We start from the raw sequence: 230,686 nt of genomic DNA on the forward strand, positions 1-230,686 counted from the left end.
CATGGCAGAAAGTAACCTGTCAGGCGTAAATACCAGGGCAGTGGAAGCGCATAAACCAGATCATCCAGGCGGTAGCGAACAACAACCAGGAAAATACGCAGCAGGCGTCGAAGGGCAGCAAACAGCTTCATTGGTTATTTATGTCTGCGTTGAGCAAGGCGATCGATACGCGCCTCGAGACGATCTACAGTTAGACGCAAGGTATCGATTTCCGCAAAGCGAGCATCACCTTCCCGACGTCCAACCAGGGTGCGACTTTCTTCAGCTAGCCAGTCAGACAGGCTTTGACGCAGACTCTCATGACTTTGATCCGTCCACCCGCGCCCTTTTCGGACGAATTGTCCAAGCAGTGCAGCAGGCACTGGACCCAGCCAGCGAGAGAGCTCGTATTCCCAGTCCAGCTCCAGGCTCTGCAGGATATCGGATAGCTCTATCAGTGCTGCACTATCCCCCTCAAGCGTTACATCGGTGCTGTGCAAGATCGCTGTTTTGTTCTGACTCAAGGCCAGCTGAGCCAATCGAGACGCAGGTGCTTTCAGCGTGCAGTCGACTTCTGCTTCATGGTGGGCGGCAAAATGCAGACCATCATAGGCCGGAAGGATGAACAGGGTAAAACGTGGAGCCGCACAATCTATGGCAATGACCTTGCCTTGCAGGCGTGCAAGACGGCGGCCCGCCACAGCGTCCATTGCCAGTAAGGGATTCAGGCCGCGCTCCAGCGCAGCCAGTACGGCCTGGGTCAGTAGGATCATCAGGGTTTTATGCCACGGTGCAGGGCAACAATGCCACCTGTCATATTGTGGTAGGTCACGCGCTCAAATCCAGCGGTTTCCATCATGGCTTTAAGCGTGTCCTGATCAGGATGCATGCGAATCGACTCCGCCAGGTAACGGTAACTGGCCGAATCATTGGCGATCAGCTTGCCCATGAACGGCAGAAGGCTGAAGGAGTAAGCATCATAGGCCTTGGACAGGAGCTGGCTGGTCGGCTTGGAGAACTCCAGTACCAGAAGACGCCCGCCCGGCTTGAGTACGCGTAGCATGGATGCGATAGCGGCTTCCTTGTGGGTCACGTTACGCAATCCAAAGGCGATGGTCACACAATCAAAGTGATTGTTTGGGAAGGGCAGCTTTTCAGCGTCTGCCTGTACGAAGCTGACATTGTTGGCAATACCTTCGTCCATCAGGCGATCACGACCGACCTTTAGCATCGAGTCGTTGATATCTGCCAGCACGACCTCACCACGTGGGCCCACCAGGCGGGAAAACTGTTTAGTCAGGTCGCCTGTGCCGCCAGCAATATCCAGCACGCGGTTACCACTTCGAACCCCGGACAGTTCGATCGTGAAACGTTTCCACAAGCGATGAACGCCTGCAGACATCAAGTCATTCATCACGTCATATTTGGCTGCAACCGAGTGGAACACTTCGGCCACTTTTTGAGCTTTCTGACTTTCCGGCACACTCTGGTAGCCGAAATGAGTGACGGGATCGGCCTCCGGGCCCTTGCGCTGATCGCTCATGACGCTTCACCTGCATTTGAATAAGCAACCATTCTAGCAGTGCTGATGCGCTGAGATGTCCATTCTTGCCGGATAAAGTCATTAGAAAATAGGTATTCCATGAGATGGGTCATCCTGACTTGGTAGTTCTCGTGCTTTTCGTGCATGACAGCCCCCGCTATAGTCGCAGGCGAATTCGCTGGAGTACTTCCTATGTCCCAAATCAGTGTCGAACGTTCCCATTCACTAGGCCTTGAAACTGCGCGTGCCAAGGCGGGGGCGCTGGCCGAAAAGCTAACGCGTGATTACGGTGTGGAGTGCCGTTGGGAGGGTGATACGCTGCAATTTTCCCGTACAGGTGTTGATGGGCGTATCGAGGTAGGCGAAGACACGGTGCGTGTCGACGCAACCTTGGGGTTCTTCTTCTCGGCCCTGAGCTCACAGATTGAGCATGAAATCGAGAAGAAGTTGGATAAAGCGCTACAGGCTTGAGCGTTATAGCATCAGTTTGACGACGGATACATCCGGATCTCTGGACTTGCCTTCCCGGGCCAGTGCAAACAAGTACTCGGCCCACATCTGCTCCTGATTGCGGCCGAGTTCATACAGGTATTCCCAAGTGAACAAGCCACTGTCGTGACCGTCATCGAACGTAATTTTCAATGCGTACTGACCGGCTGCCTCGATTTGGCTGATGCCTACGTTCTTCTTGCCAAATTGCAGGACGGGGTTGCCGTGACCCTGTACTTCTGCAGAGGGCGAGTGAACGCGCAGAAATTCAGCAGGCAGCGTAAAGGACTCGGCATCGTATTGAACGGTGAGGGTTTTGGATGCTTTGTGCAGCTGGATAGCCGTGGGCAAACGCATAGCAATAGGTCTCGCTGATAAGCTCGCAGCCTTGAGGCTGCGAGCGATAGGTTGTCGACGTCCTTACAGAATATAGCGCGACAGATCCTCGTCCTGTGCCAACTCGCCCAGGTGGCCGTTGACATAGGCAGCATCGATCCGAATAGGCTCGCCATTCTGCTGGCCTGCCAGATCAGCAGCGCTGAACGAGACTTCCTCCAGCAATCGCTCCAATAGCGTATGCAGGCGGCGCGCACCAATATTTTCCGTCTTCTCATTGACCTGCCAGGCAATTTCCGCAATGCGGCTGATCCCTTCAGGCGTGAACTCGACGTCCAGGCCTTCAGTCTTGAGCAGCTCACGGTATTGCTCTGTCAGTGAAGCGTGCGGTTCAGTGAGAATGCGCTCGAAGTCCTGAGGCGTTAGGGCCTTGAGTTCTACACGGATTGGCAGACGTCCCTGAAGCTCAGGTACCAGATCGCTGGGCTTGGACAAGTGGAACGCGCCCGAGGCGATAAACAGGATGTGGTCGGTTTTGACCATACCTAGCTTGGTATTTACCGTGCAACCTTCGATCAGTGGCAGCAGATCGCGCTGTACGCCCTCGCGGGATACGTCAGCGCCACTGGTGTTGCCACGCTTGGCAACCTTGTCGATCTCGTCGATGAAGACGATACCGTTCTGCTCGACCGCTTCCAGGGCACGTGCCTTGAGTTCTTCCTCGTTGACCAAACGAGCAGCTTCCTCGTCACGGATCAGCTTGAAGGCTTCTTTAACCTTGAGCTTGCGAGCCTTCATCTTGCCTTTGTTCAGGCCGGAGAAGAGGTTTTGCAACTGGCTGGTCATTTCCTCCATGCCGGGCGGAGTCATGATCTCGATACCTGCTGGCGCTTCAGCCACTTCGATATCAATCTCCTTGTCATCCAGCTGGCCTTCACGCAGTCGCTTGCGGAAGAGTTGACGCGTGTTGGAGTCTTCGCTGCGAGTCGGTTCTTCACTGAAACCTACTGCACGTGCAGGCGGTAGCAGTGCGTCAAGAATCCGCTCTTCGGCAGCATCTTCAGCACGATGACGAACTTTGACGATTTCCTGCTCACGCAGCATTTTAACGGCAGCATCAGCCAGATCGCGGATGATGGACTCAACGTCGCGGCCTACATAGCCCACTTCAGTAAACTTGGTGGCTTCTACCTTCAGGAAGGGTGCATTCGCCAGTTTGGCCAGTCGACGGGCGATCTCGGTTTTACCTACACCTGTCGGGCCAATCATCAGAATGTTCTTGGGAGTGACTTCAGCGCGCAGCTCCAGTGGAAGCTGCATGCGACGCCAGCGATTACGCAGAGCGATGGCTACGGCGCGCTTTGCATCATCCTGGCCAATGATATGGCGATTAAGTTCGTGAACGATTTCACGTGGAGTCATAGACATGTCGTTATTCCGGCCGGACTCAGGAAGCGTCCAGCTCCTCAATAGTCAGGTTACGGTTAGTGAAGACACAAATGTCTCCCGCAATGTTCAACGCAGTCTCGGCAATTTCTCGAGCACTCAGCTCGGTATGCGTGAGCAGGGCACGAGCGGCCGCTTGTGCATAGGGGCCACCGGAGCCCATGGCAATCAGGCCTTCTTCTGGTTCGACGACATCACCGTTACCGGTAATGATCAGCGAGGCATCCTTGTTGGCTACTGCCAGCATGGCTTCCAGGCGGCGAAGTGCACGATCGGTACGCCAGTCTTTGGCCAGTTCTACCGCGGCACGGACCAGATGGCCCTGATGTTTGTCGAGTTGCTGCTCGAAGCGCTCGAACAGAGTGAACGCATCCGCGGTGCCGCCGGCGAAGCCTGCCAGCACCTGGCCGTGGTAAAGGCGACGGACTTTACGTGCGTTACCCTTCATGACGGTATTACCCAGGGATACCTGGCCATCGCCGCCAATGACGACTTTGCCGTTGCGACGCACTGAAACGATAGTGGTCAAGGGTGTTCTCCTGCTATGCCTTAAGCGATTGCCGGAGATATGGGGACGGCCTTCCAAGGCTTCAAGCCTTTTCCGGCCGCCATGTGTCATCGATCTTGGCGTTGCTGGAGCAGCAGGTTCTTGAAACCGTTGCTGGCCAGCTGGCTCTGAGCTTGGGTCAGTTGGTTGCGATCTCTGAAGGGACCGACCAGGACACGATACCATGTGTCATCCTTGACCTTGCCTGACTCTACCCGCACATCCTGACCGATCAGGATGATCTGCGCTCGCACCCGATCAGCGTCAGCCTGTGTTCTAAACGAGCCTGCCTGGAGGAAGAACAGCGTCACAGGTGGCTGTGCTGCTGTCTTGGGCTGTTGAGCAGGTGTCTGTGCAGCAGCCTGGGCAGGTGTCTGAGGTTGCTGTGGCGAGCCTGCAGACAGCTGAGCTGTCGTCGCAGGCGGCGTTTCAGGCTTGGGTGGAGTAGGGGGTGGACTCGTCTGCGGCACGGCGTCCGGAGGCACGATTACTTCGGACTCCGGTAGCAGTGTATAGAAGTCATACTTGGGCTTGACCGGGGTTGGCGTAGTAGGAGCCTCCTGTTTGGTCTTGGACGCAACTTGTGCCTCCTCACCCTTGGAGCGACGAACGGCATCGTTGCCCGGCTCAAGCTTCATCAGAAAGACCACGAAGCCACCAATGGCAAGACCCGAAGCCAGCCATACCCAACCGGGAATAGGCTGCTTCTTGGCGGCTGGCTGATTTCGGCTTGCGCCTCGTTTAGGTGCTGCTTTCTTTGCCATATACGTCCGTTTACATACGTTCCAGTGTATTCAGGCCTAGCAGTTCGAGACCTTGTTTAAGGGTGCGCCCGGTCAGGGCGGCCAGGCGTAGGCGGCTTTGCCGTTGAGCAGGATCTTCTGCGCTGAGAATGGGGCAGTTTTCGTAAAAGCTGGAGAAGAGACCAGCAATGTCGTAAAGATAGGCGCATAGAAGATGCGGCACACCTTTCTCCGCTACCGAATTCAGGGTTTCGCCAAACTGGGCCAGACGAGCACCCAGATCTTGCTCCTGAGGAGCTTCCAGGCGAATCTGGCCTTCGACCTCATCGTACCCCTGGCCAAGCTTGCGGAAGATACTGGCGACGCGGGTATAGGCGTAGAGCAGATAGGGTGCCGTATTGCCTTCAAAGCTAAGCATCAGCTCGAAGTTGAAGCTATAGTCGCTTGTTCTGTGCTTGGACAGGTCAGCGTATTTGACGGCGCCGATACCCACCGCACGAGCAATTTCACGCAGCTCGGTTTCTTCCAGGGAGGGATTCTTTTCCTTGACCAAGGTGTAGGCGCGATCTTCTGCTTCATCAAGCAGGTCGATCAGCTTGATCGTGCCGCCGTCGCGCGTCTTGAAAGGGCGGCCATCTGCGCCATTCATGGTCCCGAACCCCATATGTTCAAGACTCATGGATGGAGCAACGAAACCAGCCAGACGAGCAACTTCAAAGGCCATCTGGAAGTGCAATGCTTGGCGCTGGTCGACAAAGTAAAGGACTCGATCGGCATTCAGAACCTGGCTACGGTAGCGCATGGCTGCCAGATCGGTCGTGGCGTACAGGTAGCCGCCTCCTGCCTTCTGCACAATCACCGGAAGTGGATTGCCTTCCGCATTCTTGAACTCTTCAAGGAAAACGCAGCGGGCGCCATCGCTTTCGGTAAGCAGGCCCTTGGCATCGAGTTCGGTCACGATACCAGGTAGCTCGCTGTTGTAAGCACTCTCTCCTTTTACGTCCGCAGGTGTGAGTTTGACGTTCAGACGGTCATAGACCTTCTGGCAGTGACTCAGGGAGATCTCATTGAAGCGGTGCCATAGTTTCAGGCAGGCTTCATCGCCCGCTTGCAGCTTGACGACCAGCTCGCGAGCGCGATCGGCAAATTCAGGAGACTCATCGAAGCGCTTCTTGGCGGCTCGATAAAATGTTTCCAGGTCGGAAAGCTCGCTTTCAGCTGCCGCAGGCTGTTCTTCAAGATAGGCGAGAAGCATGCCGAACTGGGTTCCCCAGTCGCCGACATGATTTTGCCGGATAACATCATCCCCTAGAAATTCGAGTACACGTGCAACGGCGTCACCAATGATGGTGGAGCGCAGATGACCCACGTGCATTTCCTTGGCCAGGTTGGGAGAGGAGAGGTCTACAACAACCCGCTGTTTGGGCGCAGCCTTCTGAATGGCCAGATGCGTATCAGCCAGCGCATCATCCAGGCGCTGGGCCAGTTGCTCGTGATTCTGGAAGAAGTTCAGAAAACCCGGGCCCGCAATCTGCACCTGGCTGACGCTCGGGTCGGCAGGCAGGGCTGCAATCAGTTTTTCTGCAAGGTCACGGGGCTTCATGCCCGCAGGTTTTGCCAGCATCATGGCGATATTGCTCGCAAAGTCGCCGTGACTTTTGTCCTTGGTATTTTCGACCTGGATGGTCGGCGTCAGACCATCTGGCAAGATGCCTTCGGCAGTAAGGCGCTCCAAGGCGTTCTGAATAAGCTGTCGAATAGTGTCTTTCATGATCGTCTGGCCTTTGGCTCGCGCCTGGGCGCGTAATGAAAACCCTGCATTATCCGCAGGCTAGGATCACTTGCCAACGTGTAGACGTCATTGAGGCCTGCGGAGCCCGAAATTAAGGTGAAAAAAGTCTTAATAAAGATCTATGGGATCAACGTCCAGTGACCAACGCACCTGCCTTCCCGCTGGCAGACTTTCCAGACGTAAGGCCCAGCTGGTCAGTAACCGGTGAAGCGGGGCTCGGAGTGATGCTTGTAATAAAAGCTGTGCACGAAAGCGGCCCGCCCGACGTTCCATGGGCGCGGGGACAGGACCGAGAAGCTCAATATGAGGTAAGTCCAGCTCTGCTGCCAGCTGATCGGCTTCAGCATAGGCCAGCTCCAGGAATTCTTCTGCCTGTCCAGGCTTGTAAGCTTCGGCACGTAACAGCGCTAGGTGAGTAAACGGGGGAAGGCCAGCTGCACGACGCTCTGCCAGGGCTTGCTGGGCGAAGGCGACGTACCCTTGCTCGGTTAGCTGTACCAGCAAGGGATGATCCGCCAGATGAGTCTGAATCAACACTTGACCCTGTACTTCGGCACGGCCTGAGCGACCGGCTACCTGAACCACTTGTTGGGCCATGCGCTCGCTGGCACGAAAGTCTGCTGAAAAGAGGCCCCCATCGGCATCCAGGATGGCTACCAGCGTGACGCGGGGGAAATGATGTCCCTTGGCCAGCATTTGTGTTCCTACCAGGATGCAGGGCTCGCCGCGCTGAATGATGGAGAAGATATTGGCCATGGCATCCTTGCGCATGGTGCTATCCCGATCGATACGCAACACTGGAAATTGCGGGAAGAGAATCCGAAGCCGCTCTTCCGCACGCTCCGTACCCGCACCCAATGGGCGTAGATCCAACTTGCCGCAGGCAGGACAGTGTTGTGACGGGCGTTGACGATGATCGCAATGGTGACAACGCAGCTCGCCTGATCGCTGGTGAATGGTCATACGGGCATCGCAGCGTGGACACTGGGCGATCCAGCCGCAGTCATGACACAGCAGCGTAGGCGCAAAGCCACGGCGATTTAAAAAGACCAAGACCTGTTGGCCCTTGCTCAGCGTGTCGCCAATCGCTTGCGCCAATGGCTGTGAGAGACCTGAATCAAGAGGGCGGCTCCTGACATCCAGGCGCTGAAACTTCGGGGCAGTAGCACTGCCGGCACGCTGAGTAAGGCGAAGCAGGCCATAGCGACCGATTTCAGCGTTATGAAGACTTTCCAGGGAAGGAGTAGCGGAGCCTAGAAGCAGCGGGACTCTTTCAAGTCGAGCCCTGACGACAGCCAGGTCGCGGGCATGGTAGCGCAAGCCTTCCTGCTGTTTATAAGACGCATCGTGCTCTTCATCGACAATGATAAGGCCTGGGTTTTTCAGCGGAGTGAAAAGGGCGGAGCGTGTACCTATGACGATATCGACATCGCCGTCGCGTGCAGCCAACCAGGCGTCCGTGCGCTCCCGGTCGGTCAGCGCTGAGTGGATCAGCACGATACGGGCATTAAAGCGTTTCTCGAAGCGGGACAGTGTTTGTGGTCCCAGGTTGATTTCCGGGATCAGGACCAAGGCCTGCCGTCCTGTTTCGAGTGTCCGGCGTATGAGCTGAAGATAAACCTCGGTTTTGCCGCTTCCCGTCACGCCATCCAATAAGAAGCAGTGAAAGCTGCCAAGCCTCGCTTTGACCGCTTCGTAGGCAATACGCTGCTCGTGGTTGAACGGGAGTTCTGCTTGTGCCAGCCAGGCGCCGTGATGCTTGGCTGGCATGATTTGGCGGGACTCGACGTCCACCAGTCCCTTTGCCTGCAAGGTATCGAGTGCATCCTTGGCAAGGCCGAGCTGGCTGAGCAATTCATGGGCAACACCATGTGGGTGCTGTTTGACGACTTTCAAGGCTTCGCGTTGGCGTGGCGCTCGTACCAGGCGTGGGTCCGATACATCAGCTTCGGGCCTGGCTATCCAGAACCGCTGGACCCGCCGCTCGGCAGGGTCGCCCTGTCGCAAGAGTCCTGGCAGAGCACACGTAAAGGTATCGCCCAGGCTGTGCTGGTAATACTGGGCTGTCCACTTGCAAAGCTCGATCAGGCTGGCCGGCATTGGGGGGGTGGTATCCAGCAGCGCAATGGCGGGCTTTAGTTTATCTCGCGGAACATCGGTCTCGGACACGATCTGCACCAGAATACCCACGATCTCCCTGCGCCCAAAGGGTACGCGTAGCCGAACACCTGGGGTCAGTTCCGAGGCGTCGACGCCGGCTGGCGCTCGGTAGTCGAATAGCCGGCGTAAAGGAGAGGGCAGCGCAAGGCGCAGCAGGACTTCAGACACGTCTGGACTCGGAGGCAAAAAGAGGCAGATATTAGCAGACCATTGGTAGACGTAACGGCTTGCATCGTCGTAAGCCTCTGTTATGATGCGCGGCCTATTATCCGTGCGGTATTCGGCAATGACGCCGGGTGGCGGCACGGCACGAACTCGAGGATTTCGTAATGAAAGCCGATATTCATCCTACGTATACTAATATCGAAGCAAGCTGCAGCTGTGGCAATGTCATCAAGACGCGCTCCACACTGGCTAAGAACATCAACCTGGACGTGTGCTCTGAATGCCACCCGTTCTATACAGGTAAGCAGAAGGTGCTGGATGCAGGTGGTCGTATCGATCGCTTCAAGCAGCGCTTCGGTGTTTTCGGTACTGCTCAGAAGTAATACGTTTGATCGCTCATGTCGTACCTGAGCGATCGACTAAAAGGCGTCCATATGGACGCCTTTTTTATTGCCTTGCAAAAGACGAATCGTATCGTCAAGGTCGGCTGTGACATTGAGGCAGGTGTCAAATCCGCATTGATGACGCATAATCAGTTCAGGGGCTTGGCTCACCTATCCCGTAGCCGCTCTGCAACCTCACACAATGAGAACATATACGCGATGGGGCATTGTCGCAGTCAGGTTTGAAATGCTGGCTGTTACCCTTGCAATGCGCTGCTGGCAGAACAAACCGTTCACGCCTGTTATCGATGTTCCGATCTACCTGAGCCTGTCTTGCAAGGCACGTTTTAGCCTCAAGGCGGTTCGTCTCGTTACATGTGGATGAAGGCTACACAGGATTGGCCTAAAGTCGTATACAACAGCTATTGACTATTGGGGCCATTGCTTGTGGGGCGTAATCTTCTTGCGTATCCTCCATCCACTTTTGACCCAACACGCCATAGCGGATACTTATAATGTCTGACTTGAAAACAGCCGCTCTCGAATACCATGCTCAACCCCGTCCAGGTAAGTTGAGCGTTGAACTGACCAAGCCTACCGCTACCGCTCGTGATCTATCTCTGGCTTACAGCCCGGGTGTAGCAGAGCCTGTCCGCGAAATCGCTCGTGATGCCGAGCTCGCCTACCAGTACACCGGTAAAGGTAACCTGGTTGCTGTGATCTCTGACGGTACAGCCATCCTTGGTCTGGGTAATCTGGGACCATTGGCGTCAAAGCCGGTTATGGAAGGCAAGGGTGTCCTGTTCAAGCGCTTTGCCGGTATCGACGTGTTCGATATCGAAGTCGATGCCGAAAGTCTGCAGGCGTTCATTGATACCGTAAAACGCATTTCCATTACCTTCGGTGGTATCAACCTGGAAGACATCAAAGCGCCTGAGTGCTTCGAGATCGAAAAGGCTCTGATCGAGCAGTGCAATATTCCGGTTTTTCATGATGATCAGCACGGTACGGCTATCGTGACTGCGGCCGGCATGCTGAATGCGTTGGAGATTGCTGGCAAGAATCTAGAAGATGCCAAGATCGTTTGCCTGGGGGCAGGTGCAGCAGCCATTTCCTGCATGAAGCTGCTAATTAGCATGGGCGCCAAGGTCGAAAATATTTTCATGCTGGATCGTCAGGGTGTGATCCATTCTGGTCGTACCGATCTCAACCAGTACAAGGCTATCTTTGCGACCGAGACTGACAAGCGTACCTTGTCTGACGCGCTGGATGGCGCTGATGTGTTCGTTGGTCTGTCTGGTGCGAACCTGCTGAGCGCTGAGGATTTGCAGCGCATGGCGCCGAATCCCATCGTATTCGCCTGCTCTAACCCGGATCCGGAGATCAAGCCGGAATTGGCTCATGAAACCCGTTCAGATGTCATTATGGCCACTGGCCGTTCCGACTATCCGAACCAGGTGAACAACGTGTTGGGTTTTCCCTTCATTTTCCGAGGCGCATTGGATGTGCGGGCTACGGTTATCAATGAGGAAATGAAGATTGCAGCGGCTCATGCGCTACGGAATCTTGCCAAGCTTCCAGTGCCGAAGGAAGTATGTGAGGCCTATGGTGTTGATGAGTTGAGCTTTGGTCGTGGATATATCATTCCAAAGCCCATGGATCCTCGTCTGATCACAGTGGTCTCCGATGCAGTCGCCAAAGCGGCTATTGAGTCGGGCGTAGCGACCCGTGCATACCCGGCACACTATCCGCTCAAGTCGGTTAGTGACGTTTTTAGTCACTAATCAAGACAATAAAAAACCCCGCTTAGGCGGGGTTTTTTATTGTCCTTTAGAACAGGTCCATTGGGGCAGACTCATCGGACGGAAGTGGCGTGCCAGGCGAGCTGCCTGGGCCTAGCTCATCCATAGGCGGCGGTGTGTCTTCATTCTTGAACAGCTCGAAGTACGCGTCTGGGGTGCCAGGCGGAGCTGCTCGGCCACTGACAGGGTCAATGCGCAGGGTGGCAATTCCCGGTGGTTCCGCTGGCAGGTGGTCGGGTTTGCCTTCCAAAGCACTGCCCATGTACTGCATCCAGATGGGAAGTGCCACATTACCGCCAAACTCATGACGACCCAGCGTGTCAGGCTGATCAAAACCTACCCATACCGTAGTAACATAATCAGCGTTATAGCCGGAGAACCAGGTGTCTTTTGAGTCGTTTGTCGTTCCGGTTTTACCTGCTAAATCCCCACGCTTCAGCTCAAGCGCTCGACGACCCGTGCCGCGCTTGATCACATCCTGCAGCATGCTGGTCATGATATAGGCGTTACGCGGATCAATGATTTGCGGTGCAATGGCAGGTGTCTGACTCATCGTGCCGTCGGCGTTGGTTACGCTGGCAGGTGTTACCTGAACATTCTCCGGGGCAGCTGCCGCAGTATTCGCTTTCTGCGGAACACGTGGCGGATTAGCCTGATAAAGCAGTTGTCCGTCGCGACTCTCAACCTTCGAGATAATGTAAGAGTTGACCTTGTAGCCGCCGTTTGCAAAAGCTGTCCAGCCATTGGCAATTTCCATTGGCGTAAGGCCGGGTGTACCCAACGCCAGTGAAAGGTTGCGTGGCAGAAGATCCTTTTCAAAGCCGAAGCGGGTCACATAGCTAATCGCATAATCGATACCAATGGCCTGCAGAAGGCGAATGGAGACCAAGTTGCGCGAGCGATACAGTGCCTCCCGCAGGCGGATAGGACCCAGAAAAGTGTTTGTATCGTTTTTAGGACGCCAAGCTTCGTCCATGCTGCTATCCATGAACACGATAGGTGCATCATTAACGAGGGAGGCGGCGGTATAGCCTTTCTCCAGTGCAGCACTGTAAATGAACGGTTTGAAGCTCGAGCCCGGCTGGCGGCGGGCCTGAATGGCGCGATTGTAATTACTCTGCTCGAACGAGAATCCGCCAACCAAGGCCTGAATGGCACCGTCTTGTGGATCAAGCGATACCAGCGCGCTTTGGGCCTTGGGAACTTGAACAAACCGTAAGCTGCCATCTTCTTGACGCAAAATACGGATCAGATCACCTACTTTAACGACATCGCTGGGCGTATTCGGCTTGGGCCCCATGCTATTGGCGCTGATATAAGGGCGAGCCCATTTCATGTTTTCCCAAGCGATAGCTTCTTCCTTGTCGTTTGCTGTCAGGACCAATATGCCGCTTTTTTCGGTCTGGGTGACGATGGCTGGCTCCAATCCCCCAACAGTACGATGGGATTGCAGCAGGCTTAACCATTCACTGCGCGACTTGTTCGGATAATGCGCTTCAGCTCCACGATAGCCGTGGCGCTGGTCATAGTCGATCAAGCCGTTGCGCACGGCGGCATTGGCAACGTTCTGCAGGTGGCTATCGATAGTCGTCGTAACCTTATAGCCCTCTGTATAGGCATCGCTACCATACCGTCCGACCATTTCCGCTCGAGCCATCTCAGCGACATAGGGCGCTGCGAGCTCCGGTACGGCGACGTGATGGTAGGCGTCGATAGGTTCAGACACGGCCGTTTCGTAGGCGCGCTGATCGATATAACCCAGCTTTAGCATCCGCTCGAGAATCCAGTTTCGTCTCTCCTTGCTGCGCTCGGGGTTTACGATCGGGTTATAGCGTGACGGTGCTTTTGGCAGGCCGGCAATCATCGCTTTTTGGGCTAGCGTCAGCTCATTGATTGATTTGCCGTAGTACACCTGTGCAGCGGCCTCGATTCCATAGGCGCGGTTGCCCAGATAGATCTTGTTGACATAGAGCTGCAGAATTTCATCCTTTGTAAGCTGGCGCTCAATTTGCAAGGCCAACAGTATCTCGGTGAATTTACGTGAAAAACTGCGTTCGCTGGTCAGGAAATAATTCTTGGCCACCTGCATGGTGATGGTGCTGCCGCCGGTCTGAATGTGACCTGTTTTGACCAATTGTGCTACGGCACGCATCAGACTTTTAACGTCTACACCGTAGTGGTTGGCAAAATTGTCGTCCTCAGCCGAAAGCAGCGCATGGATGAAATCTGGAGGGATTTCGGAGAAACGTAAAGGCGAGCGCCGCATTTCTCCAAATTCGGCAATCAGCTTTCCATCTGCGCTGTAAATGCGAAGAGGGATCTGCAACTGCACGTTCCGCAGGGCATCTACCGAGGGTAGGCTCGGGCTAAGGTAGAGGAAGGCGCCGCTAAGCCCAAGAAAGACGCTGCAGACGATGCCAAGGCAAGACCACCAGATAAATTTTAACAAACGCATTGGATATGGCTTTTTCAGCTATAAAGAAGTGAATCTGGCAACAATTTTGCGAGCCAAGAAGTAGGTGCATTATAGGCAGTTTTTGGGACAGATCGCTATTTGCGCGTATGTCAAGTCTGCCAGCTAATGCCGATGAATACGAATCGCCCAATGCGTGGCGAATACAGATAGGGAAACTGTTGTGCTAGGGCTATTCAAAAAGAAGACGAATACGCTACTGGGAATCGATATCAGCTCAACGTCTGTCAAGTTGCTTGAGCTGAGTCGTGCTGGTGGACGGTATAGGGTCGAAGCCTATGCCGTTGAGCCGTTGCCGCCGAACGCCGTGGTGGAAAAGAACATTGCCGAGCTTGAAGGCGTAGGGCAAGCGCTGGGCCGGGTTCTGGCCAAGGCTCGAACGAATGCTCGAAATGCAGCAGTGGCGGTAGCGGGTTCGGCTGTTATTGCAAAGACCATCGAAATGGATGCGGGTCTTTCGGATGACGAGCTTGAAAACCAGATCAAGCTTGAGGCGGATCAGTATATTCCTTATCCCCTTGAGGAAGTGGCGATTGACTTCGAGGTTCAAGGGCAGTCGGCGCGTAATCCAGGCCGTGTTGAAGTGCTCCTTGCGGCATGTCGCAAGGAGAACGTTGAAGTCCGTGAGGCCGCGTTAGCGTTGGCCGGCCTTTCCGCCAAGGTTATTGATGTAGAAGCTTATGCTCTTGAGCGTGCTTATACGCTAATGGCCGGGCAGCTAGGCGGTAATGTCGATGAATTGACGGTTGCGATTGTTGATATTGGCGCCACGATGACTACCCTTAGCGTTCTGCATAATGGCCGTACCATTTATACGCGCGAGCAGCTCTTTGGCGGACGGCAGCTGACCGAGGAAATCCAGCGTCGTTACGGACTGTCCATCGAGGAAGCCGGTCTTGCCAAAAAGCAGGGTGGACTGCCTGATGATTATCAGGTCGAAGTATTGACCCCCTTCCGGGATGCGGTTGTCCAGCAGGTTGCCCGCTCACTGCAATTCTTCTTTGCAGCCGGACAATACAATGATGTGGACTATATCTTGCTTGCGGGAGGAACCGCGTCAATTTCCGGCCTGGATCGGCTGATCCAACAGAAAATTGGCACTCCGACTCTAGTTGCTAATCCGTTTGCTGATATGACGCTAAATAGCAAAGTCAATGCAAGTGCTCTGGCCAGTGACGCTCCGGCGCTCATGATTGCCTGCGGTCTGGCTATGAGGAGCTTCGACTGATGGCCCATATCAACCTGTTACCTTGGCGTGAACAGCTAAGGGAAGAGCGCAAGAAGCGCTTTCTGGTGGTTATTGGCGGGATGTTTGTCCTGTCGGCCGCAATCATCTTTCTAGGTGATAAGTACTTTACCTCTGCAATTGAGAACCAGGACGCCCGTAATGCCTATATACAAGGCGAAATTGCCGTTCTGGATTCTCGCATCAAGGAAATCAGTGAGCTGAAAACACGCAGACAGCAGCTCCTTGAGCGAATGAAGATCATTCAGGACTTGCAGGGCAACAGGCCTGTCATTGGCCATGTGTTTGATCAGTTGGTGCGTACGTTGCCGGATGGCGTGTATTTTACTGGTCTTAAAATGCAGGGCGATACCATTTCCATTGTTGGTGAAGCGGAGTCCAACAACCGCGTTTCCAACCTTATGCGTAACTTCGAAAATTCCGAATGGTTGGCTTCGCCTAATCTGACAGAGGTCAAGGCGCTGACGTCAGGTGCAGTTGATCAGAACAATGCCTTCCAAATGACGGTAAAACAGACAAAGCCGGCTGTGCCAACGCCTGCGGTGCCCGCACAAGGAGGTAAGTCATGAGTTTGGCCGATACTCTGGCAAGCCTTCGCAAGATCGATCTGAACGATCTTGATATGGATAACCTGGGTGCATGGCCCCCAGCAGCCAAGGTGATTACCTGCATTCTGATTGTCGCTGTGGTGCTGGCGCTAGGCTATAACTTCTATCTGAAGGACATGCAGACAGAGCTGGAAAGCAAGCAGGCTCAGGAAGAAACCCTCAAGCAGCAGTTTGGGAGCAAGGCATTTCAAGCCGCTAACCTGGATGCCTACAAGGTTCAGATGACTGAAATGGAGGAGTCATTTGGTGCCATGCTGCGTCAGTTGCCTAGCGATACAGAGGTGCCTGCACTGCTCGAGGATATTACGCGTACCGGGTTGAAAAGCGGTCTTGAGTTCGAGCAGATTCGTTTGCTTCCTGAAAACGTACAGCAGTTCTACGTTGAGTTGCCCATCCAGATTACGGTGGTGGGGAGCTATCACGATCTGGCGACGTTTGTCAGCAGTGCCTCAAGCCTGCCACGTATCGTGACGTTGCATGATTTCGATATCAGCCGTGTATCGCCTGACAGCGGAGCGCAGCTGCGAATGAACATTCTGGCCAAGACGTATCGCTATAACGACAAGGGATTGCACCAATGAGAGCCCGAATTCTGATGTGTGGGCTTTTGCTTGCTGCGCTGTCAGGGTGCGGTGGTGGGGATGATGTGTCTGATCTTCAAAGTTATATGGATGAAGTTCGGGCAAGGCCGAAGGGGAGTATAGAGCCATTGCCCCAGTTTCAGCCTTATGAGCCATTTGCTTATGGCGCGGCTGATATGCGCAGCCCATTCCAGCCACCTATAAAAATTGATTTAACGGCGAAGCAAAGAGGATCAAAGAACATCAAGCCTGATGAAACCAGGCCGAAACAATTTCTGGAAGGATTCAATATTGAAACCTTCCAGATGGTGGGCACGCTTTCCAATGCATCAGGTCGTTTTGCCTTGATCAAGGGGGCTGGAGGAGTTCACCGCGTCAAGGTGGGTGATTATCTGGGTAGAAACGATGGGCGTATCGTTTCTATTACCGAAAGTCAGATTGATGTGATTGAGATCGTTCCTGATGGAGAGGGCGGCTGGCTCGAAAGACCCCGTACTCTTTCGCTAATAGAGAGTTCTTAAGGACGGGGCATGATGTTGCACAAAACTATTCTACAAAGGGTCTCAGGGAAGAGTGCCCTCACGCTGGCCATACTCTTGAGCGGAATCTGTCCCTCTTTGCTGCTGGCGGCAGATCTCAAGGCCTTGAACGTGGCCTCTTTGCCGGGCGACAGAGTCGAACTCAAACTATCGTTCGATCAGCCAGTAACAGCCCCCAAGGGCTATACCATTGAGCAACCTGCGCGCATCGCTTTGGATCTGCCTGGCGTTAATAACAAGCTAGGCGTTCGCAACAAGGAGTTGGGATCGGGGAATGCCAGAAGCGTTACCGTAGTCGAGGCGGGTGACCGCACGCGTCTTATCGTGAATCTGACTGCATTGGCGCCTTACTCGACCCGCGTTCAGGGTAACGACCTGTTCGTTGTCATTGGCGGCGACCAGGCTGCTCGCACGACTAGTGCTTCTGTCCCGGCACCATCCTTGCCGCGCTCCGGTGCTGCGCAAGCCCCTGCGCCTGCAACCAACCCTGCCGGCCGTGTCTTTTCCAGCGTGCCGAGATTGGCTGGGAAAGCCATCAGGAATATCGACTTCAAGCGAGGTGATGACGGAGAAGGTAACGTTATCATTGACCTTTCAGAAACAGGTATCAGCCCTGACATACAGGAGCAGGGTGGAAAGATTCGTCTTAACTTCGGCAAGACGCAGCTCCCTGATGCTCTACGTGTTCGGCTTGATGTCAAAGACTTTGCTACGCCAGTACAGTTTGTAAACGCCTCAAGTCAGGCTGGTGACACGGTCATTACAATTGAGCCTACAGGCGTATATGACTATCTGGCCTACCAGACAGATAACAAGCTGACCATTAGCGTCAAGCCACTCACTGCCAAGGAAAAGGAACAGCGTGCCGCTGAGCGTTTCACCTATACCGGTGAAAAATTGTCTCTGAATTTCCAAGATATCGATGTTCGCTCGGTCCTTCAGTTAATTGCTGACTTCACCGGTTTGAACCTGGTGGCCAGCGACACCGTACAGGGCAATATCACGCTGCGCCTGCAGAACGTGCCGTGGGATCAGGCGCTTGATCTTGTTCTGAAAACCAAGGGACTCGACAAGCGACAAATAGGCAACGTGCTGTTGATTGCGCCAGCGGATGAGATTGCGGCGCGTGAGCGCCAGGAATTGGAGTCACAAAAGCAGATTCAGGAGCTGGCGCCGCTACGCAGAGAGCTGATCCAGGTTAATTACGCCAAGGCTGCCGATATGGCCAAGCTGTTCCAGTCGGTTACTAAGGCTGATGCCGGACAAAGCGAGCGTGGCTCTATCACTGTCGATGATCGAACCAATAGCATCATTGCTTACCAGACCCAAGATCGCCTGGATGAGCTAAGACGAATTGTCTCTCAGCTCGATATTCCGGTTCGCCAGGTGATGATCGAGGCGAGGATCGTTGAGGCAAACGTCAACTACAACAAACAGCTAGGTGTTAACTGGTCAGGTTCTCGGTCTGGCAATGGCAACTTTACTATCAGTGGAGGCGCTGGCTCTACTACTGGGACGTCTTCACCTTTTGTAGATTTGGGTGTAGGTAGTGCAACGTCCGGTATTGGGATCGGGTTCTTGACGGGCAGTACTACTTTGGATCTTCAGTTGTCTGCCATGGAGGCTACTGGTAATGGTGAGATAGTCTCTCAACCAAAGGTAGTAACGTCTGATAAAGAAACAGCAAAAATCTTGCGTGGTACCGAGATTCCTTATCAGGAGGCCAGTTCGAGCGGTGCAACAAGTACCTCCTTTAAGGAAGCGGCGCTTTCGTTAGAGGTAACGCCTCAGATCACGCCTGATAATCGAATTATCATGGAAGTTAAGGTGAATAAGGATGCACCTGACTATCAGAATCGCCTGGATAATGGCGCTCCGCCTATTTCAAAAAACGAGGTGAATGCCAAAGTACTAGTGGCTGATGGTGAAACTATCGTAATCGGGGGCGTTTTCTCGAATACTCAAAGCAAGTCGACGAGTAAAGTACCTTTATTGGGCGATGTTCCCTATGTCGGTCGCCTATTTAGACGCGACTCGGTTACGGATGAAAAAGTAGAGCTGCTTGTCTTCCTCACTCCGCGTATCATGAACAACCAAGCTATTGCCGTTGGTCGTTGATTGAAGTGCTGAATGTGTTTCTCGTGGGTCCGATGGGTGCTGGTAAAAGCACCATCGGACGCCTGCTCGCTAAAGAGCTCCATCTCCCGTTCAAAGACGCTGACAGAGAAATCGAGCAGCGGACCGGAGCTAATATTCCCTGGATTTTTGATGTTGAGGGGGAGCAGGGCTTTCGTGAGCGGGAGCGCCTGGTTCTGGAGGACCTTTGTAAATCATCAGGGCTGGTGCTTGCTACCGGAGGCGGCTCGGTACTGCATGAAGATAACAGGCGCATCCTGAAAGCAAGCGGGCATGTGATCTATTTACATGCCTCCGTCGAGCAGCAGATCGAAAGAACGGCCCGTGATCGGAACCGCCCCCTTTTGCAGACGCCCGATCCTGCACAGGTCTTGCGTAATCTGATGGCTGTTCGCGATCCGCTCTACCGTGAGATAGCGGCCACCATCATAGAAACGGACGAGCGGCCCCCTCGACTGGTCGTTCAGCAAATACTTGAGCGTTTAAAAGCACTCATCCCTCGTTAAAGGCGCTGGCGTTCTGCGTTATCCTAGCGGCCTTTCATTGGGGGGATTTATGCGAACACTAAACGTCAATTTGGGCGAGCGTAGTTATCCCATCTTCATAGGTCAGGACGTGCTGTCCCAGCAGCAGTACATTCTGCCCTACATAAAAGGCCGAAAGGTCGCCGTCGTTACCAACGAGACGGTAGCGCCTCTTTATTTGGAAAAGCTCAAAGCCACACTGCAGGGTAAAGAAGTAACCGCTGTCGTGCTGCCTGATGGAGAGCGTTATAAAACATGGGAAGTTCTACAAAAAATCTTTGATGCCTTGCTTGAAGACAAACATGACCGTGCCACCACTATCATTGCCCTGGGCGGGGGTGTGATCGGTGACATGGCAGGGTTTGCAGCCGCATGTTATCAACGGGGCGTTGATTTCATTCAGGTTCCAACCACTCTGTTGTCACAGGTGGATTCCTCCGTGGGGGGTAAAACCGGAATCAATCATCCGCTTGGCAAGAACATGGTAGGCGCGTTCTATCAACCCAAGGCTGTAGTGATCGATACCTCAAGCCTTGTTACGTTACCTGAACGTGAGCTATCAGCTGGGCTTGCTGAAGTCATCAAGTATGGATTGATCTGCGATGAGCCTTTCCTGGTATGGCTGGAAGAAAGCATCGATCAATTACGCTTGCTGGATCAATCCAAGCTGAGCGAGGCTATAGAGCGCTCCTGTGCAGCGAAGGCTGATGTGGTTGGCGCGGATGAGCGGGAGTCCGGCATTCGAGCCACGCTGAACTTGGGGCATACGTTTGGGCATGCGATCGAGGCGCACCAGGGGTATGGCTCATGGCTGCATGGTGAGGCGGTTGCTGCCGGTACGGCGATGGCGCTGGAAATGTCTTGTCGTCTGGGTTGGCTGAGCCGTGATGATCAGATTCGAGCCCTACGGTTATTCAAGCGTGCGGGGCTTCCTGTCGTTCCTCCTGCTAGCATGTCGCCTGACGATTTCATGAAATACATGGCGGTTGATAAAAAGGTTCTGGATGGCCAGTTGCGCCTTGTGCTGCTCAAGCGGTTGGGCGAGGCCGTGGTAACCAGTGATTTCCCTTATGACACCCTCAAGCAGACGCTAAGTGCCGATTATCAGGCTTTGGCGGAACAGCTCGGAGATTGAAAGAAGTCTTATGTCCAGTCTGCATGCCGACGAGGCCTTCCTCGGCCATTACGAATTTACTCACGATCCTTTTGCGCCACGCGTGCCAGGATTCAAGTTTTATCCTGCCCAGCGCAAAACGGTTCTCGGGCAGTTACATCATCTTGCTCGCTATAGCCATCTTCTGCTTGCGGTAACAGGGCCTGCCGGAAGCGGGAAAACCTTGCTGAGACAGGCGCTTGTTGCCAGTACCAAAAAGGATGCGGTCCATAATGTTGTCGTGTCGGCACGTGAGGTGCAGGACAAGAACACACTATTGCGCAAGTTAAGTCAGGGATTGGGCACGCCTCAAGCGAGCATCGAAGCGGTGCTATCTCAGGTTGGTCAAGTGACATTGACTGGCCAGGAAGTCTATTTTCTGGTCGACGATGCCCATGAGTTGGATGATGACGCACTGGAAGCCCTGTTGGCATTGGCAGAAGGTGATGAGAAGAATCGCCCTCATGTATTCCTGTTTGGGGACGCCGAGCTGACAGGTAAGCTGGAAAGCCTTGCGCAAGGCGAGGAGCGCTACCACGCCATCGAGCTTTTGCCTTATACCGAAGAGGAAACTCAAGGGTATCTGGCGCAGCGCCTGGAAGGTGCTGGCCAAAGTATTGATATTTTTACGCCAGAGCAGATCGAGACCATTCACCAGACCTCCGGTGGATGGCCGGGGGAGATCAACGAAGCTGCGCGAGACGTGTTGATCAGCGGCATGCTGAGTCAGCGTGGCGGTGGTGGTAGCAAATTCAAGGGTGGTCAACAGCTATTGGCTAACCTGCCTCGCAAGCACCTGATCATTGTGGCAGTCATCGCTGTCGGTGTCTTGGCGGCGTTGCTCATGAAGGGTAATGATTCATCGCCCAAGATGGCCTCGACTGACGGGACCGAACAATCCCAAGGGGATGGCAAGTCGGGAACGGCAATTAAGTTCGATGGTTCTTCCCAGCCTTTGCCGTTGCCTTTGGTCGGTGAGGCCCAGCCCGTCATCCGTGAGCCGCTGGCTCAGGCAGCAGGGCAGGAGGAGTCTGAAGGCAATGGCGTGAGCGGTTCTATTCAGTCTGGCGAAGACGATTTTTCCTCAACGCCACCTGAGATGCCTTCTGCCCAGGCGCCTGTCAGTGTAACGGCTCCAACGCGTCCCCTGGCGCCGGCCGCAACGCCTGCTCCAGCCGAGCCTGTACATACAACACCCAGACAGGTTGCTTCTGCGCCGGTCAAGCCTGAAGTCAAGGTTGAGCCCAAGCCTGCGCCGGCAAAGCCTGCAGCTCAGGAAACACCCAAGACAGCTCAGGGCAATGGCGGTGGCTGGTACAGCACTCAGGGTGGAACGCACTATGCGCTTCAGGTGTTAGGAACCAGCTCTGAAAGCAGTGCTCAAGCCTTTATTCAGCAGCAAAGCGATAGCGCCAATTATCGTTATTTCAAAAAGCAGTACCAAGGTAAGGCGCTTTATGTTGTGACCTATGGTAGTTTCGCTAACCGTGCGGCAGCTGAGGCAGCTGTGAAACAATTGCCTGCCAAGGTTCAGTCGGCCAAGCCATGGCCTCGCACGTTTGCCAGCATCCAGCAGGATATCGCTTCAACGCGATAATTCTTTAGACAGCGCCCATGTTGCATATATCATTTTGCGACATGGGCGTATTTCATTTTTAGGACTCTAAGATTCAGGATCGCGACAAAAACTTTGTCTTGCTCTGATATCCGGTATACAATGTCATCCCTTTGCCTGCCGTAAAAGTAGCGTGCCCAAGCGCCTGGCAGTGACAAGTGGATTGACTAGAAATAGATTGCCGGTGAGAGTTCCCATGAAAGCAGGCCTGTACAATCCTGAAACGTTCAAGGATAACTGCGGCTTCGGCCTGATTGCCCATATGCAGGGCCAGGCGAGTCACCATTTGCTGCAAACGGCCATCGAGGCCCTGACCTGCATGACGCATCGCGGCGGTATCAATGCAGACGGCAAAACCGGCGACGGTTGCGGTCTGTTGATACAAAAGCCCGACGCGTTCCTTCGCGCTGTCGCTTTAGAAACATTCGGCGTTGAGCTACCCGCCCAATACGCCGTTGGCATGGTTTTCCTCAATCAGGACGACCAAAAGGCCGATGTGGCCAGAAACCACATGAATTCCGAATTTGCTGCTGCTGGCCTTACCGTGGTCGGGTGGCGCAAGGTTCCCGTGGATACCTCTGTATTAGGACCTTTGGCGCTTGAGCGCCTACCTAAGATCGAGCAGGTATTCATTAGCGGCGAAGGTCTCGATGATCAGCAGTTCGCCGTAAAGTTATTCACATCCCGCCGCCGTTCTTCGGTATTGAACAAGAACGATGCGGAGCATTATGTCTGCAGTTTGTCCAGTAAGGTCATCATCTATAAAGGCTTGATGATGCCAGCAGATCTGGCTGCGTTTTTCCCTGACCTCGGCGATGAACGTCTGCAAACTGCCATTTGCGTGTTCCATCAGCGTTTCTCGACCAACACGCTGCCCAAGTGGCCGTTGGCGCAGCCGTTCCGCTACCTGGCGCACAATGGCGAGATCAATACCATCACGGGCAACCGTAACTGGGCCCGAGCGCGGCGTACCAAGTTCGTCAATGAGCTGCTTCCTGATCTGGATAGCCTGGGTGATTTGGTCAATACCGTAGGGTCCGACTCCTCAAGCATGGATAACATGCTCGAATTGCTGGTGACCGGCGGAATGGACCTGTTCCGTGCCGTGCGCATGATCATTCCGCCAGCCTGGCAGAACGTCGAAACGATGGACTCAGGGCTTCGCGCATTCTATGAATTCAACTCCATGCACATGGAGCCATGGGATGGTCCGGCTGGAGTTGTATTGACAGACGGGCGCTATGCCGTCTGCCTGCTTGATCGCAACGGCTTGCGCCCTGCCCGCTGGGTAACAACCAAGAATGGCTATATCACCCTGGCCTCGGAAGTGGGTGTCTGGGATTACGAGCCCAGTGATGTGATTGCCAAGGGACGTGTCGGTCCGGGTCAGATCCTTGCGGTCGATACCGAAACCGGACAGGTGCTTGAGGCAGATGATATCGATAACCGTCTGAAATCACGCCATCCTTACAAGCAGTGGCTGCGCAAGAATGCCCTGCGTATTCAGGCTACATTGGACGATAAGGATCATGGATCGCCTTTCTACGATTCGGATCGTCTGCGTCAGTACATGAAAATGTTCCAGGTCACGTTCGAAGAACGCGATCAAGTGCTGCGTCCATTGGCCGAGCAGGGGCAGGAAGCCGTCGGTTCCATGGGTGACGATACACCGATGGCCGTGCTGTCCAAGCGTATCCGTTCGAACTATGACTACTTCCGTCAGCAGTTTGCGCAGGTGACCAACCCGCCTATCGACCCGCTGCGTGAAGCCATTGTCATGTCGCTCGAGACTTGTCTAGGTGCCGAGCGCAACGTGTTCGAGGAGACGGCCGAACATGCCAACCGCGCAATCCTGAGTTCGCCGGTTATATCGCCCGCCAAGTGGCGTACCCTGATGACGCTGGAGCGTCCCGGGTTTGATCGTTTCGTCATTGATCTCAACTATGATGAAAGCGTGGGCCTGGAAGCGGCGGTACGAAATATTGCCGATCAGGCCGAGGAAGCGGTTCGTGCAGGAAAAGTCCTGATTGTACTGTCGGACCGTGCAATCGAGCCGGGCAAGCTGCCTGTGCATGCGTCCCTGGCAGTAGGTGCTGTTCATCACCGCCTGGTGCATACCGGACTGCGCACCGACTGCAACATCTTGGTTGAAACCGCAACTGCCCGCGATCCTCATCACTTTGCGGTGCTGATTGGTTTTGGCGCGACAGCGGTTTATCCCTTCCTGGCCTATGAGGTATTGGGCGACCTGATCCGTACAGGCGAAGTCCTGGGTGATCTTTATGAGGTCTTCAAGTACTACCGCAAGGGAATCACCAAAGGGCTGCTGAAGATCCTGTCCAAGATGGGCATTTCCACTGTGGCTTCCTACCGTGGCGCCCAGTTGTTTGAGGCGGTTGGTCTGTCCAGTGAGGTGACGGATCTATGCTTCCCAGGCGTCACCAGCCGCATACAGGGCGCCCGCTTTGCCGACATCGAAGTCGAGCAGAAGCTGCTGGCAAACGAAGCCTGGAGCAACCGTAAGCCGATCCAGCAGGGCGGCTTGCTGAAGTATGTCTACGGTGGTGAATATCACGCGTATAACCCGGATGTCGTCAATCTGCTCCAGGCAGCTGTTCAGCAAGGCGACTATGCACGGTTCCGTGAGTATTCCGCCCTGGTTGACCAGCGTCCCGTAGCTATGATCCGTGACCTGCTCAAGGTTAAGGTCAGCGACACGCCGCTGGCGCTTGAAGAAGTCGAGCCGCTGGAAAGCATTTTCAAGCGTTTCGATGCCGCCGGTATCTCGCTCGGTGCCCTGTCTCCAGAGGCGCATGAGGCGCTGGCCGAGGCAATGAACCGCTTGGGCGGCCGCTCTAACTCGGGTGAGGGCGGTGAAGACCCGGCGCGTTACGGCACGCTGAAAAGCTCCAAGATTAAGCAAGTAGCTACGGGACGTTTCGGTGTAACGCCAGAATACCTGGTCAATGCCGAAGTCCTGCAAATCAAGGTGGCTCAGGGCGCCAAGCCGGGCGAAGGCGGCCAGCTGCCGGGCGGCAAGGTGAATGGCCTGATTGCTCAGTTGCGCTATGCCGTACCGGGCGTAACCCTGATTTCCCCTCCGCCCCATCACGATATCTACTCGATTGAGGACTTGGCCCAGCTGATCTTTGATCTCAAGCAGGTCAATCCAAAGGCGCTGGTGTCCGTTAAACTGGTATCGGAGCCTGGCGTTGGTACGGTAGCGGCCGGTGTCGCTAAGGCTTATGCCGATCTGATTACCATCTCCGGCTATGACGGTGGTACAGGTGCATCACCAGTAACGTCCATCAAGTACGCGGGCAGTCCTTGGGAGTTGGGACTGGCTGAGGCGCATCAGACATTGCGTGGCAACGACCTGCGTGGAAAGGTTCGCGTACAGACCGATGGCGGTCTCAAAACCGGCCTCGACGTGATCAAGGCGGCGATTCTAGGTGCAGAAAGCTTTGGCTTTGGTACCGCGCCGATGATTGCATTGGGTTGTAAATACCTGCGTATCTGTCACCTGAACAACTGCGCTACCGGCGTGGCGACCCAGAACGATAAGCTGCGCAAGAACCATTTCATCGGTACCGTTGAGATGGTGACCAACTTCTTCACCTTTGTGGCAGAAGAAACACGCGAGTGGCTGGCGCGTCTGGGTGTAAGAAGCTTGGGTGAGTTGATCGGCCGTACCGATCTGCTAGAGATCCTACCTGGCGAAACGGCCAAGCAGCACAACCTGGATTTGACGCCACTCCTGGGTAGCGACCATATTCCGGCAGACAAGCCTCAGCACTGCCTTGTTGACAAGAACCCACCATTCGACCAGGGACTCCTGGCTGAAGAAATGGTCCGCCTGGCCCAGTCAGCTATCGAAGGTAAGACGGGCGGTGAGTTCAGTCTGAAAGTAAGCAACTGTGACCGCTCCATTGGCGCACGTGTATCCGGTGAGATTGCTCGTCAGCATGGTAACCAGGGTATGACGTCGGCGCCTATCACGTTCCGCTTTACAGGGACAGCAGGGCAGAGCTTTGGCGTATGGAATGCCGGTGGCCTGAACCTCTATCTCGAGGGTGACGCCAACGATTATGTGGGCAAGGGTATGACAGGCGGCAAGCTGGTCATCACTCCGCCCAAGGGTAGCGCCTTCAAGAGTCAGGAGTCGGCCATCATTGGTAACACCTGCTTGTACGGTGCCACGGGTGGCAAACTGTTTGCAGCGGGTACCGCGGGCGAGCGATTTGGTGTTCGTAACTCTGGTGCCCATGCGGTCGTCGAGGGAACCGGTGATCACTGCTGCGAGTATATGACCGGTGGCTTCATCTGTGTTCTGGGCAAGACGGGTTACAACTTCGGTTCCGGTATGACAGGCGGCTTCGCCTACGTGCTGGACATGGATAACAGCTTTGTTGACCGTGTTAACCATGAACTCGTGGAAATTCAGCGTATCAGCAACGAGGCAATGGAGGCTTATCGCAGTCACCTGAGCCGCGTGCTGACCGAGTACGCCGAGGAAACGGGCAGTGAGTGGGGACACTATCTGCTCGAAAACCTGGATGATTATTTCCGCAAGTTCTGGTTGGTGAAGCCCAAGGCTGCCAGCCTGGCCTCACTGCTATCCACTACTCGGGCAAATCCGCAGTAATGCTATAGGCAACCAGCGCCTGACATTTTGTCAGGCGCTGGTTGCGACCGTGAGTTTTCCTGCAGCAGCGAGACATGAACGCTGCCGTGATGAGGTTTAGGTAATGGCTGAACGTCTGAATAACGACTTCCAGTTCATAGAGGTCGTCCGCAAGGACCCGAAGAAGAAACTCCTGCGTCAGCGCAAGAAAGAATTCGTTGAGATTTACGATCCGTTTAAGCCGCAGCAGGCATCTGAGCAGGCTCACCGCTGCCTGGGGTGCGGCAACCCTTACTGCGAGTGGAAGTGCCCGGTTCACAACTACATACCAAACTGGCTGAAGCTGGTTTCGGAAGGCAATATCCTGGCTGCAGCCGAGCTGGTCCATCAGACCAATACGCTGCCCGAAGTTTGTGGTCGTGTGTGTCCGCAGGACCGCTTGTGTGAGGGCGCGTGTACCCTGAACGATGGTTTCGGTGCCGTTACCATCGGTTCGGTAGAGAAATATATCGCTGATACCGCTTTTGCCATGGGTTGGCGGCCGGATATGTCCAAGGTGGTGCCAACCGGCAAGCGGGTTGCCATCATTGGTGCAGGTCCTGCGGGTCTTGGCTGCGCCGATATTCTCGTCCGCAACGGCGTTACGCCTGTTGTGTTCGATAAGAATCCGGAAATTGGCGGTCTGGTAACGTTTGGCATTCCCGAGTTCAAGCTTGAGAAAAGCGTGATGGCGCGCCGCCGCGAGGTCTTTACCGGTATGGGGATAGAGTTCCGCCTCAATACCGAGATAGGCAAGGACATCACAGTGGAGCAGCTGCTCGAGGAGTACGATGCGCTCTTCATGGGGATGGGAACTTATACCTACATGAAAGGCGGTTTCCCTGGCGAAGATTTGCCAGGTGTGCACGATGCCCTGGATTTTCTAGTGGCTAACGTCAACCGTAACCTGGGCTTCGAGAAGTCTGCTGACGAGTTTGTCGATATGAAAGGCAAGCGCGTTGTGGTTCTGGGCGGCGGTGATACCGCGATGGATTGCAACCGCACCTCGATTCGCCAGGGTGCCAAGAGCGTAACCTGTGCCTACCGTCGCGATGCCGAGAACATGCCGGGCTCGCGTCGTGAGGTGAAGAATGCCAAGGAGGAGGGTGTTAAGTTCCTCTTCAATCGCCAGCCGATTGCGATCATTGGTGAAGACAAGGTAGAAGGCGTCAAGGTTGTCGAGACGCGTCTGGGCGAGCCGGATGCCCGGGGCCGTCGCAGTCCTGAACCGATTCCGGGATCCGAAGAGATCCTGCCGGCAGATGCGGTAGTCATCGCTTTCGGTTTCCGCCCAAGCCCCGCAGAGTGGTTCGAGCAACATACGATTGCAATGGATAATCAGGGCCGTGTAGTCGCTCCCTCTGTCGGTCAGTTCAAGCATCAAACCAGCAACCCCAAGATTTTTGCGGGCGGCGATATGGTGCGAGGTTCGGATCTGGTGGTGACTGCAGTATTCGAAGGTCGTACTGCAGCTGAAGGTATCCTGGATTACCTGGGCGTTTGAAGCACCAGCCATAAGCTGCTTTGCAGTTCAAGGGCAAAGCGGTTAAGGGCTCGATAGATAAAAGGCACGGATCTCTCCGTGCCTTTTATTTTTGTGTCTGAGAAAATGACAGTACTTTCTTGACGGATATTTTCCATGACTGCTTTGAAGAACGACCGTTTTCTCCGTGCCTTGCTCAAGCAACCCGTCGATGTGACGCCCGTCTGGATGATGCGGCAGGCCGGTCGTTATCTCCCGGAGTACCGCGCTACGCGTGGCCGTGCCGGTGACTTCATGAGTCTGTGCATGAATCCTGAGCTGGCCTGCGAGGTTACACTGCAGCCGCTCGAGCGTTATCCGCTGGATGCCGCCATCCTGTTTTCAGATATCCTGACCATCCCGGACGCCATGGGGTTAGGCCTCTATTTCGAGACAGGCGAGGGCCCCCGCTTCAAAAAGCGTATCGAATCCGCGGCGGATATTGACGCCTTGCCAATCCCAGATCCAGAAGCAGATCTGGGCTATGTCATGAATGCGGTCCGCACCATTCGCCGGGAACTCAATGGGCGTGTGCCTCTGATCGGATTCTCAGGAAGCCCTTGGACGTTGGCGACTTACATGGTCGAAGGAGGCTCATCCAAGGACTTTCGTCGTAGCAAGGCGATGCTTTATGACAATCCGCAAGCCATGCACAACCTGCTCGATAAGCTGGCCCGCTCAGTAACCGCCTATCTGAATGGTCAGATTCAGGCGGGTGCCCAGGCGGTACAGATCTTTGATACATGGGGAGGCAATCTGTCTTCGGCGGCTTATCAGGAGTTTTCTCTCGCCTACATGCGCAGGATTGTTGATGGCCTGATTCGTGAGCGTGAAGGCCGCAAGATTCCTGTCATCCTGTTTACCAAGAATGGCGGTCTTTGGTTGGAGAGCATGGCGGCCTCTGGCGCAGACGCATTGGGACTGGATTGGACATGCGACATTGGCGATGCCCGTAGCCGTGTGGGTGACAAGGTGGCGCTGCAAGGCAATATGGACCCGGCGGTACTGTATGCCAAGCCTGACGCGATCCGTTCAGAGGTGGCGCGAATTCTGGCTCGCTACGGTAAAGGCTCCGGGCATGTTTTCAATCTGGGGCACGGAATCACGCCGGAGGTAGATCCTGCGCATGCAGGTGCCTTCATCGAAGCTGTTCATGAGCTCTCGGCGTCTTATCACGAGGCATAAGGCGGTCGACAAAGACCGGGCCATGCGCCCGATCCATTAAAAAGGCAAAGCCGCTCATCGAGCGGCTTTAACATTCAAGGGGAGGGCTGGCAGGCGAGCCAGGTGTAACGCAACAGCCAGTGCTCCGACCAAGAGTGTGGCGATGAACAGTCCGACACCATTCCATCCCGCTTCGTGCCAGAACACGCCGCCTAATGTTCCTGCGATGCTTGAGCCCACGTAGTAGCAGAACAGGTAAAGCGACGAAGCTTGTCCCTTTGCTTGCCGAGCACGGCGACCGATCCAGCTGCTGGCGACCGAATGAGCCCCGAAAAAGCCAAAGGTAAACAGCAGCATGCCCACTAGGACCAACGGCAAGGGGGTGAATAGCGTCAGCACTACGCCACCCAGCATCAGAAGAATCACAGCCCAAAAGACGCGGCGGCGACCAAGTTTATCCGCTAATGAGCCTACTTGGGCCGAGCTGTAGATACCCGACAGGTAGACGACCGACAAGACGCCCACAACGGCTTGACTAAGATGATAAGGCTCACCTAACAGGCGATAGCCAATATAATTAAACAACGTGACAAAGGCGCCCATTAACAGAAAGCCCTCGAGAAAGAGCCAAGGTAGCCCAGCGTCTCGAAAGTGTTGGGTAAAGCCATTGACCAGTTTGCGAGGCTTCAGGGGAGTTGGGCGGAAGTGACGTGACTCCGGCAAACGCCGCCAGAATACGATAGCGGCAATCAGCGCCAGACCGCCCAGGATTGCTAGAGCAATCCGCCAAGAGACAAAGTCCACCAGAACACCACTAATGACGCGCCCACTCATTCCACCTAACGCGTTGCCGCTGATATACAGTCCCATGGACAGGCCGATGTGCTGGGGATGGATTTCCTCAGACAGATAGGTCATGGCAACGGCGGCCAGGCCGGATAGCGATAGACCAACCAATGCCCGCGTGACGAGAACACCTTCCCAGGTGGGCATGATGGCGCTAAGCAGCGTAAAGAAAGCGGCGGCGAAGAGTGAGACCACCATGACCGGCTTGCGGCCGATGGCATCTGAAATAGGACCTGTAACCAGTAGCCCGACCGCCATGAGCCCAGTTGATACGGAGAGCACGAGGCTGCTTTTGGCCGCCGTTATACCAAAGGCTTCGGAAAAAATGGGCATCATGGGCTGTACACAGTACAGCAAGGCAAACGTGGCGAAGCCGCCACAGAAAAGTGCAAGGGCGGTATGGATGAACTGGCGAGTGCCTTTCTCAATGTACAAATCGGCATCTTCTACTGCTTGGTTGGCAGCTTCACGTGCTGCCTGAATAGGCGCAGGTTCTTCTTCAGGCTGGGCATGCTCGTGACGAGCAGGTAAAGCAGACTTACTCACGTTAAACCTCAAGATCTGGACGAACGAAAGGACGGCGCAGCGAAAGCGCTGCACAATCTGAAATTTATTATTGGTTACTGAAAGAATAAGAGCTGATGTTTATTCTTTCCAATATATTATTCGACCGATTTGATATGTATTAAATATCAATCGAGGCGCTATGGAATTAAGACATTTACGGTACTTTGTAGCCGTCGCAGATGAGTTGCATTTTGGTCGAGCGGCTGAACTCCTGGGTATTTCACAGCCACCACTGAGTCAGCAGATACAAGCTTTGGAAGAGGAGCTGGGGGCACGCCTGTTTGAGCGCACGAATCGTCGTGTTGCATTGACTGAGGCTGGCCGGCTCTTTCTGGATGAGGCTCGGCAGGTGTTGGCGCAGGTAGATAAGGCCACCGACATTGCACGGCGAGCGCAACGCGGAGAGTTAGGTGAGTTGCAAGTGGGTTTTACGGTTTCCGCGCCCTTTATAGCTACCGTTCCACGCTCTATTTTCAATTTTCGCCAGCTTTTTCCGGCGGTACATCTGGCTTTGCAGGAAATGAGCAGCCGAGAGCAGACCGAGGCGCTGATGGATCGCAAGCTCCAGGTAGGACTGATCCGGCCTATTACCATGTCGGATGCGCTGGTCTCGATAGAGCTGTTTCGGGAGCCCCTCGTCGCTGTGATGCGGGCGGACCATCCCTTGGCCCTACAAACCCACGAAAGCATTGCTATCAAACAGTTGGCCGAGGAACCCTTTGTTTACTTTCCTCGTACCTACGGTACAGGTCTATATGACCAATTGATCAGCTTGTCTCAACAAGCTGGATTCAGCCCGCGAATCGTTCAGGAAGCTCGAGAAACTACGATCATTATTGGACTGGTGGCGGCCGGATTGGGTGTTTCGGTTTTACCAGCAACCTACCGGCGAATGCATATCGAAGGTGTTGTCTACAGAACCCTGGTGGACGAGGGCGCCACCTCCGCATTGTGGCTTATTCATCGTCGTGACGAGCGCTCATCACTTGCACGTGCGTTCATTGAGTTGTTGACGCAAGGCGCCGGTATTATGAAGAGCAGCTGATTTCCAGGTGTTTGCCCCAATCCGGTGGGCGTTGAGCGAATCGGTCGTTGCCCGGTCGCTCTTCAAAGGGTCGGGTCAGAACCTTATGAAGCTGGCGAACTTCTTCATAATTACCCGCCTCAGCCTGCTCGATCGCCTGTTGGGCCAGATAGTTACGCAGTACATAGAGTGGATTGACTGCGTGCATGCGCTCCTGGCGTGCCGGTTGATCGCCGCCTTCCTGCTCGGTGCGGTTCAGGTATTGGCGACTCCACTCATCAAATCCAGCCAAATCAACAAAGTCGTTTCGAAGAGCCGCAATCGCCTGCTCCGGAACCTCATCGCCCAGACGTCGGAAGAAGAGTGAGTAGTCAACGGCACTGCCTTGCATCAGGCTGAGCAGCCGCTCGATCAGCTCCTTATCCGCCGCTTGCTCTGTCATAAGGCCGAGTCGACGTCGCATCAATGCCTGGTAATGCGCCTCATAAAGCGGCAAAAATAATTCGAGTATTCCTTTCAGCGTTTCGACAGGCACCCTCGGCGTCAACGCCTGCGCCAGTGCCGCCAGGTTCCAGTGCGCAATGGGGACCTGATTGCTGTAGGAGTATCGGCCACTGTAGTCAGAGTGGTTACAGATAAAATGCGCGTCAAAGTCATCCAGGAAGGCATAAGGGCCGAAATCGAATGTAATGCCGAGAATAGACATGTTGTCTGTGTTCATCACGCCGTGGCAAAAGCCGTAAGCCTGCCAGTAGGCGATCAGCTCGGCGTTGCGCTCGACGACTTCACGGAAAAAAGCCGCATAAGGATCAGGTTGCTCCAGGCATTTTGGGTAGTGCGCCTCAAGCACATGCTGGCCAAGCTTTTCCAACAAATCATTGCGCTGCGTATAGTAGAAGTATTCGAAATGCCCGAAGCGTATATGGCTTTGGGCAAGCCGTAGCAGCATGGCGCCGGTTTCGACTCGTTCGCGTATGACCTCTGTAGTGGAGCCGGTCACACACAGCGCGCGGCTTGAAGGGATACCCAGTGCATAAAGTGCTTCTGAGGCCAGAAACTCTCGAATGGACGAGCGTAAGACTGCACGTCCGTCTCCCATTCTTGAGTAGGGTGTCATGCCGGCACCCTTGAGGTGAAGATCCCAGTGCTCTCCCTTGTCGTTTATGACCTCGCCAAGCAAAAGGCCGCGGCCATCACCCAGGCGAGGATTATAGGAGCCGAACTGATGCCCCGAATAAACCATGGCGCGTGAGTCGGCTGTATCCCAGAGCTTGTGCCCGGAAAAGATTTCCGTGAATTCCGGTCGTTGCGCCTCGGTAACATCCAGATCCAGCAGTGCCATGGCGGCCTCCGAGACGACCACCAACTTTGGATTTTCAATAGGCTTGGGTTGGATGGCCGTCGAAAAATCATCGCCCAGACGGGCAAAGCGGTTATCGAACTCAAGCGCTTCAAGGGTTTTCACGGCACTCTCCGGACTGCAAATGTATTTATCTAGACAGCGTAAAACGTGCCCTGATCATTCCTTCTGTCCAGAGTAGGTCGGAGAAGGCACTTCATCCTTGCTCAAGGTGCGCTCAGATCCTTCCCTATTCTTTACAGACACTTCCAGCTGGCGAAAGGCGATCTCTATATTGTTCTCCCTGAACAGTCGCTCGATGCTGCGGTTGATTTCATCAGTAGCAAAGCCGCGATCGCCCAACTCCCGCACGTGAACGCGTAACTCATGATTCAGTGTGTTCTCACCAAACGCCTGTAGCAGGACCATTGGTTCTGGATCATGCAAAACCCTGGGGTTGTCGTAGGCGGCCTTATAGAGCAGCTCGCGTACTTTTTCCAGATCGGAGCCGTTGGCCACATTAACCAGCAGCGTGATACGCGTCATGGTGTCTGTTAGCGTCCAGTTGATGAGCTGACTCGTCACGAACGTCTTGTTGGGCACAATGACGGATTTGTTGTCAGCATCGGTGATATGGGTCGCCCGAATCTGAATGCGTTTGACTGTGCCTGTAACATTACCGATGGTAATCAGGTCGCCGATTCGAACAGGGCGTTCGAACAGGATGATCAGGCCGGAAATGAAGTTACCGAATATCTCCTGAAGGCCAAAACCCAAACCAACCGAGAGGGCCGCTGCCAGCCACTGGAGTTTGTCCCAGCTAACGCCCAGCGTGGAGAGCGAACTGATAACACCCACGCTGATGATGACATAGGACAATAGCGTCGTGGTTGCATACGCGGTCCCTTGAGCCAGGCTCAGGCGGGAAAGCACCACAACCTCAAGCAGGCCGGGCAGGTTGCGTGCCAGTGCAAAGGTGAGGCCTGCAAAGATGACCGCTTTGATAACGTCTCGCAGGGTAATCGGCATCATGGTTGCCGACTCACCCGTACCGCTGCTGTACTGGTAAAGCGTGACGTTATCCAGGTATGAGAAGACTGCCACCACGTCCACCCAGACCCAATACAGCACTCCCAGGAAGCCTAACCATAGGGCAAGGCGGATTAGACGTAAGGACTGCTGATTGACCTGCTCCATATCCAGCGCAGGCTCTTCTATGGCTTCACCGGTTTCACCCGCCTCCTGCATGCTCTGTCGCTTGGCCAGGGCGCGATGATAGGCGAGGCGTCTTGCAGCTACGCTTAAGCCCCGCGAGAAGGCAGCTTCGAGAATGACCCAGCAGAGCAGCAGATACAGCGTATCGATAAGCCGGTCGGTCAGTTTCAGTGAGGTGTAGTAGTAGCCTAGGCAAACAGCCAGGAACAGTCCGGCCGGAATGGCGGTAATGATTAGTCCAAACATCAGCCGGAAGAAGGGCAGACGTTCTCGAGCCGCCGTGTTAAGCAAGGAGCGACCCAGCATCCAAGACATGCTGGCATAGCAGATCAGAACAATAAGAATACCCAGTACGTCTTCAGACAGGCTTGTCAGCTGACGTTGGGCAATAGCTGCTACGGCCATTAATGCCAAGGCCAAAAGGCCTAGACGCCTGACCAGGCGGCGCATGGAATCTACTTGCGTGCGTGACCAGCGGAAATGGGTCTCTGCAACACCTCCACCTTCCAGTAGGCGGTAAACGGTATAGAACACCAGCCAGCCGGCGGCCATCTCCATAAGCGCTGCGCCAATGGATGCGTTCACGCCCCGCTTGTCGCCCTCAAGGGCAACGCCGATCAAACCTAGCGACAGGCTGACAGGAAGAGTCAGCAGCACGGTCAGAATGATCGCAAGCGGCGTGTGCAGCTGGCTGTCACGTTGGAAGTGCCCAATGTCCTTGTTCAAGGCATTGAGTTTTTCGTAAAGATACCGACGCTTCCACAGCAGCGTTGCAATAGCAAGAATGAGAGGCAGAAACAGCCAGGGGCGTTCGGCCAGACCGGCTGACAATTCGCCTGCACTGGCGCGCCAGGGCACATTTGCAATCTGTTCGACCAACGATTTGGGCGCATCCTTGAGCCAGCCCCAATCCAGCGGGCGATTGCTGGGAATCCAGAACATCTGCTCATCAAGCGTTGAGCGGAGACTTTCGCTGGTTGCTAATAGCTGCTGCTGGTTTAGCTGAAGCGTGATTGACTCACTTAACAACGCACTTAGTTCGGTACTTAGGCGATCCTGCAGGTCCGCTCGAGTTCTGATCAGCTCCAGTAGCTTCTTGCGAAGCTCAGGTGTCGTCTGCTCAGGTGGCATCTGAGCCATGACCTTGTCCAGGTAATCCCAAGGGTTGGCGATTTGCGTGCGCTGCTGGTTCAAGTCGAACTGGTATAGACGTATATCGGCAATCTCGTCCGTCAGTCCCTTGGTTGCCTCAACCGTTGGCAGGGAGGCCCGCTGTTGATAGAGCAGCTTGGAAAGCAGCAGGCTGCCTTTCAGGACATTGATCTGCTGCTGCATGGTCTCGCCGGTCTGCTTGAGCTGATCAAGTCGCTGCTTGATTTCAAGATTGTTTCGAGTGAGCTCATTCAGGCGATCCGTCGCACGCAAGAGGTAGTCGGAAAGCTTGAGGTTAAGATTTGTTTCGCTGGTCAGGACATCGTTACTACCTGCTGTCTTCTGCGATTCACGAGACAGGGCGGCAAAGGTTTCCTCTGACTGCTGGCGACGTTTGCTGCTGATGAGGGCTTGCAGATCGAGACTTTCTTTCTCGATCAGTTTTACACGCTCCGTGTAGAGTTCACGTTGAATGGTGCCAAGGTCTTGCAGCGTGCTGTTGCCCGAAAGTTCCTGCTTGCGCAGTTGAATCAGTGCGTTGCGTTCCGCCTGTTCGGCTAATAGCTGATTGCGACGTTCAGGCGTAATGGGCTTACCGCTTTCCTTGCCACTCTTGAGAATGTCGGCAATGGTCTGTACCCGCATTTGCGCATTGCTGATTTCGACCTGGGCACGCTCGGGACGCGTTTGCGATGTGATGACCAGTGTATTGGCATCATTCAGGGCGTTCTGCCAGTCGTTGAGCTGTGAGTTGCGCTGGCTTTGAAGATTCTCCAACTCCTGGGGACTGGCGTTGGCATAGCGTTGGGTAACCGGGGGCTTGTCCTGCTCGGTCTGGAGCTTGGCCAGGTCCTTTTGGGCATCCTTGATCAGCTGCGGTGCTTGTGTGATCTTGCGTTTTACATCCGCTAGGTCCTGCTCATGCTGATCCCGCTGGTCCAGTAGCTGCAGCGTATTTTTCAGAATGTCCTGAACGGTCTGCTGATCGGAGGCAGAAAGCTTCCGGTCCGCCAACGTGTCCAGGCTATGCTGAATCTGCTTGGCATCAGGCAGGTTGGATTCTTGTGAGTAAGCGAGCGGAAAGTTGAGACAAAAGCCCAACAACACGATCTTGAGCAGAATACGCAAGGCGAGCATGATCACATCTTGGCAGCAGGAAAGGCGAGGAGGTTAAATCCCCGCCTTTGCTGACGCAACCGCTCTTGTCGGTCGAGCCGACTACCGCACGAATCAGAGGAAAAGAGCAGGCCCTGAACGGCCCTCTGGGAGCTTGACCCCAATCTTTCTCACACGATTGCCTTCAAGCGAAGCGACTGTCCAGGTCAGACCGCTCCATTCGATCTGGTCGCCAATGACTGGCTCGCCACCAATGCGCTGGGTAATAAAGCTTCCCAACGTTTGCTCCCCATCCAGCTCGCCAAGGTTAAGGCCATAGAGCGAGGCCACCGCCTTAAGCTCTGCGTTGGCTTCCAGTACGAAATCACCGAAGAAGCGTTGGCCTCGCTCCGGCGCCTGACTGAACAGCTTGCCCAGGGCGGGGAGATCATATTCATGACCAATGACACACAGGATATCGCCTGCCTCCAGCTTGGTACTGCCGGAAGGGTGCAGGAGTTGCTCCCCGCGAAACAGCGCCGCGATACGTGTATTAGGCGGCATTTTCAACTCGCGAAGCGCCGCGCCAATACACCATTTCTCCTTGCCCAGGCGGTAGACGAAAAGCTCCCACTCACTGGTGGGATGCACCTGCAGGCCAGAGCGCGAGAACGGGGCGGGTTCGGGCGGTACAGTGACGCGTAGCCACTTTGCCGCGAGTGGGAGGCTTGAACCTTGTAGCAGCAGCGAAACCAGAACGATAAAGAAGGCTACGTTAAAGAACAGTTGAGCCTGGGGCAGCCCTGCCATCATAGGGAAGACAGCCAGAATGATGGGTACCGCTCCACGTAAACCTACCCATGAAATGAATAACTTTTCGCGGCCATGGAAAGCCTTGAAGGGAAGCAGGCCCACAAAGACAGAAAGGGGACGTGCGATCACGATCATCCAGAGAGCCAGACCCAGGGCAGGTAGGGCAATGGGAAGCAGGTTGTGCGGCTCTACTAGAAGTCCCAGCACCAGGAACATACCGATTTGCGCCAGCCAGGCCATACCATCCAGCATATGTAACATGCCATGGCGGCTCCGAATTGGTCGATTGCCCATGACCAGACCCGCCAGATACACCGCCAGGATGCCACTGCCATGGGCTGCGTTGGTAATGGCGAAAATGAATAGACCACCACTGACTGCCAGTAGCGGATAGAGCCCATCGGCCAGCTGCATACGGTTGATAAGTTGAAGCAGCAACCAGCCACCCCCCAGGCCAAGCAGGCTGCCAATGGCAAATTCGCGAACGAAGTTCCAGACGAGCCCCCAGCTGAAGCCCGTTTGACCGCTGGCCAGAAGCTCAATCAGCGTGACGGTGAGAAAAACCGCCATGGGATCATTGCTGCCTGACTCGATTTCAAGGGTTGCGGTGACACGCTCATTGAGCCCGCGTCCGCCCAGTAGTGAAAACACCGCGGCAGCATCGGTTGAGCCGACAATAGCGCCGATCAGCAGCCCTTGCAGCAGGCTCAGGTCAAGAAGCCACGCCGCCATGGCGCCCGTTAACCCGGCAGTGATCATTACACCCACGGTTGCCAGGGACAATGCTGGCCAGAGCGCCACCCGGAAACTGGATACGCGTGTACGCATACCACCGTCCAGCAGAATGATCGCCAGGGCAAGGTTACCTACCAGGTAGGCGAGGGGGTAGTTGTTGAAATTGATATGACCAGGGCCGTCTACGCCTGCCAGCATCCCGACTGCAAGAAAAATCACAAGAATGGGAATGCCCAGGCGTGAGGAAAGCGAGCTGACCAGAATGGAGAGACCGACCAGGACCGCGCCAATCAAAAATAGGCTATTGATTGTGACGGCATCCAAATCGAAACTCCTGCATAGTGGGTAGGCGCGATGCGCTGGATTCTTGATTTAACCTGTTGATTCGGCAAGCTGTCAAAATTAATGCCAGATTCTTTTGAGCCATGCGACGAACAGGGGACTTCCAGTACACTGCGCGCCTTCACAGGAGCGAATCATGAATTACCGACACGCCTTCCATGCCGGAAACCATGCCGATGTGCTGAAGCACTTTGTACTGTCTCGCGTATTGATGTTGCTGGGGCGCAAGGAAACACCCTACGCCTATCTGGACACACATTCGGGCATAGGGCTTTACGATCTGCTGGGAGATCAGGCTAGCCGTACCGGTGAATGGCAAGGTGGAATAGGCCGACTCTGGGAGGCGAAAGACCTCCCTGATCCGCTTGTCGCTTACAAGGAGGCTGTCGCTGCTCTTAATAGTGATGGGGCGTTGCGCTTCTACCCGGGGTCACCCGAAATCGCTCGGCGCTTTTCCCGTCCCCAGGATCGTTTGCACTTGAATGAGCTGCATCCTGAAGATGCTCTGCTGCTCAAGGAAAACATGGGGCAAGAAAGACGGATCGCTGTTCATCATCGGGACGGCTGGCTGTTACCCAAAGCACTGCTGCCCGTGCAGGAGAAACGCGCTGTGCTCTTGATCGATCCGCCTTTTGAAAAGGTGGACGAGTTTGAGCGGTGTTCAATGGCATTAAAGGAAAGCATTGCCCGTATGCGGCAGATCGTGACCGCTATCTGGTATCCCATCAAAGACCAGCGTCAGCTCAAGCGGTTTTATCAGGATCTGCAAAAGAGTAATGCACCCAAACTTCTGCGTGCCGAACTCTGGGTACATCCCGCCGACAATCCTGTGGGGCTCAATGGCTCTGGTATGGTGATTTCCAACCCCCCGTGGGGTCTGGAAGACGAACTCAAAAGCGTTTTGCCCTGGCTTGCCAAACAACTGGGACAAAGCCAGCCTAGCTGGAAGCTGGACTGGCTGATCGAGGAAAAAAGCACCTGATGTAGCCGGGGTTGGCTGCCTTCCTCGATTCCAAGGCTTTACAACAGGCGGCGCGACTAGATCTTGTTAAGGTTCAGATAGCGACGAAGGCTATCAAGCAGCTCGTTACCAGGAATGGGACGGTCAAACAGATAACCCTGGCCTACGTCGCAATGATGGCGACGTAGAAAGCTCAGCTGTTGTGTCGTTTCGATACCTTCAGCCACAACCTTGAGTCGCAGGTTGTGGGCCATGGCCACTACGGCCGACGTGATTTCCATATCGTCCTGATTGGCCGGAATGTCCTTGATAAAGCTTCGGTCGATCTTGATGACATCGATCGGGAATTTCTTGAGGTAGCTGAGCGACGAATAGCCCGTACCAAAATCGTCCATGGCCAAGCTGAGCCCGATCTGCTTCATTTCCTCAAGCTGTTGGCGCGTCTCATCGGTTGCATCCAGAAGTAGGCTTTCGGTCAGTTCAAGTTCAAGGCGATGAGGAGGGAGGCGCTCTTCAATCAGAATGCTTCTGATTGAGCTGACAAGCTCCTGATCAGTGAACTGCTTGGGAGAAAGGTTGATCGCCATCTGCAAATGGCCCAGGCCAGCGGCATCCAGCGCCTTGATTTGCCTGCAGGCTTCCCGAATGACCCATTTACCAATCGGGATGATCAGACCGGTCTCTTCCGCCACGCTGATGAACTGATCGGGTCGTATCATGCCCCGTTCGGGGTGATTCCAGCGCAACAGCGCTTCAAGCCCCAGCAGTTGGGCACTTTTGAGGCAGATCTTGGGTTGATAATGAACCTCTAGTTCGTTGAGCTCGAGGGCACGGCGAAGGTTATTTTGCATGAAAAGCTTGTGACTGGCTTCGGTCACCAGCGATTGTGTATAGACCTGTACCCTATTTCCGCCGCTGGCCTTGGCCTTGTGCAACGCCAGGCCGGCATGCTTCATGAGCGTCTGCGAGTCTTTACCGTGATCAGGGGTGACGGTCAGGCCAATCGAGCAACTGACCAGCGTTGGCTGGCTTTCAACATAAATGGGCTTTTCGAGCATGCTTAGCAGTGCGCTCGCAACATCCAACCCTTCCTGGGCATCCATCTGCTCAAGCAGCACGGCGAACTCATTGCTGGCGATCCGCGCGATCAGCGTACTTTGCCCCAGTGAGCTTTGCAGGCGCCTGGCCAGGCTGACCAGCAGGTTATCGCCGGCTTCATGACCAAGGCTGTCATTGATGCGCTTGAAATGATCGATATCGATCAGCATCAGGCAGTTATGGATGTCTTCCCGTCCTGCCAGGCGCTTTTCCAGGCGATCAATGAAGTAGTGACGATTGGCCAGCCCTGTCAGGCTGTCACGATAAGCCAGCTTTTCCATATTCTGCTGAGTCAGCTTAGCCTGGGTGATGTCCTCGAAGATACCAATGTAGTGGGTCAGCTCACCGTTGTCTGAGTAGACTTTGGAAAGCGAAAGATGACCCCAGTAGGAGATCTGGTCCTTGCGTTGGCAGCGAAGCTCGCCTTGCCAGCTGTTCTGTTTTTCCAGAGCTGCATAGGCGTCGGGCAGGAGTTCTGACCAGTTGGTCAATGCCGGTAGCTCACTGATGGGCTGACCGCAGACTTCTTCGGCAGTGTACTGGGTAATGGTTGTAAAGCTGGGGTTGATGTATTCGATCTCTCCTTTGCGATTGACCAGCAGAAAAGCATTGGCGCTCTGCTCAACCGCCCGTTGGAACAGATGCAGGGCATGGGTGGCACTGCGGCGCTCCTGGCTATCAAGCACTTTGGCGTACTGATCGGCCAGTTCGCAGGCAAACGCAATTTCATCATTCTGCCAGATTCTGGGCTGGCCGGTTTGCTCAAGGCGAAGGATGCCTAATATCCGGCCATCTACACGTATGCAGATATCCAGAAGCGAGCAAATGTCATGGGCGAGCAGATACGGCTTGGTCCATTCGCGTGTACGAGGATCATGTTGAGCATCCTGCGCATCGATTGATCGGGCCTTATGAAGCGCCTCCACATACGCTGGAAAATCATCCAATGACCAAGAGGAGACAGACGGCGTATTAGGAGATTCGCCATGAATGTAGACAGAGCGTAAATGGTTTTCGCCCACCTGCCACACACTGGCTCGTTTCACGCTACAGGTTTCACTGGCTGCACGAGTGATCAGTTGGGCCGCTTCCTGAAGCGGGTCGCTGGAGCTGTAGGCGTGTTGTGTCAATTCAAGCAAAAGATTGCGGTGTGCTCTTACCCGATCAACACGAGCTTGTTCCTGTACGCAGGACTGCTCAAGAAGATCCAGCGAGGCTTTAAGATCCCTGTTTTGCGCCATCAGCGTAGTAGTCAGTCGCTCGGCCTCTGAAGCCAGCTCCACAGGGATCAGGTAGCCGTGCAGGATTTCACGACCATGGCGGGAGATTGCCTCGCCAATTTCAACCATTGACGTCGCGCCTGCCGGTGCGTGCAGGGTATAGCGAATGACGTAATGGCGGCGCTTGAGCAATTGCTGCTGTATGGCATCGTGCAGGTGATAGCGTGCCGCAGGCTCCATGAGGCTGGCGTAAGGCGACTCGAGAAGCGAGCAAAGCTCATAGGCAGGCAGCCCCAGACTTTTTTCACATGCATGGTCTAGATCCAGCAGCGCCCAGCTGGGCTCATTGAGCCGCTCGAAGCGCAACATCCCCAGCTGTGCGGGCACAGGCGGCTGCGTAGCAACCTCGGCCACTGAGAGACTGGCAGCATCAGGATGAATCTTCATGCGGCGGTTCGCTTCCAACGGCTCTTGATAAGGGGCGCGTACTTATGGGTTATGCCAAGTCGACTTAACGAAAGGGCGTACAGTAAGCCAATCCGGTTTTATTTGCAGTGACTGTCTTCTGGATTCCGCCAGAACGAGGCACCCATAAGTCCTTTCAGGGAGCAAGGGTGCATCAAGCCAACCACACTGACAAGCGTCTCGATAAAACAGACAGCAGCTTTCTACTAAGAAGCTTTATCGATCCAGCAAGTCAAATTCTTTAAAAAAAACCCTGCCGGGGTGGCAGGGTTTCAGATGACCGAGCATTTCATCGGCCAGACGGTTGCCGGCAGAGGCCGGCATCGTCTCTTTACAGCAGCAGGCCGCGAATCTCGGCCAGCAGATCGCCCAGGCGCTTGGTGAAGCGGGCCGCAGCAGCGCCATTGATCACGCGGTGATCATAGGAGAGCGAAAGCGGCAGCATCAGGCGCGGCTGGAAGGCCTTGCCGTCCCATACCGGCTGCATGGTGGCCTTGGATACTCCCAGGATTGCCACTTCCGGTGCGTTGACGATCGGCGTAAAGCCGGTGCCGCCAATGTGGCCGAGGCTGGAGATCGTGAAGCAGGCCCCTTGCATGTCGTCGCCGGAAAGCTTCTTGTTGCGTGCTTTCTCAGCCAGTTGAGCGGCTTCGGCAGCCAGCTGCAGAAGACTCTTCTGATCGACGTTGCGAATGACAGGTACCAGCAGCCCATCCGGCGTGTCCACGGCAAAGCCAATGTGCACGTATTTCTTACAGATAATGGCCTTGCCACTGGGTGCGAGCGAGGCATTGAAGTCCGGCAGCTCTTTGAGCACATGGGCGCAGGCCTTGAGCAGGAACGGCAGGATGGTCAGCTTGACGCCCGCTTTTTCTGCCACAGCCTTCTGACCCACACGGAAGGCTTCAAGATCAGTGACATCAGACTGATCGAATTGCGTTACGTGAGGCACGTTCAGCCAGCTGCGATGCAGATTGGCAGCACCTACCTGCATCAGGCGTGTCATCGGAACTTCTTCGATTTCGCCAAACTTGCTGAAGTCCACGGTCGGGACCGGAGGAATTCCGGCGCCACCGGTAGCTGCCGCTGCGGCCGGAGCAGATTTGCTCTTTTGCAGCTGATCCTTTACGTACGACTGGACATCTTCCTTGAGAATACGTCCCTTCGGACCGGTTGGCGTCACTTCGCTCAGCTCGACGCCGAACTCGCGTGCCAGCATCCGTACAGCCGGGCCAGCATGCACTTTCTTGCCAGGCTGGCCGGTGGGCGTGGGCGCTTGCGGTGCCTTGGCCGGCGCTGGGCTTGGACTCGCCTGCTTTTGTGCCGGAGCTGCGTTTTGCTGAGCCGGTGCAGGCTTCTCAGCCTTTTTCTTCGGTGCTGCGCCTTGAACCTTCAAGGTCAGGATCAGATCGCCAGTTTTGGCCTGGTCACCTACCTTGATGGAAACGCTTTCCACCACGCCCGCCTTGGGCGCCGGGATTTCCATGCTGGCCTTGTCGGATTCCAGGGTAATCAGCGACTGGTCCGCTTCTACCGTGTCACCCGCTTTGACCATCACTTCGATCACATTGGCGCTACCGGTCGAGCCGATGTCAGGCACCTTGATCTCTTCAGTGCTCTCGCCAGCAGGCTCATCGTCGGCCGTCTCGTGCAATTCAGGCTCGGCTGCCTGCACGGCAGGCTTATCACTGGTGGATTGAGCCGGTGCAGAGGAAGCGTTGCCGCTTCCCTTGAGTACCAGAATCAGGTCACCTGTACCTACTTCATCACCCACCTTGACGGCGATACTTTCAATCACGCCGGCAGCAGGTGAGGGGATCTCCATGCTGGCCTTGTCAGACTCCAGGGTAATCAAGGTCTGCTCGGCTTCGATACGATCACCAACCTTGACCGGAAGCTCGATAATGTTGGCCTTGCCACTGGTGCCGATATCCGGCACATGGATTTCCTGAGCAGTGCCTGTTCCAGCTTGGTCGTCTTCCTTGGCAGACGCGGACGGGTCCTCGTCGCCTGGAGGCGTCGGCATTTCAACTTCTTCGTCAGCAGAGCCGGCCGCAACTGCCATGGGCTCGGCTGCATCGGTTTCACCCGATGCGCCATCTTCCATGTCCAGCAGCAGGTCGCCGGTTTTCAGCGTATCGCCCAGCTTGACGTGCAGCGCAGCGATCTTGCCGGCTTTCGGGGCCGGGATCTCCATGCTGGCTTTGTCGGATTCGAGCACGACGAGGCTTTGTTCAGCCTCGACGGTGTCGCCCACCTTGACCAGAATTTCGATGATCTCGCCTTCGCCACTGCCGATATCAGGTACGCGAATGGTTTCACTCACAATAATTTCTCCTTTTCACCGTCGGCATCAGCAATCAAGCGGGTTGCGCTTGAGCGGATCGATACCGAACTTGGTGATGGCATCCGCTACGACCTGACGCTCGATAGCGCCACGATCGGCCAGGGCTTGCAGAGCAGCCAGGGCGACCCAGTGGCGATCCACTTCAAAGAAGTGACGCAGTTTTTTGCGCGAGTCGCTGCGGCCGAAACCGTCAGTGCCCAGCACTTGGTATTCCTTGGATGGAACCCACTGGCGAACCTGGTCGGCGAACAGCTTCATGTAGTCGGTAGAAGCAATGACCGGGCCTTCACGTCCTTCCAGACACTGCTGGATATAGGCCTTGCGGGGCTCCTCCAGCGGATGCAGGCGGTTCCAGTGATCAACTGCCAGGCCATCACGGCGCAGCTCGTTGAAGCTGGTGACGCTCCAGATGTCTGCACCGATACCCATTTCGCGCAGTAGGGCTTTTGCTTCGCGAACCTCACGCAGGATGGTGCCCGAGCCCAGAAGCTGAACGCGATGCTTGAAATCGCCGGTTTCTTCTTCCAGGAGATACATACCCTTGATGATGCCTTCCTCGGCACCTTCAGGCAGCGCAGGCTGCTGGTAGTTCTCGTTCATGACCGTGATGTAGAAGAACACATTCTTCTGCTCTTCGGTCATCTGACGAATGCCTTCGCGAATGATGACCGCCAGCTCGTAGGCATAGGTGGGGTCGTACGTACGGCAGTTCGGAATGGTTGCTGCCAGGATATGGCTGTGACCGTCTTCGTGCTGCAGACCTTCACCGTTCAGCGTAGTACGACCGGCAGTACCACCAATCAGGAAGCCACGCACCTGGCTATCACCAGCGGCCCAGGCCAAATCGCCGATACGCTGGAAGCCGAACATCGAATAGTAGATGTAGAACGGCAGCATCGGCTGGTTGTAAGTGCTGTAGGACGTACCGGCTGCAATGAAGGAGCTCATGGCGCCTGCTTCGTTGATGCCTTCCTCGAGGATCTGGCCTTTCTTGTCCTCGCGGTAGAACATCACCTGATCCTTGTCGACAGGCTCGTAGAGCTGACCGACGGAGGAGTAAATGCCAAGCTGACGGAACATGCCTTCCATACCAAAGGTACGGGCTTCGTCCGGGATGATCGGGACGATGCGGCTGCCCAGATCCTTGTCCTTGACCAGCTGGGACAGGATGCGCACGAAGGCCATGGTGGTGGAGATCTCGCGATCGCCAGAGCCGTCCAGGATAGCTTTCAGCGTTTCCAGCGGTGGTGTCGGAATACTGATGCTGGTAGTACGACGCTGCGGTACCGAGCCGCCCAGCGCTTCGCGACGCTTGCGCAGGTACTTCATTTCCGGGCTGTCTTCGGCAGGACGGAAGAAGGGCAGGTCGGCCAGCTGATCATCGTTCAGCGGAATGTCGAAGCGGTCGCGGAATTTCTTCAGGCTCTCCACATCGATCTTCTTGGTGTTGTGGGCGATGTTCTTCGCTTCACCCGCACCGGTGCCATAACCCTTGATGGTCTTGGCAAGAATGACCGTCGGCTGACCCTTGTGGTTGACCGCCTGATGGTAGGCTGCATACACCTTGTACGGATCATGACCGCCGCGGTTGAGCTTCCAGATGTCCTCATCGGACATGTCCTCAACCATCTTCAGCAGCTCAGGGTTGGCGCCGAAGAAGTGCTTACGAACGAACGCGCCGTCCTTAGCCTTGTAGTTCTGGTATTCACCGTCGATGGCTTCATCCATGCGCTGCTGCATGAGGCCGTTTTCGTCACGGGCGAACAGGGGATCCCAGAGGCGACCCCAGATAACCTTGTTCACGTTCCACTGGGCGCCGCGGAAGACGCCTTCCAGTTCCTGGATGATCTTCGCGTTACCACGAACCGGACCGTCCAGGCGCTGCAGGTTGCAGTTGATCACGAAGATCAGGTTGTCCAGCTTTTCACGACCTGCCAGAGAGATGGCGCCCAGGGTCTCTGGCTCGTCAGTCTCGCCGTCACCGATAAAGCACCAGACCTTCTGCTTGCCGGCCGGGATGAAGCCGCGGTCTTCCAGGTACTTCATGAAGCGTGCCTGATAGATTGCCGTGATCGGACCTAGACCCATGGATACGGTCGGGAACTGCCAGAAATCGGGCATCAGGTGCGGGTGCGGATAGCTCGACAGACCGTTGCCATCTACTTCCTGGCGGAAGTTGTTCATCTGGTCTTCGGTCAGGCGGCCCTCAAGGAAGGCACGTGCGTAAACGCCAGGAGAAGCGTGGCCCTGGTAATACACCAGGTCGCCGCCATGCTCTTCGGTTGGCGCTTTGAAGAAGTAGTTAAAACCAATGTCGTATAGCGTAGCGGACGAAGCAAAGGTAGAAATGTGGCCGCCAAGGTCCGGGTCGCGGAGGTTGGTACGAACCACCATGGCCAACGCATTCCAGCGTACCAGCGAGCGAATCCGCCGCTCCATGAAGAGGTCGCCCGGCATCTGGACTTCTTTGGTAACCGGGATCGTGTTGCGATACGGGGTGGTGATCGCGTAGGGAAGCTGTGTACCTGTCCGAGTGGCCAGCTCACCCATACGGGTCAGCAGATAATGAGCTCGGTCTTCACCTTCGCAGTCTAGTACGGACTCCAGGGCGTCCAGCCATTCCTGGGTTTCGACGGGATCAAGGTCTTGCATGGCTTGCTCCAGGGCGGAAAGGCTTCCAGAATCGGTTGCCTCGGTATCGCCGCCATCCTCTTGGGGGCAGCGTGAATTCTTGGATTATGACCGGGTGGTTCCCGGCCGGCGTGTAGTTTTACTACAAAACGGCGGTCGTTTCAGCTGCTCAGGTCAATGTCCGTTATAAAACAACGACAAATTGTCGTGCGGTTTGACCTTCTCCTCAGCCGTTGACTCCACAGGATAGACCATGAGCCTGCCTTCTCTCACTGCTATTCCTGATTCACTTGCCGAACCTGTAAGGTGTGCGCAGGCACGCCTCATGGAGGCATTGAACGCACAGCCTGAACGTTTGCAATATTTTTCAGCATGGCCGCCAGCGCGGCGCAGCGACCTGTCACGGGTGATAGCGGCCAGCGAGTTTGTCGCTGAGCAGATTCAGCGCGATCCGGCATTAATGCTGGATCTGGCAGACGAGGGCCTATTCGAGCGATCGCTGCCAGCCGGCACTATTCACCAACAACTGACCGACTGTCTAGCCGGATGTTCGGATGAAAACCAACTCGGACAGCGCTTACGCCGCTTTCGGCTGCGGCACCAGGTTCGCATTATCTGGCGCGATCTGACACGTCAGGCCGACCTGCTCGAGACGTGCCGTGACCTGACCGAACTGGCCGATGCCTGTATCGATGAGGCCTACCAATGGCTGTACAAGGACCAATGCCGTCAATCCGGGGTCCCGATGGGGCATCGGACTGGAGAGCCGCAGCATATGGTTATCTTGGGAATGGGCAAGCTGGGAGCGGGCGAGCTTAACCTTTCGTCCGATATCGATCTCATTTTTGCCTACCCCGAGGGTGGCGAGACAGTAGGGGCGCGTCGTGCACTGGACAATCAACAGTTCTTCATTCGCCTAGGCCAACGGCTTATCAAGGCCCTTGATACGATTACCGTAGATGGCTTTGTCTTCAGGGTTGATATGCGCTTGCGTCCCTATGGCTCGTCAGGCGCACTGGCGCTGAGCTTTTCGGCCATGGAGCAGTATTATCAGGACCAGGGTCGGGACTGGGAACGTTACGCCATGATCAAGGCGCGCGTTGTGGGAGGCGATCAGCAGGCCGGAGCACAACTGCTCAGCATGTTGCGCCCCTTCGTCTACCGGCGTTACCTGGACTTCTCGGCGATTGAAGCGCTGCGCAACATGAAGCAGCTGATCCAGCAGGAGGTCAGGCGCCGTGAGATGGACGACAACATCAAGCTGGGCGCAGGCGGCATTCGAGAGGTGGAATTTATTGCACAGGCCTATCAGCTGATTCATGGCGGACGGGAGCTAAGCCTGCAGCAGCGCCCATTGCTGGTAATCCTGAGCGTACTGAAGGATCTGGGCTATCTTCCCGCCGAGGCAGCCGAGGAGATGCGAGACGCATACTGCTTTCTTCGCTACGTGGAACATGCGCTACAGGCGATTGGAGACCGACAAACACAGAAATTGCCTGACAGCGAGCTGGATCGTGAGCGGGTGGCTTTCATGATGGGCTTCGATAGCTGGACTGCTTTTTTAAGCCGGCTGACCCATTGGCGCACCCGTATCAACTGGCATTTTCAGCAGGTTATTGCTGACCCGGACGAGGGAGTGGACAGTCAGTCAGAAATTGGGCAGGAGTGGCTACCCCTCTGGGAAGGCAGCCTTGAGGATGCAGCAGCTATCCAGCAGTTGAAGGAAGCAGGCTTGAGCAGTCCTGAGTCAGCCTGGTCACGGTTGTGTGCGCTACGCAGCAGCAGTCAGGTTCGGACCATGCAGCGAATGGGGCGGGAACGGTTGGATGCCTTTATGCCTCGGCTGTTGACTCAGATTGTTTCTCATGACGAGCCCGACCAAGCCCTGGATCGCGTTCTACCATTGATCGAGGCCGTCGCCAGGCGTTCGGCATACTTAGTGATGCTCACGGAAAACCCCGGAGCACTGGAGCGTCTGCTCCAGCTCTGCAGTGCAAGTGTGTGGATTGCAGAGCAAATCACGCGTTTCCCCGCCTTGCTGGATGAGTTGCTTAACGAGGGCCGCTTGTATCGCCCACCTCAAAAGCCTGAGCTGGTCGCCGAGCTGCGGGAGCGGATGGCGCGCATCCCTGAGGATGATCTGGAGCAGCAGATGGAAATGCTCCGGCATTTCAAGCGCGCCCATGGACTGCGAGTGGCAGCGTCCGAAATTGCAGGTACGCTAGCCTTGATGAAGGTCAGTGATTACCTGACCTGGATGGCGGAGGCGATTCTTGATCAAGTGCTTGAGCTGGCCTGGCGACAGATGGTTCAGCGCCATGGCCGTCCGCAACGTGCCGATGGGTCGCCATGTGATCCGGACTTCGTGATCGTAGGCTACGGCAAGGTGGGCGGTATTGAGTTGGGGCACGGTTCTGACCTTGATCTTGTCTTCATTCACGATGGTGATCCGTTAGCCGAGACGGATGGCGGCAAGCCTATCGATGGTGCTCAGTTCTACACGCGTCTCGGACAGCGCATCATCCACTTCCTGACCACATCGACCACCGCCGGAACGCTGTATGAGGTCGACATGCGCCTAAGGCCTTCCGGGGCTGCCGGGCTTCTGGTCAGTACGATCAAGGCATTCGAGCACTACCAGCAGAACGAGGCCTGGACCTGGGAGCACCAGGCATTGGTGCGGGCGCGGGTGCTGGCCGGTTGTCCGGTCGTCACGGCACGGTTCGAGGCTGTACGGGCTGCTGTCCTGAGCCAGCGTCGCGATGAGGCTACACTGCGTCGTGAGGTCGGCGAGATGCGGATGAAGATGCGGGAAAACCTGGGAACCAAGGCTACCTCCGGTGGATCGTCGCCGATTGCCTTCGAGGCGGGCAGGGCATTTGACCTCAAGCAGGATGCAGGCGGTATCGTCGATATTGAATTTATGGTGCAATATGCGGTTCTTGTCTGGTCCTGGCAGCATCCTGATCTGCTGCGCTTCACCGACAATATCCGCATTCTGGAAGAACTGGAGCGGGCTGGATTGATCGCGGGTCCAGATGTCCATCTGTTGCAAGAGGCTTACAAAGCCTACCGTGCTGCCGCACACCGCCAGGCTCTGCAGAAGCAGGCAGGCGTAGTGGATGGCAGCCTCTTCCATGACGAGCGACACGGCGTCATGCGGATCTGGAAGTCGCTTGCGCTCGACCCACTCGCTGCGCAGCAGTACGAATCGAATTCTTGAGGAGCTGCAAATTATGTCGATGTCCGATCGTGACGGTGTGATCTGGTATGACGGTGAAATGGTGCCGTGGCGCGATGCGACCACTCATGTTCTGACCCATACGCTGCATTATGGAATGGGTGTGTTCGAAGGCGTTCGCGCTTACAACACCCCTCAGGGCACAGCAATCTTCCGTCTACAGGCGCACACGGATCGTCTGTTCGACTCCGCCCACATCATGGGCATGAAGATGCCTTTCACCAAAGACGAGATTAACGAAGCGCACCGTGCGGTGATTCGTGATAACAACCTTGAAAGCGCCTATCTGCGTCCGATGGTGTTCTACGGATCGGAAGGCATGGGGCTGCGTGCGACCGGTCTGAAGGTGCATGTGATCGTGGCCGCCTGGCACTGGGGCGCCTACATGGGGGAGGAGGCGCTGGAACAGGGCATCAAGGTACGTACCAGCTCCTATACCCGTCACCACGTGAACATCTCCATGACCCGTGCAAAGGCCAACGGACACTACATCAACTCGATGCTGGCACTGCAGGAAGCCATTTCCGGCGGTGCAGACGAGGCCCTGCTGCTGGATCCGGAAGGTTATGTGGCTGAAGGCTCCGGTGAGAATATCTTCATCATCAAGGATAATGTCATCTACACGCCTGAAGTAACGGCATGCCTCAACGGCATCACCCGTAACACCGTGCTGACACTGGCCAAGGAGCATGGCTACGCGTTGGTTGAAAAGCGTATTACGCGTGACGAAGTCTATATTGCGGATGAAGCATTCTTTACTGGTACTGCCGCTGAAGTGACCCCCATCCGTGAAGTCGATGGACGCACCATCGGCGCCGGCCGCCGTGGTCCGGTGACCGAAACGCTGCAAAAGGCCTACTTCGATCTGGTTACCGGCAAGACTGATAGCCATGCCGAGTGGCGTACTGCAGTGAAATAAGCCGCACGTACAAGGCTCATGGTAGATACTATGAGCCTTGTACGTTGTAGCGTGAGCCTATGAGAATTCTGATAATCGGTCCTTCCTGGGTCGGCGACATGGTGATGGCGCAGACGCTGTTTAAGAGTCTGCAGGCGCTTCATCCCGGTTGTGCCATTGATGTGCTGGCGCCTGATTGGAGCCGTCCTCTGCTTGAGCGGATGCCCGAAGTACGCTCGGCGCTGAGTTTTCCGCTTGGGCATGGTGCTTTTGAGCTGGCAACGCGTCGGCGTATCGGTCGTAGTCTGCGCGGTCAGTACGATCAGGCCATTCTGCTGCCAAATTCGCTCAAGTCGGCCCTGGTTCCCTATTTTGCGGACATTCCCAAGCGCACCGGCTGGCGCGGCGAGCTGCGTTTCGGCCTGCTCAATGACATAAGAACACTGGATAAGGCGCGCTACCCGCTGATGATTGAGCGCTTTATCGCACTGGCCTATCCGCCTGGGGCTGAGTTGCCCAAGCCTTATCCACATCCCCAACTGCGAATCGAGTCTGCCAGCCGCGACGCGGCACTTGGCAAGTTTGGCCTGGAGCTGGACAGGCCGGTGTTAGCATTATGCCCAGGCGCCGAGTTTGGTGAATCCAAGCGTTGGCCCGCAGCTCACTACGCCGAAGTGGCCAATGTAAAGATCAGGGCAGGGTGGCAGGTCTGGCTGTTCGGCTCGCAAAAGGATAATGCGGGCTGCGAGGAAATCCGCGAGCGTTTGATTCCAGGCCTGCGCGAAGAGGTCACGAACCTGGCGGGGCAGACGGCGCTGGCCGAGGCTATCGACCTTATGTCCTGCGCGTCGGCAGTAGTCAGCAACGATTCTGGCCTCATGCATGTCGCCGCCGCACTGGATCGCCCGTTGGTTGCGATCTATGGATCGACGTCCCCAGGCTTTACGCCACCCTTGGCCGAAGAGGTTGAGGTCGTACGGTTGGGTATTGAGTGCAGTCCGTGTTTTGATCGGACCTGTCGATTCGGACACTACAACTGCATGCGTCTTCTGGAGCCTGCTGCCGTGCTACGTGCACTGGATCAACTGGTTGCTGATCCGGTCGAGGTGGAATAAGTGCGGGTGCTTTTGATCAAGACATCGTCATTGGGCGATGTGATTCATACGTTGCCAGCCCTGACGGATGCCAGTCGTGCGTTTCCGGGAATCCGCTTCGACTGGGTTGTTGAAGAAGGCTTTGCCGAGATTCCATCCTGGCACCCAGCGGTGTCTCAAGTCATTCCTGTAGCGATTCGCCGGTGGCGTAAAAACCTTTTCCAGACGCTGAAAAACGGGGAGTGGTCGCGCTTTAAGGAGCGTCTGCGAGATACTCACTACGATGTGGTGATCGATGCCCAGGGGCTTCTGAAAAGTGCATGGTTGACTCGGTACGTCAAGGCGCCGGTAGTGGGGCTTTCGCGCGAGTCGATCCGCGAGCCACTGGCAAGCCGGTTTTATGACCGAACCTGCCAGGTTGCTTGGGGACAGCATGCTGTCGAACGACTCAGGCAACTGTTTGCCCAGGCCCTGAGCTATCCCTTGCCAGAGTCCACTGGCGATTACGGATTGGATCGCACACGTCTTGCCGAGCCCCAGGCAAGCGGACCTTATGTATTGTTTCTGCATGGTACGACCTGGGCGACCAAGCACTGGCCGGAGCGCTATTGGCGTGAGCTGGCTGAAGCGGCTCGGCAGCTCGGGGTGCTGGTGCGCTTACCATGGGGCAATGACCCCGAGCGCGAAAGAGCAGAACGTATCGCCTCGGGACTTGAACATGTGTCGGTTCTCCCCAAGATGTCATTGGCTGGGGTGTCCCGCGTACTGGTTGGCGCCAGCGCCTGCGTGGCAGTTGATACAGGCCTGGGGCATCTGGCGGCTGCGCTGGATGTGCCGACACTGTCATTGTTTGGGCCGACCGATGCCAGACTGACAGGTGCCTATGGCCGTTCCCAGGTACATCTCACCAGCGATTGGGTCTGTGCGCCCTGTCTGCAGAAGCAGTGTACCTACGCTCCCTCTGAAGACGACCGGAGACTGTTTGATGTTTCCCAAGAGCAGCCCTTGTGCTTCTCGCGTGTCAATCCGGCACGGGTTTTCGCCTCTCTGGAAGCGATGCTGTCCAGCAAAGGACAGCGTTTGTGCTGAGTTATCATGGTTCGACAGGTTTGAACGTCATCACCTGCTACGGTGATCCGCTATTTTTTATGGGCATATGCTGATGCGTCTGGCTTTTGTTCTCTACAAGTACTTTCCCTTCGGGGGGCTACAGCGTGACTTCATGCGTATTGCCCAGGAGTGCCAGCGTCGTGGTCACTCCATTCGTGTCTATACGTTGATCTGGGAGGGTCCTATACCTGAAGGATTCGACGTGCGCGTTGGATCAGCCAAGGCGTTGTTCAATCACAAACGCAACGAAAAGTTTACGGCCTGGTTCCAGCGCGATCTGGCTAGTGATCCAGTGGATCGCATTGTTGGCTTCAACAAGATGCCTGGCCTGGACGTGTATTACGCGGCCGATCCCTGCTTTGAAGAAAAGGCGCAGACACTGCGTAACCCCCTGTACCGAAAGTGGAGCCGCTATCGTCATTTTGCCGAGTACGAGCGGGCCGTGTTTGAGCCCGAGTCCAAGACCCAGGTCTTGATGATCTCGGAGGTCCAGCAGCCGTTCTTCGTCAAGCACTACGGGACGCCGGCCGAGCGTTTTCATCTGCTTCCGCCTGGTATCGCAGCAGACCGCCGCGCACCGGCCAATGCCGAAGAAATACGCAAGGCGTTTCGCCAGGAGTTCGGTCTGGACGATACGTCACTGCTGGTTGTGCAGATCGGTTCGGGCTTTAAGACCAAAGGGCTGGATCGCTCTCTGCGAGCAGTCGCTTCGCTCCCCAAGGCACTCAAGGAACGGGTGCGCCTGATTGTTATCGGGCAGGACGATCCCAAGCCGTTTCTGTTGCAGACCAAGGCGCTGGGCATTTCCGATCAAGTGGATATTCTCAAGGGGCGGAGCGATATCCCGCGTTTTCTTCTTGGGGCGGATCTGTTGATTCACCCAGCTTATAACGAGAATACGGGAACGGTACTGCTGGAGGCTTTGGTGGCCGGTTTGCCTGTGCTGGTAACCGATGTCTGTGGCTATGCTCATTACATCACGGACGCCAACTGCGGCCGGGTAGTGCCTAGCCCATTTGAGCAGGAGCAGCTCAATACTCTGTTGGCCGACATGCTCAGCGATGATTCGCAGCGCACTGCATGGTCCCGTAATGCCCTCGCTTATGCCGAGACTGCCGATCTGTACAGCATGCCCGAGCGGGCGGCTGATGTTATTCTGGAGCCGCGCTTGTGAAGCTTGTGCTTGAAGAGCCTTTCCGCTCCCTGTGGGTGGGGCGCGATGCCTTTGAAGCGGTAGAAGCGCTTCAGGGAGAAGTTTTTCGGGAGTTGGAAGGGCGACGTACCCTGCGTACCGAAGTCAATGGCAAGGGGTATTTCGTCAAAATCCATCGAGGGATCGGATGGGGCGAGATTGCCAAAAACCTGTTACAGCTGAAACAGCCGGTACTGGGTGCAGGGCAGGAGTGGCAGGCTTTGCAACGTCTGCATGAGGCTGGTGTGCCTACCATGAACGCCGTGGCTTTTGGTGAGCGAGGCAGTAACCCGGCCGAGCAGCACTCTTTCATTATCACGGAGGAGTTGGCACCTACCATCAGCCTGGAAGACTACACGCTGGCTTGGCCCGTTCAGCGTCCCAAGGCGAGTATCAAGTGGGCCCTGATCGATGAGGTGGCCAGGATGACAGGCACGATGCACCGTGCAGGGGTCAACCATCGAGACTGCTACATCTGTCACTTTCTATTGCATACCGATCGGCCCGTTGAGTCGGGTACATTGAGGCTGTCACTTATCGACCTGCATCGCGCTCATACGCGAGACCAGGTGCCTAGACGCTGGCGCGACAAGGACCTGGCTGGTCTGTATTTCTCTGCACTGGGTATCGGGCTGACTCAGCGGGATTTCCTGAGGTTTCTTCGTGTGTATTTTCAGCGGCCATTGCGGCAGATTCTGCGAGAAGAGGCCGCGCTCCTGCAGCGATTGCAGCGCAAGGCCGAACGGCTCTACGAACGCAAGCAGCGTTACGGAGACAGGCTCTGATGGCCCAGTGGCGTATTGATCCCTCTGTGGAGCATATAGCGGAGTTTGCCAGTCTTGAGCGGGTATTCACCTTGCAAGGCGAGCATTTGACCAGTGACCCTCTGTCTGAAGTGATACGTGTCACTTATGAGGGGATTCGTTATTACGTCAAGCGCTATACCGGCGCAGGCAAGGGCCTGCGCCGGTATATGGGCCGTCCTCGCGTCAAGTCTGAGTGGCAAAATCTTAAACGCTTTGCCAGATGGGGTATTCCAACAGCGCCTGTCGTGGCCTGGGGGCTTGAGCGCTCAGGCGGACAATTTACCCGCGGCGCCATGATAACTCGTGAAATTCCCCAGACCGATGACCTGGCTGTCATGGCCCATCACGATGATCCGCGCTTGAGTGATCCGGCCTGGGTCGATCAGTTGAGCCTGCAGTTAGCACGTGCTACTCGCACCATGCATGACCATCACTTCGCTCATAATGATTTGAAGTGGCGCAATCTGCTAGTTGATCAAGCCGGTACGCTGTACCTCATCGATTGTCCGGCAGGGGCCTTCTGGTTTGGTTCCTGGCTCAGGCGACGCATCATCAAGGATTTGGCCTGCCTGGATAAGGTCGCTAAATACAAGCTTTCACGTACGCAGCGGCTGCGATTCTACTTGCGTTACAAGGGGCGGCAGCGGCTAAGAGACTCCGACAAGGAGCGAATCGTACATGTATTGAATTACTTCAAGGGGCGCGAATGAGCGATTTCCTGTCTGCCAAAGATGCCGCCATACTAGAGCGGCACGGGCTCTCAACGTTCGAAGCGCTCTGGTCGCTTCAGCTGGAGGCGGTCGACGAGCCTAACGCCAGGCGTGGCGGCTGGAGCACCGTCTACCGGCTCGATCTCGACGAGGCGTCCTATTTCCTCAAGCGTCAAAGCAATTACCTGACGCATGACCTGCTTCACCCCCTGGGAGAGCCCACCTTTGCTCGGGAGTTTCGTAACATCCAGCGTTACAGCACGCTCGGTATTCCGGCACTGGAAGCTTCGTTCTTTGGCGAGCGCAAGGTAGGGAATGAACGGCAGGCCATTCTGCTGACGCGAGCATTGGATGGATGGCGGGATCTGGATAGCTGGCTGGCCGAATGGCCAGAGCTACCCGAGCGGACACGCCATACGCTCCTGGCGGCTATAGGCGTACTTGCCAGAACCCTGCATGCAGCGGGGCGTATTCATGGCTGTTTTTATCCCAAGCACATCTTTCTTCAGGAGCAGGAAAGCGGGTTTCTAACGCGCCTAATTGACCTTGAAAAAACACGCCTGTTGCTATTAGGGCGTAAGGACCGAGTTAAGGATCTGGAGCCGCTATTAAGGCGCGCACCGGTCTGGAGCGAGGCGGAAGTCCGGCTGTTCCTGGCGGCTTATCTACAGATGGCGCCTGATAGCCGTGAAGTCGATACCTGGTTACGCAAGCTCAGCGTGCGTCGTCGCAGCAAGGAAGCGCGACCATGAAACTGAATGAGCTAGCCCGGTCTGGGCGAGCCCCAGCGCTGCCTGTTCAGATTGAATTGCCTGAGGGCTCGCTGACTCTGATATCACTCCTGCGCGTGTTACCTGGACAACGCTATGTAGGTGAGGCTCGGTGGCAGGGCCGCTCGGTGCTGGCCAAGCTGTTTGTAGGCGCTCGCTCGGAGCGACACTATACGCGTGAGCGTGAAGGTTGCCGTTTACTGATCGACAACCAGCTGACAACGCCGGCTGTTGTGGCTGAAGGCTTCGAGGCCGACAAGGGCGGCTGGTTACTGTTTGAGTTTCTGGAGAACGCAGTGAGCCTGGATGCCTTGTGGCGAAGGGTCGATCAGGAACCTCCTCTTTCTGATAGTCAGCAGGACGTCTTGGGGATGTCGCTGGCTGCCATTGGCGAGTTACATGCCAAGGGGCTCTGGCAGGACGACTTGCATCTGGACAACCTTCTTCAACAGGACGGGAACATCTACGTTATAGATGGGGCTGACATCCACGCCGAGTCCCAGGGAAAGCCCCTTTCTCAAAAGCAGGTTATGCAGAACCTAGGCGTCTTTTTCGGACAGCTACCTGCCCGGTTTGACGCCTGTATCGAAGAGTTGCTGGTGCATTACCTGCTGGTGAATGGCGAGCATGCCCTGAGACCGGAAGCGATCCAGCAGGAAGCGGTCCGTATTCGCACGTGGCGCCTAAAAGACTTTCTGGAGAAAGCCGGACGAGATTGCAGCCTGTTCAAAGTGAGCCGATCCAGTGAAGGCATCCAGGCCATGCGCCGGGACAGCGAGGCGGTGGTGGAACCGCTGTTGGCCGATCCAGACCGTTTCATTGCCCAGGGGCACCGCTACAAGGATGGCGGCGCCGCCACGGTGGCACGTGTGGAGCATGCTGGAAATACCTATATTCTGAAGCGCTACAACATCAAGGGCTTTGGGCATTGGTTGACGCGCTTTTGGCGGCCCAGCCGCGCCTGGCATAGCTGGATCCAGGGGAATCGCCTGCGCTTTCTGGGCATCGACACGCCTAAACCCTTAGGCGTAATGGAAAAGCGCTGGCTAGGTTTGCGCCGGCGTGCCTACCTGATTACCGATTATGCGTCAGGGCAGGATATACTGGCGCGCTTTGAGCCGTACCGGGATAGCGCCCCACCTGAGCAAGACTTGGCCGCGCTGGATGTTCTTTTTGAGGGACTGATTCGCGAACGAATCAGTCATGGCGATTTAAAAGGGAATAATGTGCTCTGGAATGGCAATCACTGGTCGTTGATCGACCTGGATGCCATGACTCAGCACAGGAGCCAGCAGCAATTTGAGAAAGCCTTTGCACGAGATCGTGAGCGCTTTCTGCGGAACTGGCCCAAGAGCAGTGCCCTGTACCGGCTGCTTGATGAACGCATTCCATCCCTGCCTGGGCGCAGGGATGATTACTCTAGAGGTTGAACCTGTGGCATTGACGATTCTGGGCCTGTCCGGCGCCCTGAGCCATGATCCTTCCGCTGCACTTTATATCGACGGCAAGTTGATCGCGGCGGCTGAAGAAGAGCGCTTCGTGCGTGACAAGCATGCCAAGAACCGCATGCCCTACGAGTCGGCCAAATTCTGCCTGGAGCAGGCCGGTATCAAGCCAAAGGATGTGGATGTCGTAGCTATTCCATTTGCGCCGATCAGCCTGTTTGGCGAGGCTCGCTGGCATTATGCCAAGCGCTATGCCTATGCTCCTGACCGCGCGTTGGATGCCATTCTCTTTGGTAATCGCCGCTACAAGCGCTATCACAAGCGTATCCAGTGGTGCCTGCAGCAGTTGGGCTTTGATTTGAAAAAAATCAAGACCGAGCCTGTCGAGCATCACCTGGCACATGCCTCCAGTGCCTACCATTGCTCCGGTTTTACTGAAAAGACCGCCATTCTAGGCATTGATGGCAAGGGCGAGTACGCGACTACCTTTTTTGGTTATGGCGAGAATGGCAGGATCCACAAGATCAAGGAGTTCTATGATCCGGACTCCCTGGGTGGGCTCTACGGTGCGATCACCGAATTTCTCGGCTTTGAAATGCTTGATGGCGAATTCAAGGTCATGGGGATGGCACCCTACGGTGACGCGAGCAAGTATGATTTCTCCAGGCTGGCGAAATTCGAAAACGGCGAGCTGATCATTAATACCGATTACGCTAACGTCATCGGCTTCCGTCGCTATAAGGAAAAGGGCAAGGGCTACTACTTCTCGCCCAAGCTGATCGAGTGGCTTGGCCCGAAGCGGGAAGGGGATATCGCCGATGATCCCTATATTCATTATGCAGCCAGCATGCAAGCACTCTTCGAAAAGCTGGCGCTGGAGATGATGGATTACTACCTGGGCGATATCATCAAGGAAACCGGCAAGATTGCCTTTGCTGGCGGCTGCGCCTTGAACGTCAAGCTCAACCAGAAGATTATTGCGCGTCCAGAGGTCAAGGAGCTGTTCGTTCAGCCGGCGTCTGGTGATGCAGGAACGGCAGTCGGTGCGGCAGCCTACGTATCGCACCAGCGCGGTGTGCCGGTCGAGAAGATGGAACACGTCTACCTCGGGCCGTCCTATAGTAACGAGGACGTAATTGCCGCCTGTGCCCGTCACCCTAATGCACCCAAGTGGCGCAAGCTCGACGACGTCCCCCAGCGTATCGCTAAAATCATGGTGGACGGCAATCCGGTGGCCTGGTTCCAGGGCCGCATGGAGTTCGGCCCGCGTGCGCTGGGCGGCCGTTCCATCATTGGCTGCCCGAGCGTTCCGGGTGTGGCCGACCGTATCAATGAGCAGATTAAGTTTCGCGAACGGTGGAGGCCTTTCTGCCCTTCGATGCTCGACACCGTGGCACATGAGATGCTCAAAGTTGACCATCCTTCACCCTTCATGACGTTTACCTTTGAGGTCAATGAAGAGTGGAAAAACCGTGTAGGCGAGGTTGTCCATGAGGACGGTACTTCCCGCGCCCAGGTGCTGGAACGTCGACACAATCCACGCTGGTATGACCTGATGAAGGAGCTGGAAAGCCTGACTGGCAACGGCGTTTCGTTGAACACCTCATTGAATCGTCGTGGTGAGCCGATGATCTGCTCACCGACTGATGCACTCAATATGTTCTACGGATCGGATTTGCAATACCTGATCATGGAAGACATCCTCGTAGTCAAAGACGGTGCGGATGCCTATGACTCGATCAGCTGAACCAAGGGTTTTACAATTTTGCCATGGCTATGATGGCCCTTTCCTGGACTGTGCCCGGCAATACGCAAGCCTGTTCAAAGGAACAGGCTATCGGGTCACGACAGTTTTTCTGACCGGCGCTGCCGATGCCGAGGTTGCCACCCAGTGCGCCTCGGATGAAGTGCTGTTCATGGAGTACAGCTCCAAAGATATTCGTGGATTGAAGCTTGGTGCTATCCGTGCACTGCGAGAGATTGTTCGCTCCAGAGGCATACGGTTCATCATTGCCCATCGCTTCAAGCCTACCTGGATCGCCTGTTTGGCTACGAAAATCCCGGTTATCGGGGTGAGTCATGCCTATGGTGACTATCAACGCTTTAGCCGGCGTGTGTTTGCTAAAGCGTTCCGCAGGCGGCTGACGCTTCTGGCCGTTTCTAATGCAGTACGCGATGAACTACGTGCCAAGCTGCCTGACTGGCCGCATGAGTGTATTGAAACGCTGTACAATCGGGTCGATGTAGAAGCACTTCGTTCTCAGCAGTTGACTCGTTATGCTGCTCGTGAGCAGTTGCGTCTTCCGCAAGAGGCCTGGATTTTAGGTAACGTTGGTCGTTTACATCCAGATAAAGACCAGTCTACTTTGCTAAAGGGTTTTGCTAAAGCTCTCCCGCATTTCACTCAAGATGCATTACTCGTCATCATAGGCAGCGGTCGTCTAGAGGAAGAGCTCAAGGAGGAAGCGCGTGAGTTAGGAATAGCTCATCAGGTTCTTTTTATTGGTCAAATACCCAATGCACGTCTGTATTTTCAAGCTTTCGATGCTTTTGCGTTGAGTTCGGATCACGAGCCGTTCGGTATGGTGCTTTTAGAAGCCATGGTTGCCGAAGTACCTCTAATTGTTACTGGCTGTGGTGGCGCACGGGAGATTGTCGAAGGCATAGGTGTGCTGTTTCCATTAGGGGATGGCCAAGCGCTTGCTGAAGGTCTTGTTAGCTTAGCTCAGTTGGATAAGCGGCAACGGCATGCCTGCAGCGCAGCTATGGCAGAGCGTCTAGAAACATTATTTTCAGATGAAGCCGCCCGCCGCCAGTTCTGGAGTTTGCCTCAAATAGTAAAACTAATGCGTAGCGTGGAGTAGCGGGTTTGTCTGCGATGGAAGGAGCCGTCTGGAAGAAAAAGGCGGCCGCGTTGGATCGCTATCGCTGGCAATTGCTACGTGAGCGCCATGGTTTTTTAGGATCACTGTTGCGCTTCATCAAGGAGGGCGTCGGAGACTTTTGGTTTGGTTATCGAGCCCGACGCCATGTGCTCACTCAGGTCGGCAGCGCTCCTTGCGATATACTTATGCTGCAGTCAGCAGAAAAAGTAGTCGCTTTTCAACGCAAAAAAACTTTTTTAATGCGTTTGGCTAAGCAGTATCGGCTGACAGAAACGGCTCTCGAAGCGCGTACAAAAATCTTGCGTGAGCGGCATCTTGTAGATCCTGGCGTGGTTGTACCGCTGCGCTATTTTGGCTATGCAGCCTATGCTGAGTGGATTGTTGCGCATTACCAGCCAAAGCTCTTGTTAAATGATCGAAATGGTAGTCTATATACGCCCTTTTTGCGTCTTTCGCTGCGCCGAAGACATGCCACATTGGTTCATCTGGCTCACGCTACAACAGTAGAGCACTCTCGCCGCCTAGGCATGAATGACTATGACTATTATCTGCTCTTTGGCCAGAGTTCGTACGAGGCGTTGAAGCGTCGGCGGTTGCTTTTTGGGGACTCCATTGTAGTTCTTGCAGGTTCGCACATGGTTGATGAAGCTTACGATATGCCTCTTGCTCGGCAAGACTGTAAAAGTTTGCTTATTCTAGGAGTCGGGCCGGACAAAGAAAAAGAGCTAGGCTATCAGCAGACCTATCATCTACTGGCAGAGTGGGCCGAACATCACTCTGATTATCGTGTCCAGGTGAAGCGGCATCCTCGAAGCCGGGGCATTTACTGGAGCGATGTTTCGCAGCGAATAAGCAACCTGGAATTACTGCCTGAAAATTGCACATTGGCCGAGGCGTTAAAAACTTCCTCCATTGTTATAAATATCATGTCAAATGCGGTCGTCGAGGCAGGTTTGGCTAGACGGCCTCTTATTCACGTTAACCTCAGCTCCGACAAAGATATTTTTGAGCAAACACGTTTAGGAGGTGAGGTTAGAACAAGGCAGGAGCTTGATAATAGAGTCGAACAGATTGAGCGTGACTATGAAGCGTATACTAGGTTAGCTGCAGATTTCGCAGAGTATCATCTGGCTCATGGTGTCAATGGGCTGGATACTACGCTTCAGATACTAAATGCACTTATTAGTGAGGTTCAGGTTCCTGCTGGTATAAAAACCTTTGTCTTAAAGGGAACCGTTTGATTATTGATGCTGGTTGGCGTGTGAATTATGACTGATATTCTTTTTTTCTCGTTAGCCAAACACCAGAGCCATTACTTCCAAAATATTTCCAATGCCTTGGCGTTAGATAGTCAGGTCATTACGTTGCGGGAATTACCATTACCCGGGCGTGGTAGTTTTGATCGCGCTGTGCTAGCTCTCGATTTTGCTACCCTAGTGGAAGAAAAATGCCAAGAGCGACAGATCAAGGGTAAATATTATGGTGTTTATTACAAGCTAGCCCTGCGATTAGAAATGTTTTGGACTGCTTTACGTATGCAAGCCTGGATTAAGCGGGAAAAGCCCCAGGCACTTGCCATATGGAACGGTTCTAATCGCTATTGCCGATTATTTTCCGGTCTGTTTCCAAAGCAGGCGCTTCGGTTTCATTTTGAAAACGGTCTGTTACCCGGCACGACTACCTTAGACACTAAGGGCGTGAACTTTCATAATTCTGTACCTCGTGATGCCAGGTTTTATCGGAATTATGCAACTATTATAGCTCTGGAGAACGAAGAGCAAGCAGTCAAGCTTATTCCTCGTAAGCCACGCATATCTGGGCAAGTAGAGGTAGTGCTACCTGAGCAATTTTTCTTTATTCCCTTTCAGGACGATAGGGATTCGCAGGTTAGGTATTTTTCACCACATATTCAAAACATGCGTGAGCTGTTCGAGTGGGCGCGTAAGCTTAATCAGGCATGTGGCATACCTGTAATCTTGAAAGAGCATCCTTCGAGTCGGGAGAAATACCCAGATCTACATGCTGCTACGCATAGCGGCCTTTTTTTCGCTAATGGCAATAGTACTCAAGAGTTGATCGAAAAAAGCCTTGCGGTAATAACTCTTAACTCAACAGTAGGCTTAGAAGCCATCCTGCTAAGCAAGCCAGTAATTACGTTAGGGCAGGCCTTTTACACAGTGGAAGGCGTTTGCGAGCATGCTGACAGTCTTGAGTCATTGATTGATCTCGTTAAGCATTACCCGAACTGGTTCCTTGACCCTCAGATCCGTCTAGCTTTTTTACATTATTTGGCGAATCAATACTGTGTGCCTGGGCGCTGGCAGGACGGCGATGACACGCATATACACGAGGTTGCTAGACGAATTGCAGTAGCCTTCTCAAAACATTAACGCGAGGTGGGCATGGTTGAAAGCAGACTGAGCAATTATCTCTGCCTATGGGTGGCTTTGGGTATGTTTACCCAGTTGGCAGGCTTATGCTTGATTGCAGATGGTAGCCGTTATGCAACTCTTGTAAACTTACTTCTGTTTCTTCCTGTCTTGTTATCGCTCTGTCTGGTACAAGCATATAAGCTAATCCCACGAGATGTAGGAACTTTATTTATTGCAGTGATGTTTGTATGGGTCTTAGGTTCTGGCTACTTGAATCCAGGGTCGGCAGAATATGGAATAAAATGGTTTAAAGTGTTACTGCAAATTTCTTTTTATCTTATTGCTATAGCGATGCTTGTGCACAAGGAACAGTACTTTGAAAGCGTCATCAATACCTTTGTGGTAGTGGCTGTATTATTTGCAGCAGCTAGTCTGATCATGAATTTTATTAGCCATGAGAACCTGGGCTATAGAGCTTTTCGTATTTACAAGCTGGGTTGGCAGGGATTAGCTGATTTCAACAATCCCATCGTCTCAGCACTCTATTATAGTGTTGCTCTAATTTGCTTGGTTTATCTATTTCTCCGTCGCCAGATGTCTGCGAGTATGACCATCCTATTTGCGCTGGCGGGATCGATTTTGTTGATCTATGTGATCTACACTTTTTCCCGAGGTGTCTGGTTGGCGCTGATTGCTGCCTTAGCTGTGCTGCTCATCCTATTTGGCGGGCGCAAGTCGTTATTAGCTTCGTTCTTAGTAATTGGAGGAATTGGCGTAGCCTGTATCGCCTTCTCGGCTCAACTTCATGTAGAGCGCACGATTGGTTTTTCTCTACGTGATGTGATTTGGATGGAATGGTTGAACCGTTTCGATGCTTTTTGGTTGACCGGCGCTGGTGCAGGAGCTGCATTCAACATTTGTATCGACACTACAGAACGTTGCTTCAAACAGGCCCACAATTTATACCTACAATTCTTTTACGAATACGGTATTGTCGGAGCCCTAACTTTATTAGGACTTATTGTGGTCCTGCTTGCAAAGGGTATAAAGCTTAGGACGGAACCAATAGTGCGTTTAGGAACTGCCTTGCTCGTTTTCGCAGCGGTAGCGGCTATCGCCAATTATCACGAAATTCTTTTACGGCCCAGTGTGTATGTCATTACGTTCTGGTTGCCCGTTGGGATATTACTAGCAGCTAACTCCTTGCGAAGAAATCCGCTAGAGAGGTCTGCAGGAGTTCTGGTATGACTGTGCACTCTCGTTTTCTCGAGCTCAAGCGCTATTGGCATATTGAAATTATCGGCGGGCTTGAAAAGCCATTTTCTTGGCGGCGTTTACGACAAAAATGCAAACGAAGCAACCGTTATGCTTATTTATTCTGGTTCCGTCTTGCCTACGTCATGCATCAAAGTGAAAGCTCATTCTGGCGCCGGCGCGCAAAGTTGTTTAATGAGCGCTTAAGTCGTACATATAATGTCGAGATTATGTTGGGGGCTCAAATAGGGGAAGGGCTTTGGATTGCACATCCTACCGGAATTGTTATCAGCGGTTATGCAGTGATAGGTAAGCATTTCAAAGTTTGGCAAAGCTGCACGATTGGAGTAAAAAATGAGAGTGATGAAAAGCGAATTGTTATTGGCGATAACGTCAAACTATTTGCTCATTCCTGTATCATTGGTGACGATTTAATTATCGGTAATAATGTAACTATTGGTGCCGCCTCGTTTGTTAATAAAAATATATCTGGTAACTGTGCATATATTACGCGTAAAGAAGCTGTAATCAAGCCACTGATGAGCGATCAAAGTTCTATACTGGTATAATAGTCTAAAAGCGTCTGTAAGGGAAAATCTCTAACCTTGCGACGATTTAAATAATTTTTCAAATGACTAAAATTGCGATCCACTAAAGATTTGCTAAGTGGACGCGCTCGGAAACGAATGTCCAAGAAGTCAATTAAACCGAAGCTATTTTCAGTGTAAATGATGTTACCTAAATGCAAGGATCTGAAATAGATTCCTTTCATGTGCAGTTGTTTAATAAAGCGCGCCAACGAAGGTAGCAGGGCATCAAACTCATTTCGAGCATGGTTGAATAAATGCTCGAGAGAGGTGCCGGCTAGCGGTTCGTACAAGCAAGCACTAACTGCATGGCGCTGGTCTAACCAGTAGCACTCTCTAATGCGAGGCGCCTTTATATTACGCTCTTGCAGGGTTTTTGCGTGCTGTGCAAAGCGCTCTGCCTCCGGTGCCAGTCGTGCTAGAAATGGTGTACGTCGGCTGCGAAAGATCTTCAAGAGTAGGCCTGTGTCTAAGCGTATTACCTTCGGGCCATGACTATCTTTTTCCAGCACTTTGCCATGGCTCAGCCAGACGTGCATTTCATTCACTGTTACAATCCGCATCTTTTCTCTCTAGCCAGTCGTACGAGGCTTGCCGAATGGCCAATACTGTTCAACAGTCCAGCCTAAAAATTTACATTCGATTGTTAAAGTACGTTCTTCCCTACTGGGGCGCATTTGCAATCAGCATCATAGGCTTCTTACTTTTTGCCTCTAGTCAGCCCATGCTTGCCGACATCCTGAAGTATTTTCTGGACGGGTTGCAAAAGCCGAACGAGGCAGAGTTCTTCGGTATCCCACTTGTTTTAGGGGTCCCGTTGATGATTGTACTCATCGCGCTTTATCAGGGCATCGGCTCGTACTTGGGCAATTACTTTCTAGCGAAGGTAGCACGAGGAGTTGTGCATGACCTTCGCTGTGCTTTATTCGATAACTTATTGACATTGCCTAATCGTTACTTTGACAACCAAAATTCTGGACACCTGATCTCACGCATTACCTACAACGTGACGATGGTAACCGGAGCTGCCACAGATGCCATCAAAGTTGTCATCCGTGAGGGCTTTACAGTGGTGTTCTTATTTGGCTATTTGCTCGTCATGAACTGGCAGCTGACGTTAGTTCTTGTCGCCATTTTACCCGTTATAGCGATTATGGTGACCGCTGCTAGCAAAAAATTCCGCAAGCAGAGCAAGAAAATTCAGGTAGCCATGGGCGATGTAACTCATGTGGCCTCTGAAACCATTCAGGGTTTCCGAGTTGTACGCAGTTTTAATGGAGAGGCTTACGAACGCCATCGTTTCCACAAAGCCAGCGCTGACAACATGAACCGCAGCCTGAATATGACGCGTACTCAGGCAGTTTATACGCCTCTTCTGCAGCTGGTAATATACATAGGGATGGCGCTACTGATGTATATGGTTCTTTACTTGCGCGGCGACTCTACCCCCGGGGAGCTAATCGCCTACATTACCGCCGCTGGTTTGCTGCCTAAGCCTATTCGCCAGCTCTCCGAAGTCAGCGCCACTATCCAAAAAGGTCTGGCAGGTGCTGAAAGCATTTTCGAGCAGTTGGATGAAGTCCCGGAAGTGGACGAAGGAACTGAAGAGCGAGCTAGAGCGCAAGGGCGTCTGGAAGTTCGGAATCTGAACTTCACCTATCCCGGTACCGAAAAGCCGGTTTTGGACAATATCTCGTTTGTAGCGGAACCTGGACAAATGGTAGCGCTGGTAGGGCGCTCGGGCAGCGGGAAGTCAACATTGGCCAACCTGATTCCCCGTTTCTATCAGCACACGCAGGGCCAGATTCTGCTGGATGATCTGGACATCCAGCGTTATCGGTTGCCCAATCTGCGTCGGCACATTGCTCTAGTGACACAGCAGGTCACGCTGTTCAACGACACGGTCACCAATAATATTGCTTATGGTGATCTGGCTGGTGCGCCATTTGAGCAGGTGCTCGAAGCTGCCAAGGCCGCCTATGCCGACGAATTCATCCAGCGTTTGCCTGAGGGTTATGAAACACTGGTCGGTGAGAACGGTGTACTGCTTTCGGGCGGTCAGCGTCAGCGTCTGGCCATTGCACGGGCGCTTTTGAAGAATGCGCCCGTGCTGATCCTGGATGAAGCCACCTCTGCATTGGATACCGAATCCGAGCGGCATATCCAGGCGGCGCTGGACAGGGTTATGACTGGCCGAACCACATTGGTGATTGCGCACCGGCTTAGCACCATTGAAAAGGCCGATCTGATTTTGGTGATGGATCAGGGGCGTATCGTCGAGCGCGGTACGCATGCTGAGCTGTTGGCACAAAATGGCTATTACGCCCGCCTGCATAACAGTCAGGTTGAAAAAGGCGCAACGACACTCGATGAAGAAGGCTCGCACGTTTCATGATGGGGTTGTTTAGGGCGTGGCGTGAGCGCGGCTGGGTTGAGATTGATGCACCAGCTTATGCCCGGGCGTGGCAAACATGGGGAGGCAGTGTTGCCACCCATCCAGAGATCGTTGCACGCCTGTCTGATCTGGTTGGGCTTCCGGTCCGCTATCTGGGATGGCCAGCCAGCGGTGGGCTGCAGATGGCAGTAGCATGTTGGGGTGGGCACGTTGCGCTGTCTCGCGATGTGCTCAAGCGCAAGGGTAAACGTGACTACTTCGACCTGGGGAACGCAGAAATCATTCTGCCAGCTCAGGAGAATGCTCAGGCTCCGCTGCGCCAGCAGGTCCGGTATTTATCTTCGCTAAGTGCCGCGCATGTCTCGACTGCACGTCAGCAAAAAGAATGTCTGGCAATTGCACGAGCGCCGGAGGAGCTTTCAAAGAAGTTTCGTTACAACCAGCGCCGTGAATTGCGTCTGCTGGAAGAGGCGGGTGGGCAGGTTCGGCCTGTCAGTGACTTTACACCAGCAGAACTGGCAGCGTTCTATGCCGATCTGTTCGAGCGCCGCTGGGCCTTCGAGGTACCTGCCAAAGCTCATCTGGCTGACGTCTTCTCTCTGTTACGCGAATTCATGATGGGTTCCGTCATCTTTCTGGACGATGCTCCAGCTGCCATTCAGGTGCTTTACCGTGTCGAATCCCCTCGGTGGATCAGTGTTGAATACGTCAATGGTGGTGTGGCGCCGGAGAGTCGGGACTTCAGTCCGGGCAGTGTACTGAGCTTTCTCAATACCCAGGCGGCCTGGGAGGAGGCGCGTGCACTAGGTAAGGACCTGCGCTTTTCATTTGGCCGTGCGGATCGTGAGTACAAGGATCGCTGGTGCAACCGAGTGCCGGTCCACGAGGTGAAGTGATGAGTGCGCGTAAACAAAGGTTACTCAAGCGGCACCGGCGCCATAAGCGGATCGCACTAGGTATCATTGCGTTGTTTCTGCTTGCTCTGCTCGGTGCTGCGTTTGTACAGGTGCTGCCTTGGTGGCTGGTACCTCTTGCGATAGTGGCTGTCTGGATTGTTCATGAGGCCTGGTTCGCGGATCATCTGTTCTATGCGCCACATGATGATTACCGGTATGACTTTCCTGAGAGCAGTGTACGCCTGCCGGTCGAGATCACGGACAACGTCTTGACGTTGAAAGGGTATGAGCTTTCAGATGAGTTGCAATCCCTGGTATTGGAATGCGAAATCAAGGCAGGCTTTTTAGGCCGTTTGTTCGATCCTTATGTTGTGATTCGCGCTGGTAGCCAGGAGGATCGTCAGGATTTCGAACGAGGCGTACAAGGTCGCCGCTACCTTAACCTGTCAGGCTTTTTCGAGGCCTTGCATGAAGGGCGAGTATCTGTCCAGGGCCATTTTTGCCGGGTCGTTGGTCCTGTAACACTGCATGGGTTTTCCAATCCAGATTATGCCTCCAAACGTGTAATGGTAATTGCGCCCCATGCGGACGATGCGGAGTTGGCTGCGTTCGGCCTCTATAGTGGTTGCGCCGAAGCTTCGATTGTTACCTTGACGCAAGGAGAGATTGAGGCCGAGTATTATGAGCGACTTGGCCTCAGTACTGCTGAAGCAGCCAGGCTCAAAGGACGCTTGCGGACATGGGACAGCCTGGCTGTACCGCTATGGGGCGGTGTGCCCATGACGCGTTGCGTTCAGCTGGGCTATTTTTGCCTTCAGCTACCGGCCATGCATGCTGCGCCAGAGCAGGTGTTTGGCTCACGCGATTCCGGTGATGTAGATATTCGTCCGGTACGGCGCTTTAATCCGTTGCGTCTTCCGGGTGACACGGACGGACAACCTTCTTGGAATAATCTGGTTGCCGACCTGGTTGCGCTCATCGAACATTTTCAGCCGGAAGTGATGGTGTTTCCCCATCCCCAGCTGGACCCTCATGCGGACCATGTTCAGGCAGCCCAGGCGGTAGAGGAAGCCATCCAGAAAAGTAACTGGAAGCCAGATACGGCGTTGCTTTATGCGAACCATCTGCACGACAACGACCGTTGGCCGATGGGGCCGTCAGGTAACGGTATCGCCCTGCCGCCGGCTATCGAGCCTTTGCCGGCGCTACCTGTCTGGAGTCCGCTGTTGAGTGCGCAGACTCAGCTCGATAAGGCCATGGCGCTGGGCATGCAGCATGATCTGCTTGTTCCGCCACCACTCAAGAAACGTTTGCGCCGACTGCTTCAGTCTGTTTTGACAGGGCGCCGATGGCCAGTGACGGGAGAGGACGAATTCTTTCGTAAAGCTGTTCGCCGTCATGAGCTGTTTTTCGTAAAAGATCTGAGGCATGGGCCGCTCGGGGACTGATTTAACCCTGTGGTATCATCGCCGCCGTTTTGACGTTTGGAGTCTTTCCATGAAGCTGACCATGCCCCGTTTTGATCAAGCCCCCGTGCTCGTGGTCGGCGATGTCATGCTCGATCGTTATTGGCATGGTGCAACGTCGCGAATCTCGCCCGAGGCGCCTGTGCCTGTCGTACGGGTTGATCAGAATGAAGATCGCCCCGGTGGTGCTGCCAACGTGGCGCTCAATATTGCTGCCTTGGGGGCACCGGCTTATCTGGTCGGTGTAACAGGCCAGGACGAGGCCGCCGACGCCTTGGCTGACAGCCTGAAGGCCGCCAAGGTCGAGGCACGTTTTCAACGTATCGCCGGACAGCCGACCATCGTCAAGCTGCGGATCATGAGCCGTCACCAGCAACTACTGCGTGTCGATTTTGAAGAATCATTCAAGACCGATACCCAGGCGTTGGCAGCAGATACGCGCTCCATGCTGGCAGGTGTAAAGGTGCTGGTCCTTTCCGACTACGGCAAAGGCGCGCTCAGAAACCATCAGGACCTGATCCAGCTGGCCCGTGCTCGCAATATTCCGGTACTGGCAGATCCCAAAGGCAAGGACTTTTCGATCTACCGGGGCGCCAGCCTGATTACGCCCAACTTAAGCGAATTCGAGGCGATTGTAGGACCCTGCACCGACGAAGCTGATCTGGTCGCCAAAGGCTGCAAACTGATCGCTGAGCTTGAGCTGGGTGCGCTGCTGGTAACCCGTGGTGAAAACGGGATGACGCTGTTGCGGCCTGACCAGCAGCCGTTCCATCTACCTGCTCGTGCACGGGAAGTCTTCGATGTAACCGGCGCGGGCGATACCGTTATTTCGACTCTGGCGGCCGCGCTGGCTGCGGGCGAGGAGCTGCACAATGCGGTCGCTCTGGCGAACCTTGCTGCAGGTATTGTAGTGGGTAAGCTGGGCACTGCTGCAATCAGCGCTCCGGAGCTTCGCCGTGCGGTGCAGCGAGAGGAAGGCTCGGAGCGAGGGGTATTGGCTCTGGAGCAGTTGCAGGTTGCTATTGAGGATGCACGTGCCCATGGCGAGAAAATCGTTTTCACCAATGGCTGTTTCGATATCCTCCATGCTGGTCATGTGGCTTATCTTGAGCAGGCACGTGCACTGGGTGACCGCCTGATTGTAGCGGTGAATGATGACGCATCCGTCACCCGCCTGAAGGGGCCGGGCCGTCCTATCAATACTGTCGATCGCCGAATGGCGGTGTTGGCTGGCCTTGGAGCTGTGGATTGGGTCATTCCCTTCAGCGAAAGCACACCTGAGGAGCTGCTCAAGCAGGTAAAGCCGGATGTGCTGGTAAAAGGTGGAGACTACAAAAGCGTCGATGAGGTAGTCGGAGCACCTCTGGTTCAAGCCTATGGGGGGGAAGTAAAGGTATTGGGCGTCGTCGAAAACAGTTCAACCACCGCGATTGTTGAGCGAATTCGCGGAAGCTCCTGATACAAACGGCGTCCGTCAGGACGCCTTCTCCTTGACTGTGCCCAGGCGGCTCAGCCAATCCTGCCAGCGTACCCGTTCTTCATGCACGAGCCAGCCGCGCTGTTCGGCAAAGCTTTCCGAGAGCCAGAGGCCTCGGGTGCTTACAGGCTGGCGTTGCCCCTCGTGTAAGGTAAACAGCTCGCCGGTAGGACGACCCTGATCCACTGCCAGCAGATAAATATCCGGGCGGCGCCTGTCCAGGCGTGCGATGAGCTGTCCATCCTCCACCTTGTCATCCACATGGAAAAGACTGGGCGTGCGGATATCCTTGGGTAGCTCCATCTGCATGTCATAGACCAGCTGCAGCGATGCGGTAGGCGTATGCACGTAAGCGCGTGGCCGCTCGATCAGCGCTAGACTGCCGCACTGGACAGGACGTGCGGCCCCGGTACGAGGGGTGAGGGTGAAATGGCCGTTTTCCCGGTACTTCAGTGCTCCCTCGTAAGGCGTAGGCAACCAGGTTTCGGTAAAACGGCCCTGTAGCCAGCCGTCGGGGGTTTCAAATAGACATTCTTCAGCCACTTCTTGAACGGCCGTAAGCAGTGGAAGGTTAAGCTCATGGGCAGGTACGTAACCGGATATCAGTTTCAGTACGGTATCGCCACGATCGACCCGCTTCTGACGGACCAATAGCCAATGATCATGCCCTTGCCAGTTCAGCGTGATCCTGACCGAAACGCCCAGGTTTGCCAGCTCAAGTGAAAAGCGTTGTTCATCTTCGACGACAATCGGACGGCGGCGCTCCAGCACCTCGTTGAAATTCAGGGGTTGGCCCAAGGCCTGGTAAACCAGCTTTTCCGGGCTGCCTTCAACCAGCAGCGGCAGGGTCTTGAATGCCTTGGGGTTCTGACGCGCAATGAGTTGAGGCATGGCAGACTCCTGAAATTGTTATCATGGATGCCCCGTGCGCGTTAACGTCTGGACTCGATCACGCTAGCAGCGACACGGACATTATGCGACAGGTGCAACGGATTGATGGTTCCGATGATAGCGCTGGCCACTCCTGGATGACCAAGTACCAGTTCAAAACTGGCCTGGACGGGGTCCACGCCACTCCCAAGACAGACATGTCCGCTGGCCAGCGCCTTTTTGATGAGAATCGCCTTGCCAATAGCGGTCGCATGGTCGATGACCGGCCGCTCGCTCTGCTCGTTGAGGTTGTACGTCACCATGGCGCAATCGCCTTTGTCGAGCGCCAGCAGGCCACCCTCTACTGTCTTGCCGGAAAGGCCGAAAGCGCGAATGGAGCCCTTGCGCTTGAGCGTCTCCAGGGTCGTGTAGACATCTGATTGCTCCAGAATATCGAGATCGTGTCCGTTGGAGTGTACGAGTACCAAGTCAATGCAGTCGGTCCCCAATCGCCTCAGGCTGCGCTCGACGGAAAACCGAGTGTGCTGAGCACTGAAGTCGTGTCGTGATTGGCCGGACTCGAACTCTTCTCCCACTTTGCTGACGATAACCCAATTGTCGCGCTGCCCCTTGAGCAGCTTGCCCAGGCGTTCTTCGCTATGACCATAGGCGGGAGCAGTATCGATGAGGTTGATACCCAGCTCATGGGCAAGGGTCAGTAGGTCAGCAGCTTCCCGGTCATCAGGAATCGTGAAGCCATTGGGATATTTCACACCCTGATCACGGCCCAGCTTCACGGTACCAAGCCCCAGTGGTGAAACCATGAGTCCGGTCGCGCCCAGGGGGCGGTAGTAATCGTGCAAGGTTTTCATGGCAACAGCGTCTCCCAAACTGGGATACCCATCGGTGGCATAGGGTGCGGAGGAAGGGCAGGGTGCGTACCGGGGCGAATACCTTCTCGCTCAAGGACCGCAAAGACTCGATCAGAAAAATCAGGCGCCAGGGCCAGTTTGGTTGGCCAGCCGGCCAGCAGATGGCCGTGTTCCGCCACAAAGGCATTATCTGGACGGGCCATGCTGGATTGCGCCGGCTCTGCACGGTCTACCCGCAAGGTGGCCCACCGCGCCTGGGAGAGGTCTATCCAGGGCAGCAGCTTTTCCAGCTCATGACGAGCCACTGCAATCTGCTCGTCTTCTGAACGTGCTACACCTTCGGCTTCAGCCAGTTCACCTCCCAAGTACCAGACCCATTGCCCGTCAGCTGAGGGGTGTGTGGTCACTGTAATACGGGGCTTCGAACCGCCGCCCAGGCAGTGGGCATAGAGTGGTTTGAGTGTAGGCGCCTTGACCAGCACCATATGCAATGGGCGGCGCTGCATGGCCGGTTGCTCAAGGCCCAGGTCACGTAGCAGGGCTTCGGTGCCTCCGCCTGAGCTCAGTACTACTCGCTGAGCGCGGATAGGCTGGCCGTCCACGATCAGCCCCACCAGTTGCCCATCCTCAAGGATGGGGTCAAGGCGTTGTCCTTTCATCACGCTGTCACCTGCCAGCTCTGCCAGACGCGCAATGAGGCTCGGCACATCCAATACCAGCTCTGCCAAGCGATAGGCCTTGCCCTTGAAGGCACGATCCTGCAGGGCAGGAGGCAGGTCCGATCCCTTGACGGGCTCGACTCGACCGCGAACGGCCTTGCTTGCAAAAAAGCTGGTGAGGTTGCCGGCGAGCGTGCCGGGAGACCAGAGATAATGTGCTTCCGAAAGGATGCGGACACCCTGCAGATCCAGCTCGCCCGTCCCTGCCAGGCTGTCGCGCCAGCGGCGAGGCATTTCGGCAATGGCCTCCGAAGCACCTGTCAGCGCGCCGTGCAGGGCATATTTGGCACCGCCATGGATAATGCCCTGGGACTTCATGCTTTGCCCGCCCCCCAGGGTGCCCGACTCGATCAGGATTGTGGCAAAACCCGCTCGGCGTAGACGGGCGTTCAGCCACAGGCCGGCAATGCCTCCGCCGACGATCAGAATATCGGTGCTCAGTGCTGGGCTCATGTGCAGGACTCTTTCAAAAACAGGCGTGCAGTATAACGTGAGGCGGTTGCAGACGTAGGTCTCAGGTCAATGTCCTGTACTCTTTGAAAACAGTTGAATGACGATAACGCCCAGGATGATAAGGCTCATGCCCAGTATGGCGGCCAGATCAAGTGTCTGCTTGTAGATGACGGCAGCCGCTATGCTGACCAACACGATTCCCATGCCTGACCAGATGGCATAGGCAATACCGACCGGAATAATCTTGACTACCTGAGAAAGAAGCCCAATGGCAACGGCGTAGCCAACGATAACCAGCACCAGCGGGAGCGGTTTGTTGAAGCCATCCAAAGCCTTCATTGCGGTTGTCGCAACGATTTCAGCCGCGATGGCAATAGCCAGATAAATGTAGCCGATCATAAGAAGCATCCTGATTGAAAACGCCAGTCTAGTTTTTCTTGTGATGGGATAAAGTGATTACCTATCTGTAATGGAGATAGGTTATGCAGTGGAGCCTTGATCAGGTTCGTCTGTTTGTGAGTGTGGCCGAGACGTGTTCGTTCTCTGCAGCGGCTCGTCGGTTGGGGCGCGCCCAGTCAGCTATCAGTAGCTCAATTGCCTTGCTGGAAGCAGACCTTGGGGTCCTGCTGTTCGAGCGCAGCAGCGGACGGCAGCCTCGGCTGACCGAGTCGGGACGGGCGCTGCTTGATGAGGCGCGGGAAATTCTGAGGCATTGTGAGCGCCTCGAAAGTCGGGCGCTAGGGCTGACACAGGGCGAGGAAACTCGCTTGCGCTTGGCTCATGATGAAGCGATGCCGTATCAGCCTATCGTCAACAGCCTTGAGACCCTGGCAGCGACCTATCCTTTTCTGGATGTACAGCTTGCCAGTGGCGCCCAGGGAGAGGTTGCGCGAAAGCTGCTTGATCGCCGAGCTGACCTTGGACTCATGTTCCATCACGAGCACATGCCTGATGCCCTGGAGCGCAGGCGGCTTAGTCTGGTGGAGATGGTTACGGTGTGTGGGGCAGGTCATCCCTTGGCTCACTATGCTCGCATCACGCGTCAGCAACTGGCTCAGCACCGGCAGATTCTCATTGCGCCTTATCAGAGCGGTTACCCGGGCGGCGAGCCGATCAGTCCACACGTCTGGCGAGCCGACAGTTTCTATGTGACAGCAGAACTGGTCATGCGTGACATTGGTTGGGCCTGGCTGCCTCGTCATGTGGCCCGCTATCCTACTTACTTGAATCACTTGGTGGAGCTGGCCAGTGACTGGACGCCACCTCCGCTGGTAGTTGAGCTGGTCTGGCGGCGTGACGAGCCCCAGGGGCCTGCGGCGCGCTGGTTGGGTGAGCACTTTGCCGAGCAGCTGCAAGCCATTGGTTAAGGCCGTCCTAGGATCAACAGAGGGCTTTGCCATCGCCTTTCCATGCAAAGCGGGCTAAGCTCCGCCGCCATGAACAGAATTCTCTATAGCCTGCTTTTCTATATTGCCCTTCCTTTCATTGCCGTGCGCTTAGTGCTCCGCTCGCGCAGGGCGCCGCTCTATCGTCAGCGCATGGGAGAGCGGTTTTCCCTTGGCCTTCCGCCCATGCGGCCTGGTGGTCTTTGGATACATGCGGTTTCAGTGGGAGAAAGTATTGCCGCTGCGCCAATGGTACGGGCTCTGATCGAGCGGCATCCCGATTTGCCCGTCACGGTAACTTGTATGACGCCTACCGGTTCAGAGCGAATTCGGGCGCTGTTTGGTGACCAGGTGCAGCATTGTTATCTACCTTATGATGTGCCCTGTGCAGTCGCACGGTTTCTGGATCATGTACGACCGACGCTAGCTGTCATCATGGAGACCGAGCTCTGGCCCAACTATATCCATCAGTGCTCCTGTCGAGGGATTCCGGTAGCACTGGCCAATGCCCGCCTGTCTGCACGATCGGCAAAAGGATATGGTCGTCTGGAGGGTGTCACGCGCCCCATGCTGTCATCCATGGACTGGATCGCGGTCCAGACACCGGCGGAGGCCGAGCGGTTTACCTCGCTTGGGGCCCGGCCTGAGTGTGTCACTGTGACAGGATCCATCAAATTCGACCTGAGTATCGATCCGGCGCTGATTAGTCGTGCAGAGGTGTTGCGAGAAGCCTGGGGACATCGCCCTGTCTGGATTGCAGCCAGTACCCATGCCGGCGAGGACGAGATTCTTCTGGCGGCCCATACGCGGTTACGCCAGCACTTGCCTGACGCGCTGATGATACTGGTGCCGCGTCATCCTGAGCGCTTCGATGATGTTTTCAAGCATTGTCAGCAAAGCCAGTTGAGCACTGCGCGCCGCTCGAAGGACGAGCCGGTTGCTCACGACACGGCCGTTTACCTAGGCGATACGATGGGCGAGTTGCTCTTCTTATATGCCGCAGCGGATGTCGCTTTTGTAGGAGGTAGCCTGATCGAGCGGGGCGGGCATAATCTTCTGGAGCCGGCAGCCCTGGGTAAGCCGGTTCTTTCCGGACCGCATGTATTTAACTTTCTGGACATCGCGGCGCAACTGCGCGATGCGCAGGCCTTGCGTGATGTAAGGAGCACCGAGGATATTGCTGAGGCGCTCCAGCTGCTGCTGATGGATGAGCATGTAGCCGACCAGATGCGGCAGGGCGGACTGGCTGTACTCAAAGCCAACCAGGGCGCCTTGCAGCGCCTGCTGGATGGGCTGGATCGGTTGATCAGGCATTCGTCAGGGTCTTAACGAGGGCCGCTGCGTCATACTGATGGGTTTGGCCAGATCCGGAGGCAGGAAGTCACGGTCCGGATCGTAGTCAGGTTTCAAATAGCGCGACAGCTCAAGCAGGTCGTTCGGGCTCAGAATGCCGGCTGACTGCTTCAGGCGCAGGTTATCCAGGATATAGTCATAGCGAGCATTGTTGTACTCACGAACGGCGTTATAGAGCTGGCGCTGTATGTCGAGTACATCGACAATGCTGCGTGTACCCACCTGATAGGCGATCTGGGTAGCCTCCAAGGCGCGTTGACTGGACGCAATGTTTTGCTTGCGTGCAGCAATCTGCTCAACATCGGTGTTAATGGCGCGATGGTAGTTGCGTGTATTTTGTACCACCTCACGGCGCATGCTCTCGCGCTGCTGCTCGCTCTGGTCCAGCCGCTGATAGGCTTCGCGTACCTGGGAGCTGGTCAGCCCGCCGGTATAAAGGGGAACATTGACCTGCACGCCCACGCTGCGCTGGCTGACAGGGCTGTCGAAAATATCGACACCCGGATTGGGCAGGTTGAAAGCGTCATTGTCGCCGCGCTGGTAGCGTGCCACTGCATCCACGGTGGGTAGGTGTCCGGCCTTGCGCTGGCGCAAGATTTCCTGCGCCGTGTCTACGGCTGAGTTGGAGGCCAGCAGTTGGAGGTTCTGCGCCACGGCGCGATCGACCCAGGCCTTGGCATCGTTGGGCATGGGTGGCAGGATCGGCAGATCGTGGCGAATGCCTTCAAGCGCGTTGTACTCGCGATTGGTCAGGCGGACCAGCCCTTGGAAGGCGTCTTGCACATTACGCGAAGCCAGAGAGCTGTTGGCCTTGGCTGTGTCATAACTGGCCTGGGCCTGGAGTACATCGGTCTCGTCCGTCAGCCCCACCTTGAACCGCTCCCGGGTCTGGTCGAGCTGGCGGAAGAGGGCTGCTTCCTCAGCCCTGGCTGTCGCCAAGGCATCTTGGGCACGCAAGGCGCTGAAGTAGCCTTCCGCCGTTTGCAGGATCAGGTTCTGCTGGGCGGCTGAAAACTGGTACTCGGCCTGTTCCGTACCGGCCTTGGCTGCCTGGAGTTGAAACCAACGATCTGCCCGGAACAGCGGCTGGCTGAGGTTGGCCTGGATCATCTGACTGCTGCGATCACTCTTATAGCGACCTTCTGCAATCCCTAAAGTGTCGTTCTGCTTCAGTCCCAGACTCATATGGGTGTCATTGACTTGAGCGCCCAAGCTGAGCTGCGGTAGCAGGCCTGCGCGGGCTTGCGGAATGGCTTCCCGCTGCGCGGCAAGGCCGGCACGCTCGGCTGCCAGATCGGAGTTATTGTTGAGGGCTTCCTGGTAAACCGCGACCAGTCCGTTCTGTGTAGTAGACGACTCTGCTGGCTGAGCCATAACCAGGCTGCAGGCACAGCTCAGGGTTGAAAAGAGAACGATACGCAGCATGTGAGGTCCTGGCATAGCTTTCCATGTTGTAGGGCGAGTGTAGCCGTATCGGCCATACGAGAGAAAATATGCTGTGAAGTTTCCTGGCGGGTAACGCATTCTGTGTTTACACTGCAGACGTTCTTGTCGGGGTGCGTCATACGAAGCGCTGAGATCGGGTAGTCCCGGATCCCGTTGAACCTGATCGGGCTAAACTCGTCGCGTGCGACGTGCCAACCCGCGTAGGGAACAAGAGGTCATGTTCGCTCGAGCAGACCACCTTGCAGGCATCCGCCTGTTCCTGAATATCAGGTTCTTCCCCGGCACCGTGCCTACCAGGAGAGCCTCGATGAACAAGCAGAACAATGTCACCGATTTCACCCAGGTCGATCGCCAGTCCACCCAGCCGTTTCCCAACTCCCGAAAGGTCTACCTGACTGGCTCCCGACCGGATATCCGTGTGCCGGTTCGTGAGATCCGTCTGGCTGACACGCCAACCGCGTTTGGCGGCGAAAAGAATGCGCCGGTGTTTGTCTACGATACCTCAGGCCCCTATACCGACCCTGATGTACGCATCGATCTGCGCAAGGGACTGCCGGATGTTCGCTCGCGCTGGATTGATGAGCGTGGTGATACCGAGATTCTACCGGGGCTTTCCTCCGAGTTCGGGCGTGCTCGCCTGGATGATCCGGCCCTTGACGCCCTGCGGTTTGCCCATGTCCGGACCCCGCGCCGGGCCAAGGCAGGGCACAACGTCAGTCAGATGCATTACGCCAGGAAAGGCATCATCACGCCGGAAATGGAATACATCGCCATTCGCGAGAACATGAAGCTTCAGGAGGCTCGGGAGGCGGGTCTTTTGACGCAGCAACACGGCGGGCAAAGCTTTGGTGCTGCCATCCCGAAAGAAATTACCGCGGAGTTCGTCCGGGACGAAGTGGCCCGTGGCCGCGCCATCATCCCTGCAAACATCAACCATATTGAACTGGAGCCGATGATTATCGGCCGCAACTTCCTGGTGAAGATCAACGGCAACATCGGTAACAGTGCGCTGGGGTCCTCGATCGAGGAAGAGGTGGAAAAACTGACCTGGGGCATCCGCTGGGGCGCTGATACGGTGATGGACCTGTCTACCGGTAAGCATATTCACGAGACGCGTGAGTGGATCCTGCGTAACAGTCCGGTCCCGATCGGGACGGTTCCGATCTATCAGGCGCTGGAAAAAGTCGGTGGTGTAGCCGAGGACCTGACTTGGGAGATCTTCCGCGACACGCTTATCGAGCAGGCCGAACAGGGAGTGGACTACTTCACCATTCATGCGGGGGTACGGTTGCGCTACGTGCCGCTGACGGCCAAGCGCGTGACCGGTATCGTTTCGCGCGGCGGTTCCATCATGGCCAAGTGGTGTCTGGCGCATCACCAGGAGAATTTCCTGTATACGCATTTCGAAGAAATCTGCGAAATCATGAAGGCCTATGACGTCAGCTTCTCCCTGGGGGATGGCCTGCGGCCTGGCTCTATTGCGGATGCCAATGATGCCGCCCAGTTTGGTGAACTGGAGACGTTGGGCGAGCTGACCAAGCTGGCCTGGAAGCATGACGTCCAGTGCATGATCGAAGGTCCGGGCCATGTGCCGATGCAGCTGATCAAGGAAAACATGGACAAGCAGCTCGAATGCTGCGACGAGGCGCCGTTCTACACGCTTGGCCCCCTGACCACGGACATCGCCCCCGGCTATGACCACATTACCTCTGGTATCGGCGCCGCCATGATCGGTTGGTTCGGCTGTGCCATGCTGTGCTATGTCACGCCCAAGGAACACCTGGGCTTGCCCAACAAAGACGACGTCAAAACCGGCATCATCACTTATAAGATCGCTGCCCACGCCGCTGACCTCGCCAAGGGTCATCCTGGCGCCCAAATCCGTGATAACGCACTAAGCAAGGCACGCTTCGAATTTCGCTGGGAAGACCAGTTCAACCTGGGCCTGGACCCGGACACAGCGCGTGCTTTCCACGACGAGACCCTGCCCAAGGACTCTGCCAAGGTGGCGCACTTCTGCTCGATGTGCGGGCCCAAGTTCTGCTCCATGAAGATTACTCAGGAAGTGCGTGATTACGCCAAGGAGAATGGGTTGACCGATGAGCAAAGAGCCATCGAAGCCGGGTTTCAGGAGCAGGCAGCACGGTTCAAGGAAGAGGGAAGTGTGATTTACAAGCAGGTTTAACGCGAGGGTTGTTGTGTAGTGCTAAGCCGCGTCCCTGGGCGCGGCTTCTTATTATGTTCAGGGCGACTCAAAAAGTGCGCCTGTCCCGTTGATTACCCGAGATATCGTTTATTGTGAGTACGACCAGCACCTATTCACCCGACATCGTGGTGCCTGACGCACGCCGTGTATTAGGCGGACGTGATTTCTTTTCCCTGTGGTTTTCGCTCAGCGTCGGGCTCATGGTGGTTCAGACCGGGGCGCTTCTGGCTCCCGGACTTGGCCTTGCCCAGGGCTGGCTTACGATTCTATGTGGTTCGGTTGCCGGCTCACTGCTCCTGGCCGTTGTTGGGACCATCGGGAGCCGCACCGGCCTTTCAGCCATGTCGGCGCTCAAGCTGAACCTTGGGCGTTACGGTGCGGTAGTTCCTGCCGTACTGAACATCCTGCAGCTGATAGGATGGGGCAGCTTCGAGCTGGTGGTTATGAGAGATGCAGCCCTTCTGCTAACGGACCGTTACCTGGGGGCGGGTGGCTGGCTGGCCAATCCGGTCTTCTGGACGCTGACATTCGGCGTACTGGTCACGATTCTGGCGGTCGCCGGTCCGCTTACCTTCGTTCGCCGCATTCTGCGTCGCTGGGGTATTTGGCTGCTCCTGGCCGCCTGCATTTGGCTGACCTGGAATTTCTTCTCCAAGGCAGATCTGGCTGCGCTGTGGGCGCGTCCTGGTGATGGATCACTGAATTTTGCAGCCGGATTCGATATTGCTATCGCCATGCCGCTGTCCTGGTTACCACTGATTGCCGACTATGCTCGGTTTGGGCGCGGGCAGGCTGGCGTGTTTGGCGGCACGGCCATTGGTTACTGCCTGGGCAACTTCTGGCTGATGGGACTGGGCGTGGCCTATACCCTGGCTTTCGCTGATGCAAGCCAGACCAATGCTCTGTTACTGGCCCTGGCGGGCGCAGGCGTAGGCATACCCCTGCTGCTGATCCTGCTGGATGAGTCGGAAAATACATTTGCAGCCATTCATTCAGCTGCCGTGTCTTCCGGCATTTTGGTCCGGCTCAAGGTCGAGCATCTGTCACTGGCTTTCGGCGTGCTGTGTACACTCATCGCGTGGCAGGTTGCCCTGGCTGAATACGAGCACTTTCTACTGCTCATCGGGTCGGTATTCGCCCCACTTTTTGGCGTGGTACTGGTCGACCATTTTATCCTTCGTACCCAGCACGCCGATCATGTAGCCATGACGACGCTGCGCTGGGACACCCTCATCGCCTGGGGCTGCGGTGTAGCGATCTATCATCTGCTTGCTGCTTTCTGGCCCGTACTGGGGGCAACCCTGCCGGCGCTGATCCTGGCGGGTCTACTTCAGTTGGTGCTGGGGAGACTGATTGCACGGTAGGAGTCGGTAGCCTGGCGATTCGCATCGCCAGGCTAGCAGGCTTACAGCGCGCGGCGGCCTGGAAAGTATTCAGGGCGCACGATGCCGTTCAGCTTGGGATAGGGAATCTTGATAAGCGGATGGCCCATGGAGTAGGGCGCAATGCTGGTGACATCATACTTCAGCGTGACGGCACCGAAATCCAGTGCAATGTTGGATGTCTTGACGAAGGGCCATTCTTTCTCGAAGGCACCGTCGTCCTTGAGTCCGTTGGCTATCAGCCATGCCTGGTGGGCGGTTTTGGCTACATCCCAGAAAGCCTGTTCCTGTCCTGGCACCAGGATGTCCTGAAGCGTCAGGACTTTCTTTTGCTGACGATCATAATTGATGATGCTGCGGCCCGGCTGGCCGTGGGCACCGCCTGTGTCCAGATAGGATGACAGCTCGACAATCACCAGCCCGTCATGCTGCTCGCGTATGTTGGCCTGCAGGTAACTGCTCCAGCGCGGCTGCGCATTGCGCAGGAAGTCCTGCTCGTAAGCGTCCAGCGACTGTGCTACCGGGGCTCCCGGTTCCGGTCGGGTTTCCTCAAGCAAGGCTTGCTCGATGATCGCATTAAGGTGTTCATCGTCGAACTTCAGCGTATCGACATTGACGAAGGGGCAGTCAGCATTGGCGCAGCCCGCCGGACGGTGCTCCCACGCCACACGCTTGGGCTTGAGCGGTTCGTTCAGGTCAGGCTTGAAAAAGCTTTGGCAGGCACTCAATAAAACGGCCGCGCTGGCGATAACGAGTAGTTTGGACAGTCGCATGGGGCTCCTTGGTAGGTAGAGGGGCTGTGCTCAGGATGTGCTTCGAGTGCATCCGGTGCAATGAGTTCGGCATCAAACCGTTCAGTCATCCGCATATCTTCCAGTCTTCCGGGCGGTACTGCCAAGGGGCTGCATCCTTCAAGCGGTCACGCTAGGATGGCGCGATTGTCACGACTGAAGTCCGGAGAGGCTTAGATGAGCGAAAACGTAAAGTCAGCCCCAGGCGACTTCGAAATTGAGCGCCGCGAAGAGTGTTTCAGAGGGTTTTATCGCGTAGACCGTCTATATTTACGGCATCGGTTGTTTTCCGGCGAAATGGGTCGCCGGTTGGATCGGGAGCTTTTTGTTCGGCACGATGCGGTCTGCGTACTGCCCTACGATCCCAAGCGGGATAAGGTAGTTCTGGTAGAGCAGTTCAGGGTTGGGGCCATCGATAAAAGTGATAATCCGTGGCTGCTTGAGCCGATAGCCGGGCTGATCGACAAGAGCCATGAGGTGCCCGAAGAGGTCGCTCATCGCGAAGCGCAAGAAGAGGCTGGTCTGGCCTTGCAATCGCTATGGCCCATCTCCACTTACTTCCCCTCTCCAGGTGGCAGTGACGAGCTGGTGCATCTCTTCCTGGCCCGTGTGGACAGCGACGAGGCTGGCGGTGTGCACGGCTTGCCTGAAGAAGGGGAAGATATTCGTGTTCACGTCATGCCTTTCGAGGATGCGCTGGACGCCGTCAAGAATGGAAAAATCAATAACGCAGCGGCAATGATTGCCTTGCAATGGCTGGCGCTCAATCGCGCCGAGGTACGTGGTTTATGGGTTTGAAAGGGCGGGATCGCTACCGAGTTGACTTGCCGGGGCTGCAGGCCACGTGCGAGTCCAACTATCTGCGACTGATGCAGCTTCTTCCCAAGATGCGCGAGGCACTGATTTCCCGTCGTGTGGCGCTTTCGCAGGGAGAAAAGCTGTTGGGCATACTGGCCTTGGAAGTGACCGAGGCGTGTCCATATACAACAACACTGCAGGTCAGCCAGGAGCTTGGGCTTCCCTGGTTGCCTGTGCCCAGGCTTGAAGTGCGTGTTTACCATGATGCACGCATGGCAGAGGTCATCAGCGCGGGGCCGACCCGCCGGTTACAGGCAATCTATCCGTATCCGAACGAGCTGATGAACCATCCTGACGAAAAGACCCAGCTGAATTTGTTTCTAGGCGAATGGTTGAGCCACTGCATGGCATGCGGACACGAGTCCGAACCTGTCCTGCAACGCTGATTACCGCTTTGTCCTCCGGCGCGCGTGTCTCGCCGCCATAGAAACTCCCAGCCACGGATCGATACGCAAATAATGGCTTTGTGCTAGCATTTAATTTGATGCTGCTACCGTCGCCTGCTGCCGTAAAACGACCTTTTGTCGCTGCGTGATGTAATACCTTGTCAAACAGGGGTCGGCATACAGTTCATCGGTTACAAGTGTGAACTGTGCACCATCTGTTAGGTGCGCTTACATGCACTCTCTACACTTTGATTTGTTGTAGACGCCGCGATTCAAGGAGATGGCTTTGGCTACGTCGCCAGATTTCCTCGCTGCACCGCTTGTGGTCCAGCTTACCGATAGTCACCTGTTTTCCTCTCCCGAGGGGCGCCTGTTGGGGTTGGATACCCGCTATAGCCTGGAACAGGTTGTAGAGCGCGTACGAGCCGAGCAGCCGACGATAGACCTGATACTGGCCAGCGGAGACCTGGCACAGGAAAGTACGCCCGAGGCCTACCAGTCCTTCAAGGAGCTTACGGCTTGCCTTGATGCGCCTGCCCGCTGGTTGCCGGGCAACCATGACAAGGTCAAGGTAATGCAAACCTTCTGTGCCGGAACAGACCTCATGGACCCCGTGCTCGATATGGGGCAGTGGCGGCTGATCATGCTGGATTCGACCATTAATGGTGCCGTGCCCGGGCGGTTCGACCAGGAGCAGCTCGAGCTGCTCGAAAAGGCACTGAGCGAAGCACCGGATCGACACGTGCTGGTGTCTTTCCATCACCACCCTGTTCAGGTGGGCTGCCAGTGGATGGAGCCGTTAGGGGTTCTCAATCCTGAGGCGCTTTTTGAAGTGCTGGATCGGTATTCGCAAGTGCGCGTCATTCTCTGGGGTCATATCCATCAGGAATTTGATCAGATGCGTAACGGTGTGCGCCTGTTGGCATCACCGTCAACAGGGCTGCAGTTCGAGCCGAACAGCATCGATTTCAAAGTGGGCATGCAAGCCCCAGGCTACCGCTGGCTCAGGCTGTTACCGGACGGTACGATTGAAACCGGCATCTCGCGGGTAGAAGGGGTGGATTTCAATGTGGATTTCCAGGGCAGTGGTTATTAGCCGATAGGCCTTCAAGAGGAGCCAAAAAAAGGTTAATATAGCACTGGTTATTTATACAGGATTAACCAGTGCCTTCTGTACTGTATATCCACGGCTTCAATAGCTCGTCGGCTTCCCTCAAAGCTCGCCAGCTCCATGCCTGCATGCAGCAGCTCGGCCTGCAGGGGTGCGTTCGCGTGCCTGATCTTCATTATGACCCTGTCATTGCCATGTCTCAGCTTGAGACATCTCTGGCTGCTTTGGGCCAGCCTTTACTGGTCGGCAGTTCATTAGGCGGCTACTATGCCACCGTTCTTGCCGAGCGTTATGGCCTGAAGGCCCTACTGGTTAATCCGGCAGTGCGCCCCTGGCGTTTGATCGATGCTTATCGGGGGCCGCAGAAAAACTATTACAGCGGTGAGGAGTGGGTATTGACGGACGCTCACGTTGACGCGCTGGCGGCGCTTGATGTGGGCGCGCCTCAGGATCCTTCCCGCTACCAGGTGTGGCTGCAGACGGCTGACGAGACGCTCGACTATCGCGACGCCCAGGCGCTTTATCAAGGATGTGCATTGCGCATCGAAGCGGGTGGAGACCATGGTTTCCAGAACTTCGCTGAAAAGCTGCCTTCGCTATTGTCCTTTGCCGGTTTCTCGCCTGTCTTGTGGCATGGCATCGATTTTTCGACTTTCAAATAGAGATTATGGCCCAGCAAAACGCCTATACCGCAGAAGCTATCGAGGTCCTGTCCGGACTGGATCCGGTGCGCAAGCGCCCGGGCATGTACACCGACACGACTCGTCCCAATCACCTGGCGCAGGAAGTGATCGACAACAGTGTCGACGAGGCGCTGGCCGGTCATGCCCGTAGTGTGCAGGTCATCCTTCATGAGGATAACTCTCTGGAAGTGCTCGACGACGGTCGTGGTATGCCAGTCGACATCCATCCGGAAGAAGGCGTATCAGGCGTCGAATTGATCCTGACCAAACTGCACGCCGGCGGTAAGTTTTCCAACAAGAACTACCAGTTCTCCGGTGGCTTGCACGGGGTGGGTATTTCTGTAGTGAATGCGCTGTCCACCCGTGTCGAGATCAAGGTCAAGCGTGATGGCAGCGAGTATGCCATGGCATTTGCCGATGGCTTCAAGGCGAGTGAGCTGGCCGTAGTGGGCAGTGTCGGCAAGCGCAACACCGGCACCAGCGTTCATTTCTGGCCTGACCCCAAATACTTCGACTCGCCAAAGTTTTCTGTCAGCCGGTTGAAGCATATTCTCAAGGCAAAGGCCGTTCTCTGCCCTGGCCTTGCGGTCAGTTTCGAGGACAAGGCCAGCGGTGAGCGTATCGAGTGGCATTATGAAGATGGCCTGCGCTCCTATCTGGTTGATGCGGTAGGTGACGCCTTACGCCTGCCGGAGGCTCCGTTCTTCGGCAGCCTGGCGTCAGACAAGGAGGCCGTCGACTGGGCGCTCTTGTGGTTGCCTGAAGGCGGTGAGTCGGTTCAGGAAAGCTACGTCAACCTAATCCCTACTGCCCAGGGTGGAACGCACGTCAATGGTTTGCGTCAGGGGCTGCTCGATGCCATTCGTGAGTTCTGCGAGTTTCGCAATCTCTTGCCCCGTGGTCTTAAGCTTGCGCCCGAGGATATCTGGGAGCGCATCGCCTTCGTCCTGTCGATGAAGATGCAGGAGCCTCAGTTCTCTGGCCAGACCAAGGAGCGTCTCTCCTCGCGTGAGGCTTCAGCGTTCGTCTCGGGCGTCGTTAAAGATGCCTTCAGCCTTTGGCTTAATGCCAACCCAGAGCTGGGTCTGCAAGTCGCTGAGCTGGCCATCAACAATGCCGGGCGTCGCCTGAAGGCTGGCAAGAAGGTTGAGCGTAAGAAGATCACTCAAGGCCCCGCACTGCCCGGTAAGCTCGCGGACTGCGTAGGGCAGGAGCCGCTGCGCTGTGAGCTGTTCCTGGTTGAAGGGGACTCAGCAGGCGGTAGCGCCAAGCAGGCTCGCAATAAGGAGTTTCAGGCGATCATGCCGTTGCGCGGTAAGATCCTGAACACCTGGGAAGTCGACGGTGGTGAGGTTCTGGGTAGCCAGGAGGTTCATGACATCGCGGTTGCGATTGGCGTGGATCCCGGTGCAGCGGACCTTTCCCAGCTACGGTACGGCAAAATCTGCATCCTGGCGGATGCCGACTCTGACGGTCTGCATATCGCCACGCTGCTGTGTGCACTGTTTGTGCGCCACTTCCGACCGTTGGTGGAGGCCGGGCATGTCTATGTCGCCATGCCTCCCCTGTATCGGATTGACCTGGGTAAGGAGGTCTACTATGCGCTGGATGAGGCCGAGCGAGACGGTATCCTTGATCGCCTTGCGGCCGAGAAGAAGCGTGGCAAGCCACAGGTGACCCGATTCAAGGGGCTGGGTGAGATGAACCCGCTTCAGTTGCGTGAGACCACGATGGATCCCAATACGCGACGGCTGGTGCAGCTTACCCTGGAGGACACTCCTGGGACGCTCGAAATCATGGATATGCTGTTGGCAAAAAAACGCTCTGGGGATCGCAAAAGCTGGCTGGAGAGCAAGGGGAACCTGGCTGAGGTGCTTGTTTGAGTAAGCATTGGCGCCTGTGGGCTCTATTAATACTGCTAGGTCTCGGTTTGCAGCAGGCCAGTGCAGCGGAAGAGCTGCGCCTGGAAGCAGAATATCCTGTGGAAGGGATGCGAGGCGGCAATCTGTCCGGCCTGGCACTGTGCAAGGGTGAATTCTGGACGATATCGGATCGCGACGATGACCAATATTATCGTCTGGACTCGAGCGGCGAGATCTGGAAGGCCGAAGCTCATCCGATTTCGGCAGGCCCTCCGCCTTCAGCAGGGCTGCCTTGGAACCTTCGCCTGTTTGTCCGCCTTGCAGAGTACAAGCGAGGCGGGACGGTCGATCTTGAGGGCATCACCTGTGATGAGGCGGGTAACCGTTATCTGGTCAGCGAAGGATACGCGGCAGTATTGCTCGATCCTGTGCAGGGTGGTCAGTCCTGGCTGAAGCTGCCTTGGAACCTGATGTCACAGGCAAACCGTCATGGTCTTCTTACACACTTCAATTCCATTTATGAAGGTATCTCTGTAAGCCCGGATGGCCAGCAGATCTGGCTGGCAGCAGAGCGGCAGCGCCGCGGAATCCTGACGCTGTTCAAGCAGGGCGATAAGTGGGTCTGCCATGGTAGCTGCGTCATGTTTGCCGAGGGCGGGACCACACCGATTCCGCCTGCGCTGGGTAAACGCGGCCCGCTACCTGTCGACTTTTCCGACATGGTCTATTACCACGGAAAGCTCTTTACCCTGGAACGTGCGGCTCATCAACTCTGTCGTCGTAGCGCTGAGTCGGGTATTGCCGAACGCTGTTGGTCATTCGCTAAAACACTGCTGGCCCCTGTTCGGCATTACCGGCAGAACTGGGGATTGGCCGAGGCGCTATGGATAGACGAGCGAGGCGCCTGGATTGGCCTGGATACCGGTGATCTGGCGCGCGAGGATGGTGACAAGCGGCCTTACGTTCTGCATTACGCTGCACCCGCCGCGGGCTGGGACGCACCGTGAGTCATCAGACGGCAGGCCAGCGTGCCGGACGCGTCATGCTCTTTCTTGCGTGGGGGGCAGGGCTATGGCTCTTGGCGCACTGGTTTGGCGGCCTTGAGCTGCAGCGGCAGAACCCTAATCAGGTGCCTGTCTCCCAGCACGGCGATGGCTATATCGAGGTTAGTCTGGCCGGTAATGGTGCAGGACACTTTCTGGCCAACGGATCGCTGAATGGCAAGGACGTCACCTTTGTAGTCGATACGGGCGCAACTGATGTTGCCCTGTCAGCTGAGCTGGCGGCCACGCTGAAACTGCCCCATGGCGGCCCTGTTCTGTTGAGCACAGCCAATGGTCGGGCCGAAGGCTGGCGTACCCGTATCAATGAGCTTCGATTGGGCGATATCGTGCTGCACGACGTACGTGCGCTGGTTGCGCCCAATATCGATGGTGATCAGGTGCTGCTTGGTATGAGCGCCCTGCGCCAACTTGAATTCACCCAGCGCGGCGGCACCTTGCTGCTGCGCCAGTATACGAAACAAGAGTAAACCGCATGAGCGACTCTCTCGATCTGAGTATGGACGGTGTAGAACGCCGTTCGCTGGCCGATTTTACCGAGCAGGCGTACCTGAATTATTCCATGTACGTCATCATGGACCGAGCCCTTCCTCATATCGGCGACGGTTTGAAGCCTGTGCAGCGGCGCATCATTTATGCGATGAGCGAGCTTGGCCTGAGCGCCGATGCCAAGCACAAAAAGTCAGCCCGTACCGTAGGCGATGTGCTGGGTAAGTACCATCCGCATGGCGACAGTGCCTGCTACGAGGCCATGGTGCTCATGGCGCAGCCATTCTCCTACCGGTATCCACTGGTTGATGGCCAAGGCAACTGGGGCGCCCCTGACGATCCCAAATCGTTTGCCGCCATGCGTTATACCGAGGCGCGGCTGTCCCGCTATTCCGAAGTCCTGCTGACTGAGCTGGGGCAGGGTACTGTGGATTGGGTGCCCAATTTCGACGGCACCATGGATGAGCCCGCGGTATTGCCTGCTCGGCTGCCCAATCTGTTGCTCAACGGCACGACCGGTATCGCCGTAGGGATGGCTACCGATATTCCTCCCCATAACCTTCGGGAGGTCGCCGCCGCGTGTATCCGTCTGCTGGATGAGCCGCAGTCAACGGTTACTCAGTTGACCGAGCATGTGCCAGGTCCGGATTTTCCGACCGAGGCAGAGATCGTCACCCCACGTGCGGATCTTCTGAAGCTTTACGAGACAGGTCGCGGCTCCGTACGCATGCGTGCCGTATACCGCAAGGAAGATGGCGAGGTTGTCATCACAGCGCTGCCGCATCAGGTGTCGGGCGCCAAGGTGCTGGAGCAGATCGCTGCCCAGATGCAAGCCAAAAAGTTGCCGATGGTCGCTGACCTGCGTGACGAATCCGACCATGAAAACCCGACCCGTATTGTTGTCGTGCCACGCTCCAATCGGGTCGACCTCGACGAGCTGATGCAGCATCTGTTTGCCACAACCGATCTGGAGTCCAGCTATCGCGTAAACCTCAACGTGATCGGGTTGGATGGCAAGCCGCAGGTCAAGAACCTTCGGCAGGTATTGGGTGAGTGGCTGACGTACCGTATCGGCACTGTACGCCGTCGCCTGCAATTCCGTCTGGACAAGGTCGAGCGCCGCTTGCATCTGCTCGAAGGTTTGATGATCGCCTTCCTCAATCTGGACGAAGTGATTCATATCATCCGTACCGAGGAGCAGCCCAAGGCTGTGCTGATGGCTCGTTTCGGGTTGAGCGAGACCCAGGCTGACTACATCCTCGATACCCGGCTGCGTCAGCTGGCGCGCCTGGAGGAAATGAAGATCAAGAGCGAGCAGGACGAACTCCTCAAAGAGCAAAAGCGACTTCAAGGGCTATTGGGCAGCGACAAGAAGCTACGCAAGCTGGTGCGCGATGAGCTGATCCAGGATGCCGAGGCGTATGGCGATGAGCGGCGTTCACCGATTGTCGAGCGTGCGGAAGCGCGCGCGTTGTCTGAAACCGAACTTATGCCTACTGAGCCGGTAACGGTTGTCCTGTCTGAAAAGGGATGGGTTCGCAGCGCCAAAGGGCACGACATCGATGCCACCGGCCTTTCCTACAAGGCGGGAGATGGATTCAAGGCCGCGGCGCCAGGGCGATCCAATCAGTTTGCCGTCTTTATCGACTCCACGGGGCGAAGCTATTCACTGGCTGCACATTCGCTGCCTTCTGCGCGGGGACAAGGTGAGCCCTTGACGGGGCGTCTTATGCCGCCGCCGGGCGCTACGTTCGAAACGGTACTTCTGCCGGATGACGGGCAGCTGTATGTCATGGCATCCGATGCAGGATATGGGTTCGTTGTCAAAGGCGAAGATCTGCAGGCCAAGAACAAGGCGGGCAAGGCCTTGATTAACTTGCCGGCGGGGGCGCAGGTCATGGTGCCTAAGGTGGTTCGCAATGCTGAGCAGGATCTGCTTGCAGCAGTTACGACTGAAGGGCGTCTGCTGGTCTTCAATGTGTCTGATCTGCCTCAGCTGGCCAAGGGTAAAGGCAACAAGATCATTGGGATTCCCGGTGATAAGGTCGCCAGTCGTGAAGAGTACATGGTGGGCTTTGCCATCGTACCGCCAGGTGGTCAGCTGGTGTTGCAGGCAGGTAAGCGGACCTTGTCCCTCAAGGGCGATGACCTTGAGCATTACAGAGGTGAGCGCGGGCGTCGCGGCAACAAACTGCCACGCGGTTTCCAGCGTGTTGATGCCTTGGATGTCGAGATTTGATCGGATTGGCTGGAAGATGGCGTAAAATTCTAGGATGATTCGCCGTCTGTTTTCGTCCGACGTAATCGGTTTCAGCCAGGACGTGGCTCGACAGTAGGTACTCAATGAAGCGAACGTGTTTGATGGCATTGCTTGCAGCTACCATGACCTTGGGTCTGGGCGGCTGCGCTAGCCTATATCCGGCTCATTATTATCAGCTGGACAGCGGGACGGCTTCGGTTCCCAAGACCAGGGCCGGCACCGCTGTGCAAATTCGCAGCCTGAACATTGCCAATTATCTGCAGCACGACACCCTGCTGCAGCGGCACCCCGATGGTTCCTTGTCGGACAGCAAGGCGCGCTGGGCAGGCTCTCTCACTGATGATATGCAGCATGTACTGCTCCGTCAGATGGCATGGCGTCTCAACAGTAACAGGGTCGTGATAGGGGATGCCCCCGAAGGGTACAAACCTGAGATCATGGTTGAACTGGAGATTTCTCGCCTGGACTCCGGTCCGAAGCAGTCTGCTGTCCTTGATGCACGCTGGCACCTGCTGGATAGTAATGAAAAGCTCAGGGGCAGTCGGATGGTTCACCTTGAGGAGAATCACAACGGAACCGAAGCAGATCAGGTCAGAGCCCAGAGCCTTCTGTTGCAGCAGCTGGCCAAGCAGCTATCCGGTGCGGTCACTGCGGCTGAGCAGGCTTCCAGGAAGGCCGCCAAGTCATCTTCCAGGCAGTCCAGGACACAAGTGGCTCAAGAAGTTGAGGCACCCGCAAAGCTTCCCAAGATCATTCCCATTCGTACGGGTGCGGAAGTTTATCGCTTCTAAATGTGACGTTTTTCGGGTCCGCCATTGCACGTGGCGGACTTAAAGGCGTCAATAGGCAATCCTGACGATAGATCGAGATGCCTTATGAAGCTTCCCTTGTTTCCCCTGTCGACCACGCTTTTTCCAGGCTGCCCCTTGGATCTGCAGCTGTTCGAGCCTCGCTACCTCGACATGATTAGTCGCTGTCTCAAGCAGAACATCGGTTTTGGTGTGGTGACTATCCTTGAAGGAGAGGAAGTGGGTGCTGCACCAACCCGTCTTGGAGGCTTCGGTTGTGAAGCGGTGGTCAGGGACTGGCAGCAGCAGTCCAATGGGTTGCTGGGCGTCAGGGTCGAGGGTGTACGGCGGTTTCGACTGTTGGATACCGAAGTTCAGGATGATCAGCTGACTATGGGTACGGTTGAATGGCTGGACGAGCCGGCCGAGCGCCCTTTGAGCGATCAGCATGATGACTTGGCTGCCCTGTTGCAGGCATTGGCCGAGCATCCTATGGTGGCTGCGCTGGACCTGGATGGGACGGCCAGTGGGCAGCGCGAATTGGGTTACCGGCTTGGATATCTGCTGCCTTTTACGCCTGATCAGAAAAACGAGCTGCTTTCGCTCGACGATCCAGGTGAGCGCCTGGATCGCCTTCATGAACTGCTGTCCAGCCTGCAGGAGTGAGGTGGGCTATTATGTAGCAGGCATATAGCGTTCTATGGCAACCGGCAAGGCCCAGGCGGCTGCAAAGGTGAAGACCGCAAGTATGATTGGAATGAATATCCACCAGAAGCGAAGCGTCAGCGGCTGAAGCCTTGCCTGCCGTTGCATGACAGCCAGACTCAGAGCGCAGAAACTGCCCGCCAACAGTGCTCCTGCCAGGACATCGGTGGGCCAATGCACGCCCAGGTAGACACGCGTTGTGGCAATCGTGAGAGCGGGTAGGGCGGCTACGGCTAGCCATGTCAGTCTCACTCGCGGGGATTGGCCGCGCGAGACAAGAATACCCAGGGTTAGGAAGAAGGCAAACGATGCCGAGCTATGTCCGCTAGGCAGGCTATAGGTTGTTAGTGGTTCGGCCAGGATGTCTGGACGCGCTCGCGCCAGCAGGTTTTTCAGTGTGCCGTTGGCTACCGCCGTTCCCAGCAATGAGCCCAGGGAAAAGAACATACCGCGCCACTGGCGCATCGCTCCCAGCAGCACGATCAGAATGATTGCCACGACCAATTGGGTTCGGAAGTCGCCCAAGCGGGTAATGATGACCGCAACACTGTTCAGGTAGGGCTGCCGGTGCTCCTGAACGAGGGTCATGATGCCTTCATCCAGCGAACGCAAATGCTGCCAGCCCAGTAACAAGGCAAGCAGAAGCACAAAGGTCAGCACAGCAATCATGAAGGTCGAGCCGCTGCGCTCGCGCAAGGTGGCATGCATGATGAATACAAGCAAAACGGCTGCACTGCCGGCTATGATTCCGGCTTGGGGCCAGAAGTCAGGCGGCAGAGGAAGGCGAAAGGCCGCACCGGTCATCCAGCCCGGGAGCAGGTATACAATCGACCAGCCTGCCGCGGCGATGAGGCTGACGACCGTAAAGCGGATGACAGGCATGTCCAGCATTCCGGCAATCATGGGCAGCATGGGCCTCAGCGGCCCAATGAAGCGGCCTATCAACAAGCTGGTAATGCCGTTGCGCTGGAAAAAGGTCTCCGCTGACGAAATCCATTCTGGATGGGTGCGCAGCCCGGGAAGGCTCCGGATATTCTGATGGAATCGTCTGCCCAGATAATACGAGGCGGCATCCCCCAGCAGACCACCCAGGTAGCCCAGGATAAGAGTCTCGCTAAGACCCAGCACACCGCTGCCTGCCAGTACGCTGATGCCAAACAGGGCAAAGGTGCCAGGCACCAGTAGGCCTGCCAGTGCGAGGCACTCGAGAAAGGCCGTGATGAATACGGCAGCTCCCAACCAATGGGGATGCGCACTTAACCAGGCATTCAGGTCGGCAAGAAAGGCTGTCATGAGAGAGAGGGTAGGTCCTTTGCTATAACGCGTTTTCGACTAATCTGGCGATGAGCGGTTCAGTAGGCGTTATGTGGAATAGGAACCGGTTCGCCGTCTCGATAATACCCAGGCGCTTCCGTTTCGGGTCCAGGGCTGAAGCGTTAAAGCTTTTCAATCTATGACGGCTGCATGTCATGACTGTCCGTCTTGGGTTTACCCCGGTATAATTGTTTAATTTTCAGCCAAACTCATTTTTGCCATGACCGAGTCCGTGCACGACTATATGACCCGCTTGGGCCGTGCGGCCCGTGAAGCTTCGCGCCTTTTGGCCAGAGCTTCGACTGCACAGAAGAACAAGGCGCTTCTATCTGTTGCAGATGCGCTGGATCGTGCGCGACCGTTACTGGTTGAGGCCAATGAGAGAGATCTGGCTGCAGGTCGCGTAGCAGGACTCGACTCAGCACTGCTGGATCGTCTGGCGCTGACCCCAGCGCGTATCGATGGCATGATCGCTGGATTACGTCAGGTCGCAGCTCTGCCGGATCCTGTGGGTGCTATTCGTGATATGAGCTATCGCCCTTCAGGTATCCAGATCGGTAAGATGCGTGTCCCGTTGGGTGTCATTGGCATCATTTACGAGTCACGTCCCAATGTGACCATCGATGCGGCCAGCCTGTGTCTGAAGTCCGGTAACGCCACAATTCTGCGAGGTGGCTCCGAAGCCATTCACTCCAATCGGGCCATTGCGCTGTGCATCCAGGAAGGGCTTGCTTCGGCAGGATTGCCAGCAGCAGCAGTTCAAGTTGTCGAAACAACGGATCGTGCTGCGGTTGGTGCCCTGATCACCATGCCTGAATATGTAGATGTGATCGTTCCCCGGGGCGGTAAAGGGCTGATTGAGCGAATCAGTCAGGATGCTCGGGTGCCTGTGATCAAGCACCTGGATGGTATCTGCCACGTTTATGTGGACGAGCATGCCGATCTGGAAAAGGCGCATCGCATTGCGCTCAATGCCAAGTGCTATCGCTATGGTATCTGCGGGGCGATGGAAACCCTTCTGGTGCAAGCCGCAGTTGCCAATGCCTTTTTGCCGAACATGGCTGCCTCGTTGCGGGAAAAGGGCGTGGAACTCAGAGGATGTGAGCGCACGCGTGATATCATCGATGCCGTCCCTGCCCATGATGTGGACTGGAGTACTGAATATCTGGCTCCTGTTCTGTCAATCAAGGTAGTGGCCGACATCGAAGAGGCTATTACACATATCAACCATTATGGCTCGCATCACACCGATTCCATTGTAACGGAGCACTTGGGTCGTTCGCGGCAGTTCCTGGCGGAAGTGGATTCAAGTTCCGTGATGGTCAATGCGCCCACATGCTTTGCCGACGGGTTTGAATATGGACTCGGCGCAGAAATCGGAATTTCGACCGACAAGCTGCATGCCCGCGGACCGGTAGGGCTGGAAGGTCTTACCAGCGAAAAGTATATCGTCCTTGGTGACGGGCAAGTTCGTTCTTGATGGTCACACGTATCGGATTGTTCGGCGGCACTTTCGATCCGATTCACATCGGCCATTTGCGCAGTGCGCTGGAAGTGGCCGAACAGCTAGGGCTCGATGAGTTGCGGCTGATTCCCGGGGCGCGTCCACCTCATCGTAACGCTCCGCAGGTTTCGGCTCAGCAGCGGTTGGAAATGGTCAGGTTGGCTGTTGAAGGTGTCGAGTATTTGCGTGTGGATGATATTGAGTTTCGACGTGAACGCCCCTCCTATACGATCGAAACGCTTGAAGCGCTGCGCCGGGATATGGGGCCACATGTGCAGCTTTTACTGATGTTGGGCTGGGACGCCTTCTGTGGATTGCCAGGATGGCATCGATGGACTGAACTCCTGGATCATTGCCACATTCTGGTCCTGCAGCGTCCCGATGCGGACAGCGAGCCACCCCAGGCACTCTGTGATCTGATCGCTGCGCGTACGCAGTCCGATCCCCAGGCGCTTTCCGGGCCAGCGGGGCAGATCACCTACATCTGGCAGACGCCCCTGGCGGTATCTGCCACTCAAATACGGGGCCTGCTTGCTGCAGGAAAGTCGGTACGTTTCCTCGTGCCGGACGCGGTAATGAACTATATCGAAACGCACGGCCTGTACCGTGCTACGACTTGAATATGAGGTTTATACGTAGTTATGCAAAGTGAACAACTCGTTCAGCTCGCGGTTGACGCGCTGGAAGACATGAAAGCCCAAGACATTACCGTGCTGGATGTGCGCGACAAGACCAGCGTGACGGATGTCATGGTTATCGCCAGCGGCACCTCGAGCCGTCATGTGAAATCACTGGCGGATAACGTTGTGGAAAAGGTCAAGAAGAACGGCGTCCAGCCCTTGGGTAGTGAAGGGTTGGAAGCAGGTGAATGGGCACTGCTGGATCTGGGTGACGTTGTGGTGCACGTCATGTTGCCGGCTACCCGTGAATTCTATGATCTGGAGCGCCTCTGGCGCGGTGCAGAGCAAAGTCGCGCAGCCCATGGCGAGTAAGTGATACCGTGCGTGTGCGATTGATTGCTGTCGGCTCGCGCATGCCGCGTTGGGTCGAAGAAGGCTGGCAAGAGTACGTCAAGCGTCTCCCGCCTGAACTGCCTCTGGAACTGGTGGAAATTCCACTTAATACCCGAGGCAAGAATGCTGATGTGGCCAGACTTATCCGTCAGGAAGGTGAAGCCATGTTGGCAAAGGTTCAGCCTGGAGAGCGTATAGTAACGCTGGAGGTGGGCGGTCGACCGTGGAGCACGGAGCAACTGGCCGAAACACTTTCCCGCTGGCGACTTGATGCCCGTAACGTCAATCTCATGGTCGGTGGCCCGGAAGGGCTCGCGCCGGAGGTCATGGCGCGCAGTGAGCAGCGTTGGTCATTGTCACCCTTGACCTTGCCTCACCCGCTTGTACGTATTCTGGTCGGCGAGCAGATTTATCGAGCCTGGACGCTTTTGGCTGGGCACCCTTACCACAAGTAATCTCGTTTCCACTCGTCGATGCCGCAACCGATTCGTCTCAAGGACCACGAAAAAGACGCTCGCCAGGTCCGTTCGCGCGTGTTCATCGGCATGGCCGTGATTGCGTTTTTGTCGTGCCTGCTGGTAGCGCGTATGTACTACCTGCAGGTTATGCAGTACGACTATCACTCTACGCTTTCTGAAAACAACCGCGTGCACGTGCAGCCGATTCCGCCGACGCGGGGGCTGATCTATGACCGAAACGGGGTCATTCTGGCGGATAACAGGCCCAGCTTTAGCCTGACCGTGACACGTGAGCGGGCAGGTGACTGGAAGAAGACCCTCGACACGGTTGTTGAGGTGCTGGGGCTGCAATCTGAGGACAAGGAGCTCTTCGAAAAGCGAATGAAGCAGGGGCGGCGGCCTTTCGAGCCGGTTCCCATCCTGTTTGAGCTGACTGAAGACCAGATTGCCCGTATTGCGGTCAACCAGTTCAGATTGCCGGGCGTCGATGTCGCTGCCCAATTGGTACGGCATTATCCACTGGGTGAGCACTTTGCGCATTCGGTTGGATACGTCGGCCGTATCAACGAGCAAGAGCTGAAAAAGCTGGATCCGGTCAACTACAGCGGTACCCACCATATCGGCAAGACCGGCATCGAACGGTTCTATGAAAGCGAGCTTCATGGACAGGTAGGGTATGAAGAAGTCGAAACCAATGCGCGGGGGCGCGTGCTGCGTGTTCTGAATCGTACCGATCCAAAGCCTGGAAAGGATATCGTGCTGACGTTGGATGCCAACCTGCAGGCCGCTGCGGAGAAGGCTCTGGGAGGACGACGTGGAGCCATCGTCGCTATCCAGCCACGTACTGGGGAAGTGCTGGCCATGGTCAGTCAGCCCAGCTATGACCCCAATCTGTTCGTGGCCGGCATCAGTTTCAAGGATTATGCAGAGCTTCGCGACTCCATTGACCGTCCACTGTATAACCGCGTCTTGCGCGGTTTATACCCGCCAGGCTCCACCATCAAGCCTGCTGTAGCACTGTCTGGGTTGGATGCCGGTGTGGTGACACCCAGTACCCGGGTATTTGACCCGGGCTATTACCAGCTGCCCAATTACGATCACAAATATCGCAACTGGAACCACAGTGGTGATGGATGGGTGGATCTCGAAACCGCCATCATGCGTTCCAATGATACTTATTTCTATGATCTTGCCCACAAGATCGGCATAGATCGGCTGCATGATTACCTGAGCCGTTTTGGCGTTGGGCAGCGGGTCTCGCTGGATATGTTCGAAGAGGCTTCGGGCCTGATGCCCTCTCGGGAGTGGAAACGTGTCACGCGCCGTCAGGTGTGGTTCCCCGGTGAGACGCTGATCCTGGGAATTGGCCAGGGCTATATGCAGACAACGCCTTTGCAATTGGCTCAGGTCACCAGCCTCATTGCCACCCACGGTAAGTGGATTCGCCCGCATTTGGCCAAAACCATTGAAAATCAAAAGCCCGTTGATCCAAACCCGATGCCGGATATCCTGCTCAAGGACCCTGCGAACTGGGAGCGCGTCACTCAGGGCATGGAGGCGGTAGTTCATGCCGCACGTGGTACGGCGCACAAGATGGGCGCTACTGCCGCTTACAGAATTGCAGGCAAGAGCGGTACTGCACAGGTGGTCGCGATTCGCCAGAACGAGCGTTACAACTCCGCCGCGCTTAAGGAACGCCACCGTGACCATGCGCTGTTCGTAGGGTTTGCACCAGCTGACAACCCACAGATAGCCATCTCCGTTATGGTTGAAAACGGAGAATCGGGCAGCGGGATTGCTGCTCCCGTACTTAAGGAAGTGGCTGATGCCTGGCTGCTGGATGAAAACGGTAAGCTCAAGGCTGAATACGCCAGACCGGTTGTTGCGGAGTCAACCAAGCCATGAACACTAACTTCGACCGGACGATACCCGAAGGCGACGTCATGCGCCGCCGCTCCACCCTGCTGCAGCGGATGCACATTGATGGCCCATTGCTGTTGATACTGCTCATGCTCGGTGCTGTCGGCCTGTTTGTACTCTACTCAGCGAGCGGTAAAAGCTGGGACTTGGTGATCAAACAGGGCACATCGTTCGGGCTGGGTCTGGTGGCCATGATCGTGATTGCACAATTCGAGCCCCGCTTTATGGCTCGCTGGGTGCCGCTGGGTTATCTCATTGGGGTGGCACTGCTGGTGGTCGTGGATGTTATGGGCCATAACGCCATGGGGGCTACCCGCTGGATCAATATTCCGGGAGTCATCCGTTTTCAGCCATCCGAATTCATGAAGCTGCTCATGCCCATGATGGTGGCCTGGTATCTGTCCAAGCGCAGCCTTCCTCCCAGCTTCAAGCATATTGTTGTCAGCCTGATCACAATCGGCATCCCCTTTGTGTTGATCCTTGATCAACCGGACCTTGGGACCGCCATGCTCATTCTCGCTTCGGGTGGCTTCGTCCTGTTCGTCGGAGGTATGCAGTGGCGCTGGCTTATCGGTGCAGTGGCGGCGGCGGCACCGGTTGCGGTAGCCATGTGGTTTTTCGTCATGCACGATTATCAGAAGCGGCGAGTACTAACGTTTCTGGATCCTGAAATGGACCCCCTAGGGTCTGGATGGAACATCATTCAGTCGAAAGCGGCCATTGGATCAGGTGGCGTATTTGGCAAAGGTTGGCTTCTGGGAACGCAATCTCATCTGGATTTTTTGCCCGAAAGCCATACGGACTTTATCATTGCCGTCCTCGGAGAAGAGTTCGGCATGGTCGGCGTATGTCTGCTGCTGTGCTTGTATCTGCTGCTGATAGGGCGAGGGCTGACGATTACCATCCAGGCGCAAACATTGTTTGGCAAGCTATTGGCTGGTAGCGTGACGATGACATTTTTCGTTTATGTCTTCATCAATATTGGCATGGTCAGCGGTTTGCTGCCCGTGGTTGGGGTGCCGTTACCGTTTATCAGCTATGGCGGTACGTCCGTTGTGACGTTGCTGTGCGGTTTTGGAGTTTTGATGGCGATCCACACACATCGGAAGTGGATCGCCCAATCGTGATTTAAGTGAAGGACGCAATGCTGACACCGTTTGGATGGATGGGCCGCTGCCTTCAGTGCTTCGGTCTGCTGGGAGCGATAGGGATTACGGGCGCCGCAACGGCCGGCGACTATGATGATTCGCCTCAGGTTGCCAGCTTCATCAACGAGATGACGCGCAACTATGGCTTTGCCGGACAGCAGTTAAAGGAGCTGTTCGGTGAAGTCGAGCGCAAGCAGAGTATTCTCGACGCCATTTCTCGTCCTGCGGAGCGAGTAAAGCCTTGGAGCGAGTACCGCCCTATTTTCGTAACCGACAAGCGCATCGATCAGGGCGTCACGTTCTGGAACGAAAATGCCGAGTCGCTGGCGAAGGCTGAGCGGGAATATGGCGTTCCGCCTCAATTCATCGTTGCCATCATTGGCGTCGAAACCTTCTATGGTCGAAACAAGGGCAACTACCGGGTGCTGGATGCGCTGTCGACGCTGGCCTTTGATTACCCTCAGCGAGCGCCATTCTTCAGAGATCAGCTGCGTGAATTCCTGCTTTTGAGTCGTGAGCAACAGTTCGATCCGCTCAGCTTGACCGGCTCCTATGCCGGTGCCATGGGCCTTCCGCAGTTCATGCCAGGCAGTTTCCGTGCCTACGCTGTAGATTTCGATAACAGTGGCCATATCGATATCTGGAACGACAAGGCCGACGCCATTGGCAGCGTCGCCAGTTATTTCAAGCGCCACGGCTGGACTGCGGGTGGCAACGTGGCGGTACGCGCTCAGGTACGTGGCGATAAAGTGGAACAGGGTGTCGTTCAGGGTATCGAGCCGGTTAAAAGCGTGGCAGAGTTGCGTGCGCTGGGCTGGAATCCATCCGAGCCGTTAAGGGATGACCTGCGTGTCACCTCATTCCGGCTGGACGGTGAGGCAGGTCCTGAATACTGGATGGGACTGCCCAATTTCTATGCAATCACACGCTACAACCGTAGCGTCATGTATGCCATGGCTGTAAATCAGCTGGCGGAGGCTATTGCTGAGCGTCATACGCATGGGGCGTCGCAATGAATTATTTTAATCGGGGTTTGACCGCCGCGACCTGCCTTGCCCTGGCAGGGCTAGTAGCAAGTTGCTCAAGCCCATCCCCCAAAAGTCCGACCACCTATGGGTCCAATGCAAGTGCTGGTAGTTACTCACGCCCGCATAAGGACGGTGCTCCTTGGTGGGATGTGGATGTTTCACGTATTCCTGATGCCGTTCCGATGCCCAACTACGGGCCTATCAAGAACAACCCCTACACGGTGCTGGGCAAGACCTATTTCCCGCTGAACGATGCTACGAGCTATCGTGTCACCGGGACTGCCTCCTGGTATGGCACCAAGTTTCATGGTCAGGCCACGGCGAACGGCGAGACCTATGACCTCTATGGAATGACTGCCGCTCACAAGACCCTGCCGCTACCCAGCTACGTTCGTGTAACCAACCTGGATAATGGCAAAAGCGTTATCGTTCGGGTCAATGATCGTGGTCCGTTCTATTCAGATCGTGTGATTGACCTGTCTTTTGCGGCTGCCAAGAAGCTTGGTTATGCCGAGACAGGAACGGCCCATGTGCGTGTCGAGGGTATCGATCCGGCACAATGGTGGGCTCAGCAAGGCCGCCCGATGCCAATGGTGCTGGCGCAGCCGCAACGTGCGCCTGCCGCTCCGACACCTGTAAAACCACAGACAGTGGCTACGGTTGAAACCTATAATCCGCCTCCGCAACAGCATGCCGCGCCGGTTGTGCCGCTTGAGATCGACTCAAAAAAAAACGCTTCTGCACAAGCCGGTGGGCTGTATCTCCAGGTGGGCGCCTTCGCCAACCCGGACGCTGCGGAGCTCCTGAAGGACAAACTCAGCGAGCTGACAGCTGCCCCGGTCTTTATCAGCTCGGTCGTGCGCAACCAGCAGACTCTGCACCGCGTGAGACTCGGGCCGATCGGCACGCAGGGTGAGGCCAGTCAGCTGCAAAATACCGTGCGTCTTGCCAATCTGGGGCAAGCCTCGCTGGTACGTCCGGATTAGGAGCAAGGACGCTCTGTGTATATGCCCTCTGGGCTTGTTTAATTAGTCTGCTTAACCATTAGAGAGTCGGATGAACATCACCACCTTAGCTCAACGCGTCTTTTTGCTCGTTCTGCTCATCGCTGCGCCAGCCGCCTGGGCGGCCGAGCCGATGATTCCTTCGCCCCCGCAGCTTGCTGCCAAGTCCTGGGTTCTCATGGATGCGAGCAGTGGCCAGATCATCACGGAATATAATTCCGACCAGCGCCTGCCTCCAGCCAGTCTGACCAAGTTGATGACTGCCTACATCGCGACCTTGGAGATCCAGCGTGGCCGTATCAAGGAAAGCGATATGGTCAATGTGAGCGAGCATGCCTGGCGTACCGGTGGTTCCCGGATGTTCATTCAGGTGGGCAATCAGGTTTCGGTTAGCGATTTGCTCCACGGCATCATTATCCAGTCAGGCAACGACGCGAGCGTGGCCATGTCTGAGCATATTGCTGGCAGTGAAGACGCGTTCGCCGACATGATGAACACCACGGCGCAGCGCCTGGGAATGAGCAATACCCATTACATGAATGCTACGGGTCTGCCTAACCCGGACCATTACTCTTCTGCCCATGACATTGCCAAACTGTCTCGTGCAATCATCTATGAAGAGCCGACTCACTATGCCATTTACTCCCAGAAGGAGTTCTTCTGGAATAACATCAAGCAGCCTAACCGCAATCTGCTGCTATGGCGTGACAAGACCGTTGACGGTCTGAAGACTGGCCACACTGATGAAGCAGGCTATTGCCTGGCCGCCTCTGCTGTCCGTGACGGTATGCGCTTGATCGCGGTGGTATTCGGTACGAACAGTGAGCAGGCCCGTGCAGCCGAAACCCAGAAGCTTCTAACCTATGGTTTCCGCTTCTTCGAAACCCAGTCCTTCTACAAGAAGGGTGTAGAGCTTGCGCGTGCGCCGGTCTGGAAAGGCACCGAGCATGAGGTTTCAGCGGGTCTGGGAGACGACCTGACCATGACGCTGCCCCGCGGTCAGCTGAAAAAGCTGAAAGCTGAAATTGTTATGAACCCACAGATCACTGCACCGATTGCCAAAGGTCAGCCTATCGGCAAGGTGGAAGTGAAGCTGGATGACAAAGTCATGCACACTGCTGACCTGGTAGCCTTGCAGCCGGTCGAAGAAGGTGGTTTCTTCCGTAAGTTGTGGGATAGCATTCGTCTATTCTTCTACGGACTGTTCAACTGATCTCAAGACGCCCGCTTTAGCGGGCGTCTCTACCTTCGGGCCCCAGACCCGCGAATGCCATGACTGATACCGACACTCAAGCTCCAAAAATTGAATTTCCTTGCGATAACTATCCGATCAAGGTGATCGGTGATGCCGGAGACGGTTTTACTGATCTGGTAGTTGAAATCATTCAGCGCCACGCACCGGATCTGGACGTTACGACGCTGGTAACGCGTGATAGCCGTAACGGCCGCTTTCTGTCAGTACAGGTCCTGATCCGTGCTACCGGTGTCGAGCAGCTGCAGTCGATCCATTCGGACCTGCGCACCACCGGCCGCGTCCATATGGTGCTGTAATGGATAAGACGCTCGGCTTCCGAGAGCTGGGCCTGGTCTCCTATGAGCCGACCTGGCAGGCCATGCGGCGTTTTACTGACGAGCGCAATCCTTCGGCGCTGGACGAGGTCTGGTTGCTACAGCATCCTGCCGTATTCACCCAAGGGCAGGCAGGCAAGGCCGAGCATCTGCTCAATGCCGGTGAAATTCCTGTCATACAGGTCGATAGAGGCGGCCAAGTAACGTACCATGGGCCGGGACAACTGATTGCCTATCTTCTTCTGGATGTCAGGCGATTAGGGTTGGGGGTTCGTGAGCTTGTATCCCGAATCGAGCAAAGCCTGGTTGGCGTGCTGGCCAGCTACGGGGTCGAGTCGTATGCAAAGCCTGATGCCCCTGGTGTTTATGTCAAGGGTGCAAAGATCGCATCCCTTGGCTTGCGTATCCGTAACGGACGCTCCTTCCATGGTCTGGCCTTGAATGTCGACATGGACTTGGCGCCGTTCCGTCGAATCAACCCCTGCGGTTATGCCGGCCTGGCCATGACCCAGCTACGCGATCATGCCGGGCCGATCGAATTTGCCGAGGTGACCCAGCGGCTGCGTGAGCAGCTCGTGTCACAGCTTGGCTACGCTGACCAGATCACCCTGGAAAAGAGCTGACATGACAACAGTGCAAGACAGTGTGAACGTCGAGACGCCCATCGCTGAAGCGCCTGCGCGCAAGAAAGTTGAAATGGGCGTCAAACTGCGTGGTGCAGAAAAGGTTGCCCGCATCCCGGTCAAAATCATTCCGACCGAAGAGCTGCCACGTAAACCTGACTGGATTCGCGTACGAATTCCAGTGACGCCAGAAGTGGAGCGCATCAAGCAGCTGCTTCGCAAGCATAAGCTGCATAGCGTCTGTGAAGAGGCCTCTTGCCCCAACCTGGGTGAATGCTTCTCTGGCGGTACAGCTACATTCATGATCATGGGCGACATCTGTACACGTCGTTGCCCCTTCTGTGACGTGGGGCATGGCCGTCCGAAGCCTCTGGATGTCGATGAGCCACGAAATCTGGCTGTCGCGATTGCCGACCTTCGTCTGAAATATGTCGTCATTACATCGGTAGATCGTGATGACCTGCGAGACGGTGGCGCTCAGCATTTTGCCGACTGTCTGCGGGAGATCCGCCAGCTGTCTCCCGGCATCCAGCTGGAAACATTGGTACCTGACTACCGTGGCCGTATGGATATCGCGCTGGATATCACCGCTACCGAGCCGCCAGATGTCTTCAACCACAACCTGGAAACGGTGCCGCGCCTGTACAAGTCATCTCGTCCGGGCTCCGATTTCGAGTGGTCGCTGGACCTGCTGCAGAAGTTCAAGCAGCGTGTACCACACGTCCCCACCAAATCAGGCCTGATGCTGGGGCTTGGCGAGACAGACGATGAGGTCATTGAAGTCATGAAGCGCATGCGCGAGCATGACATCGACATGCTGACCCTGGGGCAGTATTTACAGCCTTCTCGTAATCACTTGCCGGTACAGCGCTTTGTTCATCCGGATACCTTCGCCTGGTTTGCCGAGGAAGGCGAAAAGATGGGCTTCAAGAATGTGGCATCCGGCCCGCTGGTTCGCTCCTCCTATCATGCCGACCAGCAGGCGCATGGCAGCAAGATCTCCTGATCGAACGGCAATAAAAAGGCGCTTTAAGCGCCTTTTTATTGCCTGTCAGGAACGTAAACGAGCCAGCAGGGATGGGGTAGGGTAGCCGTCTGCTGGCCAGCCAAGTGTCTGCTGGAACGCTCGTATGGCTTTACGGGTATTGGCACCTATGATGCCGTCAGCAGCACCAGGCGTAAAACCTCGGTCTGCCAGGCGCTGCTGAAGTTCGACTCGCTCGCTGCGGCTGAGTGGAACGTCCTCAAGCGGCCAAGCTGCGCTGACTTTCCCGGCGCCCTTATAGCTATCCGATAGAAGTCCCACGGCTAGCGCATAGGATGATGAGTTGTTATATCGAAGAATGGTCCGGAAATTGTTGAAGACCAAAAAGGCTGGCCCTCGATGTCCCGCTGGAAGCAGTAGAGAAGCCTGCTCCATGGAGTACGCAGGGGAGAGGGGCGTCGTTGCGCCTTGAACACCCATGGCCTGCCAATCTGACAAGGGCTTGCGGATGTCCATGTCTGCTTGAGCGTAATCGAAGCCCTGTGGCAGGCGAACTTCAAAACCCCACGGCTTTCCGTCCTGCCAACCGGAGGCTTTCAGATAGTTGGCCGTTGAGGCCAACGCATCAGCATTGGAGCCCCAGATATCCCGACGACCATCACCATCAAAGTCGACGGCATGTTCATTGTAGGTCGTTGGAATGAACTGCGTTTGACCCATGGCTCCAGCCCAGGAGCCAATCATGCGCTCAGGCGTAATATCGCCATTTTGGATGATGGTCAGTGCGGCCAGCAGTTGCGCCTGCGCGAAGGCGGGGCGCCGTCCCTCATAAGCCAGGGTTGCCAAAGAACGAATAACGCTCTTGGTGCCCATGTTGTTGCCATAGTTGCTTTCGATACCCCAGAAGGCCACAAGGCGTTCTGGCTCGATGCCGTAACGTGCCTCAAGTTGCGCCAGAAGGCTCGAATATTGGGTTAGTAGCTTCTGGCCGTTTGCAATGCGCTGCTGGGAAACTGCAGACGACAGGTATTCCCACACAGGACGGGTAAATTCGGGTTGGCTGCGGTCCGCTGTAATCACGGCATCGTCAGGAGTCACGCCTGCGAAAGCCTGATTGAAGGTTGCGGTAGTAATACCGGCCGCTTGAGCGTCCTGCCGGAAGCGGTCTCGCCATTGCTCGAAGCTTTCCTGAGGAGCAGGCTCAGGCGTCGTATTGGCGGAGCGGCTTTGTGAGGCAGAGGTAGGTGCGTTCGTGGCGGCTGGCGTGGCCGTTTCGCTCTGCGTCTGTGTTTGTGCACAGGCAGCAATGACCCCTGTGATCAATGTCGCCAGAGTGCCTGCAATAAGGCTGCCGTGTTTCAGCCTGCGTTTTTTCCCGTGTTGCATGAATCTCCACCGGGTGCGTCAACAGACTCGTCACCATAACATGCCTGAATCGAGGCGTCTTCGTTTGGAGAAGGGAGTACGGATGGAATTATGCGGCTACCAATAAAAAAGCCTTCCCATCATCAGTTGGGAAGGCTTCACGGCGATAACTGCCTTTGCCTTTCTTGGGCTTTTCCTGTCGACAGCGAAACAGGGGCTGGGCAATGGTGGATTTGGCCTTGTTGGGCCTTCGCTGTTTTTTGGTCATGAGAGTACTCGGTCTGAATGCGCGGTTGCGCGAAGACCGGCATCTTACGATTATCGTGAGAATGTATCCAGAGCGGCAGAAGGCAAGGAGAAGCGTTGACCCGCCAACAGCAAGGTCAACTGGCGCAGGGTTGTCCAAGTATCACCCGGGGCCTGGCCCTTGATCTGCGCATCCACAAGTTGGGCATCCAGCAATAGGCGACTCAGTTTGGCCGTAGAGTGTCGTTGCAGGGCGCGGCTTATGAGCGGACGTCTTTTCTCCCAGACCGGGGGCTTTGCCTGCGCAAACGCGCGGTCAAGTGGTATACCCTGTTCCTGCTGTTGCGCAAGGTTGGCCAGTTGCCGCAGCTCTCGGGCCAGTGCCCACAGGATCATTGGCGGCTCGACACCCTCGCCGCGAAGGCCCTCCAGAATACGTAACGCGTGATTGGCCTCCCCTGCTAGAACCGCATCGATGAGGCCAAAAACGTCGAAGCGGGCACTATCACCAACGCTTGCCTGTACAGTGGCGACATCAATTTGGTTGCCTTCGGCCAAGAGCTTGAGTTTTTCAATTTCCTGGGCGGCTGCAAGCAGGTTGCCTTCTACCCGGACAGCAATCAGTTCGACCGCTTCCTGCGAGGCGGCCAGACCTGCCTGGGAAAGGCGTTGGCGGATCCATTGAGGCAGTTGATGAACATCGATGGGCCAGATCTGAATGAACTGAACGTCAGCATGTTCAATCAGGGCCTTGGCCCATTTGGTCTTTTGGGCGCTGCCATCCAGCTTGGGCAGGCTGATGAGCAGCAATGTATCTTCAGCAGGGCGCGATAGATAGCGTAGTAGCGCTTCGGCACCTTTATCACCAGGCTTGCCGTTTGGAATGCGTAATTCGATCAGACGCTTCTGGGCAAACAGAGACAGGCTTGCCCCTGCTTCGTAAAGCAGGTTCCAGTCAAAGTTATTTTCTACGTTGAACACCTGACGTTCATCAAACCCCTGGCTTTTCGCCGAGGCTCGAATGGCATCGGTTGCCTCCTGGCAAAGCAGGGGCTCGTCGCCGCTGACTATATAAATTGGCGCCAGCTGTCCTTGCAGGTGCTTGGCGAGTTGAGCAGGGTTCAGTTTCATAGGATAAAAATACGGGGCCATAAGGCCCCGTAATCGTTAGCGGGTGGGTATTTCGATCGGAGATTGTTGTGGCGGCATGTTCTGCTGCGCTGCGCGTGCGGCCTCGGCACGCGCTCGTGCATCAGCCTCGCTTTGCAACTTGTCGAGCCGCTGGGGTGTAATGGTCTGCAGGCGCGAAGCCAGCTGGCGGACCAGTTCTGCACGCATTTCCCGACGGAGCTGCTGAGCCTGTTGCTCGGAACCGATGATGTTGTTTTCATCCGTCACGTAGTAACGCTGCGTTTCCAGATCATCATGCAGCAGCACGGCATCGTTGCGGCCACGAATTTCATAGGGCAGCTTAGTCGTCAGCTCGATTTCAGCACTACGTGCGCCCGCGGTATAGCTCGCGGTGCGTTGCGTCTGCTGCTCGTCTGCCAGGTATAACGTATAGGTCGCGCCTGGGTTAACGTTTACATGATTGCTCTCAAGCATGGTTCTTACCTGCTTGACCGTTTCGCCGTAGCTGTCACGGGCGGAAAGACTCAACTCACGCAGCGACAGTTCGGTGTCGCCTGTACCTCGCAGCTGAAAACCACAAGCACTTAACAACACGGTCATTCCAATCGCCGCAAGGCAGGAAAAGCTCCGCTTCATCATGATCTTTTTCACTCCGTTCAGCCTCAATTGGCGACGATATTGACCAGCTTGCCAGGAACAACAATCACTTTGCGGATTGTCAGTCCCTCAGTAAAGCGCAGAACATTTTCGTTCGTACGGGCAGCAGCCTCGATGTCTTCACGGCTGGCTTGGGCTGCGACCTCAATATGGCCACGCAACTTACCGTTTACCTGAATCACGATCTGCAGGGTGTCCTGTACCAGGGCGCTTTCATCCACGCTTGGCCAGCGGGCATCGATAACGGCATCGGCATGCCCCAGCTCATTCCACAATGCATGGCAGATATGGGGCGTAATCGGTGCCAGTAGCAGCGCGACGGTTTCCAGACCTTCCTGCATTAACGCGCGGTCCTGCTCGGTGGCCTGCGGCGCTTTTTCCAGCACATTCATCAATGTCATCACAGCTGCAATGGCAGTGTTGAACTTGTGGTTCTGACCAATATCCTGGCTGGCCTGCTTGATCGCAAGGTGAATGGCGCGACGGACTTCCTTCTGCTCGTTTGTCAGCGTTGCCACATCCAGAACAGAGGTAAGGCCCTGGCTGATATGCGCCTGGGCGAGACGCCAGACGCGACGCAGGAAGCGGCTACCGCCCTCAACGCCGGAGTCGGACCACTCGAGGCTCATGTCCGGAGGGGAGGCAAACATCATGAACAGGCGGCACGTGTCGGCGCCGTACTGATCGATCATGGCCTGCGGGTCCACTCCGTTGTTCTTTGATTTGGACATCTTTTCAGTGCCGCCGATTTCTACCGGCAGACCGTCTGTCTTCAGCTTGGCACCAATGACCTTGGCCTTGGCGTCACGCTCGACTTCCACGTCAGCCGGGTTGAACCAGTCCTTACCGCCTTTTTCATCCATGCGGTAATAGGTTTCAGCGACTACCATGCCCTGGGTCAGCAGGTTCTTGAACGGCTCATCGGAGGAGAGAAGCCCCTCGTCACGCATCAATTTATGGAAGAAGCGTGCATAGAGCAGGTGAAGAATCGCGTGCTCGATACCGCCAATATACTGGTCGACGGACAGCCAGTAGTTGGCAGCATCCTTATCGACCATACCGCCTTCAAACTTGGGCGATGCGTAGCGGGCGAAGTACCAGGACGACTCGACAAACGTGTCCATGGTGTCGGTTTCGCGCTTGGCAGCGCTGCCGCATTTAGGGCAGGAGCACTCGTAGAATTCCGGCATTTTGGCCAGAGGAGAGCCTGCACCGTCTGGAATCACATCTTCTGGCAGAACGACCGGCAGTTGATCTTCCGGAACGGGAACATCACCACAGCTATCGCAGTGGATGATCGGGATCGGGCATCCCCAGTAACGCTGACGGCTGATGCCCCAGTCACGCAGGCGGAATTGAGTGCGCGGCTCGCCCAGACCTTTGCTCTGCAGGGTCGTAGCGATGGCCTCAAACGCCGCATTGAAATCAAGGCCGTCATATTCGCCGGAGTTGATCAGCGTGCCGTGCTCACCATAGGCAGCCTGCCAGGGAGCAGGGGTCTCGTCACCTGCGCTGGTACGTACGACCGGCTTGATAGGCAGATTGTATTTGGTCGCGAATTCAAAATCGCGCTCGTCGTGTGCCGGAACGGCCATGACCGCGCCTTCACCGTAATGCATCAGGACGTAGTTGGCGACCCATACCGGCAATTTTTCACCCGTTAACGGATGCTCGACGAACAAGGGCGTCGGCATGCCTTTCTTTTCCTGGGTGGCGATGTCGGCTTCTGCCACGCCGCCACGCTTGCATTCGTCAATGAAAGCCTGCAGCTCGGGATTGTTCTGCGCTGCCTGGGTAGCCAGCGGATGCTCGGCCGCGACAGCGACATAAGTGGCACCCATCAGGGTGTCGGCGCGCGTTGTGAAGACCTTGAGTGCGCCGGCATGACCAATGGAGGCCTGGTCATAGGGGAACTGAACTTCCATGCCACGGGACTTGCCGATCCAGTTGCGCTGCATGGTCTTGACCTGCTCGGGCCAGCCGGGCAGATCATCCAGAGACGCCAGCAGTTCTTCCGCATAATCGGTGATGCGGAAGTAGTACATCGGAATCTCACGCTTTTCGATCAGCGCGCCTGAGCGCCAACCGCGACCGTCGATGACCTGCTCGTTCGCCAGTACGGTCTGGTCGACCGGGTCCCAGTTTACGGTGCCGTTCTTGCGGTAGATGATGCCCTTCTCGAAGAGACGCGTGAAAAGCCACTGTTCCCAGCGATAATAGTCGGGCTTGCAGGTTGTAACTTCGCGCGACCAGTCAATAGCAAGGCCCAGGCTCTTGAGCTGGTTCTTCATGTATTCGATGTTTTCATACGTCCACTTGGCAGGGGCGACGTTATTTTTCATCGCGGCGTTTTCCGCCGGCATACCGAAGGCATCCCAACCCATGGGTTGCAGGACATTCTTGCCCTGCATGCGGTGATAGCGGGCAATCACATCACCGATGGTGTAGTTGCGGACGTGCCCCATGTGCAGCTTGCCGCTTGGGTAGGGGAACATGGACAAGCAGTAGTACTTCTCCTTTCCCGGCTGCTCCGTCACAGAGAAGGCATTGTTCTGTTCCCACCAGGATTGGGCGGCGGCTTCTATCTCACGGGGTTGGTAATGTTCGTGCATGGCGTGATCTGCGGCTACGAAAAGCAATTAGATAAGCCGGTAAGCATACATGAACCGTCTCCACGCAAGGAACCTTTAGCCAGAAAGCGTTTTATTTCATAAAAGTGAAATTCGTCATTTTATCGGCTCGCGGTTTCGCCAATCGCGCACTACGCTTGGGTAACAGCAGGATAGGACTTTCCGGAGGCTATCTATGAGTCATGACACAGCGCAGCGCCTGGCGAGACTTCCGCTGGAGCGTTTGCAACGGCGTCTGGAGCGTGCTCTGGACGAGGCTGCCACGGCGGAGCGTTTGCACCGCAAGGCGCAGCAGGAGATAGAAATTTCCGGCCTTCATCAGGAGGATCTGGACATCATCAGGGCGTGGCTGGTCAGAAATGATCAATGGGTTCATGCCTGTCAGGAGCTGATTTATCCGAGGCCTTCCCGTCTGGGAAAGTCGTCAGTGGCAGTGCGCTGCCTGCGTTGCGGGCTGCAAGTTAACGCTGGACAACAAATCGAGCGGTGCCCCCTGTGCATGACTCACAAGGTCTGCAGCACGGATACTTGCGCCATCTGACTCCGCTTCGGATGCCTGCACCTCGGTAATCCGCTTCCTACGCGTTATTATCACGTCTCGTTTTTCCAGCTAGACCAGGGATGTGCCTGACGTCATGGATGTCTCGATGTTGATTCGCTACGTTTGCAAGCAGCTGTTGATGCCGCCAGGCCTGTTTTTGCTGCTGTTATGGGCCGGTATCGTGCTTCGCAAGCGTTGGCCCCGAATTTCGGTTGCCTGCCTGATCATGGGCGCAGGTGGTTTCTGGCTGATCAGTCTGCCGATTGCGGTTGAATGGGAGGCTCGCCTGATCGAGCGTGATCCGCCTCTGGCTCAGGCTGATTGGTCGTCTCTGGCGCAGCAGGCAGATGCCATTGTTATCCTGGGCGCTTCCCGGGAGCGTAACGATCCGGCGTGGGAAGGCGATGTTTCCAGCGCGATGGGCATTGAGCGTGTGCGCTATGCGGCACGTATCGCCAAGGTCTCTCAGCTGCCAATTCTTATTTCCGGAGGCTCACCTTTGTCTTCGCCTCCCAGCGAAGCGGAATTGATGACCGAGGTCATGGAAAAAGACCTAGGCGTATCGGTGCGGTGGCAGGAGAAAGACAGCCGTACCACGTGGGAAAATGCGACGCTCAGCGCGGCTATTCTCAAACCAGCAGGCGTTAAGCGAATCGTGCTGGTTACACAGGCGTTTCATATGGCGCGTGCCCGGTGGTGCTTCGAGCGCCAGGGGTTCGAGGTGATCGCTGCGCCAATGGGATTCATGAGCACGCCTAACGGCAAGCCGCTGGGAGGATGGATGCCCGAGGCCAAGGCAATTGCCCAGAGCATGATTCTGATGAACGAAGCGATAGGGCTCATAGCCTATCCGCTGGCCTACCGCTGAAGAAGGGCAGGCCAGTCATATCTGGCCTGCCACTGTCTTCCATTAGACGATAGGACGGGAGCGCTCAAGGCCTCTACGAGCCAGCGCCCAAAGCGTCAGCAGGCCACACAGAATGGCCAGCGGCCAGAGGCGCCAGGTCAGGTAGGGTGTAGCTCCCTTCATCGGTACGACCGACCCGTGCAGCGTAGCCAACTGGAATGATGGGATCTGGGTGGTGATGCGGCCAAAGGGGTCAATCAGGGCCGTGACACCATTGTTGGTGCCCCGGATCATCCAGCGACCACTTTCCAATGCACGCATCCGGGCCATTTGCAAATGCTGCTGAGGACCGAATGATTTACCGAACCATGTGTCGTTACTTACCGTCAGCAGAAGATCGCTACGGGTGGCCATGTCTGCCACGAATTCCGGATAGACCACTTCATAGCAGATGAACGGGGCGATCTGGTATCCCTTGGCTGTTAATAACGGCTGCCCTTCTGGGCCCGGGACGAAATCGGACATCGGTAGGTTGAAGAAGGTGATCAGTCCGCGCAGCTGCTCCTGCAAGGGAACATACTCGCCAAACGGCACCAGCTTCTGTTTGTAATACGTGTTTGTATTGTCGCCATTGACCGTTAGCGCGTTATAAAAACGATCCTGGCCCTTGTCGTCACGCTCACGTACCGGAATGCCCGTGATAAGCGTTGCGCCGCGCTGGTTGGCGATAGCCGTAACGTCTTGTAAATAGCCGTCAACATATTCCTTGAGCACTGGAATGGCATTTTCCGGCCAGACAATCAGGTCGGTCTTGCCTTCCCGAATAGTCATCTGGCGATACAGGGCCAGCGTATCCTGCACATGGCCCGGATCCCACTTGAGTTCCTGGGCAATATTGCCTTGCATGGCGGCTACCTTGAGCGGCTCGCCGGCTGGCTGAGTCCAGACTTGTCCTTTGAAGGCAATGGCGCCGAACCAGGGTGCAATCAGCAGGACGATACCTGCAACCAGGCTGACGGGTCTGCGAATCAGCCAGGGAATATTGACGAGCAGAGCGGCGATCAACGCCACGCTGAATGACAGAAGCCAGACACCTCCTACTGGAGCAAGGCTGGCCAGCGGGCCATCCATTTGGCTGTAGCCTGCAAACAGCCAGGGAAAGCCGGTCAGGAACCAGCTGCGGAACAGCTCCAGGCCAAACCAAAGCGCTGCAAAGGCCAGGGCGTCACTGGCGGGTGCATGATTGCGGCGCAAACAAAGCACCCATAACCAGGCTGGCAGTGCGAAAAACAGGGCAATACCGGCGCAGAACCCAAACGTGAGGCCCGCCGCCAATGGCATGGATGCCGCACCGTAGTCATGGATGCTGACATATACCCAGCTCGTACCCGCCAGGAAGGCACCGAGGCCATAACACCAACCCCGCAGGAACGCCCAGCCGGCGCGCAATTCGCGCAGCGAAAGATAGAAGAGGGCGATCGATACTATTTCCAGCGGCCAGAAGTTGAACGGCGCCAGTGCGAGGGGCGTTAGCGCGCCGGCAACCAGTGCCAGCAAATTGCCTTTCCAGCCGGGGGTAATCATCCAGCGCATCGGAAATCCTTGGTCTATGCAGCGGTGCGCAAGCTTAATGGATGCCAGGTGCTGCTAGCTACTAAGAGAGGTATACGGGGCTGTTTAGCGGCTTGCCTGATCAGGCGACCAGGCAAGCCGTTACAGCTTAGCGCTCGGTGAGCGGGGTCATGCGCAGCAGATGGATGCGACGACCGTCTGCGTTGAGTACACGAAAGCGGAAGTCGTCGATGACCACTTCCTCGTTTCGGCGAGGAAGATGACCGAAGGCGCTCATGACAAGGCCGCCCACCGTATCCACATCCTGATCGGGGTATTCCGTGTCGAAGAAATCATTGATGGCCTGGACAGGTGTCAGAGCCTTGACGATGAAGTCCCCGCTGGGTAGCGGTTTGATAAAGCTTTCTTCCTCAACATCGTGTTCATCTTCGATGTCACCCACGATCTGCTCAAGCACGTCCTCAATGGTGACAAGACCTGCCACACCACCATACTCATCCACCACAATGGCCATATGGTTGTGCGTGGTACGAAACTCACGCAGAAGCACATTAAGCCGCTTGGATTCTGGAACAAAGGTGGCCGGGCGCAGAATAGTCTTAAGATCGAAGGCCTGGTCCCCGTGAATGATCAAGGGCAGCAGATCCTTGGCGAGCAGGACGCCAAGGATATCGTCAGGCGTCTCGCCAATGACTGGATACCGGGAGTGAGCGGCCTCGATAACGGCCGGCAGAAACTCCTGGGGCGTCTGGTGGGCCTTGACGCTAATGATCTGTGAGCGCGGCACCATGATGTCGCGTACTTGCAGGTCGGCAACAGAGATAGCGCCCTCGACAATGGATAAGGCTTCACTGTCGAGCACCTTGTTTTCGTGAGCCTCACGGAGCAACTCCAGGAGTTCCTGGCGGCTCTTGGGCTCGTGGGCAAAAGCCTGGACAATCCGTTCCAGCCAGGACCTGTGCCCGTTACTCGATCGATCTTCGTTCATGTCAGTTTTGTTCGTCGCCATAGGGGTCGGGATGACCTAGTTCTGCCAGCAATTTTCGTTCCAGGCTTTCCATTTCTTCCGCTTCTTCGTCTTCGATATGGTCATAGCCAAGCAGGTGCAGGCAGCCATGAATAACCATATGAGCCCAATGGGCCTTGAGAAGCTTACCCTGCTCGGCAGCCTCACGCGCGATGACTGGTGTGCAGATGATGACGTCACCCAGCAGCGGAATATCCAGCAGCTCGTCGGGTACATCGGCCGGGAAGGTAAGTACGTTGGTGGCATAGTCCTTGTGCCGGTAGGTGCGATTGAGTTCGCGACCTTCCGGCTCATCCACCAGGCGGATGGTCAGTTCTGAATCAGCGGTGCGCTGGCGGAGGGCGACCTCACACCAGCGACGTAACTCAGGTTCCTCAGGTAGATCGGGCGCTTCGCTGGCGATTTGTACATCAAGCTCAATCGTCATTCGTGTTTTCCCGCGACTGACGTTTGTCAGTCTGCTGTTGTTCAAAGCGATCATAAGCTTCGACAATGCGCTGTACCAGAGGATGACGTACCACGTCCTTTGCCAGGAAGTGCGTAAATCCAATGCCCGGCACGTCTTTCAGGACGTTGATGACATGAGCCAGGCCTGAGCGCGTGCCGCGGGGCAGGTCGACCTGGGTGATATCGCCGGTGATGACGGCTGTAGAGCCGAAGCCGATACGTGTCAGGAACATTTTCATCTGCTCAACGGTAGTGTTCTGGCTCTCGTCAAGAATGATGAAGCTGTTGTTGAGTGTTCGACCCCGCATGTAAGCCAGTGGCGCCACTTCGATAACCTGCCGTTCGATCAGTTTGGCTACGGTCTCAAAGCCAAGCATCTCGTACAGGGCGTCATACAAAGGACGCAGATACGGGTCGATCTTTTGAGCCAGATCACCCGGTAGGAAGCCGAGCTTCTCGCCCGCTTCAACCGCGGGGCGAACCAGCAGGATACGGCGGATCTGCTCTCGTTCGAGAGCATCGACGGCACAGGCTACGGCGAGGTAGGTCTTGCCGGTGCCCGCCGGGCCAATGCCGAAGTTGATGTCATGATCGAGGATCGACTTGACATACCGCTGCTGATTGGCGCCGCGAGGACGAATCATGCCTTTACGGGTGCGCAGAGAAATATTCAGATCGCTCTGAGGCTCGGAAAGCCCTTCAAGACCGGATTCCTGCAGAAACAGGTGAACCATGTCAGGCGTCAGGTCATCTTCGGTCTTGGTCTCGCGATACAAACGTCGCAGCAGATTTTCAGCCGACTGGATACGCTCCGGCGGGCCGACCAGTTCGAACTGGTTGCCGCGGTTGCGGATTTCGATATCGAGCCGTTTTTCGATCTGCCGAAGGTTTTCGTCGAGCTGGCCGCAAAGCTTGGCAAAGCGTTGAGCATCAAACGGTTCGAGAGTAAAGCGCCGAGGTTCTTGAGGTGTATTCAAGGAAGGAGTAATCGCCCTATAGCTGATGATGTTTACTTGAAGAGTAATCGGTTGTGCGCACTTGGCAAAGTGCGCACTCTACCAATAGTCAGACAGTGACTATGGCACCGGAAGTTGCATGCGGCTGTGCAATTTCTGCCAGAAGGGTGCCTCGCAGGGAGTGGGGCAGTGCGTCATCAATATGAACCTGGACGAACTGGCCAATCAGCAGGGCATTGCTGGAGCGGAAATTGACGATGCGGTTGTTTTCCGTACGACCCTGGAGCATGCCTGGGTCCTTCTTGGAAAAGTCGCTGACCAGGATGGTCTGGACCGTGCCAACCATGCGACGACTGATCTCGAAGCCCTGCTGGTTGATGCGGGCTTGCAGGATCTGCAGACGCTGTTTCTTGACCTCTTCCGGGGTATCGTCCACCAGATCCGCTGCCGGTGTGCCGGGGCGTGCGCTGTAGACGAAGGAGTAGGAGAAGTCGAAGCCGACGTCCTCGATCAGCTTCATGGTCTGCTCGAAGTCTTTCTCGGTTTCGCCCGGAAAGCCAACAATGAAGTCAGAGCTGATGCAGATATCAGGAACCGCCGCCTTGAGTTTGCGAATACGTGATTTGTACTCGATGGCCATGTGGTTGCGCTTCATGGCTGCCAGGATTCGGTCAGAACCCGACTGCACCGGCAGATGCACGAATTTGGCCAGCTCCGGGATCTCGGCGTGTGCCTGGATCAGGGCGTCGGAAAACTCCAGCGGATGCGAGGTGGTGTAGCGAATCCGGTCGATACCATCAACGGCCGCCACCACGCGCAGCAGCTCGGCAAAGTCGGCGATCCGGCCATCATGGGTCAGGCCGCGATAGCCATTGACGTTCTGTCCGAGCAGAGTGACTTCGCGAACGCCGTTCTCGGCCAGGTGAATCACTTCGGCCAGGACGTCATCAAAGGGTCGACTGACCTCTTCACCACGGGTATAAGGCACAACGCAGAACGTGCAGTACTTGCTGCAGCCTTCCATGATCGAGACGAATGCGCTGGGACCATCGACACGAGGTTCGGGCAGGCGATCGAATTTCTCGATTTCCGGGAATGAAATGTCGACCTGTGGCGCGCGAGTAGCCCGGGCCGCGTCGATCATTTCAGGCAGGCGATGCAGTGTCTGAGGGCCGAACACCACGTCGACGTAGGGCGCACGATCACGAATCGCGGCGCCTTCCTGGCTGGCCACGCAGCCGCCCACGCCGATCACCAGCTCGGGGTTCTGTAACTTCAGTTCGCGCCAGCGGCCCAGTTGTGAAAAGACCTTTTCCTGAGCCTTTTCACGAATGGAGCAGGTATTGAGCAGGATCACATCGGCTTCGGCCGGATTTGCGGTCAGCTCCAGCGCCTGATGCTCACCGAGGAGGTCGACCATGCGGGACGAGTCATACTCGTTCATCTGGCAGCCGTGAGTTTCGATGAAAAGCTTCTTGGTCATGCGCGCTTCGTCGGGGAAAAAATTGAGGACCGCATATTATAAGGATGAGAGTCCTTGCTTCCTAGCACTGATCGTCTCCTCACTGCTATTATCCGTCCCCGTTTTCATTCCTGTTACCCATCATCATGAGCAAACCAGCGATCTATAAGGTGATTTTTCATAACCAGGGACAGGTTTACGAGATGTATGCCAAGCAGATCTATCAAAGTGATCTGTGGGGCTTTCTCGAAGTCGAAGAATTCGTCTTTGGCGAGCGTACGCAAGTCGTCGTAGACCCCAGTGAAGAAAAACTGAAGTCCCAGTTCGAAGGCGTTATCCGCAGCTTCGTTCCCTTGCACTCGGTCATCCGGATCGACGAAGTGGAGCGTCTTGGCCAGGCCAAGATCAGCGAAGCCAAGGGCGGAACGAACGTCATGCCATTTCCGGTACCAATGCCGGAGAAATAATGCCGCAAAACGCAGCCGTCATATCATGCGGCTGCGTCTACCGGTTTGTCAGGGAAGTGGCGCGAAAGGATTTCCGGTGCCTGCCGTCTGCAAATCCTGCAGGTAGTCTCTGAAAATCTGACCCAGCACCTGGGTTGCAATTTCCAGCTCATCCCTTCTCATCTGCTCAGCTACCAGATCCGCGGTGTCCATGGCGTCTTCCGAGCCGTTGATGGCAGCCATCTTGAGTACGATATAGGCCTGCACGGTATTGGCCTGAACACCTTCGCCACGGAAAAACATGGTGCCCAATCGGTACTGCGCATCAGCATGACCCTTCAGCGAAGCCTGCTCGAACCAGATACGAGCCTGATTCAAATCCTTTGGGGTCTGTTTGCCATCGTAGTAAAAGCTGCCTAGCTCATATTGCGCCTGCGCATCACCGGCGCGGGCAGTCTGCTGGCACTTGGAGAGGGCTTGCGGAAGCTCTTCCGGGGCTGCATTGAGGTTGCAGCGGCTGGTGCTGGGAATGAGCAGGGAATTACCGCCCGCAAAGGCGAGCAGCGGGAACAGAAGCAAGCTGGTAATGATGAAACGGCCGGCGCGGTGCATGGAACGCCTCCAGGATCGAGGCAGGTTTTTCTGGAAACCCGACCGGCGAAACGCGCCGGCTCGCACATTATGAGTGAAGCCGATACCACCTTACAAAAAATTTACGCAGTTACGATGAACTTTTTTTGTAATTGCCTGATATCGGCTGTTTCAAACTGAGAGGCTCATTGCAAACGATGGTTCCGCTCCGTTTGCCTACAAGCGAAACCATCGATAGGCGGTACTCAGTTTTTCAGCGCGGCAAAGGCACGTTCGGCTGCTTTAAAGGTGATGTCGAGTTCCGCTTCGCCATGTGCAATGGAGGTGAAGCCGGCTTCGAATGCGCTGGGTGCGAGATAGACGCCGCCTTCCAGCATCAGATGGAAGAAGCGCTTGAAGCGCTCGACGTCGCTGGCCATAACGTCATCGAAGGTCACGATGTCGTCTGCCGTGCTGAAATAAAGGCCGAACATGCCGCCTGCCTGGGTGGTGACGAACGGAACGCCGGCTGCCTGGGCACGTTCGCGCAAGCCGTCCAGCAGGCGGGTTGTCAGAGCGGTCAGCTCGTCGTGGAAGCCGGGACGGCTGATGAGCTTAAGCGTCGTCAGGCCAGCTGCCATGGCGAGTGGGTTACCGGACAGCGTGCCGGCCTGATAGACCGGGCCAAGCGGTGCAATCTTTTCCATGATGGCGCGCTTACCGCCAAAGCACCCGACAGGCATGCCACCGCCCACAATCTTGCCAAACGTGGTGAGGTCCGGTGTGATTTCGTAATGAGCCTGGGCACCACCCAAGGCAACGCGGAAGCCAGTCATGACCTCGTCAAAAATCAGCACTACGCCATGTTCATCGCACAGGGTACGCAAGCCCTGCAGGAAGCCGGGGGCAGGCGGTACGCAGTTCATGTTGCCGGCCACGGGCTCGACAATGATACAGGCGATATCCGCGCCTACTTTCTGCAGGGTTTCCTTGACGGCGTCCAGGTCGTTGTAGGGTAGGGTCAGGGTGTGCTGGGCAAACGCAGCGGGTACGCCAGGAGAGCTGGGAACGCCCAAGGTGAGGGCACCAGAGCCCGCTTTTACCAGAAGACTGTCCGAATGGCCGTGATAGCACCCTTCAAACTTGATGATGGTGTCGCGACCGGTATATCCACGTGCCAGGCGAATGGCACTCATGGTGGCTTCGGTGCCTGAGCTGACCATGCGCACCATTTCCATGGAGGGCACCAGCTGGCAGATCAGATTGGCCATTTCGGTTTCCATGGCAGTTGGTGCGCCATAGGACAAACCATGTTCAAGCTGGCGGCGCACAGCATCCAGTACGTCGGGATGACTATGCCCCAGAATCATCGGGCCCCAGGAGCCTACATAGTCAACGTAACGCTTGTCGTCTTCGTCGATGACATAGGCGCCTGCGGCATGCTTGAAGAAAAGGGGCGTGCCGCCCACGCTTTTGAAGGCGCGAACTGGGGAGTTGACGCCACCTGGAATATGCTTCTGGGCATCGGCGAACAGTGTTTCGGAGCGTGACATGGCGAATTCTCTACGAAATGGGGTTGAACAGTGCACTGAATGCCCGGGCGCGGCGCTCTACCTCTTCGGCAGAGGGCGCGGAAAACAATGCATGAATGACGGCAATCAGACTGGCTCCACGCTCGATCAGTGAGGGGGCATTGTCGAGGGTAACGCCTCCAATGGCGCACACCGGCACGGTGAAGCGGCGTTGCGCCTCGATCAGCAGTTCAGGCGTGGCCGCCGGTGCGCCGGGTTTTGTGTTTGAGTTGAAGAAGCGACCAAAGGCGATGTAGCTGGCGCCTTCCAGGACAGCGCGTTCCGCCAGGGCCAGCTGGGCATGGCAAGTACCTCCCAGAATTGCCGCCTGACCTAACTGTTGGCGTGCTTCGGCGAGGGATCCATCTTCCTGCCCCAGATGCAGGCCCACACCCAATTGGAGTGCAAGCTCAAGGTCGTCATTGATGATGAGGTCTGCGCCGTGGCGTCTACACAGCTCGGACAGTGCCTGAGCTTCGTCCCGACGGCGGACCTGGTCGCTGGATTTGTCCCGATATTGAATCAAGCGGGCACCGCCCTTCAATGCGGCTTCCACATAGGGGAGAAGCTTGTCGTCGGCCAGGAGCTGGCTGTCAGTAATGGCGTACAGACCACGCAGTGGAGTCATGAGCAGAAGTCCAGTGGCAGGCGACGGGGAATATACTGGCCGCGGCCGGGACGCTCGGCATCACGCAGGGTGCGCCAGGTGTAGTCCAGAGCTGAGCGAACTGCGCTGGGCAGGGCTTCTCCCAAAGCCAGCCGACCGGCCAGTGCGCTGGCCAGCGTGCAGCCCGAACCGTGATAGCTACCGGGAAGACGCTGGCAGATAAAGGTTTCCTGATGCCCGTCACGGGTGTACAGGCGATTGTGCACTTCCTGCTCGTCACCATGACCGCCGGTGATGAGCAAATGCTCGCAGTAGAGGAGAAGTTTGTCGGCACACGCGTCTGCCGTCCCTTCCGGCAGCTCGGCCAGGATGCGGGCCTCGGGGAGGTTAGGCGTGACAATCGTTGCGCGCGGTAACAGCCGCTCGCGGATGGCATAACCCACCTCATCCTTGCCAAGGGCTCCACCACCACCGGCGCGTAGCACCGGGTCGCACACCAGCGGTAACTGTGGATGATTCGCGAGGATATCCAGTACCGTTTCAACCATTTCGATAGAGCCGAGCATGCCCAGTTTGACGGCTGCGACAGGAAGATCCGTCAGCACGGCGTTGGCCTGGGCCATCACCCAGGCACGGTCCAGTACACGAAAGTCGGACACGTTGATCGTATCCTGAACGGTCAGCGCGGTGACGGCGGGTGCCGCATGGCAGCCCTGGGCGATCAGGGCTTCGATGTCTGCCTGCAGACCAGCGCCGCCGCTGGGGTCATGACCGGAAAGGCAAAGGACGACGGGACGAGCGTTGTGTGTATTCATGGCAAAAAGCTTATCACTAAACAGGCTGAACAAAGGCTCCGGTCGGCAGTGTAGCTGCTGGGCCGGCCTGTGATAGAGTGCCGCACCTAACTCAATGCTTGAAGGGATGCGTCGCACGAGAGGGCAGTTTGTGCATGATGCTGCCTGCGGGCTTTTCTGGCGAAGCCTTTTATATGCGCAACTGGTTCTTTTTCATTCTGCTCGCATGGCCCTGGTGGGTACAGGCCGTTGAGTTCGATGAGTCGATCGAACGATTGTCCCTCGGGCAGTCGCTTGAGGTATTCGAGGATGTTCGTGGCACATCGACTATCGAAGACATCACATCACCGGCATTAAGTGGCAGCTTTATCCGGCATGGCGAAGATGTTTTTGGGGCCGGTTATTCACGCTCGGCCTACTGGATTCGCCTGGACCTTGCGTATCGACCCAAGACCGGCATTGGGCCCAAAAGCTGGCTGCTCGAACTCTCCTACCCACCACTCGACCGCTATGATATCTACGCACCCGATGCGCAAGGTGTGTACCGATTGGCCCAGCGCATGGGGGATACACTGCCGTTCAGCAGCCGTCTGATTCGGCACAGCAGCTATCTATATCCGCTGTCGTTTGCACCGGGAGAGACGAAGCGGCTGTATCTGCGGGTTGAAAGTCAGGGGTCCGTTCAGGCCCCGCTGGTGCTCTGGACCACCAGGGCGTTTATCGAGGCCGAGCCGGCACGTGTTTATCTGCTAGGTATCATCTACGGTGTTCTGCTGGTGATGATGCTCTACAACCTGCTTATTTTCCTCAGCGTTCGCGATCCCAGTTACCTGTATCACATCTTTTATGTCGGCTCGTTCGGCTGCTATCTGCTGTCGATCAACGGGACCGGCTCCGAATACCTGTGGCCGGACAGTCCTCGCTGGGCCAACATCGCAACGCCATTCTTTGTCGGCATGGCAGGTATCTTTGGTAGCCAGTTCACCCGACATTTCCTGCAGACCCGCCAGTACAGTCGTCGAATCGACCTCTGCATGAAGGGCCTGATCCTGCTGGCCTGCTTATGCGTCCTGACGTCACTGACCTGTGACTACGCGACGGCGATGCGGTTGGCCACGCTCCTGGCACTGATCTTTATCTTTGTCGTGTTCACGGCCGGTATCCGGGCCTGGTTCGATGGTATGCGTACCGCGCGTTACTTCATCATCGCATGGTCGATTTTCCTGCTTGGCGGGCTGGCCAATATTCTGATGGTAGCCGGTCTGTTGCCTTATAACTTCCTCACGGTCTATGCGAGCCAGATTGGCTCGGCGCTTGAGGTAGCCTTGCTTTCGTTGGCTCTGGCTGACCGGATCAATGCCATGCGCGAGGAACGGGCGCGGATTCTCGAAGAGTCTCGCCGTGCACTGGAGCGGTTGAACGAGGAGCTGGCCAACAGTAATCGCTTGAAGGATGAGTTTCTGGCTACCGTGACCCATGAGTTGCGAACGCCTATGAATGGAGTCATCGGCTCGCTGGAACTGATCCAGACGCAGCCCATGACGGTGGAGCTGGAGCAGTACCACCAGTCCGCCAGCGAGTCCGCGCGAGCAATGATGCGCATGGTGGATGACATCCTGACCCTCACCGAGCTGCGTGCCGGCAAGCAGGTAGCTCGGCGGGTGCCGTTCAGTCTGCATGGACTCTTTGACAGTTTACGCACGCGCTATACCCCGAGTGCCGAGGCCAAGCGTCTGGCATTCCAGGTGGAGATCGACCCGGCATTGCCCGATACCCTGGAAGGTGACGCACCAAAGCTGGCCAGAGCCTTGGGGCATCTGATCGAAAACGCCATTAAGTTCACGCATGAAGGATCGGTAACGGTGCGCGTACAGGCGCATCCGGATGCGCAGGCAGATGCTTATCGCCAGCCGCTGCTGATTGAGGTGGTCGATACGGGTATCGGGTTTACACCGGAGCAGAGCGAGCAGCTCTATCAGCGCTTCCATCAGCTCGATGGTTCCCTGACGCGCCGCTATGGCGGATTGGGAATTGGCCTGGCCCTGTGTCGCAAGCTGATCCATCTCCTGGGGGGAACGCTCAGCCATTCCTCGCAGGTGGGGACTGGAAGTCGCTTTCGCATGGCTATTACCTTGCCGCTACCGGGGCGTGTGGCGCTGCCGGCACCTGCGCGCCGCGCCTGTGTGCTGACGACACGGCAGCCCGCCAATTGCACGGTTCTGATCGTGGAGAGCAATGCTCATGACGAGATGATCCTGCGTGGCATGCTGCTCCGGCTGGGCTATCAGGTGCGGACTGCCGATTCCGGCTCTCAGGCGCTCGAACTTCTGGATCAGGTAACGGTGGATGCCGTCCTGCTCGATTGCCAGATGCCGGTCATGGATGGGTTTGCCATCTGTCGGGCCATTCGAGCATTGCCCGATTGCGAGGAGTTGCCGGTGCTGGCGTTGTCATCCCATCCACACCACGGTGATCGGGAACGTTGCCTGGCGGCCGGGATGAGCGATTACCTGGCCAAGCCGGTCAGGCTGGGTGAACTGCAAACTCTTCTACAGGATTGGCTGCTCTGTCAGGCTCCGGTTCAGACGTCATAGAGGGCTATACTGGGCAGCTACTTATGTTCAGGTATTTCTTTACATGGCGCTTTGGACGTTACTGCGCGATTTTCTCTTTCGCCATCGACTGGCCTATTGCGGGGCAATCACCTGCCTGTTGGGCGTAGGCCTCTTGAATCTGACGCTGCCCTGGTGGGTAGGCAAAACCATTGATGCACTACGGGCCGGTGAGCTTGGGCAAACGGAGCTGCTAGGGCGTGTCGCCCTGCTGGCGGTGGTTGGTCTTGGGCTCTATGTGCTTCGTTATCACTGGCGGGTACGGTTGTTCGGAACCGCGTACAAGGTAGGCGTGGAGCTGCGCGATGCGTTTTACGCCAAGCTTACCCGACTGGATCCCGGCTTTTTTCAGGCGAGTCGTACGGGCGATCTACTGGCACGGGCTACCCAGGATATAGATGCAGTAGAGATGGCTGCCGGTGAGGGCGTGCTGTCCAGTTTTGACGGGGCCATGACCCTGGTGCTTGTACTGGCAGTCATGCTGGTCGGTATCGATGCGCCGTTGGCGCTCATGGCCCTGCTGCCGTTTCCGTTCATGGCCTGGGGGTTCTACCACGTGGCGAAGCGGGTTCAGCAACGCTTCGGGCAGACCTTGCAGCGCTTCTCAGACCTCAATGATCGCACTCAGGAGGCTTTGAGCGGGCTGCGTATGCTGCGACAGAACGCGCTGATCGAAGCGGAGCTGGATGATTTTGACGAGCGTGCCCGTGCGGCGGCTAAGGCTGATTACGCTGTTCAGCGAACCGAAGCTAAGTACGAGCCCATCATCTTCGTAGCGCTAAGCTGCGCCACGCTGCTGACATTGATCGTGGGCACCGGACGCTACATGCAGGGTGCCATTACGCTAGGACAGCTGACCAGCTTCAGCCTTTACCTTGTACAACTGATCTGGCCAATGTTTGCCATTGGCTGGTGCCTCAATATCCTCCAGCGCGGAGAGGCGGGAGGGCGTCGCCTGCGGGAGTTTTTTGCCTCCGTAGAAAGCATCCGAGACGAGGGGACACTGACGCCCGAGCCCGGATCGACGTTGAGCGTGAATATTCCTTCCTTTGTCTATCCTCAAGGCCAGACGCCTGCGTTGCAGGATATTCACTTCGAGCTTCCGGCAGGAAGTACGCTGGGCATTGTGGGCGCCACAGGCAGCGGGAAGAGCACCTTGCTGCGGCTGCTGCTCCGTCAGTACCCTTTGACGGACGGCGAGATTCGCCTGGGCGATCATCCTCTTGAGGCGTATTCACTGGAAGCGTTACGGGCTCAGTTTGCATACGTTCCCCAGGATCCTTTCCTGTTTGCCCGCAGTCTGGCTGAAAACGTTGCACTTGGACGACCTGAGGCTACCCCCGAGCAGATCCGGGGCGCTCTGACCGACGCGGCCTTTGCCACAGACCTCAATCAGCTCCCCGAAGGGCTTGAAACGCCGGTGGGTGAGCGCGGTGTGACATTGTCTGGAGGCCAGCGACAGCGAGTAGCCCTGGCGCGTGCACTGTTATCCGATGCGCCTATCCTGCTGCTGGATGACACGCTGTCGGCCGTTGATACCGCGACCGAAACACGTCTGCTCGAGACGCTGGCTCGCCTGGGCAATCGGACGCGCATCATTGTGAGCCACCGTCTGTCTGCCGTACGGGAGGCTGATCAGTTGATTGTGTTGGAGGAGGGCCGTATCGCCGAGCGAGGCTCGCATGAACAGTTGCTGGCGCAGGGTGGTGTCTACGCCCGACTCTGGCAGCTGCAACAGGCAGGAGGCGAACATGCCTAAGCATCGTGTTATCAAATTGCTGCTGGGGCCGGTGTTGGCTAATCCGCGCCGGCTGATGGCGGCTGTGGCTATCCTGATTGGGGCAACTGTCATGGACGTGATGGGCCCCTGGCTAACTAAACATTATCTGGATACCTACCTGGTGCCTGGCGATCTGCGGGCTGAGCCCCTGATCGTACTGTTCCTGATCTATGTAGTAACCCAGGCGCTCGCCGCACTCGGGCGTTACCTGCAAAGCCTGCGGTTTGCCGGCATCGCCATGGATACGGTACTGCTGTTGCGTCGGCGGTTGTTCCGCCATGTTCTGCACTTGCCGCAGAGCTTTCATGACCGTACGGCAACCGGGGAGCTGGTTGCGCGGGTAACCAATGACACAGATGCCCTGCGTGAACTCTATGTCGCGTTTTTGGGCACCATTGTCGGCAATATTGTGCTGCTGATCGGCATTCTGGTGGCCATGGCGCTGATGAATGTCCATCTCATGATGATCGCCATGCTGCTTATCCCGGCGGCCGCCTTTATCGTCTGGCTGTATCAACGCTTGAGCGGGCCGGCTGCCATGCGGGTGAGGGCGCTGCGCTCCGAGCAGAGCGCGCGTCTTAATGAGGCGATTGGCGGAATGGCTATTATCCAGGCTTTCAACCAGACCGCGCCGTTCCGCAAGCACTTCCATGATCTCAACCAGCAACAGTACGAGGCACGAATCAGTACGGTACGTTTCTCGGGCCTGCTCTTGCGTTCGGCGCTCGATCTGGTGAGCGTGATTGTGCTGGCGGTATTGCTCCTGACCTATGGTCTGAATCACCTGGGCGGAGGAGCCGAGATCGGGGTGATGTACGCCTTTGTGACTTACCTGGGGCGAGTGACCGAGCCACTGATGGAAATCACTCAGCGGTTCAATCTCTATCAGCAGGCGAGCGTTGCCGGTACGCGACTGCTTAATCTGCTCGATCAGGCCCAGGCACTACAGGGTACCGATAGCCGGCCGGTGGACAAGGCCTGCTTTGAGCTCAAACAGGTTCGCTTCCGCCATGAAGGTGCAGATCACGACACGTTGAGCGATATCAATCTGGAGATTGCCCCCGGCACGTTCCTGGCGATCGTCGGGCCGACCGGCAGCGGGAAGTCGACCCTGCTTGACCTTCTGGCCGGCTTGCAGCCGGTAACGGGTGGCCAGCTGCTACTGGATGGCCGTGAGCTATCAAAACTGACACCTGAGGCATTGGGGGCCGCCATTGCTACCGTACCGCAGGAGCCATTCATCCGTTCCAGCACCCTGCGCGATAACCTGCTGCTGGGCAGTGAGGCAGAGCCGTGGCGTCTTCAGGAGGCCCTTGATGATGCTCACCTGTCTCCCCTGATTGCACGGTTGCCCGAGGGGCTGGAAACCCGGCTGGGTGAACGTGGCTTTACGCTTTCCACGGGTGAGCGGCAATTGCTGGCGCTGGCGCGAGCCCTGCTGCGCCAGCCCAAGGTGTTGCTGCTGGATGAGGCGACGGCCAGTATCGACAGTGAAACCGAAACGCTTTTGCAGGAAGCGCTGCATGACTTGCGCGGTAAGGTAACGATGATTGTAGTGGCGCACCGGCTGTCGACGATCCGTGATGCTGATCGCATCATTGTGCTTCGGCAGGGACGGCTGGTGGAGGAGGGGAATCACACACAGCTGCTGGCCAATCCAGAAGGGCATTATCATCACCTGTGGAATCAGCGCCGGGATTCTGAGCAATTGTCAGATAACCGTGATCCAACTCAGCTACTCTCTGACTAAATGCTGGCAAAGGGGCTGTCTGGCCTGCTGATGAGTCGACGCAGGAGCCAGATTGCCTCGTTCATTCTTGAGTAAGGAAATCGTGCATGCCTCAGACGTTCGAAGATGGTTTTGTTGCAGCCCATTCGGCTAGCGAGGCGGTGGATCGGCTGGCTGCGCTGCATCAGCAGGCAACCCAAGCCTTGAGCAGTGCGCTCAAGCGCTACCTCAAGGATCGTATCGAGCCGACCGAGGCCGAGCGGCAGCTGTTCCGGTATCCCGAGATCCGTCTGTGCTACCGCTCCTCCCAGGCGGTGCCGACTACCACGCGGGCCTATGCCAAGGTGCAGCTTCCGGGTACTTACCGGGCCACCGTTACGCACCCGGCTGCCTTTCGCAAATACCTGCTTGAACAGCTCGAACCGCTCATGGCGGAATACGACATTCTGGTCGAGGTGGGGCCGAGCGAGCAGGACATCCCCTATCCCTATGTGGTGGAGCAGGGGGATGAACTGGCTGGGTCGGGCGTGACGGCCGCCGAGCTGGCGCGCGTTTTTCCCAGTACCGACCTGTCCGCCGCCCACGACGATATCGCCGATGGCCTGTATGACTGGGCGCAGGAGACCATTCTTCCCCTATCGCTGTTCGATGCCGCCCGGACGGACTTTTCCCTGCGTCGTATCGTGCACTATACCGGTAGTGACTGGCGCCATGTGCAGCCCTGGATTCTCCTGACCAATTACCACCGCTATGTCGATCAATTCATTCGTCATGGCCTACAGCAGCTGCGGGACGATCCTCGGTTCGTGCGTATGGTACTGCCGGGTAATGTCACCATCGAGCGCGGCCTGGATGATGGCGAGGCCCAGTCCATCATTGGCGGTATCGCCTGGCATCGCTTTCAGATGCCGGCCTATCACCTGATCGCCGCGGATGGTCATGGCGTTACCCTCGTAAACATCGGGGTGGGGCCATCCAATGCCAAGAACATTACGGATCATCTGGCCGTCTTACGTCCGCACTGCTGGCTGATGATCGGCCATTGTGGCGGACTGCGGCAGTCACAGAACATCGGCGATTACGTACTCGCGCATGCCTATATGCGTCGTGACGGCATTCTGGACCGTGTACTACCGCCTCACATACCAATCCCGGCCCTGGCCGAAGTGCAGGTGGCCCTGGCCGAAGCGGCAGCTCAGGTGACGGGCGACCGTGGCGAGGCGCTCAAGCGCCGGCTGCGAACCGGCACAGTGCTGACCTATGACGACCGTAACTGGGAGCTGAGATGGGCGCAGGAGCGGCCTGTTATCAATCTGGCCCGCGCCATTGCGGTGGATATGGAGAGCGGCACTATTGCGGCTCAAGGATATCGACTGCGCGTCCCGTACGGCACCTTGCTGTGTGTGTCAGACAAACCCCTGCACAGCGAGATTAAGCTGCCGGGCTCGGCCAATGCGTTCTACGAGCGAGCCGTCAGTCAGCACCTGGCAATCGGTATCGCGGCATTGGACCTGCTCCGGGCGCAACTGGACTCGCTGCACTCGCGCAAGCTGCGCAGCTTTGACGAACCGCCTTTCCGTTGATACCTGAAAACAAAAGGCCAGCGTAAAGCTGGCCTTTTTTCTTATGCGCCTAGACTGGCTAGGCCGATGTAAGTGGCGGCACCGCCTAGGTAACCCAATAGCGCCAGCAGGCTGATGCGTTTCAGGTACCACATGAAGTCGATCTTCTCCATGCCCATTGCTGCTACGCCAGCGGCTGAGCCGATGATCAGACAGCTGCCGCCTGTACCGGCGCAATAGGCCAGCATTTCCCAGAATCGCCCATCGGCCAGGAAATGGGTGAGCCAGCCGGCGTCAGCTGAGCTGGCCGCCGTCAGCGCTTCAGGGGAGACCAGCGGATACATTTTCATGGCGCCTGCTACGAGCGGTACATTATCGACCACCGATGACAGGAGACCGATCGCGATATTGATGGCATAGACATCGCCTAAGCCGTCTTTCAGCCAAGTGGCGACCTGCACAAGATGGCCTGCCGTCGCCAGGCTGGAGACTGCTAGCAGAATGCCCAGGAAAAACAATACGCTTGGCATATCGATCCGGCGCAGTACGCCAATTACGGACAGCGGGTGCTTGTCTTCATCGTTCTTGCCGCGGTGGATGATTTCAGTCACGACCCACAGTACGCCAAGGCCCAGCAGAACACCCATGTAGGGCGGCAGGTGTGTCACGGTCTTGAAGATCGGCACAAAGAGCAGGGCGCCAATGCCCAGCGCAAAGACAAGGTTGCGCTCGAACGGAGTGGTTGGATTCGCATTGTTCTCATGCTCATCCAGTGCCGGTCGCTCGGCTTCGCCCTTGAGCCTGAAGCTGAGCAGCACCAGGGGAACGAGCAGACAGACCAGGCTGGGCAGGAACAGACTCATGACGATACCGCTGGCCGAGATCTGGTTTCCAATCCACAGCATGGTAGTCGTTACATCGCCAATAGGTGACCAGGCGCCACCCGCATTCGCGGCAATGACCACAATCCCGGCGTAGAACCAGCGCTCCTTGGCATCGGCAATGAGTTTGCGCAGCAGGGAAACCATGACGATGGTAGTCGTCAGGTTGTCTAGCGCGGCAGACAGGAAGAACGTGATCAGGCCGACCAGCCAGAGCAGGCTGACGCGCTTGTTGGTACGAATACGGTCGGTAATGACCGTGAAGCCTTCGTGGGCATCGATCAGTTCGACGATGGTCATGGCGCCCATCAGGAAAAACAGGATCTCCGAGACTTCGCCCAGGTGGTGGCGCAGCTCCTCGACCACGAAATGGGTGTTGTCGCTGCCGGGCTGCAGGTGCGGCAGGATTTGATCTGCGCCCAACACCAGCAGCGTCCAACTGACAACGGCTGTCAGCAGCGCCGAGGCGGCTTTATCGATTTTCAGCGTGTGCTCGCAGGCGATACAGAGGTATCCGAGCACGAAGGTTAAGGCCATGAAGACATACATGAGCGGCTTTCCAGGGCAGGGAGTCAGGTCGAAACCTTTTCCAATCATTACAGGGAGGGCGCCGAGGATGCCTTATATGTTTCAAAAAATGAAGAAAAAGGCACAAAAAGGATTGCTTCTCGGGTCGTCAAACGGCCTATCGATACCCCTGGGCCTGCAGCTGGAATAGATGAGCGTACCGGCCATCCTGGGCGACCAGCGCGTCGTGGCGTCCCTGTTCGATGATACGGCCATGCTCCAGGACCACAATCTGATCAGCCGAGCGAACCGTAGAGAATCGGTGAGAGATCAGGATCGTCATCTTGCCTTGGGCATGCTGACGAAACTGCTCGAAAACCTCTGCCTCGGCGGCAGCATCCATGGCAGCCGTAGGTTCGTCGAGTACGAGAATGTCGGCCTGGGTACGCATGTAAGAGCGTGACAGTGCGATTTTTTGCCATTGTCCGCCTGACAGTTCCTGTCCGCCTTTGAACCAGCGACCCAGTTGTGTCTGATAGCCTTGGTCGAGCCGTTCGATGAAGTCGCTGGAGCGTCCACGTTCGGCTGCTTCCTGCCAGCGCTGCTCGTCGTCAAAGGCCTCGACATCGCCCACGCCCAGGTTTTCGCCAGCGCTGAACTGATAGCGAATGAAGTCCTGAAAAATCACACCGATACGTTGCCGCAAGGCTTCTGTGTTCCACTCCTGAAGGTCGCTGCCGTCCAGCAGGATACGGCCCTCGCTAGGTGTGTAGAGCCGAGTGAGCAGTTTGATCAGTGTGGTCTTGCCGGAGCCGTTCTCGCCCACCAGCGCCAGGCTTTCGCCAGGCCGAAGGTGCAGCGTAATCCCCTCGAGGGCGGCCCGGGAGGCGCCGGGGTAATGAAAGCTGACCTGTTCGAAGCGGATGCCATCGTCTGGGGTCTGGCCTTGTTTCAAGCTGCCATGCTCAGCGGCCACAGGTTGTTCGAGGTATTCATACAGGTTGGACAGATAGAGGTTGTCTTCATACATGCCGCTGATGGCGGTCAGACTGCTGCTCACTGCCGCTTGGCCCTGTCGGAACAGCAGCAGATACATGGTCATTTCACCCAGGCTGATGCGCCCTTGTACAGTGTCCACCACGATCCAGACATATGCGGCATAAAACGCCAGTGTTCCAAGCAGACCGAGCAGAAAGCCCCAGGTATCCCGGCGGATCGTCAGGGCCCGGTCTTCGGCATAAAGCTGAGTGAAGATATCGCGGTAGCGCTGGAGCAGGCGTGGCGCAAGACCAAAAAGTTTGACCTCCTTGATATGATCTTCCCGCGCCAGGACCGCTTCAAGATAACCCTGCATGCGGGCCTCAGGGGAGCGCCGCCGAAACAGGCGAAAGGCATCACCCGAAAACTTGGCTTCGGCAAAAAAGACAGGCAATGCCCCGACCACCAGGATAAGCAGCGCCCAGGGTGAAAAATGAATCAGCAGGATGGCAAAGCTGATCAGTGAAAGACCGTTCTGCATCAGGCTGAACAGCTTGTTGACCAGAGAGAGCGGGCGGATCGAGGCCTCGCGGCGGGCGCGGGTGAGCTTGTCGTAGAATTCCGAGTCTTCAAATTGGACCAGTGACAGTTGCTGGGCCTTTTCCAAGATCATCAGATTGACCTTTTGCCCCAGCAGGACGCGCAGCAAAGACTGCTGGACGGAGAGGCCCCGCTGCGCCGCTGCGATCAGGGCGACCACGCCGGCTTCCATGGCCAACAGCCAGAGCACGGGCGACAGTAGAGCGTTCCCCTGTGTCTGATGCAACTGCATGGCCGCCACGACCGAATCCACGATCTGCTTGCCGAGCCAGGCGGCCAGCGCTGGCAACACACCTGCTACCACGGTAGCCAGGGCAAGTCCCAGGGTCAGGGTAGGAGAGGTCGACCACACGAGGCCCAATGCCCGTGAGCTGTACTGAAAAAGGCTGAGCGCCCGGTGTCGCCAAGGCTGGCGCGGCGCAGGGGGTATGGCTGTCATGGGGTATTGGAGTGCATTCCTGGCGGGGAAATCCGTCAGGAATGCTGCCATGATCGTTATGGCGTCTACCAGTTAATCATCAGGCCTGCTTGCGAAAACGTCCCTCGGCGTCGGCTGTCTTCATGGCGGCAACTACCGAAAGCGGATCGACCCTGAAGGGCTCGTTGTGAATGGTTTCCCCTTCCGCGCAGGCCAGTTCCGCAGCCTTGAGCAGGTCTGCATCAGACGCATTGGCCAGACCGATATCTGCCAGAGTAAGCGGCAAGCCGATTCGCTGACTGAACGTGAAGGCTTCATCAATGATGGCAGGCTTGCGGCCACTCAGGATCAACATGGTCAATACGCCAAACGCAACCTTCTCGCCGTGCCAGTAGCTGTGGGTCTGGGCCAGGGCGGTGAAGCCATTGTGAATCGCATGAGCAGCTGCCAGGCCGCCGCTTTCGAAGCCTAGTCCGGAAAGCAGGGTATTGGCTTCGACGATATGCTCCAGGGCTGGCGTGACGACCTGTTGCTGACAGGCATGCAGTGCGAGTGGGCCGTATTCCAGAAGCGTGTCATAGCACAGGCGTGCCAGGGCATAGGCGGTGAGAGGGCCGGGTCTTCCTGTCATGTTGCCAGCGCCGCGGATACGGCAGTCTTCTGCCTCGAACCAGGTCGCCATGGCGTCGCCCATTCCTGATACCAGAAAGCGCGCAGGGGCCTGGGCAATGATACCGGTGTCTACCAGTACAAGATCCGGGTTTCGCGGCAGAAACAGGTAGCGCTTGAAAGCACCTTCTGCGGTATAGATTACTGAAAGCGCACTGCATGGAGCATCGGTAGAGGCCAGGGTAGGCACAACGGCCACAGGTATGTTCAGTTCGTGGGCCAGCGCCTTGGCGGTGTCGAGTGATTTGCCACCACCGATCCCGACGATGGAGTCAGGCAGGTGCTGACGCGCCACCCCAGCCAGCCGTGCGACTTCCTCGTCGCTGCACTCGCCGTTGAAGCGGATACGCTGGCATTCGAGCTGATGCTGACAGGCCTTGTCGAGCGCTGCCCCCAGATGGTCGTCGGCAAAGGGGTCAAGAAGGGCCAGGGTACGTTTACCGAAGCGTGCAAGCTCCTCACCCAAGTGGTTAAAGGCTCCGTTACCTTGAACATAGCGGGAAGGGAAAATCGCCGTCGTGAGCATGGGGCAGGCTCCTCTGAAGTGGATTAGCCTGACTATGGAGCGTTTGGGAGGGCGCGCTATTGTCCTGAATCAACGCTGTTGGCATCAGCGTCTATCGCTGGATGAAAGGCGCGGAGGAGTTACCGCCGCGCCCTGGACTATCAGTGTCCAGCCGTGATGATGACGGGCACTGCCCAGCTCTCGCCAGGCAGCGGTGCGCGGAAGGCCTCTTCCGGCAGTCCTTGGGCTTCGCGCTCCTTGGCAAGGTCCTGGGGAGGCGCAAACTGGGCTTCGTCACTGAGCGGGAAGGTACCGAAGTGAATGCCCATGCTGGTGCTGGAGTGAAGAATCTTGTGTGCGGCTACTGCCTCCTGTGGATTCATGTGGCTCGACACCATGAACCAGCGTGGCTCATAGGCCCCGATAGACAAAGCCGAAAAGCGCATGGGACCGAAACGGTCGTGAATCCGTTGGAAGTGCCCGCCCCATGCGGTATCGCCGGGGAAGTAGACAGGACCGCTGGCGGACTCCAGTACAAAGCCGCCCCATAAGGTACGGTTGGTATCGAAGCGGGTGCGGGCCGACCAGTGCTGTGAAGGCACGATATGCAAGGTTACCTGCTGGTTCAGGGGCTGACTCTGCCACCAGTCCATCTCCGTTACAGTGCCAAAGCCGGCCTCCTTGCGGATCAACTCGGCGTTTCCCAGCAGCGTGACGACGGGCGTGAGCGGGTTGATCTCGGCGAGACGGCGAAGCGTTGCCAAGTCCATATGATCGTAATGGCTGTGGCTGACAAAGATCAGGTCAAGAGGTGGAAGCTTTTCCAATGCTACGCCTGGGTCATGGTAGCGCTTGGGACCTATGAAGCTGAACGGGCTAACTCGCTCGGACCAGACCGGGTCGGTCAGAATATTCAAGCCATGGTACTGAATGAGCAGGGTGGCATGGTTGATGTAGGTAACGCGCAGGTCATCGCCTGTCACGCGCTCGGGCAGCTCCTCCTGGCGCGGCGGAAGCGCCTGCCAGACCCACTCGGGACGCTCGCGGGTCAGCTGCCATTTGATCAGAGTCCAGAAACTCTTTTTGGTAAAGGGCTCCTGGTTGTAAAACTGCTGCCCGTCGAAGTGATCCGAAGGCGGGCCTTTGTATTCCGGGCCACCACAGCCTGCAATAGCGAGAAGGTTGACCAGCCAGAGGGAGCGAAAGATTCTCATGAAGGACTCACGTTGCCGGTAAGTGAAAATCGAGTGCCGGTTTTTCGGTACACTCGCGGATATCTTTTATCGTTGCACCGCGTTTTTAACGTGCCCGTGCCTCAAGTGCCAGTCTTCATCATGCCTCGTTCCTACCGCTCCCCTCAAACCCCGCGTCCTCGTCGTGTTGCCAAGGCCCCGCCGGCCGAGCCGCGGCTGATCTTGTTGAACAAGCCATTCGATGTGCTGACCCAGTTTTCCGATGGGGACGGGCGGGCTACGCTCAAGGACTTCGTTCCGATTCCAGGCATTTATCCGGCTGGGCGGTTAGATCGGGACAGCGAAGGGCTGCTCCTCCTGACCAATGACGGGCGCTTGCAATCGCGCATTGCCGACCCCAAGCACAAACTACCCAAGACCTATTGGGTTCAAGTGGAAGGCACCCCTACGGATGAGCAGATACAAACGCTGCGAACAGGCGTCGAGCTGAATGACGGACCGACGCTTCCCGCAGAGGTGCGCCTGTTGGAGGAGCCGGAACTATGGGAGAGAAACCCTCCCGTACGCTTTCGCAAGAGTGTTCCAACGGCCTGGCTGGAGCTGGTGATTCGTGAAGGCCGCAACCGGCAGGTACGTCGCATGACGGCAGCCGTCGGCCTGCCTACATTGCGCCTGGTGCGAGTACGCATCGGCCCTTGGGCGTTGGAGGGTATGGCGCCGGGTGAATGGCGCGAGGTGCCGGCGCGGCTGTAACCACGCCAGCGGATCGACTGTAGCAATCAGTAATGTGACGTGATAACCGCGATGCCTTCGTTCAACACGTCCCGCCAGGCTTTGAGCGTCTCGTCCGTGCATTGCGGGTCGTGGCTTGAAATGGTGGCGAGCAAGGTATCGACCCAGATGCCGTAGAGTTCCGGGCGAATATCCATCTGATGGCGGCAATGGGTTTCGCCCAGTGCGCGCAACTTGGTATCCGGCATTCCGCGCGCCACCATGACCAGGTTCATGATGCCCTGTCGCAAGAGCTGCTTTTGGGCCTGCATGTTGGTATTGACGAACTTCTCGCGGATCAGCGGCGAGCTGGCAAGAAAGCGGGTATAGAAGTCATCGAAAAAGTCAGCGCTGGCGCAGCAGCGGCCGTAGCTCTGCATCACCTGGTCGGCGGGTTTCATGGCAAGTCCTTGCGAGTGTTTCGTCCACGTTTGTGGGTACAGCGGATGGGGAGCGAAGTGTAAACGGGTGGCAAGCCTATCAGGTTAAGACAATAGTCTTAAAGGCCTTTTGATATGGAGGGTTATTGGCCGTGCCCCTGTATGAGGCACGGCCGGCAGGTGAATGGCTTATTCGGGGTGACGACGCTTCTCGATCTCGTCAGCCGTCATCTCGCCCTGGGCATGGCCGAAGTGCTCCAAGACAAAATTGGTGACCGCCGCCAGCTCCTGGTTGGAATACCCGCGGGCAAACCCCGGCATGAAGTGATCGCCATGGGGATTTTCCAGCTTGTCTCCTCCCAGCAGGACCTGCACCAGATTGGTTGCCTCTGGATCGTTCACCGTGCGCAGGCCACTAAGCGCGGCAAAGGTGCTCTGCCGGCCCGAACCATCCCACAGGTGACAGCTGACGCAGGCGTCGGCAAACACCTTCTGGCCCAGCGGGTTGTTTCCTTTGGCCGGTGCGTCAGATGACAGTGCCTTGGGCTCCGGTCGCATCAATCCATACGGCTGACTGGGGACCGACTTCAAGTACACCACCATGGCGCGGATATCCTCAGGCGTCAGGAAGCGCAGGCTGTGATTGACGGCTTCGGCCATGGGACCAGCCGCAACGCCATACCCTTCGGCATGGCCTGTAGACAGGTAAGAGGCCAGGGCCTCGTCCGGCCAGGCACCGATGCCGGTCTTCTGGTCACCGCTAATGTTGTAGGCCTTCCAGCCCTGGATCACCGCGCCACCCAGGTTTCGTGAGCTGTCACGCGCCTGGAAGATGTTACGGGGGGTATGACATTCGCCACAGTGCCCCGCACCTTCCACCAGATACGCACCGCGGTTCCATTCAGCCGACTGGCTCGGGTCCGGCTCGAAGCGCTCGTTCGGGTTGAACATCATGTTCCAGAACATCATTCCCCAGCGTTGGTTGAAGGGGAAGCTGATGTCATTTTCCTTGTTCGGCTGCCTGATGGGCTCCAGGCTGAACAGATACGCCTTGATCGCCAGAATATCTTCCCGCGACATCAGCGTGTAAGACGTATAGGGAAAGGCTGGATAGTAGTGCTTGCCGTCCTTGCCGACGCCTTCCTGCATGGCGCTGACAAAGTCGTCATCGCTCCAGGTGCCGATCCCGGTTTCCTTGTCCGGCGTGATGTTGGGGGAATACAGCATACCGAACGGCAGCTTGAAACCACGACCGCCAGCGAATGGTTTACCGCCGTTCTCGTCAAGGTGACAGGCCACGCAGTCAGCTGCACGGGCCAGGTATTCGCCGCGCTGGACCGTGGCCTCGTCAGCAGCCTGGACAGACAGCGTTGTGAGGGCCAGCGCTACAGGCGCCACGCTGCTCAACACCGTACGCGTCATGGTGCCCCAGATAGAAGTGAAACGATTCATAGGAGCTCCTTAAGCCACGTGGTAACCGGCGCGAACTACCGGCAGACGACGAAGGCGCTTGCCGGTTGCCGCATACAGAGCATTGACCAGAGCCGGTGCAATCATGGCGGTACCGGCCTCTCCAATCCCGCCAGGTATTTCATGGCTTGGAATGATGTGCGTCTCGACCGGTGGGGCATCGCTCATGCGCAGCTGCCGGTAGTCGTGGAAGTTGCTCTGTTCCACATGTCCATCCTTGACGGTGATCTCGTTATAGAGCGCAGCAGACAGGCCAAACAGCGTGCCTCCCTCCAGCTGAGAGTGAACAGAGGTCGGATTGGTTACCTCGCCGCAATCTGCAATACAGATCAGGCGGGTGATGTGGATGCCGTTCTGCGCGTCGACCTGCATTTCCACTACGGTAGCGAGGTAGCTGCCAAAGACTTCCTGTACGGCAATTCCCCGACCATGGCCCGCTGGCAGTTTCTGGCTCCAGTTGGCTTTTTCGGCGGCAAGCTTGAGTACCGCCTGCGCACGGGGATGCTCGCCGAGCAGCTTCATCCGGTAATCGACCGGGTCCTGCTTGGCTGCGTAGGCCAGCTCATCGATAAAGCTTTCCATCACATAGGCGCCATGCAGCGGGCCTACCCCACGCCACCAGGAGTTGAGAATGGCCTTGGGCGCTTCAGGGACGTAACGGACTCTGAGGTTTGGAAGCGAGTAGACGGGTTTGTTGGAAACCTCTACTGCGTCGGCATCCAGCCCATTGGGTGGTACGGCGGCTGGCGCAAACCGCGCCATGACCGAGGCCCCGACAATGGTATGCGACCAGCCCACTGGCATGCCGTTGGCATCCAGGCCTGCGCTGAAGCGGTCGATATAATGAGGACGGTACAGGTCATGGGCGGTGTCTTCTTCACGCGTCCAGACCAGCTTGATGGGGTAGTCGACCTGCTTGGCTATGGCTGCGGCCTGACCGATGAAGTCCGCCTCCAGGCGACGGCCAAAGCCTCCACCGATGAGCTGGTTGTTGACGATGATCTTTTCCGGCGGCAGGCCGGTTGCCTTGGCAGCCGCCTGTTGGGCCATAACCGGCACTTGGGTGCCGACCCATAGTTCACAGGCATTTTCGCGGACCTGGGCCACACAGGTCATGGGCTCCAGCGTGGCGTGAGCCAGGAAGGGCATCTCGTATTCCGCCTCGATCTTGCTGGACGCACCGGCAATGGCCTTGTTGATGTCGCCAACCTCGGCGGCAATGGCGCCTTCGCGATCAAAGGCTGTATGCAGGGCGCGTTCGATCTGGGCGGAGTCGATACCGGCGTTTGGGCCCAGATCCCATTGGATCTCCAGCGCTTTCAAGCCTTTAAGGGCTGCCCACATGTGGTCGCCGATCACGGCAACGGCATTATCCAGCTTGATCACATCCCTGACACCGGGAACCGCACGAGCGTGACGGTCGTCCACTGAGGCAAGCGTGCCACCTACGACCGGACAGGCGCTGACAGTAGCGATCTTCATGCCTGGCACGTGCAGGTCGATGGTGAACTTGGCTGAGCCTTCTACTTTGCCAGGCGTATCAAGGCGACGCAGCGGCTGGCCGATGACCTTGTAGTCTTCCGGCTTTTTGAGCGGGACGTTTTCCGGAACGGGCAGTTTGGCAGCTGCATCCACCAGCGCGCCGTAGGCCAGTTCGCGATTGCCAGGGCCGATGATCTTGCCATTTTCGGCGCGGCATTCATCCGGCGACACCTTCCATTGGTTGGCCGCGGCCTGGATCAGCATTACGCGGGCCGCCGCAGCGGCTTCCCGCAGGGGTTGCCAGTTGCTGCGAGTCGATGAGGAACCGCCGGTGGCCTGAAAGCCCAGAAGCTTGTCCCCATACAATTTTTCGTCTGGCGGTGCTTCCTGCACCCTGACCTGATCCAGAGTAACGTTCAACTCTTCGGCTACCATCATGGCAAAACCGGTCTGTACACCCTGGCCCATTTCGATCTTGGGCGAAATCAGCGTGATCTGCCCATCGTGGCCTATCCGAAGAAACGCTCCCAAGGCCGTAGGGGTGTCCAGCGGTGCGTCTTCTGGCCCTTTGTTGACATACTGTTCGGCATAGCTGCGGCGGGAAAAAGGCAGTGCGGTTGCCAACAGCAAACCACCTGCGGCGATACCACTGGCCTGAAGCAGCTTGCGGCGCGACAGGCTTATGGCCTGCGCCGATACATTCTTGGTCATGGAGTGTGCTCCGCTCAGGCCTGGGAAACGCTTTTGATCGCGCCGCGGATACGGGTATAGGTACAGCAGCGGCAGATATTGCCGGACATGCCCGCATCGATTTCAGCATCGCCTGCGTTCGGGTGCTGGGACAGCAGCGCCACGGCCGACATGATCTGGCCGGACTGGCAATAGCCGCACTGCACGACTTCATGCTCAAGCCAGGCATCCTGCACTTTCTTGCCCAGGTCGGACTCGCCCACGGCTTCGATGGTCACGATCTTCTGGCCTTGTGCAATGTTGCTCACAGGCAAGACGCAGGCGCGAACAGCCGTACCGTCCAGATGCACCGTGCAAGCGCCACACTGTGCGATCCCGCAGCCGTACTTGGTGCCGGTCATTCCCAGCACGTCACGTAGAACCCAAAGCAGGGGCATGTCGTCGGGGACGTCGACTTGATGGTCGGCCCCGTTGATGTTGAGCGTAAGCATTGCAACCTCATGAGCACGGTAGGACAGTCGACTCGTCATGCCGGAACGCCGTCAGGCAAGGTCATGCCGACGGGAAGGGCTGCGAGTCGATCGTTGGTTTATTCAGGACAGAATGAGCGGTGCTTCATTCCGTGCCCTTGGAAAAATTTAGATAAATAAATCTGATTTATCCATCTTCTGGCAAGAAACACCAGCATCGGCATCGAATTCGTGCAAATCCGCGGCCTCAGACAGGTCCATGTAAATCGAGACGATACTCAGCCACGCAGGTGCTCAAGCGGCAGCTCGGTACTGGAGATGACCTGGTTGAGAACGAAGCTTGAGCGCACGCTCGAAACGCCTTCTATACGGGTCAGGGTGCCCAGCAACAGTTTCTGGTAGTGGTCCATATCCGGAACGACCACCTTGAGCTGATAGTCCGCATCCATGCCGGTCACCAGGCTGCATTCCAGCACCTCAGGGCACTGCCGAATGATCGACTGGAAATGCTCGAAGCGTTCAGGGGTATGCCGGTCCATGCCGATCAGTACGAAAACTGTCAGGCTAAGGCCCAGTTTCTTGCGGTCGAGCAGGGCAACCTGACGATTAATGTAACCATCATCTTCCAGCTGCTTGACCCGTCGTGAGCAGGGCGAAGGAGACAGGCCGATGCGCTCTGCCAGTTCCTGGTTCGAGATGCGTGCATCACGCTGGAGTTCGGCAAGAATACGTAAGTCGTAGCGGTCTAGTTTGTCCATTTTGAAACCAATCCTTTGGAAAATTGCGTTTAAAAGGTTTTTTTAGTGTTCTGTTGCTTAAACGGTAGAGGATATAGCAAAAAACGCAAACTTTGGTCGGTGCAACAGGGCTAAGCTGAACTCATTACTTCGATGGCCCGGACGAACAGTCCAACGGTGAGCTCCAGGAGGGCAAGCCGATAATGCCGCCGACCTATCAGGTCGTGCCGCTCCCGGGCCACTCACCGCCCAAAAGGCTGTGTGATCGCAGCAGTCGCCAAAAGCGACTCAGAGGACAGAATTCCGGAAGGGGGCGAAAGCCTCCTTTTTTGTGCGCCTGATAAAAGTGTACGCCTGTGCTCCGCCTATCCGTCAATGCTCGCCTCGCGCATACTCCTGGCTTAGATTGAGGATTCGACCGCCGCCTCGCCATTTTCGGAGCGACCGGCGGTAAGCAGGAGATAGGGTCATGAAGCGCCGCGGGCGTTTGACAGGTATCGGTCTGATAGTCGCATTGAGCGCAGGCCACGTGCTGGCAGGGCCTTTTGAGGCCGGACAGACGCAGTTCGGCAATCCGTCCGGCGGCGCTGCGCCTCAGCCTCAGGCGGGGCAGGGTCGCGTTGGAGATCACCCGGACTACTCGCCCTCTCGGGGAATGGATCCTAATGCCGGGCCTCGTCCGGGGGCGGGTCGCCCTATCGGGCAGGATGGCTCGCGCTGGCAGACCGGCAGTGGCCAGGATCTTCCCCATCAACGCTATGATTTTCCCCGGCGGCCTGTCGAGCGGGTCGATGAAAACGGTGTACGGTTTATTACCGCGCCTCCGCGAGAGGTCACAGGGCAGGCGAACCACTCCCGGGAAGACGGCTGGAATCGACCCGATGCCGTTCGGCGTGGCGATGAGCGTGCTCGTTGGGAGCAATCCGGGCCGAATGATCTGAATCGAGGCTGGGAAAATCAGCCCCGTGTCATTGATCATCCTGACTATGGGCCGTACGGCAACTGGAATCGCCCGCACAGGCACAACGACTTTGATCGTCGTGGTTGGGGACCAAACCCTGATTGGCGTCCCGGCTATGTGCTACGCCGCCCACCGCCTCGGTACACCCGTATCTGGCATCAACGCTATGAGTATTACTATTCCGACGGGTACTGGTACCGCCCACAAGGGTCGAGCTATGTCATCGTGACCCCGCCGCGCGGGGTGTATGTCAGCAACTTGCCTAACTATGCGCAAACTCTGGTGATCGGCGGGCTGACCTACTACTTTGCCGCTGGCACCTATTACCAGCCGCAACCGGAATACAACCGTTACATTGTCGTGGAGCCGCCTGTGCAAAACGGTGGCTATGCCATTAGCAGCAATGCCTTTGATGTCGCCATAACCCCTGCCTATGGTCAGACACAGGCCCAGATGGAGCAGGATCGTTATGACTGCCAGCGTTGGGCGGTCAGCGAGTCAGGTTTTGATCCATCCCGAGCAACCACTGCGCCACCGGCTGATGTGGCGGATCGTTATCGACGTTCGCTGGGCGCCTGCCTAAGTGGCAGGGGATATAACGTGACCTATTGAGGGGGGCCGTCTGCCTGTAATCTGATGAAGTCAGACGCCCTTGAGCCCTCAGTTCGGAGGCAGCGGATGCCGATGGGGGACATCGGGTGCATCCAGCGGGTCGGCATGTACCAGCACTTCGGCCTGCGGATACTCCGCCATGATCGCCGCTTCGGCCTCGTCGCACAGGCGATGGGCTTCGGACAGGGTCATTTCTCCCGGTAGCTCCAGATGCAGTTGGACGAACCAGTGGCTTCCCGAAATACGCGTGCGCAAATCATGAGCCCCCAAGACTTGGGGCACGCTGCACGCCAGCGTCAACATGTGCTCGCTGACTTCATAGGGCAATTCCTGATCCATCAGCACACTTAGCGAGTCGCGTGCGATTCCAATGGCACTCCAAAGGATATACAACGCAATACCCAGGCCAAAGATGGCATCCAGCTGATCCCAGCCGTAGCTGGCAGCAATCAGGGCAATCAGGATGCTGGTGTTGAGCAGAAGATCAGAGCGGTAATGCAGGGAGTCGGCGCGAATCACTGCGGACCCTGTAATCTGAATGACGTGCCGCTGTAGCATCAGCAGGCCCGCAGTCACAATCAATGAAACGATCATGACTGCAATGCCCAGCAGAGGCGTTCCCAGGGGTTCAGGTTCTTTCAGACGTCCGATGGCCTGCATGCCGATCAGGATTCCACTGGCGCCAATGAACAGGGCCTGGGTAATACCCGCCAACGACTCCGCCTTGCCATGACCATAACGGTGGTCGTCATCGGCAGGCTTTAAGGAATAGCGCACCGCCAGCAGGTTGAACAGGGAGGCCGCGCCATCGAGTACGGAGTCGGTCAGCCCGGCCAGCAGACTGACCGACCCGCTGAACCACCAGGCGATGGCCTTCACGGTAATGAGCAGGCCAGCCACTGCGAGTGAAGCAGTGGTGGCCAGGCGCAACAGCCTGGCGTGTTCGGTACGGCTTTTCATCAGGTGTTATGCCGCAGGGCGCAACCCAAAGGCGGCCAGTTGCTCAGGGCTGCCGCTGTGCTGAATCAGGCGTGGATCGGTCAGTGGCAGGGAGCGGCCGGTTTCCTGTTCGATAATGGCTTTAAGGCGCGCCTTGTCCACCTTGCCATCCGCGTCGATAGCCTGCTTGAGTTTTTCCGGGTCGACCGAGGCGTGCTGGTCGTTGGGCAGGTAGATGGCTCCGGACGTAAAATCAACACCGAACGCAATCAGGCCGGGAATGATATAGAACAGCAGGCCTACCGCATCCAGGATGGCAATGCCCGGGTCGATCTGGCCAGTAATTTGGCCGCGACGCTCAGGATAAAACAGCGTACCGCAGGCCGAAATCTGGGTCAGCACTGCTGCAGCAAGGGCGCCACAGATCAGGCGAGTGCGCATTGGCATAAACACCTCCATAGGTCAGGAAACCGCACTATAACCGGCGTTGCGAGAGGCCGGAAGCGGGCCGCTGGAGTCGTTATAATCAGCAGCCACCGTATATGACCACGTGCACAGCAGAATGACGCCATTACCCATCGATACCGTATTGCCTACCCTGCGCGCCGCCCTGGTCGAGCGCGACGAAGCTGTGCTGGAGGCACCTCCAGGTGCAGGCAAGACCACACGTGTACCGCTAGCGCTGCTGGATGAGCCTTGGCTAGCGGGTCAGCGGATTCTCATGCTGGAACCGCGGCGTTTGGCCGCTCGGGCAGCGGCGGAGCGGCTGGCAGCCGAGTATGGCGAACCGGTGGGCGAGACGGTGGGATACCGCATTCGCCTGGAAAGCAAGGTAGGGCCCAGGACACGGATCGAGGTCGTTACGGAAGGTATTCTTGCGCGTCGCCTGCAGGATGATCCTGCCCTCGAAGGCGTTGGCCTGGTCATTTTCGACGAATTTCACGAGCGAAGCCTGGACGCCGATTTGGCGCTGGCACTCACTCTGAATGGGCGTGAGCTCTTGCGTGACACTCCGCTCAAGGTCCTGGTCATGTCCGCAACCCTTGAGGGTGAGCGGCTTTCGGCCTTGCTGCAAGGGGCTCCGGTGGTGCGCAGCGAGGGGCGCATGTTTCCGGTGGAGATCAAATGGGGGCGGCCCACTTCGACAGACGAGCGCCTGGAGCCCAGGGTTGTTCAAACCATCCAGCAGGCACTGGATGAGCAGGACGGAAGCCTGCTCGTCTTTTTGCCGGGGCAGGCTGAAATCCGGCGGGTTCATGAATTGCTGGATGATGCGCTGGCTGGCAGGGTGGATATCCGGATCGCGCCGCTCTACGGTGAGCTTGATCTGGCTGCCCAGAGAGCAGCGATTGAGCCGGCACCGGCCGGTATTCGCAAGATTGTGCTGGCGACCAATATCGCCGAAACCAGTCTTACCATCGAAGGCGTTCGGCTGGTGGTAGATGCCGGACTTGCCCGGGAGCCCGCCTTCGATCCTGGCAGTGGCATGACGCGGCTAGCTACGCGACGCATCTCTCGCGCCTCGGCCACTCAGCGAGCGGGGCGGGCAGGACGTCTGGAGCCAGGGGTGTGCTATCGCTTGTGGTCGGAGACGCAGCATGACCAGCTACCCGCCTATGATTCACCGGAAATTCTGCAGGCTGATCTGGCGGGGCTTGCGCTTCAGCTGGCGCGCTGGGGCGCTGATGCAGATGAGCTGGTCTGGTTGGACAAACCTCCTACTGCGGCCCAGGCACAAGCTCAGGATCTGCTTGTGCGTCTGGGTGCGCTCAAGGCTGATCGAACGGCTCTGACAGCCCATGGACAGGCCATGAGCACCCTGCCGGCTCATCCGCGACTGGCTCATCTTCTGCTTCGGGGACAGGCCCTGGGGTTGGCGCCATTGGCGTGTGATCTGGCGGCTATTTTATCCGAGCGGGATATCGTGCGTGGCGAGGGTGCGGATATACAGACTCGCCTTGCGCTGCTGGCAGGCGAAGGGAAAGGGCCGCGAGGTGGTATCGCGCGAATTCGCCAGCTGGCAAGACAATTCAAGAGCTTGCTGCGTGGCGCTTCCGAAATGCCTGTGAGCGATCCGGATCATCCACGCTGGGTAGGGTGTCTGCTGGCTTTTGCTTACCCGGAGCGGGTCGCACACCAGCGCCGATCCGGCGGTGCAGAATATCGGCTGGCCAATGGCCGTGCGGCACTGTTTGCCGATGTCGATTCGCTGATGAAATCACCGTGGTTGGTGATTGCCGATCTTGGGAGCCGACAAGGGCAGCGTGAAGAGCGTATCTATCTGGCTGCCGAGCTTGATCCTGCCTTGTTTGAAGGGCCCCTAGCCGAGCAGGTATCGACCCATGAGGAGGTGGACTGGGACGAGCGGGAGGGCGTACTGCGCGCCGAACGGCAGGTGCGAATCGGTGAACTGGTCCTTTCCCGCGAACCCTTGAGTTCGCTAAGTGATGACGCGCGCAGCCGGGCATTACTGGGGCTAGTCAGGCGTAAAGGGCTTGAACTCCTGCCCTGGACACCGGAGCTGCGCCAGTGGCAGGCACGGGTCATGCTTCTGCGGCGGCTGGACCTGGAGCAGGGCGGTCTCAGCGAGTGGCCTGACGTGACCGATATGGCGCTGCTGGCAACGCTGGAGAACTGGCTGCTTCCATATCTGGGACGGGTGACTCGCCTGTCCCATTTCGCTCAGCTCGATCTGGGCGCCATCCTGCAGGGCTTGCTACCCTGGCCGCTACCAAGCCGCCTGGACGAGTTGGCGCCCCGCTCGATAGGGGTACCTTCGGGTTCCCGTATCCGGCTGGACTACACCGAGGAGCCGCCCGTGCTGGCCGTCAGGTTGCAGGAGATGTTCGGCTTGGCCGACACTCCTCGGATCGCCGGCGGACGGCTTGCTGTAAAGCTGCACCTGCTGTCCCCTGCGCAGCGCCCGGTGCAGGTTACCCAGGATCTGGCTAATTTCTGGCGCAGCACCTATGCCGAGGTAAAGAAGGATCTGAAAGGCCGCTATCCGAAGCACTATTGGCCGGATGACCCGCTCGTTGCGGAGGCGACCGCACGGGCCAAGCCTCGGCGTTAGTGCCGAGGCTGTATAGATCAGACTCGCGCCACGCGGGCGATCTGTTTGGCCAGGAACGGCCCGGATGCGATCACGCCAATCAAGCGCAAGGCCTGCATGGCCAGTACCAGCCCGACGTCCGCATGGCTGTCCACAGCGATGATCGCCATCGAGTCTAGGCCGCCAGGACTGGTTGCAAGGTAGGCGGACAAAAAGTCCTTGTTCATTAGATGAGCCAGGAAGAGGGCCGAAAGAGCGCACATGGCGATCAACATCAGCGAGGCCATGATCATCTTGGGCAGGGCTCGGGTGACATAGCGCACCGTGGTTTTATCGAACCGCAAGCCTACATAGCAGCCCATCGAGCCAAACGCGATGGCCAGCAACCAGTGGGGAAGGGTAATGGTTACCCAACCGTTGAGCTGCAGGACAGTGCCCAACGCAATAGGCACCATCAGGGCACCGGCCGGCAGGCGCTTGCCTAACCAGACGCCTACCACCACGACGGCCAGCGTAATTCCAAATGACTGCAGGGTGTTCCAGTCAAAGGTGATAGCGGCCGAGTGAGAGGCTGCTCCTGTACCTTCAGCCCCCAAAAAGCGGCCAACCAGGGCACTGATCACGACCACACAAACGACACGCACATACTGCATGGTTGCCACGATACGGGAGTCCGCTCCGTATTCTTCCGCCATGGCAACCATGGCGGAGGCCGCGCCGGGCGTAGTACCCCAGGCGGCGGTGGAGCCGGGTAAACCGCCGAAGCGAACCAGGATGACACCCACCAGCACGCTGAGCAGAACGGTAATGGCAGTGGCCAGCAGCATGACCGGCCAGTGCGTAGCGACCATAAGCAGAACGGCCGCTGTCATGGAGTGGGCGATCAGACAGCCCACCACGCCCTGGCTTAGCTGGAACAGTGGTTTGGGTAGACGGATCGTGGCCCCTTTGACGCCAAAGCAGATGGCGACCAGCATGGGCCCTAGGAACATGGCCGCAGGGATACCGGCGCGATCAAGGCAAAAGGAAGCCAGACTGGATACAACAACCAGGGCAGCCCACTGCAGGGCAGGATGTCGTGATGGCGGTGCTGCAGATGAAACAGGGGCGTGAGGCAATGACGTCCTCCTCAAGAGGTGGCAGCCACAGACGGCGTAGCCGCGCTAGAGCCTTATTATACGCGCCTTCCATCTAAAGTTTGATAGCAAGATAACTAACGAAGCGATCACGAATCGTAATGGCGGTCCTGAAGCAATCGCAGGCATTTTCGGATGTGTTTGCGGTACTCCTTGTAGCGAGGGCGTTATGACCGCGAAACAAGGCATCCTGATAATAATGCTTCGCTAAGGTCCGGGTCTTAGAGGGTCAGCCTGTTCTTGGCTTTGTTTAATCGGGTGGGTTGGACGTTCGATATCGGATTACCAAGGCATTTTCCCGGACCACTATGCCCCGGCTGTTAGAGTCGCAGCATTCGGGGCAAGAAGCATCATTCACCACTGCCATGCCCAGAAGGGCAACACCGGTATCCACCCAGGCCGCCGAGTGACGGCCCGGGTAAGTTGAGGTCAGCGGACCAGATGCAGGAACTGCAGGTGCCGCTCGTACTGGTCGAGCATGTCGTTGATGATTTGCTCCTTGGTGTAGCCCACCAGGTCATAATCCTGGCTGCCCTCAGCCAGATAGACCTCTGCACGGTAGTAGCGACGGTTTTTCAGGTGCAGCCCGCCCATACCGGCTCGGGCAAAGCTCGGTGTGAAATACCCCTGCATGATGACCCGATAGATAAAGGGATGCTGTTCGCCATGACCAACCTCAAGGCTCAGGTTGGCATTGGTAGGATCAAGCTCGGTCTGTACGGCCAACCCTTTTTCCCGGAATACCTCGGCCACTTCCTCAATCGCCGGGCGAACAATGGTGTCCATTACCCGATAGACCTCATCGCGCGACGGGAAGTGAACAGCCTTGGCAAGGCGCTGACGCCAGCCACCGCTGCGGCGTGGGTTGGCCTGGGATACCGGGGCCAGAGAATGTGATCGTGCCCGTTGCCGCTGCGATTCGGTGTAGAACGCCTTGTGCAGACCCCACATCATTAGCAAGGTTACTAGCGAGAAGGGTAGAGAGGTCAGGACCACCGCAGACTTCAGTGCATCCATGCTACCGGCGACCAGCAGCCCGCCCGTGACAAGGGCAGTAGCCGTTCCCCAGAAGACGCGCAGCCACTTGGGACCGTCTTCGTCCGCTTCGCCGCCTGTCGAGGACAGGGTCGACAGCACCACAGTGCCCGAATCCGCCGATGTCACGAAGAACACAAAGCTTACGAATACCGCCACCGCAATGACAATACGGCTTGCAGGATACGTTTCCAGGAGGTGATAAAGCGCCATGGACGGCTCGCGAATAGCCGTTTCGGCCAGGCTGGTCAGGTTGTGGTTTAGCACCTGATCCAGCGCACTGTTACCAAAGATGGACAACCACGCGAGGGTAAAGCCAAGCGGAATGAACAGTACGCCAAAGACGAATTCACGAATGGTACGGCCACGGGAAATTCGCGCGATGAACAGGCCTACAAAGGGTGCCCATGCGATCCACCAGGCCCAATAGAATACGGTCCAGCCGCCCAGCCAGTCGGACGGTTTGTCATAGGCATAAAGGTCAAAGCTCTTGGTGGGAACAGCGCCCAGATAATCGCCGATGTTCTGGATCAGCGTATTGAGCAGGTGCTGGGTCGGCCCGGCAAACAGGACAAACAACAGCAGACCGACCGCCAGGAGCATGTTGATATCGGACATGACGCGCACACCCTTGTCTACACCTGATACGGCAACAAGAATGGCGGCTCCCATCATCACGGCAATCAGCAGGGCTTGTACCCATTGGGTATGGGGTACACCGAACAGATAGTCCAAGCCCGAGTTGAGCTGAAGCACACCAAAGCCCATATCGGCGCCCAGGCCGAAAACGGTGGCAATGATGCCAAAGCAATCTACCGCATGGCCAATAGGGCCGTTGATGCGCTTGCCGATCAGCGGGTATAGCGCTGAACGTAAGGCCAAGGGCAGGTTATGGCGATAGGCGAAATAGGCCAATGCCATGGCAACGAGTGCAAAGACCCCCCAACCATGCAATCCCCAGTGCAGAAAGAGCAGTTGCATGGCCTGACGCGCAGCAGCCTGCGTGCCGCCTTCGCCTTGAGGGGGATGCATGAAATGCGTCAGGGGTTCTGACACGCAGAAAAAGAACAGGGTAATACTGATACCGGCTGCGAATAGCATGCCGGCCCATGAAAGGTAACTGAACTCAGGCTGATCGTGATCGGCGCCAAGCTTGATCTTGCCGTACCCTGAAAGGGCCGTGACGATGACAAAGACCAGATAAAGCGTCATGGCCAGTAGGTAGTACCAGCCTACCGTCTGTGAGGCCCATGTCTGAGCTTCCAGCAGCCAGGCTCCGGCGCGCTCGGGAAAGGCGATTACCACCAAAGCAAAGACCAGGATTGCTGTGGCCGCGCTGTAAAAGGCGGGCGGATTGAGTCGTACGTTACCGGATGGGGTCGTGCTGCTCATGGAGCATGTTCTCCTATAGGGCAGGTGCCAAAGAGTCCGTACAGTCGAGTCGCGGGTTTCCGGTCACTCGCGATGCTGTCGGGCTAGTAGCTCAAGGTGATTCGAAAAGGGGACATTCCTTGCCCGTCGTTTGTAGTCATTTTTTATTAATTGATCGTTCAATATAAAAAGATAACACGAAAAGACGTTCAAGCGGAGCTTGAATCGCCTCCATATGTCATTTTGCTATAGTCGGTCGAGGAGGGGCGAAACCGAAGGGCCTAAGTCAGAGCGGAAGCAGGCCTGCTAAGGTTGCCATTGGGTATCACTGCCGGAGAGTTTGCGGTTCAGGAAATAGGCGGCGCTGATCAGGGCCAGATGGGTCAGGGCCTGAGGAGTATTGCCCAGGTGACGTCCACGGGCGTCAAGCTCCTCGGCAAAGAGTCCCACAGGGCTTGCGTATTTCATGAGTTTTTCAAACTCCATATGCGCCTCGTCTATCCTGCCGGCCCGCGCCAGGCACTCCACATACCAGAATGAGCAGGCCGCAAAGGAGCCCTCTTCACCTGAGAGTCCATCGGACATTTCAGACTGATCGTAGCGCTTGACCATACCATCGCAGACCAGACGCTCCTTGATGGCATCTAGAGTTGCCAGCCACGCCGGGTCTGTTGCGCTGACAAAGCGCAGCAAGGGCATCAGGAGAAGAGATGCGTCCAACGTATCCTGGCCCAGAATGGCTGTGAAATGACCTTTTTTCTTGTTCCAGAAGTGGGTCCAGATATCTTCCTGGATATCACCCCGTGCCTTGAGCCATCGTTCATAGGGCATGGCAAGGGAACGCTTCTGTGCCAGGCGAATGGCTCGGTCAATGGCAACCCAGCACATCAAGCGCGAATGTAGGAAGTGCTTGGGCTCACCACGAATTTCCCAGATGCCGGCATCCTTGGTCTGCCAATGATTGCAGACATAATCGATGATACTGACAACATGTTTCCAACCGCGGTGGGATATGGCTTGGCCATACTTGTTTGACAGGTAGACGGCATCCATCAGCTCGCCATAGATGTCGAGCTGAACCTGTCCGAATGCATCGTTGCCGATACGCACAGGCTTTGCCCCGCCGTGGCCGCTCAGGTGGTCCAGTTCCTGTTCGGGCAGTTCCCGTCCACCATCGAGGCGATACATGATCTGAAGCTTTTGCGGCAGATCGCTGCTGCGCTCGATACAGTCGCCCACCCAGCTCATGAAGTGGTTGGCTTCGTCGGTGTATCCCAGGCGCATGAAAGCATAGACGGTAAACGAGGCGTCCCGTATCCAGGTAGCCCGGTAATCCCAATTTCGCTCGCCACCTGGTGTTTCCGGCAGGCTGAAGGTTGCCGCAGCAGCAATGGAACCGTGCTGCTGCGAGACCAGAAGCTTGAGCACCAGAGCCGAGCGCGAGACCATTTCCCGCCAGCGGCCGGTATAGTTGCTTTGACGAGCCCATCGCTGCCAGAACCTGAGTGTATGCTTCAGGCAGAGATCAAGATCTTCTTCCATGACTTGTCGATCTTCGGCGCAGCCAAAGACGAATGTCGCGCTTTCGCCCTCCTTGAGGGTGAAGTCCGCTACGGCCGTATTCCCGTCAAGCGTAAGCGTCTCGGAACCGGCCAAGCGCATACTGCGCTGGCCCTCGGCCTGAAACACAATGCTGCCATGCTCTACCGTAGCCCTGGTTTCAGCCCGGGCGTAATCAAGCCGCGGTGAACAATTCAGACAAATGCGCGAGTCGCCTTTGACGGCATAAACCCTCCGCACCAGACGGGGCATGGTGTTCTCTTCCGTCAGGATGGGCATCCAGTCGGTCAACTCGACGGCGCCGTCGTCATCAAGCCAGCGGGTCTGCAAGACGTTACTATCGGGGAGGTAGATCTGTTGCCGCCTGGCATTAGGGCGGTCGGGTGCAATCGTGAACAGTCCGGCCTCGTCACCATTGAGCAAGGCGGTAAAAACCGAGGGGCTATCTAGGTCAGGCCAGCAGAAATAGTCGATGCTGCCGTCATCGGCGACCAGCGCGCAGGTACGCATGTCGCCGATGACTCCATGGGCATCGATGGACCGGATTCCGGCGTTGTGATCAACCATTGTCCTGGAATCCTGGATATAGACACATGCCACCATCGACAAAGAGGGTGGTGCCTACCACGTAGTCAGACAGGTCGGATGCCAGCCAGACGACGGCATTACCAATGTCCTCTACTTCCCCGACACGCTTGTAGGGGATCAGCTTGAGCAACTCGCGGCGACCTTCCTCGTTGCCAGTCACGTCTTCATTGATGGCCGTAGCGATAGCGCCGGGCGCAATACTATTGATGCGTATGCGCTTTTCAGCCACTTCCTGAGCCAGGGTCTTCATCATCAGGCTGACCCCGCCCTTGGACGCCGCGTAATTGACATGGCCTGCCCACGGAATGACCTCATGTACCGAGCTCATGTGAATGATTTTGCCCGCCGCGCGTGACAGTTCGGCATTGACGCCTTGCTTCAGGAACTGCTGGATGGCGGCACGTGCGCAAAGGAATTGGCCGGTCAGATTGGTCTGGATGACCATGTTCCAATCCTTGAGGGTCATTTCATGGGAGGGTGCATCGCGCTGCAGCCCGGAATTGGCCACTAGGATGTCCAGACGGCCAAAGGCTTCGATCGTCTTGGCAAAGAGCTGTTCGACGGCCTGCTCATCACCGACATCAGCACCCACGGCAATGGCCCGACCGCCGGCCGCCTTGATTTCATCCGCAAGCTGTTCAGCCGGCTCGGCATTGGAGTGGTAATTGATGACAACGGCTGCGCCTACCTGAGCCAAGGCCTTGGCTGATGCCGCGCCGATCCCTGAACTGCCGCCGGTGACCAGTGCAACCTGGCCATCGAGTGAAATTTTCATGGCAAACCCTCAAGCAATTCGGTGAAAAGTCCTTGTCACCTGACCGTTGGCAGCTTGCGAGAGTTCAGAGGGGTAAAGGGCTGCCTGCCGACCCGCAAGCAGCCCTCCAGCAGATCAGCTGGGTTTGAGGGTATGCAAGTGGTCGCGTTTGGCGAGGGTAGGGAAGAGCTTGATCCAAAGGCCTGTCACGATCAGCGTTCCTGCGCCGCCCAGCACGACCGCTTGCACTGTGCCCAGCCAGGCTGCCGTTACACCGGACTCGAACTCGCCTAGTTGGTTTGAGGCACCGATGAACAGGCCGTTGACGGCACTGACGCGGCCGCGCATTTCATCCGGCGTCTCCAGTTGCACAAAGGCGCCGCGAATGACCATGCTGATCATGTCAGCCGCACCCAGAACCGCCAGCACGGCCAGGCTGAACCAGAACGAGGTGGAAAGACCAAAGGCGATGGTTGCCACGCCAAACACACCTACCGAGATAAACATGATGCGTCCGACGCTTCGCTCGATGGGAAAGCGCGCGAGCCAAAACGACATCAGCAGGGCTCCCACGGCGGGTGCTGAGCGCAACAGGCCCAGCCCCCATGGGCCGGTCATCAGAATGTCCCGGGCAAACACGGGTAACAGTGCCGTTGCGCCGCCCAGCAGAACGGCAAAAAGATCCAGGGAGATAGCGCCGAAAATATCGCGGCGGCTGCGAATGAAGCGAATCCCGGCCAGCAGCGAATCCAGACTGGCCTTTTCCTTACGCGGTTGCTGTTCACGCGCAGGCAGGCTCAGCACGAGGAGAATTGCCACACCATACAGGGCCGTTGCCGGTGCATAGACCCAGAAGGCACCCAAGGCGTACAGAAAACCACCCAACGCTGGCGCCACGATTGTCGCACCCTGCATGGCGGAGGCTGAGGCCGCAACGGCCCGGGGAAATAGCGAGGCGGGGACGATGTTGGGCAGAAGCGCCTGGGTCGCCGGCATTTCGAAGGCCCGGCAGGTGCCCAGCATGAAGGCCAGGATAAAGATCAGTTCACGGGTCACATTGTCGGTCAGGCTGCCGTAGACCAGCACCAGTGCGGTAAGGGCCTGACCTGTCTGGCAGAGTGCGGCTACCTTACGTCGGTCGTAGCGGTCCGCCACATGCCCTGTATACAACATGAAGAACAGGCGCGGCAGGAACTCCACCAGGCCGACCAGGCCCAGGTCGAGCACATTATGTGTCAGTGAATAGATGTGCCAGCCAATGGCTACGGTGAGCATCTGAAAGCTACTGGCGGTACAGACGCGGGCAAACCAGAACGCCAGAAAGGGTCGATGATGACGCAAATATAAAGGGTCTGAGGTCATGATGGGGCTCTTCGAGAGGTCTCTCATCATAGCCTCGGCAAGCGTTTTTTGTGCACTGATCGAGATATATTCTGAAACAGTTGGTGGGTAACAAGTTGTGTGCGCCACCTTGACGCGCGACATCTGACCACGGACCCCACTGCGTTTTAGAGGTCTAGAATGAATCCAGACGTTGACCTACGTCAGAGCCTTGCGGCTTAAAATGCGATAGTCGGACCACCTTTCAAGCGTTCCGTTAGAACGAATTGAGCACGCAAGCGCTCGAAACATTGCCTTGTGATTTGCTTAACGTTATTGACCGCCTGCGTGATAAACGCACCGGCTGCCTGAAGAGGACCGCCTATGTTCGGCTTGGAGGCTCTGGATCTTGCGAGGATCCAGTTTGCATTCACCGTCTCGTTCCACATTATCTTCCCTGCCTTGTCTATCGGAATGGCGAGCTTTCTAGCCGTTCTCGAAGGACTGTGGCTCAAAACCAACGACTCTACCTATAAGGACCTGTACCACTTCTGGTTGAAGATCTTCGCGGTCTTCTTTGGAATGGGTGTAGTGTCCGGACTGGTCATGGCGTATGAGTTCGGTACCAACTGGAGCGGCTTTGTCGACTTCGCCGGTGCCGTAACGGGTCCGCTCTTAACCTACGAGGTGCTGACCGCCTTCTTTATCGAAGCGGGTTTCCTCGGGGTCATGCTGTTTGGCTGGAACCGCGTAGGACGTGGGTTGCACTTTTTGTCCACTATCATGGTGGCGATTGGCACCCTGATGTCCACGTTCTGGATTTTGTCCTCGAACAGCTGGATGCATACCCCGGCCGGGTACGAGATTGTCGATGGCCGCGTAGTGCCAGTCCATTGGCTGGAAGTAATCTTCAACCCGTCGTTCCCCTTCCGCTGGGCGCACATGACCATCGCGGCCTACCTGTCGGTGGCCTTCCTGGTCGGCGCATCGGCGGCTTGGCACCTGTTGCGTGGGAACAATAACCCGGCCATTCGCAAGATGTTCTCCATGGCCATGTGGATGGCCCTGTTCGTGGCGCCGATCCAGGCGTTCGTGGGGGATGCCCACGGTTTGAACACGCTGGAGCACCAGCCAGCCAAGATCGCGGCGATTGAAGGCCATTGGGAGAATCCGCCCGGTGAGGCAACGCCGTTGATTCTGTTCGGTCTGCCGGATATGGAGCGTGAGGAAACCCGCTTCAAGGTCGAGATTCCGGTGCTGGGCAGCTTGATCCTCACGCACAGCTTTACCGAGCAGATTCCCGCACTCAAGGACTTCCCGAAAGAGGATCGTCCGCCGGCGTATGTGGTGTTCTGGTCATTCCGCATCATGGTGGCCCTGGGTCTGCTCATGATTGCTGCCGGTGTGTGGAGCCTGTTCCTGCGCTGGAGACACAAGCTGTATGAAACCAAGGCCTTCCTGCGCCTGATCATGTGCATGGGGCCGGCTGGTCTGATTGCTCTGCTGGCAGGCTGGTTTACCACCGAAGTGGGTCGTCAGCCCTGGATCGTATATGGTCTCCTGCGTACCAAGGATGGTGTAGCCAACCACAGCGTGACGCAACTGAGCATTACCCTGGTCAGCTTCGTAATTGTGTATTTCGCGGTCTTTGGTATCGGTACGGTCTATGCGCTGCGCATGATTGGCAAAGGACCACATACCGGTGAAGGCGACCTGCCCACCCAGGGTGGACCGGGGCACGATCGTCATCCGAAGCGCCCCCTTTCGGCTACTGATGAAGGTACTGAAAAGGCTCATTCCCATGATCAACTGACGGGGCACTGAACATGGCTTCTGGAATTGTTGGTATTGACCTCGCACTGATCTGGGCGGTGGTCATCATTTTCAGCCTGATGATGTACGTAGTCATGGACGGCTTCGATCTGGGGATTGGCATTCTCTTCCCCTTCGTGAAGGGCAAGGAAGAACGCGATGTGATGATGAACACCGTGGCTCCGATCTGGGATGGCAACGAAACCTGGCTGGTGTTGGGAGGGGCCGGGTTGTACGGCGCCTTCCCGCTGGCATATGGCGTCATTCTGCCGGCCCTCTACCTGCCGCTGATCTTCATGTTGATCGGCCTGATCTTCCGTGGCGTAGCCTTTGAGTTCCGCTTCAAGGTGCAGGAAGGCAAGGAAGGGCTCTGGGACAAGTCCTTTATCTTCGGCTCGCTCTTGGCAACCTTCTGTCAGGGGGTCGCGCTGGGTGCCTTCATCGACGGCTTCCATGTGGAGAATCGTCAGTATGCCGGTGGCTCGCTGGACTGGCTGACGCCTTTTTCGGTGTTCTGTGGTTTTGGCCTGATCGCTGCCTACGCACTGCTGGGCAGTACTTGGCTGATCATGAAAACCGAAGGCCCGCTACAGGCTTCCATGCGTCGCATGACCAAGCCGCTGGTGCTGTTGCTGCTGCTGTTCATTGCAGCCGTCAGCCTGTGGACGCCGCTGTCCCATGACGCCATCTCCCAGCGCTGGTTCACCATGCCGAACCTGTTCTGGTTCCTGCCTGTGCCGATTCTCGTGCTGGTAACAGTCGTGTTCCTGCTGCGCGCCATCCTGAAGGAAGAGGCTCATGTATCTCCCTTCGTACTAACGCTGATCCTGATCTTCCTCGGCTATAGCGGCCTGGGCATCAGCCTGTGGCCGAACATCATCCCGCCGGCGATTTCGATCTGGGAAGCCTCGTCGCCACCGCAGAGCCAGCTGTTCCTGCTCATCGGTACGCTGTTCATCATCCCGATCACATTGATGTACACGGCGTGGGGCTACTACGTGTTCCGCGGTAAGGTTCGTACAGGCGAGGGGTATCATTGATCATGGCCGGCAAAGAGCGTGAACCCAATCCAGCTGACAACCAACCGCTGATCAAGCGTCTCGGCTGGATGGTCCTGATCTGGGCCTGCAGTATCGTGGCCCTGGGCATTGTGTCCTACGGGCTGCGGCTGGTCATGACTGCCGCCGGCCTTAAATCCTGAATATCAGACCCCGGCACTCGCCGGGGTCTTCTTTTGTCCGTTTCTCCAGGCAGATTGTCCGCTTGCACGGTAGGCTTTCATCTACGCTATCTGTCTTACCGTTTTGGAGACACGTCCATGGAAAGCAGACCCCCATTGCCACCCTTTACGCAGGAAACTGCACGCCAAAAGGTCCGCGCAGCGGAAGATGGCTGGAATGGCCGCGATCCCCACAAGGTTGCACTGGCCTATAGTAACGACAGCATCTGGCGTAACCGGGCCGAGTTCATCAAGGGACGCGAAGCCATCGTAGGTTTTCTTACGCGCAAGTGGCAACGCGAGCTCGACTACCGGCTGATCAAGGAGCTATGGGCCCATGATGGCAACCGGATCGCCGTACGCTTCGCCTATGAGTGGCATGACGATTCCGGCAACTGGTTTCGCGCCTATGGCAATGAGAACTGGGCGTTCAATGAGCAGGGGCTCATGGTGGAGCGGCATGCCAGCATCAACGATCTGCCGATCACCGAGGCCGAGCGCCTGTTCCGCTGGCCGCAGGGACGTCGACCGGATGATCATCCCGGGCTGAGCGAGCTGGGACTATAACGACGAATCACTAGGCGTTGCGGCTGCGCTTTCTTACACTGGCACCCTTTTGTAAGCAGCGAAGCCGCCCATGCCCGAAACATGCTCCCCTGAAGTCCTGCAAACCCTGCTTGATCGTGTTGCCCAGGAGGCACGGCAAGACATGGGCGAAGGCAAGGTTGCTGACTATATCCCGGCACTGGCCCAGGTAGAACCCGATCAATTCGGGATTGCTCTATGCGATGTAGAGGGTCGAGTCTTCCAGGCGGGGGCAGGGGATACACCGTTTTCCATCCAGTCCATTTCCAAGGTGCTCAACCTGGTCATTGCCATGCAGCGGCTGCCGGAAGAGGACATCTGGACGCGTGTAGGCCGGGAGCCCTCCGGTCAGGCGTTCAACTCCATCGTACAGCTGGAAGTGGAGCGGGGCGTCCCGCGCAATCCTTTCATCAATGCCGGTGCGTTGCTGGTAACCGATATCCTGGTTTCGCGCATCATGTCCATCCAATACCTGATGCGCGAACAGGCGCGGCGGTTAAGTGCCAATCCGACTATCAACTTCGATACGCGGGTGGCGCGTTCAGAGATGGATCACAAGGCGCGTAACGCTGCACTGGCTTACCTCATGAAGGCTTATGGAAACTTGCATGGCGAAGTGGATGAGGTGCTGGAAACCTATTTCCATGGCTGTGCGCTGTCCATGAGTTGCATGGATGTGGCCCGCGCGTTCGCCTTTCTGGCTCACCGGGGCATCAATCCCCACGATGGCAGCGAGGTGTTGTCGCCTCAGCAGACGCGGCAGCTCAACGCATTACTGTTGACGTGCGGCCTGTATGACGCCGCGGGGGATTTTGCCTGGCGCGTCGGGCTGCCCGGCAAGAGCGGCGTAGGTGGCGGTATTGTGGCCATCGTTCCCGGCCGCATGAGCATTTGTGTCTGGTCGCCCCGCCTGGACAGCTACGGCAATTCCGTTGCCGGTCTGCGTGCCCTGGAGCGACTCGTGGATGGCCTGGGTGTCGCTCCACTGGGCTAAAGGACCGGCGAGAACAGTCGGGCTACCCGCATGGCTGCCTTGTGCAGGCGCCGAACATTGGCATTGTCCTTGGGCGTCAGCTCGACCGACTTGGAGAAGTCGACTTCCAACATCGAGCGCACTTCCCAGGCGAAGTCAGTATCCACGGTCATGACCATGATCTCGAAATTCAGCCGGAACGAGCGATTATCCAGATTGGCGCTACCGATGGCGGAAACCTCTTCATCGATCAGCACCACCTTCTGATGCAGAAAGCCTGGTTGATAACTGAAGACTCGAATGCCCGCATCCACCGCCTTGAAGGCATACAGGTAGGATGCGGCGTACACCACCTTGTGATCCGGGCGTGACGGCAGAAGGATGCGCACATCGACGCCGCGTAGAGCGGCCAGATGCAGTGCGGCTGAGACGGCCTCATCAGGGATGAAGTAGGGCGTTGTGATCCAGATTCGCCGCTGCGCCGAGTGAATCGCCTCGACAAAAAACAGCGAGCAGGTCTCCTGATCGTCCGCCGGACCGCTGGCAACCACCTGGCACAGCATGCCGCCATCCTCATAACGTTCAGGCAGCACCAGGGTTGGAAGTTTTTTGGTCACCCAGAACCAGTCCTGGGCAAAGGTTTCCTGCAGGGTCGCCAGAGCGGGCCCACGAATTTCGATATGGGTGTCGCGCCAGGGAGCCAACGGTGGCTTGTGCCCCAGGTATTCCTCACCCACGTTGTGTCCGCCGACAAATCCTACTTCACCATCCACCACAACGATCTTGCGGTGATTGCGGAAGTTGACCTGAAAGCGGTTGATCAGTCCTCGGCGGTTGCTGAATGCCTTGACCTGCACGCCTGCCTCACGAAGCTTTGACACGTAGCTCCGCGGCAGGGCATGGCTGCCAATGGCATCGTAAAGGAGAAACACCTCGACACCCTCCCTGGCCCGCTCGATCAGCGTGTTTTGCAGTGCCCGGCCAAGAGCGTCGTCATGAATGATGAAAAACTGCACCAGCACGACCTGCCGGGCTTCCCGAATAGCGCCCAGAATGGCGCTGAAGGTTTCCGATCCGTTGACGAGAAGACGCACCTTGTTGCTGGCTACACAGGGGGTGCGGGTCAGCGCCGTCATGGCTTTGAGCTTGCGGTTTGCCGCGCTGCATTGCTGAGCAGCCAGGGCCTCAGCAATCCACGGACGCCAGTTCAGCTCGGCAGCAACGCGGGCCATCTCTTCATCGGCCTGTCGGCGCGCCTTTACATAACCATCGAAACGACGCCGACCAAAAACCAGATAAGGCAACAGGCTCAGAAACGGCATAAAAACCAATGCAATGGCCCAAGCCATGGCGCCCTGAGCCGTACGAACGGTGATGACGGCATGGATAGCCGCCAAAACGCCGCAGACCTCTATCAAAATGGCAAAGATGTGAAGATCGAAAGGTAACCCTGGCACGTAAGATCCCATCCGGTGCGTATGTTCGTCCTGTCAGTAGGCAAAAGGCATCACCTGGCGCCTATCTTAAAACGGTGGCGACCCAGCCTAGGCGGAATCATCCAGTCTGGATACTGCTCTGAGGCACGTTACCCGCTATGCCAGCCTGCTTGAATAAGGTCTGGCATAGGGCATAGCATCACGCTCAGTTAGCTTCGACCGCACGCAGCACCACGAATTTCGGCGTGGCAGCAACCTGTTCGACGCGCTTGAACAGCCGCTTGAGCTTGAGGTGATAACCGAGGTGGCGATTGCCGACGATCCAGAGTTCACCCTGGCGGTCGAGAGCAGCACGCGCCTGTTGAAACATCCGCCAGGCCAGAAATTCCCCCACCACCTGTTGCTGGTGAAACGGTGGGTTGCACAGGACTACATCCAACGAGCGAGCCGGTTGGCTGGCCAGCCCATCATCGGCGCGCAACGTGACGGGACGATCACCCAGGGCGGCACGCCAGTTTTCATGTGCCGACTGGATAGCCATATAGGACTCATCTACCAGCGTGTACTGCGCTTGGGGATTGGTCAGTGCACTGGTGATGGCCAATACGCCATTGCCGCAGCCCAGGTCGGCCACGCGTGCATTGCCCAAGTCAGTAGGCAGATGTGGAAGAAAGGCGCGTGTCCCGATATCGAGCCCTTCTCGGCAGAACACGTTGGCGTGATTGATCAGTGTCAGCGCTGGGTCGTCCAGTCGGTAGCGGGTCGGGTAGGGTGAGGCTATCCGCTCCCTGGGTTCGGGGGTGGCAAACAGCAGGCGCGCCTTCTTGACTGCCAGCGATGCCTGGACACTGCCGATATGACGCTCCAGCAGATCTCCTGCCGCACGCGGCAGATGCTTGATCATGGCTGCTGCGATGACTCGCGCACCCGGTGCCAGCTGATCATGCAGGCGAATCAGCTGCTCCTCCAGCAAGGCCAGGGTTTTTGGAATACGGATCAGCACCAGGTCAAAGGGGCCTTTAACCGGCTCGCTGGATGGCACGAATAGCACCCGACCATCACGTCCGTTGCGCTGCAGGTTATCGTTAAGCGCGAGGGCTGCAAGGTGTGAATCTCCACTGGAAACAACGTGACCCTGATCAGCCAGGCTTGCTGCCAGGGCGCCGAAGCTATCGTTTAACACCAGAATTCGGGCGTTGTCTGGCAGGCCCTGTTCGGCCAGATGATTAAGCAGGTATTCATCCGCCGCATCGAAAGCCTGTAACGGATCGTCCCGGCGGGGTGGCTGGCGGTGCAGGTCAAGCTGGGCAAAGGGTGTGGACAGTAGAACCATGGCAGAAGATCGGAGCTGACGACAAAGGCGTCAGTGTAGGGGAGCGGCATTGCTTATGCTGCTCTTTTCTCTGGATGCCGGCTGAACGCGCCGGGCGTCTGGCGGGTCGAACAGACGTTTTGCGGGCTCAGGATGACAGGTCAGCCCGCGTTTACCACCCCTCAGGAGGCATCATGGTGGCTAACCCATTCGATTTGTCAGGCAAGGTCGCGATCATTACCGGGTGTGATGCCGGATTGGGAAGGAGCATGTGTGTAGCTCTGGCCAGTGCCGGTTGCGATATTGTCGGGATCAGCCGGCGCGAACCCCATGAGACGCAAAGTGAAGTAGAGGCCAAGGGCCGGCGATTCGTGAGCATCCGGGCAGATCTCAGCGCCACGGATGCGGTGCCCTTTATTGTGGATGAGGCGCTACAGGCTTTTGGTCGTATCGATATCCTGGTCAACAATGCCGGAACGATCCGGCGTGAGGAAGCACTGAATTTCACCGAAAAAGATTGGGATGATGTCATGGGCGTCAACCTCAAGACGGTGTTCTTTCTTTCTCAAGCCGTGGCACGTCAGTTCATTGCGCAGCAGAGCGGCGGCAAAATCATCAATATCGCTTCGATGCTGTCTTTCCAGGGCGGCATCCGTGTCCCATCCTACACAGCCTCCAAGAGTGGCCTGATGGGGCTGACCAAGGCGCTGGCCAACGAGTGGGCCAAGCACGGTATCAACGTCAATGGCATTGCGCCCGGCTATATGGCAACGAACAACACGGTTGCCTTGCGTGCCGATGAGCAGCGCAACGCAGAAATCCTGGGACGCATTCCGGCAGGTCGCTGGGGCGAGCCAATCGACCTGGCAGGGCCTGTGGTGTTTCTGGCGTCGTCTGCCTCGGATTATGTCCACGGTCATACTCTGGCCGTGGACGGTGGTTGGCTGGCGCGTTAGTCCGGCCGGTTACACCTACAGTTTGTCCGTTGAAAACCAGTGCCGGGCTTGTTTTCATGACGGCCTGATATCGGCCCGGAAAACGAGGTAGCCCAGCATGACCGCCAGTGACGAGAAATACACCCGGCAGACCATTACGGAGGTGTGGCCTTGGGCTGATAACCTGTTCAGCCTGCGTACGACGCGTGATCCGCGCTTTCGCTTCAGTGCCGGCCAGTTTGCCCGCCTGGGTGTCGAAAAGGCAGACGGCGAAATCGTCTGGCGTGCCTATTCAATGGTCTCCGCGCCTCATGACGAATTTCTGGAATTCTTTTCCATTGTCGTGCCTGGCGGAGCCTTTACCAGCGAGCTGAGTCGCCTCAAGCCCGGTGATACGTTGCTGGTGGAAAAGCAGCCCTATGGGTATCTCACCCTGGAGCGCTTTACAGGCGGACGCGATTTATGGCTGTTATCCACCGGTACGGGATTGGCACCGTTTCTGTCCATGCTTCAGGAGCCGGATGTCTGGCAGCGGTATGAGCGTATCGTGCTGGTGTATAGCGTCCGGGAAGCAAAGGACCTGGCCTACCAGGAAATGATTAAGGGGCTGGCGGAGCTGGAGTACCTGGAAGGGGTTGCACAGAAGCTGATCTATATTCCTGTTGTAACCCGTGAGGATCATCCCGGCGCGCTGAGGGGGCGAATCACGACCCTGATCGAAAACGGTGAGCTGGAGAAGGCCGCAGGGCTTGAGCTTTCAACAGAGCACTCCCGCATCCTGATCTGTGGTAATCCTGAAATGGTGGATGACACGCGAGCCGTGCTCAAGGCACGTGATTTCCAGCTGGCCCTGACGCGCCGGCCTGGACAGATCGCGGTAGAAAATTACTGGTAAAAGATGCGGATGGGGCCCGCAAGGGCCCTATTTGTAGCGAACAGTCACGAAGAGGTCGGAGGGTCATTACGTGTGACGGTGGCCTCAGGCTTCTGGCTTTGTTCCTTGAGCAGGTCGCGAATTTCAGTCAGCAGTACTTGATCCTTGGTAGGGCCGGCCGCTGCCTTCTTTTCCTCATGCAGGCGCAGTCGATTCAGAACCTTGATGGCGCTGAAAATGGCAAATGCAATGATGATGAAGTCGAAGATCGATTGCAGGAACTTGCCGTAAGATAGCAGCACTGCCGGTTTATCGCCTTGGGCAGCCTGCAGCGTAATGGCGAGGTGCGAAAAGTCCACGCCACCCAAAAGAATCCCGAGAGGCGGGGTGATCACATCGGCAACGAATGACGACACGATCTTGCCGAAAGCGCCGCCAATGATGATACCAACAGCCAGATCGACGACGTTGCCCCTCATGGCGAACGATTTGAATTCGCTGAAAAAGCTCATAAGCACTCCTTTTGCGGTGGAATGGTAGTGACGCCATCGCTAACGTCTCGGGCACTTTGAACCGCAAAAGCGTCTGGTTGTTTCGAAATGCTTCCTGAAAAAGTGTGCTGCCTCTCGTTGCTGCACTTTGCCGAACGGCTGCGGTCCACCATATGGATGGGCTGAAAGGCTCAAGATATTCAACCTGCCTCAGGAGGTCACACATGGTTGCCGAGCACAACTTGCACAAGGATTTTCCAGACAAGGTTCAGAAGTTTGAAGAGCTGCGCCAGAACAATCCAGAGTTTGCCAAGCTGATCGAGCAATACGATGCGCTGGATCAGGAGATCCTGGAAATCGAAGGGATGGTCGAGAACAGTGGCGATGAGGAGTTGAATCGATGCCGACGAGAACGCGTCGTGATCAAGGACAAGATCGCACGCGAGCTGCAAGGTAGCTGATCAGCTCTAGGCCGCTGCCCCTGCGTAGCGGCCATAACTTAAAACGCTTGGCTTGGGTATTGATTCTGCTAATAGCGGAACAAAAGGTATTCAATTTAGCGAAGCGGTCCGGGTTCCTTACTCTTTACGTGCTTGGAACAGAGCACTTAAAAAAGAGAGGAACCCAACAATGTCCATTCGGACCTTTTCCGGATATGCCCTGAATCTGCTTGCAGCGGGCATCCTGTCTGCCACAGTCGCTTCGGCGGCCTATGCAGGTACCCTGACGCGTGACAACGGTGCGCCAGTCGGAGACAACCAGAACTCCCAGACCGCTGGAGCCACAGGCCCGACGCTCTTGCAGGACGTGCAACTGGTACAAAAGCTTCAGCGCTTTGACCGTGAGCGTATTCCAGAGCGTGTCGTTCACGCGCGTGGCGCGGGTGCCCACGGAGAGTTCGCCGCCTCGGCCGATGTTTCTGACCTGACCAAGGCCAAGGTTTTCCGCCCAGGCGAGAAAACGCCGGTCTTCGTACGTTTCTCTGCAGTGATCCATGGTAATCACTCACCGGAAACCCTGCGCGACCCGCGCGGCTTTGCCACCAAGTTCTATACTGCTGACGGCAACTGGGATCTGGTAGGCAACAACTTCCCAACATTCTTCATCCGTGACGCCATCAAGTTCCCGGACATGGTTCATGCGTTCAAGCCTGACCCACGTACCAACCTGGATGACCCGCGTCGTACGTTCGACTTCTTCTCTCACATTCCGGAAGCGACCCGTACCCTGACCGAGCTGTACTCCAATGAAGGTACACCGGCCAGCTACCGCACCATGGATGGCAATGGCGTACATGCCTACAAGTTCGTCAATGCCAAGGGCGAAGTTCACTATGTGAAGTTCCATTGGAAGAGCTTGCAGTCCGGCAAGAAGAACCTGGATCCGAAGGAAGTGGCCGAAGTTCAGAGCAAGGACTACAGCCATCTGACCCGCGATCTGGCCAACGCCATCGACAAGGGCGACTACCCGAAGTGGGACCTGTATGTTCAGGTGCTCAACCCGGAAGATCTGCCCAAGTTCGACTTTGACCCGCTGGATGCCACCAAGATCTGGCCGGGCGTGCCTGAGCGCAAGATCGGCCAGATGGTCCTGAACAAGAACCCGGACAACTTCTTCCAGGAAACCGAGCAGGTTGCCATGGCGCCTGCCAACGTTGTGCCTGGTATTGAGCCCTCTGAGGATCGTCTGCTTCAGGGGCGTGTGTTCTCCTACGCCGATACGCAGCTCTATCGCGTGGGCACCAATGGTCTGCAGCTGCCGATCAACAAGCCTCACGTAGAGGTGAACAACGGCAACCAGGACGGGGCGATGAACATCGGCCACACGGCGACCTCCGTGAACTACCAGCCGAGCCGCCTGCAGCCGCGTGAGGAAGACACTTCCGCACGTTACAGCCAGCTGCCGCTGTCCGGTACGACCCAGCAGGCCAAGATCCAGCGCGAGCAGAACTTCAAGCAGGCGGGCGATCTGTATCGCTCCTACAGCAAGAAGGAGCGTCAGGACCTGATCGAAAGCCTGGGCGGTGATCTGCGTGTTGTGGATGACGAAAGCAAAAACATGATGCTGGCGTACTTCTACAAGGCTGACGCGGAATATGGCGAAGGCTTGACCAAGGTTGCCAAAGGCGACCTCAAGCGCGTCAAGGAAGTGGCCGCGACCCTCAAGGACTGATGTCCTCCGGGCAGGCTAATCCTGCCCGTGCTCCCTTGTCGGGCTTGCCTGCCTGGATAGGCAAGCCCGACAAATTGCCTGGCGAGTGTTCATGCCAGCCGGGTAACCATAGACAGTGTACAAGCCAGATCATGCCCAATGCCGCTCGCGCACGGGCAGCCCTGACCGCGAGAGAACACGCTATGCGCTTATTTTTTCTTGGCATTACGATGCTTTCCCTCACCAGCACATTGGTATTGGCTGATCCGCCACCTGAGGCGTCGGTAGCCGAGCCGGCTGCAGTCGAGGCGAAAACACCTGGTCAGCCCTCATCCGACGCGGTAAAGGCACAGCTCAAAAGCTATTTCTTCGATGCGGCCCGTGATGGCCGTCAGGAGATGCTGGAAGAGTTCATCAAGGCTCATTATGACCTCAATACCCAGGATGAAAAAGGCTACACCGCCTTGATCCTGGCGGCCTATCATGGCCACAAGGAAGCCGTCGAGCAGCTGCTGGCTGCAGGCGCAGACCCTTGCATACAGGACAACCGAGGCAATACTGCATTGATGGGCGCCATCTTCAAAGGGGAGATTACTATTGCCCACCGCCTGGTTCAGGCCAAGTGCAACCCCGACCAGCGTAACAATGCCGGCCAGACGGCCGCCATGTACGCTGCGCTTTTTCAACGCAAGAGTGTGCTGGACGATCTGGCGGCCAAGGGCGCAGACCTTAATGCCAGGGATGCGATGGGCAACGATGTCGAAAAGCTCAAGCGCGGTGAATTCAGCCAACCCCCGACCCGTTGACTCTAGCGCTGCAACAGACCTTGGACTGGAAACGCGAATCGAGTTAACTGTAAATTCATACAGTGGTGTATAATCAGGCTTTGTTTTCAGGAGCCTGGAATGGCCAAAGCCAAGCGCATGTACGGCTGCACAGAGTGCGGCGCAACGTTTCCCAAATGGGCAGGGCAGTGTGGCGAGTGCGGCGCCTGGAACACGCTTGTCGAAACGGTTGTTGAGTCAGCGCCCGGTGCCTCCGGCCGTGGCGGCTGGGCGGGCCAGCAGGCCGTGCTCAAGACATTGGCCGAGGTCAGCGTTGAGGAAACTCCACGCTTCACTACAGACTCCACAGAGCTGGACCGCGTATTGGGTGGTGGCTTGGTCGATGGGTCGGTTGTGCTGATCGGCGGTGATCCAGGCATTGGTAAATCCACCATTTTGCTACAGACGCTTTGCCGCATTGCCGAGCGTATGCCAGCACTTTATGTGACAGGCGAAGAGTCCCAGCAACAGGTGGCCATGCGGGCCCGGCGCCTTGGGCTGCCGGAAGACAAACTCAAGGTCATGACCGAGACGAGCATTGAGAGCATCATCGCCACGGCACGTCAGGAAAAGCCGCGGGTCATGGTAGTGGACTCCATCCAGACCATTTTTACTGAGCATCTTCAATCCGCACCGGGTGGCGTTGCCCAGGTGCGTGAAAGCGCGGCACTTCTGGTGCGTTTTGCCAAACAGACCGGAACGGCTGTGTTTTTGGTCGGACATGTGACGAAGGAAGGTGCCCTGGCGGGTCCGCGCGTGCTTGAGCACATGGTGGACACTGTTCTGTATTTCGAGGGCGAATCGGATGGCCGTCTGCGTTTGCTTAGGGCAGTGAAAAACCGCTTCGGTGCTGTAAATGAGCTGGGTGTTTTCGGAATGACCGATAAAGGCCTGAAGGAAGTATCCAACCCGTCGGCCATTTTTCTGACCCGTGCACAAGAGGCCGTGCCAGGCAGTGTGGTCATGGCTACCTGGGAAGGCTCCCGACCGATGCTGGTTGAGGTGCAGGCCCTGGTCGATACCAGTCACTTGGCCAACCCGCGTCGGGTGACGGTCGGTCTCGATCAGAACCGTCTGGCCATGCTGTTGGCCGTACTGCACCGCCATGGCGGCATTCCCACCTATGACCAGGACGTGTTTATAAACGTCGTTGGCGGTGTGAAGGTGTTGGAAACAGCTGTGGACCTGGCCTTGATGGCAGCGGTTATCTCCAGCCTACGTGACCGCCCCTTGCCCCACGACCTGCTGGTCTTTGGCGAGATCGGTCTTTCGGGCGAGATTCGTCCTGTGCCCAGTGGGCAGGAGCGCTTGAAGGAAGCCGCCAAGCATGGCTTCAAGCGCGCTATTGTGCCTAAAGGCAATGCGCCCAAGGAGGCACCCGCTGGTCTTGAAGTGGTCGCAGTGACCCGTCTTGACCAGGCGCTGGATGCCTTATTCGAGTAAGCCGCCTGGGTCAGTCCTTGCCAAGGGCCGCCAGTTCGCGCTCAAGCAGGGACTGGTCGCCCAGGTTGAGTTCGACCAGACGGCGCAGGTGGCTGATGGAGTCGAGATCGATCTGCTGGCAGGCAAAGCCCAGCTGTTCGGCTTCTAGCCGTACCAGTTCGGCGCTCATCTCGACCTGTGTTTCCGCGTCCAGTGTAATGACGATCTGGAAGGGCACCTCCTGACGGCCGCTCCAGTCGTCAGGCTTTTGTGTCAGTAATCCCTTCAGGGAAATGTCGTTGACCAGCGCTGTCCAGTGCTGTTCGCCTTGTTGAATCCGCGCCGTGGCGTCAAACGCGAAGCGCTTGAAACGCCGACGTTCGGTTGAATCAGTCATGTCGCTACTCCTGAATGCGATAGAGGTGACTTCACCTCATTCTATCGGCCCAAGGCGCGGCGTCTAAAGTATTGCCGCTTAGCGTTACAGCTTAGTCAACGAACGGCAGGTTGTTCGACAAAAGGTCCGGGCTTGGTCTGCTGATGCAACCGGGTGTCGGCATGACTATCCGGCATCTGCCTTCTGCGGTATGAATATTCAAATGGCCACTACAAACCAAACGCTCTAGACCAAGGTCTGATGGCGGAATTGCCAGCTTGAACTAAGCTTGAGCGGCAGCTTCTTTGTCCGTTTGTCATGGAGCCTTTATGAATAATAACAAGAGTGTATTCCGCCACGTGCCCTGGGCCGTGGTCGCGGCTGTAGGGGCTTGCGCCTTGGGAGTGGTGGCCTTGCGCCGTGGAGAGACGATCAATGCGTTATGGATCGTCGTTGCAGCCGTCGCGCTCTATCTCGTTGCCTATCGTTATTACAGCCTGTTCATCGCTACCAAAGTCATGCAGCTGGACCCGAACCGGGCAACACCGGCTGTTCTCAATAACGATGGTCTGGACTACGTACCGACCAACAAGCACATCCTGTTCGGTCACCATTTCGCTGCCATTGCAGGCGCAGGCCCGCTGGTCGGCCCGGTACTTGCCGCGCAAATGGGCTACCTACCCGGCACACTCTGGCTGATTGCCGGCGTGGTCTTTGCCGGTGCGGTCCAGGACTTCATGGTGTTGTTCATCTCCACCCGCCGTAACGGCCGCTCGCTGGGCGAGATGGTCCGCGAGGAGATGGGGCAGATACCGGGAACCATTGCCTTGTTTGGCTGCTTCCTGATCATGATCATTATCCTGGCGGTGCTGGCCCTGATTGTGGTGAAAGCTCTGGCCCACAGCCCATGGGGGATGTTTACCGTTCTGGCAACGCTGCCCATCGCGGTATTCATGGGCGTTTACATGCGTTATATCCGCCCGGGCCATATCGGTGAGATTTCTGTGGTCGGCCTGGTATTGCTTCTGGCCGCCATCTGGTTTGGTGGCGTGATTGCGGCTGATCCAGTATGGGGACCGCGGCTCACCTTTACGGGCGAACAGATTACCTGGATGCTGATCGGCTATGGCTTCGTGGCCTCGGTGCTGCCCGTCTGGTTGCTGTTGGCGCCCCGTGATTATCTGTCGACCTTCCTCAAAATCGGCACCATCATCGCGCTGGCTATCGGTATTCTCTTCATTGCACCTGAGCTGAAGATGCCGGCTGTTACCCAGTTTGTGGACGGTACCGGCCCGGTCTGGAAGGGTAGCCTGTTCCCGTTCCTCTTTATCACCATCGCCTGTGGTGCTGTTTCCGGTTTCCACGCGCTGATCTCGTCAGGCACCACGCCCAAACTGCTCAGCCGTGAGACGGATGCCCGTTACATTGGGTATGGCGCCATGTTGATGGAATCCTTTGTGGCGATCATGGCCATGGTGGCAGCATCGGTCATCGAGCCGGGCGTCTACTTTGCCATGAACAGTCCGGCAGCCATTGTGGGCGCCGATGCCGCAAGCGTTGCTGCCACGATCAGCTCCTGGGGCTTTGCGGTAACACCCGAGATCCTGACCCAGACCGCACAGGACATTGGCGAAACCACCATCCTGGCGCGGGCCGGCGGTGCTCCAACACTTGCGGTCGGTATCGCGCAGATCCTGCATCAGGTGCTGCCAGGTGAAAACACCATGGCCTTCTGGTACCACTTCGCGATCCTGTTCGAGGCGCTTTTTATCCTGACGGCTGTTGATGCCGGAACCCGTGCGGGTCGCTTCATGCTGCAGGATTTGCTGGGCAATTTCGTACCGGCACTCAAGCGTACCGACTCCTGGATCGCCAATATGATTGGCACAGGTGGCTGCGTTGCGCTCTGGGGGTATCTGTTGTACCAGGGCGTTGTCGATCCGCTGGGCGGCATCAATACGCTCTGGCCGCTGTTCGGTATCTCCAACCAGATGCTGGCCGGTGTTGCCTTGATGTTGGGTACGGTCGTGCTGATCAAGATGAAGCGCCAGCGTTACGCCTGGGTAACTGCATTGCCGGCCGTGTGGCTGCTGATCTGCACAACCACGGCCAGTCTGATCAAGCTGTTTGACAGCAACCCGGCGGTTGGCTTCCTGGCTCAGGCGCACAAATACCGCGATGCGCTGGCGGCTGATCAGATTCTGGCGCCAGCCAAGTCGGTTGAGCAGATGCAGCAGATCATGATCAACAGTTATACCAATGCGACTCTGACCGTACTGTTCCTGATCGTAGTCGCCAGCGTACTGTTCTATACCGTGAAGGTGGGTTATGCCGCCTTGTCCAAGCCTCAGCGTACGGACAAGGAAACGCCTTTCCAACCGCTGACAAATGTCTGATGGGAGCTGCGCATGTTCAATGACCTCGCCAATCTTGGAAAGTACCTGGGGCAGGCGGCTCGCCTCATGGTCGGAATGCCGGATTACGACACCTACGTCGAGCACATGCGCGGCAAGCATCCGGACCTGCCTGTCATGACCTACGAAGAGTTCTTTCGTGAGCGGCAGGAAGCGCGTTATGGTGGTGGCAAAGGCAAGACCTTCCGCTGCTGCTAAGCACGTCAAGGTGTGATTCAACCGGGCCAGGCCTTTTAGCCTGGCCCGTTTCATTTAAGGCCGCTTATATGTCTACAACCCCCATCCCTGTAACGGTTTTGACCGGCTTTCTCGGTGCTGGCAAGACAACCCTGCTGCGTTACCTGCTTGAAGGTGATCATGGCCTCAAGATCGCTGTCATCGAAAATGAGTTCAGTGAGGCCGACATTGACGGCGCCTTGCTGGGCGATAAGGCTGTACGCATCGTAAAGGTAGCCAATGGTTGCGTCTGCTGTACCGGTAGTAAAGACTTGTCCTACGCGCTGACGGTATTGCTGGAGCAGCTCGACCAGGGCGAGATCGAATTCGACCGACTGGTGATCGAGTGTACCGGCCTGGCCGATCCAGGCCCGGTTGCTCAGACCTTCTTCATGGATGAGGATCTGCGCGAACGCTATCTGCTGGATGGCATCATTACGCTGGTGGATGCTGTTCATGCCCAGGAGCAGCTATCCAGACCCATTGCCCAGGCCCAGGTGGGCTTTGCGGATCGCCTGTTGGTTAGCAAGCGCGATCTGGTAGATGAGACTGCCTTCACAGCTTTGAGCGAACGTTTGCAGTGCATCAATCGAAGGGCGCCGGTTCATGTGGTGGATCATGGTCAGGTTGACCTGAGCGTCCTGTTGGATATCAGAGGGTTCAATCTGAACGATCAGTTGGATCGTCAGATGCTTTTCCGCCCGCTAACGCCGGTGCGTACCCAGAAGCCGGACAACATCACTTCGCTGGCGCTCAAGGCCGAACGTCCGCTCGATATCGACCGCGTCAGTCGCTTCATGGAAGGGGTGCTTGAGCGGCACGGCAGTAATCTGCTGCGTTACAAGGGTATTCTGGATATTGCCGGAGAGCCTCGAAAGCTCTTGTTTCAGGGGGTTCAGCGGCTGTACGGTGCTGATTGGGACCGGGAGTGGGAGGAGGGCGAAGTGCGGGAAAGCGTGATCGTCTTTATTGGCATGGAATTGCCGGAGGCCGAGCTGCGCGAAGGTCTCGAGGCGGCACAAGTCTGAGGCATATGAAAAAGCCCGGCATAAGCCGGGCTTTTCGTAAGGCTTGAGCTTACTGACCGTAAACCGGCAGCTTGGCGCAGATAGCCTGGACTTTTTCGCGTACGCCATCGATCACGGACTCATCACCCATGTTATCGAGGATGTCGCAGATCCAGCCGGCCAGCTCACGGCATTCAGCTTCCTTGAAGCCGCGGGTGGTAACGGCCGGAGTACCGATACGCAGGCCCGAGGTCACGAAGGGGGAGCGGGGATCGTTCGGAACGGAGTTCTTGTTTACCGTGATGAATGCACGACCCAGAGCCGCATCGGCATCCTTACCGGTGATGTCCTGCTTGATCAAGGACAGCAGGAAAAGGTGGTTCTGAGTACCGCCAGAAACCACATCGAAGCCACGCTGGATAAACACCTCGGCCATGGCCTGGGCATTCTGGATGACCTGCTGCTGGTACTGCTTGAACTCAGGCGCCAGCGCTTCCTTAAAGCATACGGCCTTGGCGGCGATCACATGCATCAGCGGACCACCCTGGGCGCCCGGGAAGACAGCCGAGTTCAGCTTCTTCTCGATTTCTTCATTGGCTTTGGCCAGGATCAGGCCGCCACGAGGACCACGCAGGGTCTTGTGAGTCGTCGTGGTCACGACATCGGCGAACGGAACCGGGTTCGGGTAGATACCTGCGGCAACCAGACCGGCAAAGTGAGCCATGTCGACGAACAGGTAAGCGCCCACCTTGTCCGCGATTTCACGGAAGCGGGCGAAATCCAGTACCTGCGAGTATGCCGAGTAACCGGCCACGATCATCTTCGGCTTGTGCTCAACTGCCAGACGCTCGACTTCATCATAGTCGATCAGGCCGTTTTCATTGATACCGTACTGAACTGCGTTATAAATCTTGCCGGAAGAGCTGACGCTGGCGCCGTGAGTCAGGTGACCACCATGGGCCAGGCTCATGCCGAGGATCGTATCACCAGGCTGCAGCAGCGCCAGGTAAACAGCAGAGTTGGCCTGCGAGCCTGCGTGGGGCTGAACGTTGGCGTAGTCGGCACCAAACAGCTGCTTGGCACGGTCAATTGCCAGTTGCTCGACCTTGTCGACGAATTCACAACCACCGTAGTAGCGCTTGTGTGGATAGCCTTCGGCGTATTTGTTGGTCAGGACAGAGCCCTGGGCTTCCATGACAGCCGGGCTGGTGTAGTTTTCCGAAGCGATCAGTTCGATGTGATCTTCCTGACGCTGGGCTTCCTGCTCCATAGCGGCATACAGATCGGCGTCGAAGCGGGCGAGGGTTAAGTCACGGCTGAACATGGGGTTCCCCTGAAAAGCGGCTGGGCTAAAAGAGGACGCATTCTATCCCAATCCATAGTGGACTGGGTATGAGCACCCGTCATGCAGCGGTCGCACAGCATTCATGGCGGCTACATTAGCCGCAATCGGGCCTCGATCAGCTCGGGTGACAGCGGTTTGTCAAACAGATACCCCTGAACCTCGTCGCATTCATGGTCACGCAGGAATTTGAGCTGCTCTTCATTTTCCACCCCTTCGGCAATGACCGACAGGTTGAGGCTGTGGGCCATGGCAATGATGGCGCGCGCAATCTGGGCATCCTGCTCTCCATGGGGCAAGCCATCCACAAAGCTGCGGTCGATTTTGAGAATGTCGATGGGAAGCTGCTTCAGGTAGTTAAGCGAGGAGTAGCCGGTTCCAAAGTCATCTACCGAAATGCATACACCCAGCTCTTTCAGGCTTTTGAGTGTCATCAGCGCATCATCCACGTTCTGCATGAGGATGCTTTCCGTGAGTTCAAGCTCAAGACAGGCGGGGGGTAAGCCCACTTCCTGCAGGATCTGGGCAATATGTTCGCCCAAGCGATTGTCGGCGAACTGTCGGGCCGAGAGGTTGACGGACACCTTTGGAATGCGAACCTTTTCATCATGCCAGACGCGCAGCTGGCGACAGGCTTCCTTGATGACCCAATCCCCAACCTGAATGATCAAACCGGTTTCTTCGAGCACTGGAATGAAATCGACAGGCGAGACGTTGCCGCGGCGCGGGTTGCTCCAGCGGAGCAGGGCTTCAAGGCCGGTCAGCTGACCATTGGAGCACCGGTACTGCGGCTGGTAATGCAGGGTAAATTCATTTTGCAGCAAGGCGTGTCGCAGATCGGCTTCAAGCTCGATGCGCTCCAGCGCACGGGCGTTCATTTCCGCCTGGTAGAACTGGAAGTTGTTCTTGCCCATCTCCTTGGCGTGGTACATCGCCGTGTCCGCGTTTTTCATTAGCTGACTGAGCTCACTGCCATCCTGAGGCGATAGCGCGATCCCGATACTGGCGCTGACGAAAAACTCACGATTTTCCAGAATAAATGCTTCGGACAGGCTTTCCAGGATATTTTCGGCCACGCGGATAGCACAGGCCATGGCCTCTTCCCGACTACCTAGGTTGGCCAGCAGCAAGGTGAACTCATCGCCACCCATGCGAGCCACGCTATCCTCCGTTCCTACACAGGCGGTTAGGCGTACAGCTACCTCCTTGAGCATTCGGTCGCCAGCAGCATGCCCCAACGAATCGTTGATCGGCTTGAAACGATCCAAATCTAGGAACATCAGCACAACCCAGCTGGCATGGTGAACCGCCTGCTCCAATGCAGTGTGGAGGCGATCCTGGAATAGCGTGCGGTTTGGCAGGAGCGTCAGGGCATCGTAATAGGCCAGACGGTGAATATGTCGCTCACTGGCCTTGCGCTCACTGATATCCACGAAGAAACACACGAAGCTGACCAGATCACCTTCATCGTCGCGTACGCCGGTAATGCCGATCCAGGACGGGTACGGCTCACCATCCTTGCGCTTTTGCCACAGTTCACCTTCCCAGCTGCCCTGTACCGCCATATGGTTCATGATATGAGAGAGCTGGTTGGCTTCCTGAAGGTCTGCACATAGCATGCGCGGTTGCTGGTCGATGACTTCCTCTGGCTCGTAACCGGTCATACGGGTGAACATCTGGTTGACGCGTACGATGTAACCGGCCGGATCGGTGACCAGAATGGCGGCTGCCGAGTGATCGAAAACGGTAGCGGCCATCCGCATGTCTTTTTCCGCGCGTCGCTGGGCCGTGATGTCCCGGCAGATGCCCAGCAGCCCTTCGAAACGACCATGCTTGTCCCATAGCGTTTCCAGACGCATTTCCAGGCTTAACTTGTGCCCGTCGGCGTGGAGGCAGTCCAGGATAATGACCTGACTGGCTTCCTGATCTACCTCCGCCATCAGCTGAGCTGACCCAAGCGATCTACGCAGCTTTTTTATCCAGTCCCGCAGTTTCTTGAGTTGCTGGGAGTACGTGGCCAGATCATAGGGGTTGAGCTGGTAAAGCGTTTCGAGTTTGTAGCCCAGAAGGTTTTCAGCCGAAGGGCTTATGTAGTTGATAGCCAACTGTTGGTCCGTGCTGAAAATGATGTCGCTGATACTTTCCGCCAGCAGGCGATAGCGACGCTCCTGGTCACGCAGCAGATCATTGGCGTTGACCATCTCGGTAACATCCAGCGCAAGGCCGATGATCTGGCGCATCTGACCCTGGCTGTCACGTTGAAACGCCTGCTCGCGCAGATCGAACCAGCACCAGTGGCCATCCTTGTGATGCCAGCGAACCAGGCAGTCGTTCACCTGGCCTTCCTGAATGATCTGCCGCATGGTGCGCAGGCGCTCGTACAACTCATGGTCATCTGGATGCAGGAGCGTGGTCAGGTAGTCCGGGCCCAACGCGTCCAGTTCGGCTTCGCTATAGCCGAGCTTGAGTCCCAGGGGATGGTTTTGATAAACAATGGTCTGGGTCTTGAGGTCATAGGTATAAAGCGTGTCCGGCGCCGCTTTGACCAAGTCGGACCAGAAGCGCTCCCGCTCGATCAGCGAGAGTTCGGTGCGTTTGCGCCGTGATACATCCGTTATGCTCAGCGGTACGGCCTCGTATCCCATTTCTGCCGGAGGAAGGTGGACAGAGAACCAGAGATGGCGATCACCTTGCGGTGTTATGAGGCGGCCTTCCACATCCAGGGTCTGCTGTCCTTCAGCCAGCGCGGCAATCATCTTCATGCGCTTGCCATGGGCGTTGGGTTTGCTATCGCCGATCAGGTTGGCCAGTGCCTGATCAATGGTCTTAATGCCTAGCAGGGTCAGCGCCATCTGATTCATTTCAGTGATGCGAATCAGGCCAAGCAGCTCGTGGCCCCGTGAAGGATTGATCTCAAGCCATTGATAGAACGTCCGGGCACTTGTGATGTGATGTGCTAGCAGGACCTGCTGCAGGCGGGAGAAGTCCAATACACAAATGCCGGTGTTGATGCCTTCGAAAATGCTCTGGTAGCGCTGGCGTGTACTTTCTATCGTCCGGAGCGCCTGCTGCTGCTCAGTGACGTCCCGCAGTATCCAGGCGCACCCGGTAAAGGCTGACGTATGATCTTCCAGTTCCTCCAGGGAACGATTCGAGCCTACGCCGTAGCGGCTGACGGCAAACAGTCTGCGCTGGCCGTCAGGTTGGGATAGCTCGACGATCCAATCCTTGTCGGCCTCTTGCGGAGTTGATAGGTCTAGTGCAGGGAGCAGACCCCTCAAGGTGTGCTGCTCCGCATCTGTCTGTTCGATGCCCAAAAGAAGGGAGGCTTTCCGGTTGAGGTAAAGCAGGCGGCCCTCTTCATAGGTGACCAGTACGCACTCATCTACCGCATTCAGGGCTTGCATCATCAGACGCAGGCTCTGCCGTGACGAGCGTGAGGAAAGATGAAAGCCGGATTGCTCCCGCTGCAGGCAGTACACCAGAAGGGACGCGCATAGGGTCAGCAGCACAAACGTGGCAACCCGCCACAAAAACAGCGTTTTCCAAGACAGGACCGAAGGGCTCAAATGGCTACGGAGCTGCCAGTTGGTGCCATCTAATGTGAGGGCAAAGGTCTGGCTGTCCGAAACGGCAGGCTCCTCAGGCATATCCCTGGCCAACGTGGCGCCGCTTGCCTTGTCTGTAATAGTCCAGATCAGTTCATGGGTGTGGTTTTTCAGCCTTTCCAGCCCTAACCCGGCTTCGCCCGTGATCAGCCACCAGCCCTGATCGCTCTGGCTTTTCTGCCTGAGGAGCACATAGCTACCGTCGTGAGGCGTATAGCCGTAATAAAACGGTCTCGCCTCCAAACGTCGTAGGGCAGGGCTCAGGTAGTTTGGGTCGACTGCTGACGGAAATAAGGACGGGTCTTCAAGCGCGCCGGCTGGAACCCAATAGAGGTAGTTGGCCTTGGGATAGATAGCCTGCAACTGTGCCGGTAGCGCCTCGATGCCTGTCTCCGGCGTTACGTCATCAAGCTCTGCCGCCGCTTGGTGAGCAAGAAACGCAAGGGCTTGCTCGATATATTCGGCCTTTTGCAGGCTCTGCTCCCGAGCGAAGCTGCCCAGCATGGCACTTCGCTGATTCAGCTCCTTATGGAGTTGCCAGGACAATACACCCAGCAATAACAGAATCAGCCCAGCCAGCACCCACTTCAACATACGGAGTGCAGGAGAGCGCGTCAGCAGGTTTTGTAAGGGTAGGCCGGCAGAAGCTTTCACATCGGTTTTCCAAAAGAGTGCAGTTACAAGCGGTAACCGCACACGCTATAGACAGTCCTGTCACTGGGTGAGGCGCTCATGGAAGGTATCGTCATCATCCTGTCCACCATTACAAAAGAGAATTTGGGATATCCTTTGCGTTATCGCCCGCGGGGTGCAGATTCTTAAATGATTGTTTGGCTGTCGTCTGAAGCGATAACCTGCAATCCATCAAATAGTGTGTGAGGGACTTCGACAGCTTGGCTCAGTCCCGCCATACTATTCGCCTACTTTTGCATCAGTACCAAGGTTCATCCATGGCTCAATACGTTTACTCCATGCATCGGGTCAGCAAGATCGTGCCCCCGAAGCGAGAGATTTTGAAAGACATCTCCCTGTCCTTCTTTCCTGGCGCCAAGATCGGCGTGCTGGGCTTGAATGGTGCGGGTAAGTCTACCCTGTTGCGCATCATGGCCGGGGTCGATACGGAGATCGACGGCGAAGCTCGCCCGATGCCCGGTATCAACGTAGGTTATCTTCCGCAGGAGCCGCAGCTCGATCCGAGCAAGACGGTTCGGGACATTGTCGAAGAGGCCGTTGGTGCGATCAAGGACGCTCAGGATCGCCTGAACGAAGTATACGCCGCTTATGCCGAGCCGGATGCCGACTTTGATGCGCTGGCTGCTGAGCAGGCGCGTCTGGAAGCCATCATTCAGGCCTCTGACGGCCACAATCTCGAGCGGCAGCTGGAAGTGGCCGCCGATGCCCTGCGCCTGCCGCCATGGGATGCGAAGATCGAGCACCTGTCCGGTGGTGAAAAGCGTCGCGTGGCGCTGTGCCGTCTGCTGCTGTCTGCACCTGACATGCTGCTGCTCGACGAGCCTACCAACCACCTGGACGCCGATTCCGTTGCCTGGCTCGAGCACTTCCTGCACGACTTCGCTGGTACTGTCGTAGCCATCACGCATGACCGCTACTTCCTGGACAACGTGGCTGGCTGGATTCTCGAACTGGACCGTGGCCATGGTATCCCGTTCGAAGGTAACTACTCCGGCTGGCTGGAATCCAAAGCCAACCGTCTGGCGCAGGAAGCCAAGCAGGAAGCGGCTCACCAGAAGGCCATGAAAGCGGAACTGGAGTGGGTGCGCTCCGGTGCCAAGGCCCGTCAGTCCAAGTCCAAGGCTCGTCTGCAGCGTTTCGAGGAATTGCAATCTCAGGAATTCCAGAAGCGCAGCGAGACCAATGAAATCTACATCCCGGCTGGTCCGCGCCTGGGTGACAAGGTTATCGAGTTCCATAACGTCACCAAGGGCTACGGTGATCGGGTTCTGATCGATAATCTGAGCTTCAGTGTGCCCAAGGGCGCGATTGTTGGTGTGATTGGGGGTAACGGTGCCGGTAAATCCACACTGTTCCGCATGATCACCGGCAAAGAGCAGCCAGATTCGGGCACCATCGAGATCGGTGAAACCGTACAGATCGCCAGTGTCGATCAGAGTCGCGATAGCCTGGAAGGCAACAAGACTGTATGGGAGCAGGTCTCCGATGGTCTGGACATGATTCGCGTGGGCAACTATGAAGTGCCTTCCCGCGGCTATGTCGGTCGTTTCAACTTCAAGGGTGCCGATCAGCAGAAGTTCGTCAAGGACCTGTCCGGTGGTGAGCGTGGCCGCTTGCATATGGCGCTGACGCTGAAGCAGGGCGGTAACGTACTGCTGTTGGACGAACCGTCCAACGACCTCGACATCGAAACCCTGCGCGCACTGGAAGAAGCATTGCTGGACTTCCCGGGCACCGCCATCGTGATCTCGCACGATCGCTGGTTCCTCGACCGTATCGCCACTCATATCCTCTCCTACGAAGACAACTCTCAGGTGGTGTTCTTCGAGGGGAACTACACTGAGTACGAAGCGGATCGCAAGAAGCGTCTTGGCGATGCTGCCACGCAGCCCAAGCGAGTGAAGTACAAAAAGCTGAGTTGATCAGCCCTTTTGTACCCAAAGGCCGCCGCGTAATGCTGCGGCCTTTTTTATTTCTTGTGCTGAGTGGCCCGGAGAATGCTGTCTATGATTTCATCCGGAGACTGGCGAATATCAACCAGTAGCGCCTCTTGCTCACCGGGCGGCTCAAGTGTGTCGATCTGACTTTGTAGTAGCCGTGGATCGAAAAAGTGCCCGCGTCGATTGAGGATGCGCTCGCTGAGTACCTCGGCCGGTCCATTCAAAAAGACCAGAACGATCCCGTCGGTGGCGGTTTGCAGCCGTTCCCGGTACTGCTTCTTCAGGGCTGAGCAGGCAAATACCTGGGTTCGCTGATGGCGATGGGCATCCTGCATCGCAGTGCGAATGGCATCCAGCCACGGCCAGCGGTCCTCATCATCAAGAGGAATGCCCTTGGCCATTTTTTGCCGGTTGGCGTCGCTGTGGAACTCGTCGGCATCGGAAAACTGGCAGCCCAGACGCTGGGCCAGGCGTTCCCCTATAGTGGTTTTTCCACTGCCAGATACACCCATGATCAGATAAATCATTCATCCTCCACGATTGGGTTTCGATCCTTTAAGGGTAGTCCCTTCACCCGCAAGCGCCTCCCCGGATTCAGGGGGAGGTGCATCAGAAGATTTCCCGATGGTAAGTGTCGTCCCGATAGAGGCAGCTACAATACAGGCCAGCGCCGTCCATTGGCCGAGGGTCAATGTTTCGCCGAGAAAGATAAAGCCTGACAGGGCACCCAAGGCCGGTGACAGGCTCATCAAGGTGCCAAAGGTCTGGGTAGGCAACTTTGTCAGCGCCATCATTTCTAGAACGTAGGGGAGCGCGGAGGACATGACGGCGATTGCCAGAATGACTGGCAGTGTTTCCACCGCAAACAGACCGGGACCTGTCTCATAAAGTCCAAGTGGCAGAACTCCCAGTGCTGCGATGCTTGAGCCCAGCGCAACGGTGCTCGCACCATAGGCCGCCCCGGCTTTTTTGCCGAACACAATGTAGAGGGCCCAGCAGGCACCTGCCAGCAAGGCGAAAAACGCGCCCAGTAGATCTACACCGCTGGCAGCATGCCCGACCGGTAAAAGCAATACCAGCCCTAAAATAGCCAGGATGATCCAGACAAAATCGATCAGCCAGCGAGAGGCAATTATGGCGACAGCCAGGGGGCCTGTGAACTCAAGGGCGACTGCGATTCCAATGGGAATCCGCTGCATGGCCAGATAAATCGAAACATTCATGATGCCTAGGGCAATGCCATATACGACTAGAGATTTCCATGGCTTCCCTTTGCCAAGGACTTTCCACGGTCGAAGAACAGCTACAAGCAGCAGGGCGGAAAAGAGAAGGCGCAGCGCGGTTACACCAATCGGACCCAGGACAGGGAAAAGACTTTTGGCCAAGCTGGCGCTGCTTTGAAGAGAGATCATTGCCACCAGTAACAGGCAGACCGGTATGAGAGTAGCCAGGGGGCGAGCGTTTAGTTGAGACATTCTGCTAGTGCTTATCCGTTTTGATTGAGCAATAGCAGAATGGGAAAGCCAAAGCGAGCACTACTTAGTAGCGTCACGCCAGAGCGTCGGATGTTTCTGATGTGCGTTCAATTGCTGTCTTTATGTTCCTTGCTGTCGCCGCGCAGGGCCCGGGCCATTCCACGGCGTTTGCTGCGTTCCCAGTCCTCCTCGTGCTCACTCCAATGTTCTTCATAGTAGCGACGGGTCTGTTCGTTCTGAGCCGTGCTGGCACACTGGCGGTAGCCGTCCTCCCACCCCTGCGCGTAATAACGCTCCTGGTCATAGCGGGGGACGTTCTTATGGAGGGCCCCAATGCCATTTACCGCCTGTTTACCTGTCAGACACCCGTCGTGATAGCCATCGGCATAAGGAGGTGGATAACCCTTTGCAACCAACTGGTCATGGTAGCTCTCACAGCCGCTCAGCCCGGTAAGTAGCGTTACAGCCAATAACATTCTCATCCACATGGTCTTACTCCTGCGCAAACTTCGTCGCTGGCGCAGTACGAAGACCCTTGGATTGACTGCGCATAACCTGTTTCTTTTCCTGCTCCCTTCCCTTAAGCGTAGCCCCGGACTGGCGAGTCGGTGTTATTTCTGAAGTTAGGCACTTCCATGTCACAAATTCGTCAAAACGGTGTGACCGCTTCGTGTGCCATGATGACCGGGTAGGCAGTGCCATGCCTTGCTCTTATCCGGCTCGCAACGCCAGAATGCGGACAGATATGTCCGAACGACACAAGGATTTCCGATGCATGATCCTGTAGCTGCCGGCCTGCGCCTGGCACCTGACGAATTGACCAGTCCCTTTGATCCCGCCCAGCTGTCCTTTAGTACTACCGATGAGCTAGACCCATTCCGGGGTATTCTCGGGCAGGAGCGCGCTGTAGAGGCCCTGCAGTTTGGTGTGGCGATGCCACGTCCAGGCTATAACGTATATGTCATGGGAGAGCCGGGAACGGGACGGTTTTCCTTCGTGCAACGGTTCCTGAAAGCGGAAGGCAAGCGCTTGCCTACGCCCTCGGACTGGGCCTACCTGAACAATTTCGAAGAGCTGCGCGAGCCCCGTGCTGTCGAGCTGACCCCAGGCAATGGCGATGACTTCATCGCTGATATCGAGCAGCTGATCGATAACCTACTCTCCACATTTCCAGCCGTGTTCGAGCATCCTGCCTATCAGCAGAAAAAGAGCGCCATCGATCGAGCCTTCAACCAGCGCTACGACCAGGCGCTGGATGCGGTAGAACGTGCAGCGTTGGAAAAAAGCGTAGCGCTCTACCGCGACAGTACCAATATTGCCTTTACGCCCATGAAGGAGGGCAAGGCTCTGGATGAGGCTGAATTCGCCCAGTTGCCTGAAGCGGAGCGCGAACAGTTCCATGCCGATATATCCTCACTAGAGGAGCGGCTCAATGAGGAGCTGGCCAGTCTGCCGCAATGGCGTCGCGAGTCCAGCAATGAGTTGCGCCGCCTGAATGAAGAAACCATCACGTTGGCTCTCCAGCCGCTGCTGGCTCCGCTGGTTGAGAAATACAATGACAACCCGGGTGTATGTGCCTATTTGCAGGCCATGCAGGTCGACTTGCTCAAAACGGTGGTCGATCTGCTGATCGACGATGCCAAAACGGACACACAGCGCCGTAAGGATCTGAAAGAGCAATACCTGCCCAATCTGGTTATTGGGCACCATGCGACCAGTGGTGCACCGGTCATTTTCGAGCCCCATCCCACCTACGACAATCTTTTCGGTCGCATCGAGTACAGCTCTGATCAAGGCGCGCTCTACACCAGCTACCGACAGTTGCGTCCAGGGGCACTGCACCGGGCCAACGGCGGCTTTCTGGTCGTCGAGGCGGAAAAACTGCTTACCGAACCCTTTGTCTGGGATGCCCTGAAGCGTGCCCTGCATTCACGTCAGCTCAAGATGGAGTCGCCGCTGGCTGATCTTGGTCGCTTTGCGACCGTCAGCCTGACCCCCCAGGTTGTTCCGCTAAACATCAAGGTCATCATTATTGGCTCGCGGCAGCTCTATTACACCCTTCAGGAGCTCGACTCGGAGTTCCAGGAGATGTTTCGTGTGCTGGTGGACTTTGATGAAGAGATTCCGCTGCGTGACGACAGCCTTGAGCAGTTTGCACAGCTCCTCAAAACACGGACCTCCGAAGAGGGCATGGCGCCCCTGACCGCAACGGCAGTTGCGCGTCTTGCCACTTACAGCGCTCGCCTGGCCGAACATCAAGGTCGATTGTCGGCTCGAATCGGTGATCTGTTCCAACTGGTCAGCGAGGCGGATTTCATTCGTCAGCTGGCAGGTGACGAAGTGACCGATCGAGGCCACGTAGAGCGTGCGTTGAAAGCCAAGGAAACCCGTACAGGTCGTGTCTCGGCCCGTGTGTTGGACGACATCATGGCGGGTCAGATCCTGATTGATACAGAAGGCGCCGCAGTCGGTAAATGCAACGGCCTAACCGTCCTTGAGGTAGCAGACTCGGCCTTTGGTATGCCAGCGCGTATCTCCGCTACGGTCTATCCCGGCGCCAGTGGCATTCTCGATATCGAGCGAGAGGTCAGTCTTGGGCAGCCGATCCACTCCAAGGGTGTGATGATCCTGACAGGCTATCTGGGAAGTCGCTACGCCCAGGAATTCCCTTTGGCCATTTCTGCCAGTATTGCCCTTGAGCAGTCCTATGGCTATGTGGATGGTGATAGCGCCTCTCTGGGAGAAGCCTGCACCTTGATTTCCGCGCTTTCACGTACGCCGTTGAAGCAGTGTTTTGCCATAACCGGCTCCATTAATCAGTTTGGTGAGGTGCAGCCTGTTGGCGGCGTCAACGAAAAGATCGAGGGCTTCTTCCGCCTATGTGCTGCACGCGGCCTCACCGGCGAGCAAGGTGTGATCATTCCTAGGGCCAATGTAATCAACCTCATGCTTGATGAGCGCGTGGTAGAGGCGGTTAGAGAGGGGCGCTTCCACATCTATGCCGTTCGTCAGGCAGACGAAGCGCTAAGCCTTCTGGTCGGTGAGCCGGCAGGTGCACCAGACGCACAAGGACGTTTTCCTGAGGGCAGCGTGAATGCTCGGGTTGTCGAGCGGCTTAAAGACATCGCTGAACTCGAGATAGAAGATGAACTGGCCGACAAATTGAAAGATAAGAGCAAAAAGGACACGCACGACGAGAACTGAGTACATAGCGGTCAGGTCGGAAGAATGAGAGATGTGCCATGGCCTGCGAGTCATGGCACACCGCAGCTGGCTTGCGCTGCTGAAGTTCGTTATCGCTCCTCGATAACTCCTCGGGCACGACAGGCTTATTAGAAAAAAACAGATCGAGGAAGATGCCATGCCGCGCAGCATCACTCTAATTCGTCCTTGCCTGGGTCTTGTTACCCGTATCGAATGTGAAGTCAAACCATTGGCTCATCAGCCAGGAATGTGGACTCTACTGTGTGCTGCTGGTCTGACGGGTCAGCATCCAACGGCGATCAAGGCGCAAGGGCCTTTTCACGGACCGGTTGTCGCTGAGGCAGTCATGGCAGCGATTGCCGAGAATCTGCAGGAACAAGGCTATGTTCCTGCGTCTGATCCACAGATCTGGCGCTTGCACATTCAAGGTGAACTCCGTCGAATGAACGGAGAACGTGCACAACCTGTCATGAAGTACCAAGCTCGACCCGAGCTGTGAGCGAATTGGCCTAAAAGGGTTGGGCCTCTCATGATTTGCCATGATTTTGTACCGTTCCAGGCGTTTGTCGGGGCAGTATGCGCCGGTATACTCGCCGGATCACTTGTCATGAGCGAGTTACATGGAACGCTTTTTCGAAAATGCTATGTATGCTGCCCGCTGGCTGCTGGCACCTATCTATTTTGGCCTTTCGCTAGCCCTGGTCATGCTGGCCATCAAGTTTTTCCAGGAAATCTTTCATTTACTTCCGCATATATTCGAACAAACTGAAGCAGATCTGATCCTGTTGGTCCTGTCGCTGATCGATATGGCTCTGGTGGGCGGTTTGCTAGTCATGGTCATGCTGTCAGGCTACGAGAACTTTGTGTCTCAACTTGAGTTGGGAGATGACAAGGAAAAACTCAGTTGGCTCGGCAAAATGGATTCCAGTTCATTGAAGAACAAGGTCGCCGCTTCCATTGTTGCGATTTCATCGATTCACCTGCTGCGAATCTTCATGGACGCAAAAAATGTCGATACCACCTATCTGAAATGGTACGTGATCATTCACCTGACCTTCGTGCTCTCGGCATTTGCCATGGGTTATCTAGACAAGCTCACCAAGCATGACCATTAACGGGTCGTAAGAGGTCAAGACAGTTGTTAGCCGTGCTGGCAGCTACTTTCCCGGAGGCGCTATGAGACTCGAAGAGTTAAAGGCATTAGCCCAGGCAGGTCGCATTCAGGAACTCAACCTTCTATCGCTGGAAGGAGGGTTCTATATCCTTGACATACTCGGCGTAGAGACTCGCAACTGCCTTCAGGAAAACGATGGCAAGACCATGCACCTGCGCTCGCCCGGCCATGCCCAGCATGTGCTCAGGGAGATACCGGAGCTTCCCTTCTACCTTGTGCAGTATTCTCCCTATGACGAAATGGTGGGCGCTGCGCCGCGTAGCGAGGCGCCTTTAAAGACGCGCCTTGGTTTCAACCGTAACGGTGAAGCAAGCGTTTGAGCCTGAGCGGTAGCTCAAAGAGAGACAGTATCACCCGTCATTTACCTGCCGCATGCACGCCGAGCCTTGCAGTCGTCTGTGTTAGGCTGGGCGTTTTGTAGCCGAGGTAACTAATGAGCGAACTCAATCTGGACACGCATGAAAGTCGTGTGAGCTACGGCATTGGCCGTCAACTGGGCGATCAGCTTCGTCAGAATCCGGTACCTGGCATGTCTCTTGAGGCTGTGCTGGCGGGTTTGTCGGATGCCTACACCGAGCAAGACAGTCGTGTGTCGGTTGATGATCTGAATGACAGCTTCAAACACATTCGCGAGCGTATGCAGGCTGAAGCGCAGGCTAAGGCTGCTGCAGCCGCAGAAACCGGTGCCGCCTACCTACTGGAAAACGCCAAGCGCGACGGTGTTGTGCTGTTGCCTTCTGGCCTTCAGTACGAAGTGCTGGTTGAAGGGCAGGGCGACAAGCCTAGCCGCCAGAGTCATGTGCGTACTCACTACCATGGCACCCTGATCGACGGCAGCGTCTTTGACAGCTCTTATGAACGTGGCCAGCCTGCTGAATTTCCCGTCGGTGGCGTCATTGCAGGCTGGACCGAAGCGTTGCAGCTGATGAGTGTAGGCAGCAAATGGCGCCTGACCGTGCCGAGTGAGCTGGCTTATGGCGCTCAAGGTGTTGGCAGTATCCCGCCCCATAGCGTACTGGTCTTCGACGTAGAGCTGCTCGAGATTCTCTGAGTCTTAGGGCTGACCGCAAGACCAGCTTAGCCAAAGCTCTGCTGACTGCTGTCCTCCGGCCGCAAGGCGCGTGCATAGCAGAACAGAAAGAGTTGGCGGACCTGTTCCTTTTGGCGAGCAGGTTCGCTGCTGCTCAAACTTTGCACATCAAGCTCGCCCATCTCCCATAATTCATTCAATGCGTCTTCATCTAGTACAACGCATACCTGTCCAGTCTCGCGATTGAGTATGCGAAGGTAGGGGTGTGGGCGGTCCAGCCAGGCATCGATCAAATAAGTCATGACATATCCCTCCATATCGGGCGTATGAATGAGAATAATTCTTGTTATTGATTAATCAAGGGTTAATCCGAATTTTTCTGGCCAAGGCGACCAGCAGCACAAAACAGACATAAAAAAACGCCACGTGCCTGACGGCAGGTGGCGTTCTTTTTGGTTGCTATATCAGTGCGTACGCGCTACTGCAAATTGGCTTAGCTCGATGAGCGCATCACGGTGAGCGCTGTCAGGCAGGCTTTCCAGGCAGGCAATGGCCCGCCCGGCATAGTCACGTGCCAGATTGGCGGTGTAGTCAAGCGCGCCGGCGGCTTCGACTGCAGTGCGAATACCCTCCAGGTCCTTGCTGCCACCTTGCTGGATGGCCTTGCGAACCAGGGTCGCCTGTTCCTCGGTGCCTTCTCGCATGGTTACGATCAGGGGAAGGGTAGGCTTACCCTCTGCCAGGTCATCACCCACATTCTTGCCTAGCGTCGTAGCGTCGCCGCGGTAATCCAGCAGGTCATCGACCAGCTGGAAGGCGATACCAAGATAATCCCCAAACTGCCGAAGGGACTCTGCCTGCGCACTTGAGGCGCCACACAGGGCCGCAGCACTGTGTGTTGACGCTTCGAACAGCATGGCGGTCTTACCCCGAATGACCTCCATATAGATCTCTTCGGTTGTGCTGGCGTCACGGACCTTGGAAAGCTGTAGCACTTCCCCTTCGGCAATAACGCGTGTTGCCTGGGAGATAATGCGCATGACCTCCATGGAGCCCAGCTCGACCATCATCTCGAAGGAGCGGGCATAGAGAAAATCACCCACCAGCACGCTAGGGGCATTACCCCAAAGGGCATTGGCCGTTGAGCGTCCGCGACGTAGACCTGAGGCATCGACAACGTCATCGTGCAGCAGGGTTGAGGTGTGCAGGAACTCGATGGTGGCTGCAAGTAGCCGAATCGGGTAATCGCTATGGCCCAATGCATTTCCAGTCAGCAGGACCAGGAGGGGACGTAGGCGTTTCCCGCCAGCGGAGACGATGTAGTCTCCGATTTTTTCGACCAGGGGCACGCGGGAGGTGAGTTGTCGGCGAATGATGCCATCGACTGCGGCGAAATCATCAGCCACCACGCGATAAAAGGCCTGGGGTTGCGTCATGTAGGGCGTATCCAAGTGCGGTGCGTTGTTACAGCACAGTGCGCGCCGGGGCGGAGCGCTGGGCGCGTAACCTGCCGGGGCTCCAATAGGGTTGCGCGGCATGCTAGGGGGGAGGGGTGGCACTGTCAAGGCAGAGTAGTGCAGCCCTTGCTACATTATCCCTTCTTGCGTAGAATTGCTGGCCCTGAAATCCCAAGGGTTAACCCCCTGTCTTACGCAATTGCCTGGGCGTCTATCCACCCCATGCAGCCATGCCGGTCAATCACTCTTTTTATAAAGCACCGGGTGAGCAGGTTAAACGGAGATATTCCATGTACGCAGTAATCGTTACCGGTGGCAAGCAGCACAAAGTCACCGAAGGTGAATTCCTGAAGGTCGAGAAGCTCGACATCGCAACTGGCGAAACCGTGACTTTTGATCGCGTTCTGCTGGTTGGCAACGGCGATGACGTCAAGATCGGTCTGCCGGTAGTTGATGGCGCCAAAGTAACTGCTGAAGTAGTTGCTCAGGGTCGTCACGACAAGGTCAGCATCATCAAATTCCGTCGTCGTAAGCATCACATGAAGCGTCAGGGCCACCGTCAGTGGTTCACTGAAATCAAAATCACCGGCATTCAGGCCTGATTGCCTTTTCGGAGAATTGACACATGGCACACAAAAAAGCTGGCGGTTCCACCCGCAACGGTCGCGATTCAGAATCTAAACGCCTTGGCGTGAAGCTGTTCGGCGGCCAGGTTGTTAAAGCAGGTAACATCATCGTGCGTCAGCGCGGTACTCAGTTCCACCCCGGTTACGGCGTTGGTCTGGGCAAGGATCACACTCTGTTCGCTAAAGTCGACGGCGTGATCAAGTTCGAAGTGAAGGGCGCCTTCGGCCGTCGCTATGTAAGCGTCGTTGCTGCCTAAGCGCAGATTCACCGAAAAAGCCCTGTCTTAACGACGGGGCTTTTTTGTTTCTGTATTCTATTCTTTTCCAGTTATTTTCAGTCGGCCCGCTCCGGCGGGAGGTTTTAATGAAATTTGTCGACGAAGTTTCCATTCACGTGCAAGCCGGCGATGGCGGTAATGGCATGATGAGTTTCCGCCGGGAAAAGTTCATCGAGAAAGGTGGGCCGAACGGTGGTGATGGTGGTGACGGTGGCTCTGTATGGTTGGAGGCCAACGTCAACCTCAATACCCTGGTGGATTATCGGTACACTCGCCGTTTCCAGGCGCAGCGTGGCGAAAACGGTGGCAGTACGGATTGTACGGGTGCCAAGGGTGAAGATCTGGTTCTCCAGGTGCCTGTAGGTACGACTGTTATCGATGCGGGCACCCAGGAAGTGATTGGCGATCTGACCCAGCCGGGACAGCGTCTGCGTGTAGCGCAAGGCGGCTGGCACGGGTTGGGTAACACGCGCTTCAAGTCCAGTACCAACCGTGCTCCCCGTCAGACCACCAAAGGTAAGCCTGGTGAGGCGCGTGATCTCAAGCTTGAGTTGAAGGTCTTGGCAGACGTAGGTCTGCTTGGTCTGCCAAATGCGGGTAAGAGTACATTTATCCGGGCGGTGTCGGCAGCCAAGCCCAAAGTGGCGGACTACCCTTTTACAACGTTGGTGCCTAATCTGGGTGTTGTGAGTGTGGGGCGCCTCAAGAGCTTTGTTGTGGCGGATATTCCCGGTTTGATCGAAGGCGCTTCCGAAGGTGCAGGGCTGGGGATTCGCTTCCTCAAGCACTTGGCGCGTACACGCCTGTTATTGCATCTGGTCGATATGGCGCCGCTGGATGAAAGCGATCCGGCTGATGCGGCTGAGACGATTCTCAATGAGTTGAATAAGTTCAGTCCGGCGCTGATGGAGCGTGACCGCTGGCTGGTTCTGAATAAGGCTGACCAGATCCTGGATGAGGAAGAGCGTGATGCTCGGGTCAAGGCTGTCGTTGAGCGTCTGAGCTGGGAAGGGCCTGTCTTTGTGATCTCGGCCCTGGAGCGTAACGGCACCGAAGCGTTGTGTCAGGCTATCATGCGCTATCTGGATGAGCGTGCCGAGCGTATCGCTGAAGATCCAGCCTTTGCTGAGGCGGCGCAGGAACTGGATCAGCAGATCGAGGATGAGGCCCGTGCTCGCCTACAGGCGTTGGACGATGCGCGTGCGCTGCGTCGTGCTGGCATAAAGAGCGTCGATGATGAAAGTCTCGACGATGACTTCGATGATGATGACGAAGACGATGGTGAAGGACCAGAGATCATCTATGTCAGATAAAGAGCTTTCGATACGCGATCGGGTGACTCGCTCCGAGCGTTGGGTAGTAAAGATTGGCAGTGCCTTGCTGACGGATGATGGGCGCTGTCTTGATGGCCGTGCCATGTCGGGCTGGGTCGAGCAGATGGTTGCTCTGCATCGTGCGGGTGTTGAGCTTGTCCTCGTATCCTCTGGCGCAGTGGCGGCAGGCATGAGTCGATTGGGCTGGGCTTCGCGGCCCAGTGCCATTCACGAGTTGCAGGCTGCTGCGGCTGTTGGTCAGATGGGCTTGGTTCAGGCATGGGAGTCCAGTTTTGCCGAGCATGATGTGCAAACGGCACAGGTGCTGCTTACCCATGATGACTTGTCCGACCGAAAGCGTTATCTGAATGCTCGAAGCACCCTTCGAACCCTGGTTGAGTTGGGGGTGGTGCCTGTCATCAATGAAAACGATACGGTCGTTACGGATGAGATCCGTTTTGGTGACAACGATACATTGGCTGCTCTGGTGGCAAACCTGGTTGAGGCGGATCTGTTGGTTATCCTGACGGATCGTGATGGCATGTTCGATGCCGACCCGCGACATAATCCTGAAGCCGCGCTAATCAGCGAGGCTCGTGCAGACGATCCTGCGCTGGATGCGGTGGCTGGTGGCTCTGCAGGGGCGTTGGGGCGTGGTGGTATGCAGACAAAGCTGCGTGCGGCTCGTCTGGCAGCTCGCTCTGGTGCCTGTACGGTTATCGTAGGTGGGCGCATTGAGCACGTGCTGAGCCGGTTGCGTGAGGGTGAGCGGCTGGGTACGTTGCTTTCCCCTGAGCGGGGCTTGGTGGCGGCTCGCAAGCAATGGCTGGCAGGTCATCTTCAAATGCGTGGCACATTGGTGCTGGATGCGGGGGCGGTAAAGGCCCTCACTGAAGACCATAAGAGTCTCTTGCCTGTGGGTGTTAAAGCGATAGAAGGCAGCTTCCGTCGTGGTGAGATGGTGGCGTGTGTGGGGCCTGACGGAAATGAAGTGGCGCGCGGACTGGTAAATTACAGTGCTGCCGAGGCACAGAAGATCATGGGGCAGTCCTCGGAGTTCATTGGTCAGGCGCTTGGGTATGTCTACGAGCCTGAACTTGTTCATCGAGACAATATGGTGCTGGTGTAACGTCACCCGCATGAAGCACGGCGCCGATGGGCGCCGTTTTTTATGCCTGAAAACGCAGGCAATAAAAAACCGGCTTTCGCCGGTTTTTTATTGCAAGCTAAGCCTTAAGCGGCAGCAGCTTGGCTCATAGCCTTGATATGGGCATTCAGGCGGCCTTTGTGACGAGCAGCCTTGTTCTTGTGAATGATGCCCTTGTCGGCCATGCGATCAATCACAGGTACTGCAGCGGCGTAGGCAGCTTGTGCTTTTTCCAGATCTTTAGCGTCGATCGCTTTAACTACGTTCTTGATGTAAGTACGAACCATTGAACGCAGGCTAGCATTGTGGCTGCGACGCTTCTCAGCCTGTTTGGCGCGTTTTTTGGCGGAAGGTGTGTTTGCCACCGTCGAGCTCCTCGAAAAACTGGGGGGGTACCACGCAAATAAGGCCGCGAATCATGCCGATGTGTTAATCGATTGTCAAGGTTATAAAGACGGCTGGACGAGTGGTTGGTAACAACTGCATCTGTACGTGCTTTATCTGTTTGATCGTCCTACACTCGCGGGCTTGCCTATGAGGCATCTTCTTGAGGCTTGGAGACACACAGGCCCTGTAATCGGTATGTATAGAATCCAAACGCATGAACCTTCTTAAATCGCTAGCTGCGGTTAGCTCAATGACGCTTGTTTCCCGGGTGTTGGGCTTTATTCGCGATACCATCGTAGCACGTATTTTTGGCGCAGGGATCGCCACTGATGCTTTCTTCGTAGCGTTCAAGCTGCCGAATCTGTTGCGGCGCATCTTTGCAGAGGGCGCATTCTCCCAGGCGTTTGTCCCGATTCTGGCAGAATACAAGAGCCAGCGCGGAGAAGAGGCGACCCGAACCTTTATCGCCTACGTATCAGGCCTGCTGACGCTGGTCCTGGCGATTGTGACCCTGGTGGGCATGGTAGCTGCGCCCTGGGTTATCTGGATTACCGCCCCTGGCTTTAGCGATACGCCTGAAAAGTTTGCGCTGACCACTTCACTTCTTCGCGTAACCTTTCCGTATATTCTGTTGATTTCCCTGTCATCACTTGCCGGTGCAGTGCTCAACACGTGGAACCGGTTCTCCGTCCCGGCGTTTGTGCCCACGCTCCTAAACGTCAGCATGATCTTTTTTGCTGTCTTCCTGACGCCATACTTTGATCCACCGGTCATGGTGCTTGGATGGGCTGTACTGGCGGGCGGTTTTCTACAGCTGGTGTACCAACTGCCACACTTGAAAAAAATTGGCATGCTTGTGCTGCCTCGCCTCAATCTACGGGATAGCGGAGTCTGGCGGGTATTGAGGCAAATGATCCCGGCCATTATCGGAGTGTCGGTTAGCCAGATTTCCCTGATCATCAACACCATCTTTGCCTCTTTTCTGGCTGCCGGTTCGGTTTCATGGATGTATTACGCCGACCGCTTGATGGAGCTGCCTTCCGGTGTTCTGGGTGTTGCGCTCGGTACTATCCTTTTGCCGGCGCTAGCCAAGACTTATGCCAAGGATGATCGGCACGAATACTCCCGCCTTTTGGATTGGGGACTTAGGCTCTGCTTTCTTTTGGTTCTGCCGTGCTCGTTGGCGCTAGCGATTCTGTCCGAGCCGCTGACTATTTCCCTGTTCCAGTACGGTCGTTTTACGGCTCATGATGCACAAATGACCCAACATGCCTTGATCGCCTATTCGGTAGGTTTGGTCGGAATCATTTTGGTCAAGGTGCTGGCCCCTGGGTTTTATGCTCGACAGAACATCAAGACGCCTGTTCGGATCGCTATTTTCACATTGGTAATAACCCAGCTCATGAACCTGGCCTTTATTGGTCCGCTTCAGCATGTAGGTCTGGCCTTGGCGATCGGGCTGGCCGCCTGTATCAACGCGGGTCTTCTCTATTGGCAGTTGAGAAAGCACAAGCTTTTCGAGCCGCAGCCCGGATGGACCTTGTTCCTGATCAAGCTAGTGGTTGCGGTTGTGGTCATGTCGACCGTACTTCTAGGGCTGCTTTATGTCATGCCCGCATGGGATCAGGGCAATATGCTGGCGCGCTTTTCACGGCTTGGACTGGTAGTTGCTGCTGGGGTGATCGCTTATTTTGGCGTGTTGGCGGCATTTGGATTTCGTATCAAAGACTTCACGAAAAAAGCGCTGGCATGACCAATGGCTTGATGTTCATGGGCAAGCTTGTCAGTGACTGCCTGTTGTCTGCGGGCAAGCGTGCGTATAATCGTAGAATTTGCAAATAGAACGCGTGCTATGCAGCTGGTTCGAGGCCTTCATAATCTCAGTCCCCTGCCGCAGGGCTGTGTTGCCACCATAGGCAATTTCGACGGAGTACACCTGGGACATCAGGCGATTCTGGCTCGTCTGCATGAACGAGCAATAGAGCTCAGAGTGCCTAGTTGTGTAGTTATATTCGAGCCACAGCCGCGTGAGTACTTTGCGCCTGAACAAGCTCCAGTGCGGTTGACGCGCCTTCGCGAGAAGCTGGAGTTGCTATCCAAGGCAGGCGTAGACCGTGTTGTGTGTCTGGCCTTCAACCGTCGACTGCGCGAGCTTTCAGCACGAGCCTTTATCGATCAGGTGCTTATCCAGGGATTGGGCATCAAGCACCTTGAGGTCGGGGATGACTTCCGCTTTGGCTGTGACCGTGCTGGCGATTTTGATTTTCTGGTCGATGCAGGGCGGATCAACGGGTTTACGGTTGAGGCCGCTACAACGGTCGAGTTGGATGGCATGAGAATAAGCAGTACGCGCATTCGAGAAGCGTTGGCTTCGGGGGATCTGTCTCTTGCAAATCGAATGCTGGGACGCCCCTATACCTTATCTGGGCGTGTACTGCATGGACAGAAGCTTGCTCGCCAATTAGGCTGGCCTACTGCTAATGTTCAGCTGAAGCGCCGTCTGCCACCCATGAAAGGGGTTTATCTGGTCAACGTGGATATTCATGGCCAGATCCGGGGAGGCGTTGCAAATATTGGTCTTCGTCCTACTGTAAAAGGCGATGGCCGTCCCCATCTTGAAGTACATCTTCTCGAATATGCTGGCGATCTGTATGGTCAGCATCTGACTGTTGTTTTTCACCGCAAGCTGCGAGACGAGCAGCGTTTCGCCTCTCTGGAGGCATTGAAGGCGGCGATTGATGCCGATGTCGCCGCCGCCCGAGCTTATTGGCTGGGCCAACCGCTTGATGAGATCTGAAGAGCCCGAAATGACCGATTACAAAGCCACGCTTAACCTTCCAGCTACCGATTTCCCCATGAAAGCCGGCTTGCCGCAACGCGAGCCTGAAACCCTCAAGTACTGGAATGGTATTGGTCTCTACCAAAAGCTGCGCGAAATTGGCAAAGGGCGTCCTACCTTTATCCTTCATGATGGCCCGCCCTATGCCAACGGCAATATTCATATTGGTCATGCGGTCAACAAGATCATCAAGGACATTATTGTCCGCTCCAAAACCCTGTCGGGTTATGACGCACCCTATGTTCCCGGCTGGGATTGCCATGGCCTGCCTATCGAACACAAGGTTGAGATCACCCACGGCAAGAATCTGCCAGCAGACAAAACCCGCGAACTCTGCCGTGCCTATGCGGCTGAGCAGGTAGAAGGACAGAAAGCCGACTTCATTCGCTTGGGTGTGTTGGGTGAGTGGGATAATCCCTACAAAACCATGGATTATGCCAACGAGGCGGGAGAAATCCGTGCATTGGCTGAAATGGTTCGTAAAGGCTTTGTATTCAAGGGTCTGAAGCCGGTCAACTGGTGCTTCGATTGCGGTTCTGCATTGGCCGAAGCTGAAGTGGAATACGCGGACAAGCAGTCCATGACGATCGATGTAGCCTTCCCCTGCGCCGAGGATGACAAGCTTGCTGCTGCCTTCGGCCTGGAAGCGCTGCCCAAGAAAGCCTATATCGTCATCTGGACTACCACACCCTGGACCATCCCGGCCAACCAGGCGCTTAATGTGCATCCCGAGTTTGACTATGCACTGGTAGATGTAGGCGACAAGCTGCTTCTGCTGGCTGAGGAGCTGGTCGAGAGCTGCCTTGCGCGGTACTCGCTGGAAGGACAGGTCATCGCGACGGCTAAGGGTGAAGCGCTGGAGCTGATCGCTTTCAATCATCCTTTCTACGATCGCCGTTCGCCCATTTACCTTGCTGACTATGTTGAACTGGGTGCTGGTACGGGTATTGTGCACAGTGCGCCTGCTTACGGTGAGGATGACTTCCGGTCCTGCAAGCGCTACGGCATGACCAACGATGACATCCTGAGCCCCGTGCAGAGCAACGGCGTCTATGTCGAGTCGTTGCCCTTCTTTGGTGGTCAGTTCATCTGGAAAGTCAATCCCGCCATTGTCGAGAAGCTGCGCGAAGTCGGCTGCCTGATGGCCAGCGAGAATATCACTCACAGCTACATGCATTGCTGGCGTCACAAAACCCCACTGATCTACCGTGCGACCGCGCAGTGGTTTGTGGGCATGGACAAGCAGCCAGTAGAGGGCGGCACCCTTCGTGAGCGTGCCTTGGCAGGCATCGAGCAGACCCAGTTTGTGCCCGCCTGGGGACAGGCCCGTTTGCATGGCATGATTGCCGGTCGGCCTGACTGGTGTATCTCGCGTCAGCGTACCTGGGGTGTCCCGATTCCATTCTTCCTGCATAAGGAAAGCGGAGAGCTGCATCCTCGCACGGTAGAGTTGATGGAAGAGGTTGCTCAGCGCGTTGAGCAGGCCGGTATCGAGGCATGGTTCAAGCTGGATGCTGCCGAGTTGCTGGGTGATGAAGCCGCCCAGTATGAAAAAATCGCTGATACGTTGGACGTCTGGTTTGACTCGGGCACTACCCATTGGCATGTGCTGCGTGGCTCGCATCAGCTGGGCCATGATCAAGGGCCGGTTGCTGACCTGTATCTGGAAGGCTCCGACCAGCATCGTGGTTGGTTCCACTCATCGCTGCTGACCGGTTGTGCCATCGACGACCACCCACCCTACAAAGCATTGCTCACGCACGGGTTTACCGTAGATGAGAATGGCCGCAAGATGTCCAAATCGCTGGGCAATGTGATTGCACCGCAGCAGGTGACGGATACGCTGGGCGCTGACATTTTGCGCCTATGGGTTTCGGCGACTGACTACTCGGGTGAAATGGCGGTTTCCCAACAGATCCTGCAGCGCTCGGCTGACTCTTATCGCCGTATCCGCAATACTGCACGTTTCCTCCTTTCCAACCTGAACGGCTTCGATCCTGAGCAGCATCTGCTGGCATCGGAAGACATGATCGCTATTGATCGCTGGGCTGTGGATCGCGCGCTCCTGTTGCAACATGAGCTTGAGGAAGCCTACAACGAGTATCGTTTCTGGAACGTGTACCAGAAAGTGCACAATTTCTGTGTGCATGAACTGGGTGGCTTCTATCTCGACATCATCAAGGATCGCCAGTACACCACGGGCACTGACAGCCGCGCTCGCCGTTCCTGCCAAACAGCCATGTTCCATATTGCGGAAGCACTGGTTCGCTGGATTGCGCCTATCTTGGCCTTCACTGCCGAGGAAATCTGGCAATACCTGCCAGGCAAGCGCAACGAGTCTGTCATGCTTAATACCTGGTATGACCAGTTGACCGAACTGCCAGCTGACACTGAGCTTGATCGCGCATTCTGGGATCAGGTGATGGCGGTCAAGGCTGCTGTCAACAAGGAGCTGGAAAACCAGCGTAACGCCAAGACAATCGGCGGCAACCTTCAGGCAGAAATCACGCTGTTCGTTGACGGCCCGCTGAGTGGGGTACTGAAGAAACTGGGTGAAGACCTGCGCTTTATCCTGATCACTTCTCGGGTCGAGGTTGCAACGTTTGACGAGGCGTCTGACGAAGCGGTAGAGAGCGAGGTAGCAGGTCTCAAACTTCTGGTTCGCAAATCAGGCAGCACCAAGTGTGCCCGTTGCTGGCACCATCGTGATGACGTAGGAATTGATCCCAACCACCCTGAAATCTGTGGCCGTTGCGTCAGTAACGTCTTTGGCAATGGTGAGGTGCGCCGCTATGCCTGAGGCAGGCCGTTTTGGCCGTCTGGCCTGGTTATGGTTGAGTGTGGTCGTCGTTGTGTTGGATCAACTGAGCAAGGCTTATTTTGAAGGGCAGCTCAGTCTGTATCAGCGCATCGAGGTGATTCCTGATCTGTTCAGCTGGACGCTCGCCTATAACACAGGCGCAGCGTTCAGCTTTCTGGCGGATCATTCCGGTTGGCAGCGTTGGCTTTTTGCTGCGATTGCCATTGCAGTCAGCATTACCCTGGTAGTCTGGCTCAAGCGGTTGGGACGCAACGATACCTGGATTGCTATTGCCCTGGCGCTGATCCTTGGCGGCGCTATCGGTAACCTGTACGACCGTATCGTGTTGGGGCACGTTATTGATTTCGTCCTTGTACATTGGCGGGAACATCTGTTTCCCGCTTTCAACTTGGCAGACAGCGCCATTACCGTAGGTGCCATCATGCTTGCCCTGGATATGTTCCGTACCAAAAAGACAGGAGAAGCCCATGTCTGAGATAACGGTTGGTCCGGAAACGCGCGTAACGCTCAATTTCGCGATCAAGCTGGAAAACGGCGATATTGTTGACACAACCTTTGACAAGGCGCCTGCAACGTTCAGGGTAGGGGACGGCAATCTCCTGCCTGGCTTCGAGCAAGCGTTGTTCGGCTTGCCTGAGGGCGCGCGTAGTAGCCTGACGATTCTGCCTGAGCAGGGGTTTGGTCAGCCAAACCCGCAAAATCTGCAGCAGATGCCTCGAGACGATTTCGAGAATATGGACTTGTCCGAAGGGTTGCTGATTATCTTTACCGATGCGGCAGGAGGCGAAATGCCCGGCATCGTTAAATCCTTCGATGATCATGCGGTGATTATAGACTTCAACCACCCGCTTGCTGGGCGCACGTTGACGTTCGAAGTCGAAATTATCGCCATTGAGCCGGTTGTTGCCCATTGAGGCCTGCTCAGTAGCAGACGCTGAGCGAAAGGAATTCAACATGCAAATCAAATTAGCCAACCCTCGCGGATTTTGCGCAGGGGTTGATCGCGCAATCGATATCGTCAATCGCGCGCTTGATGTGTTCGGCCCGCCGATCTATGTCCGACATGAAGTGGTGCATAACAAGTTCGTCGTAGAAAACCTGCGCAACCGTGGCGCTGTTTTTGTCGAAGAGCTGGATCAGGTGCCTGATGATGTTATCGTGATCTTCAGCGCCCATGGCGTTTCCCAGGCGGTACGCAAGGAAGCTGAAAACAGAGGGCTCAAGGTTTTTGATGCTACGTGTCCGCTGGTGACCAAAGTTCACATGGAAGTAGCCAAATACAGCCGTGACGGCCGCGAATGCATTCTGATTGGCCATGAAGGTCATCCGGAAGTAGAGGGCACTATGGGCCAGTACGATACGCGTAATGGCGGATCGATCTACCTTGTAGAAGACGAGGAAGACGTTGCGGCGCTTCAGGTCCGCAACCCTGACTCGCTAGCTTTCGTTACTCAGACTACGCTGTCTATGGACGACACAAGCAAGGTCATCGATGCCTTGCGCGGCAAGTTTCCGAACATTGGCGGCCCACGCAAAGACGACATCTGCTACGCCACTCAGAATCGCCAGGACGCGGTTAAAACACTAGCAACTGAGTCTGACATCGTTCTAGTCGTTGGAAGTCCTAATAGCTCCAATTCCAACCGTCTGCGTGAGCTATCCGAGCGTATGGGAACCCCAGCCTACCTTATCGATGGTGCAGAGGATCTCAAACAGGAGTGGTTCAGCGGGGTAGGGCGAATTGGTATTACAGCAGGCGCGTCAGCTCCTGAGATTCTGGTCAAAGGCGTTATTGACCAGCTGAAAACTTGGGGCGCGAGCGAGGGGCTAGAACTCGAAGGCCAGCCGGAGAATATAACGTTCTCGCTGCCGAAGGAGTTGAGATTAAAGGCTGTTTAAATAAAAAGGCCCGACTGGTTAGTCGGGCCTTTTTATTTAGCGCCAGCACTCTGTAGCGCTGCTGGTTCCCGAGGTACCTTTTTTGCCTTGAGCATTCAAGGTTAAATTTTGGCACTCTTTATCGTTCTTTTGTGGTCCGGCGGCTTTTGCTGTCAGCAAGTAAGGGCCATGTTTTGCATAATTCTCTTTTTCTTCGTTTTTGCTTCTATCATAAGAGGTTATATCAAGTTCGTAGTATCCGTTGTCAGATACAACTGTAGGGTTGCCTAGGCCCAAATCGGCCGGCGAAGCTGTATATTTATTGTTTTGCGCATAATAGCGCTCCATGCGGGCAGCAGCCTCGTTAAGCAGCGCTTGGCCTTCCGAGCGATGAGCACGCGTTACGTACCGGCTATAACTAGGTATGGCTATAGCTGCAATGATGGCTATTATTGCAACCGTAACCATCATTTCTATTAGCGTAAAACCTCTTAATCTTCGCTTCATTCTTATTCCTCGACAGGGATCGAGCGCCAGCTCTGGCGACGATTATTCTTGCTTGTAAGGCTAACGGATTTTTTCACTCCGCTATCGTCGGTGGTCGTTCCGCTAATGTTGATCAGTGTTCCTAATGTACTGGTAGAGGGACCGCTAATTAAACCCTCTAAGAAAATTCGTGAATACTTAGTGGATGTTCCGAGCTCCAACGTATTTGACGCCCCACCCGTGTAGGGATCAAATGTATTCAACCACGTAGTAACGCCTTGGCTGCAAGGGTCTGCATTTGGGACAAGCGAAGTCACTATAGCTGTTCCGCCTGCAAGACTTGGTCTGTTAACTACCATCTCGCCAGTCAACGGAAAATCAATATAGTAACCATAAAGGCCAGTTTTATTAGTAGTTGGGTCATACCATTTGACGGTGTTATTGCTTAGCGTTGACGCCTGTGATTCAACGCTATCACCGCTAGCGCTTATGTAAGTTATTTTTACGCTCTGGCTAAAGTTCTGAGCCTGAAGATTGCTTCTTGAAACTGTGGGAGTGCTAGAGGCTACGCCTGAAGTCTGCCGGTCCCAAATTCCATAAATACTCATGGCTTTGGTTGCATTGGCGCTGGAATCGATATCTTCAATATATTTTCCTGTGCCAAATATAACAATATGCCCTGTCCCGCTAGGATGCTTAACTAAATAAGGGCTAGCAGTAATGGGCTGAGTTAAATTTGTTGCTCCAGTAGCATAGGTACCAGCAGTGGCTTTGAAAAGTGGCGCGTTTCCAAATGCTACTTTAAAGTCGCTTGCAGTCGCTGTACCTAGTAGACCTTGTGCTCCAATCAAATCGAAACGCCACATATTGCCTTGCAGATCACCTGCGTATACATAATCAGCGATCAAGTCCCCATTGACGTCTGCAACGAAAGGAGATGAAAGTCCATTTGTAGCATTACTGCCGGACGCAGTTAGTGCTGCTAACTTGCTGCCATCTTTAATGTTCATTAGATAAAGAACGGCTTTGTCATTAACACTGTTATATCCGTTAGCCACTATAACTGCCCAGTTCCCATCGTGCAGGCGAGCAATTTGAGGCTTGGAATAGGTAAAGCCAAGATCTGCATAATCGATATCGCTGGAGCTTTTTTCCCACAACAGCACGGGATTTTTAGGGTCCGTTATATCTAAGGCAAACAATGACCTTCCGCCGCCACGTAGGCTGCCCACCAATACGGTATGCCAAGCACCATCAAAGTAAACATCCGAAGCTGTAGGAGACCCATCGACATAGTATTGATGAGCAGAGTTGTTATAACTGGGGTCTGAGAGTTTGTAGAGATTTCCAATAACTGCGCTTGGTATAAAAGCGAATTGTTCATTACCGCTGTCATCAAAAGCATGCAGCATGCCATCATTGGCACCCACATAGATCCTTGCTGCGCGTGATGCCCATTTGGTTTTATACGCGGTATAGCTAGCTGACGCGGAGCCATCGCTATTGACCACGGTAGCATTCATCAGAGCCGTAGAGCCGCTGGGCGCTCCAACAAGTACCGGCGTTGAATTGATGATATCCCCTAAAATATGCTTCCGAACCCTAAAGCTAGGTGCTTTTGTAGGGCTCTCATAGGTTCTATCGCCACGTAAATAATTAACCCTCAACTGGCCATTGGAGTCTTTACCACTTAGCGTCATATTTAAGCTGGTTTGCTGAATGCTGCTAAGGTTATTCCATGAGAAATCTTGCAGTTTATTAGTAGTGTTTGAGCTGGCAATATAAACCTTACGCTTTGCGTAATTTGTATTTCCTAACCCATAGGTTGTATTCAAGAGGGCCTGTGCGCTCCATACTTTAGAGTTTTTAGTATTTGAGCGACTCGACTTAATAAGGTCTCCACTCCAATCTTGGCTCGAAAAAGAGGGCGTATATGTGTAGAGAGAAGTAGAATTGCTCTCTTGAAAAGGAGAGCTGAGTGCTTGTCCTGCAGACGCGGTTTCCGCTTCGCTAATTCTGCTGACAATATTTTGCATTGCCGTGACGAGTGCATCAGGGCTCTCTACGCTAAAGAACTCTCCTCTGGAGTTAATTGCCGTATGCCACAAGTCATAAACATTATTGTCGCTGTCGCTCGCCGCTGCTGGCCACTGCACATTGCCAGCTAATAAACCGCTATATCCTCCCGAATAGGTGTCTCCGTCCCACTTTGGATTTATTAACGATTCACTTAAGCCAAGGCCTAGCGTGTAATTAACCAAGTGCTGCCAATTAGCAGGATCATTTTTAGGGTTCCAATACTGAGCTTTGGCATCACTAATAGACTCTCTGATATAGGGGGAGAGATTGTTAGATATATTGGGTTGCGCATCCGTGGCCCAGTATTTAAATGCAAGGTCAGCCAGTGTATTGGCGGCGCTATCTATGAAAGGTGCCCTTGGTGTGTAGACAGTTCCGTCAGGAAGGGTGGTGCTATTACTATCTACGTTTCCTACGGAGAAATTGTCTGAGTTCCATTTCCCGTCTGTCATCATGATGTGGTAACTGGGACGACAAGCATATTCAGGCGATTGGGTTCTTCCGGGATCGTAAGCATAGGGGGCATCAGAACCGGTGGTTTGTAAGAATCTACCTGCGCGGTCTAATGCTGAGCGTAACGGTGTACCCGTATTGTAGTTGATATCTCCAAGCCAAGTGAAGAAGTTTGCCTTGGCCTGACCTGTAAAGGTACGCAGTTTATTGCTGCCGTTGTAACTGATGCCTCTGCAAGTCGTAGAGTTTAATGTTGTGCAGTTACTCAAGTCCTGCCAAGTTAGTCGAATGGACTCAGAGAAATTAGCGAACGCAATATTTGTTGCAGTTTGTGTTGCTAACGCTCGGTTACGATAGAAAGCATACCAGATGGCGAAGTTTTGTCTTTCATCTATACGCCCAGGACCTGATGTGCTGCTAACGTCGACTTTGCTATAACAATTATCGTTTGTAATAGTACAGTTAGAGGCTTGATTATAAATGTAATAATACGCAGGTACACCCTGTCTGGTGTTGTCTGTATACCAGCTTCTAAAGTCGCTGGCAGGATTTTCAGCTAGATAATAAATAACTCCTGTGCTTCCGCCGTAGTTAGTCGCATAACGGTTGTCAGCAAACACCTTGTCCTGGCCTCTAGAGGTATCATACTCCCAGGCAACTCGATAGTCCGAGCTAAGGTCTAAAGTTCCAAGTGATGGATTATAGCCATTGACATAAACTTTTTTGAAGTCAAAAGTTGTGCTATTACTTACAGGATATTCGGTGATAGTGACCGTGCCGGAGTTGAAGGTAACTTTTTTTGGGACTTCGTACTTTAAATTTGGGTTATAGTACATCGGGTTGAATGTAGAAGATTTAACCCTACGAGTAGCCCTAAGATTATTATTGGCATAACCCAGTGAGTCGGGGACAAACCCCCATTTCATGCTGTTTGAGTTGTCAAGCGTAACAATAATATTTGGTGCTACGCCTGTTGTGAGGAAAAGAGGTGCCTGCGGTAATGAGAGGTTAGCTGCTTCAGCTCTAACGGAAAACAATACGGCTACCGGTAGTAACGTGCCAATTAATAACCGGCTGGGAGAGGTAAGGAATTTCATCACGGCTCTCTTTTAGCGCTCTACGCTGATTACAGATTGTAGAATAACGGGGAAACGTTTTTGTTCGTTCGGGTAGGCCATAGACGTTACGCGATAGTAATACGTTACTGGCGATGTATTGTCGTAAGAGTAGCCACTCGCATCTATGGACTCTTGTCCCATATACGCCGCGTTCCAGCGAGGCCCGCTAGAAAATGAGGCTGGATAGGTGTCAGAGGAACCTTTGTAATCGATTGCATATTTAGATCCAATTGCCCACCAGTTTGAGCCCGCAACCGAATTTGTTTTGAAGCGGTCTGTGCCTAATATGCATAAGTTAGTATTAAGATTTTCAGTGCTAACTCCGCAATCTGCATAGCCTTCGCTTGCTGTTGGATGATTCAATAGTCTTCTTTCGCCTTCTCGTAATGCTGCCTCTGCCGCATTAGATGCTTGCTTACGTTCAGACACGCTTCCGCTTATTCGACTTTGTAACGCTGTTTCTCGAATACTCGCAGTTGCGATCAGGGTAATGAGTAATAGCATTACTAGAGCGACTAAAAGAACGGCTCCTTCCTGGCGTGAAGAGAGTTTCATGGCATTAAATTCCTTAAGGCAACGGTGCTTTGAGAAATTTGATAAAGTTTCTTTCCGTTGTTATCTAAGTTAGAGCCAGTAAGAGCGTTCCAGCGATTTATCGCGTCACTCGATATGCCATCCTGAACATTGTTTTGCGAGGAAAACAATGCTGCATAGCGGATGGACTGCACAGCAGAGTCATTAGTGTTAGGCAAAACAAACCATTTGAAGTCGGTCAAGCCTGTAACTAGAGTTGCGGTTTTACCTTGTGCAGTACAAGTTATTTTGCTGTCAGTCGAGCTGTAAGTTATTCGGCTGACAATGACTTTGCCTGAAGGGATCGAGTTGCCTAAGCAGTCCAAATCCCAATCGGCATCATTAGGGGCCTCTGCCCCTTGATAGCGAAAGCAGATGCTGTCACGATTATTTTTTAACTTGGCTATTTGATAGGTTTGTCCTGCTTGAAATGAAGGGCAACTGTCTATGCTTTTAGCTTCAGGAAAGCTTTGTATCATATTGTTTTTTAGTGGATCAGCTCTATATCCGGTTCTGGCTAGTTGCTGTTCGAGAACCATAAGAGCAAATCGACTATTGTCTTGATTATTCGCTTGGCTCTGTTGAAATGCGTAGCTGCGTTTGTTGGTGATATATATTTGGGATACGCCTAGTATCAAAAAGCAGCTAATGGTAAGGGCAACCATTATCTCTATAAGTGATAGCCCTGCTTGCTTAGAATGAGAGTTTATTTGGTTCATTTTAAAGTTCAGTACGCAAGCGATAGTAGCAAACATTATTGGCGCAGCTCCCTGAGTTGTCTTGCCACGCTATTTGAATCATAACGACAGAGCTATTGCTGCCGGAGGTGCAAGTATTGTCTGGAGTGCTTTGAGGGCATACGGCAAAATTGCTTTTTATTAAATCGTCGTTAACCGGAAGTTGAGCTTTAACTTGCATTAACCAACAGGTTAAGTCTTTTCTAGCCACAGCCTCTCCGCCCAAGCTACGATCTAAGCTTGCGCATGACTCTCCGCTTGCTAGCGGTGTCGTCTGAAAGTCACTATTTAGCGGCTTGTAATAGTTCGATGACGTTGTAAAAAGCGCACTGTTATTTCCAGGGTTGCTTCTCATCATTTCCAGCAAGTCGCCTGCCAGCATGGTGGCGTTATTAAGTTGTACAGAGTCCTGAGTAAGCTTAATGCTTCGCGTTTGAAGCGCAGCCATGCCTAATATTCCAATACAAAGTATTAGCAGACTGACCAAGACCTCAATCATGCTGAAGCCAGTGGAGTTGTTTTTTGAACTCATGCGCCGACTCATGCTTTACACCCCGTAACACCTGCCGTAGCTGCGGCATCTGTAGGGCTAGAGATATTTCCGTTTTGCTCTATTGTGATTTTTTTACCTTTCGCACCGGTTCCGCCCTTAGAGCAGATCAAAATAATTGACTCGCAATTCCCTTGAGTGCAGACAGCACCATTTGCTTTTGTAACGATTCCTAGTGGGCCAAAAGTGATCGATACTTTAGTGCCCGTTGCGTTTACGCTTTGTTGATTCAAGCCTGTGTCGCTGTAGTCTCGAAGGGTTTCTGAGCCACTAGTAATCTTAAGGCCCTGAGTCCATCCATCTGCCGAGGGTGCTGTTATCGTCACAGGTACTCCACGCGCAACAGCTTCACCACGGGTATACATAAGCGCCCCGTACAGCTCATTGCTGGTTGATTGCACTTGATTGGATTGGATCAGAAGAGAGAACTGTGGCATGGCTATGGTTGCAACGACAGCTACCAGCGCTACAACCACCATAAGCTCTATTAAGGTGAATCCAAGAGAGCCTCTGTAACGTAGCATGCTGAATCCCAAGTCAATTTTATGGCTATAGAGTGACGTCAGAACCTGTTTCTGTCGCCACTGAAGGGATGGCCGGATTCCATCCGTCGATAACCGGTCAACCTGCTATTGAGGTTGCTCATAAGTTGTGCTTTTCGACTTCATATGGCTTTAGAGTGGCTGCCATAAAGGTTCAATGCTCTGTATGTCGGTGATCAACAAGCCTAATAAATGTCTTATTTTTAATAGTTTATTGCATGCATAGTTCAGTAATCTCTTTGTTTCTTGCTTCACGTATCCGGCCTTGTCTGCTTAATACATACTTCCAAAGGACCGTATTTTTGGCGCTGCATAGAAAGAAAGTTCCGTTTCCGAATATTAATGTGCCGTTCCCTTGGAAGCGTATGCTATCCCTGTTTCCTCGCCAAAAGAGCTTGTCTGAGGATTCTATAGTGTGTGAAAGAAAGACTTCGCGTGTAGATGGAGACTGTATTAGCCAGCCTTTTTCCCATGTAGCGTCACAGTGGGTAGCATCACTTGAACCGCATACTTCTATCGCTCTGCCTTGTAAGATACTCATTGATCTTGCGTAGCCGATATGCTGGTTTAGCGTATCACCCAAAATGGTTCGATTATTTTTATCGAGAAAAAGTTTATAAGAGGGTAAGGCGATTAAGGCAATAACTACTGTTAAAGCCAGTACGATTATGAGCTCTAACAAGTTGAAGCCAGCTTGCTTCCTGGTATCCATATGAAACATATCCTTTGCGTGTAACATTACATCAGACCGTCCTGGTCATGGCGGTTTTTGCCAGTTGAGCAGATTCATGTCAAGAAGCCACTACAGAAGGATGTGACATGTTTTACGATGTGGTTGTAATTGGTGGTGGGGTCATAGGTCTGCTTACCTCCCTAAGGTTGGCCTTATCTGGCCAACGAATCGTACTTTTTGAGCGGGCTCAGGTTGGTAGTGAGGCCTCCTGGGCCGGCGGAGGTATCGTTTCTCCGCTTTATCCCTGGCGCTACAGCGCTCCCGTCACCGCGTTGGCGCACTGGTCTCAAGATTTCTACCCGGAACTTGGCGCTCAGCTTTTCGAAAGGACAGGTGTAGATCCTGAAGTCCATGTAACAGGGCTGTATTGGCTGGATCTTGATGATGAAGCTGAGGCGCTTGCCTGGGCCAAAGGCAAACAACGGCCTCTGGCCTCGGTACCTATTCAAGAGGCCTATTCCCACGTTCCGGTATTAGGGGAGGGCTTCAAGAAGGCTATTTATATGGCGGATGTGGCTAATGTTAGAAACCCGCGGCTGGTTAAGTCCCTTCATGCAGCTCTGGCTGCTATGCCCAACGTAACCATAAAGACTGGAAGCGAAGTGCAGGCATTTCTTCAGGAAGGGGACGCTGTTACCGGTGTCTATGTGGATGGCATTGCCGTCCAGTCTAGGCATGTTGTGGTTTCAGCGGGAGCATGGAGCGGCTCGTTATTGAAGAGCGTTGGCATCAGCTTGCCTGTCGAGCCGGTTAAGGGCCAGATGATGCTATTCAAATGCGCAGATGATTTTCTGCCCAGTATGGTGCTGGCTAAAGGGCGCTATGCCATTCCGCGGCGAGATGGGCATATTCTGGTAGGCAGTACATTGGAGCATGCAGACTTTGACAAGAAGCCTACCCAGGCAGCGCACGAAAGTCTTTTGCGTTCAGCCATCGAGCTGTTGCCTGCACTGGAAGGTAGCCCAATGGTCGCTCATTGGGCTGGGCTACGACCAGGATCGCCTGAAGGCATTCCCTATATTGGCCCAGTATCCGCGCGGCCTGGCTTGTGGCTCAACTGCGGTCATTATCGTAACGGTTTGGTTTTGGCGCCTGCCTCCTGCCAGCTGTTGACTAATCTGATCACAGGGGAGGCGCCTATCATCGATCCGGCACCTTATCTGCCGGATTCACGGCTGGAGATCAGCTACGTGTAATCAATCGATGCCCAGCTTTTTCAGGCGATACCGCATCGAGCGGAAGGAAAGCCCGAGCCGTTCAGCGGCAGCTGTACGGTTCCAGCGCGTCTCCTCAAGCGCTTGCATGATCAGCTTTCGCTCGATCTCCTCCAGATAATCCTCAAGATTACTGATATTGGCCAGACTGGTTTCGCCAGTGCTGGACGACTGGGGGGTATCTGCAAGGCGCAAATCGCTTGGTTTGATCAGGTTGTCTTCACAAAGGGTATAGGCTCGCTCAAGCATGTTCTCCAGCTCGCGAACATTACCCGGAAAGCGATAGCTCTTGAGTTTGGCGAGAGCATCATCTGTCAGCTGGGCCAGATCCTGTTGTGATTCCTTGGCGAGACGCTTCAGGATAGTCGAGCACAGTTCCGCAATGTCTTCACGTCGTTCACGTAGCGGAGGGACGCGAAGTTCGATGACGTTGAGGCGATAAAACAAGTCTTGCCGGAAGCGATCAGCGGCTACTTCGGCGGCCAGATCTTTATGTGTGGCACTTAATATCCGCACATCCAGCGCTACTTCCTGTTGCCCGCCGACGGGGCGTACAGCCTTTTCCTGAATGGCACGAAGCAGTTTTACCTGCATGGCTAGCGGCAGATCGGCGACTTCATCCAGAAATAAAGTACCGCCCTGGGCGGCCTGGAATAGGCCCTGTTTGTCTTCAATGGCGCCCGTAAAGCTGCCTTTTTTGTGACCAAAAAACTCGCTTTCCATCAGCTCTGATGGAATAGCGCCACAGTTGACTGGAATAAAAGGGCGATCCGCACGAGGGCCTTGCTCGTGAATCAGTCGGGCGACCAACTCTTTACCGCTGCCGGACTCACCGCTGATATAGACGGGCGCCTGGCTGCGAGCGAGTTTGCCGATCTGAGCCCGTAGCGTACGCATGGGCGGTGAGTCACCCAGCAGCCTGTGATCTGCCACCTTGATGGGGGCAGGCGCTGAGCTGCTCAGGCGTAAGGCGGTGCTTACAAGCTCCCGGAGTCGAGGAAGATCAACAGGTTTGGTCAGGTAATCGAAGGCGCCGGCTTTCAATGCCTGGATGGCCGTATCCAGACTTCCAAAAGCGGTAATCATGGCTACAGGAACATTTGGATATTTCTGCTGGATGTATTGCACAAGGTCAAGACCGGAGCCATCTGGAAGACGCATGTCGGTCAGACACAAGTCAAAGGATTCTCGAGCCAGCAGATCCTTTGCGTCTTTCACGTTCTTTGCGCTAAAGGTGTCGAGCTTCATGCGACCCAATGTAATTTCTAACAGCTCTCGGATATCGGGTTCGTCATCAACGATCAGGACTTTCTGTCGATTCATGTTCAGCTCAACTTGCGCGGATGGGCAAAGGTAATGCGGAAGCAGCCGCCTTGTTCCTGCTGGCGGTAGTCGAGGCGGGCCTGGTTACTCTCGCATAATTCGCGGGAAATATAGAGGCCGAGCCCGGTTCCTTTGCTTTCGGTGGTAAAGAAGGGTTCGAAAAGGTTGGTGATCTGGTCTTCAGGTACACCTGGCCCATCATCAATGACATCCAATATGGGAAGGTCTGAGTCGGGGTCACGGAAGAGATCCAGCCACACTTGTCCCTTGCCGTGCAGCTTGCTGCTATGGCGTAGGCCATTTTGAACGAGGTTGGTTAGCACCTGAGTCAGCTGGCTAGGGTCCATGCGGGTCTGTATCGTACCTGATGTCGTTTGCACATAGACAAACTGTTGCTCACGTAGAGTGGTTCTGAATTCACCCGCAAAGCGGTGCACCCAGTATTTGAGGTCCAGCAGCTGGGGCTCTGCCTGGCGGCGCCTGGAAAGTTGCAGGACATTCTCGATGATGATGTTCATGCGCCGGGAGTGATCCTGAATGATCTGGGCCAGGCGAAGATCATGCTGATCGAGTACTTCTGATTCCTGAAGAAGCTGTGCCGCGTGGCTTATGGCCCCCAGCGGGTTGCGAATTTCATGGGCAATGCCCGCCGTGAGGCGTCCCAATGATGCAAGCTTTAGCTGCTGGGCCTGCTGAGCAATACGGGAAATGTTTTCCAGAAAAATCAGAATATGCTGATTGCCGCTCCGTTGGATGGGGACGAAGCTGGGCTGGATCAGTGGGCCTTCGCTGAACGCTTGCATGGGTGCAGGACGAAGCGTCCGGTTCCTTTCCCACTGTTGTAGCCGGTCCATCAATTCGGGGCATTGATCATTCAACTCCCCGGTATCGAGTTCTGGATGACCGAGCAGCTCTCGAGCGGCAGGGTTGGCTAGAATAGGTGCCATTCTTGAGTCCAGAACCAGAATGCCGGTGCGCATACGGTCCAGGATCAGCGCATTCAGATTTTCCAGATCGGCAACAACGTGCGCCCGCTCTTCTGCCAGAGTCTGGCTTTTGGACAGTCGGCTGACGAGACTTTGCACCAGAAATGCGGCGGCAAAGCACAGTGCGCCCAGGCCTCCCGCCTGAACATACTGATTGGCCTCTGAGGGAAGGCTAAGCGTTCTATAGGCGGTGGCATAAATGAGGGCAAGGGTAGCCAGGGCCGCCAGCAGAATTCCAATACGCCCAACGAGAAGAATGTTGGCGATCGATACGGTAATGATGATGAGGTTGCCAATACCACTCGGTGTACCGCCAGCGCTGTACATGAGATAGGTCAGCAGCCCGATATCCACTAGAGCCAGGGCAAAGATCTGTTTTTGCTTGCGCAGTGGTGGCAGAAAAATCGCCAGGATATTACCCGCTAGGTAAATCCAGCTGCCGACCACAAAGTTTTTACCCTCGGTTACCTTCAGAAGGTTGTCGTCCAGATTGGTGGAAACCAGAAGGATAAAAACCAGCCCGACAATGACCCGGTAGTAGTGATACAACCTCAGGATACGACTGTCCTGCAGGTTGTAATGAAAAAAATCAGCGCTCACTGCTCAGGCTTTTTTGTAAGTGATCTTGGCAGCAGAACCAGAGCTCCCCGTGGGGTAGGGCTTTATCGCGAGGAATGTGTACCCCGCAGTGACCGCAGCGAACCATTGGCTGTGGTTTGGCCAGGCGTGTTTTCTGTGACTTCTGTGGTTTCGCCTGTAGCAGGCGGCGGCACAGCCATACAACAGCGATAATCAGAGCTAGCCAGAAAAGCAGGCGAAACAAACCCATAGTGTTCTCTAAATAGTAGTACGGCCGTTACAAAATTCGTTTCGGGTGTTACGGCACATTAGAAGACTGCAAAAGTAAACTCCATCACAGCGTGTGATGGCCGTTGAAGCGTTATACCTCATCATGGTCTTCATATGAATGAGGTGTCTTATTTTGCGGACCTTCAGGAGTAAATAAAAAGGAGGCTTAAAGCCTCCTTTTTTGTTCAGGTTCGCATCAGTCGAAAAGACCAAACGTCAGACGGCTGAACCATGAGCGACGCGGAGCATCAGGATTTTCGGCCTCTCCAGGCGCAGGTTGATTCTCTGGAAGCAGCTCCTGAGGAATTTCACGCTTCGCATCTTCGTATTGGCGCTGTACATCCTGAGCAGCTCGTGTCTCGCCTGGCGGAAGCGGCTCGCTGGGGCGATCAACCAAACCGAGGGTTGCGCGTGCCAGCCATGAGCGATCATCTTCGCTACGCTGCTTGGGTTTGAACTCACCGTTATCCAGGCTTGGGTTGTCCGGATAGTTCATTTTCAGCGTTTCCAGGCTGGTAGCTGCCAGGTCGTTGAGGCCCAGATGCTGATAGGCCTCAGTCATGACTGCCAAGCCATCCCCTACCGATGGGGTGCCCTGAAAGTTTTCGACAACATAACGACCACGGTTGGCCGCAGCGACATAAGCCTTGCGGCGCAGGTAGTAATCGGCTACATGGACTTCATACGCTGCCAGCAGGTTGCGCAGATAGGTCATGCGCGCCTTGGCGTCAGGTGCGTACCGGCTGTTTGGAAAACGGCTGGTGAACTGAGCAAAGTCATTGAATGAGTCACGGGCAGCACCCGGGTCACGCTTGGTCATATCCAATGGCAGGAAGCGCGCCAGAAGACTGCGGTCCTGTTCAAAGGATGCTACACCTTTCATGTAGTAGGCGTAGTCGACATTTGGATGCTGGGGGTGCAGACGAATGAAGCGGTCTGCCGATGTACGGGCAGCTTCAGGCTCTCCGTTCTTGTAGTTGGCATAGATAAGCTCAAGCTGAGACTGATCTGCATAACGGCCAAACGGATAGCGGGACTCAAGAGCCTTGAGTTTGCTGACAGCCTGGTTGTAGTTGTTGTTGTTCAAATCTTCCTGAGCTTGCTTATAGAGCTCGGTTTCGCTCAGGTTTTCTGCCACTTCAGGTGCTTTGGAGGAACAGGCAGCGGTGAGGGCGAGGCTGGCGATCAGCAGCAGGTGCTTCAATTGCATGGCGGCTTTGCGTTCCCTGAAACGGTCGGCTGACGGAGCCGGAACCGTCCTGTTATGATGAACAACCCGGCATGAACATCATGCCAGGGCAAAAAGTTTTCGTATTTAACCACAGCGTGTGGCTGAAACCAAAAGCTACACGCCTTTGTTGGCTGCTATGTCCGATATTATCCAACTCAACGCCGAAGTGCCTACAGAACTCGGCGGTCAGCGTCTCGACCAGGTAGCGGCTCAGCTGTTCTCTGAATATTCCCGTTCTCGCCTGTCGTCCTGGATCAAGGAAGGCAGCCTAACTGTTGATGGCGCGGTCCTGCGTCCACGTGATCTGGTGCATGGCGGCGCCGTACTGTCCTTGCGCGCGGAGCGAGAAGCGCAGGGCGATTGGGTGGCGCAGGATATCGAGCTCAATATCGTCTATGAGGACGATCATTTGCTCGTGCTGGACAAGCCTGCCGGGCTGGTCGTCCATCCTGCGGCAGGCCATGCCGATGGTACGCTCCTCAATGCCTTACTCCATCATGTACCGTCGCTGGCAAACGTGCCCCGTGCCGGTATTGTCCATCGTCTGGACAAGGATACGACCGGCCTGATGGTTGTCGCCAAGACCCTGGAAGCACAAACCAATCTGGTGGCCCAGCTTCAGGCACGCTCCGTCAGTCGTATTTATGAGGCGGTTGTAGCAGGCGTAGTGGTTTCCGGCGGCACGGTAGATGCGCCTATAGGCCGTCACTCCCAACGGCGCCAGCAAATGGCTGTGGTTACCGGTGGAAAGCCGGCGGTCAGCCATTATCGTGTCCTGGATCGATTCCGGGCCTATACGCATGTGCGCGTCAAGCTGGAGACTGGCAGGACTCACCAGATACGGGTCCATATGACCCACATCGGCTTTCCGCTGGTAGGGGACCCGGTATACAGCGGGCGTTTCCGAATTCCGCCTGCTACCAACCCAACACTGGTCAAGACGCTTCGAGAGTTTCCTAGGCAAGCGCTGCACGCCCGCTTCCTGGAACTCGATCACCCGGTGACGGGGGAGCGTATGAGCTGGGAGTCTCCTCTGCCTGAGGATATCGTCTGGCTGCTTAGCCTTTTGCGTCAGGATCGTGAGGCGTTTACCGGATGAATGACTGGCTGATTCCCGACTGGCCTGCGCCTGCCAATGTGAGAGGCTGCGTTACGACTCGGTCAGGGGGCGTCAGTCATGGGCCTTATCAGAGCCTTAATCTGGGCGATCATGTGCAGGATGATCCGGCCGCCGTGGCGGAAAACCGGCAACGGTTGGTCGACTCGCTAGGGTGTCGACCCGCCTGGCTAAAGCAGGTGCATGGGATTTCTGTCGTTGAGGCTGATCCGGCCCAAGTGCTTGAGGCTGATGCCTCCTGGACGTCGACGCCTGGCATTGCTGCAACGATCATGACGGCAGACTGCCTGCCTGTCTTTTTTTGTAATCGGCAAGGGACGCGTGTCGCGGCTGCTCATGCCGGATGGCGAGGGCTGGTAAGTGGTGTGCTCGAAGCAACGGCTGCGTCGCTTGAGTCGAGCCCTCGAGATATCCTGGTGTGGTTTGGGCCTGCAATCGGTCCTGACGCCTTTGAAGTTGGGGCTGAAGTGCGCGAGGCGTTCGTGTCAGAGCATTCCCGGGCAAAAACAGCCTTCAAACCCAGCGTCAATGACGGACGCTTCATGGCGGATATTTACCAGCTGGCGCGGTTGCGGCTGGCATCCATCGGCATTGATGCCATCTACGGTGGCGGATGGTGCACGTATACCGACACTGCGCGATTTTATTCCTTTAGGCGCTCCTCGCAGACAGGGCGCCTGGCCAGCCTGATCTGGCTGACCCAACCTCTGGATGAGGCGTAATCCGACTGATCCAGGTCAAATGGCCAGCGCTTGAATCGAGCAGAATTGTCCTTATGTAAGAGGCATCTCGGCGGGTAATCGTTGTGACGCTTTTTATGGTGCGTCCCTGACCCGCGCTCATATAAAGGACATAGTCATGCGAATTGACCGTTTAACCAGTAAATTGCAACTTGCGTTGGCCGACGCCCAATCCCTCGCGGTGGGACATGACCATCCGGCCATCGAGCCCGTGCATCTTTTTTCTGCCTTGCTGGATCAGCAGGGCGGTTCGATTCTGCCGCTGCTTCGTCAGGTCGGCTTTGATATTCAGATGCTCCGCCAGGCCCTGACCAAGGAGTTGGACAGTCTGCCAAAGATTCAGAACCCTACCGGGGATGTCAGCCTGTCTCAGGATCTGGCTCGTCTGTTGAATCAGGCCGATCGGCTGGCTCAGCAGAAGGGAGACCAATTCATTTCAAGCGAACTGGTGCTGCTGTCTGCTATGGACGAGAACACCAAGCTTGGCAAGATACTGCTGGCGCAGGGTGTTTCCCGTAAGGCTCTGGAAAATGCCGTCAACAACCTGCGCGGCGGTGACGCTGTCAATGATCCTAATGCTGAGGAGTCCCGTCAGGCGTTGGATAAGTTTACGGTTGACCTTACCAAGCGCGCGGAGGAGGGCAAGCTTGACCCTGTGATCGGTCGTGACGACGAGATTCGCCGCACTATCCAGGTTCTGCAGCGCCGTACCAAGAATAACCCGGTGCTGATCGGTGAGCCGGGCGTTGGTAAAACAGCCATTGTTGAAGGGCTGGCTCAGCGGATCGTCAACGGTGAAGTGCCCGATGGCCTGAAGGATAAGCGTCTGTTAGCCCTGGACATGGGATCTCTGATTGCCGGTGCCAAATTCCGGGGAGAGTTCGAGGAGCGCCTCAAGGGGGTGTTGAATGAGCTTTCCAAGCAGGAAGGGCGTGTCATCCTCTTTATCGATGAGCTCCATACCATGGTGGGTGCCGGTAAGGCGGAAGGCGCCATGGACGCAGGTAACATGCTCAAGCCTGCATTGGCTCGTGGCGAGCTGCATTGTGTAGGCGCTACCACGCTTGACGAGTATCGCCAGTACATTGAAAAGGACGCCGCCTTGGAGCGTCGTTTCCAGAAAGTCCTGGTCGATGAGCCGAGCGAGGAGGATACCATTGCGATCCTGCGCGGCTTGAAAGAGCGGTATGAAGTGCACCACAAGGTCGCGATTACCGATGGGGCCATCATCGCAGCCGCCAAGCTGTCGCATCGCTACATTACGGATCGGCAACTGCCCGACAAGGCAATTGACCTGATCGACGAGGCCGCAAGCCGTATTCGGATGGAAATCGACTCCAAGCCCGAAGCGCTTGACCGCCTGGAGCGTCGTTTGATCCAGCTGAAGGTTGAGCAGGAAGCGCTCAAGAAAGAAAGTGACGAAGGTGCCCTGAAACGCCTTGGCAAGCTGCGTGAAGACATCGCCCGGCTTGAGCAGGAGTATGCCGATCTGGAAGAAGACTGGAAGGCTGAGAAAGCGGAGGTTCAAGGTTCTGCACAACTGCAGCAGAAGATTGAACAAGCCAAGCAGGAGCTTGAGTTGGCGCGCCGCAAGGGTGATCTCAACCGTATGGCAGAATTGCAATACGGCGTCATTCCTGACCTTGAGCGTAGCCTGCAGATGGTGGACCAACATGAAAAGCCGGCCAACCAGCTGCTGCGCAACAAGGTGACCGAGGACGAAATTGCTGAAGTGGTCTCCAAGTGGACGGGCATTCCGGTCAGCAAAATGCTCGAAGGCGAGCGTGACAAGCTGCTGCGCATGGAAGATGCGCTTCATCAGCGTGTCATTGGGCAGAATGAGGCGGTGACGGCGGTAGCGAACGCCGTTAGACGCTCGCGTGCAGGATTGGCTGATCCGAATCGGCCGAGCGGGTCGTTCCTGTTCCTGGGCCCAACCGGGGTAGGTAAGACCGAGCTTTGCAAAGCGTTGGCTGAGTTCCTGTTCGATACAGAAGACGCCATGATTCGTATCGACATGTCTGAGTTCATGGAGAAGCATTCCGTTGCCCGTCTGATTGGTGCGCCTCCGGGATATGTCGGTTATGAGGAAGGTGGCTATCTCACCGAGGCGGTGCGGCGTAAGCCATACTCCGTGGTTCTGCTGGACGAAGTGGAAAAGGCGCATCCGGATGTATTCAACATTCTGCTGCAAGTACTGGATGATGGCCGCCTGACCGATAGTCAAGGGCGTACTGTCGACTTCCGTAATGCGGTTATTGTCATGACTTCAAACCTGGGGTCAGCGCAAATACAGGAATTGGTTGGCGACCAAGAGGCTCAGCGTGCTGCTGTCATGGATGCGGTGTCGACCCACTTCCGGCCGGAGTTCATCAACCGGATCGACGAAGTTGTTGTGTTCGAACCGCTCGGTCGTGATCAGATCGCCGGTATCGCTGATATTCAACTGAGCCGCCTGCGTCAGCGTCTGGCTGAGCGTGAGCTGGATCTGGCGCTTTCGGCAGAGGCAATGAACAAGCTGGTTGCAGTAGGTTACGACCCTGTCTATGGGGCGCGTCCCTTGAAGCGTGCCATACAGCGCTGGATCGAGAACCCTCTTGCCCAACAGATTCTGTCTGGACAATTTGTTCCAGGCAGCAAGATAGAGGCGAGGGTAGAGGGCGACGACATCGTATTTGCTTAGTCTACTAAAGGGCGCCTTAAGGCGCCCTTTGCGTTTCCAGACGAGGCGTATCTTAAGTGCATGAATTTTTTGCAATAAAATTTACTAAAGGGTGTTGACACAGGAATCAATACCCGTAAAATGGCGCACCTCAGCTGATGCAGCGCAGCTTAACGCTGAAGAGCAAAGGTTGAGATTGGAAGCTTAGAAGTTCCGCGATAGCTCAGTCGGTAGAGCAAATGACTGTTAATCATTGGGTCCCTGGTTCGAGTCCAGGTCGCGGAGCCAACTTCCTTGTCGGGGTATAGCGCAGCCCGGTAGCGCGCCTGCTTTGGGAGCAGGATGTCGGGAGTTCGAATCCCCCTACCCCGACCATTAAGTGGGTCGTTAGCTCAGTCGGTAGAGCAGTTGGCTTTTAACCAATTGGTCGTAGGTTCGAATCCTACACGACCCACCACTTTCTTCTCCAAGCGTTAACCTCTTAAGCATTTCTGCTAAGCAGCGAGTTCTTCGCTGTGTCTCGTTTTAAAGTCTTCTTCTTTTCAGTACATGTTTGTTTGGCGCAGCGCTATTTGCTTTGTGCAAATTCGTCATGTCCAGGGTTTTGTGCCCTGTCTGCACCTTGCAAACAGGGCATCTACCATTTAATGCAGCTTTAGCCTTGGCTTGAGTGTATGGCCCAGGTGATCGCTAATGATCAGCAGCAAGGTTCTGAAGTTTCCATAGAGCGCCCGCTGGTGCAGCCGATAGAGCGACACGTAAAACATGCGCGCCAGCCAGCCTTCCAGCATGACATTCCCGGTCAGATTACCCATCAGGTTGCCCACGGCTGAATAACGCGAAAGCGAGATCAGTGAGCCATAATCCTTGTAATGGTATTCAGGCAGCGCTTCGCCCTTCAGGCGGGCCGTTATGGATTTCACCAGTAGAGAGGCCTGTTGGTGGGCGGCCTGTGCCCGAGGCGGGACATTACGATTGTCCTCTCCCGACATGGGGCACGCCGCGCAATCACCAAAGGCAAAGATGTCATCATCCTGCGTGGTTTGAAGCGTAGGGCGTACCACCAGCTGATTGATTCGATTGCTTTCCAGCCCGTCCATATTAGCCAGAAACTCCGGTGCACGAATGCCAGCGGCCCATACCTTAAGCTTGGCAGGGATGAATTCGCCGCTCTTGGTGGTTAGACCATCTTCGGTGATAGAGCTTACGGCTGCGCCTGTCATAAGGCGGACACCTAGTTTCTGCAGCTGCTGAGCGACCGGCTCTCCGATGCGTTCGGGCAGTGCTGGTAGTACGCGCGGGCCTGCCTCGATAATCGTGATGCGAAGGTCTTCCGGGCGAATACGATTCAAGCCGTAGGAGACCAACTGTTGAGCGGTATTGCGAAGTTCTGCCGCCAGCTCCACGCCCGTGGCGCCAGCGCCAACAATCGCGATATCAATGGGCGCTGCCGTTTCACTGCTTGCCTGAGCATGCAGATATTGATTGAGCAGCTGCTGATGAAAGCGCTCGGCCTGGGCGCGGGTATCCAGAAACAGGCAGTGCTCTGCAGCGCCAGGCGTGCCGAAGTCATTTGTTTTACTGCCGATGGAAATAACGAGCGTGTCATAGGGCATGGTTCGCTCAGCAAGAACTTCCTTGCCTTGCTCGTCGGTGATAGGTGCAAGACGAATGCGCTTATTTGCTCTGTCCAGGCCAGTCAGGCGACCTAGCTGAAACTCAAAATGATTCCATTTGGCCTGGGCGACATAATTGAGTTCGTCGGCTGAAGAGTTCAGGGAGCCCGCGGCGATTTCATGCATGAGCGGCTTCCAGATATGGGTCAGGTTGGCATCGACCAACGTGACATGTGCCTGGTTGCGCTTACCGAACTTTCTGCCCAGGCGGGTAGCCAGCTCCAAGCCCCCAGCGCCGCCGCCGACGATTACGATTCGATGTGTCATGGTGTTTCATACTCATAGTGTTGGAATTCTTTGGCGCGGGCAGCCAAGGCGCCTGCGGTGATACGAGCCGCTGATGAGTCGGCTCGTATGAAGTAATTCGTTGGGTTAGTCGTCGATGACGCTTACGGTATCGCCGACTCTGATGATTCCGCCGCTCAAGATGCGGGCAGTAATTCCACCGTGGCCACGCATCGCTTGAAACGTGCCCAGCCCTAGGCGCTCTTCCAGGCGAGCGCATGGCTGACACCAGCCGGTTGTTTCGAAAATGGCCTGACCGATCTGAAAGCGACGATTTTTAAGGCTGAAAAGATTAATACCTGTGACTGCTATATTGCGGCGCAGGTCCTGAGGTTCAAGCGATCGTCCGATGAGCGCGCTGACGACCGCCAGGTGCTCCCACTGGATAAGCGTGACCTGACGAGCATTGCGCGGGCTGGGGCGAGTATGGTCGCCCGTCAAGCCAGCCTCGCGGCGAGCCTCAACAGCATCAACAATGATCATTTCTGCTCGAGCCGCGGGGCGGACACCCATCCACTGTACGGTTCCCGTTTGAGGCACAGCTGCCAAAAGCTCTTTTAGCGGTATCATCAGGTGGGCCTATTACGATAGTAGGGTAGCGGCGTACAACGCCCTTGCTCTAGAGGAAGTTTGCGGATCTGCGGCAGATGTTCTGCTTACATTGAAAAATGGCTGGCGTGGATATTTTTACAGTGATGACAGCGAAATGCCAGTCACCCTGGCGCTGCTCGCTGATACAGTTTTCACTCTTTGAACCAGTAACTGGAGGCTCCATGCGCGTCTTGCGCTCTGTGCTATTGCTGATTGCTTTACTGCCCGGATTGACCTGGGCACTGGCGCCAGGAGAGCGCCTTGCACCCTGGACGCTGTTGGATCAGAACGACCACCCTTATACGCTGGACGATGATCTGCAGGTTTTGCTGGTTGCTCGCAGCATGACGGGTGCAAATCTCGTGAAGGCGGCTTTGAAGGATCAGCCCAAGGGCTATCTAGAGGCTAACAAGGTAGCCTTCCTGGCTGATATCAGTCAGATGCCCAAGGTGATATCGACGTTGTTCGCCATTCCTGCCATGCGTGACTATAACTACCGCGTGCTATTGGATCATGAAGGGCGGGTGGCGCCCCGTTACCCTGGTGACAAGGAAAAGGTTCTTTGGCTCATGCTGGATCATGGCCGTTTCGTAGGGCAGCGAGAGTTCGACTCTGCCGAAGGGCTGAAAGATGCGTTAAAGGCCAAGGCCAAATAAGGGAGGCGCTAGCCGAAACGTTATTGAGCGCTTCGGCTTAAAGCCAAGTGTGGCGAAAATGGTTAGTATGGGACGCCATGGAGCAGTGGTTCAATGGTCCCGGCGTGGCATGTCTTCTGAAAACAAATCGTCTTCCAGGTCGTTGCCGGGAATGGCGTGCTCCTCTGCTGCCCAGGCGCCCAGGTCTATTAGTTTGCAGCGGTCTGAACAGAAGGGGCGGTTGGGGCTGGCCTCGCTCCACTCCACGGGAGCGCCGCACGTAGGGCAATCTACGGTTAAAGGTGGCTTAGGCATGCTTGCCTCCTTGTAGGGTGAGATAAAAGTGATGCAGGCGTTCGACATGCTCATGGAGCTGCGCGAGCGTCCCGTCATTAATGAGGACATCATCCGCGTGTTTCAAGCGCTCGTCTCGCTTCATTTGCGCCTGAAGGATGGCCTTGATCTGTGTCTCGTCAGCCTGATCGCGCCGCATGGCGCGTTCGAGCTGCAAAGCTTCCGGCACATCTACGACGAGTACCCGTTGGGTCAGCTGCGTCTGGCCGGATTCGATAAGCAAAGGGGAAACCAGAACGGCATAGGGCGATGTGGCTTCGTTTAATGCCCGAATGATTTCCTGTCGGATCAAAGGGTGTAACAACGACTCAAGCCAGCGCCTTTCTTCGGGGATGGCGAATATGCGAGCACGCAGCCCTGGGCGGTTCAGACGACCATCAGCAAGCAGAATATCGCTGCCAAAATGCAGAGCAATCTGCTCAAGAGCGGGCTGGCCAGGCTCTACCACCCAGCGGGCCGCGTGATCAGCATCTACTGTGTGAATGCCCAGCGAGCCGAAATGTTCGGCCGCGGCGCTTTTACCGCTACCAATCCCGCCCGTAAGGCCGAGAATCCAAGGGTTGCTCATCAAAAACCGGCAAAGTGAAGGTACATGCCTGTTATTTGATCACCCCAAAGCAAAGCAATCCACCCCGCAATGGCTAGATAAGGCCCAAACGGTATTGGTGTGCTGTTTTCGGCATTCTTGAGGCGAAGCAGAATGATGCCGAGAATCGCGCCCACTAAAGAGGACAGCAATATCGTAAGCGGCAGGATTTGCCAGCCGCCCCAGGCGCCCAACATGGCCAACAGCTTGAAGTCACCAAAGCCCATGCCTTCTTTGCCTGTGATCAGCCTGAAAAGCTGGAAAACCACCCACAAGCTCATATAGCCCGCCGCTGCACCCCAGACTGCATCGGAGAGACTAGAGAACAACTCAAACTGGTTAACCAGCAAGCCAACCCATAGCAGCGGAAGAACAATGACGTCTGGAAGAATTTGATGATCAGCATCGATCAGGCTGGCGGCGAGCAGCCCCCAAGTCAGTAACAAGGCGCTGCCGGCCTGCCAGGTAAAACCAAAATACCAGACGACAAACAGGGAAAGCAGGCCGCACGTCAATTCAACCAGCGGATAGCGAACGCTGATAGGGGCCTTGCAGCTGGAGCACTTGCCGCGCAGCATGATATAGCTGATAACAGGAATGTTTTCCCACGGCTGAATGCGATGTTGGCAGTGAGGACAATGGGAGTGGGGCTTGGCAAGGTTATAGGGCTCTGCTTCGCCTTCGCTGGGTAGTTCCAGCATTTGGCGAGACTGGGCTATCCAGTCCCGCTCAAGCATTTTAGGCAGGCGATGTACGACTACATTGAGAAAGCTACCAACCAATAAGCCCAGCACCAGCGCGCAACTCAGGTACGCGGCGGGGTAGGTTGCCAAAAGCTCGATAGCCTCCATTAAACAACCGAGCCCAACTGGAAGATAGGAAGGTACATGGCGATGATCAAACCGCCCACCAGTACGCCCAGAACCGCCATGATCATGGGCTCCATCAGAGCGGTAAGGCTATCGACCATGTTGTCCACTTCTTCTTCATAGAAAGTGGCCACTTTATCCAGCATTTCGTCCAGTGCACCCGACTCCTCACCAATGGCCGTCATTTGCACTGCCATAGAGGTAAACACGGCAGTTGTACGCATGGAGAAGTTCAGCTGCATACCGGTCGAGACATCTTGCTTGATCTTGTCGACGGCATTGCGGAAGACAACGTTACCCGTAGCGCCGGAAACCGAATCCAGCGCATCTACCAGCGGTACGCCCGCAGCAAAGGTGGTGGATAAGGTACGCGCATAGCGTGCAATCGCAGACTTATAAAGAATGGCGCCCACCACAGGTATTTTGAGTACAAAACGGTCAACGGCATCGCGGAATTTCTCGGATCGCCTATGAGCTGCTTGAAAGGCAAAGCCTATACCAAAAAAAGCAAGTAAAACGATAAACCACCATTGCTGCAACGCTTCGGAGATACCGATTACCATTAACGTAAATGCAGGTAATTCTGCGCCGAAGCCTTCAAAAACAGTTTGAAATTGGGGAACTACCTTAATTAATAGAATGGCTGAAACCAAAACTGCTACTACCACGACGGCGGCAGGGTAGGTCATAGCCTTTTTGATTTTTTTCTTGAGCTGCTCGGTTTTTTCTTTGTAGGTCGCTACGCGATCCAGCAGCGTTTCCAGCGCACCAGACTGCTCACCCGCATCAACCAGGTTGCAGTAGAGGTCATCGAAGTATTGGGGCTTTTTACGCAGCGAGCTAGAAAGGCTGTTACCCGCCGCCACGTCCTGCTTGATGTCGTCGACCAGTTTGCGCATGTTCGGGTTATCAAAGCCTTCGCTGATAATGTCGAACGATTGCAGCAAAGGAACACCTGCCCCGAGCATGGTAGCCAGCTGGCGAGTGAACAGGGCAATGTCCATCGGCTTGATCTTTTTGCCGCGGCTGAAGATCGAGACTGATTTTTTGCGTACGCGCGTGGGGTTGATCCCTTGCTTGCGCAGTTGGGCCTTGACCAGGGCAGGGTTCAGCCCGGTCATCTCGCCCTTGATCTTGACGCCTTTACGGTCCGTTCCCTCCCAGGTAAAAGCGCTCATTTTTAAAGCTTTGTCGGCCATGCAATCCGCTCTTCAGGTGCTGGAGTGCGTCTTGTCAATGTGCAGCCATGCTGTTTGACGACGTCCACTCTTGTTCATGTGACTGACCAGCCCTTCATGGGCATCGAGTGGACACGCAAAGTTCGCGCCAATCAGTCCTTGGTAACGCGGTTTACTTCTTCCAGGCTGGTTACGCCTTGCATGGCCTTGAGCAGGCCAGATGTCCGTAAGTCATTAAAGCCTTCCTCACGCGCCTTGCGAGCAATCTCGATTGAGTTGCCTTCTTCCATGATCAAGTTCTGCATGGCAGACGTAATCTTTACAACTTCATAAATACCCACGCGGCCACGGTAGCCGTTATTACACTCCTCGCAACCCACAGGTGAGTACAGCGTAAACTTACCGATCTGGCTTTCAGGGAAGCCTTCACTCAACAGGGTTTCCCTAGGTACATCATGTGGCTTTTTGCATTTAGGGCACAGTTTGCGAGCCAGCCGCTGGGCAATGATCAGGTTTACCGAGGTGGCAATGTTAAAGGCAGGTACGCCCATGTTCCGCAGGCGCGTCAGTGTTTCTGCAGCGCTGTTCGTATGCAGCGTCGACATAACCATGTGGCCCGTTTGTGCAGCCTTGATGGCAATCTCTGCCGTTTCAAGGTCGCGGATTTCACCTACCATGATCACGTCAGGATCTTGACGGAGAAACGCTCTAAGCGCTTGGGCAAAGTCCATTCCTTGACGCGGGTTGACATTAACCTGGTTGATACCCTCCAGGTTGATCTCTACCGGGTCTTCTGCCGTCGAGATATTGATGTCGACCGTATTAAGGATGTTCAAGCCTGTGTACAGCGATACGGTTTTACCGGAGCCCGTGGGGCCGGTTACCAGAATCATACCTTGTGGTTGGCTAAGCGCCTCCATATACAGCTCTTTCTGGCGCTCTTCATAGCCCAAGGCATCAATACCCATCTGGGCACTGGAGGGATCGAGAATTCGCATTACGATCTTCTCGCCCCAGAGGGTCGGAAGCGTGTTGACGCGAAAATCGATGGACTTGTTTTTGGAAACTTTAAGCTTTACCCGGCCATCCTGAGGCTTGCGGCGTTCGGAGATATCCATGCTCGCCATGACCTTCAGGCGAGCCGAAATGCGTGGGGCCAGCTGAATAGGCGGGCGTGCCACTTCATGCATGACGCCATCGGTACGGAAGCGCACTCGATACATCTTCTCGTAAGGCTCGAAGTGCAGGTCAGACGAGCCGCGCTTGATGGCGTCGAGCAGCATCTTGTTGACGAAGCGGACAACTGGGGCATCGTCCGCATCTACTTCAGACTTTTTCTCTTCTTCTGTATTGATCTCGATATCAAGATCAATATCACCAAGATCCAGCCCACCGGTGCCGTTATCCAGGTATTGATCAATGGCGTTATGAAGCTTGTCGTCCTCGACCAGAATAGGCTCGGCAGTCAGCCCTGTGCTGAACTGTATGTCATTGATCGCTTGCTGGTTGGTCGGGTCGGATATACCAATAAAGAGCTTATTGCCGCGCTTGGCAAGCGGCAGGAAGTGATGCTGCTGCATCAGCTTCTCGCTCACGATTTCTTTAGGCAAAGATTCCTTATCAACCGCGCTCAGGTCTAAAAACGCCAAGCCGAATTGTTCTGCAGACAGCTCCGCAATCGCCCGGCTTTTAACGAGGCGATTCTGGACCAGGTGCGTTACCAGCGGGACTTTGCTGACCTTGCTCTGCGCAACCGCGCTTTGAGCCGTTTTTTCATCCAGTAGCTCCGCCAAAACAAGCTGACGGGCAAGACCGGAGAGGGGCGCTAAATCATTCATAAGACGGGCCGATAAGGATAAGCGATGCCTGCCTTATAGCAGCCGCAAGCAGTCCTATCAAATACGCACTTTTGCATGACAATTATTGTCAGTACTTGCCATGCAGGCGAAGCGGCAAGGAATCTATTTCACACAAATATTGTGATCTAAGCGGTTGGCACGCTGAATGCTTAGGGAAAGTCAGGCATGTTGAGCCTACTTCTTCTAATGGAGACAAGCATGAAAGCTCAAAAAGGTTTTACATTGATTGAATTGATGATCGTTGTAGCGATCATTGGTATTTTGGCGGCAATTGCACTGCCTGCTTATCAGAATTATGTGGCTCGCGCAAAAGTAACTGCTGCACTTGCTGATCTGTCATCGCATAAAACCCAGTTTGAGATGAATAAGTCAAACGGTGTTACTCCTGATTTGGGTAATACAGGTTTTGCAACTACTGCTGGCGCTAACGGTGGGGATGCAACTGCCTCAACTGGCTCATGTTCCAGCATAGTAGTTGATGATTCAGGGATGGAATGTACGATTAATAATCCTGGCGCAGCGGCTACTTCTTCAACAGCAACAGCGACGATCAAGCTTGCTTATTCAGATCAAGAACAGGACGAAACTGGGAAAATCGAAAGTGCTGGTGGTTTTAGCTGTGCTACAACTGCTGTAAAAGATGAGTTCAAACCAGCAGGTTGCTCTTGAGTGTAGAGAGCTCGAAGCAATAGATTAATAAGTCAGCTTTGGATTAAAATTACATGTGACAAGCCGGTGTAGCTCAGTTGGTAGAGCAGCGCATTCGTAATGCGAAGGTCGTAGGTTCGACTCCTATCTCCGGCACCATACTTAAAGCCCAGCTGATTAGCTGGGCTTTTTGTTTTGGGTGGAAATATAACGGCTTGGTGTTAAAGCGAGATACTTAACTCTAATAAAATAAGTTTTAGATATGGATATCTATAATTACCTGAAAAGCTATGACGAGCTTTGCTTGTGTCTTTAAACGCTTTGCAGGTAGATACTGGTCTAGGGAGCAGTAAAGACAAGGCGCTTGCTTGAAAAGGCAATGGCTTGGCATAACTGCTCTTGTCAAGGTCCTAAAAACAGGCCAAAGGGTTTTCTAGCAATATCTTGGCCAGCTTTGGCCGGAGTAAGCGCAGCGCTACTAGTAAGCTTCTTCTTAATGCGTTTCTGTGAAGTCTCCAGACCAATCAGCGTTTGGCTGGCGATTGGTCGAAATCTTGATGGTTAGCTCACGCTTCTCAGGGTACGATTAGCGGGTAAAGGCAACTTTATGGATGAACACTGTTCAGATTCCCTCACTAGAGATGGGAGTCGCCGTAGCTCAACCATAAACATGATCAAGGTCATACCTATGCGGTGATCTCGGTTAGCTGGTACAGCTACTCTGTAATGATGATCAACGCAACGTTCACTTATCAACGCTATGGGATCAACGTTGTTCAAGGCTCGTAACGTGGTATGCAGGCAGGCTGGTCATAACGGTACGCTGCAGGAGGCGGGCAATGCAGAACGACGCTAACGTGGTTCATTTCAAAACGCTCAGTGATGCGGCGTTGCGGATTCCTGCTGCCCTCGTTCCGGTACGCGACAAAGCTGCCCAGCGGCTTAATGCAGCGCTGCAGCAATTGTTCGATAATGCGGACGATGCGCTGTTCGAGATGGCTGACCGCGCTACCAGTAATAATGAGCAAAATCTATTCTTCGAAGCGATGCGTGACTTGCGCCTGAAGCGCAAGACGATTGAGCGTAATTTCTTGCAGCGCTACTTTGAGCGTTTCGCGGGCCTGAATCAGGCAGACACGGCAAAAAATACTGCTCAGCTCGACGCCATTTCGTTCGAGGATCTGAGTCTGGTCCAGAATGACCAGCTCGAAGAGTCTGTCGCGCTCGATACAATGGTGACCAAAGCTGTCACCCGTAACGCGCTGGCCTTAGGCCACTTAAGCATTCGTTTCAACACTCAATTAAGCCGAACGCTGGACGAAAATTCCAACCCGTTGGCGCCTCGCCCCTTGTGCGAAGCGTTTCTGGATGCGTGCCGTGGCTTGGGTGTTGAGATCAAGGTCAAGCTGATCATTCTCAAGCTGTTCGAGCGCTTTGTGCTGAACGGTTTGGACCGTGTGTATGCCGAGGCGAATCAGCAGATGATCGATGCGGGGATTCTCCCTCATCTCAAGCTGGCGCCGCCGCGTAATACCGGGCGCAGTGCATCGGGTTATACCGGCCGCACGGCATCCACCACACCGGACAGCGAACAGGATCAGGAAGTATTCAGCGCGCTGCAGGGGCTGCTTGCGCAGGTACGTCGCAGTGGCGGCGGCTCAATGGGTATGTCTGGCGGTGAGCCAGCAGGCACGGCTGAGCTTCATCCTATTACCAGTTACGATCTGATGCGGTTGTTGTCGCACTTGCAGCAGCATGTGCCTTCGCATGTCGAGAACAGTTACGACTTGCGCGGGATGCTGGATGACGCGCTGGGGCGTATCAGTGCCCGTAGCGGTCGAAAGCGGGTAGTGGGGCAGGTTGATGATGATGTTATCAATCTGGTGTCCATGCTGTTTGAGTTCATCCTTGATGACCTGACGCTGCCTGATTCCCTGAAAGCGCTGATTGCCCGTCTGCAGATTCCCATGCTCAAGGTGGCGGTGCTGGATAAGGCCTTTTTCAGCCGACCCAATCATCCGGCCCGTAAGCTCTTGAATGAGATTGCGGCGGCTTCGCTCGGTTGGGAAGAGCAGAATGAGCTGCAGCGCGATGGGCTTTATCTGAAGATCGAGCAGATCGTTCAGCGGCTGCTCAATGATTTTGTGGATGACCCGGATATCTTCAGCGAGCTGCTGAATGACTTCCTAGCCTATATGAGTGATGAGCGTCGCCGGAGTGAGTTGCTCGAGCAACGCACCCGGGATGCGGAAGAGGGGCGTGCGCGGGCTGAGCAGGCTCGCCAGCAGGTAGAAGCCGCGCTGAATGAGCGGTTGGTTGGGCGTACGCTGCCGGAAGTAGTGGTTCGGGTCATTCGCGAAGCGTGGAGTCAGGTGCTCCTGTTGACGTGTCTCAAGCAGGGCTATGGCTCTGCCGAATGGCTCGCCGCGCTGCAGACGATGGATGATCTGATCTGGAGTGTTGAGCCGCATGAAGATGCCGGCTCGCGGCAGAAGTTGCTGGGTATGGTGCCGGGGCTGCTCAAGGCCCTGCGCGAAGGGCTTGCCAGCGCGGCCTTCGATCCCTTCTCTACCAGTGAATTTTTCACCCAGCTTGAAGCCTTGCATGTACAGACATTCCAGCAGGCCAAGCGTGTCGAGCACGGTGTAGCGGCGGTAGCCCATGAGCCACTGGCAGCGATGGTTGAGGTGGCTGATGAGATCGTGCTTCAGCCGGTTCAGGCCAAGCCTGCCGAGACGGCGATCAAGCCGGATGAGGAGTCGCTCAGAACGATCGATGCTATCCATGTGGGTAGCTGGATTGAGCTGACCGAAGCTGATGATCACAAGGTCCGCTGCAAGCTGGCAGCGGTTATCAAGTCTGCTGGACGTTATATTTTTGTAAATCGCGCAGGCATGAAGGTGATGGAAAAGTCACGTGAAAGCCTGGCTGTCGACTTGAGTCATGGAAAGCTGCGTATTCTGGACGATGCCCTGTTGTTTGATCGAGCGCTGGAATCCGTCATCGGAAATCTTCGCACGCTCAAACGCACCTGATCCCCTTCCGCTTACCCAAAACACCGATCATGGGGCCACTCGGATCGGTGTTCTTGGTCCTTCTGCCGCTCTGGTTTACATTAAGCGCTCACAGGAGTTCTTATGTCCCCAGATTTTCAGGCGGGATGGTGGGCTCACGCCCAGCGTTGCCCATCACCCAACTACAATGAGCGTCCCGTGGGAGAGCAGGTCTCGCTGCTGGTTATCCACAACATCAGTTTGCCGCCCGGCCAGTTTGGGACGGGAAAGGTCCAGCCTTTCTTTCAAAACACGCTGGACTGCAGTGAACATCCCTTTTTTCAGGAAATAGCCTCGTTAAGGGTGTCAGCCCATTTTCTGATTGAACGTACAGGCGCTGTGACGCAGTTTGTGTCCTGTGACGAT

Annotated in this window: 193 protein-coding genes, 4 tRNA genes and 1 riboswitch (2 of these 198 running past the window's edge); of the genes, 113 read left to right on the forward strand and 84 right to left on the reverse strand. The window is 55.9% G+C overall.

What is annotated here, in order from left to right; genetic code table 11:
- The 3 genes in view from ubiB to ubiE are tightly spaced (at most 3 nt apart) and all read right to left on the reverse strand, a layout consistent with a single transcriptional unit that may run on beyond the window.
- Nucleotides 1–131, reverse strand: partial view of a ubiquinone biosynthesis regulatory protein kinase UbiB gene (ubiB, locus tag AC4LF3_RS03345; RefSeq protein WP_010797016.1) — the 5' end (the start) only. Its footprint begins 1,468 nt before the window's first position; only the first 131 of its 1,599 coding nucleotides appear in the window; the start codon lies at nt 129–131; the stop codon falls past the left edge of the window.
- A gap of 3 nt (nt 132–134) precedes the next feature.
- On the reverse strand, nt 135–752 hold the full coding sequence (locus AC4LF3_RS03350; protein ID WP_491834767.1) for a ubiquinone biosynthesis accessory factor UbiJ: 618 nt from the start codon (nt 750–752) through the stop codon (nt 135–137).
- A complete protein-coding gene (gene ubiE, locus AC4LF3_RS03355) occupies nt 752–1,522 on the reverse strand; it encodes a bifunctional demethylmenaquinone methyltransferase/2-methoxy-6-polyprenyl-1,4-benzoquinol methylase UbiE (protein ID WP_010797018.1) in 771 nt (256 codons plus the stop codon). Before ubiE ends, AC4LF3_RS03350 begins: the two co-directional genes overlap by 1 nt.
- Nucleotides 1,523–1,714: 192 nt before the next feature.
- Here ubiE and AC4LF3_RS03360 point away from each other — a divergent pair, with 192 nt between their 5' ends.
- The gene (locus AC4LF3_RS03360) at nt 1,715–1,993 is read left to right on the forward strand and encodes a polyhydroxyalkanoic acid system family protein (RefSeq protein WP_491834768.1); all 279 of its coding nucleotides are present in this window, start codon (nt 1,715–1,717) and stop codon (nt 1,991–1,993) included.
- Between the two features lie 3 nt (nt 1,994–1,996).
- Here AC4LF3_RS03360 and AC4LF3_RS03365 read toward each other — a convergent pair whose 3' ends face one another.
- The 6 genes from AC4LF3_RS03365 to AC4LF3_RS03390 all read right to left on the reverse strand — a co-directional run bounded on the left by AC4LF3_RS03365 (nt 1,997) and on the right by AC4LF3_RS03390 (nt 9,203).
- On the reverse strand, nt 1,997–2,368 hold the full coding sequence (locus AC4LF3_RS03365) for a gamma-butyrobetaine hydroxylase family protein (RefSeq protein WP_491834769.1): 372 nt from the start codon (nt 2,366–2,368) through the stop codon (nt 1,997–1,999).
- 63 nt (nt 2,369–2,431) lie between these two features.
- Complete coding sequence (gene hslU / locus AC4LF3_RS03370) at nt 2,432–3,775, reverse strand: ATP-dependent protease ATPase subunit HslU (protein WP_010797021.1); 1,344 nt, start codon at nt 3,773–3,775, stop codon at nt 2,432–2,434.
- A 19-nt stretch (nt 3,776–3,794) separates the two neighbouring features.
- Nucleotides 3,795–4,322, reverse strand: a complete 528-nt coding sequence (hslV, locus tag AC4LF3_RS03375) for an ATP-dependent protease subunit HslV (protein ID WP_010797022.1) — start codon at nt 4,320–4,322, stop codon at nt 3,795–3,797.
- Nucleotides 4,323–4,408: 86 nt separating this feature from the next.
- Nucleotides 4,409–5,104 carry an SPOR domain-containing protein gene (locus tag AC4LF3_RS03380; RefSeq protein ID WP_491834770.1) on the reverse strand — a complete coding sequence of 232 codons (696 nt, stop codon included), beginning with the start codon at nt 5,102–5,104 and terminating at the stop codon, nt 4,409–4,411.
- A gap of 10 nt (nt 5,105–5,114) precedes the next feature.
- A complete protein-coding gene (argS, locus tag AC4LF3_RS03385) occupies nt 5,115–6,854 on the reverse strand; it encodes an arginine--tRNA ligase (protein WP_286788303.1) in 1,740 nt (579 codons plus the stop codon).
- 129 nt (nt 6,855–6,983) lie between these two features.
- Nucleotides 6,984–9,203, reverse strand: a complete 2,220-nt coding sequence (locus AC4LF3_RS03390; RefSeq protein ID WP_491834771.1) for a primosomal protein N' — start codon at nt 9,201–9,203, stop codon at nt 6,984–6,986.
- 161 nt (nt 9,204–9,364) lie between these two features.
- On the opposite strand from AC4LF3_RS03390, the gene rpmE reads away from it, so the two are divergent.
- Nucleotides 9,365–9,583 (forward strand): 50S ribosomal protein L31, encoded by a 219-nt coding sequence (gene rpmE / locus AC4LF3_RS03395; protein ID WP_010797026.1) that lies wholly within the window; start codon nt 9,365–9,367, stop codon nt 9,581–9,583.
- A gap of 515 nt (nt 9,584–10,098) precedes the next feature.
- Entirely contained in the window at nt 10,099–11,367 is a 1,269-nt protein-coding gene (locus AC4LF3_RS03400) for a malic enzyme-like NAD(P)-binding protein (protein ID WP_491834772.1), read from the forward strand.
- Between the two features lie 46 nt (nt 11,368–11,413).
- On the opposite strand, the gene AC4LF3_RS03405 is transcribed toward AC4LF3_RS03400, so the two are convergent.
- On the reverse strand, nt 11,414–13,840 hold the full coding sequence (locus tag AC4LF3_RS03405) for a penicillin-binding protein 1A (RefSeq protein WP_491834773.1): 2,427 nt from the start codon (nt 13,838–13,840) through the stop codon (nt 11,414–11,416).
- Between the two features lie 181 nt (nt 13,841–14,021).
- On the opposite strand from AC4LF3_RS03405, the gene AC4LF3_RS03410 reads away from it, so the two are divergent.
- The 11 genes from AC4LF3_RS03410 to hemE all read left to right on the forward strand — a co-directional run bounded on the left by AC4LF3_RS03410 (nt 14,022) and on the right by hemE (nt 29,630).
- On the forward strand, nt 14,022–15,086 hold the full coding sequence (locus AC4LF3_RS03410) for a pilus assembly protein PilM (protein WP_019363985.1): 1,065 nt from the start codon (nt 14,022–14,024) through the stop codon (nt 15,084–15,086).
- Nucleotides 15,086–15,673 carry a PilN domain-containing protein gene (locus tag AC4LF3_RS03415; RefSeq protein ID WP_010797031.1) on the forward strand — a complete coding sequence of 196 codons (588 nt, stop codon included), beginning with the start codon at nt 15,086–15,088 and terminating at the stop codon, nt 15,671–15,673. Before AC4LF3_RS03410 ends, AC4LF3_RS03415 begins: the two co-directional genes overlap by 1 nt.
- Entirely contained in the window at nt 15,670–16,293 is a 624-nt protein-coding gene (pilO, locus tag AC4LF3_RS03420; RefSeq protein WP_010797032.1) for a type 4a pilus biogenesis protein PilO, read from the forward strand. Before AC4LF3_RS03415 ends, pilO begins: the two co-directional genes overlap by 4 nt.
- Nucleotides 16,290–16,814 (forward strand): type 4a pilus biogenesis lipoprotein PilP, encoded by a 525-nt coding sequence (gene pilP, locus AC4LF3_RS03425; protein WP_010797033.1) that lies wholly within the window; start codon nt 16,290–16,292, stop codon nt 16,812–16,814. Before pilO ends, pilP begins: the two co-directional genes overlap by 4 nt.
- Before the next feature lie 9 nt (nt 16,815–16,823).
- Nucleotides 16,824–18,950 (forward strand): type IV pilus secretin PilQ, encoded by a 2,127-nt coding sequence (locus tag AC4LF3_RS03430; RefSeq protein WP_010797034.1) that lies wholly within the window; start codon nt 16,824–16,826, stop codon nt 18,948–18,950.
- 5 nt (nt 18,951–18,955) lie between these two features.
- Nucleotides 18,956–19,474, forward strand: coding sequence for a shikimate kinase AroK (aroK, locus tag AC4LF3_RS03435; RefSeq protein ID WP_037030744.1), 519 nt, complete (start codon nt 18,956–18,958; stop codon nt 19,472–19,474).
- Nucleotides 19,475–19,523: 49 nt separating this feature from the next.
- The gene (aroB, locus tag AC4LF3_RS03440) at nt 19,524–20,627 is read left to right on the forward strand and encodes a 3-dehydroquinate synthase (protein ID WP_019363991.1); all 1,104 of its coding nucleotides are present in this window, start codon (nt 19,524–19,526) and stop codon (nt 20,625–20,627) included.
- Nucleotides 20,628–20,637: 10 nt separating this feature from the next.
- The gene (locus AC4LF3_RS03445; RefSeq protein WP_010797037.1) at nt 20,638–22,242 is read left to right on the forward strand and encodes an SPOR domain-containing protein; all 1,605 of its coding nucleotides are present in this window, start codon (nt 20,638–20,640) and stop codon (nt 22,240–22,242) included.
- Nucleotides 22,243–22,456: 214 nt separating this feature from the next.
- A complete protein-coding gene (gene gltB / locus AC4LF3_RS03450; protein ID WP_491834774.1) occupies nt 22,457–26,905 on the forward strand; it encodes a glutamate synthase large subunit in 4,449 nt (1,482 codons plus the stop codon).
- Between the two features lie 103 nt (nt 26,906–27,008).
- Nucleotides 27,009–28,427: an FAD-dependent oxidoreductase gene (locus AC4LF3_RS03455; RefSeq protein WP_010797039.1), complete on the forward strand. Its 1,419-nt coding sequence runs from the start codon at nt 27,009–27,011 to the stop codon at nt 28,425–28,427.
- Between the two features lie 135 nt (nt 28,428–28,562).
- A complete protein-coding gene (hemE, locus tag AC4LF3_RS03460; protein WP_491834775.1) occupies nt 28,563–29,630 on the forward strand; it encodes a uroporphyrinogen decarboxylase in 1,068 nt (355 codons plus the stop codon).
- 54 nt (nt 29,631–29,684) lie between these two features.
- Here the strand turns inward: hemE and AC4LF3_RS03465 are convergent, their stop codons facing one another.
- Nucleotides 29,685–31,001: an MFS transporter gene (locus AC4LF3_RS03465; protein WP_491834776.1), complete on the reverse strand. Its 1,317-nt coding sequence runs from the start codon at nt 30,999–31,001 to the stop codon at nt 29,685–29,687.
- Nucleotides 31,002–31,161: 160 nt separating this feature from the next.
- Here AC4LF3_RS03465 and AC4LF3_RS03470 point away from each other — a divergent pair, with 160 nt between their 5' ends.
- A complete protein-coding gene (locus AC4LF3_RS03470) occupies nt 31,162–32,067 on the forward strand; it encodes a LysR family transcriptional regulator (RefSeq protein WP_491834777.1) in 906 nt (301 codons plus the stop codon).
- On the opposite strand, the gene selO is transcribed toward AC4LF3_RS03470, so the two are convergent.
- The 3 genes from selO to AC4LF3_RS03485 all read right to left on the reverse strand — a co-directional run bounded on the left by selO (nt 32,051) and on the right by AC4LF3_RS03485 (nt 38,719).
- Nucleotides 32,051–33,511 (reverse strand): protein adenylyltransferase SelO, encoded by a 1,461-nt coding sequence (gene selO / locus AC4LF3_RS03475; protein ID WP_491834778.1) that lies wholly within the window; start codon nt 33,509–33,511, stop codon nt 32,051–32,053. The genes AC4LF3_RS03470 and selO overlap by 17 nt on opposite strands.
- 54 nt (nt 33,512–33,565) lie before the next feature.
- Entirely contained in the window at nt 33,566–36,889 is a 3,324-nt protein-coding gene (gene mscK / locus AC4LF3_RS03480) for a mechanosensitive channel MscK (RefSeq protein WP_491834779.1), read from the reverse strand.
- A 93-nt stretch (nt 36,890–36,982) separates the two neighbouring features.
- Nucleotides 36,983–38,719: a potassium/proton antiporter gene (locus AC4LF3_RS03485; RefSeq protein WP_491834780.1), complete on the reverse strand. Its 1,737-nt coding sequence runs from the start codon at nt 38,717–38,719 to the stop codon at nt 36,983–36,985.
- Between the two features lie 154 nt (nt 38,720–38,873).
- Here AC4LF3_RS03485 and AC4LF3_RS03490 point away from each other — a divergent pair, with 154 nt between their 5' ends.
- Nucleotides 38,874–39,719, forward strand: a complete 846-nt coding sequence (locus AC4LF3_RS03490) for a 23S rRNA (adenine(2030)-N(6))-methyltransferase RlmJ (RefSeq protein WP_491834781.1) — start codon at nt 38,874–38,876, stop codon at nt 39,717–39,719.
- A 56-nt stretch (nt 39,720–39,775) separates the two neighbouring features.
- Here AC4LF3_RS03490 and AC4LF3_RS03495 read toward each other — a convergent pair whose 3' ends face one another.
- From AC4LF3_RS03495 to aceE, 3 genes are all read right to left on the reverse strand, one after another.
- Complete coding sequence (locus AC4LF3_RS03495; protein ID WP_491834782.1) at nt 39,776–42,463, reverse strand: putative bifunctional diguanylate cyclase/phosphodiesterase; 2,688 nt, start codon at nt 42,461–42,463, stop codon at nt 39,776–39,778.
- Between the two features lie 349 nt (nt 42,464–42,812).
- Nucleotides 42,813–44,807 carry a dihydrolipoyllysine-residue acetyltransferase gene (gene aceF, locus AC4LF3_RS03500; protein WP_491834783.1) on the reverse strand — a complete coding sequence of 665 codons (1,995 nt, stop codon included), beginning with the start codon at nt 44,805–44,807 and terminating at the stop codon, nt 42,813–42,815.
- Between the two features lie 27 nt (nt 44,808–44,834).
- On the reverse strand, nt 44,835–47,480 hold the full coding sequence (gene aceE, locus AC4LF3_RS03505; protein ID WP_074823126.1) for a pyruvate dehydrogenase (acetyl-transferring), homodimeric type: 2,646 nt from the start codon (nt 47,478–47,480) through the stop codon (nt 44,835–44,837).
- 232 nt (nt 47,481–47,712) lie between these two features.
- Here aceE and glnE point away from each other — a divergent pair, with 232 nt between their 5' ends.
- The 19 genes from glnE (at nt 47,713) to hldE (ending at nt 72,039) form a co-directional block, all read left to right on the forward strand.
- On the forward strand, nt 47,713–50,682 hold the full coding sequence (gene glnE / locus AC4LF3_RS03510; protein ID WP_491834784.1) for a bifunctional [glutamate--ammonia ligase]-adenylyl-L-tyrosine phosphorylase/[glutamate--ammonia-ligase] adenylyltransferase: 2,970 nt from the start codon (nt 47,713–47,715) through the stop codon (nt 50,680–50,682).
- A gap of 13 nt (nt 50,683–50,695) precedes the next feature.
- Nucleotides 50,696–51,619 (forward strand): branched-chain amino acid transaminase, encoded by a 924-nt coding sequence (locus AC4LF3_RS03515; protein WP_010797051.1) that lies wholly within the window; start codon nt 50,696–50,698, stop codon nt 51,617–51,619.
- A gap of 59 nt (nt 51,620–51,678) precedes the next feature.
- A complete protein-coding gene (gene waaF / locus AC4LF3_RS03520) occupies nt 51,679–52,713 on the forward strand; it encodes a lipopolysaccharide heptosyltransferase II (protein WP_491834785.1) in 1,035 nt (344 codons plus the stop codon).
- Complete coding sequence (gene waaC, locus AC4LF3_RS03525; protein ID WP_491834786.1) at nt 52,714–53,781, forward strand: lipopolysaccharide heptosyltransferase I; 1,068 nt, start codon at nt 52,714–52,716, stop codon at nt 53,779–53,781.
- A gap of 73 nt (nt 53,782–53,854) precedes the next feature.
- Nucleotides 53,855–54,976: a glycosyltransferase family 4 protein gene (locus AC4LF3_RS03530; RefSeq protein WP_491834787.1), complete on the forward strand. Its 1,122-nt coding sequence runs from the start codon at nt 53,855–53,857 to the stop codon at nt 54,974–54,976.
- A complete protein-coding gene (gene rfaP / locus AC4LF3_RS03535; protein WP_491834788.1) occupies nt 54,973–55,779 on the forward strand; it encodes a lipopolysaccharide core heptose(I) kinase RfaP in 807 nt (268 codons plus the stop codon). Before AC4LF3_RS03530 ends, rfaP begins: the two co-directional genes overlap by 4 nt.
- Nucleotides 55,779–56,510 carry a lipopolysaccharide kinase InaA family protein gene (locus AC4LF3_RS03540; RefSeq protein ID WP_312270531.1) on the forward strand — a complete coding sequence of 244 codons (732 nt, stop codon included), beginning with the start codon at nt 55,779–55,781 and terminating at the stop codon, nt 56,508–56,510. The genes rfaP and AC4LF3_RS03540 overlap by 1 nt, the downstream gene beginning before the upstream one ends.
- Complete coding sequence (locus tag AC4LF3_RS03545; protein ID WP_197872161.1) at nt 56,507–57,262, forward strand: lipopolysaccharide kinase InaA family protein; 756 nt, start codon at nt 56,507–56,509, stop codon at nt 57,260–57,262. Before AC4LF3_RS03540 ends, AC4LF3_RS03545 begins: the two co-directional genes overlap by 4 nt.
- Nucleotides 57,259–58,710, forward strand: coding sequence for a lipopolysaccharide kinase InaA family protein (locus tag AC4LF3_RS03550; protein WP_491834789.1), 1,452 nt, complete (start codon nt 57,259–57,261; stop codon nt 58,708–58,710). Before AC4LF3_RS03545 ends, AC4LF3_RS03550 begins: the two co-directional genes overlap by 4 nt.
- A gap of 4 nt (nt 58,711–58,714) precedes the next feature.
- Nucleotides 58,715–60,472: a carbamoyltransferase family protein gene (locus AC4LF3_RS03555; protein ID WP_491836237.1), complete on the forward strand. Its 1,758-nt coding sequence runs from the start codon at nt 58,715–58,717 to the stop codon at nt 60,470–60,472.
- Nucleotides 60,456–61,589, forward strand: a complete 1,134-nt coding sequence (locus tag AC4LF3_RS03560; RefSeq protein WP_491834790.1) for a glycosyltransferase — start codon at nt 60,456–60,458, stop codon at nt 61,587–61,589. The genes AC4LF3_RS03555 and AC4LF3_RS03560 overlap by 17 nt, the downstream gene beginning before the upstream one ends.
- 14 nt (nt 61,590–61,603) lie before the next feature.
- Nucleotides 61,604–62,851, forward strand: a complete 1,248-nt coding sequence (locus AC4LF3_RS03565; RefSeq protein WP_491836238.1) for a capsule biosynthesis protein — start codon at nt 61,604–61,606, stop codon at nt 62,849–62,851.
- 27 nt (nt 62,852–62,878) lie between these two features.
- Nucleotides 62,879–64,000, forward strand: a complete 1,122-nt coding sequence (locus AC4LF3_RS03570; RefSeq protein ID WP_491834791.1) for a capsular polysaccharide export protein, LipB/KpsS family — start codon at nt 62,879–62,881, stop codon at nt 63,998–64,000.
- Between the two features lie 12 nt (nt 64,001–64,012).
- The gene (locus tag AC4LF3_RS03575; protein WP_491834792.1) at nt 64,013–65,230 is read left to right on the forward strand and encodes an O-antigen ligase family protein; all 1,218 of its coding nucleotides are present in this window, start codon (nt 64,013–64,015) and stop codon (nt 65,228–65,230) included.
- On the forward strand, nt 65,227–65,805 hold the full coding sequence (locus AC4LF3_RS03580; protein WP_491834793.1) for a serine acetyltransferase: 579 nt from the start codon (nt 65,227–65,229) through the stop codon (nt 65,803–65,805). Before AC4LF3_RS03575 ends, AC4LF3_RS03580 begins: the two co-directional genes overlap by 4 nt.
- A 616-nt stretch (nt 65,806–66,421) precedes the next feature.
- On the forward strand, nt 66,422–68,218 hold the full coding sequence (msbA, locus tag AC4LF3_RS03585) for a lipid A export permease/ATP-binding protein MsbA (RefSeq protein WP_491836239.1): 1,797 nt from the start codon (nt 66,422–66,424) through the stop codon (nt 68,216–68,218).
- The gene (locus AC4LF3_RS03590) at nt 68,215–69,114 is read left to right on the forward strand and encodes a GNAT family N-acetyltransferase (protein WP_491834794.1); all 900 of its coding nucleotides are present in this window, start codon (nt 68,215–68,217) and stop codon (nt 69,112–69,114) included. Before msbA ends, AC4LF3_RS03590 begins: the two co-directional genes overlap by 4 nt.
- On the forward strand, nt 69,114–70,562 hold the full coding sequence (locus tag AC4LF3_RS03595) for a PIG-L deacetylase family protein (RefSeq protein ID WP_491834795.1): 1,449 nt from the start codon (nt 69,114–69,116) through the stop codon (nt 70,560–70,562). Before AC4LF3_RS03590 ends, AC4LF3_RS03595 begins: the two co-directional genes overlap by 1 nt.
- Nucleotides 70,563–70,611: 49 nt before the next feature.
- Entirely contained in the window at nt 70,612–72,039 is a 1,428-nt protein-coding gene (gene hldE, locus AC4LF3_RS03600) for a bifunctional D-glycero-beta-D-manno-heptose-7-phosphate kinase/D-glycero-beta-D-manno-heptose 1-phosphate adenylyltransferase HldE (RefSeq protein WP_313550862.1), read from the forward strand.
- A gap of 15 nt (nt 72,040–72,054) precedes the next feature.
- Here the strand turns inward: hldE and AC4LF3_RS03605 are convergent, their stop codons facing one another.
- The 4 genes from AC4LF3_RS03605 to AC4LF3_RS03620 form a co-directional block, all read right to left on the reverse strand.
- Nucleotides 72,055–72,948 carry a metal ABC transporter ATPase gene (locus AC4LF3_RS03605; RefSeq protein WP_219650765.1) on the reverse strand — a complete coding sequence of 298 codons (894 nt, stop codon included), beginning with the start codon at nt 72,946–72,948 and terminating at the stop codon, nt 72,055–72,057.
- A gap of 41 nt (nt 72,949–72,989) precedes the next feature.
- Nucleotides 72,990–73,799, reverse strand: a complete 810-nt coding sequence (locus tag AC4LF3_RS03610; RefSeq protein ID WP_491834796.1) for an aldo/keto reductase — start codon at nt 73,797–73,799, stop codon at nt 72,990–72,992.
- Complete coding sequence (locus tag AC4LF3_RS03615) at nt 73,796–74,971, reverse strand: NAD(P)/FAD-dependent oxidoreductase (RefSeq protein WP_404625390.1); 1,176 nt, start codon at nt 74,969–74,971, stop codon at nt 73,796–73,798. Before AC4LF3_RS03615 ends, AC4LF3_RS03610 begins: the two co-directional genes overlap by 4 nt.
- Nucleotides 74,972–75,037: 66 nt before the next feature.
- On the reverse strand, nt 75,038–75,370 hold the full coding sequence (locus AC4LF3_RS03620; protein WP_010797073.1) for a DMT family transporter: 333 nt from the start codon (nt 75,368–75,370) through the stop codon (nt 75,038–75,040).
- An 83-nt stretch (nt 75,371–75,453) separates the two neighbouring features.
- Between AC4LF3_RS03620 and AC4LF3_RS03625 the strand changes: the two genes are divergently transcribed.
- Both AC4LF3_RS03625 and waaA read left to right on the forward strand, forming a co-directional pair.
- A complete protein-coding gene (locus AC4LF3_RS03625) occupies nt 75,454–76,338 on the forward strand; it encodes a LysR family transcriptional regulator (protein ID WP_019364026.1) in 885 nt (294 codons plus the stop codon).
- A gap of 69 nt (nt 76,339–76,407) precedes the next feature.
- The gene (waaA, locus tag AC4LF3_RS03630; RefSeq protein ID WP_491834797.1) at nt 76,408–77,685 is read left to right on the forward strand and encodes a lipid IV(A) 3-deoxy-D-manno-octulosonic acid transferase; all 1,278 of its coding nucleotides are present in this window, start codon (nt 76,408–76,410) and stop codon (nt 77,683–77,685) included.
- On the opposite strand, the gene AC4LF3_RS03635 is transcribed toward waaA, so the two are convergent.
- A complete protein-coding gene (locus tag AC4LF3_RS03635; protein WP_491834798.1) occupies nt 77,674–79,134 on the reverse strand; it encodes a TolC family outer membrane protein in 1,461 nt (486 codons plus the stop codon). The genes waaA and AC4LF3_RS03635 overlap by 12 nt on opposite strands.
- A gap of 117 nt (nt 79,135–79,251) precedes the next feature.
- A riboswitch (TPP riboswitch) is annotated at nt 79,252–79,379 on the forward strand.
- Nucleotides 79,380–79,462: 83 nt separating this feature from the next.
- Here AC4LF3_RS03635 and thiC point away from each other — a divergent pair.
- Nucleotides 79,463–81,340 carry a phosphomethylpyrimidine synthase ThiC gene (thiC, locus tag AC4LF3_RS03640; protein ID WP_491834799.1) on the forward strand — a complete coding sequence of 626 codons (1,878 nt, stop codon included), beginning with the start codon at nt 79,463–79,465 and terminating at the stop codon, nt 81,338–81,340.
- Nucleotides 81,341–81,450: 110 nt separating this feature from the next.
- Nucleotides 81,451–82,725, forward strand: coding sequence for a putative hydroxymethylpyrimidine transporter CytX (gene cytX / locus AC4LF3_RS03645; protein ID WP_491836240.1), 1,275 nt, complete (start codon nt 81,451–81,453; stop codon nt 82,723–82,725).
- Between the two features lie 41 nt (nt 82,726–82,766).
- Here the strand turns inward: cytX and AC4LF3_RS03650 are convergent, their stop codons facing one another.
- Entirely contained in the window at nt 82,767–83,516 is a 750-nt protein-coding gene (locus tag AC4LF3_RS03650; protein WP_026003706.1) for an RsiV family protein, read from the reverse strand.
- Nucleotides 83,517–83,711: 195 nt separating this feature from the next.
- On the opposite strand from AC4LF3_RS03650, the gene AC4LF3_RS03655 reads away from it, so the two are divergent.
- The 10 genes from AC4LF3_RS03655 to AC4LF3_RS03700 all read left to right on the forward strand — a co-directional run bounded on the left by AC4LF3_RS03655 (nt 83,712) and on the right by AC4LF3_RS03700 (nt 93,698).
- Nucleotides 83,712–84,332 carry an NUDIX domain-containing protein gene (locus tag AC4LF3_RS03655; RefSeq protein WP_288659070.1) on the forward strand — a complete coding sequence of 207 codons (621 nt, stop codon included), beginning with the start codon at nt 83,712–83,714 and terminating at the stop codon, nt 84,330–84,332.
- Nucleotides 84,323–84,778 (forward strand): DUF1249 domain-containing protein, encoded by a 456-nt coding sequence (locus AC4LF3_RS03660; RefSeq protein WP_010797081.1) that lies wholly within the window; start codon nt 84,323–84,325, stop codon nt 84,776–84,778. Before AC4LF3_RS03655 ends, AC4LF3_RS03660 begins: the two co-directional genes overlap by 10 nt.
- Nucleotides 84,779–85,058: 280 nt before the next feature.
- On the forward strand, nt 85,059–85,874 hold the full coding sequence (gene cpdA / locus AC4LF3_RS03665; RefSeq protein WP_404625402.1) for a 3',5'-cyclic-AMP phosphodiesterase: 816 nt from the start codon (nt 85,059–85,061) through the stop codon (nt 85,872–85,874).
- 68 nt (nt 85,875–85,942) lie between these two features.
- Complete coding sequence (locus tag AC4LF3_RS03670; RefSeq protein WP_404625403.1) at nt 85,943–86,551, forward strand: YqiA/YcfP family alpha/beta fold hydrolase; 609 nt, start codon at nt 85,943–85,945, stop codon at nt 86,549–86,551.
- 5 nt (nt 86,552–86,556) lie between these two features.
- Complete coding sequence (gene parE / locus AC4LF3_RS03675; RefSeq protein ID WP_010797084.1) at nt 86,557–88,455, forward strand: DNA topoisomerase IV subunit B; 1,899 nt, start codon at nt 86,557–86,559, stop codon at nt 88,453–88,455.
- Nucleotides 88,452–89,441, forward strand: a complete 990-nt coding sequence (locus tag AC4LF3_RS03680; protein WP_491834800.1) for an esterase-like activity of phytase family protein — start codon at nt 88,452–88,454, stop codon at nt 89,439–89,441. The genes parE and AC4LF3_RS03680 overlap by 4 nt, the downstream gene beginning before the upstream one ends.
- A complete protein-coding gene (locus AC4LF3_RS03685; protein ID WP_037030000.1) occupies nt 89,438–89,965 on the forward strand; it encodes a retropepsin-like aspartic protease family protein in 528 nt (175 codons plus the stop codon). Before AC4LF3_RS03680 ends, AC4LF3_RS03685 begins: the two co-directional genes overlap by 4 nt.
- Before the next feature lie 5 nt (nt 89,966–89,970).
- The gene (gene parC, locus AC4LF3_RS03690) at nt 89,971–92,223 is read left to right on the forward strand and encodes a DNA topoisomerase IV subunit A (protein WP_491834801.1); all 2,253 of its coding nucleotides are present in this window, start codon (nt 89,971–89,973) and stop codon (nt 92,221–92,223) included.
- 104 nt (nt 92,224–92,327) lie between these two features.
- The gene (locus tag AC4LF3_RS03695) at nt 92,328–93,035 is read left to right on the forward strand and encodes a PqiC family protein (RefSeq protein WP_404625407.1); all 708 of its coding nucleotides are present in this window, start codon (nt 92,328–92,330) and stop codon (nt 93,033–93,035) included.
- An 84-nt stretch (nt 93,036–93,119) separates the two neighbouring features.
- Nucleotides 93,120–93,698 (forward strand): LON peptidase substrate-binding domain-containing protein, encoded by a 579-nt coding sequence (locus AC4LF3_RS03700; RefSeq protein ID WP_074823035.1) that lies wholly within the window; start codon nt 93,120–93,122, stop codon nt 93,696–93,698.
- A 9-nt stretch (nt 93,699–93,707) separates the two neighbouring features.
- Here AC4LF3_RS03700 and AC4LF3_RS03705 read toward each other — a convergent pair whose 3' ends face one another.
- A complete protein-coding gene (locus tag AC4LF3_RS03705; protein ID WP_074823033.1) occupies nt 93,708–95,030 on the reverse strand; it encodes a bifunctional DedA family/phosphatase PAP2 family protein in 1,323 nt (440 codons plus the stop codon).
- A 241-nt stretch (nt 95,031–95,271) separates the two neighbouring features.
- Here AC4LF3_RS03705 and AC4LF3_RS03710 point away from each other — a divergent pair, with 241 nt between their 5' ends.
- The 12 genes from AC4LF3_RS03710 to lipA all read left to right on the forward strand — a co-directional run bounded on the left by AC4LF3_RS03710 (nt 95,272) and on the right by lipA (nt 106,324).
- Nucleotides 95,272–96,531: a glutamate-5-semialdehyde dehydrogenase gene (locus tag AC4LF3_RS03710; protein WP_239381884.1), complete on the forward strand. Its 1,260-nt coding sequence runs from the start codon at nt 95,272–95,274 to the stop codon at nt 96,529–96,531.
- On the forward strand, nt 96,531–97,175 hold the full coding sequence (nadD, locus tag AC4LF3_RS03715; protein ID WP_010797092.1) for a nicotinate-nucleotide adenylyltransferase: 645 nt from the start codon (nt 96,531–96,533) through the stop codon (nt 97,173–97,175). The genes AC4LF3_RS03710 and nadD overlap by 1 nt, the downstream gene beginning before the upstream one ends.
- A gap of 21 nt (nt 97,176–97,196) precedes the next feature.
- Nucleotides 97,197–97,547, forward strand: a complete 351-nt coding sequence (gene rsfS, locus AC4LF3_RS03720) for a ribosome silencing factor (protein WP_010797093.1) — start codon at nt 97,197–97,199, stop codon at nt 97,545–97,547.
- 8 nt (nt 97,548–97,555) lie between these two features.
- Nucleotides 97,556–98,023, forward strand: a complete 468-nt coding sequence (gene rlmH, locus AC4LF3_RS03725) for a 23S rRNA (pseudouridine(1915)-N(3))-methyltransferase RlmH (protein ID WP_010797094.1) — start codon at nt 97,556–97,558, stop codon at nt 98,021–98,023.
- A gap of 18 nt (nt 98,024–98,041) precedes the next feature.
- Entirely contained in the window at nt 98,042–99,931 is a 1,890-nt protein-coding gene (gene mrdA, locus AC4LF3_RS03730) for a penicillin-binding protein 2 (RefSeq protein WP_491834802.1), read from the forward strand.
- Between the two features lie 38 nt (nt 99,932–99,969).
- Nucleotides 99,970–101,073, forward strand: a complete 1,104-nt coding sequence (gene rodA / locus AC4LF3_RS03735; protein WP_162493721.1) for a rod shape-determining protein RodA — start codon at nt 99,970–99,972, stop codon at nt 101,071–101,073.
- A 17-nt stretch (nt 101,074–101,090) separates the two neighbouring features.
- On the forward strand, nt 101,091–102,110 hold the full coding sequence (mltB, locus tag AC4LF3_RS03740; protein WP_414479229.1) for a lytic murein transglycosylase B: 1,020 nt from the start codon (nt 101,091–101,093) through the stop codon (nt 102,108–102,110).
- Nucleotides 102,107–103,108 (forward strand): septal ring lytic transglycosylase RlpA family protein, encoded by a 1,002-nt coding sequence (locus AC4LF3_RS03745; protein ID WP_051001195.1) that lies wholly within the window; start codon nt 102,107–102,109, stop codon nt 103,106–103,108. The genes mltB and AC4LF3_RS03745 overlap by 4 nt, the downstream gene beginning before the upstream one ends.
- Before the next feature lie 70 nt (nt 103,109–103,178).
- Entirely contained in the window at nt 103,179–104,339 is a 1,161-nt protein-coding gene (locus AC4LF3_RS03750; RefSeq protein WP_491834803.1) for a D-alanyl-D-alanine carboxypeptidase family protein, read from the forward strand.
- 59 nt (nt 104,340–104,398) lie between these two features.
- Nucleotides 104,399–104,677 carry a DUF493 domain-containing protein gene (locus tag AC4LF3_RS03755; protein WP_010797100.1) on the forward strand — a complete coding sequence of 93 codons (279 nt, stop codon included), beginning with the start codon at nt 104,399–104,401 and terminating at the stop codon, nt 104,675–104,677.
- On the forward strand, nt 104,677–105,318 hold the full coding sequence (gene lipB / locus AC4LF3_RS03760) for a lipoyl(octanoyl) transferase LipB (RefSeq protein WP_010797101.1): 642 nt from the start codon (nt 104,677–104,679) through the stop codon (nt 105,316–105,318). Before AC4LF3_RS03755 ends, lipB begins: the two co-directional genes overlap by 1 nt.
- A gap of 73 nt (nt 105,319–105,391) precedes the next feature.
- Nucleotides 105,392–106,324: a lipoyl synthase gene (lipA, locus tag AC4LF3_RS03765; RefSeq protein ID WP_085985617.1), complete on the forward strand. Its 933-nt coding sequence runs from the start codon at nt 105,392–105,394 to the stop codon at nt 106,322–106,324.
- A 45-nt stretch (nt 106,325–106,369) separates the two neighbouring features.
- Here lipA and AC4LF3_RS03770 read toward each other — a convergent pair whose 3' ends face one another.
- The 5 genes from AC4LF3_RS03770 to leuS form a co-directional block, all read right to left on the reverse strand.
- The gene (locus tag AC4LF3_RS03770) at nt 106,370–107,689 is read right to left on the reverse strand and encodes a lytic murein transglycosylase (RefSeq protein ID WP_019364048.1); all 1,320 of its coding nucleotides are present in this window, start codon (nt 107,687–107,689) and stop codon (nt 106,370–106,372) included.
- A gap of 88 nt (nt 107,690–107,777) precedes the next feature.
- Nucleotides 107,778–107,936, reverse strand: a complete 159-nt coding sequence (gene arfA, locus AC4LF3_RS03775; protein WP_074823016.1) for an alternative ribosome rescue factor ArfA — start codon at nt 107,934–107,936, stop codon at nt 107,778–107,780.
- A gap of 50 nt (nt 107,937–107,986) precedes the next feature.
- A complete protein-coding gene (holA, locus tag AC4LF3_RS03780; RefSeq protein ID WP_491834804.1) occupies nt 107,987–109,045 on the reverse strand; it encodes a DNA polymerase III subunit delta in 1,059 nt (352 codons plus the stop codon).
- A gap of 36 nt (nt 109,046–109,081) precedes the next feature.
- On the reverse strand, nt 109,082–109,684 hold the full coding sequence (locus AC4LF3_RS03785) for an LPS-assembly lipoprotein LptE (RefSeq protein WP_491834805.1): 603 nt from the start codon (nt 109,682–109,684) through the stop codon (nt 109,082–109,084).
- Between the two features lie 23 nt (nt 109,685–109,707).
- Nucleotides 109,708–112,314 carry a leucine--tRNA ligase gene (gene leuS, locus AC4LF3_RS03790; RefSeq protein WP_491834806.1) on the reverse strand — a complete coding sequence of 869 codons (2,607 nt, stop codon included), beginning with the start codon at nt 112,312–112,314 and terminating at the stop codon, nt 109,708–109,710.
- Between the two features lie 193 nt (nt 112,315–112,507).
- Between leuS and AC4LF3_RS03795 the strand changes: the two genes are divergently transcribed.
- Nucleotides 112,508–112,873, forward strand: a complete 366-nt coding sequence (locus AC4LF3_RS03795) for a hypothetical protein (RefSeq protein ID WP_019364052.1) — start codon at nt 112,508–112,510, stop codon at nt 112,871–112,873.
- A 106-nt stretch (nt 112,874–112,979) separates the two neighbouring features.
- Complete coding sequence (locus tag AC4LF3_RS03800; protein ID WP_122043419.1) at nt 112,980–113,741, forward strand: YdcF family protein; 762 nt, start codon at nt 112,980–112,982, stop codon at nt 113,739–113,741.
- A 42-nt stretch (nt 113,742–113,783) separates the two neighbouring features.
- Here the strand turns inward: AC4LF3_RS03800 and lnt are convergent, their stop codons facing one another.
- From lnt to miaB, 5 genes are all read right to left on the reverse strand, one after another.
- The gene (lnt, locus tag AC4LF3_RS03805; protein ID WP_491834807.1) at nt 113,784–115,313 is read right to left on the reverse strand and encodes an apolipoprotein N-acyltransferase; all 1,530 of its coding nucleotides are present in this window, start codon (nt 115,311–115,313) and stop codon (nt 113,784–113,786) included.
- A 127-nt stretch (nt 115,314–115,440) separates the two neighbouring features.
- The gene (locus tag AC4LF3_RS03810; RefSeq protein WP_019364055.1) at nt 115,441–116,280 is read right to left on the reverse strand and encodes a CorC family transporter; all 840 of its coding nucleotides are present in this window, start codon (nt 116,278–116,280) and stop codon (nt 115,441–115,443) included.
- 1 nt (nt 116,281) lies between these two features.
- A complete protein-coding gene (ybeY, locus tag AC4LF3_RS03815) occupies nt 116,282–116,746 on the reverse strand; it encodes an rRNA maturation RNase YbeY (RefSeq protein WP_491834808.1) in 465 nt (154 codons plus the stop codon).
- Nucleotides 116,736–117,743: a PhoH family protein gene (locus AC4LF3_RS03820; protein ID WP_010797113.1), complete on the reverse strand. Its 1,008-nt coding sequence runs from the start codon at nt 117,741–117,743 to the stop codon at nt 116,736–116,738. Before AC4LF3_RS03820 ends, ybeY begins: the two co-directional genes overlap by 11 nt.
- 88 nt (nt 117,744–117,831) lie before the next feature.
- Nucleotides 117,832–119,205, reverse strand: a complete 1,374-nt coding sequence (gene miaB / locus AC4LF3_RS03825; protein ID WP_074822997.1) for a tRNA (N6-isopentenyl adenosine(37)-C2)-methylthiotransferase MiaB — start codon at nt 119,203–119,205, stop codon at nt 117,832–117,834.
- A gap of 125 nt (nt 119,206–119,330) precedes the next feature.
- On the opposite strand from miaB, the gene AC4LF3_RS03830 reads away from it, so the two are divergent.
- A complete protein-coding gene (locus AC4LF3_RS03830) occupies nt 119,331–119,651 on the forward strand; it encodes a DUF1820 family protein (RefSeq protein WP_010797115.1) in 321 nt (106 codons plus the stop codon).
- 48 nt (nt 119,652–119,699) lie between these two features.
- Here the strand turns inward: AC4LF3_RS03830 and AC4LF3_RS03835 are convergent, their stop codons facing one another.
- The 4 genes from AC4LF3_RS03835 to AC4LF3_RS03850 all read right to left on the reverse strand — a co-directional run bounded on the left by AC4LF3_RS03835 (nt 119,700) and on the right by AC4LF3_RS03850 (nt 123,193).
- On the reverse strand, nt 119,700–120,242 hold the full coding sequence (locus AC4LF3_RS03835) for a tetratricopeptide repeat protein (RefSeq protein ID WP_010797116.1): 543 nt from the start codon (nt 120,240–120,242) through the stop codon (nt 119,700–119,702).
- Nucleotides 120,243–120,466: 224 nt separating this feature from the next.
- Entirely contained in the window at nt 120,467–121,753 is a 1,287-nt protein-coding gene (hemL, locus tag AC4LF3_RS03840; protein WP_125887211.1) for a glutamate-1-semialdehyde 2,1-aminomutase, read from the reverse strand.
- A gap of 10 nt (nt 121,754–121,763) precedes the next feature.
- A complete protein-coding gene (thiE, locus tag AC4LF3_RS03845; protein ID WP_010797118.1) occupies nt 121,764–122,399 on the reverse strand; it encodes a thiamine phosphate synthase in 636 nt (211 codons plus the stop codon).
- The gene (locus tag AC4LF3_RS03850) at nt 122,396–123,193 is read right to left on the reverse strand and encodes a hydroxymethylpyrimidine/phosphomethylpyrimidine kinase (RefSeq protein WP_491834809.1); all 798 of its coding nucleotides are present in this window, start codon (nt 123,191–123,193) and stop codon (nt 122,396–122,398) included. Before AC4LF3_RS03850 ends, thiE begins: the two co-directional genes overlap by 4 nt.
- 173 nt (nt 123,194–123,366) lie before the next feature.
- On the opposite strand from AC4LF3_RS03850, the gene AC4LF3_RS03855 reads away from it, so the two are divergent.
- From AC4LF3_RS03855 to amn, 4 genes are all read left to right on the forward strand, one after another.
- Entirely contained in the window at nt 123,367–125,766 is a 2,400-nt protein-coding gene (locus AC4LF3_RS03855; protein ID WP_312508646.1) for a 7TM diverse intracellular signaling domain-containing protein, read from the forward strand.
- Between the two features lie 43 nt (nt 125,767–125,809).
- Nucleotides 125,810–127,543: an ABC transporter ATP-binding protein gene (locus AC4LF3_RS03860; RefSeq protein WP_019364064.1), complete on the forward strand. Its 1,734-nt coding sequence runs from the start codon at nt 125,810–125,812 to the stop codon at nt 127,541–127,543.
- Nucleotides 127,536–129,314 (forward strand): ABC transporter ATP-binding protein, encoded by a 1,779-nt coding sequence (locus AC4LF3_RS03865; protein ID WP_197872191.1) that lies wholly within the window; start codon nt 127,536–127,538, stop codon nt 129,312–129,314. The genes AC4LF3_RS03860 and AC4LF3_RS03865 overlap by 8 nt, the downstream gene beginning before the upstream one ends.
- A gap of 86 nt (nt 129,315–129,400) precedes the next feature.
- Nucleotides 129,401–130,876 (forward strand): AMP nucleosidase, encoded by a 1,476-nt coding sequence (amn, locus tag AC4LF3_RS03870; RefSeq protein ID WP_010797123.1) that lies wholly within the window; start codon nt 129,401–129,403, stop codon nt 130,874–130,876.
- 41 nt (nt 130,877–130,917) lie between these two features.
- Here amn and nhaD read toward each other — a convergent pair whose 3' ends face one another.
- The 4 genes from nhaD to AC4LF3_RS03890 form a co-directional block, all read right to left on the reverse strand.
- A complete protein-coding gene (gene nhaD, locus AC4LF3_RS03875) occupies nt 130,918–132,285 on the reverse strand; it encodes a sodium:proton antiporter NhaD (protein ID WP_074822985.1) in 1,368 nt (455 codons plus the stop codon).
- 136 nt (nt 132,286–132,421) lie between these two features.
- Nucleotides 132,422–134,311, reverse strand: coding sequence for an ABC transporter ATP-binding protein (locus AC4LF3_RS03880; RefSeq protein WP_491834810.1), 1,890 nt, complete (start codon nt 134,309–134,311; stop codon nt 132,422–132,424).
- 28 nt (nt 134,312–134,339) lie between these two features.
- Nucleotides 134,340–135,434, reverse strand: coding sequence for a glycerol dehydrogenase (locus tag AC4LF3_RS03885; protein ID WP_491834811.1), 1,095 nt, complete (start codon nt 135,432–135,434; stop codon nt 134,340–134,342).
- A 140-nt stretch (nt 135,435–135,574) separates the two neighbouring features.
- Nucleotides 135,575–136,627, reverse strand: coding sequence for an MBL fold metallo-hydrolase (locus AC4LF3_RS03890; protein ID WP_491834812.1), 1,053 nt, complete (start codon nt 136,625–136,627; stop codon nt 135,575–135,577).
- Between the two features lie 120 nt (nt 136,628–136,747).
- Between AC4LF3_RS03890 and AC4LF3_RS03895 the strand changes: the two genes are divergently transcribed.
- On the forward strand, nt 136,748–137,359 hold the full coding sequence (locus AC4LF3_RS03895; RefSeq protein WP_010797128.1) for a pseudouridine synthase: 612 nt from the start codon (nt 136,748–136,750) through the stop codon (nt 137,357–137,359).
- Nucleotides 137,360–137,385: 26 nt separating this feature from the next.
- Here the strand turns inward: AC4LF3_RS03895 and AC4LF3_RS03900 are convergent, their stop codons facing one another.
- The 5 genes from AC4LF3_RS03900 to AC4LF3_RS03920 form a co-directional block, all read right to left on the reverse strand.
- Complete coding sequence (locus AC4LF3_RS03900) at nt 137,386–137,778, reverse strand: globin (RefSeq protein WP_125887203.1); 393 nt, start codon at nt 137,776–137,778, stop codon at nt 137,386–137,388.
- Between the two features lie 168 nt (nt 137,779–137,946).
- Nucleotides 137,947–139,209 carry a c-type cytochrome gene (locus tag AC4LF3_RS03905; RefSeq protein ID WP_491834813.1) on the reverse strand — a complete coding sequence of 421 codons (1,263 nt, stop codon included), beginning with the start codon at nt 139,207–139,209 and terminating at the stop codon, nt 137,947–137,949.
- 9 nt (nt 139,210–139,218) lie between these two features.
- Nucleotides 139,219–141,420 carry a xanthine dehydrogenase family protein molybdopterin-binding subunit gene (locus tag AC4LF3_RS03910; protein ID WP_491834814.1) on the reverse strand — a complete coding sequence of 734 codons (2,202 nt, stop codon included), beginning with the start codon at nt 141,418–141,420 and terminating at the stop codon, nt 139,219–139,221.
- Nucleotides 141,421–141,434: 14 nt separating this feature from the next.
- Entirely contained in the window at nt 141,435–141,890 is a 456-nt protein-coding gene (locus AC4LF3_RS03915) for a (2Fe-2S)-binding protein (protein WP_010797132.1), read from the reverse strand.
- Between the two features lie 257 nt (nt 141,891–142,147).
- Nucleotides 142,148–142,627, reverse strand: a complete 480-nt coding sequence (locus AC4LF3_RS03920) for an Lrp/AsnC family transcriptional regulator (protein ID WP_010797133.1) — start codon at nt 142,625–142,627, stop codon at nt 142,148–142,150.
- A 448-nt stretch (nt 142,628–143,075) separates the two neighbouring features.
- Between AC4LF3_RS03920 and AC4LF3_RS03925 the strand changes: the two genes are divergently transcribed.
- The gene (locus AC4LF3_RS03925; RefSeq protein ID WP_010797134.1) at nt 143,076–144,179 is read left to right on the forward strand and encodes a DUF6515 family protein; all 1,104 of its coding nucleotides are present in this window, start codon (nt 143,076–143,078) and stop codon (nt 144,177–144,179) included.
- 48 nt (nt 144,180–144,227) lie between these two features.
- On the opposite strand, the gene AC4LF3_RS03930 is transcribed toward AC4LF3_RS03925, so the two are convergent.
- Together AC4LF3_RS03930 and AC4LF3_RS03935 are read right to left on the reverse strand one after the other, a co-directional pair.
- Complete coding sequence (locus AC4LF3_RS03930; protein ID WP_074822960.1) at nt 144,228–145,139, reverse strand: cation diffusion facilitator family transporter; 912 nt, start codon at nt 145,137–145,139, stop codon at nt 144,228–144,230.
- 6 nt (nt 145,140–145,145) lie between these two features.
- Nucleotides 145,146–145,565 (reverse strand): polyribonucleotide nucleotidyltransferase, encoded by a 420-nt coding sequence (locus tag AC4LF3_RS03935; protein ID WP_491834815.1) that lies wholly within the window; start codon nt 145,563–145,565, stop codon nt 145,146–145,148.
- Nucleotides 145,566–145,680: 115 nt separating this feature from the next.
- Between AC4LF3_RS03935 and hrpB the strand changes: the two genes are divergently transcribed.
- Nucleotides 145,681–148,191 (forward strand): ATP-dependent helicase HrpB, encoded by a 2,511-nt coding sequence (hrpB, locus tag AC4LF3_RS03940; protein ID WP_491834816.1) that lies wholly within the window; start codon nt 145,681–145,683, stop codon nt 148,189–148,191.
- A 17-nt stretch (nt 148,192–148,208) separates the two neighbouring features.
- Here the strand turns inward: hrpB and AC4LF3_RS03945 are convergent, their stop codons facing one another.
- The 5 genes from AC4LF3_RS03945 to AC4LF3_RS03965 form a co-directional block, all read right to left on the reverse strand.
- Nucleotides 148,209–149,288 (reverse strand): AbrB family transcriptional regulator, encoded by a 1,080-nt coding sequence (locus AC4LF3_RS03945; RefSeq protein WP_491834817.1) that lies wholly within the window; start codon nt 149,286–149,288, stop codon nt 148,209–148,211.
- Nucleotides 149,289–149,735: 447 nt separating this feature from the next.
- Nucleotides 149,736–151,733, reverse strand: a complete 1,998-nt coding sequence (gene betT, locus AC4LF3_RS03950) for a choline BCCT transporter BetT (protein WP_010797139.1) — start codon at nt 151,731–151,733, stop codon at nt 149,736–149,738.
- Nucleotides 151,734–152,018: 285 nt separating this feature from the next.
- The gene (locus tag AC4LF3_RS03955) at nt 152,019–153,839 is read right to left on the reverse strand and encodes a glycoside hydrolase family 15 protein (protein WP_491834818.1); all 1,821 of its coding nucleotides are present in this window, start codon (nt 153,837–153,839) and stop codon (nt 152,019–152,021) included.
- A complete protein-coding gene (locus AC4LF3_RS03960; protein WP_150347987.1) occupies nt 153,832–154,635 on the reverse strand; it encodes an SDR family oxidoreductase in 804 nt (267 codons plus the stop codon). Before AC4LF3_RS03960 ends, AC4LF3_RS03955 begins: the two co-directional genes overlap by 8 nt.
- 114 nt (nt 154,636–154,749) lie before the next feature.
- Complete coding sequence (locus tag AC4LF3_RS03965; protein ID WP_074822944.1) at nt 154,750–155,976, reverse strand: MFS transporter; 1,227 nt, start codon at nt 155,974–155,976, stop codon at nt 154,750–154,752.
- Nucleotides 155,977–156,318: 342 nt separating this feature from the next.
- Between AC4LF3_RS03965 and AC4LF3_RS03970 the strand changes: the two genes are divergently transcribed.
- The 5 genes from AC4LF3_RS03970 (at nt 156,319) to glsB (ending at nt 160,544) form a co-directional block, all read left to right on the forward strand.
- On the forward strand, nt 156,319–157,758 hold the full coding sequence (locus AC4LF3_RS03970) for a cytochrome ubiquinol oxidase subunit I (protein ID WP_010797143.1): 1,440 nt from the start codon (nt 156,319–156,321) through the stop codon (nt 157,756–157,758).
- Nucleotides 157,759–157,760: 2 nt separating this feature from the next.
- A complete protein-coding gene (gene cydB / locus AC4LF3_RS03975) occupies nt 157,761–158,786 on the forward strand; it encodes a cytochrome d ubiquinol oxidase subunit II (RefSeq protein WP_074822941.1) in 1,026 nt (341 codons plus the stop codon).
- 2 nt (nt 158,787–158,788) lie between these two features.
- Nucleotides 158,789–158,947: a DUF2474 domain-containing protein gene (locus tag AC4LF3_RS03980; RefSeq protein ID WP_010797145.1), complete on the forward strand. Its 159-nt coding sequence runs from the start codon at nt 158,789–158,791 to the stop codon at nt 158,945–158,947.
- A 117-nt stretch (nt 158,948–159,064) separates the two neighbouring features.
- The gene (locus tag AC4LF3_RS03985; RefSeq protein ID WP_074822938.1) at nt 159,065–159,532 is read left to right on the forward strand and encodes a nuclear transport factor 2 family protein; all 468 of its coding nucleotides are present in this window, start codon (nt 159,065–159,067) and stop codon (nt 159,530–159,532) included.
- Nucleotides 159,533–159,629: 97 nt separating this feature from the next.
- A complete protein-coding gene (gene glsB, locus AC4LF3_RS03990; protein ID WP_372238928.1) occupies nt 159,630–160,544 on the forward strand; it encodes a glutaminase B in 915 nt (304 codons plus the stop codon).
- Here glsB and cls read toward each other — a convergent pair.
- The gene (gene cls, locus AC4LF3_RS03995; RefSeq protein ID WP_083397843.1) at nt 160,541–161,980 is read right to left on the reverse strand and encodes a cardiolipin synthase; all 1,440 of its coding nucleotides are present in this window, start codon (nt 161,978–161,980) and stop codon (nt 160,541–160,543) included. The genes glsB and cls overlap by 4 nt on opposite strands.
- Before the next feature lie 184 nt (nt 161,981–162,164).
- Entirely contained in the window at nt 162,165–163,292 is a 1,128-nt protein-coding gene (locus AC4LF3_RS04000) for a methyltransferase (protein ID WP_239381834.1), read from the reverse strand.
- A gap of 173 nt (nt 163,293–163,465) precedes the next feature.
- On the opposite strand from AC4LF3_RS04000, the gene kduD reads away from it, so the two are divergent.
- Nucleotides 163,466–164,227, forward strand: coding sequence for a 2-dehydro-3-deoxy-D-gluconate 5-dehydrogenase KduD (gene kduD / locus AC4LF3_RS04005; protein ID WP_434135680.1), 762 nt, complete (start codon nt 163,466–163,468; stop codon nt 164,225–164,227).
- 97 nt (nt 164,228–164,324) lie between these two features.
- Complete coding sequence (locus AC4LF3_RS04010; protein WP_122043394.1) at nt 164,325–165,101, forward strand: ferredoxin--NADP reductase; 777 nt, start codon at nt 164,325–164,327, stop codon at nt 165,099–165,101.
- A gap of 44 nt (nt 165,102–165,145) precedes the next feature.
- On the opposite strand, the gene mscL is transcribed toward AC4LF3_RS04010, so the two are convergent.
- Nucleotides 165,146–165,592, reverse strand: coding sequence for a large-conductance mechanosensitive channel protein MscL (mscL, locus tag AC4LF3_RS04015; protein WP_010797152.1), 447 nt, complete (start codon nt 165,590–165,592; stop codon nt 165,146–165,148).
- A gap of 203 nt (nt 165,593–165,795) precedes the next feature.
- Between mscL and AC4LF3_RS04020 the strand changes: the two genes are divergently transcribed.
- The 4 genes from AC4LF3_RS04020 to radA all read left to right on the forward strand — a co-directional run bounded on the left by AC4LF3_RS04020 (nt 165,796) and on the right by radA (nt 169,989).
- Entirely contained in the window at nt 165,796–166,032 is a 237-nt protein-coding gene (locus AC4LF3_RS04020) for an HP1242/YdcH family protein (protein WP_010797153.1), read from the forward strand.
- A gap of 169 nt (nt 166,033–166,201) precedes the next feature.
- Nucleotides 166,202–167,743 carry a catalase gene (locus AC4LF3_RS04025; RefSeq protein ID WP_491834819.1) on the forward strand — a complete coding sequence of 514 codons (1,542 nt, stop codon included), beginning with the start codon at nt 166,202–166,204 and terminating at the stop codon, nt 167,741–167,743.
- A 209-nt stretch (nt 167,744–167,952) separates the two neighbouring features.
- Entirely contained in the window at nt 167,953–168,528 is a 576-nt protein-coding gene (locus tag AC4LF3_RS04030; RefSeq protein ID WP_491836241.1) for an ankyrin repeat domain-containing protein, read from the forward strand.
- A gap of 99 nt (nt 168,529–168,627) precedes the next feature.
- On the forward strand, nt 168,628–169,989 hold the full coding sequence (gene radA / locus AC4LF3_RS04035) for a DNA repair protein RadA (RefSeq protein ID WP_125887188.1): 1,362 nt from the start codon (nt 168,628–168,630) through the stop codon (nt 169,987–169,989).
- Between the two features lie 10 nt (nt 169,990–169,999).
- Here the strand turns inward: radA and AC4LF3_RS04040 are convergent, their stop codons facing one another.
- Entirely contained in the window at nt 170,000–170,365 is a 366-nt protein-coding gene (locus AC4LF3_RS04040) for a PilZ domain-containing protein (protein ID WP_010797157.1), read from the reverse strand.
- 308 nt (nt 170,366–170,673) lie between these two features.
- Between AC4LF3_RS04040 and AC4LF3_RS04045 the strand changes: the two genes are divergently transcribed.
- The 3 genes from AC4LF3_RS04045 (at nt 170,674) to yjiA (ending at nt 174,002) form a co-directional block, all read left to right on the forward strand.
- Nucleotides 170,674–172,740, forward strand: coding sequence for a carbon starvation CstA family protein (locus AC4LF3_RS04045; protein ID WP_074822916.1), 2,067 nt, complete (start codon nt 170,674–170,676; stop codon nt 172,738–172,740).
- Between the two features lie 12 nt (nt 172,741–172,752).
- Complete coding sequence (locus AC4LF3_RS04050) at nt 172,753–172,956, forward strand: YbdD/YjiX family protein (protein ID WP_010797159.1); 204 nt, start codon at nt 172,753–172,755, stop codon at nt 172,954–172,956.
- 68 nt (nt 172,957–173,024) lie between these two features.
- A complete protein-coding gene (yjiA, locus tag AC4LF3_RS04055; protein WP_491834820.1) occupies nt 173,025–174,002 on the forward strand; it encodes a GTPase in 978 nt (325 codons plus the stop codon).
- A gap of 49 nt (nt 174,003–174,051) precedes the next feature.
- Here the strand turns inward: yjiA and glyA are convergent, their stop codons facing one another.
- Together glyA and AC4LF3_RS04065 are read right to left on the reverse strand one after the other, a co-directional pair.
- Nucleotides 174,052–175,305 carry a serine hydroxymethyltransferase gene (glyA, locus tag AC4LF3_RS04060; protein WP_010797161.1) on the reverse strand — a complete coding sequence of 418 codons (1,254 nt, stop codon included), beginning with the start codon at nt 175,303–175,305 and terminating at the stop codon, nt 174,052–174,054.
- Between the two features lie 110 nt (nt 175,306–175,415).
- The gene (locus tag AC4LF3_RS04065; RefSeq protein ID WP_491834821.1) at nt 175,416–179,585 is read right to left on the reverse strand and encodes an EAL domain-containing protein; all 4,170 of its coding nucleotides are present in this window, start codon (nt 179,583–179,585) and stop codon (nt 175,416–175,418) included.
- A 296-nt stretch (nt 179,586–179,881) separates the two neighbouring features.
- Between AC4LF3_RS04065 and ettA the strand changes: the two genes are divergently transcribed.
- Complete coding sequence (ettA, locus tag AC4LF3_RS04070) at nt 179,882–181,546, forward strand: energy-dependent translational throttle protein EttA (RefSeq protein ID WP_010797164.1); 1,665 nt, start codon at nt 179,882–179,884, stop codon at nt 181,544–181,546.
- A gap of 47 nt (nt 181,547–181,593) precedes the next feature.
- Here ettA and AC4LF3_RS04075 read toward each other — a convergent pair whose 3' ends face one another.
- From AC4LF3_RS04075 to AC4LF3_RS04085, 3 genes are all read right to left on the reverse strand, one after another.
- Nucleotides 181,594–182,091, reverse strand: coding sequence for a gluconokinase (locus tag AC4LF3_RS04075; RefSeq protein ID WP_010797165.1), 498 nt, complete (start codon nt 182,089–182,091; stop codon nt 181,594–181,596).
- Nucleotides 182,092–183,039: a threonine/homoserine exporter RhtA gene (rhtA, locus tag AC4LF3_RS04080; RefSeq protein WP_491834822.1), complete on the reverse strand. Its 948-nt coding sequence runs from the start codon at nt 183,037–183,039 to the stop codon at nt 182,092–182,094. It lies immediately after the preceding gene.
- Between the two features lie 107 nt (nt 183,040–183,146).
- A complete protein-coding gene (locus AC4LF3_RS04085; protein ID WP_407362894.1) occupies nt 183,147–183,527 on the reverse strand; it encodes a hypothetical protein in 381 nt (126 codons plus the stop codon).
- Between the two features lie 283 nt (nt 183,528–183,810).
- Between AC4LF3_RS04085 and AC4LF3_RS04090 the strand changes: the two genes are divergently transcribed.
- The 5 genes from AC4LF3_RS04090 (at nt 183,811) to bamJ (ending at nt 188,468) form a co-directional block, all read left to right on the forward strand.
- Entirely contained in the window at nt 183,811–186,243 is a 2,433-nt protein-coding gene (locus AC4LF3_RS04090; protein WP_491834823.1) for a Lon protease family protein, read from the forward strand.
- A gap of 157 nt (nt 186,244–186,400) precedes the next feature.
- Nucleotides 186,401–186,742: a PA4575 family protein gene (locus AC4LF3_RS04095; RefSeq protein ID WP_010797169.1), complete on the forward strand. Its 342-nt coding sequence runs from the start codon at nt 186,401–186,403 to the stop codon at nt 186,740–186,742.
- A gap of 121 nt (nt 186,743–186,863) precedes the next feature.
- Nucleotides 186,864–187,358, forward strand: coding sequence for a TIGR00645 family protein (locus tag AC4LF3_RS04100; RefSeq protein ID WP_010797170.1), 495 nt, complete (start codon nt 186,864–186,866; stop codon nt 187,356–187,358).
- A gap of 61 nt (nt 187,359–187,419) precedes the next feature.
- Entirely contained in the window at nt 187,420–187,737 is a 318-nt protein-coding gene (locus AC4LF3_RS04105; protein ID WP_491834824.1) for a DUF6482 family protein, read from the forward strand.
- Nucleotides 187,738–187,850: 113 nt separating this feature from the next.
- A complete protein-coding gene (gene bamJ / locus AC4LF3_RS04110) occupies nt 187,851–188,468 on the forward strand; it encodes a BamJ family beta-barrel-assembly machinery protein (RefSeq protein WP_010797172.1) in 618 nt (205 codons plus the stop codon).
- 26 nt (nt 188,469–188,494) lie between these two features.
- Here the strand turns inward: bamJ and AC4LF3_RS04115 are convergent, their stop codons facing one another.
- Together AC4LF3_RS04115 and AC4LF3_RS04120 are read right to left on the reverse strand one after the other, a co-directional pair.
- Nucleotides 188,495–188,749, reverse strand: coding sequence for a PA4570 family protein (locus AC4LF3_RS04115; protein WP_010797173.1), 255 nt, complete (start codon nt 188,747–188,749; stop codon nt 188,495–188,497).
- Nucleotides 188,750–188,911: 162 nt separating this feature from the next.
- A complete protein-coding gene (locus AC4LF3_RS04120) occupies nt 188,912–189,883 on the reverse strand; it encodes a polyprenyl synthetase family protein (RefSeq protein WP_491834825.1) in 972 nt (323 codons plus the stop codon).
- A 311-nt stretch (nt 189,884–190,194) separates the two neighbouring features.
- Here AC4LF3_RS04120 and rplU point away from each other — a divergent pair, with 311 nt between their 5' ends.
- From rplU to proB, 4 genes are all read left to right on the forward strand, one after another.
- Entirely contained in the window at nt 190,195–190,506 is a 312-nt protein-coding gene (gene rplU / locus AC4LF3_RS04125) for a 50S ribosomal protein L21 (protein ID WP_010797175.1), read from the forward strand.
- A gap of 23 nt (nt 190,507–190,529) precedes the next feature.
- Nucleotides 190,530–190,787, forward strand: coding sequence for a 50S ribosomal protein L27 (gene rpmA, locus AC4LF3_RS04130; protein ID WP_010797176.1), 258 nt, complete (start codon nt 190,530–190,532; stop codon nt 190,785–190,787).
- Between the two features lie 107 nt (nt 190,788–190,894).
- Nucleotides 190,895–192,121 carry an Obg family GTPase CgtA gene (gene cgtA / locus AC4LF3_RS04135; RefSeq protein ID WP_074822896.1) on the forward strand — a complete coding sequence of 409 codons (1,227 nt, stop codon included), beginning with the start codon at nt 190,895–190,897 and terminating at the stop codon, nt 192,119–192,121.
- Between the two features lie 10 nt (nt 192,122–192,131).
- Complete coding sequence (proB, locus tag AC4LF3_RS04140; RefSeq protein WP_491836242.1) at nt 192,132–193,250, forward strand: glutamate 5-kinase; 1,119 nt, start codon at nt 192,132–192,134, stop codon at nt 193,248–193,250.
- Between the two features lie 104 nt (nt 193,251–193,354).
- Here proB and rpsT read toward each other — a convergent pair whose 3' ends face one another.
- A complete protein-coding gene (rpsT, locus tag AC4LF3_RS04145) occupies nt 193,355–193,633 on the reverse strand; it encodes a 30S ribosomal protein S20 (protein ID WP_010797179.1) in 279 nt (92 codons plus the stop codon).
- A 236-nt stretch (nt 193,634–193,869) separates the two neighbouring features.
- On the opposite strand from rpsT, the gene murJ reads away from it, so the two are divergent.
- The 6 genes from murJ (at nt 193,870) to ispH (ending at nt 201,214) form a co-directional block, all read left to right on the forward strand.
- A complete protein-coding gene (gene murJ / locus AC4LF3_RS04150) occupies nt 193,870–195,408 on the forward strand; it encodes a murein biosynthesis integral membrane protein MurJ (protein WP_026004125.1) in 1,539 nt (512 codons plus the stop codon).
- Between the two features lie 99 nt (nt 195,409–195,507).
- On the forward strand, nt 195,508–196,452 hold the full coding sequence (ribF, locus tag AC4LF3_RS04155; RefSeq protein WP_019367076.1) for a bifunctional riboflavin kinase/FAD synthetase: 945 nt from the start codon (nt 195,508–195,510) through the stop codon (nt 196,450–196,452).
- 10 nt (nt 196,453–196,462) lie between these two features.
- The gene (ileS, locus tag AC4LF3_RS04160) at nt 196,463–199,294 is read left to right on the forward strand and encodes an isoleucine--tRNA ligase (RefSeq protein WP_491834826.1); all 2,832 of its coding nucleotides are present in this window, start codon (nt 196,463–196,465) and stop codon (nt 199,292–199,294) included.
- Nucleotides 199,287–199,790, forward strand: coding sequence for a signal peptidase II (lspA, locus tag AC4LF3_RS04165; protein WP_010797183.1), 504 nt, complete (start codon nt 199,287–199,289; stop codon nt 199,788–199,790). The genes ileS and lspA overlap by 8 nt, the downstream gene beginning before the upstream one ends.
- The gene (locus AC4LF3_RS04170) at nt 199,783–200,229 is read left to right on the forward strand and encodes an FKBP-type peptidyl-prolyl cis-trans isomerase (RefSeq protein WP_010797184.1); all 447 of its coding nucleotides are present in this window, start codon (nt 199,783–199,785) and stop codon (nt 200,227–200,229) included. Before lspA ends, AC4LF3_RS04170 begins: the two co-directional genes overlap by 8 nt.
- Nucleotides 200,230–200,269: 40 nt before the next feature.
- On the forward strand, nt 200,270–201,214 hold the full coding sequence (gene ispH / locus AC4LF3_RS04175; protein WP_491834827.1) for a 4-hydroxy-3-methylbut-2-enyl diphosphate reductase: 945 nt from the start codon (nt 200,270–200,272) through the stop codon (nt 201,212–201,214).
- Between the two features lie 36 nt (nt 201,215–201,250).
- On the opposite strand, the gene AC4LF3_RS04180 is transcribed toward ispH, so the two are convergent.
- From AC4LF3_RS04180 to AC4LF3_RS04210, 7 genes are all read right to left on the reverse strand, one after another.
- The gene (locus AC4LF3_RS04180) at nt 201,251–201,700 is read right to left on the reverse strand and encodes a type IV pilin protein (protein ID WP_491834828.1); all 450 of its coding nucleotides are present in this window, start codon (nt 201,698–201,700) and stop codon (nt 201,251–201,253) included.
- Nucleotides 201,701–201,702: 2 nt separating this feature from the next.
- Complete coding sequence (locus tag AC4LF3_RS04185) at nt 201,703–205,308, reverse strand: pilus assembly protein (protein ID WP_491834829.1); 3,606 nt, start codon at nt 205,306–205,308, stop codon at nt 201,703–201,705.
- A gap of 12 nt (nt 205,309–205,320) precedes the next feature.
- Complete coding sequence (locus tag AC4LF3_RS04190; protein WP_122043381.1) at nt 205,321–205,884, reverse strand: pilus assembly PilX family protein; 564 nt, start codon at nt 205,882–205,884, stop codon at nt 205,321–205,323.
- The gene (locus AC4LF3_RS04195) at nt 205,881–206,657 is read right to left on the reverse strand and encodes a PilW family protein (protein WP_491834830.1); all 777 of its coding nucleotides are present in this window, start codon (nt 206,655–206,657) and stop codon (nt 205,881–205,883) included. The genes AC4LF3_RS04190 and AC4LF3_RS04195 overlap by 4 nt, the downstream gene beginning before the upstream one ends.
- Nucleotides 206,623–207,171 carry a type IV pilus modification protein PilV gene (gene pilV / locus AC4LF3_RS04200; RefSeq protein WP_491834831.1) on the reverse strand — a complete coding sequence of 183 codons (549 nt, stop codon included), beginning with the start codon at nt 207,169–207,171 and terminating at the stop codon, nt 206,623–206,625. Before pilV ends, AC4LF3_RS04195 begins: the two co-directional genes overlap by 35 nt.
- Nucleotides 207,172–207,179: 8 nt before the next feature.
- The gene (locus AC4LF3_RS04205) at nt 207,180–207,713 is read right to left on the reverse strand and encodes a GspH/FimT family pseudopilin (RefSeq protein ID WP_122044845.1); all 534 of its coding nucleotides are present in this window, start codon (nt 207,711–207,713) and stop codon (nt 207,180–207,182) included.
- 229 nt (nt 207,714–207,942) lie between these two features.
- A complete protein-coding gene (locus AC4LF3_RS04210) occupies nt 207,943–208,443 on the reverse strand; it encodes a GspH/FimT family pseudopilin (protein WP_491834832.1) in 501 nt (166 codons plus the stop codon).
- Between the two features lie 107 nt (nt 208,444–208,550).
- On the opposite strand from AC4LF3_RS04210, the gene thiO reads away from it, so the two are divergent.
- Nucleotides 208,551–209,660 (forward strand): glycine oxidase ThiO, encoded by a 1,110-nt coding sequence (gene thiO / locus AC4LF3_RS04215; protein WP_491834833.1) that lies wholly within the window; start codon nt 208,551–208,553, stop codon nt 209,658–209,660.
- Here thiO and AC4LF3_RS04220 read toward each other — a convergent pair whose 3' ends face one another.
- The 4 genes from AC4LF3_RS04220 to AC4LF3_RS04235 form a co-directional block, all read right to left on the reverse strand.
- Nucleotides 209,661–211,001 carry a sigma-54-dependent transcriptional regulator gene (locus tag AC4LF3_RS04220; RefSeq protein ID WP_219650701.1) on the reverse strand — a complete coding sequence of 447 codons (1,341 nt, stop codon included), beginning with the start codon at nt 210,999–211,001 and terminating at the stop codon, nt 209,661–209,663.
- A gap of 2 nt (nt 211,002–211,003) precedes the next feature.
- Nucleotides 211,004–212,587, reverse strand: a complete 1,584-nt coding sequence (locus AC4LF3_RS04225; RefSeq protein ID WP_150347965.1) for a sensor histidine kinase — start codon at nt 212,585–212,587, stop codon at nt 211,004–211,006.
- Nucleotides 212,577–212,816, reverse strand: coding sequence for a PP0621 family protein (locus tag AC4LF3_RS04230; RefSeq protein WP_239381792.1), 240 nt, complete (start codon nt 212,814–212,816; stop codon nt 212,577–212,579). The genes AC4LF3_RS04225 and AC4LF3_RS04230 overlap by 11 nt, the downstream gene beginning before the upstream one ends.
- Before the next feature lie 216 nt (nt 212,817–213,032).
- Entirely contained in the window at nt 213,033–214,046 is a 1,014-nt protein-coding gene (locus AC4LF3_RS04235) for an outer membrane protein assembly factor BamD (protein ID WP_010797197.1), read from the reverse strand.
- Nucleotides 214,047–214,203: 157 nt separating this feature from the next.
- Here AC4LF3_RS04235 and rluD point away from each other — a divergent pair, with 157 nt between their 5' ends.
- From rluD to AC4LF3_RS04265, 6 genes are all read left to right on the forward strand, one after another.
- Complete coding sequence (gene rluD, locus AC4LF3_RS04240; protein ID WP_026004137.1) at nt 214,204–215,166, forward strand: 23S rRNA pseudouridine(1911/1915/1917) synthase RluD; 963 nt, start codon at nt 214,204–214,206, stop codon at nt 215,164–215,166.
- A complete protein-coding gene (gene pgeF / locus AC4LF3_RS04245; RefSeq protein WP_407362911.1) occupies nt 215,163–215,906 on the forward strand; it encodes a peptidoglycan editing factor PgeF in 744 nt (247 codons plus the stop codon). Before rluD ends, pgeF begins: the two co-directional genes overlap by 4 nt.
- Nucleotides 215,907–216,042: 136 nt before the next feature.
- Entirely contained in the window at nt 216,043–218,607 is a 2,565-nt protein-coding gene (gene clpB / locus AC4LF3_RS04250) for an ATP-dependent chaperone ClpB (RefSeq protein WP_491834834.1), read from the forward strand.
- A 191-nt stretch (nt 218,608–218,798) separates the two neighbouring features.
- Nucleotides 218,799–218,874 (forward strand) — tRNA-Asn (locus AC4LF3_RS04255).
- Nucleotides 218,875–218,884: 10 nt separating this feature from the next.
- Nucleotides 218,885–218,961, forward strand: a tRNA-Pro gene (locus AC4LF3_RS04260).
- A 6-nt stretch (nt 218,962–218,967) separates the two neighbouring features.
- Nucleotides 218,968–219,043 (forward strand) — tRNA-Lys (locus tag AC4LF3_RS04265).
- Between the two features lie 187 nt (nt 219,044–219,230).
- On the opposite strand, the gene AC4LF3_RS04270 is transcribed toward AC4LF3_RS04265, so the two are convergent.
- Nucleotides 219,231–220,529 carry an NAD(P)/FAD-dependent oxidoreductase gene (locus AC4LF3_RS04270; RefSeq protein WP_197872023.1) on the reverse strand — a complete coding sequence of 433 codons (1,299 nt, stop codon included), beginning with the start codon at nt 220,527–220,529 and terminating at the stop codon, nt 219,231–219,233.
- A 105-nt stretch (nt 220,530–220,634) separates the two neighbouring features.
- A complete protein-coding gene (locus AC4LF3_RS04275) occupies nt 220,635–221,117 on the reverse strand; it encodes an MOSC domain-containing protein (protein WP_074822824.1) in 483 nt (160 codons plus the stop codon).
- Nucleotides 221,118–221,320: 203 nt separating this feature from the next.
- On the opposite strand from AC4LF3_RS04275, the gene AC4LF3_RS04280 reads away from it, so the two are divergent.
- Complete coding sequence (locus tag AC4LF3_RS04280) at nt 221,321–221,794, forward strand: FAD/FMN-containing dehydrogenase (protein ID WP_491834835.1); 474 nt, start codon at nt 221,321–221,323, stop codon at nt 221,792–221,794.
- A gap of 90 nt (nt 221,795–221,884) precedes the next feature.
- Here the strand turns inward: AC4LF3_RS04280 and yacG are convergent, their stop codons facing one another.
- From yacG to pilB, 5 genes are all read right to left on the reverse strand, one after another.
- Nucleotides 221,885–222,088 (reverse strand): DNA gyrase inhibitor YacG, encoded by a 204-nt coding sequence (gene yacG / locus AC4LF3_RS04285; protein WP_010797204.1) that lies wholly within the window; start codon nt 222,086–222,088, stop codon nt 221,885–221,887.
- Nucleotides 222,081–222,695 (reverse strand): dephospho-CoA kinase, encoded by a 615-nt coding sequence (coaE, locus tag AC4LF3_RS04290; RefSeq protein ID WP_407362913.1) that lies wholly within the window; start codon nt 222,693–222,695, stop codon nt 222,081–222,083. The genes yacG and coaE overlap by 8 nt, the downstream gene beginning before the upstream one ends.
- Nucleotides 222,695–223,564: a prepilin peptidase gene (locus tag AC4LF3_RS04295; protein WP_491834836.1), complete on the reverse strand. Its 870-nt coding sequence runs from the start codon at nt 223,562–223,564 to the stop codon at nt 222,695–222,697. Before AC4LF3_RS04295 ends, coaE begins: the two co-directional genes overlap by 1 nt.
- The gene (locus tag AC4LF3_RS04300; protein ID WP_125887163.1) at nt 223,564–224,781 is read right to left on the reverse strand and encodes a type II secretion system F family protein; all 1,218 of its coding nucleotides are present in this window, start codon (nt 224,779–224,781) and stop codon (nt 223,564–223,566) included. The genes AC4LF3_RS04295 and AC4LF3_RS04300 overlap by 1 nt, the downstream gene beginning before the upstream one ends.
- 131 nt (nt 224,782–224,912) lie before the next feature.
- On the reverse strand, nt 224,913–226,598 hold the full coding sequence (gene pilB / locus AC4LF3_RS04305; RefSeq protein WP_491834837.1) for a type IV-A pilus assembly ATPase PilB: 1,686 nt from the start codon (nt 226,596–226,598) through the stop codon (nt 224,913–224,915).
- Nucleotides 226,599–226,817: 219 nt separating this feature from the next.
- On the opposite strand from pilB, the gene AC4LF3_RS04310 reads away from it, so the two are divergent.
- From AC4LF3_RS04310 to ampD, 4 genes are all read left to right on the forward strand, one after another.
- Nucleotides 226,818–227,288, forward strand: a complete 471-nt coding sequence (locus AC4LF3_RS04310) for a pilin (RefSeq protein ID WP_125887161.1) — start codon at nt 226,818–226,820, stop codon at nt 227,286–227,288.
- Nucleotides 227,289–227,350: 62 nt separating this feature from the next.
- Nucleotides 227,351–227,426 (forward strand) — tRNA-Thr (locus AC4LF3_RS04315).
- Nucleotides 227,427–228,106: 680 nt separating this feature from the next.
- The gene (locus tag AC4LF3_RS04320; RefSeq protein WP_491834838.1) at nt 228,107–230,302 is read left to right on the forward strand and encodes a DUF1631 domain-containing protein; all 2,196 of its coding nucleotides are present in this window, start codon (nt 228,107–228,109) and stop codon (nt 230,300–230,302) included.
- 102 nt (nt 230,303–230,404) lie between these two features.
- Nucleotides 230,405–230,686: the 5' portion of a 1,6-anhydro-N-acetylmuramyl-L-alanine amidase AmpD gene (gene ampD / locus AC4LF3_RS04325; RefSeq protein ID WP_125887159.1), read on the forward strand. It continues 279 nt past the right edge of the window; 282 of the gene's 561 nt are visible here — the first part of the coding sequence; its start codon is at nt 230,405–230,407; the stop codon falls past the right edge of the window.

This window comes from Pseudomonas sp. C2.3V (assembly GCF_058536325.1).

Excerpts from the sequence above, each read along its gene's own strand:
- AC4LF3_RS04280 (WP_491834835.1), top strand. The coding sequence starts at position 221,321 with ATGCGCGTCTTGCGCTCTGTGCTATTGCTGATTGCTTTACTGCCCGGA.
- glnE (WP_491834784.1), top strand. The coding sequence starts at position 47,713 with ATGAGCCTGCCTTCTCTCACTGCTATTCCTGATTCACTTGCCGAACCT.
- AC4LF3_RS03455 (WP_010797039.1), top strand. The coding sequence starts at position 27,009 with ATGGCTGAACGTCTGAATAACGACTTCCAGTTCATAGAGGTCGTCCGC.
- AC4LF3_RS03620 (WP_010797073.1), bottom strand. The coding sequence starts at position 75,370 with ATGATCGGCTACATTTATCTGGCTATTGCCATCGCGGCTGAAATCGTT.
- AC4LF3_RS03960 (WP_150347987.1), bottom strand. The coding sequence starts at position 154,635 with ATGAAAATTTCACTCGATGGCCAGGTTGCACTGGTCACCGGCGGCAGT.
- nadD (WP_010797092.1), top strand. The coding sequence starts at position 96,531 with ATGGTCACACGTATCGGATTGTTCGGCGGCACTTTCGATCCGATTCAC.
- hemE (WP_491834775.1), top strand. The coding sequence starts at position 28,563 with ATGACTGCTTTGAAGAACGACCGTTTTCTCCGTGCCTTGCTCAAGCAA.
- aroB (WP_019363991.1), top strand. The coding sequence starts at position 19,524 with ATGCGAACACTAAACGTCAATTTGGGCGAGCGTAGTTATCCCATCTTC.
- AC4LF3_RS04190 (WP_122043381.1), bottom strand. The coding sequence starts at position 205,884 with ATGAAACTCTCTTCACGCCAGGAAGGAGCCGTTCTTTTAGTCGCTCTA.
- hemL (WP_125887211.1), bottom strand. The coding sequence starts at position 121,753 with ATGTCACGCTCCGAAACACTGTTCGCCGATGCCCAGAAGCATATTCCA.
- mscL (WP_010797152.1), bottom strand. The coding sequence starts at position 165,592 with ATGAGCTTTTTCAGCGAATTCAAATCGTTCGCCATGAGGGGCAACGTC.
- pilB (WP_491834837.1), bottom strand. The coding sequence starts at position 226,598 with ATGAATGATTTAGCGCCCCTCTCCGGTCTTGCCCGTCAGCTTGTTTTG.
- arfA (WP_074823016.1), bottom strand. The coding sequence starts at position 107,936 with ATGACCAAAAAACAGCGAAGGCCCAACAAGGCCAAATCCACCATTGCC.
- AC4LF3_RS04000 (WP_239381834.1), bottom strand. The coding sequence starts at position 163,292 with ATGGTTCTACTGTCCACACCCTTTGCCCAGCTTGACCTGCACCGCCAG.
- AC4LF3_RS03980 (WP_010797145.1), top strand. The coding sequence starts at position 158,789 with ATGGCCGGCAAAGAGCGTGAACCCAATCCAGCTGACAACCAACCGCTG.
- murJ (WP_026004125.1), top strand. The coding sequence starts at position 193,870 with ATGAACCTTCTTAAATCGCTAGCTGCGGTTAGCTCAATGACGCTTGTT.
- gltB (WP_491834774.1), top strand. The coding sequence starts at position 22,457 with ATGAAAGCAGGCCTGTACAATCCTGAAACGTTCAAGGATAACTGCGGC.
- AC4LF3_RS04095 (WP_010797169.1), top strand. The coding sequence starts at position 186,401 with ATGCCGCGCAGCATCACTCTAATTCGTCCTTGCCTGGGTCTTGTTACC.
- betT (WP_010797139.1), bottom strand. The coding sequence starts at position 151,733 with ATGAGCAGCACGACCCCATCCGGTAACGTACGACTCAATCCGCCCGCC.
- glyA (WP_010797161.1), bottom strand. The coding sequence starts at position 175,305 with ATGTTCAGCCGTGACTTAACCCTCGCCCGCTTCGACGCCGATCTGTAT.
- AC4LF3_RS03595 (WP_491834795.1), top strand. The coding sequence starts at position 69,114 with ATGAGTGCGCGTAAACAAAGGTTACTCAAGCGGCACCGGCGCCATAAG.
- AC4LF3_RS03850 (WP_491834809.1), bottom strand. The coding sequence starts at position 123,193 with ATGAATACACACAACGCTCGTCCCGTCGTCCTTTGCCTTTCCGGTCAT.
- AC4LF3_RS03905 (WP_491834813.1), bottom strand. The coding sequence starts at position 139,209 with ATGAATCGTTTCACTTCTATCTGGGGCACCATGACGCGTACGGTGTTG.
- AC4LF3_RS03970 (WP_010797143.1), top strand. The coding sequence starts at position 156,319 with ATGTTCGGCTTGGAGGCTCTGGATCTTGCGAGGATCCAGTTTGCATTC.
- AC4LF3_RS04320 (WP_491834838.1), top strand. The coding sequence starts at position 228,107 with ATGCAGAACGACGCTAACGTGGTTCATTTCAAAACGCTCAGTGATGCG.
- AC4LF3_RS03615 (WP_404625390.1), bottom strand. The coding sequence starts at position 74,971 with ATGAGCCCAGCACTGAGCACCGATATTCTGATCGTCGGCGGAGGCATT.
- AC4LF3_RS03655 (WP_288659070.1), top strand. The coding sequence starts at position 83,712 with ATGAGCGAAAACGTAAAGTCAGCCCCAGGCGACTTCGAAATTGAGCGC.
- mrdA (WP_491834802.1), top strand. The coding sequence starts at position 98,042 with ATGCCGCAACCGATTCGTCTCAAGGACCACGAAAAAGACGCTCGCCAG.
- AC4LF3_RS03865 (WP_197872191.1), top strand. The coding sequence starts at position 127,536 with ATGCCTAAGCATCGTGTTATCAAATTGCTGCTGGGGCCGGTGTTGGCT.
- rpmE (WP_010797026.1), top strand. The coding sequence starts at position 9,365 with ATGAAAGCCGATATTCATCCTACGTATACTAATATCGAAGCAAGCTGC.
- ubiE (WP_010797018.1), bottom strand. The coding sequence starts at position 1,522 with ATGAGCGATCAGCGCAAGGGCCCGGAGGCCGATCCCGTCACTCATTTC.
- bamJ (WP_010797172.1), top strand. The coding sequence starts at position 187,851 with ATGAGCGAACTCAATCTGGACACGCATGAAAGTCGTGTGAGCTACGGC.
- AC4LF3_RS03605 (WP_219650765.1), bottom strand. The coding sequence starts at position 72,948 with ATGCCTCAACTCATTGCGCGTCAGAACCCCAAGGCATTCAAGACCCTG.
- AC4LF3_RS04030 (WP_491836241.1), top strand. The coding sequence starts at position 167,953 with ATGCTTTCCCTCACCAGCACATTGGTATTGGCTGATCCGCCACCTGAG.
- AC4LF3_RS03570 (WP_491834791.1), top strand. The coding sequence starts at position 62,879 with ATGACTGATATTCTTTTTTTCTCGTTAGCCAAACACCAGAGCCATTAC.
- AC4LF3_RS03590 (WP_491834794.1), top strand. The coding sequence starts at position 68,215 with ATGATGGGGTTGTTTAGGGCGTGGCGTGAGCGCGGCTGGGTTGAGATT.
- yacG (WP_010797204.1), bottom strand. The coding sequence starts at position 222,088 with ATGCCTAAGCCACCTTTAACCGTAGATTGCCCTACGTGCGGCGCTCCC.
- coaE (WP_407362913.1), bottom strand. The coding sequence starts at position 222,695 with ATGAGCAACCCTTGGATTCTCGGCCTTACGGGCGGGATTGGTAGCGGT.
- AC4LF3_RS04090 (WP_491834823.1), top strand. The coding sequence starts at position 183,811 with ATGCATGATCCTGTAGCTGCCGGCCTGCGCCTGGCACCTGACGAATTG.
- AC4LF3_RS04170 (WP_010797184.1), top strand. The coding sequence starts at position 199,783 with ATGTCTGAGATAACGGTTGGTCCGGAAACGCGCGTAACGCTCAATTTC.
- hrpB (WP_491834816.1), top strand. The coding sequence starts at position 145,681 with ATGACGCCATTACCCATCGATACCGTATTGCCTACCCTGCGCGCCGCC.
- AC4LF3_RS03810 (WP_019364055.1), bottom strand. The coding sequence starts at position 116,280 with ATGAACGAAGATCGATCGAGTAACGGGCACAGGTCCTGGCTGGAACGG.
- ileS (WP_491834826.1), top strand. The coding sequence starts at position 196,463 with ATGACCGATTACAAAGCCACGCTTAACCTTCCAGCTACCGATTTCCCC.
- AC4LF3_RS03925 (WP_010797134.1), top strand. The coding sequence starts at position 143,076 with ATGAAGCGCCGCGGGCGTTTGACAGGTATCGGTCTGATAGTCGCATTG.
- AC4LF3_RS03785 (WP_491834805.1), bottom strand. The coding sequence starts at position 109,684 with ATGATGAAGCGGAGCTTTTCCTGCCTTGCGGCGATTGGAATGACCGTG.
- AC4LF3_RS03915 (WP_010797132.1), bottom strand. The coding sequence starts at position 141,890 with ATGCTTACGCTCAACATCAACGGGGCCGACCATCAAGTCGACGTCCCC.
- AC4LF3_RS03545 (WP_197872161.1), top strand. The coding sequence starts at position 56,507 with ATGAGCGATTTCCTGTCTGCCAAAGATGCCGCCATACTAGAGCGGCAC.
- AC4LF3_RS03890 (WP_491834812.1), bottom strand. The coding sequence starts at position 136,627 with ATGAGAATCTTTCGCTCCCTCTGGCTGGTCAACCTTCTCGCTATTGCA.
- AC4LF3_RS03920 (WP_010797133.1), bottom strand. The coding sequence starts at position 142,627 with ATGGACAAACTAGACCGCTACGACTTACGTATTCTTGCCGAACTCCAG.
- AC4LF3_RS04180 (WP_491834828.1), bottom strand. The coding sequence starts at position 201,700 with ATGAAGCGAAGATTAAGAGGTTTTACGCTAATAGAAATGATGGTTACG.
- nhaD (WP_074822985.1), bottom strand. The coding sequence starts at position 132,285 with ATGTATGTCTTCATGGCCTTAACCTTCGTGCTCGGATACCTCTGTATC.
- AC4LF3_RS04310 (WP_125887161.1), top strand. The coding sequence starts at position 226,818 with ATGAAAGCTCAAAAAGGTTTTACATTGATTGAATTGATGATCGTTGTA.
- AC4LF3_RS04220 (WP_219650701.1), bottom strand. The coding sequence starts at position 211,001 with ATGAATCGACAGAAAGTCCTGATCGTTGATGACGAACCCGATATCCGA.
- AC4LF3_RS04040 (WP_010797157.1), bottom strand. The coding sequence starts at position 170,365 with ATGACTGATTCAACCGAACGTCGGCGTTTCAAGCGCTTCGCGTTTGAC.
- miaB (WP_074822997.1), bottom strand. The coding sequence starts at position 119,205 with ATGACCAAGAAGCTTTTCATCGAAACTCACGGCTGCCAGATGAACGAG.
- mscK (WP_491834779.1), bottom strand. The coding sequence starts at position 36,889 with ATGCTCGCCTTGCGTATTCTGCTCAAGATCGTGTTGTTGGGCTTTTGT.
- thiE (WP_010797118.1), bottom strand. The coding sequence starts at position 122,399 with ATGACTCCACTGCGTGGTCTGTACGCCATTACTGACAGCCAGCTCCTG.
- AC4LF3_RS03470 (WP_491834777.1), top strand. The coding sequence starts at position 31,162 with ATGGAATTAAGACATTTACGGTACTTTGTAGCCGTCGCAGATGAGTTG.
- AC4LF3_RS04205 (WP_122044845.1), bottom strand. The coding sequence starts at position 207,713 with ATGCTACGTTACAGAGGCTCTCTTGGATTCACCTTAATAGAGCTTATG.
- clpB (WP_491834834.1), top strand. The coding sequence starts at position 216,043 with ATGCGAATTGACCGTTTAACCAGTAAATTGCAACTTGCGTTGGCCGAC.
- lipB (WP_010797101.1), top strand. The coding sequence starts at position 104,677 with ATGGATAAGACGCTCGGCTTCCGAGAGCTGGGCCTGGTCTCCTATGAG.
- lnt (WP_491834807.1), bottom strand. The coding sequence starts at position 115,313 with ATGCGCTGGATGATTACCCCCGGCTGGAAAGGCAATTTGCTGGCACTG.
- cgtA (WP_074822896.1), top strand. The coding sequence starts at position 190,895 with ATGAAATTTGTCGACGAAGTTTCCATTCACGTGCAAGCCGGCGATGGC.
- AC4LF3_RS03530 (WP_491834787.1), top strand. The coding sequence starts at position 53,855 with ATGCGTCTGGCTTTTGTTCTCTACAAGTACTTTCCCTTCGGGGGGCTA.
- AC4LF3_RS03610 (WP_491834796.1), bottom strand. The coding sequence starts at position 73,799 with ATGAAAACCTTGCACGATTACTACCGCCCCCTGGGCGCGACCGGACTC.
- AC4LF3_RS03700 (WP_074823035.1), top strand. The coding sequence starts at position 93,120 with ATGAAGCTTCCCTTGTTTCCCCTGTCGACCACGCTTTTTCCAGGCTGC.
- AC4LF3_RS03490 (WP_491834781.1), top strand. The coding sequence starts at position 38,874 with ATGAATTACCGACACGCCTTCCATGCCGGAAACCATGCCGATGTGCTG.
- aceE (WP_074823126.1), bottom strand. The coding sequence starts at position 47,480 with ATGCAAGACCTTGATCCCGTCGAAACCCAGGAATGGCTGGACGCCCTG.
- AC4LF3_RS03495 (WP_491834782.1), bottom strand. The coding sequence starts at position 42,463 with ATGAAGATTCATCCTGATGCTGCCAGTCTCTCAGTGGCCGAGGTTGCT.
- AC4LF3_RS04295 (WP_491834836.1), bottom strand. The coding sequence starts at position 223,564 with ATGGAGGCTATCGAGCTTTTGGCAACCTACCCCGCCGCGTACCTGAGT.
- AC4LF3_RS03550 (WP_491834789.1), top strand. The coding sequence starts at position 57,259 with ATGAAACTGAATGAGCTAGCCCGGTCTGGGCGAGCCCCAGCGCTGCCT.
- pilV (WP_491834831.1), bottom strand. The coding sequence starts at position 207,171 with ATGAGTTCAAAAAACAACTCCACTGGCTTCAGCATGATTGAGGTCTTG.
- thiO (WP_491834833.1), top strand. The coding sequence starts at position 208,551 with ATGTTTTACGATGTGGTTGTAATTGGTGGTGGGGTCATAGGTCTGCTT.
- AC4LF3_RS04230 (WP_239381792.1), bottom strand. The coding sequence starts at position 212,816 with ATGGGTTTGTTTCGCCTGCTTTTCTGGCTAGCTCTGATTATCGCTGTT.
- AC4LF3_RS03430 (WP_010797034.1), top strand. The coding sequence starts at position 16,824 with ATGATGTTGCACAAAACTATTCTACAAAGGGTCTCAGGGAAGAGTGCC.
- AC4LF3_RS03855 (WP_312508646.1), top strand. The coding sequence starts at position 123,367 with ATGCGCAACTGGTTCTTTTTCATTCTGCTCGCATGGCCCTGGTGGGTA.
- AC4LF3_RS04045 (WP_074822916.1), top strand. The coding sequence starts at position 170,674 with ATGAATAATAACAAGAGTGTATTCCGCCACGTGCCCTGGGCCGTGGTC.
- yjiA (WP_491834820.1), top strand. The coding sequence starts at position 173,025 with ATGTCTACAACCCCCATCCCTGTAACGGTTTTGACCGGCTTTCTCGGT.
- rsfS (WP_010797093.1), top strand. The coding sequence starts at position 97,197 with ATGCAAAGTGAACAACTCGTTCAGCTCGCGGTTGACGCGCTGGAAGAC.
- AC4LF3_RS04210 (WP_491834832.1), bottom strand. The coding sequence starts at position 208,443 with ATGGATACCAGGAAGCAAGCTGGCTTCAACTTGTTAGAGCTCATAATC.
- AC4LF3_RS04185 (WP_491834829.1), bottom strand. The coding sequence starts at position 205,308 with ATGAAATTCCTTACCTCTCCCAGCCGGTTATTAATTGGCACGTTACTA.
- AC4LF3_RS03770 (WP_019364048.1), bottom strand. The coding sequence starts at position 107,689 with ATGCAACACGGGAAAAAACGCAGGCTGAAACACGGCAGCCTTATTGCA.
- AC4LF3_RS03900 (WP_125887203.1), bottom strand. The coding sequence starts at position 137,778 with ATGAAACCCGCCGACCAGGTGATGCAGAGCTACGGCCGCTGCTGCGCC.
- AC4LF3_RS03650 (WP_026003706.1), bottom strand. The coding sequence starts at position 83,516 with ATGCGACTGTCCAAACTACTCGTTATCGCCAGCGCGGCCGTTTTATTG.
- kduD (WP_434135680.1), top strand. The coding sequence starts at position 163,466 with ATGGTGGCTAACCCATTCGATTTGTCAGGCAAGGTCGCGATCATTACC.
- AC4LF3_RS04100 (WP_010797170.1), top strand. The coding sequence starts at position 186,864 with ATGGAACGCTTTTTCGAAAATGCTATGTATGCTGCCCGCTGGCTGCTG.
- leuS (WP_491834806.1), bottom strand. The coding sequence starts at position 112,314 with ATGCACGAACATTACCAACCCCGTGAGATAGAAGCCGCCGCCCAATCC.
- AC4LF3_RS03380 (WP_491834770.1), bottom strand. The coding sequence starts at position 5,104 with ATGGCAAAGAAAGCAGCACCTAAACGAGGCGCAAGCCGAAATCAGCCA.
- AC4LF3_RS03965 (WP_074822944.1), bottom strand. The coding sequence starts at position 155,976 with ATGACCTCAGACCCTTTATATTTGCGTCATCATCGACCCTTTCTGGCG.
- AC4LF3_RS03880 (WP_491834810.1), bottom strand. The coding sequence starts at position 134,311 with ATGGCAGCATTCCTGACGGATTTCCCCGCCAGGAATGCACTCCAATAC.
- AC4LF3_RS03445 (WP_010797037.1), top strand. The coding sequence starts at position 20,638 with ATGTCCAGTCTGCATGCCGACGAGGCCTTCCTCGGCCATTACGAATTT.
- AC4LF3_RS03540 (WP_312270531.1), top strand. The coding sequence starts at position 55,779 with ATGGCCCAGTGGCGTATTGATCCCTCTGTGGAGCATATAGCGGAGTTT.
- AC4LF3_RS03565 (WP_491836238.1), top strand. The coding sequence starts at position 61,604 with ATGGAAGGAGCCGTCTGGAAGAAAAAGGCGGCCGCGTTGGATCGCTAT.
- AC4LF3_RS04235 (WP_010797197.1), bottom strand. The coding sequence starts at position 214,046 with ATGCAATTGAAGCACCTGCTGCTGATCGCCAGCCTCGCCCTCACCGCT.
- ybeY (WP_491834808.1), bottom strand. The coding sequence starts at position 116,746 with ATGACGATTGAGCTTGATGTACAAATCGCCAGCGAAGCGCCCGATCTA.
- pilP (WP_010797033.1), top strand. The coding sequence starts at position 16,290 with ATGAGAGCCCGAATTCTGATGTGTGGGCTTTTGCTTGCTGCGCTGTCA.
- AC4LF3_RS03935 (WP_491834815.1), bottom strand. The coding sequence starts at position 145,565 with ATGCCAATGCGCACTCGCCTGATCTGTGGCGCCCTTGCTGCAGCAGTG.
- lspA (WP_010797183.1), top strand. The coding sequence starts at position 199,287 with ATGCCTGAGGCAGGCCGTTTTGGCCGTCTGGCCTGGTTATGGTTGAGT.
- AC4LF3_RS03580 (WP_491834793.1), top strand. The coding sequence starts at position 65,227 with ATGACTGTGCACTCTCGTTTTCTCGAGCTCAAGCGCTATTGGCATATT.
- AC4LF3_RS03415 (WP_010797031.1), top strand. The coding sequence starts at position 15,086 with ATGGCCCATATCAACCTGTTACCTTGGCGTGAACAGCTAAGGGAAGAG.
- AC4LF3_RS04270 (WP_197872023.1), bottom strand. The coding sequence starts at position 220,529 with ATGACACATCGAATCGTAATCGTCGGCGGCGGCGCTGGGGGCTTGGAG.
- AC4LF3_RS03705 (WP_074823033.1), bottom strand. The coding sequence starts at position 95,030 with ATGACAGCCTTTCTTGCCGACCTGAATGCCTGGTTAAGTGCGCATCCC.
- AC4LF3_RS04275 (WP_074822824.1), bottom strand. The coding sequence starts at position 221,117 with ATGATACCGCTAAAAGAGCTTTTGGCAGCTGTGCCTCAAACGGGAACC.
- AC4LF3_RS03885 (WP_491834811.1), bottom strand. The coding sequence starts at position 135,434 with ATGCTCACGACGGCGATTTTCCCTTCCCGCTATGTTCAAGGTAACGGA.
- AC4LF3_RS03635 (WP_491834798.1), bottom strand. The coding sequence starts at position 79,134 with ATGCTGCGTATCGTTCTCTTTTCAACCCTGAGCTGTGCCTGCAGCCTG.
- AC4LF3_RS03515 (WP_010797051.1), top strand. The coding sequence starts at position 50,696 with ATGTCGATGTCCGATCGTGACGGTGTGATCTGGTATGACGGTGAAATG.
- AC4LF3_RS03830 (WP_010797115.1), top strand. The coding sequence starts at position 119,331 with ATGAGCAAACCAGCGATCTATAAGGTGATTTTTCATAACCAGGGACAG.
- AC4LF3_RS03795 (WP_019364052.1), top strand. The coding sequence starts at position 112,508 with ATGAGTCATGACACAGCGCAGCGCCTGGCGAGACTTCCGCTGGAGCGT.
- rhtA (WP_491834822.1), bottom strand. The coding sequence starts at position 183,039 with ATGTCTCAACTAAACGCTCGCCCCCTGGCTACTCTCATACCGGTCTGC.
- msbA (WP_491836239.1), top strand. The coding sequence starts at position 66,422 with ATGGCCAATACTGTTCAACAGTCCAGCCTAAAAATTTACATTCGATTG.
- AC4LF3_RS03955 (WP_491834818.1), bottom strand. The coding sequence starts at position 153,839 with ATGGTTGATCACAACGCCGGAATCCGGTCCATCGATGCCCATGGAGTC.
- AC4LF3_RS04020 (WP_010797153.1), top strand. The coding sequence starts at position 165,796 with ATGGTTGCCGAGCACAACTTGCACAAGGATTTTCCAGACAAGGTTCAG.
- rplU (WP_010797175.1), top strand. The coding sequence starts at position 190,195 with ATGTACGCAGTAATCGTTACCGGTGGCAAGCAGCACAAAGTCACCGAA.
- AC4LF3_RS04010 (WP_122043394.1), top strand. The coding sequence starts at position 164,325 with ATGACCGCCAGTGACGAGAAATACACCCGGCAGACCATTACGGAGGTG.
- AC4LF3_RS03695 (WP_404625407.1), top strand. The coding sequence starts at position 92,328 with ATGAAGCGAACGTGTTTGATGGCATTGCTTGCAGCTACCATGACCTTG.
- AC4LF3_RS03755 (WP_010797100.1), top strand. The coding sequence starts at position 104,399 with ATGACTGATACCGACACTCAAGCTCCAAAAATTGAATTTCCTTGCGAT.
- radA (WP_125887188.1), top strand. The coding sequence starts at position 168,628 with ATGGCCAAAGCCAAGCGCATGTACGGCTGCACAGAGTGCGGCGCAACG.
- AC4LF3_RS03400 (WP_491834772.1), top strand. The coding sequence starts at position 10,099 with ATGTCTGACTTGAAAACAGCCGCTCTCGAATACCATGCTCAACCCCGT.
- cydB (WP_074822941.1), top strand. The coding sequence starts at position 157,761 with ATGGCTTCTGGAATTGTTGGTATTGACCTCGCACTGATCTGGGCGGTG.
- thiC (WP_491834799.1), top strand. The coding sequence starts at position 79,463 with ATGAACAAGCAGAACAATGTCACCGATTTCACCCAGGTCGATCGCCAG.
- AC4LF3_RS04120 (WP_491834825.1), bottom strand. The coding sequence starts at position 189,883 with ATGACGCAACCCCAGGCCTTTTATCGCGTGGTGGCTGATGATTTCGCC.
- cpdA (WP_404625402.1), top strand. The coding sequence starts at position 85,059 with ATGGCTTTGGCTACGTCGCCAGATTTCCTCGCTGCACCGCTTGTGGTC.
- holA (WP_491834804.1), bottom strand. The coding sequence starts at position 109,045 with ATGAAACTGAACCCTGCTCAACTCGCCAAGCACCTGCAAGGACAGCTG.
- AC4LF3_RS03930 (WP_074822960.1), bottom strand. The coding sequence starts at position 145,139 with ATGAAAAGCCGTACCGAACACGCCAGGCTGTTGCGCCTGGCCACCACT.
- AC4LF3_RS03625 (WP_019364026.1), top strand. The coding sequence starts at position 75,454 with ATGCAGTGGAGCCTTGATCAGGTTCGTCTGTTTGTGAGTGTGGCCGAG.
- hldE (WP_313550862.1), top strand. The coding sequence starts at position 70,612 with ATGAAGCTGACCATGCCCCGTTTTGATCAAGCCCCCGTGCTCGTGGTC.
- AC4LF3_RS03800 (WP_122043419.1), top strand. The coding sequence starts at position 112,980 with ATGTTGATTCGCTACGTTTGCAAGCAGCTGTTGATGCCGCCAGGCCTG.
- ettA (WP_010797164.1), top strand. The coding sequence starts at position 179,882 with ATGGCTCAATACGTTTACTCCATGCATCGGGTCAGCAAGATCGTGCCC.
- AC4LF3_RS04195 (WP_491834830.1), bottom strand. The coding sequence starts at position 206,657 with ATGTTTGCTACTATCGCTTGCGTACTGAACTTTAAAATGAACCAAATA.
- AC4LF3_RS04085 (WP_407362894.1), bottom strand. The coding sequence starts at position 183,527 with ATGTGGATGAGAATGTTATTGGCTGTAACGCTACTTACCGGGCTGAGC.
- lipA (WP_085985617.1), top strand. The coding sequence starts at position 105,392 with ATGGGCGTCAAACTGCGTGGTGCAGAAAAGGTTGCCCGCATCCCGGTC.
- argS (WP_286788303.1), bottom strand. The coding sequence starts at position 6,854 with ATGAAAGACACTATTCGACAGCTTATTCAGAACGCCTTGGAGCGCCTT.
- AC4LF3_RS04050 (WP_010797159.1), top strand. The coding sequence starts at position 172,753 with ATGTTCAATGACCTCGCCAATCTTGGAAAGTACCTGGGGCAGGCGGCT.
- AC4LF3_RS03910 (WP_491834814.1), bottom strand. The coding sequence starts at position 141,420 with ATGACCAAGAATGTATCGGCGCAGGCCATAAGCCTGTCGCGCCGCAAG.
- parE (WP_010797084.1), top strand. The coding sequence starts at position 86,557 with ATGGCCCAGCAAAACGCCTATACCGCAGAAGCTATCGAGGTCCTGTCC.
- ribF (WP_019367076.1), top strand. The coding sequence starts at position 195,508 with ATGCAGCTGGTTCGAGGCCTTCATAATCTCAGTCCCCTGCCGCAGGGC.
- AC4LF3_RS03660 (WP_010797081.1), top strand. The coding sequence starts at position 84,323 with ATGGGTTTGAAAGGGCGGGATCGCTACCGAGTTGACTTGCCGGGGCTG.
- pgeF (WP_407362911.1), top strand. The coding sequence starts at position 215,163 with ATGAATGACTGGCTGATTCCCGACTGGCCTGCGCCTGCCAATGTGAGA.
- AC4LF3_RS03560 (WP_491834790.1), top strand. The coding sequence starts at position 60,456 with ATGACTCGATCAGCTGAACCAAGGGTTTTACAATTTTGCCATGGCTAT.
- AC4LF3_RS04075 (WP_010797165.1), bottom strand. The coding sequence starts at position 182,091 with ATGATTTATCTGATCATGGGTGTATCTGGCAGTGGAAAAACCACTATA.
- AC4LF3_RS03405 (WP_491834773.1), bottom strand. The coding sequence starts at position 13,840 with ATGCGTTTGTTAAAATTTATCTGGTGGTCTTGCCTTGGCATCGTCTGC.
- AC4LF3_RS03985 (WP_074822938.1), top strand. The coding sequence starts at position 159,065 with ATGGAAAGCAGACCCCCATTGCCACCCTTTACGCAGGAAACTGCACGC.
- amn (WP_010797123.1), top strand. The coding sequence starts at position 129,401 with ATGCCTCAGACGTTCGAAGATGGTTTTGTTGCAGCCCATTCGGCTAGC.
- AC4LF3_RS04300 (WP_125887163.1), bottom strand. The coding sequence starts at position 224,781 with ATGGCCGACAAAGCTTTAAAAATGAGCGCTTTTACCTGGGAGGGAACG.
- parC (WP_491834801.1), top strand. The coding sequence starts at position 89,971 with ATGAGCGACTCTCTCGATCTGAGTATGGACGGTGTAGAACGCCGTTCG.
- waaF (WP_491834785.1), top strand. The coding sequence starts at position 51,679 with ATGAGAATTCTGATAATCGGTCCTTCCTGGGTCGGCGACATGGTGATG.
- AC4LF3_RS03365 (WP_491834769.1), bottom strand. The coding sequence starts at position 2,368 with ATGCGTTTGCCCACGGCTATCCAGCTGCACAAAGCATCCAAAACCCTC.
- AC4LF3_RS03860 (WP_019364064.1), top strand. The coding sequence starts at position 125,810 with ATGGCGCTTTGGACGTTACTGCGCGATTTTCTCTTTCGCCATCGACTG.
- rpmA (WP_010797176.1), top strand. The coding sequence starts at position 190,530 with ATGGCACACAAAAAAGCTGGCGGTTCCACCCGCAACGGTCGCGATTCA.
- AC4LF3_RS03750 (WP_491834803.1), top strand. The coding sequence starts at position 103,179 with ATGAACATCACCACCTTAGCTCAACGCGTCTTTTTGCTCGTTCTGCTC.
- AC4LF3_RS03360 (WP_491834768.1), top strand. The coding sequence starts at position 1,715 with ATGTCCCAAATCAGTGTCGAACGTTCCCATTCACTAGGCCTTGAAACT.
- AC4LF3_RS03575 (WP_491834792.1), top strand. The coding sequence starts at position 64,013 with ATGGTTGAAAGCAGACTGAGCAATTATCTCTGCCTATGGGTGGCTTTG.
- AC4LF3_RS03745 (WP_051001195.1), top strand. The coding sequence starts at position 102,107 with ATGAATTATTTTAATCGGGGTTTGACCGCCGCGACCTGCCTTGCCCTG.
- AC4LF3_RS03895 (WP_010797128.1), top strand. The coding sequence starts at position 136,748 with ATGCCTCGTTCCTACCGCTCCCCTCAAACCCCGCGTCCTCGTCGTGTT.
- AC4LF3_RS04025 (WP_491834819.1), top strand. The coding sequence starts at position 166,202 with ATGTCCATTCGGACCTTTTCCGGATATGCCCTGAATCTGCTTGCAGCG.
- AC4LF3_RS03350 (WP_491834767.1), bottom strand. The coding sequence starts at position 752 with ATGATCCTACTGACCCAGGCCGTACTGGCTGCGCTGGAGCGCGGCCTG.
- AC4LF3_RS04105 (WP_491834824.1), top strand. The coding sequence starts at position 187,420 with ATGAGACTCGAAGAGTTAAAGGCATTAGCCCAGGCAGGTCGCATTCAG.
- waaA (WP_491834797.1), top strand. The coding sequence starts at position 76,408 with ATGAACAGAATTCTCTATAGCCTGCTTTTCTATATTGCCCTTCCTTTC.
- hslU (WP_010797021.1), bottom strand. The coding sequence starts at position 3,775 with ATGTCTATGACTCCACGTGAAATCGTTCACGAACTTAATCGCCATATC.
- AC4LF3_RS03835 (WP_010797116.1), bottom strand. The coding sequence starts at position 120,242 with ATGCACCGCGCCGGCCGTTTCATCATTACCAGCTTGCTTCTGTTCCCG.
- rluD (WP_026004137.1), top strand. The coding sequence starts at position 214,204 with ATGTCCGATATTATCCAACTCAACGCCGAAGTGCCTACAGAACTCGGC.
- rodA (WP_162493721.1), top strand. The coding sequence starts at position 99,970 with ATGCGCCGCCGCTCCACCCTGCTGCAGCGGATGCACATTGATGGCCCA.
- AC4LF3_RS03710 (WP_239381884.1), top strand. The coding sequence starts at position 95,272 with ATGACCGAGTCCGTGCACGACTATATGACCCGCTTGGGCCGTGCGGCC.
- pilO (WP_010797032.1), top strand. The coding sequence starts at position 15,670 with ATGAGTTTGGCCGATACTCTGGCAAGCCTTCGCAAGATCGATCTGAAC.
- ispH (WP_491834827.1), top strand. The coding sequence starts at position 200,270 with ATGCAAATCAAATTAGCCAACCCTCGCGGATTTTGCGCAGGGGTTGAT.
- AC4LF3_RS04115 (WP_010797173.1), bottom strand. The coding sequence starts at position 188,749 with ATGACTTATTTGATCGATGCCTGGCTGGACCGCCCACACCCCTACCTT.
- mltB (WP_414479229.1), top strand. The coding sequence starts at position 101,091 with ATGCTGACACCGTTTGGATGGATGGGCCGCTGCCTTCAGTGCTTCGGT.